Consider the following 190,089-nt stretch of genomic DNA (forward strand, 5'->3'; position numbering starts at 1 on the left):
TACGGGGGAGTCGCGCAGCTCGGCGACGATCGGGTCCTCGCGGGCGCCCGGCTCGGCCAGGATGCGAGCGGTCACGACGGCCAGCCGGGGATGCGCGTCCAGCGCGTCGGCCGCGCGCGCCAGCGAGCCGGGCTCCCACCAGGTGTCGTCGTCGGCGAAGGCCACGTACGGCGTGCGCAGCCTGGCCACGCCCACGTTGCGGCCCACGGCGCCCAGGTTCTCGGGCAGCGCCACCACCTCCGCCTCGGGGTGGGCCCGCGCCACGGCCTGCGCGGTGCCGTCGTCCGAGCCGTTGTCCACCAGCACCACGTGCGGCCGTTCCGGCAGCGCCAGCAGCCGACCGACCGAGGTGAGCGCCTCCTCGCGGCGGTTCCAGGTGATCACGACGGCGCCGACCCGCGGATCAGCCATCCGAGCGCTCCAGCGTGCGCCGCGCCCGCTCCACCGCGAGCGGCAGCTCCCGCCGCTCGGCCAGCGCCCGCGGCAGCCTCGGTACGGCGCCGCGCAGCCCCTTCCAGCCGGCCGGGCCGCCGCGCAGGGCGTCGAGCGAGCGCCGCGCCACCACCCGCCACGGGCGGCGCAGCACCGCGGTCAGCACGGCGTTGCGGGCGGCCAGCGCCTGCCTGCCGCGCGGGTCCCTGGCCGGCGACGGGTGGTGGTGGGCCACCACGCCGTCCACGTACGCCAGCCCCCAGCCCCGCGCCGCCAGGTCCACGGCCAGCCGCTCCTCCTCGCCGAAGAAGAAGATCACGTCGTCGAACCCTCCCGCCTCCAGGTACGCGTCCCTGCGCACCACCGCCCCGCACGCCAGGAACCCCAGCACGCTCGGCCCGGGCAGGTCCGCCTCCACGCCGAGCGGCGAGTCGCGCATCAGCCGCGACACCGGGTCCAGCCGCTCCTCGGGGCCGACCAGCACCCGCGCGCCCAGGACGGCCAGCCGCGGATGGGCGTCGAGCACGTCGGCCGCCCGCTCCAGCGCCCCTGGCTCCCACCAGGAGTCGTCGTCGGCGAAAGCCACGTAGGGCGTCTCGGCCAGTCGGACGCCGAGGTTGCGGGCGGGCGCCCCCAGGTTCGTGCCCGCCTCGACGAGCCGCACGTCGGGGAAGTGACGGCGCACGAACCCCGCGGTGCCGTCGGACGAGCCGTTGTCGACGAGGATCACGGGACGGGGGTGCAGGGGGAGCGTACGGGCCAGCGCCCGCAGCCGGTCCTGACTGGCCACTACCACGGTGACGCGCGGTTCGTTCACAGAGGCCCCATTACCGGCAGGAACGGCGTTAGTCCTTCCGCAGGCCGTTGACGTGTCGCTTGGAGTCGGTGTAGAAAGGCGGTAACAACGTTACCGACAAGAAACGGCGTTACCATGGTCACCGCGTACGAGCAGGCCCAGCGTGAAGGGCAGAGCGTCGTCAGGGCCGCCATCCTCGACGCGGCCACGCACCTGCTCGTCACCGAGGGGCCCGCCGCGCTGACGGTGCGGCGGATCTCCGGCGAGGTCGGCTGCTCCACCAAGGTGATCTACACCCTGTTCGGCGGGAAGGAGGGCCTCAGCGAGGCGCTCTGGCTGGAGGGGTTCGCGCGGTTCGAGCGGCGGCTGCTGGAGGTGGACGGCCAGGGCGGGCCGCTGCCGACCCTGCGCGCCGGCCTGGACGCCTACCGCGCGTACGCGCTGGACCAGCCCGACTACTACCGGGTCATGTTCGAGGGCGCCATGGCCGGCTTCAAGGCCGGGCCGGAGGCCAGGCAGGCCGCCAGGCGCACGTTCGACCTGCTGGTGCGGTGCGTGCGCGAGTGCCTGGAGAGCGGCGTGCTGCGCGGCGCGCCGGCGGAGGAGCTCGCCGACGTGCTCTGGATGGCCATGCACGGCGCCGTGAGCCTGGAGATCACCGGCTACTTCAAGGCCGAGGAGGCGGCGCGCCGCTACCGGCTGCTCTGCGATTCGGTCCTCGCCCCCTTCCTGGTCCACGACGAGAGGAACGCACCATGACCCCCGGCACCAGCACGCCCTACACCGGCGGCTTCACCCCCGTGACCGAGGAGATCACCGCCTTCGACCTGGAGGTCACCGGCCGCATCCCGGCCGAGCTCGACGGCCGCTACCTGCGCAACGGCCCCAATCCGCTCAGCCTCGACGACGCCGGCGCCGGCCACCTCTTCCTGGGCGCGGGCATGGTGCACGGCGTGCGGCTGCGCGATGGCCGCGCCGAGTGGTACCGCAACCGCTGGGTGCGCAACGCCGCCGTCTCCGAGCGGCTCGGCGAGCAGCCCAGGCCGGGGCCCGTCCACGAGGGCATGGACTTCGCGGCCAACACCCACGTCATCGGGCTGGCCGGGCGCACGTTCGCGACCGTCGAGGCGGGGGCGCTGCCGTACGAGCTGGGGTACGAGCTCGACACCATCGGCTCGTGCGACTTCGGCGGCGGGCTGCCCGGCGGGTACGCCGCCCACACCCACCTCGACCCGGCTACCGGCGAGCTGCACGCCATCGCGTACTTCTTCGGCTGGGACCACCACCAGCACATCGTGATCGACCCGGGCGGCAACGTGACCAAGGTCGCGCGGATCCCGGTGCCCGACGCCCCGATGGCGCACGACTTCGCGCTCACCGAGCGCTACGTCGTGATCTACGACCTGCCCGTCACGTTCAGCATGACCCACGCCGAGCAGGGGCACCGCCTGCCGTACGCGTGGAACGACGCCCACGCCGCCCGGATCGGGCTCGTGTCGCGCGAGAGCGGCGACGTGCGGTGGGTGGAGGTGGAGCCGTGCTGGGTGTTCCACACGCTCAACGCGTACGACGACGGCGACGAGGTGGTCGTGGACGTGGTCCGCTACCCCAAGCGGTTCGTGGACGCCCGGCTCGACCTGGGCGGGCTGCCCACGCTCGACCGGTGGACCATCAACCCGGCCACCGGCAAGGTCCGCCAGACGCGGCTGGACGACCGGGCGCAGGAGTTCCCGCGCATGGACGAGCGCCGCACCGGCCGGCCGTACCGCTATGGCTACACCGCGGCCACCCGCGACGTGTACGAGGTGATCCACCCGAAGGACGCCGAGATGGAGGACCTGCCCGACGAGACGTTCGACAACACCCTGATCAAGCACGACCTGCTGCGCGGCACGCAGGAGTCGCGGCAGTTCGGGCGGGGCGCGTACGTGGGCGAGCCGGTGTTCGTCGGCTCGGGCGCGGCGGAGGACGACGGCTACGTGCTCTGCTACGTCAACAACGCCGCCCGGGGCGCGGCCGACCTGGTGATCCTGTCGGCGCAGGACTTCACCGGCGAGCCGGTCGCCACCGTGCACCTGCCCGCCAGGGTCCCGCTCGGCTTCCACGGCAGCTGGATCGCCGGCTGAACGGCGCAATGCGATCGGCGTTCACGGCAGCTGGATCGCCGGCTGAACGGCGCGACGCGATCGGCGGCCACGGAGGCCGGTCGCCGGCCGAACGGGACGCGGGTCGAGCCGGACACGGTACTCTCTCTTGGGTGATGCGGCGACGGGTTCGACGCGGCCGGCCCGCCGGTCAGCGGCTCCCGTGACCCGCGGCGCCGGGTTTCCTGGACATCGTGAAGAGGGAGAGGCCGTGACCGGTCTGGTCGTCGCCATGGACGGTCCTTCGGGGTCGGGTAAGTCGAGCGTGTCGCGCGGGGTGGCCCGGGCGCTGGGCCTGCGCTATCTCGACACCGGGGCGATGTACCGCGCGATGACCTGGTGGATGCTCCGGCAGGGCGTCGACCTCGCCGATCCCGCCGCCGTCGCGGCCCGCTGCGGCGAGCCGCGCATCGAGTCCGGCACCGACCCCGACGCGCCCACCATCCACGTCGACGGCGTCGACGTGGCGGGGCCGATCAGGGAGGCCGCGGTCACCGCCGCGGTCTCCGCCGTGGCCGCCGTGCCCGAGGTCCGCGTCCGGCTCGTCGCGCTCCAGCGGGAGATCGCCGGCACCGGCGACATCGTGCTCGAAGGCCGCGACATCGGCACGGTCGTCTGCCCCGACGCCACCGTCAAGGTCTACCTGACGGCCAGCGCGGAGGCCCGGGCCAGGCGGCGCAGCGCTGAGGTGGCCGGCTCCACCGTGGCGGCCCAGCAGGAGGCCATGGCCCGGCGCGACGCCCTCGACTCGACACGTAAGACGGACCCACTCTCGATGGCGGCTGGCGCCGTCGAGCTCGACACCACCGCGCTCTCTCTCGATGAGGTGATCGCGGAGGTGCTGAGGCTGGTCGCGGAGCGGAGGAGCTCGGAAGGAGAGAGCGAAGCCAACGAGCTCCGAAGCGGCCGCGACCATGTACGCGAGCGGACCTGACGACCGTCAGGTCCGGTACTCACAAAGGATGAAAATTCATGCCAACGGGGGATTGGGTCGAGGCCGACCTCGACGACCTTGAGATCAGCGAGCACGGCGAGACCACGCCGCTGCCGGTCGTCGCCATCGTGGGCCGGCCCAACGTCGGCAAGTCCACGCTGGTCAACCGCATCATCGGCCGCCGCGAGGCGGTCGTGGAGGACGTGCCGGGCGTGACCCGCGACCGGGTCACCTACGACGCCAACTGGCGCGGCCGCCGCTTCACCGTGGTCGACACCGGCGGCTGGGACCCAGAGGCGACGGGGATGAACCTGCGCATCGCCGAGCAGGCCCAGGTCGCCGTCGAGCTGGCCGACGTCATCGTGTTCGTCGTCGACGCCACCGTGGGCGCGACCGACGCCGACGAGATCGTGGGCTCGGTGCTGCGGCAGTCGGGCAAGCCGGTCATCCTGACCGCCAACAAGGTCGACAACCAGCAGCTGGAGCTGGAGGCCGCCGCGCTGTGGTCCCTCGGGCTCGGCGAGCCGTACCCCGTCTCCGCCCTGCACGGGCGCTCCAGCGGCGACCTGCTCGACGTCGTCCTCGACGCGCTGCCCGAGACGCCCGCCGTCACCTTCGGCGGCGAGCGCGGCCCGGCCCGCGTCGCGCTCCTCGGCAAGCCCAACGTCGGCAAGTCCTCCCTGCTCAACAAGCTGGCGGGGGAGGAGCGGGTGCTGGTCGACCCCATGGCCGGCACCACCCGCGACCCGGTGGACGAGCTGATCGAGCTGGGCGGGCGCACCTGGCGCTTCGTCGACACGGCCGGCATCCGGCGGCGCGACCGCGAGCTGCAGGGCGCCGACTACTACGCGGCCATGCGCACCCGCGCGGCGCTGGAGCGCACCGAGGTGGCGATCGTGCTGATCGACGCCAGCGAGCCGCTCACCGAGCAGGACCTGCGCATCATCGGCCTGGTCATCGAGTCGGGGCGGGCGATGGTGGTGGCGTTCAACAAGTGGGACCTGCTCGACGAGGACCGCCGCTACTACCTGGAGAAGGAGATCGACCGGCAGCTCGTCCGCACCCCGTGGGCGCTGCGGGTCAACATCTCGGCCAAGACCGGGCGGCACGTCGACCGGCTGGTGCCCGCGCTGGAGAAGGCCCTCGACTCGTGGTCCACCCGCGTCCCGACGGCGCGGCTCAACGCGTTCCTGACCGAGCTCGTGCACCAGACGCCGCCGCCGGTGCGGGGCGGCAAGCAGCCGAAGATCCTCTTCGCCACGCAGGCCTCCGTCGAGCCGCCGAAGTTCGTGCTGTTCACCTCCGGGTGGCTGGAGGACACCTACCGGCGTTTCATCGAGCGGCGGATCCGGGAGGAGTTCGGGTTCGCGGGGTCGCCGATCGAGGTCACGATGAAGATTCGGGAGAAGCGCGGCAAGAAGGAGAAATAACGCCTTTGCTCTTCGCGGCGGTGAGCTCGTAGGATCGTCGGCAACACGTTGACGGAGACGAGTAGCCGGCGTTTCCGCACGGGTCAGAGAGCCGCCGGTAGCTGCGAAGGCGGTCCCGAGCCCCGCCGGCGAAGACACTCCCGAGTGCGGGGAGGAAATGCCCCGCCGGTCTGACCCCCGTCATCGGGTCGTGGAGGCCGCCTCACCGCGAGGCGGCGAAAGTGCGGTGGCACCGGGAGCTCCCTTCTCCCCCGCACTCCCAAGGGGTCATGCAATTCCTCGTGAGGAGCTGTGATGATCTCTCGTGTCTTGACGGCGGAGCTCGCTGAGCACGCCGGGCAACGAGTGACGATCGCCGGCTGGGTCCATCGCCGCCGGCAGCTGAAATCCGTGTCCTTCCTCGTCGTCAGGGACCGCGCCGGTCTCGCCCAGGTGGTGGTCGTGGGCGAGCCACCCGGCCTTCCGCGTGAGGAGAGCGTCGTGCAGGTCACGGGCACCGTACGCACCGGCCCGCGCGCCCCCGGCGGCGTCGAGCTGGTGGAGCCGGAGATCGAGGTGCTGTCGGAACCGTCCGAGGCGCCGCCGTTCGACCTGTACCGGCCCGTCGTGGCCGCCGGGCTGCCGACGATCCTCGACCACGCGCCGGTCGCGCTGCGCCATCCGCTGCTCCGGGCGCCGCTGGAGATCTCGGCCGCGAGCGTGGCCGGGTTCAGGCAGGCGCTCGACGGGCTCGGGTTCACCGAGATCCACACCCCGAAGATCGTCGGCTCGGCCACCGAGTCGGGCGCGAACGTCTTCGGCATCGACTACTTCGGCCGGCCCGCCTACCTGGCGCAGTCGCCGCAGTTCTACAAGCAGGCCATGGTGGGCGTGTTCGAGCGGGTGTACGAGGTCGGGCCCGTCTTCCGGGCCGAGCCGCACGACACCGTACGTCACCTCGCCCAGTACACCAGCCTCGACGCCGAGCTGGGCTTCGTCCGCGACCACCGGGACGTCATGGTGGTGCTGCGGGAGGTGGTGGCGGGCATGCTGGAATCCGTACGGGGCCGCGCCGCCGCCGCCGTCGACCTGCTCGGGGCCGTCCTGCCCGAGGTGCCGTCGGAGATCCCGGCCATCCACTTCACCGAGGCGCAGAAGCTGACGGACTCGGAGGAGCCCGACCTGTCTCCCGCGCAGGAGCGGTGGCTGTGCGAGTGGGCGGTGCGGGAACACGGGTCGGAGTTCCTGTTCGTCACCGGCTACCCGATGGAGAAGCGGCCCTTCTACACCCATCCCGACCCGGCGCGGCCCGGCTACTCCAACGGCTTCGACCTGCTGTTCAGAGGGCTGGAGCTGGTGACCGGCGGGCAGCGGCTGCACCGGTACGACGACTACGTCGCCGCGCTCGACGGGGACGTGGCGCCGTACGAGGGGTACCTGCAGGCGTTCCGGTACGGGATGCCGCCGCACGGCGGGTTCGCGCTGGGGCTGGAACGGTGGACGGCGCGGCTGACGGGCGCGGCCAACATCCGCCAGATCACCGCCTTCCCCCGCGACCTCCACCGCCTGTCACCGTAGGCGGCTGACGGCGGCGGGCCACCCTCCGGGGTGAGCCCGCCGCCGCGGTCCGCGTGGCGACGCGCTGTCGGCACGCGGACCGCGGACAGTTGTCATTCATTTGATTGAATGAATGCTAGTCTTCCCCGTATGGCTTCGAGAAGATCGCCTGGCCCGGAAGAGCGTGGCCGCGCCGCGGAGCAGACGCGGGAGCGCATCCTCGCCGCCGCCGTGCGCGAGTTCGGCGCCAAGGGCTACGCGGGCGCGCGCACGGCGGGCATCGCCGCCCGGGCCGGCGTCAACCAGCAGCTGATCTCCTACTACTTCGGCGGCAAGCAGGGCCTGCTCGACGAGCTGCGCAGGCGCTGGCAGGAGAGCCAGGCCGGCAGGGTTCCGGAGGGTGCCTCCCTGGCCGAGTCCGTCGGCGCCCACCTCGACGCGACGCTCGACAACCCCGACTGGGCCCGGCTCGTGGTCTGGCAGGCGCTCGGCGACTGCCCGTTCGCCGACGCCGAGGACGGCAGGCGGCAGGCCGAGAGCCGGCGGGCCGAGCTGGCCGCCGCGGTGGACAACGCCCGGCGCCGCCAGGAGGACGGCGAGCTCAGGGCCGGGCTGGATCCCAGGTTCGCGCTGCTCGCCGCGTACGCGATCGTCTTCGCGCCCATCACGATGCCGCAGTTCGTCCGCGACATCCTCGACGGCGACCCGCTGTCGCCGGAGATCCGCGAGCTGTTGCGCACCCAGCTCGTCGCCCTGCTCACCGAGGACCAGGGAGGTCCCGCACGATGATCACGGTCGTTTTCGGCGCAAGGGGAAACGTGGGCCGCCACGTCGCCGCGGGTCTGCGCGCGGCAGGACGCCCGCTCCGCCTGACGAGCAGGACCCCCGGCGCGGCGGCCGCCATGCCCGGCCAGGCCGCCGGGCCTCTCGGCGGCCTCGCGGGCGAGAGCGTCGAGGTGGTGGCGGCCGACCTGGACCGGCCCGACACCCTGCCCGCCGCGCTGGAGGGCGCCACGAGCGCCTTCATCTACGCCAAGCCCGACGGGATCGACGGTTTCCTGAAGGCGGCCCGCGCGGCGGGGGTGCGGCACGTGGTCCTGCTGTCGTCCGCGGCGGTCGTCCTGCCCCGTTCCGGCGGCAACCCGATCGCCCGGCAGCACCGCGCCGTCGAGTCGGCCATCGAGGATTCCGGCCTGTCCTGGACGTTCATCCGGCCGGGGATGTTCGCCACCAACACCCTGTGGTGGTGGGGCGGGCCGATCAGGAAGGGCGAGGCCGTCCGGCTGCCGTACCCCGACGCGATGACCGCGCCCGTCAGCGAGCGCGACATGGCCGCCCTCGCGGTGACGGCGCTGACGGAGCCGGGGCACGGGCGGCAGGCGTACACCGTGTACGGGCCCCAGGTGCTCACGCTGCGGGAGCTGGTCGGGCACATCGGCGCGGCACTAGGCCGGGAGATCACCGTCGAGAAGGTGACGCCCGAGGAGGCGCGGGCCGATCTCGGCGAGGTCATGCCGCCCGCAGGGGTGGAGGTGATCATGCGTGCGTGGGCGGCGGGCGTCGAGACGGTCCCCGAGATCACCACCATCGTGCCGAAGCTCACCGGCCGGCCCGCGCAGACCTTCGCCGACTGGGCGCACGCCCACGCCGGCGACTTCCGCCCCTGACGCCCCCTACCGGCGGACGCCCGCCCCGGCGCGGGGCACCATCAGCGCCACCGCCGCGCCCACCAGGCAGATGAACGCCGTGACCAGGAACATCTCGGTGTACTCCGTGTGCAGCGCCGCCTGCACCTTCGCGGTGTACTCCGCCAGTTGCCGCTGGTACGTGACCGCGTCCACGCCGAACGGGAGCGGCGTGTCCAGATGGGCGGTCAGCGACTGGAACCGGTGGAAACCCCACGCCGACACGGCCGCGATGCCGATCAGCATGCCCATCATCCTGGCCACCACGACCGCCGCCGACGCCACGCCGTGCTGGGCGGCCGGGCTGACGCGCAGCACCGCCGAGGACACGGGGGCGATGACCAGGCCCAGTCCGAGCCCGGCCACCACCAGGTCGAGGTCCACGACCAGGCCCGCGCTCTCGAGGTCGAGCGGCCACCGGCTCATCAGCCAGTAGCCCGCCGCGCCCACCGCCATCCCCGCCACCGCCACGACGCGCTCGCCCAGCGCGCGGCCGATGACGCCGCCGAGCAGGGCGCCGGCGGTGAGCGCGGCCAGGAACCTGGCCAGCACAAGCGACGCTCCCAGCGCGTCCTCGCCGAGCAGCGTCTGGGCGGTGAGCTGGACGAACACCATGGTCACCAGCAGCGCGGCCCCGGCCAGGAAGCTGACGGCCAGGGTGGCGAGCAGGGGGCCCTTGCGGGCGGCGGACAGGTCGAGGAGGCGGACCGGCGAGCGGATCTCCCACCACACGAAGATCCCGCCCGCCACGAGCCCCGCCGCGATCAGCGCCAGGCCCCACGGGGGGAGCAGGGACTCGGCCGGGTCGGGGTTGTAGAGGCCCACGACCAGCAGGCCGAGCGCCAGGGCCAGCAGCGCCCCGCCGGTGACGTCCACCCGCCGCCCGGCCCCACCCCGGAAGCTCTCCTTACGGCCGCCCAGGTCCGCGACGACGGCTCCCGCCCCGCCCGTCTCCACCTCGGCCGTTTCCACGGCGCCCGTCTCAGCTGCGGCGGCGGTCGGCCGTGGTGCCGGCTCCGTGGTGCCGACCGCCTGGGGTGCCGCCTCCGTGCCGCCGGAGACCCTGGACGCCGCGTTCACCGTGCCGTGCGTACGTGTCGCCGCGTCCTGGCGGCGCTCGCCCGGCGTGCCGGAGGGGACCGTGAGGTGCACCGCGACCGCGGCCAGGGCGGCGAGCGGGACGTTGATCCAGAAGATGGCGTGCCAGCCCCCCAGCTCCACCCCCGCCACCACGGTCGCCGGGATCCCCGCCACCACCCCGCCGTACAGGGGCCCGAGCGCGCTGCCGAGCTCCTGCGCCGCCCCCACGGCCCCGAGCGCCACCGGCCGCTCGTGCTCGTCCCACAGGTCGCCGATGAGGGCCATCGTGATGGGCAGCAGCGCCCCGCCGGCCACACCCTGGACGGTGCGCCCGGCCACCACCATCACCTCGCCCGCGGACAGCGCCGTCAGCACCGACCCGAGCGCGAACGCGGCCAGGCAGGCGTGGATGAGCGGCCGCCGCCCGAAGCGGTCGGACAACTGGCCGAGCAGCGGCATCGCGGCCACGTACCCCAGCAGGAAGCCCGTGACGATCGGCGTGGCCCGCTCCAGGTGGTTCAGCGGGATGCCGACGTCCGCGGCCACGTCGACCAGGACCGTCACCACCACGTAGGCGTCGAGCGCGGCCAGCAGCACCACCGCGCCCCCGGCGCCGAGCACGACCCGGCGGGCGCGCCTCATCCGGCCGCGGGCGGCGTGATCGTGACCGGCGCGTCGTAGTCGCTGAACGACACCGTCACCGTGCCGTTCTGCAGCGGCAGGCTGACCTTGGTGAGCCGGCTGGTGGCCTTGTCGAGCCAGACCGTGCCGTTGACGCCCTGCTGGACGCCCGGGATGATCTGGCCGAGCACCTGCGCGGGGAACGTCGTGGCCACCCGGTAGGTGTCACCCTCCAGCGCCTCCACCTTGGGGTCGGTGACCGAGGTGAGCAGCTGCGCGATGCCCTTGGCGGGGTCGAGGATCACCGAGGGGTCGTAGAACTGCGCCAGCTGCTGCCGCGTCATCTTCTGGAAGCCGCCCGTCGGGCCCTTGAAGTGGACGGTGTCGCCGACCAGGGAGAAGCTGACCTCCTGCAGGGTGCCCAGGATGTCGATGGTGATCGTCCCGTCGGCGTCGCCGGCGGCGGTGAGGCGGCCGTCGGCCTTCCTCACCGGCACCTTCGGCTCGCCCTCCGTCGCGATCGAGAAGCCGGCCGACTTGACCGCCTTCATGGCCTCCGCGGCCTTCTTCATCAGGTCGGGACCGGCGGGCAGCTCGTCGCCGCCGCCCGACGAGCACGCCGACACCAGCGCGAGAACGACCACGACGAGGAGCTTTCTGAGCATGACCGGATCGTAGCGAGCGCCGGAAACCTCCGTGAGCCGTCGCGGATATCGGTTGGGTCGCGGATGCCGGGGCGGCGGGCCGCGGAGGGTCAGCGCAGCTTCTTCAGGTGCTCGACGATGGGCTCGTAGGCCGCCTCGAGCGCGTCGAGCTGGTCGTCGGTGAGCCGGTCGACGAAGTGCTCGCGCACGCTCGCCACGTGGTGCGGCGCCACCCGCTGGATCGTGTCCCAGCCGTCGTCGGTCAGCACCGCGAACGTGCCCCGCCGGTCGTCGCGGCACTCCTCCCTCGTCACCAGGCCCTTGGCCTCCATGCGGGAGATCTGGTGCGACAGGCGGCTGCGCGACTGGATGGTCGCGTCCGCGAGGTCGCTCATCCGCATGCGCCGGTCCTGGCTCTCCGACAGGTTGACCAGGATCTCGTAGTCGTTCAGCGAGAGCTGATGCTCCTGCAGCTCCCGGTCGAGCCGGTGCAGGAGCAGCTTGTGCAGCGCCAGATGCGTACGCCAGGCACGCTGTTCGGCGGGTGAAAGCCAGCGAGGCGCGCTCATGATCCCCAATCTAGCGCACGTAGAGTGAAGCGCCATGGAGCAGCAGGAGAGCCTGGGCACCGTCCTGGTCGCCGGCGCGGCCAACCTGACGATCGCGCTCGCCAAGCTCGTCGCCGGCCTCATCAGCGGCTCGGCGGCCATGCTGTCGGAGGCGGCCCACTCGACCGCCGACACCGTGACGGAGCTCCTCCTCCTGGTGTCGGTACGCCGGGGCAGCCGCCCCGCCGACCGGCGGCATCCGTTCGGGCACGGCAAGGCCGGGTTCGTCTGGGCGATGATGGCGGCCGTCGCGACGCTGGTGGGCGGCGCCGGGTTCTCGATCACGCACGGCGTGCACGAGATCAGCCACGGCGAGGAGCTGTCGAACCTCACCCCCTCCTACATCGTGCTGGCCGTCGCGTTCGCCATCGAGTCCGTCTCGCTCGCCAAGGCGCTCTCGCAGCTGCGCAGCCAGGCCGCGCGCTACCAGATCCATCCGGTACGCCTGGTGCGCACCACGTCCGACACCGCGCTGAAGGCCGTGGTGTTCGAGGACACGGCCGCCCTGGTGGGCCTGGTCGTCGCGGCCGCCGGGCTGCTCGGCTCGCAGCTGTCGGGCTCGGCGCTGTGGGACGGCGCGGCGTCGGTCGCGATCGGGCTGCTCCTGCTGGTGGTGGCGATCACCCTGATCCAGTCGAACCTGTCGCTGCTCATCGGCCAGGCGGCGCCCCAGCGGATCCAGACCGGCATCCGGGCCGTGCTGCTGGCCTCGCCCGAGGTGGAGGACGTGGTCGAGCTGCTGACCATGATGATCGGGCCCGGATCCGTCCTGGTGGCCGCGAAGATCGACTTCCGGGACGAGGCCAGCGCGGCGGGGCTGGAGATCGCCTGCGACGAGGTGGACCGGCGGCTGCGCGAGCGGTTTCCCGGGATCCGGCAGGTCTTCCTCGACCCGACCCCGACCCTGCGCCGCTGAGCCTCGGCGTCAGGGGATGGGCACCCTCCTGGCGGGGGCGTCGGTGACGACGGCCACCCTGATGTCGGGGCCGATGCTCCACTCCAGCAGGTGCCGGCCGGTCAGGTCGTCGCCGCCCGCGCTCAGCCGGTCGAGCGTCAGCTCGCCCCGCTTGATCAGCGCCTCCTTGCGCGTCCAGTGCCTGATCAGCTCGTCGTTGCCGGTGACCATCGCGCGCTCGCGCGGCGTGAGCACCCGGTCGGCGAGCCCCGGGTCCAGCGGCCCCGGCGGCACGTGCTCGGCGTCCACGCCGACCTTGCCCGGCCCGGCCGCCGCGCACACGTAGCCGCGCGTGTGGCTGAAGCTGACGCCGAGGTCGGGGGCCTCCTCGATGGACGGCCTGCCGTGCCCCGGGCCGTGCAGGTCGCAGTGCTGCCGCAGCGTCAGGGTGGAGGGGTCCGCGTCGAGCGCGGCGGCGGCGCACAGCCGTACGAGGAGATGGGCGGCCACGAAGCTGGCCCGGTCCGCCTCGAACCGGAACCGCCCGGCCCGCTCCACCTCAACCTCGGTGAGCCAGTCCTCGGGGGCGCGCACCTCGTCGGGGCGGCCGCCCATCGCTAAGGGTCCGATGGTCAGTCCTCAGGTCTTCTCGTCTCCGGAAGGGTGTCGTGATCCTTCGCGGCCGCGCAGGGCACGGCCGCGCGGGGCCATTCTCCATGCTTTCACGGCCCGCGGCGGCGCGTTGATCTTTCGCCGGCTCCGCCGAGGCCGCCCGCTTCTGCCGAACAGCTGGTGCGCCCCCCTTGACTCCGCGCCCGCCGGATTGTTTGCCTGGACCCAGGGTTGGAAGACTGAGGGCAGAGGTGGTGCAGATGCTCATCGGGACAATCCTTCGCGCCAAGGGCGGTGACGTGGCGACCGTGACGCCGGAAGCGACGGTGCACGAGTTGCTGGCCACGCTCGCGGAGCGCAACATCGGCGCCGTGGTGGTCTCCACCGACGGCGTCACCATCGAGGGCATCGTGTCCGAGCGCGATGTCGTGCGCCGGCTCCACGACCGCGGCTCCGCGATCCTCGAGGGTCCGGTGTCGGCGATCATGACCACCGAGGTGCACACGGTGGGGCCCGGCGACAACGTCGAGGCGCTGCGGGGCATCATGACCACGCAGCGGTTCCGGCACATGCCGGTCGTCGAGCAGGGCCGGCTCGTCGGCATCGTGAGCATCGGCGACGTGGTCAAGAGCGCGATCGAGGAGCTGGAGACGGAGAAGGCGTCGCTCGTCGACTACCTGCACCGTTGACAGGGATGGCACGCTTGGTCCGTGATGTACGGGCCGCCCCCTCCTGAATACCCGCGTGCGACGAGCAGTCCGCCGATCATCGTGCTCGTCGCAGGGCTCGCCGCCCTGCTGGGGTTCCTGCTGGGGGTGTTCGTCGGGTTCGGCGCGGCCACGCCGTCGGCCGAGGAGGAGCCCGCGCCCGAGGTCACGGTCACGGTCGAGGAGTCGCCGTCGGGGCAGCCCCAGGTCTCGGACCCGGCCCAGGAGGCTCCGCCCGGGAACGGGCAGCCCTCCGCCAGCCTGCCCGCCGACCAGCCGCCGGCGAGCCAGCCGGCGAACCAGCCCCCGGCCAGCCAGCCCGCCGGTCAGCCAGCCAGCCCGCCCGCCGGTCAGCCCACGACCGGCCAGACGCCGCCGGGCCAGAACCAGCCGGGGCAGGGGCAGCCCAGCTCCGGGACGGGCACCGACCCGGCGATCAACCCCGTCTCGCTCCGTACGATGATCGTCGGCAAGGACATCCAGCCCGGCACCTACCGCACCACCGGCCCGACCGCGGGGTTCACCATGTGCTACTGGGCCAGGCTGCGCAGCGCGACCGGCGACGTGATCGCGACCGGCATGCCGACGGGGGCCGCGAGCGTCACCATCCAGGCCACGGACAAGGCGTTCCTGACCGGCGGCTGCGCGGAGTGGACGAAAGCCTGACGCCCTCGCGCGTCTCCCGCCCCCAGAACCCCTGCTCCACGGGCGGCGAACGCTTTACCCTATGGCGAGCAGCGATGTTCGAGGAACAGGAAGCAGGATGACATGTCGGTACTGAAGAGCTTCGTGGAGAGCGTCCGCAGCGGGGCGATCGAGGTGATCGACCTGACCGCGCCTCTGTCGTCCGACACGCCGATCCTCCAGTTGCCCGAGCCGTTCGGCAACACGATCCCGTTCCGCCTGGAGGAGATCAGCCGCTACGACGACCGCGGCCCCGGCTGGTACTGGAACGACATCCACACGGGCGAGCACGCCGGCACGCACTTCGACGCGCCCGTCCACTGGATCACCGGCCGCGACGGCGAGGACGTCTCCCAGGTGCCCGCGCGCAGTCTCATCGCGCCCGCCGTCGTGCTCGACTTCTCCGCCGAGTCCGCCAAGGACCCCGACTTCCTGCTCCAGATCGACCACGTCAAGGAGTGGGAGCGTGCCAACGGGCCGCTGCCCGAGGGCGGCTGGCTGCTCTACCGCACCGGCTGGGACACCCGGGCCGGCGACCAGGCCGCCTTCCTGAACGCCGACGAGTCGGGCCCCCACACGCCCGGCGTCTCCGTGGAGTGCGCCGAGTGGCTCGCCTCCTCGACCTCCATCCTGGGGTTCGGCGTGGAGACCGTCGGCACCGACGCGGGCGCCGCGCACTCCTTCGACCCCGCCTTCCCGTGCCACTCCTACCTGCTGGGGGCGGGCAAGTACGGCCTGACCCAGCTGCGCAACCTCGACCGGCTCCCGGTGACCGGCGCCGTCGTGGTCGCGCCGCCGCTGCCCATCCTGGGCGGCTCCGGCAGCCCCGTACGCGTGCTCGCCCTGGTGGAGCGTTGATCGTCGCCGAGGCCGTGGGGCGGGCCCTGGCCGCCTGCGGCGTCGACGCCGTCTTCGGGGTGGTCGGCAGCGGCAACTTCCACGTCACCAACGCCCTCGTGGCCGCCGGCGTGCGCTTCGTCGCCGCCCGCCACGAGGGCGGGGCCGCCACGATGGCCGACGCGTACGCGCGGATGAGCGGGCGGGTGGGGGTCGTGTCCGTCCACCAGGGCCCCGGGCTGACGAACGCCCTGACCGGCCTCACGGAGGCGGCCAAGAGCCGCACGCCGCTCATCCTGCTGGCGGGGGAGGCCACGGAGGCGCGCTCCAACTTCCACATCGACCAGCCGACACTGGCCGCCGCGGTGGGCGCGGTGCCGCTCCGCGTCGCCACGCCGGAGGAGGCGGTGCCGCGGGCGGTGGAGGCGTACCGGACGGCGGTGGAGGAGCGGCGCGCGGTGCTGCTGAACCTGCCCCTCGACGTCCAGGCCGATTCCTGCCCCGGCCCCCTCCCGGAGCCGCCCGCCACCGCACCGGAGTCCGTGGCCGGGCGGCAGGCGGGAGGACCGGGCGCCGGCGGGGCTCTGTCGGACTACGAGGTGGGGGAGTTGGCGTGGTGGCTCGCCGAGGCCGATCGGCCGGTGTTCATCGCCGGGCGCGGGGCTCGGCACGCGCGCCGGGAACTGGAGGACCTGGCCGAGCGGGCGGGCGCCCTGCTCGCCACCTCCGCCGTCGCGAAGGGCCTTTTCCGGGGCAGCCCATGGGACCTCGACGTGAGCGGCGGCTTCGCGACCCCGCTGGCCGCCGAGCTCATCCGGGGCGCCGATCTCGTGGTCGCGTGGGGCTGTTCCCTGAACATGTGGACCACCCGCCACGTCACGCTGATCTCCCCGAAGGCGAGAGTGGTCAAGGTCGACCTGGACGCGACCGCCTTCACGGCGCACGCGCGCGCCGACCTGGGCGTGACGGGCGACGTGGCCGCCGTCGCCGAGTCGGTGGCCGGCCAGCTCACGCCGCGGCGCGGCTACCGGTCCGACGACATCGCGGCGCGCATCAGGGCCGAGGGGCGCTGGCGGGACGTGCCGTACGAGGACGAGAGCGGCGGCGGCCGGATCGACCCGAGGACGCTCACGATCGGCCTGGACGACCTGCTGCCGCGCGAGCGCGTCGTCGCCGTGGATTCCGGGAATTTCATGGGATATCCATCGATGTTCCTCGACGTACCGGATGAGGGCGGGTTCTGCTTCACGCAGGCGTTCCAGTCGGTCGGGCTGGGGCTCGCGACGGCGATCGGCGCGGCGGTGGCGCAGCCGGACCGGCTGCCGGTGGCCGCGCTCGGCGACGGCGGCGCGCTCATGGGCCTCGCCGAGCTGGAGACCGTCGTACGGCTCGGCCTGCCGATGGTGGTCGTGGTGTACGACGACGAGGCGTACGGCGCCGAAGTGCACCATTTCGGGCCGCACGGGCACCCGCTCGACACGGTCAGGTTCCCGCCCGCCGATCTCGCCGCCATCGCGCGCGGCCACGGCTTCGACGCCGTCACGGTGACCGAGCCGTCCCACCTGGCGGGCGTGGCCGGCTGGCTGGACGGGCCGCGCGACCGGCCGCTCATGGTGCACGCCAAGGTCACCGGGGAGCGCGGCTCCTGGTGGCTGGAGGAGGCGTTCAAGGGCCACTGACCCCGGGGGCGCGCGCGGCGTCAGAGCTTGCGGTACGCGCGCGCCTCCTCGGCCGCCTCCAGCACGTCGGCCAGCGCCGCGCCCGCGCCCGCCGCCACCGCCGCCGCGATGGCCCCCTCCACGAACGGCACGTCGGCCACCACCACCCGCCCGTCCTCCTCCAGCAGGCGGGCGGTCAGCACCGAGCTGCCCAGGTCGGGGATGAGCAGCACGCCGTCGCCCTGGTCGACGTCGCGCAGCGCCGCCTCGATGAGGTCCACGCTCGTGCCGAGACCGCCGTCATCCGTGCCGCCGGCCGCCGCCACCGGCGTCCCGGGACCGGCGATCCCGCGGGCCAGCGCCGCCGCCTCGGCCGCCAGCCCCGCGCTGTGCGCCACGAGCACGATCCCCACCATCACGCCACCACGGAGGCGAGGGCCGCCATGAACAGGGCGGCCGAGGCCGCGCCGGGGTCCTCGTGCCCGACGCTGCGCTCGCCCAGGTAGCTGGCCCGGCCCTTGCGGGCCTGCATCGGGATGGTGGCCTTGGCGCCCTCCTCGGCCGCCCTGGCCGCCTGCCGGAACGCCTCCCGCACCCCCACCCCGTCGCGTACGGCCAGCGCCAGCGCCCGCGAGGCCGGGGTCAGCGCGTCGACCATGGTCTTGTCGCCCGGCACGGCCTTGCCCAGCCGTTCGAGCGCCACCACGCCGTCCTCGAACGCCGCCGCGAACCCGGCCAGCGTCACCGGCGACTCCAGCGACTTGGCCATCTGCCGGAACACGGACCCGTACAGCGGCCCGGAAGCGCCCCCGACGCGGCGGATCAGCGTCGCGCCCGCCGTGGCCAGCACCTGGCCCGGCGTCTCGGGCGGTGACCCGTCCAGCGCCGCGCGGACCTCGGTGAGGCCGCGGTCGAGGTTGGTGCCGTGGTCGGCGTCGCCGATCGCGGCGTCCAGCCTGGTCAGGCGGTCGCGCTCGTCGTGCACCATCCTGGCCGCCGCCTCGAACCAGGCCACGAACACGTCGGCCTCCATCAGCGCCCCCAGCGCAGCCCCGGCGTCTCGACCGGAGCGTCCCACAGGCGGGTGAGCGTGTCGTCGAGCAGGCAGACGGACACGGAGAAGCCCTGCATGTCGAGGCTCGTCACGTAGTTGCCCACGAGCGAGCGCGCCACCCGGGCCCCCTTGCCCTTGACGAACGCCGCCACCTCGGCGAAGACGATGTACAGCTCCATGAGCGGGGTCGAGCCCATGCCGTTCACCATGACCAGCAGGTCGCCCCGGAGCGGCAGGTCGCCGTGGATCGCCTCCATGGCGGCCCCGGCCAGCTCGCGCGCCGACACCATCGGCCCCCTGGCCCGGCCCGGCTCGCCGTGGATGCCGATGCCCAGCTCCACGTCCGAGTCCGGCAGGTCGAACGTCGGCTTGCCCGCGTGCGGCGTCGTGCACGACGTCAGCGCGATGCCGAACGACCTGCTGCGCTCGTCCACCTCGCCCGCCACCAGCGCGACCTGGTCGAGCGGCGCGCCCGCCTCGGCCAGCGCGCCCGCCATCTTCTCCACGAACAGCGTCGCCCCGGTGCCGCGCCGCCCCGCCGTGTAGAGGGAGTCCTGGACGGCCACGTCGTCGTCGATCAGCACGCTCGCCACCCGGACGTCCTCGACGAGCTCGGCGGCCATCTCGAAGTTCAGCACGTCGCCGGTGTAGTTCTTGACGATGTGCAGGACACCCGCGCCGCCGTCGACCGCCCTGGTCGCGTCGATGATCTGGTCGGGGACGGGGGAGGTGAAGATCTCGCCGGGGCAGGCGGCGTCGAGCATGCCGTAGCCGACGAAACCGACGTGGAGCGGCTCGTGCCCCGAGCCGCCGCCCGACACGAGCCCGACCTTCCCGGCCCGCGGGCCCTCGGCCCGGTAGACCACGCGGTCGCGGACCAGCAGGGAGGGATGGGCCGCGGCCATGCCGTTCAGTGCGTCCTCAACGACGGAATCGGCCGTGTTGATGAGCTTCTTCATGGTGAGAAGATCTGCCCACTTTCACGAGCACGCAAGCGTCGGAGCGCCGCGCCCCGCCGGGGAACGCGGCTCCCTGCTACCGTGACACGTGCCCGAGTAGGCTACCTTCTGGTCATGGCTGAGATCGTGTACCCGCCGGTGATCGCCGCCGCGCGGACCCTGTTTCGCGTGCTCGACGTCCGCTTCCACATGGAGGGTACGCAGCACGTGCCGCGGACCGGGGGAGCGGTGCTGGTGAGCAACCACATCAGCTACCTCGACTTCATCTTCGCCGGGTTCGCCGCCCTGCCCTCCCACCGGCTGGTGCGGTTCATGGCCAAGCAGGACGTGTTCGACCACCGGATCTCCGGGCCGCTGATGCGCGGGATGCACCACATCCCGGTGGATCGCGGCGCGGGCGCCGGCTCCTACGCCACCGCGCTGCGGATGCTCAAGGCCGGAGAGGTGGTGGGAGTCTTCGCGGAGGCCACGATCAGCCGGTCCTTCACCGTCAAGGAGATCAAGAACGGCGCCATCCGCATGGCCCAGGCCACGAACACGCCGGTCATCCCGGTCGCGCTCTGGGGCAGCCAGCGCTTCTGGACCAAGGGGCGGCCGCGCAAGCTGACCCAGCGGCACATCCCGATGACCGTGCTGGTGGGGGAGCCGATGCACCCCAAGCGCGGCGAGAACGTCAACGACCATGCGGCCGACCTGCACACCCGGCTGTCGGCGCTGGTGGACCGGGCGCAGCGCACCTACCCCGAGGTGCCGCCGGGGGTGTGGTGGCAGCCCGCCCACCTGGGCGGCACCGCGCCGACCCCGGAGGAGGCGGCGAAGATGGACGCGGACGAGGCGGCGTCGCGGGCCGCGCGGGACGACTGACCTCGCGGACGAGGCGGCGTCGCGCGCTCGCGGAACGGCTGACCGCCCGTCGAAGGAACCTCACCGGCGCCGATCGCGGGAACGGGATCGGCGCCGGCGCGGCGGGGCTCCTCAACCGCGGGTGATCGGGGTCAGATGGCGGCCTGGTAGGCGCTGGCGCGCATGCCGGCCAGCAGCCCCGCCGTCTGCTCCGGCGTGTAGCGGCGCACCGGGTCGTGGTGGAGCAGCCCCTCGATCAGCGGCCGCATGAGCCCGGCCCGCCGGGGCGGCGGGTAGGGGCCGCTGCGGGCCATGCCGAGCACCGTGGCCGCGTCCTGCCCGGGGTAGGGCGGCTGGCCCTCGACGGCGCTGTAGAGGGTGGCGCCGAAGGACCACATGTCGGCCTCCTTGCTGGCCGGCCCGCCGTGCAGCCGCTCGGGCGCCATGAACGCGGGCGTGCCGCGCAGCCGCCGGGAGGTGGTCATGCGGATGTCGCCCTCGGCGGTCGCGATGCCGAAGTCGGTCAGCACCACCCGGTCACCGGTCAGCATGACGTTGGCGGGCTTGACGTCGCGGTGCAGCACCCCGGCCTGGTGGGCGGTGCGCAGCGCGGCGAGCAGGTGCTGGCCGATGGCGGCCACCGACTGCGCGGGCAGCGTGCCCACCTGGGAGAGCAACTGGTGCAACGACAACCCGTCGAGGTATTCCATCACGATCCAGAGCTTGCCGCCCTCTTCGATCAGGTCGTGCACCGTGACGATGTTGGGATGCGTGAGTCCCGCGGCCATCCTGGCCTCACGCAGCACCCGGCGGCGCACCATCTCGACCTCTCCGGCCAAGGTCAGCTCCTTGAGCGCCACCGTACGGTGGAGGAGCTGATCGAACGCACGCCAGACGACGCCCATACCCCCACGACCGGCCTCCTCGTTCAGGAGGTACCGTCCGCCGATCTCCCGCATACCATCCCCTCATGCTCGGGGATAATCATGTCACTTCGGCACAGGCCATAGGGTGCCTAACGTGATCTGGATATGTCGGAAAGTGTGGGTTCGCTGGTCAGGGGCCTAGAAATTCGGCCAGAACCGGCGCGCCACACGTGCCCGACGCCCACCAAACATACCCCTGAGGCGCCCACGAGGACGGCGCCAAGCCCGGCGAACTCGGCCATGACGCCTCCCAGAGCCGCTCCGAGCGGCATCCCGGCCATGCCGACGAGGCGGTATGCCGAATTGACCCGGCCCAGCAACTCGGCGGGGATCAGCCGCTGCCGGGTCGAGATCACCAGGACGTTGGCCGCCGCGCCGGTGACGCCCCACAGGACGGCGGTCGGGTAGAGCGCCCAGGGGGTCGGCGCGATCACCGGCACCAGGTGCAGCAGGCTGCTGACCAGCCACGCGCCCACCAGCGTGCGGAACTCCCCGAAGAGCGCGGAGGCCCGCCCGGACACGAGGGAGCCGAGCACCGCCCCGGCGGCGAAGGTGGTCATCATCAGGCCGTACGCGCGCGGCTCCAGCCCCATCCGCGACCCGTCGCCCACCACCCAGAGCACGAAGACCGCCCAGTAGGCGGCCATGGCGAGGTTGAGCGTCCCCGCCGCGACGGCCAGGCTGCGCAGCATCCGGTGCGACCACAGGTAGCGCAGCGCCTCGCCGATGTCCCGCCGTACCGGCCGCCTCCCCTCCGTGCCGGGCGCCAGCCGGTATGTGCCGCGCATGCCCAGCAACAGCAGGCCGGCGGCCCCGTACAGGAGGGCGGGGCCGCCGAAGACGACGGCGGGGAGCGCGGCGACGAGCAGGCCCGCCACCGGGGCGCCGACGAAGTCGTTGCCGATCATCTGGGCGGTGGAGACGCGGCCGTTGGCCCTGGTCAGGTCGCTCTCGGGGACGGTCATGGGCAGGACGGACTGCGCCGACAGGTCGGCGAAGACCTCGGACACGCCGGCGATGAGCAGCGCCGCCAGCAGCAGCCAGAGATCCAGCAGGCCGAGCAGCGCCAGCACACCCGCGACGGCGAGGACCGCGGCGCGGGCGACGTTGGCCACGACCATGACGCGGCGGCGGTCGGCCCGGTCGGCGACCGCGCCCGCGTACAGCGCGAACAGCAGCCACGGCGCCGTCGCGGCGGCTCCCACCAGCGACACCAGGGTGGGGGAGCGGGTCATCGAGACGGCGAGGAGCGGCGCGCCGACCTTGAGCACGCCGTCGGCCAGGTTGGACAGCGCGGTGGAGGACCAAAGGTAACCGAACGAACGCCCCACGGCGGCCCTCCGATAGTGTGTAAGGGAAAGTGTGCATAGATTCCTTTGCAAAGATAGGCTTGCACAGTATGGGGAGCAAGAGCTTTTCCGCCCGGACTCTCGACGCGAACGCGCTGAAGTCCTTCGCCCACCCGCTGCGGCTGCGGATGTACGAGCTGCTGGACGAGCACGGGCCGTCCACCGCCACCAGGCTCGCCGCGCTGCTCGGGCAGAACACCGGCGCGACCAGCTACCACCTCAGGGAGCTGGCCAGGCACGGCCTGATCGAGGTGGCGCAGGGGATGGGGCGCGGCAAGGAGAAATACTGGCGCGTCACGCCGGGCGGCTACTCGTACGGCGACGCGGCCGCCGATCCGGAGACGGCGAGCGCGCTGGAGTTCCTGCTCGACGACCTGGTGCGCCAGCGCGGGGCGGAGCTGGCCCGGTGGCGGGAGGAGGAGCCGGGGGCGCCCGAGGAGTGGGTGCGCGTCAGCGGATACGGGCGGCGCTCGCTGCGGCTCACCCCGGAGGAGACGGGCGCGCTGCGGGACGAGGTGTTCGAGGTGCTGCAGAGATACCGGTCGCTGTCGGAGGGCAGGGAGCCGGGCCCGGCCGGCCCCCGCGATCCGTCGATCGGGCACGTGGTCGTGCACTTCGACGTGCTCCCGCTGGGCGCCGGCCGGGACGCCTCGGACGCCTCGGACGCCCCGGACGAGCCGGCGTCCTAGGAGAGCCCTAGGGGAGCCTCAGGAGAGCCGGACGGGCAGGGAGGCCAGACGCCAGGACATCGGCATGTACTGCCGCTCCGGCTCCCCCGCCAGGGCGAGGTCGGGGAAGCGGCTGAACAGCGCGTTGAACGCGATCTCCGCCTCGTTGCGGGCGAGCGCGGCGCCCAGGCAGTAGTGCAGCCCGTGGCCGAAGCCGACGTGCATCTCGCGCCGGGAGTCCTGCTCGCGGGTCAGGTCGAGCCGTTCGGGGTCGCCGAAGCGGCGCGGGTCGAGGTTGGCGCTGACCAGGATCGCGATGACCCCCTCGCCCTTCTTGATCGTCTGCCCGTCGATCTCGACGTCCTCGGCCGCGTACCGCGTCCTGGTGCCGTGCACCGGCCCGCACCAGCGCATCAGCTCGTGCACGGCGCGCGGCCACAGCCCCGGGTCCTTCTTCACCAGGTCGAGCTGGTCGGGGTGGGTCAGCAGGGCCAGGGTGCCGTTGCCGATGAGGTGCGCGGTCGTCTCGTGCCCGGCCAGGACCAGGGTGATGAGCATGGTGATCAGCTCGATGTCGCTCAGCCGGTCGCCGTCCTCGTCGTGGGTGCGGATCAGCGCCGACAGCAGGTCGCCGCCCGGCTCCGCGCGCCGCCGTTCGATGAGGTCGCGGCTCAGCTCGACCATCCGCCGCAGCGGCTCGTTGACCCCGCCGGGCACGAGCGTCATCATGGCCCGCCCCTGGTCGCGCCAGGCCGGGCGGTCCTCCTCCGGCACGCCGACCAGCTCGCAGATGACCGTGATCGGCAGCGGGTAGGCGAAGTTCTCGATCAGGTCCGTCTCGCGGTCCAGCCGGTCGAGCAGCGACCCGGTGATCTCGGCCATGCGGGGGCGCAGGTCCATCACGCGGCGGGCGGTGAACTCGCGGGAGACCAGCCGGCGCAGCCTGATGTGGTCGGGCCCGTCCACGTCGAGGATGCTGTCGATGATGTACGTCGCCAGCTCCTTGTCGATGCCCCTGGCGGCGATGAGCTGCTCGCGGATGTTGTCCACCCGCATCCCCGGCACGCTCGCCGGGTTGTTGACGAAGCGGGTGTCGCCGAGCACCGTCTTCACGTCCTCGTAGCGGGTGACCAGCCACATCTGCTTGACCTCTCCGGGGAAGGAGGCCCTGACCATCGGCCCCTCCTCCCGGACGCGGGCGAAGCCGCCGAAAGGGTCCCGCATGAGTTCGGGATCTGTCAGGTTGACGGCGTTCACGGTTCCTCCACTCAGGTGAGGTTCAGGTGAGTTTCCGCCGGTCGATCTCCTCGACCAGCAGGTCGCGCATGGTCCGGTAGAGCTCGGCCACCTGGGGCGCGGCGGCGCTCACGCGCCCGGCCGCTCCGGGGGCCTCGAAGGAGGATCTGATGACGTGCACGAGCGCCTCGGCCCTGGCCTCGAGCGGCACGTCGGTGTCCGCCCCGTACGCGTCGACGCTCACGAATCCGGTGAGGATCGAGGCGAACGCGTACAGGCACGCCCCGGGCTCCAGGTCGTCGCGGACGACGCCGTGCTCGCGCATGATGGCGAAGTAGTCGGCCATGAGCCGCCAGCGCGCCTTGACGAGCGAGCCGAGCTGGTCGGCGCCGCTGCGGACCAGCGTGCCGAGGGTCTCCGGATCGCCCGTCATGATCACGTGGATGATCGGGTCCTCGTGCACCCACAGGTACACCAGCCGGGACAGCTCGCTCGGGAGCGCGTGGGACGGGTCGGCCTCGAACGCGGCCAGGAACCGCTCGGTGATGCGTGCCTGCGCCCGCATCAGCACGGTGAGGAACAGCACTTCCTTGGTGTTGAAGTGCAGGTAGACCGTGCCCTTGCCGATGCCGGCCCGGCGCGCGACGTCCTCGATCGTCACCCGGCGGTAGCCCCACGACACCAGCAGCTCCCCGGCGGCGTCGAGGATCCAGTCGGCCCGCTCGTCGCTCATGCGCATCTCCTCCATGACCCGTTGACCGGAATCTCCAATCGAGTCATGCAGTCAACGGTACGCCTCCCGGATGCCCGCCGCCAGCCCGCCCGGAACCAAAAGGCGAGACGCCGTGCGTCGCGTCGGCCGTCCGGACACGTTCCCCAGAAATCCGGCCACGGGCACCGCCGCGTATTGGCCGCCGCGACGGCCGGTCGCTACGTTCGCCGCGAAGGCGACGGAGGTCGCGACGAGAAGGAGAGAGCGATGACCCACCGCATGGGCAAGGTGATCTGCGACATCACGATCTCGGCCGACGGGTACTCGGCCGGGCTCGACCAGACCGAGGAACGCCCGTTCGGCGACGACGGCGGCGACGGCTCGGGCGACAGGCTGCACGCCTGGATGTTCGACACTCCCGAGGAGAACCGCGCCGAGGTCGACCAGTTCTCCGCCGCCAGGGCATTCATCATGGGGCGGAACATGTTCGGCCCGGTGCGCGGCGAATGGGATCGGCGCTGGAACGGCTGGTGGGGCGATGACCCGCCGTTCCACGCCCCGGTCTTCGTCCTCACCCACTACGCGCGCGATCCGCAGCCGATGGACGGCGGCACCACGTACCACTTCGTCACCGACGGGATCGAGCCGGCACTGGCGCAGGCACGCGCCGCGGCGGGCGACGGCGATGTCGTGATCGCCGGTGGCGCGACCACCATCAACCAGTACCTCGCCGCCGGCCTGATCGACGAGATGCGGCTGCACCTCGTGCCGCTCACGCTCGGCGCCGGCACGCGGCTGTTCGAGGGCGTCCCGCCGTTGAAGCTCGAGCAGGTGAAGTCGCGAGCCGCGACCTCGGTCACGCACGTGACCTACCGCGTGCTGTCCTGAGCCGGGGGGCGGTGTTCAAGCCCGGTGAACAGCCGGGTCTGAGCGGGGCGGAGATCAGGACTTCTTGCGATGGTCGTCGGCTTCGGCCTGTCCAGGTGATCGCAAGCACGCCGAACGCACAGCAAAAAGGCCTGTTGGCCAGGGTTTCCCCGGCCGACAGGCCTTGCTGCACCGTCGGGACGACAGGATTTGAACCTGCGACCCCTTGACCCCCAGTCAAGTGCGCTACCAAGCTGCGCTACGTCCCGGTCGTGTCGGCCGCTCCCTGCGGAGCGGGACGACATAACCTTAGCGCACATCGGGGGTACACGCGTACACGGAGAGCTGGAGCGGAGGTGCCCGGGTGGGGCGCAAGCCGACCATCGATCGGCGGGAGCTGGCGAGGCTGGTCGCCGACGGCCTGAGCGTGCAGGAGCTGGCCGCGCATTTCGGGGTCAGCGAGTCCGGGGTGATGCAGGCCAAGCGGGCCGCCGGGCTGGCGAAGCCGATGCTGGACCACAGCGGGGCCGTACCGTGGAAGCTGGCTCGCGTGCACGCCCAGTCCGGGCCCGCCACCAATCTGCGCAACCTGTCGGCGGCCGCCCAGGGGAAGCCGCCGGCGGCCGAGCGGCTGAACACGGCGCTGCGGTGGGCGCAGCGGCTCGTCGACGAGGGCCTCGACGTGCGCTACGACGCGGCTGAAGGGTTCAGTGAGGTCCCCGCTCCACCAGGCGGCTCACATGTCGCAGCCGTGCTGGCCGCGGCCAGGAAGGGGATGGAGGCCCGCTGAGGGGGCGAGTTTCAACCCGCCTGTTCGAGGGCAGTCGCTGGTCTCAACACAGAGACCGGAGGCGAACATCATGACCACCTTCATCTGGGTGGCCGTCGTCGTGGTCGCGGTGGTGGCGCTCGCCGCAGTGGGTTATCTCGTGCTGCAGCAGCAGCGTCGCGGTCATCTCCGCGAACGTTTCGGCCCCGAGTACGAGCGCGCGGTAGCGGAACACGACAACCGCCGCGACGCCGAGCAGGAACTGCTCGACCGGGAGCGGCGGCATTCCGAGCTTGACATCCACCCCCTGACGGACGAGTCCCGCGACACGTACGCGAACCGGTGGACCGAGGTGCAGGAGCGCTTCGTGGACGCGCCCGGGTTCGCGGTGACCGAGGCCGATCAGCTGGTCACGGCCGTGATGGCGGAACGCGGCTACCCCACGGAGGACTTCGGCGAGCGGCTGTCCACCCTGTCGGTGGGGCACGCGGCCACCCTCGACCACTACAGGACGGCTCACGAGATCAGCGGGCGGGCGGCCAGGAAGGAAGCCTCGACGGAGGACCTGCGGCAGGCCATGGTGCACTACCGCGCGCTGTTCGAGGAACTGCTGCACGAGACCTCGCGAGGACGGTGAGGACGACATGACCACCCCCACTCCCGGCGGCGACGACGAACGCGCGCGCCCGGGACACCCCGATGACGACTACGACAGCCGAGATGACCACACCTCTTTCCGCTCCACCCCCGACACCCCCGCTGCTCCGGACGACCGGCTGGTGGCGGGCGGCCCTCGCCCCGAGGAGGAGGACGACGGGTACGCGACCGGTCCCGATCCCGCGGCACACCATGGCGACGTGGCCGACCCTGATCCCGCGCTGAGGCCGGGCGACCTGGCCGACCCCGATCCCTCGGCACGTCCTGGCGACGTGTCAGATCCCGGCGACACGCTGCGGCCGGGCGACGTGACGGACCCCGAGGCGCGGTCCGGCGGCGTGGCCGTCCCGGACGATGACGGCGGCACGCCGTACCGTGAGCCCTACGCCACGGCACCCGACGAGGTGCCGGCGCACGCCGCCCCCGGCGACGTCACCCTGTTCGACCAGGACCCCGAGCAGGTGCAGGCCCGCTGGCGCGAGCTGCAGACGTCGTTCGTCGACGACCCGGGCGAGGCGGTGCAGCGCGCCGACGGCCTGGTCGGCGAGGTCGTGGAGTCCCTCACCAGCAGCCTCACCAGCCGTACGGACGCGCTGCGCGACCGCTGGAAGGGCGCCGAGTCCTCCGACACCGAGCAGCTGCGCCTGGCGCTGCGCGACTACCGGACCGTCCTGGAGAGCCTGCTGGCCCTTTCCAGCCACCAGGGCGGAGACCACGGCCTGCGGAGCCAGGCGAGTCTTCAGAGCCAGGGAAAGAGGTGACCTGACATGCTCGCAGTGGTCGCAGCGATCATCTTCGGGCTGGGCTTCCTGCTCGACCTGGTCGGCGCGAGGATCCCCGGCGGGATCTCCGGCATGACGTTCGTGCTGCTGGGGCTGACCCTGCTGGCCCTGCACCAGGCAGGCGTCGGCACGGCGAGTATCCGTACGGGATACGGCAACTGGCGCGGACGAGCCCGCCGATAGGCCCACACGTACCCACGAAGGGAGACCGCCCCAAAGGCGGTCTCCCGAATGATGTGTCAATCCTTGCCGGGGAAGCGCATGACGACGGTGCTGCCGGCGTCCCCCGCGTCGAGGGTCAGCTCGGACGACAGCAGGCGGGCCACCCACAGCCCCATCCCGCCCACGGCCCCGGGCATCGGCCCCGGCTTCCACACGCCGTCGTCGTGCACCTCCACGACCAGGTCGCCGTTGACCAGCCACGTGCGCAGGACGGCCTGGTCGGCCCCGTGGGTGACGGCGTTGGTCGCCACCTCGTTGACCGCGATGACGAAGTCGCCGATGGTCTCCTCGGGCATGCCGGCGTGACGGGCCTCGCCCTCGGCGAACTGCCGGACCCGCGGCAGGTCCGGCAGCCGGAAGCGGAGCCGTTTCACGGGCACGCCGGGCGGCGGGCTCGTGTAGCCCGACTGAGGCTCCGCGTCCTCGTTCACCCGGCGACCTTCTTCTCAGCCGATCAGCCGACCAGCTCGGAGCGCAGCTGGTCGAGCACCTTGCGAAGGATGCGCGAGACGTGCATCTGCGAGATGCCGAACTCGGCCGCGATCTCGGCCTGCGTCATGTTGCCGAAGAAGCGCAGCAGCAGGATGTGTTTCTCGCGGGACGGCAGCGCGTCGATGAGCGGCTTGACCGCCTCCCTGTCGACCATGGTGCTCAGCGTGTCGTCGTCCTCGGGGATCACGTCGCCGAGCGAGGCGGCGTCGTCGTCGGTGCCGAGCGGCGCGTCGAGCGAGAGCGTGCTGTACGCCGCGGAGGCGTCGAGCGTGAGCAGGACGTCCTCCTCGGTGATGTTCATCTTGGCGGCCAGCTCGGCCACGGTCGGCGACCTGCCGAGGTCCTGGCTGAGGTCGGCCACCAGCCGGTTGAGCTCGGAGCGGCGCTCCTGGTAGAGGCGCGGCACCCGGATGGCCCACGTGCGGTCCCTGAAGTGCCGCTTGACCTCGCCGGTCATCGTCACGACCGCGTAGCCCCTGAAGGCGTGACCGAGAGTGGCGTCGAAGCCGTTGACGGCTTTCATCAGGCCGACGTACGCGGCCTGGAGGAGGTCCTCCAGAGGTTCGCCGCGGTAGCGGTAGCGCCGGGCGATCTCCATGGCGAGGGGCCTGTGCATCTCGACGATGCGCTCACGCAGCCGCTCCCGCTGAGTGTCGGGGGTGCCCTCCCTGGCCATCTCGGCCAGGAGTTCTTCCGCTGTCATCTCCTCGAGGACGTATTCCTGCACAGCCATCGCTGCTCCTCATATGGGTCGCAGGCGGCCTCCCCCCAGCAGGAAAAGCCCAGGCAGAGGCACGCCTCGCTCAACTCTCGAGACGAAAGCCCGCTGCTGGACTCCGCAACAAGTGTCCCCCGTATCTGTGGAAGTATTCCTCCCTTGTGCGGTGACAGTAGGGTTGCTCCGTGACAATGCCCGAGAACGGCGAGGGGTCCGTGGCGGCCCTGAGCCTGACGTCGTCGACGGTGGACGAGATCACCGTGATCCGGGTCGACGGCGTGCTCGACGCCACGACCCGCGAGCAGTTCGCCGATTACCTGTCCATGGCCGGCGCCGACCTGATCCTCGACCTGGCCGGGGTGACGTTCATGGACTCGCGGGCGCTGGGCCTCATCGTCCACCACTGGCAGACCAGCCTGTCCTCGGGCTCCAGGTTCGCGCTCATCGGGGTCGAATACTCCAAGTCCAAGGTGATGTGGATCACCGGGCTGGCGCAGCGGCTGCCGCTGTACGACACGCTCGACGACGCATTGGCCGCCATCGGCTGACCGGTGCCGGCACCAGGGGATCAGCGTTTCGACTTGCGCTGGTGCTCGTCGACCAGCAGCCTGGCCAGGTCGGCCACCTTGACCTGGTGGTGCTGGGAGATCCTGCGCAGCTCCTCGAAGGCGGCCTCGGCGGTGCACCCGCTCGTCTGCATGATGATGCCCTTGGCCTGGTCGATCAGGGACCGCCCGGCGAGGGCCTCCTGGAGTTGGGCGGCGTCGGTGCGCACCTCGTCGAACTCCCACATGTTGGCCATCGCCACCCCGACCTGCTCGGTCAGCATGTCGGCGAGCGAGTGGGCGCCCTGCGGGGAGAACGCGCCCGGGCGTACCGAGTACAGCCCGATCAGCAGCAGGGCGGGCGCCACGTCGACGGGGACGACGAGCACGGAGCGCACGCCCCAGCGGGTGGCCAGCGCGTCGTAGCGGGGCCAGCGGGTCTCGGTCAGCACGTCGCTCACGGCGGCGCGCCCGCCGCTCTGGCGGGCCTCGATGGAGGGTCCCTCGCCGATCTCGCGCTCGCCTTCGACGAGCGTGATGAGCTCGCTGTGCGAGCCGGACACGAGTACGCGGTGGTCGCGCCAGTGCTCGGCGGAGGCTCCTGAGCAGCCCGGGACGCCGGCGGCCAGCGCCGTGGTGAGCCCGCGCAGCACGCTCTCCGTCGAGGTGTCCTCGCCCAGCCGGCCGAGCGTGGCGAGGTCTCGGGCGAGACCGGGGGTGATCATCGCAGTCGATTCCATAGCAACAAGGCCCTACCCGATATGGCTAGTGATATCCCCTGTGTCGTAGCGTCAGAGGGTGACCATGCCGGACCTCGAACACGCGCTGGACGCGTTGGCCGGGCGCGTGTCGTCCCTGCGTGAGGCGAGGACGGCGTATCCCGCCGACCTCGCGCCCACGCTCGACGCCGCGCTCGCCGAGCTCGACACGGCGGCCGAACTGCTGGCCGAGGCCCGTGAGGCGCTGCAGAAGGCGCCCAAGCGCGCGGGCGGCAAGAAGGACGGCGCGCAGCGGGAGCTGAAGCTGCTGCGCCAGGTCTTCCGGGCCTTTCCCGTCCCGGTCATCGTGCTCGACAGCGGCGGCGTGGTCAGGCGGATCAACCCCGAGACCTCCCGGATGCTGGGCAGCCCTGACGGCTACCTGGTGGGCCGCTCGTTCCCGCTGCTGGTGGACGTGTCGCGGCGGGCGGCGTTCAGGTCGCACCTGACGGCGGTGCTGCAGACCGGGCAGCCGGCGGCGTTCGAGACGCGGCTGGCGCACCAGGGGCGCACGCACGTCGTCCAGGTGGCGCTGACCCGGCTGACCATGCCGGGAGAGCCGCAGCAGATGGTGGCGGCGGTGGCGCTGCCCATCGAGGTGCAGCTGCCGGAGCCGGGCGCGCGGCGGCCCGAGCAGACGGACGGCGCGCTGCTGATGGCGGCGGCCAAGCGGCAGGACCTGCTGGTCAAGATGGCCGGCCTGCTGCTGGACGAGGAGTCGCTGCGCCGGCCGGTGGCGCTGCCGAGGGCGACGCGGCTGCTGGCGGCCGAGTGGGCGGACTGGGTGATCGCGGACATGGTCCGCGACGGGCTGCCGCACCGCTCCGCCGTGGTGGCGCCGAAGAACCAGCCGCTGGGCGGGCTCGTCCGCCAGGTGGAGTCCGCCGACCCGGCGGGCGCCCAGGTCGTGGCCCAGGTGCTGGAGCGCGGGTCGGGCGTGGTGCAGGAGATGGTGGACGACGAGACGCTGCTCGGGTTCTGCGCCGAGGGGCCGCTGCTGACCACGATGGGCGCGGGCTCGATGCTGTGCGTGCCGATCGGCGCCGCTGACGGCGTGCTGACGCTGGTGCGCACGCACGACCGGCGGCCGTTCTCGCTTTCCGACCTGGCGGTCATGCAGGAGGTGGGGCTGCAGCTGGGCCTGGCCGTACGCGCCCAGAGCAGCTTCCAGAGCCGTTCGCGGGCCGCGGACGCGCTCGCGGCGAGCGTGGCGCCGGTCAGCCTGCCCGACGTGCCCGGCTACGAGGCGGCGGCCGTCTACCACCCGGGCTCGTCGGTGGGCGCCGAGTTCTACGACGTCTTCCCGAGGTCGGGGGGATGGGCGTTCGCGCTGGGCGGCGCCGCGGGCAAGGGCGACGAGGCGGCCTCGGTCAGCGCGATGGTACGCGGCGGCCTGCGGGTGCTCAGCGTCTGGGAGTCCGACCCCGACCTGGTGATGCGCAAGGTCAACGAGGCCCTGGTGGCGCAGGGCACGGGCATGTTCGTGATGGCGGTGACGGGTTTCGTCAAGGGCCGCGAGGTCAGGCTGTCGTCGGCCGGGCACCATCCCGCCGCGCTGCTGCAGGCCGACGGCACCGTGCGCTTCGCGGCGGGCGGCGGCGTGCCGCTCGGCATCGCCCCCGAGGCGGAGACCGGGGTCGAGCGGCTGACGGTCGCCGTGGGGGAGACGCTGGTGCTCTACTCGGAGGGCCTGATCTCCTCCAGGAACGAGCGCGGCGAGCCGTACGGCGAGGAGCGGCTGGCCGACGTGCTCGGCCGGTGCGCGGGCCAGTCGCCGTCCACCGTGGTCAAGACGGTGGAGGCGGACCGCAGCACCTTCTCGGGCGGCCGGGTGTGGGACGAGATCGTGATCCTCGCTGTCCGAGGTGTCTGATCTGTGGGGGTTTGCGATCGGCTCAAACCTGGGTATGGTCGAAGGCGTAGAACGACGTGCCTAAGACGCAGGCACACCTTTGAGGCTTTCCACGCTGAGGTGTGCCATGAATATCGCGATCGTCACCGCCGCCACGGGTAGCCGGCGGCACCACATCCTTTCCGTCGCTCGCGAGCTCGGCCGCGGGCACCACGTCACCATCTACTCCCGCCGTGACAACGCCGACGGCAAGCCCAAGACGCGGGTGGCCCCGGGTGTCACGCTGGAGCAGATCGACGTGGGGCCGGCGCTGGAGCTGGCGGACGACGACGTCGCGCCGTTCCTGAACGACGTCGGCGAGCACCTGACGAAGCGGTGGAACCAGGACCGGCCCGACGTGATCCACGCGCACTCGTGGACGGGCGGGCTGGCGGCCGTGGCCGCGGCCAAGGACCTCGGGGTGCCCGTCACGCAGACGTTCCACACCGTGGACGCCGTGCACAAGGAGCTGGAGCTGGCACTGGGCCGCCGGGCCGACGCGGTCATCGCCGGCTCGGGCGACGAGGAGTCGGCGCTGATCAGGCTCGGCGTCCCGCGCGGCAACATCGCCGTGGTCCCGTACGGTGTCGACACCGAGCGCTTCCAGCGCCGCGGCGCGGTGGCCACGCGCGGCACCCGCAAGCGCCTGCTGCACGTCGGGCCGCTGACGCCCGAGCGCGGCGCCCACACCATCGTCCGCGCGCTGCCGGGGCTCGGCGACGTCGAGCTGGTCATCGCGGGCGGCCCCGAGCCGGACGACCTCGATGACGACAGGGACGCCCGCAGGCTGCGCGCCCTGGCCGAGCAGCTCGGCGTCGAGGACCGGGTGACGCTCCTCGGCCAGGTCAAGCGGGCCGCCGTGCCGAAGCTCATGCGCAGCGCGGACGCCGTCGTGTCGGTGCCGCGCGAGGCCGTGACGGGGATCGTCGCGCTGGAGGCCATGGCCTGCGGCGTGCCGGTGATCGCCTCCGCGGTCGGCGCGCACCTGGACTCCGTCATCGACGGCGTCACCGGGCTGCTCGTGCCGCCTGACCGGCCGGCGCGCACCGCGCGGCTGGCCCGGGAACTGCTGTGGGACCCGACCCTGCGCACCGCCCTGGGCTATGCCGGGGCCGACCGGGCGCGCTCGCGCTACTCGTGGGAGCGGGTGGGGCAGGAGCTCGTACGGGTCTACGAGGCGGCCTGCGCCTGACCTTCCGCCCGGCGGGCCGCCGCCGCGCTCCATGCGGATTTCCGGAACGGACGTTACCGGAGTGACATCTTTGGTTCGATGGAGCGCATGGTGACACGCAGTCCGATCCTGGCGGCGGTGACGCTCCTCGGCGTCGTCGCGCTTCCGCAGACCGCACAGGCCGAGACGGCGGGCTGGGGCGACCCGGTCCTCGTGGAGAACTTCAACGGCTCGTCCGTCAACACCAAGAAATGGATGATCTACCACTCGCCCCGCGCCGACCGTAACCCGCGCACCGGGAGGGCCACGACCGTCGGGAAGGGAATGCTGCGCCTCAAGGGCGGCATGTACGGCGGCAAGGACCTCTCGGGAGGGGTCGCCACGAAGCTCGCCCAGCGCTACGGCCGGTGGGAGGTCAGGTTCAAGGCCGAGGCCGGCGCCGGGTACACGCCCGTGGCGCTGCTGTGGCCGACGGCGCAGGGCGAGGGAGGCGACTACGCCGAGGTCGACTTCGCCGAGATCGTGGACCCGAAGCGGCAGGGCGGCGGGATCTTCGTGCACGGCGGCCACGGCCGGGCGCAGCGGCAGCTGCGGGCCGACTTCACCACATGGCACACGGTGGCGGTGGACTGGCTGCCGGGCCGGATGACGTTCTGGCTCGACGGCAGGAAGCTGTGGGACTACCGCGGCGCGTACGTGCCCGAGGGCCGCGAGATGGGCCTCGCGCTGCAGAACGACGTGGTGTGCGAGCCCCGCTGCCGCGACTCGGGCACGCCCGCCACCGTGTCGATGTACGTCGACTGGGTCAAGATCTACAAGGCTCCGAGGCTTTGACGCGCGAGCCTAGAGCAGCCGGGCGGCCTTGAGCCCCAGGTGCACGGCCAGGCGGTCGTCGCCGTCCGACAGGTCCTTGTGCGTGAGGCGCTCGGCCTTGCCCAGCCGGTAGTAGAGCGTCTGGCGGTGGATGCCGAGCTCGGCCGCGGCCTTCTGGGCGTGGCCGCCGTGGTCGAGGTAGACCTCCACCGTCTCGGCCAGCTCGGCGTCCAGCGACGCGGTCTCGCCGGCCAGCTCGCGCAGGTCCGGCCCGGCGAGGCGGGCCAGCAGGCGGTAGGCGCCCAGGTCCTTCCAGCGGGCGACGGGGGCGTGCCGGGGGAAGTGCTCGGCGACGCGCAGCGCCTGGCGGGCCTCGCGCCAGCTCAGCCAGGCGTCGGCCGGGTCGGTCCTGGGGGCGCCGATGCCGGCGGCGGTGCCGTACGCGCTCTGGAGGGTCTGGGCCACCTCGCCGGCGAGGTGGGCGGGGGCGAGCACCGCGACGGGCGAGCCGGTGCGGGCCAGCACCCCGCGCGGGAGCGTCCAGAGCGCGGCCACGCGCTCGGCGGACTCGCGGACGGCCACGGCCGTGACCGGGCCGGTCGTGACGAGGCCGGGCACCTCGATGGACGCGCCCGCCCGCTCGGCCGGGTCGGAGGAGAACAGCGCGAGCAGCCCCCGACCGAGGTCCTGCCTGCTCCTGGCCTCCTGGGCGAGCTCGGCGGCGGCCCTGGCCACCAGTGGCGCCACCGAGTCGAGCGCGGCCGGGTCGTGGGTGAGCGCGCCGGAGTCGAGCAGCCACAAATAGCCGTAGGTGACGTCGCCGTGGCGCAGCGGCCAGCACACCCTGGCCAGCACGCCGAGCTCGGCGTCGGCGGGGATGCGGACGGGCCCGGCGGCCCTGGCGATGCCGTAGCGCTCGAAGTAGTCGCGCACCTCGCCGGTGGCGCGCCGGCGCAGGATGGACTCCTGGCGGACCGTGTCGATGTCGCCGTGCTGCGCGCCGTAGGCCAGCAGCCGGAACGAGCGGTCCTCCAGCGTCGCGGACGCCCCGAGCCGGGCGGCGATCTCGTCGACGATCTCTTGCAGGTCGGCCGTGTTGTGCATTTGTACGACAGCCTGCCACATCAGGCGTTACGCACGTCGATGGCCCCCGCTGAGCTGGGTTTTTAGACTCGAAGCATGTTGGGTCACCTGCTCCTCGCCGCCTCGCGGAGCGGCGTCGTACGCCGTACCGTGTCGGGCTTCCCGCTCACCAGGAAGGTGGTCGAGCGGTTCGTCGCCGGAGAGGGTGTCCAGGAGGCGCGGGTCGCCGTCGAGCGGCTGCGCGACGCGAACCTGGCCGTCACCGTCGACCACCTCGGCGAGGAGACGCGCGACGCGCGGGCCGCCGAGAACACCACGGACGCCTACCTCACGCTGCTGGAGGCCGTCAGGCCGCTGGAGCTGGGCGCCCGGGGCGAGGTGTCGGTGAAGCTGTCGGCCATCGGGCAGCGGCTCGACGACGCGATGGCGCTGGAGCACGCCCGCGAGATCTGCGCCGCCGCCGCGGCCGCCGGCTCGACCGTCACGCTCGACATGGAGGACCACACCACGGTCGACTCCACGCTGACGATCCTGCGCAAGCTGCGCGAGGACTACCCGGCGACGGGCGTGGCGATCCAGGCGTACCTGTTCCGCAGCGAGCAGGACTGCCGCGACCTGGCCGTGGAGGGCTCGCGGGTGCGGCTGGTCAAGGGCGCCTACCGGGAGCCGGCCTCCGTCGCGCACCAGGGCAGGAGCGCCGTGGACAAGGCGTACGTGCGATGCCTGCGGATCCTCATGGCGGGGAAGGGATACCCCATGGTGGCGACGCACGACGATCGCATGATCGCGATCACGGAGCTGCTCGCCGACCGGTTCGGGCGGACGATCGGCGACCACGAGTTCCAGATGCTCTACGGAATCCGGACCGACCGGCAGGAGGCCCTGGCGGGAGCCGGCCACACGGTCCGTGTCTACGTCCCCTACGGCGACGACTGGTACGGCTACTTCATGCGCCGCCTGGCCGAGCGCCCCGCCAACGTCGCCTTCTTCCTTCGTGCCCTTGGGGGTAAGTAATGGATGCCATCAGCAACGTCCCCGTGCCCGCCAACGAGCGCGTCCTCGGCTACGCGCCGGGCAGCGCCGAGCGGTCGGCGCTGGAGGACCGCATCAAGGAGCTGGCCGGGTCGTCGCTCGACCTGACCATGACCATCGGCGGAGAGCGGCGCCTCGGCGCGGGCGCCGCCATCGACGTGGTGCAACCGCACAACCACGCCTCCGTCCTGGGCCGTACCAACGACGCTACGGCCCAGGACGTGCAGGACGCCGTCGACGCGGCGCTGGCGGCTGCGCCCGCGTGGCGGGCGCTGCCGTTCGACGAGCGGGCGGCGATCTTCCTGAGGGCGGCGGAGCTGCTGTCCGGCCCGTGGCGGGCGACGCTGAACGCGGCGACCGTGCTCGGCCAGTCGAAGTCGGCGCAGCAGGCGGAGATCGACTCCGCCTGCGAGCTGATCGACTTCCTGCGCTTCAACGTGTCGTACGCGCGGCAGCTCTACGCCGAGCAGCCGCTGTCCTCGCCCGGCGTGTGGAACAGGATGGAGTACCGGCCGCTCGAAGGGTTCGTGCTGGCGATCACGCCGTTCAACTTCACCGCCATCGCAGGAAATTTGCCGACTTCTGCCGCTTTGATGGGGAATGTCGTTGTCTGGAAGCCGTCGCCCACCCAGCAGTTCGCCGCGCACTTCACGATGCGGCTGCTGGAGGAGGCCGGGCTGCCGCCCGGCGTGATCAACATGGTCACCGGCAACGGGCAGGCCGTCTCCGAGGTGGCGCTCGCCCACCCCGAACTGGCCGGGATCCACTTCACCGGCTCGACGGCGACGTTCCAGCACCTGTGGCGCACCGTCGGCCAGAACATCGCCGGCTACCGCGGCTACCCGCGTATCGTCGGCGAGACCGGCGGCAAGGACTTCGTGCTGGCCCACCCGTCCGCCGACCCGGGCGTGCTGTCCACGGCGCTGATCAGGGGCGCGTTCGAGTACCAGGGGCAGAAGTGCTCGGCGGCCTCGCGGGCGTACGTGCCGCGTTCGCTGTGGAGCCGCATGCGCGACGACTTCGTCTCGCTGGCCGAGTCGCTGACCGTGGGCGACGTGGCGGGTGACCTGTCGACGTTCATGGGCGGGGTCATCGACGCGCGGGCCTTCGCCAAGCACAAGGAGGCCATCGACCGGGCGCGGGCGGCCGCGAACATCGACGTGCTCACCGGCTCGTACGACGACAGCGTCGGCTACTTCGTCAAGCCGACCGTCCTGGAGTGCGCCGACCCGGCCGACGAGATCTTCGTCAAGGAGTACTTCGGGCCGATCCTCGGCGTGCACGTCTACGACGACGGCGACTTCGACGCGGTGCTCGACCAGATGAAGGACATCGCCCCGTACGCGCTGACCGGGTCGGTCGTCGCCCAGGACCGCTACGCCATCGCGGCGGCCTCCGAGCGGCTGCGCTTCTCGGCGGGCAACTTCTACGTCAACGACAAGCCGACGGGCGCGGTCGTGGGCCAGCAGCCGTTCGGCGGGGCGCGCGCCTCGGGCACCAACGACAAGGCCGGTTCGATCTTCAACCTGATCCGCTGGGTGAATGCCCGCACGATCAAGGAGACGTTCGTCCCGCCCACCGACCACCGTTACCCGCACATGGGCTGATTTATACGGTTTATCCCGTAATATCGTCCATTTCGCGCGCCATGAGCCCCCGGTCCTGCCCCGGGGGCTCATGGCGTCATGTCCCGCCCGTCGTGGTGTGCCGTCGTGGTGTGCCGTCTTCGTGCCGTTGACGCCGTGACCGCCCGCCCCCAGCATGGAGGGATGCAGGTGGCGATCCCGCTTTACCCCCGTTTCACCGCGCTCGACGCGGTCGGGCCGTACACGGTGCTGGCGTTCGCGCCCGGCTGGACGGTCACGTTCGTCGCGGAGCAGGCCGGCCCGGTCACCGACGACAGGGGCTCGCTGAATCTGGCCGCCACGGCCTCGTACGCCGAGCTGGACCGCCCCGACGTCATCGTGGTGCCTGGCGGCACCGGGACGCTCGACGTCATGGGCGACGAGGCGCTGGTGGGCTGGATCCGGCAGGCCCACGAGCACACCCGGTGGACCACCTCGGTCTGCACGGGCTCGCTCCTGCTGGGCGCGGCGGGGCTCCTGGACGGGCTGACGGCGACCACCCACTGGGCCCTGCTCGACCTGCTGCGGCAGGTCGGCGCCGAGCCGGTGAGCGAGCGCGTGGTGACCCAGGGCAAGATCGTGACCGCGGCCGGGGTGTCGGCGGGGATCGACATGGCGCTGTCGCTGCTGGCGCAGGCCGCCGACGTGGAGACGGCGCAGGCCGTGCAGCTGGCCATCGAGTACGACCCGCACCCGCCGTTCCAGGCCGGCACCCCCAGGACGGCGCCGGAGGGGACGCCCGAGCGCGCCCTCAAGCTCATCACCTGACCTGTTCCGGCCGGCGAGCATCACGGCTGGTGCAGCCGCCGGGCGAGATGCCGTTGCAGTTCGATGTGCCTGAACTCCCGCGACGCGAGCGAGAAGAGGACCGGCACGGGTCCTTAGAGCGCCTGTCCTCGATCAGGCGCGGGATCTCGGCCAGGTGGTCGCCGGTCCAGGAAAGGCGGGGCGCTGCCGCAGGGAGACCCGGACGTTGATCGCGGGCCGGGGGCCGGATCGGCGTGGATCTTCGGGCTTTTCCCGCCCCACTGCGGCCGTCCGCTTGGAATGCTAGGACCGTGAGCCGGCGTACGAAAACCTGGTGGTTCTCGGCGGGTGTCGCGATCGGGACGGTCCTGGTCGTCGCCGCCGCCCTGCGGCTGTGGACGCGCTATCCCGGTGACGTCGACCCGGTCAGCGCCGGATTCGCGCTCATCGGCACCGCCATCACCGCCGTCTCGTGGTGGCAGGCGCGGCGGCTGGCCGACACCGACGTGCAGGCGGCGGCGGCGCGGCTGGCCCAGCGGGTGCCGGCGGAGGAGAAGGCGCAGCGGGCGCAACTGGTGGGTGGCAAGGGCAGGGACGCCGTCATCGACGTGGACTTCGCCTTCCACCCCACCGACGGCCCCGTCTCCGCTCCGCCGCGCGGCAGCCTGGAACGGGTGGCCGCCTACTTCCGCGACCTCCCGGCGCCGCGACGGCTGGTGATCGCCGGCGCGGCGGGTTCGGGCAAGACCGTCCTCGCGATCGAGCTGATCCTGGAACTCCTCGCCGGCAGGCGGCCCGGCGAACCCATCCCCGTACGGATCTCCGCGACGAGCCTGGATCCCGACGTGCCGGTGAAGGACATGCTCGCCCGGCACCTCGCGGCGACGTACGACCTGAAGCCGGTGGTCGCGCGCACGCTCGTGGAGGCGGAGCAGATCCTGCCCGTCATCGACGGGCTGGACGAGATGGACGAGACCGACGAGCCGGGCTACGGGTCGCGGGCCGCCCGGGCGCTGCGCGCGCTGGAGGACTACGAGCACGGGCTCGAACGCTGCAGCCTGGTGGTGACCTGCCGGGCCGACCAGTACGACGCCCTGGTCGCCGACCAGGCCGCTCCCCGCCGCGTCGTCCGCGTCGACGTGAACCGGGTGACCGGCGACAAGGCATGGCGGTTCGTCCAGGCCGTCACCGACCAGCGCGACCCCGAACGCTGGCAGCCGGTCCTCGACGCGCTGACCCGCGACGGTCACGTCCTGGCCGGAGCGCTGGACACGCCGTGGCGGCTGACCCTGGCGGTCAGCGTCTACGAGCAGCGCGACCCGGTCACCGGGCGCTACGTGCGCTCGCCCCGCGCCCTCACGGAGTTCGCCGACGAACTGTCCATACGCGAGCACCTCCTCGGCCTGTTCATCCCCGCCCGCCTGGCCGCTGCGGACCCGGCGGGCAAGGGGCCGGGCGCCGGGCGGGCCCACGCCTGGCTGTCCGTCCTGGCCGGCCACCTGCGCGCGAACGCGTCCCGGCCGCCGTTCCACGGACGCGTGCTGTCCAGCACCGATCTCGTCCTGCACCGGTTGTGGCCGCTGGCCGGGGACCGCCCGCGGGCCATCGGCGCGCTGGTGGCCCTGATCACGTGCCTTCCCGGGGTCGCCGTCGTCGCCGCAGCCCTGGCCCTGGTGCTCGCGCAGACCGAGATCGTGGACGGCCGGATATCGGGACGGACGGTCTCGGCGTTCATGCTGATCTGGCTGCCCGGCCTGGTGGCTCTGGGCCTGGTGTGGGAGCCGGTCAGAGCCTGGCGGGAGGTGTGGTCCGCGGCGGACGACGTGGGCGCCCGCCGCCTCCACGGCGGACGTGACCGCAGGAAGGCCGTCGTGGACGGCGTGTTCGCGGCCGTGGGCGGCTTCCTCGCGGGACTGGCGCCCATCATGGCGTTCGACATCGACCTCCCGCTGTGGCTGCCGCTCGGTTTCGCCGTCCTGTTCGGCATCGGCATGGCGATCCCGGAGCCGAGGGACGGCTTCCGCGGCGGCGCCGACCCGGGGGCGATCATCCGGAACGAGGCCGTACGGACCGTGGTGGCCGCGCTCACCTTCGGCCCGGGGTTCGGATTCATCCTGGGGCTCGGGTTCGGAGAGCTGCTGGACGGGCTCCCGTCCGTGACCGCGGTGGCCGCGGGCGCGGTGTTCGCCATGTCCCTCGTGACGTCCTGGTCACTGCTGCTGTCACGCCGCTACCTGGGCCTCCTCCTGTCCGTGCGCGGGCGGCTGCCGTGGCGCCTCGGGCGCTTCCTGCGTCGGTGCTACGACGCGGGGCTGCTGCGGACGTCCGGCATCGCCTACCAGTTCCGCCACCGCGAGCTGCAGGACTACCTGGCCGCGCACCCCGTACCGCCGCCTCCAGGGCCGGAACCGCACGGCGGCGGCTCCTCGGACAGCGGAGAGGAGGCCGGAACGCGGCTGCCGGGGTGACGGTGCGGGGCGAGCCGGGGATCGAGCGGAGAAAAGGTGGCTAGAACAGGGTCATCGGGGTGATCGGCTCGGGCTCAGGAAGAGGGGCCAGAGCCGGCAGGCGGGCGCGTACGGCGTCGTGGAAGGCGCGGGCGAGCCCTGGGGCATCGGCGTTGTCGGGCGTGTGCAGGAAGAACGTGGGGGAGCGCCCTTCGCGCAGCCAGTCCGTGACCGTGTCGACCCACGGCCGCCAGCCCTCGACCGTGGCGGCCTCCGCGTCGCGGCCCAGGTAGCGGACGATCGGATGCGCCGTCAGCGCCCGCGTGCGGCGCGGCACGCGGGGCTTCTTGGCCCAGGCGTCCCGCTCGGCGTCGCTGGTCGGACGCTCGCGGAAGAACGCCGTGGTGTCGAACGGCACCCACTCGGCGTCCACGGCCGCCAGGACGCGCTCCAGGAGCCGTTCGGAGCGCTCCTCCTCGAAGAACGCGCGGTGCCGCACCTCCACCGCGAACCGGTACGAACGAGGCAGGCGGCGCAGGAAGGCCGCCAGGACGCCGAGGTCGCCGGGCCCGAACGAGCCGGGCAGCTGCACCCACAGGGCATGGCACCGGGGCCCCAGCGGCTCGATCGCGTCCAGGAACGAGCGGAGGTCCTCCTCGGTCCCGGTGAGGCGCCGCTCGTGGGTGACGGCCTTGGGCAGCTTGACGACGAAGCGGAAGCCGGGCGCGGTCTGGCGGGCCCAGGACTCCACCGTGCTCCGCGTCGGGGTCGCGTAGAAGGTCGTGTTGCCCTCCACCGCGTCGCACAAGGTGGCGTACGAGCGCAGGCGCTCGCCCGGAGGGAGCTGCTCCGGCACGAAGCGCCCCGGCCAGCGCGCGTGGGTCCACATCGCGCATCCCACATGAAGCCGCATGGACTCGACGGTATCGGACCCCGGTTGAGACGCTGTCACGGTCGTCTGATCACCGCAGGGAAGGGCACTTCATGGCTCGCGTCATGCTCGTCACCGTCCTGGTTCTGGTGGGGTTGGCCTCGCCCGCGTCCGCCGCGCAGGAGTTCCGCGTCTTACAGCTGAACCTGTGCCACAGCGGCGTGAACACCTCCTGCTACAACGGCGCCGCCACCCTCCAGGAGGCCGACTCCGTCATCACCGCCGAGCAGCCCCATGTCCTCTCGCTCAACGAGATCTGCGCGAACGACCTGTCCCGGCTGGCCCCCGCCATGGGCAACGGGTTCAGCACGTTCGCCCCGGCCCGCCGTCCGGACGGCGGGCCCGTACGGTGCACCAACGGTGACGAGTACGGCAACGGCCTGATCTTCCGCTCCCCGGCCACCGGAACCGTCTTCACCGGCCAGTACGCCACCCAGGACGGCGGCAACGAGAGGCGCGTCTACGTGTGCGCCGAGTTCGCCGACCTGGTCGCCTGCTCCACCCACCTGTCGACCACCGGCGACGTCGCCATGTCCCAGTGCAAGGAGGCCATCGCCCTGCTGCGCGGCCGCGCCGTCGCCGGCAGGCCGACCGTCCTGGCGGGCGACTTCAACCTCAAGTACGCCCCGTGGTTCGGGCCCGACGTCCAGGACTGCAACTCCTCGCCGTTCTACCGCAAGGGCGACGGCAGCGTGCAGCACGTCTTCGCGGCCAATCTGCAGTACGCGCGGACCGAGGTCACTCGCATGACCACCACCGACCACCCGGCGCTGCAGGTCGTGTACTCCCGTCCCTGAGCCCCCGGGTCTCACAGGTTGTCATACGAGTCGCGGCTTCGTATGATGACTGACGACCGATCCAGCCCTCCGACATCCTGGGACCGCCATGGCCGCCGACCGCATCCGCCACGTCACGCTCTCCTCCGTCACGCTGCCGCTCGACGTCCCCGTCAGCGACGCGAAGGTCCTCACCGGGCGGCAGAAGCCGATGACCGAGGTCGTTTTCCTGTTCGCCGAGATCGCGACGGAGGACGGCCATCAGGGCACCGGCTTCAGCTACTCCAAGCGGGCCGGCGGTCCCGCGCAGTACGCCCACGCCAAGGAGGTCGCGGACAACCTGATCGGGCAGGATCCGTCCGACATCGGCAGGTTGTATGACGTGTTGCTGTGGGCGGGGGCCTCGGTGGGGCGTTCCGGGGTGGCGACGCAGGCGCTGGCGGCGGTGGACGTCGCGCTGTGGGATCTGAAGGCCAAGCGGGCCGGGTTGCCGCTGGCGAAGCTGCTGGGGGCCTACCGCGATTCGGTGCGGACGTACAACACCTCGGGCGGCTTCCTGCACGCGCCGATCGAGGAGGTGAAGGCGCGGGCGAGCCGGTCGTTGGAGGAGGGGATCGGTGGGATCAAGATCAAGGTGGGGCAGCCTGATACGCGGGAGGATCTGCGGCGGCTGGCCGCGGTGCGCGAGCATCTGGGGGATGGCGTTCCGTTGATGGTGGACGCCAACCAGCAGTGGGATCGGGTGACGGCGTTGCGGTTCGGGCGGGCGGTGGAGGATCTGGGGCTGGTGTGGATCGAGGAGCCGCTGGACGCCTACGACGCCGAGGGTCACGCGCAGCTGGCGGCCGCGCTCGACACCCCCATCGCCACCGGCGAGATGCTCTCCAGCGTCGCCGAGCACGTCCGCCTCATCGAGGCGCGCGCGGCCGACATCATCCAGCCGGACGCCCCGCGCGTCGGCGGCATCACGCCGTTCCTGCGCCTGGCCACCCTCGCCGACCACGCGGGGCTGCAGCTGGCGCCCCACTTCGCCATGGAGATCCACCTCCACCTGGCCGCCGCCTACCCGCGCGAGCCCTGGGTGGAGCACTTCGAATGGCTCAACCCCCTGTTCAACGAGCGGCTCGAGACCCGCGACGGCCGCATGATCGTCCCCGACCGGCCGGGGCTCGGCTTCACGCTCAGCGAGCAGTGCCGCAAGTGGACCGCCGACAGCGTCGAGTTCGGGAAGGCCTGAGCCCATGGAAGACCGCCTCGTGCTCGGGAGGGCCTGAGCCATGGGTGATCGCATCGAGTCCGTACGGTTCGGCCACTACGCCGTGCCGCTGGCGCAGGCGGTGAGCGACGCCAAGGTGGCCACCGGGCGCCAGCGGCCGCTGTCCCAGATCGACGTGCTGACCTGCGAGATCACGACCCGCGACGGCCTGGCAGGGCTGGGCTTCTCCTACACGACCCGCGCGGGCTGCCGCGCCCAGTTCGCCCACGCCAAGGAGGTCGCCGGCAACCTGCTCGGCCAGGATCCGTCCGACATCGGCAGGTTGTACGACGTGCTGCTGTGGGCGGGGGCCTCGGTGGGGCGTTCGGGGGTGGCGACGCAGGCGCTGGCGGCGGTGGACGTCGCGCTGTGGGACATGAAGGCCAAGCGGGCCGGGTTGCCGCTGGCGAAGCTGCTGGGGGCCTACCGCGACTCGGTGCGGACGTACAACACCTCGGGTGGCTATCTCCAGGCCCCGATCGAGGAGGTGAAGGCGCGGGCGACGCGGTCGTTGGAGGAGGGGATCGGTGGGATCAAGATCAAGGTGGGGCAGCCTGATACGCGGGAGGATCTGCGGCGGCTGGCCGCGGTGCGCGAGCAGCTGGGGGACGATGTCCCGTTGATGGTGGACGCCAACCAGCAGTGGGATCGGGTGACGGCGTTGCGGTTCGGGCGGGCGGTGGAGGATCTGGGGCTGGTGTGGATCGAGGAGCCGCTGGACGCCTACGACGCCGAGGGCCACGCGCAGTTGGCGGCCGCGCTCGACACCCCCATCGCCACCGGCGAGATGCTCGCCGGCGTTCCCGAGCTGGTGCGGCTCATCGACCTGCGCGCCGTCGACTACCTCCAGCCCGACGTGCCGCGCGTGGGCGGCATCACGCCCTACCTCAAGGTGGTGGCGCTGGCCGATCACGCGCACCTGCAGGTCGCGCCGCACTTCGTCATGGAGATCCACGTCCACCTGGCCGCCGCCTACCCGCGCGAGTCCTGGGTGGAGCACATCGAATGGCTCTCGCCGCTGTTCGAGGAGCGCCTGGAGATCGAGGGCGGGCGCATGCGCGTGCCCGACCGCCCGGGGCTCGGGCTCAGCCTGGCCGCACGCGCCGCGGCCTGGCGGCTCGACACGGCCGAATACCGCGCCCCCGCCGCGCGCGGGTCGAGTTCGGCGCCGTCGCCGGGTAGGTTGTGACCCGTGCCACCGGAGCGAAGGCTCGATCGTGACAGCGGGCGGGGGCTAGCGCACGAGCTCGTCGAACGGCTCAAGGCGCGCATCCTCGCCGGGGAGATCGAGCCGGGCCAGAAGCTGCCGACCGAGTCCTCGCTGGTCGAGGAGTTCGGCGTGAGCCGCACGGTGGTCCGCGAGGCCGTCTCGCGGCTCCAGGCGGCCGGGCTCGTGGAGACCTTCCAGGGGCGCGGCTCGTTCGTGCTGGCCCTGCCCGCCTCCACGGCCTTCTCCGTGGAGGCTTCGCAGATCCGCACGCACCGCGACGTCCTCGACATGATCGACTTCCGGATCGGGGTGGAGTCGGAGTCGGCGGGGCTGGCCGCCGAGCGCCGCACCGACCTGCAGCTCAAGGCCATCGAACGCGCCCTGGTCGACCTCGGGCGCTCGGCCGAGCAGCCGAGCAGCGCCGTCGAGGCCGACTTCCAGTTCCACCTGAAGGTCGCCCTCGCCTCGGGCAACCACTTCTACTCCGACCTGCTGGCGTCCTTCGGGCCGATGGTGATCATGCTGCCGCGGACCCGGCTGGAGCACGCGTACACGGTGTCGGACGCCACCCACCTCACCCGGGTGACGCTGGAGCACGAGAACATCTACCGGGCCATCGCCGACCACGACGCGGCGGCGGCCCGTGCGGCGATGCGGCTGCACCTGTCCAACTCCCGCGCCCGCCTCCAGGCCCCGTGACGCGCAGCCGCGTCCGGCTCCCGCGCCTCCTTCCAGGCTCCGTGACGGCGTCTGCCCCCGCGGCGTGCCAGCTGTGACGCCCGCCTCCAGGCTCCGTGACGGCTTCTGCCACTGCGGCGTGCCCAGCTGTCACGCCCGCCTCCGGGCCCCGGGACCGCGCTTGTCACCGCGGCGGCGCGCAGTTTCCGCGCCCCCGTCTCCTCCATGACGACCCGTGCCACCGGGTGGTGCTCAGCTCCCGCCTCGCATTCAGCCCCCGTGGCGATAGCGACCCCTTTCGGGCCGCCTGCCGTCACCGTGGCCTTCGCCGGGCGGCGGCCGAGGCCGTGACGGGACGCCGGCCGCGCGTCCGATCGCGGCTGCGTCCGCCCGCGTCCGAGCCCGCCCGCGCCTGACCGCGACCGCGTCCGAGCCCGCCCGCGCCTGACCGCGACCGCGTCAGAGCGCGACCGTGCCTGACCGCGTCCGAGGGCGAGCAGGCAGGCCGCCGGCGCGGGGCCGCGCCCTGCTTCCAGCACCTCGGGCGGGCCGGTGGGGGTGCCGGGGGCGGTGACAGGTGGCGTGGGGCGGGTTACCAGCGGGCCGTGTTCGGGGTGAAGCCGGGCACGACCGTGCGCATGTACGCCGTGTCCTCCCGCCCCCGCTGCCCGCACCGCACGTACTGCTCGTGCAGCCCCGCCAGCGCGTCCTCGTCCAGCTCCACCCCGAGACCGGGGCCGGTGGGCACGGCCACGCTCCCGTCCCGGAACTCCAGCGCGCCCGCCCTGACGACGTCCTCGGTCTTCCACGGGTAGTGCGTGTCGCAGGCGTAGGTCAGGTTCGGGGTGGCGGCGGCCAGGTGGGTCATGGCGGCGAGGCTCACGCCGAGGTGGGAGTTGGAGTGCATCGACAATCCCATGCCGAACGTCTCGCAGATGCCGCCCAGCAGCGCCGAGCGCCGCAGCCCGCCCCACAGGTGGTGGTCGGACAGGACGACCTGCACGGCGTCCACGGCGACGGCGGGTTTGAGGTGCTCGAACGCGATGACGCACATGTTCGTGGCGAGCGGCAGGTCGGTGTGCCGGGCGACGGCGGCCATGCCGTCGATGCCGGGCGTCGGGTCCTCCAGGTACTCGAGGACGGGGGCCAGCCGGTGCGCCACCTGGATGGAGGTCTCCACGGTCCAGGCGCCGTTGGGGTCGATGCGCAGCGCGTGGCCGGGGAAGGCGGCGGCCAGCGCCTCGACGGTCTCGATCTCGTGGCGGGGCTCGAAGACGCCGCCCTTGAGCTTGATGGCGGTGAAGCCGTAGTCGTCGACCATCCGCCGGGCCTGGGCCACCATCTGCTCGGGCGTGACGCCCTCGCCCCAGGAGTCCTCGTCCTGCCCGGGATGGCCGGCCCACTTGTAGAACAGGTACGCCGAGTACGGCACCCGCTCGCGTACGGCGCCGCCGAGCAGGTCGCTCACCGGGCGGCCGAGCGCCTTCCCCTGCAGGTCGAGCAGCGCCACCTCGAAGGGCGCGGCCACGGTGTCGACGGCGCTGGAGACCTCCAGCATGCCGCCGAAGCTGGCGCCCGCCCCGCCGGTGGAGGAGCCGAGCGTCTCCACGACGACGCGCCGCAGCCCGTGGGCGTCGAACACGTCCAGGCCGGGCAGCGCGGCGGCCACGGCGTCGAGGCGGCCGAGGTGGGCCTGGTCGGCGTACGTCTCGCCCAGGCCGACCAGCCCCGCGTCGGTGCGCACCTGGATGATGGCGCGCAGCACGTACGGCTGGTGCACGCCGACGACGTTGAGCAGGGGCGGGTCGCGGAAGGCGACCGGGGTGACGGTGACCCGGCTGATCCGCCCGCCGGAGCGCGCTCCCGCGGCGTCGCCCTCGCGACGCGATCCCACGGCGCCGCCTTGGCGGCGCGGCGTGCTCACCGGTCCGCCTTGACGGTGAGGACCGGGACGCTGGCCTCCATGAGGATGCGCTGCGCCTCGCTGCCGAGGATGAACTTGCCCACCAGCGACCGGTGCCGCAGCCCGATGACGATGAGCGTGCCGCCCGTCTCCTCGACGAGGCTCTCGAACGTCTCGGCCAGGTCGTCGTCGTGCAGCGGCTGGCGTACCTCGGCGTCCACGCCGGCGGCGCGCGCCCGGGCGAGCAGCGCCGCGGAGGCGTCGTCGTCGATCTTGTGCTCGTCGACGGGCGCGCCCCGGCGGGGCGAGTTCACGATGACCACCCGTTCGGAGCGCAGCGCGCCCTCGCGCAGGCCCGCCTCGACCGCGGCGTCCCCCTCCGGCGTGGGCAGGTAACCGACCAGGATCGTCATGGCGTCTTCTCCTCAACTGGAGGCTCAACGGGAGGATCGGCTGGAGGACCGGCCGGGACGGGGGCGGGCTTGCGGCGCACGGCCTTGCTAATCAGCGGCCAGAGCGCGACGACCAGCACCAGGGCGAGCACGGTGCCCGAGATCGGGCGGGTGAAGAAGCCGGTCGGGTCGCCGCCGAAGATGAGCAGCGACTGCCGGGAGGAGTTCTCGATCATCGGGCCGAGCACGAAGGCCAGCACCAGCGGACCCGGCTCGAAGCCGAGCTTCTTCATCAGGTAGCCCAGCAGGCCGAAGCCGATGACGAGGAAGATGTCGTAGACCTGGTTGCGCACGGTGTACGCGCCGAGCAGGGTGATGAGCACCGTGATCGGGGCGAGGATCGCGGGCCGCACGCGCAGGATCTTCACGAAGACGCCGACCATCGGGATGCTCATGATGAGCAGCAGGATGTTGCCGATGTACATCGAGTTGATGACGCCCCAGAAGACGTCGGGGTGCTCGGTGACGAGCTGCGGGCCCGGCTGGATGCCCTGGATGAGCAGCGCGCCGAAGATCAGGGCCATCGTCGCGTTCGCCGGGATGCCGAGGGTCAGCAGCGGGATGAACGACGACGTGGCGGCGGCGTTGTTGGCGGTCTCGGGGGCGGCCACGCCCTCGACGGCGCCCTTGCCGAAGCGCTCGGGCTGCTTGGCGCGCCGCTTCTCGAACGCGTACGCGGCCAGCGAGGACAGCGTCGCGCCGCCGCCGGGCAGCACGCCCAGGAGGAAGCCGATGAGCGAGCCGCGCCCGATCGCGCCCTTGGCCTGGCCGAGGTCCTTGCGCGACGGCCACACGTTGCCGACCTTGGCCGGCGCGTGCACCTGGTTGTGCCGTTCCTCCAGGTTGTAGAGGATCTCGCTGAGGCCGAACAGGCCCATGGCGATCGGGATGAAGTCGATGCCCTCGGCGAGGTTCAGGCTGCCGAAGGTGAAGCGCTCGGCGCCGGTGAAGGTGTCGCGGCCGACGGTGGCGATGAGCAGGCCGACGGCGGCCGCGATGATGGCCTTGAGCTTGTTGCCGTTGCCGATCGAGGAGATCAGCAGCACGCCCAGCACGCCGAGGGCCGCGTATTCGGGCGGCCCGAAGTCGAGCGCGAAGCCGGCCACGATGGGGGCGAGGAGCGTCAGGCCGAGGATCGAGACGGTGCCGCCGATGAAGGAGCCGATGGCGGCGATGCCGAGCGCGGTGCCCGCCTTGCCCTTTCTGGCCAGGGCGAAGCCGTCGAAGACGGTCACCACGGAGGACGCCTCGCCGGGCAGGCGGAGCAGGACCGAGGTGATGGTGCCGCCGTACTGGGCGCCGTAGAAGATGCCCGCCAGCATGATGATCGCCGAGACGGGGCCGATGCCGTACGTGATCGGCAGCAGGATGGCGATCGTCGCGCCGGGGCCGAGGCCGGGCAGCACACCGATGAGCATGCCGACGATCACGCCGATGAGGCAGTAGATCAGGTTGGACGGCTCCAGCACGATGCCGAAGCCGTCGAGGATGGGGGAGATGTCCATGTGGGGTTTCTCAGATGAGGCGCGGGAGCGGGACCTGGAGCAGCAGGACGAAGAGCAGGTAGAACGCGGCCACCGTCACGATGCTGATCACGATGGACGATCGCCATGACTCCTTGCCCAGCCAGCGCAGCCAGACGCACACCAGCAGCAGCGAGGGGATCTCGAAGCCGATGAGCGGCAGCAGCGCGGCGAGCAGGATGAGCGTCACCAGGCCGGCCGCGGTGAGCAGGGTGGCCTTCGAGAACCGCTCGGCGTCCTGGAGCCCCCGGCCGGTGACGACCAGCGTCAGCGACAGCACGGCGATGACGATGCTGATCGCGAACGGCCACAGGCCGGGGCCCGGGTGGGTGAGCTCGCCGAGCCCGAGCCCGAAGGACCCGATCGCCCCGGCCACGCCCACGGCCAGCGCCACCAGCGCGGCCACGACCTGCGGCACGGGGCCGGCGTGGGGCGGCCGGGTCTCCTCGGCGACCTCTTCTTCGAGAGGGTCAGTGATGGGCATGCGCGCTCCTTGGGGGCCGGCTAGCCGGCCAGGCTGATGCCGAACTCGTCGAGCTGCTTCTTGTACTTGGCGGTGTCCTGCTGCAGGGCGGTGAGCACCTCCTGCGGGGAGACCTCCATCGGGGTGAGCGAGTTCTGCTCGTTGAACTTCTTGTACTCGTCCGTGGCGAACGTCTTCTTGGCGGCGTCCAGCAGCCGGGCCTTGACGTCCTCGGGGGTGCCCTTGGGCGCGGTCAGGAAGCGGTACTGCGTCACCAGGACGTCGAAGCCCTGCTCCTTGGCCGTCTTGACGTCGGGCAGGTAGTCGATGCGCTTGTCGGAGAAGACCGCGAGCGGGACGAGCTTGCCCGCCTTGATGTTCTCGATGGCCTCGCCGATCTGCATGGTGGAGACGTCGACCTGGTTGCCGAGCAGGGCGGTCAGGGCGGGGGCGCCGCCGTCGAAGGGCACGGCCGTCGCGTCGATGCCCGCCGACTTGAAGGTCAGCGCGGAGGCGAGCTGGGCGCCGGTGCCGACGCCGGTCGTGCCGTAGCGGATGGTCTTGCCGGACTTCTTCATGTCGCCGATGGACGTGAAGCCGGACTGGGAGTTGGTCGCCATGACGTAGTCGTCGCGGGAGATGCCGGTGATGACGTCGAACGAATCGATCTTGGTGGCCTCTTCGGGCGACACCGTGAGCGGCGTGATGGTGAACAGGGAGGCGTTCTGCACGGCGATCTTGTAGCCGTCGGCCTTGGCGCTCTGGAGCTCCTTGGCGTTGAGCGCGCCGTTGGCGCCCGGCTTGTTGAGCACCGGCGTGGAGACGCCGAGCTCCTTGCTCATGCCCTGGGCCAGCGCCCGGGTGATGAGGTCGGTGGAGCCGCCCGCGGACGCGCCGACGCTGAACTCGATGTTGCCGGTCGGATACTTTCCTTCGCCGCCGCCGGAGGACGTCGTCTTCACCCCGCCGCACGCGGTCAGCGCCAGTGCTGCTGCGGCGCCGACGACTCCCATGAGAACGCGGCGGGGGGTCGTCCGGGATGTCGGCATGGACTTTCTCCTTCGTGCGGGGTGGTGCCGGGAGCGGTCTATGGAGGGTACGGGGTGTTTTCCGCTCTTGTAGTCTCCGGAGACTATGGACCTGCCTCGATGCCTGTCCAGGCTCAATTCGGTATCAGGTGATACTCTTCGGGCATCATGCTAACACTCGATCAGATCAGGGCTTTTGTGGCAGTAGCCGAGGAACTGCACTTCGGCCGGGCCGCTGATCGACTGCGCATGACGCAGCCGCCGCTGAGCCGCCACATCCAGAAACTGGAACGGGCGGTCGGCGTGACGCTGCTGGAGCGTGACAACCGCCGCGTCGTGCTCACCGACGCCGGGCGGGCCTTCCTGGAGGACGCGCGGCGCATGCTCTCGCTCGTCGACACCGCCGGCGACCGGGCCCGCCGCATCGCCAAGGGCGCCGCGGGCACCGTACGGCTCGGCTTCACCGCCGTCTCGGCCATCAGCATGCTGGGCGCGCTGCTGCGCCGACTCTCCGAGCAACTGCCGGAGATCGACGTCATCCTGCACGAACGGGTGACCGCCGGGCAGGTCGACGGCATCCTGCGCGGCGAGCTCGACATGGGCCTGGCCCGGCCGCCCTTCGACATCGCCACGCTCGACTCCCGGGTGGTCTTCCGCGAGCCGCTGTGCGCCGTGGTCCCCATCGGCCACCCGCTGGCCGGGCTCGGCCGCCCCCTGGCCCCCGACGACTTCGACGGCCTGCCGGTCATCAGCTACAACCCCGTGCAGTCGCGCTACTTCCACGAGCTGACCGTGCGCTTCCTCACCAACGCCCACCCCAGGATCGAGCAGCAGGTGCACCAGATCCTCACCGCCGCGCTGCTCGTCGCGGCCGGCCGGGGCGTGGCGCTCGCGCCCGCCAGCGCCCGCTCGCTCGGCATCGAGGGCGTCGCCTTCTGCGATCTCGTACGGGGCGGCGGCGACCCCCTCGACCACGCCGACGGCGTCTCGGGCAAGCCGGTCGAGCTGCACGTCATCTGGAACCACGACTCCACCAACCCCGCCATGTGGCGCGTGCTGGAGCTGTTGCCCGCGCCCGGGGCGTGACGATGCCCTGGAGGTATCGCCGGATACAGAATCGCACTTGGACAGGAATCCACCCTTCTCCTTAGCCTGGCCGCGTCAGTCTTTTACCGGCGGTGCGGGGGGATCCCACGGCCGGCTGTAAATCAGAGGACGTTCATGCCGAATTACTCGCCGCAGGAGCTGGCCACCCAGCTCAGGAGTGGCCTGCTGTCGTTCCCCGTCACTCACTTCACCGAGGACCTGCAGTTCGACGAGGCCGGCTACCGTGGCCACCTGTCCTGGCTGAGCACCTTCCCGGTGGCCGGGCTGTTCGCCGCGGGAGGCACCGGCGAGGGATTCTCGCTGACCGCCGCCGAGATCGACCGGGTGGTCCGCGCGGCCGTCGACGAGGTGCGCGGCAGGCTCCCGGTCGTGGCCCCGGCCACGGGCGGCACCGCGAACGCCGTCGAGCAGGCCAGGGCCGCCGAGGCCGCCGGGGCCGACGGGGTGCTGCTCATGCCGCCGTACCTCACGGAGGCCGGGCAGGACGGGCTGGTCGAGCACGTCTCCGCGGTGTGCCGGGCCACCGGCCTCGGCGTCGTCGTCTACAGCCGGGCCAACGCCGTCCTGAAGGACCGCTCGGTCGAGATCCTCGCCGACCGCAACCCGAACCTCGTCGGTTTCAAGGACGGCGTCGGCGACATCGAGAACCTCACCCGCATCTACGCCTCCGTCGGCGACCGCCTGGCCTACATCGGCGGCCTGCCCACGGCCGAGACGTTCGCGCTGCCGCTGCTGCAGCTCGGCATGAGCACGTACTCCTCGGCGATCTTCAACTTCGTGCCGCAGTTCGCGCTCGACTTCTACGCCGACGTACGCGCCCAGAACCGCGACGCGGTCTACCGCCGGATCAAGGAGTTCGTGCTGCCCTACCTCGACATCCGCGACCGCCAGAAGGGGTACGCGGTCTCGATCATCAAGGCGGGACTGGCCGCCGTCGGCCGCCCGGCGGGGCCCGTGCGCCCGCCGCTGCAGAACCTCACCGAAGGCGAGTCCGCCGAACTGGCCGCCCTCATCAACAAGGTCAGCTAGGGTCCCATGTCTCCCACCATCCAGCGCGTCGAGGTCGTCCCGGTGGCCGGGTACGACAGCATGCTGCTCAACCTCAGCGGCGCCCACGGGCCGTTCTTCACCCGCAACGTCGTCATCACCACCGACTCCGACGGGCGCACCGGCCTCGGCGAGGTGCCCGGCGGCGAGGCGATCCGGCGGACCGTCGAGGAGGCGGCGGGGCTGCTGGCCGGGCAGCCCGTGGCCCGCTACCGCAGCCTGCTGCGCGAGGTCTCGGCACGCTTCGCCGACCGGGACGCAGGCGGGCGTGGCGCCCAGACCTTCGACCTGCGCACCACCGTCCACGCCGTCACCGGCATCGAGTCCACCCTGCTCGACCTGCACGGCCAGTACCTCGGGCTGCCCGTCGCCGACCTGCTCGGCGAGGGGCGGCAGCGCGACCGGGTCCCGATGCTGGGCTACCTGTTCTACGTCGGCGACCCGGGGCGGACCGACCTGCCCTACCGCGTCGACGACGCCGGCGAGGACCGCTGGTCGCGGCTGCGGCGCCAGGAGGCGCTCACGCCCGACGCGGTGGTCGCGCTGGCCGAGGCGGCCCAGGAGCGCTACGGCTTCAGCGACTTCAAGCTCAAGGGCGGGGTGCTGGCCGGCGAGGAGGAGGTCGAGGCGGTCACGGCGCTGGCCCGCCGCTTCCCCGACGCCCGCATCACGCTCGACCCCAACGGCGGCTGGCCGCTCGCCGACGCGATCCGGCTGTGCCGGGGGCTGGGCGGCGTGCTCGCCTACGCCGAGGACCCGTGCGGCGCCGAGGGGCGCTTCTCCAGCCGCGAGACGATGGCCGAGTTCCGGCGCGCCACCGGGCTGCCCACCGCGACCAACATGATCGCCACGGACTGGCGGGAGATGGCCCACGCCGTGCGCGCGGGCGCGGTGGACATCCCGCTGGCCGACCCGCACTTCTGGACCATGGCGGGGTCGGTGCGCGTCGCCCAGCTCTGCCACGACTTCGGGCTGACCTGGGGATCGCACTCCAACAACCACTTCGACATCTCGCTGGCCATGTTCACCCACGTCGGGGCCGCCGCCCCCGGCGAGATCACGGCGCTGGACACCCACTGGATCTGGCAGGACGGCCAGGCGCTCACGACCCGGCCGTTCGCCATCACGGACGGCGCGATCGACGTGCCGACCGGCCCGGGGCTCGGGGTCGAGCTCGACCGCGCCGCCCTGGCCGAGGCGCACGAGCTCTACCTGCGCCACGGCCTGGGCGCCCGCGACGACGCCGTGGCCATGCAGTACCTGGTGAAGGGCTGGACGTTCGACCCGAAGCGGCCCTGCCTGGTCCGCTGACCCCGGCGACGGCGGCACCGGCGGCCCCGCCCGGTCCGCCGGCCGCCGAAGGCGGCACCGGCCCGGCGGCCACTTCGCCTAGTCTGGGGCACATGGGCATGGTCGGGACGGTCGGGCTGGTGCTGCATCCCCAGCGCGACTCCAAGAAGGCGATCGACACCATTCTGCGCTGGGCGGCCGAGAAGGGCGTCACCGTCCTCGGGCTGCCCGAGGAGGTGGGCCGCATCGACTGCACGGCGGTGCCCGTCGACGCCGCCGCCCTCGTCGAGCGGGCCGACCTGCTGGTCGGGCTCGGCGGCGACGGCACGATGCTGCGCACCATGCGGCTGCTGGCCGGGCGCCCCACGCCGATCCTGGGGGTCAACCTCGGCAAGCTCGGCTTCCTCGCCGAGATCGACGTGGACGACCTGGCCGGCACGCTGTCGGCCATCGACGAGCACCGCTACACCGTCGAGTCGCGCATGGCGATCCGGAGCCGGATCAACGGCATGGACGTGACCGCGTTCAACGACATCGCGCTCGTCAGGATCCCCGGCGACGGGCTGGCGGCGCTCTCCGTCACCCCGGCCGGCAGCGACTTCGTGCGCTTCGCCGCCGACGCGGTGATCGTGGCCACGTCCACCGGCTCCACCGCCTACAGCTTCTCCGCCGGCGGCCCCATCGTCTCGCCCCGGGTGGAGGCGGTGCTGGTGGTGCCCGCCGCCGCGCACTCGTCGTTCAACCGGGCGCTGGTGCTGCCCGCGGACGAGGACGTGACGCTGGAGGTGCTGCCCACCAGCGGGCGGCTGGCCGTGGAGGTCGACGGGGCCGTGGTGGCGCACCTGTGCCCCGGCGACACCGTCACGGTGGCGGCCTGGCCGGGCGCGGCCAAGGTGGTCCGGGTCGGCACCACGTTCTACGAGCGCGCGCGGCGCAAGCTGCGGGTCGACGGCAGCCTCGAAGCCTACTGACCGCCCGGGGCGGCCCGTCAGGCCCGGGCGCGTCAGGCCCGGGCGCGGCGCCGGTGCCGGGCCGGGCGCGCGGCGGCGGCCGGCGCGAACACGTCCCGCGGCTCGGGCGGCTCGGGTGGCTCCTCCGGGTGGTGGCGGGAGGCCGTCAGGGCCGCCAGCGCCGTGGTGATCGGCACGGCGGCGATGAGCCCCAGCGTGCCGGCGATGCTGCGGACGATCTCCTGGGCGATGACCGGCGTCGTCAGCACCTCGCCCAGCGGCTGGTTCCCGATGCTGAACAGCAGCAGCAGCGGCAGCGACGCCCCGGCGTACGCCAGGATGATCGTGTTGATCACCGAGGCGATGTGCGCCCGGCCGATGCGCCCGGCCGCGCGGTAGAGGCGGGCGAAGCCGTACGACGGGTTGGCGTGGGCCAGCTCGGCCACCGTCACCGCCTGCGTGACCGTGACGTCGTCGAGCACCCCCAGCGCGCCGATGATGATGCTCGCCAGCAGCAGCCCCTGGGTGTCGATCTGCAGGCTCATGCCGAGGGTCAGGGCGCTGTCGTCGGTGATGCCGTTGAGCCGGGCCAGGCCCAGCGCCGCGTACGACAGCACGCCCGTGAGCGTCAGGCTGGCCACCGTGCCCAGCACGGCCATGGACGTGGACAGCGAGAAGCCGTGCGTGAGGTAGAGCACGGCCAGCATGATCGCCGCCGCGCCCACGATGGCGACCAGCAGCGGCGGCTCGCCCTCCAGGATGCCGGGGATGACGAACGTCAGCAGCAGCACGAACGTGACCGCCAGCCCCACCAGCGCGGTCACCCCGCGCCAGCGGCCGAAGGCGATGACCGCCAGCGCGAACGCCGCCCCGAACAGCCACAGCGGCGCCGTCCGGTCGTGGTCGGAGATCTGGTGCTCGCCCTCCGCGTCGCGCAGCAGGATCACGTCGTCGCCCGCCGCGAAGTGCTGGGCGCCCGGGCCGCTGGGCAGCCGGAGCGTCACGGTCCGGCCGTCCTCCAGCCGGACGGCGGCGTTGCCGCAGGTGGCGGGGTCGGGCCGCGGCGCGCCCTCCAAAGTTTCGGGGCAGCGCTTGAGTGCGATGCCGGTGATCGTCCCGGTGACCCGCCGCACGCCGGACTCCTCGGTGGCGGTGCCGGTCACGCCGTCCGGCCAGAGCCACAGCAGGGCCGCCAGCGTGATGACCGCCAATGGCACGAGCACGGCCAGGCCGGCCACCACCGTCCGCCGCGAGCTGGGGGGATGCGCGTGATCGGCGCCCATCGAAGTCAACGTCCTCCTCGGGGCACGACAGTACTGCACCCCGGCCGCGTGGGTAGACGTAACGCCATGGCGTGGCTGGTGGGCACCTCCGGATGGCAGTACGCGCACTGGCGCGGAGTGCTCTACCCGCAGGGCGTGCCGCAGCGGCTCTGGCTGGAGCGGTACGCCGAGGAGTTCCCGACCGTCGAGAGCAACAACGCCTTCTACCGGCTGCCCACCCCCGAGGTGTTCGCCGCCTGGCGCGACCGCACGCCGCCCGGGTTCGTCATGGCGGTCAAGGCCAGCAGGTTCCTCACCCACATCAAGCGGCTGGCCGACCCCGAGGAGCCGGTGGAGCGCCTGATGAGCCGCGCCGCCGAGCTGAAGGACAAGCTCGGCCCCGTCCTGCTGCAGCTCCCGCCCACGCTGCGGGCCGACCCCGGACGGCTCGACCGCTGCCTGGGCTGCTTCCCCGCGGGGGTGCGGGTGGCCGTGGAGCCCCGCCACGAGTCCTGGTGGACGGACGAGGTGCGCGCGGTCCTCCAGGCGCGCGGGGCCGCGCTGTGCTGGGCCGACCGGCTGGGCAGGCCGCAGAGCCCGCTCTGGCGCACCGCCGGCTGGGGCTACGTGCGCCTGCACGAGGGCCCGGCGGGCTGGGCGTACGGCGCGACCGCGCTGCGGACGTGGGCGCGGCGCCTGCACGAGGCCGCCTGGCAGGACGTGTACGTCTATTTCAACAACGATCCGGAGGGGGCGGCGGTGCGGAACGCGAGAACATTTGCCACACTCGCCTAGTGCACACGCGGCTGTACCGGAACGGCGCTCTCGAGAAGGAAGGCTTCCCGATCGAGGAGGTCTCCGAGTACGTGCGCGACCCCGGCAGCACGGTCTGGTTCGACCTGTGCTCCCCGTCCCCCGAGGACCTGCGGCTGATCGGCGACGAGCTCGGCCTGCACGAGCTGGCCGTCGAGGACGTCCTCACCGACCACCAGCGGCCGAAGGTGGACGTCTACGACAACCACCTGTTCATCACGGTGTACGGCGTTCACGTGGAGGAGGGCCGGCTCGCCCCCGTCGAGGTGAACGTCTTCGTCACCGCCAACGCCCTGGTCACCGTGCGGGAGAACGCGCACTTCGACATCGACGCGGTGGTCAGGCGCTGGGACTCCGCCTCCCGGCTGGCCGGGCACGGCGTGTCCTTCCTGCTGCACGGCCTGCTCGACTACGTGGTGGACGGCCAGTTCGACCTGGTGCAGGACCTCGACGGGCAGGCCGAGGCGCTGGAGGAGACGCTGTTCGAGGAGGACGGCGTGCGGGACGCCAGGGAGCTGCAGCGCAGGGCGTACGTGCTGCGCAAGAACACCACCCGGCTCCGCAAGATCGCGATGCCGATGCGCGAGGTGCTCGGCACCCTGCTCCGCCGGGAGCAGGGCCTGATCGCCGAGCCCGCCATGCTGCCCTACTACGAGGACGTGCGCGACCACGTGCTGCGGGTGGCCGAATGGGTCGAGTCGATCCGCGACATGCTCGCCAACGTCCGCGAGACCCGCCTGGCCGAGCAGGGCTTCCGGCTCAACGAGATCATGAAGCGGGTCACGAGCTGGGCCGCGATCATCGCCGTGCCGACCGCGATCACCGGCGCCTACGGCCAGAACGTGCCCTACCCCGGAGAGGGCCAGGCGTGGGGCTTCTGGATGTCGACGGTGCTGGTGGCGTTCGCGTCCGTGGGACTGTACGCGATCTTCAAGAGGAAGGACTGGCTGTGAAAGGGCGGCCGGCAGGGCTCGCCCGGCACGGCCGGCCCCGACCGCACCGCGACCCGCACCCGCGCGGCCCCGGCCGCCGGATAGAGCGGCAGGCAGCGGCCGCCCGAGGCGAGCGTCCTGCGGCCGATCGAGGTGGTGAGCAGGGGCAGCTCGTCGTACGTGGCGGGCGCGGCCAGGCGCAGCACCCACAGGCCGTCAGGGGTCCTGCCACGGGTCCCGTCGAGCGCGTAGTAGTCCAGCACGCTGTCGTTGGTGGACACCACCGCCCGCATGGTGAACCGGCGCCCCTCCACGGTGAAGAGCTCCGCGGAGGGCGCCCGGTAGATCGAGTGCACGTACAGGAGGGAGAAGGCGCCGGAGACGACGGGCAGGCCGTTCACGGTGAGGCGCGCGGCGTCGCCGCCGGAGCAGAGCGCCGCCACCGCCGCGAGCGCCACGAGCAGCCGCGTCAGCCCTTCTCCTTGTAGTAGCGGGCCGCGCCCGGGTGCAGCTGGACCGGCGCGACCTGCTGGCCGAGCGTGGGGTCGAGCTTCTTCGCCTCCGGGTGCACGGCCGTCAGCTCGGCCTTCTTCTCGAACAGGGTCTTGGTGATGTCGTGGGCCAGCTGCTCGTCCATCGAGTCGGGTACCAGCAGCAGGTTGGGGATGGCGACGGTCTTGATGGTCCCGGACAGCTTGTAGACCGACAGGTCCACGTCGAGCGAGACGTACTGCTGGCCGTAGGTGGACTGCATCGTCGGCAGCACGTCGGTGGTGTCGAGGATCTTGATGTCCGGCTTGCTGGTGGCCAGGTCGGTGATGCCCGCCGTGGGCAGGCCGCCGACCCAGAAGAACGCGTCGATCGTGCCGTCCTTGGCGGCCTGCACCGCCTCGTTGATCGACAGCTGCTGCTTGGAGATGTCGCTGTCGGGGTCGATCCCGGCCGACTCCAGGATGCGCCTGGCCACGACCTGCGTGCCGGAGTTGGCCGGGCCGAGGGAGACGCTCTTGCCCTTCAGGTCGGCCACCTTGTCCGCGTCCACGCCGGACGCGACCACGAGGTGCGCGTAGTTGTCGTAGATGCGGGCGATGGCCTTGATGGGCTGCTTCGTGGTGAAGGTGTCCTTGCCGTTGACCGCGTCGGCCGCGGTGTCGGCCTGCGCGAAGCCGATGTCGGCCTTGCCGGAGACCAGCAGCTTGATGTTCTCGACGGAGGCCGACGTGACCGACGCGGTGGCCTGGGTGTTGGCGATGTTGGACGACAGCTGCTTGGCCAGGCCGCCGCCGTACACGTAGTAGACGCCCGTCGTGCCGCCGGTGGCGATCGACAGCCGGTGGCCGGAGCCGCCCGCCCCGGCGCCGCCGCAGCCGGACACGGTCAGGACGAGGGCGGCGACAATGGCGAAGATCCGCTTCACGCTGGGTCCCTTCTCCTTCTTCTGACGAGGTGCGCGGCCGCGGCCACGGCCAGCACGGCCAGGCCTGCCACGATGGGGACGGGCTCGAGGAAGAGCAGCAGCACCGCGGCCACCGCCGCCAGCACCCGCTCGGGCCACCCGGCCAGGCCGCCGGTCGCCCCAGTAGTGGACACGGCCAGCGCCGCCACGGCGACGGCCGAGACGGCGGCCATCAGCAGCACGGTGCCGATCGGCCCCTGGCCGAGCAGCGCCTGCCCGTTCGGCGTCAGCACGAAGGCGAACGGCACCAGGAAGGCCGGCAGCGTGTAACGCCAGGTCAGCATCATCGTCTTGTACGTGTTGCCGCCGGTGATCGCGGCCGCCGCCACCGCGGACAGCGCCGTGGGCGGGCTCACCTCCGACAGCACCGCGTAGTAGAAGACGAACATGTACGCCTCGGGCCTCGTGACGCCGAGCGCGAACAGCGCCGGCCCGATGATCACGGCGGCGATGATGAAGCTCGCGGTCACCGGCACGGCCAGGCCCAGCAGCATGACCGCCACCGCGGACAGCACGGTCGTCAGGATCAGGTTGCCGGAGGCGAGCTCCACGATGATGTCGGCCAGGTTCAGCCCGAGGCCGGTCTGCGTGATGACGCCGACGATGATGCCCGCCGCCGCGCACACCGCGGTGACCGGCAGCACCTCGAGGGTGCCCTTGGCCAGCGCCTGCCCGACCCGCCGCGGCCCCATCCGGTGCTCCGGGTCCAGGAACGACAGCGCGAACGCGACGACGGTGGCGATGACCACGGCCTGGAACGCCGACCTCTCCAGCGCCATCAGCACGATGATGAGGATCAGCGAGCTGAAGTGGTAGCCGAAGCGCAGCAGCAGCCGCCCCGCGCTGGGCGCGTCCACGGGCACGGCGTGCGTGCTGAAGCGGCGCGAGTCGATCTCGATGGCCAGGAAGATGCCCAGGTAGTACAGGATCGTGGGGATCGTCGCGTAGAGGAGCACCTCCAGGTAGCTGACCTGGAGGTACTCGGCGATGATGAACGCCGCCGCGCCCAGGGTGGGCGGCGACAGGATGGCGCCGATGCCGCCGGCCGCGAGGATCCCGGCGGCCGGCTCCTTCGGATAGCCGGCGCGGCGCAGCACCGGCCAGGCGACGCTGCCCAGGCTGACCGTGGTGGCCACGCCCGAGCCCGACACGGTGCCGAGCAGGAACCCGGCCATGGTGACGGTACGCCCGGGGGCGGCGCGGGACCTGCGGAAGGCGGCGAAGCTCAGGTCGATGAAGAACCGGCTGGCGCCGGAGAAGTCCAGCACCGCGCCGTAGATCGTGAAGAGGATGATGTAGCTGGCGGCCACCTGCATGGGCACGCCGAAGAAGCCCTCGGTGCCGGTGTAGAGCTGGGAGACGATCTGCCCGAGGTCGAAGCCCCGGTGACCGATCGTCCAGTTGATCGGCAGATAGCCGCCGTAATAGGCATAAAGCAGGAAAAGCGCGCAGATGATGGACAGGGTCCAGCCGACGGTGCGCCGTACCGCCTCCAGGAGCAGCACCGTCAGCACCAGGCCCGCCGCGATGTCGAGGCCCGTGAGGGCCGCGCCGGAGCCGCGCAGGCGGAACGCCTGGAAGTCGAGCAGCGGATAGACGAGCACCGCGAGCGACGCGGCGGCCAGCAGCCAGTCGGCCACCGTCGGCCACTCCGAGCGCGGCGCCCCCTCCGGCCGCGCCGCCGCCCCCTCCGCGGCCGACGCGGATCTCTCCGGTTCCGCCGCGGGTTCCTGTGGCCGGGCCGGCGACCGCGACAGGCCCGAGCGGTAGCACAGGAACACGAGCGGCAGCGCCACCGCCAGGAACGTCATCCGGTGCTGGAGCGCCTCGACCGGCCAGAACACCACCACCAGCGAGTACGCCGACAGCAGCCCGCCCACGATCCACACGCCGAGCCGCAGGCCGCCGCCGAGCTGCCGGGCCGGGCGCTCCTGCTCGTGGGCGGAGACAAGGTCGGCCTCACGGTCGCTCAGCTCGGTCAAGACGTTCCTCCCCGACACGGCGTTGCAGCGGACTTTACGATCCGTTGACACGCTGAGGGAAGCCTCCGTTACCCTTTCGAGTTCCTAGATCTCGAACGACGGCCGCGAATCCTCCATCAGCCGTTCCACGGGCACGTCGCCCGCCTGGCTGCCGTCGCGCCGCCGCACGGAGGCGCCGCCGCCCGCGGCCTCGCGCGGCCCCACGACGAGCTGGTACGGCACCAGCCGGTGCGCCCTGATCCTGGCCCCCAGGCTGCCCCGGTCGGCGGGCGCCAGCTCGGCCCGCAGCCCGGCGGCCACGCAGCGCCGCAGCAGCGCCTCGGCGGCGGGCCGCTCGGTGTCCGACAGCGGCAGCACCACCGCCTGCACGGGCGCCAGCCAGGCGGGGAACGCGCCGCCGTGGACCTCGATGAGGTGCGCGACCAGGCGCTCGATGCCGCCGATGACGCTGCGGTGCACCATCACGGGGCGCTCGCCCCCGGTATAACGCAGGTCGAAGCGCTCCGGCTGGAAGTAGTCCACCTGGACGGTCGACAGGGTGGCCTCGCGGCCCGCCGGGTCGGCGATCTGGATGTCGATCTTGGGTCCGTAGAAGGCGCCCTCGCCGCGCTCCTCGTCGAACGCGCGCCCGCGCTCCTTGAGCACCTCGCGCAGGATCTCCTCCGAGCGCGCCCACATGCCCGGATCGTCCACGAACTTGTCACCCTCGCCGCGCAGCGACAGCCGGTAGCGCGCGGCCCTGATGCCGAGCTGCGCGTGCGCGGCCTCGATCAGGTCGAGCGCGGCCGACACCTCGGCGGCGGCCTGATCGGGCGCGCAGAAGACGTGGCCGTCGTTGAGCTGGATGGCGCGCACCCTGGTCAGCCCGCCGAGCACGCCGGACAGCTCCGAGCGGTACATGCCGCCCAGCTCCGCCAGCCGCAGCGGCAGGTCGCGGCGGCTGCGCTGGCGCGAGCGGTAGATGAGCGCGTGGTGCGGGCACAGGCTGGGCCGCAGCACGAACTCCTCCCCGCCCACCCGCATGGGCGGGAACATGTCCTCCGCGTAGTGCGCCCAGTGGCCCGATCTCTCGTACAGCTCGCGCTTGCCGAGCACGGGGGAGTTGACGTGCTGGTAGCCGTTGCGGCGCTCCAGCTCGTACACGTAGTCCTCGACGGCCTTGCGCACGGCCGCCCCGGCGGGCAGCCAGCAGGGCAGCCCTGAGCCGATCAGCGGGTCGGTGTCGAAGATGCCCAGCTCGCGGCCGAGCCTGCGGTGGTCGTTCATGATCGTCCTTTGCGTGGAAAGGGCGAACGACCAGGCTCCCGGGCGTCCGCCCGGGATGCATGGAGTCAGCGCGCCGGGACGGTGTCCGGCGTCGTCGTGACGAAAGCGCGCTGCATGGTGCCACCGTAGCATGCGGGATCATCCGGGAGCCGATGAAAAAAAGTTTCAAGAGAGCCGCAAGAAGTGGCAAATGATATAAAGGCTCGGTGGCCGAGATCACCCTGGAGGTCTGCCAGCTGCGGGCGTTCGCCGAGGTCGGCTACCAGGTCGCGGGCGGTGGCGGCGCGCACGCCGCGATGGCCGCGCTGCGCCGGGTGGTCCCGGTCGACGCCTACGAGTTCGTCGCCTTCGACCCCGCAACCGGGCGCCACCACAGCGTCGTGTCCGACGGGCACCCGCGCATCGACCGCGACGCGGCCGACGAGTACACCGGGCTCGACGCCTACCGCACGGCCATGACGACCCGCGCCCCCGTGGGCATGCCCGCGCCCGGCACCGAGCGCTACTTCCGGCGCCACCTCGCCCCCTACGGGTGGCGGGCCGGGCTGACGGCGCCGCTGTTCCTGAGCGAGGGCCGCTACACGGGGCTGCTGCACCTGGCCACCAGGGACGCCTTCCCGCGGATCGCCGGCGCGCTCGTCGCGGCGGTGAGCCCGATGCTCGCGCACGTCACCGACCTCGCCCGATGCGTGATCGACCCGGTGGGCCTGCCGCCGGACTTCCGGGCGATCGCCTTCGACCGCGTGGGCACCCGGCGCCAGGTGCCCGGCCACGACACCTCCGCCGTGCTGCTCGACGACCCGGCGATGGCCGCGTTCGCGCGGGCGTTCATCGACTCGCGGGAGCTGAGCCGCCACGGGCTCTGGCTCGGCCACGACGGGCGCTGGCACGAGCTGCGCCTGGTCAGGGCCGGCGTCGGGTTCCAGGGGGCGCTCCAGGGCGCCGTCGTGGCCGAGCGGCCCTGCGCCCTGCCGTACGACCTGACCGTGCGCGAGGTCGACGTGCTCACCCGCGTGGCGGCCGGCGACTCCAACCCGCAGATCGCCGCCGCGCTCGTGCTCAGCGTGCGCACGGTGACGACCCACCTGGAGCACATCTTCGCCAAGCTCGGCTGCGACAGCCGTACCCGCCTGACCACCAAGGCCCTCGCCGAGGGCCTGTGCCGGCTCGACGTCTAGCCGGCGCCCGCTAGACGGCGACGCCCGCCGGGACGCCCGCCGGGACGCGCGCCTGCCGCAGCTCGAACCAGACCGTCGTCGTGCCGTCCTCGCGGGTGAAGCCCCAGCGGTGGCTGAGCGCCTCGATCAGCGGCAGGCCGCGCCCGCTGGTGGACTGCGTGCTCGTACGGCACACGCACGGCGGCCCGTCCGACCCGGAGTCCGACACGAGCACCCGCACCGCCGTCTCCGAACTGGACACCGTCACCGTGAACATGCCCCCCGAACCCGACCGGGTGTGCAGGACCGCGTTCGTGGCCAGCTCGCTGGTCAGCAGCGCCACGTCGTCGTAGAGCGGGTGGTCACGGCCGAGCGCCGCCGTCACCAGCCCCCTGGCCCTCGACACCTGCGACGGGACGCCCGGCAACCGGACGGCCAGGTCGCGCGAGCCCCCCGAATCGGCGCGATGAAAGTCCGGCGGTGTCATGGCGACCTCCCCCAAATCGGCCCCAAAAGCGACGACGATAGGAGACGCGCCAGGGGAGCGCCGGAGATTACCGCGAAAAGGTAGGAAAGCTCTTGCCGGAGGTCGCCTGCGCGAGCGCCGGGGCCGACCGAGTACGCTGCGATCGACGAGTCGTCTAGGCGTGGGGGAGAGCGTGGGAGGTCGCGTGAACAGCCTGGAGGCCGTCTGGGTGCAACCGTACGACCGGCCGGGCGCGGCGGTCGTCACCGGGGTCTTCGACATCCTGCACGTCGGCCACGTCCGCTACCTCCGGGCGGTCGCCGAGCGCGGGCTGCCGCTGGTCGTCGGCGTCGAGGACGACCCCCGGGTCCGCGCCTGGAAGGGGCCGAGCCGGCCGCTCAACCCGGCGGGGGAGCGGGCCGAGGTGCTGGCGGCGCTGCGCTTCGTGACCGGCGTGTTCATCGTCAAGGGGCCGCCCGAGGCGCACGGGCCGGACGACTACATCGACCTGCTGGCCCCCATGCGGCCGAGGGCGCTCGCGCACACGGCGGGCGACCCGCACGCGGGCGCCCGCGCCGCCGCGGCCGCGATCCTGGGGGCCGAATGCTGGGAGATGGCCTCCATCCCGGGGCGCTCGACGACGCGGATCGTGAACGCGGCGAGCAAGGGCTGACTCCCCCCGCGGCGCGCACGGAAGGTGGCGCGTGGGCGGGGTCATGATCGCGTAATCTGTCGTGACATGACGGCCGACCTCGTGGCGAAACGGGTGACGAACCTGCTGGCACCGCAGGTGCTGGTGATCGTGATGCCGCCCGTCGTGGGCCTGCTCGCCCAGGGGTGGGGCGGGGCGGTGTGGGGGCTGGTGGCCTCGGCGTTCTGCGGCGGCGTGCCGGCGGCGGTGATCGCGCTGGGCGTGCGCTCGGGCCGCCTCGACTCGCACCACATCGTCGACCGCGCCCGCCGTACGGGGCCGCTGCTCGCCGCCGTGGCCGCCGTGCTCGCGGCGCTGGCGCTGCTGGTCGCGATAGGCGCGCCGACGCTGCTCGTCGCCACCGTGACCGCGATGCTGATCGCGCTGGCCGTGACCGTCCCGGTCACGCTGCGCTGGAAGATCTCCTTCCACGCCGCCGTCAGCGCGGGCACGGTGGTGGTGCTCGCCCACGTGCTGCCCGTCTGGCCGACCGCTGTCGCGGGGGCCGCCGTGGTGGCGCTGGTGTGCTGGGCCCGGGTACGCCTCACGCACCACACCTGGCCCCAGGTGGTCGTGGGGGCGGCGGTCGGCACCCTGACGACCTGGGGCACGCTGGCCGCCTTCGGCGTGAGCTGACCGTCGGCCTCCCGGACCGCCAGGCCTCGCACCGGCAGACCTCATACCGGCACGACCCGCACTCACACGCCCGCACTCACACGCCCCGCACGAACATGCCAGCACCCGCGGTTTCAGACGGGCGGCCTCGAACGGTGGGCGCGGAACGGAGGGTTCCGGATGGGTGGCCGTCGGACGGCCTGGACAGGGTTGGCCGAGCCGGCGGGTCCTGGACAATGCGCCACGGACAGTGGGTCCTGGATGACAGGCGAGGTCCGAGGAGGTGGGCGATGCCGGGCCGGGTGCTGAGAGGGCGGGCCCCGCGAGCCGGAATAGGGGCACGAGCCGTGGGGTTGGCGCGGGTATGGATGTGACGAATCGCGGCCGGGTCCGCGTGGAGCCCACGGCCAAACGTGTGAGGGCCTTTCTCGGCGGCCGGGCGGTGGCCGACACCACCTCGGCCCTCCTGGTGTGGGAGGTCCCGTACTATCCCACGTACTACTTCCCGCTGGCCGACGTGGAGGAAGCGGCGCTGAAGGCCACCGGCGCGACCAGGCACTCCCCGAGCAGGGGCGACGGGCTGGTCCACACCGTCACCTCCGGCACGGCGGAGGCGGCCGACGCCGCGCTGGTCTACCGGGACTCGCCGCTGGAGGCCGTCAACGGCCACGTGCGGTTCGAGTGGGACGCCATGGACGCCTGGTTCGAGGAGGACGAGGAGGTCTTCTTCCACCCGCGCGACCCGTACACCAGGGTCGACATCCTGGCGAGCACGCGGCACGTGCGGGTCGAGGTGGACGGCGTCACCGTGGCCGACTCCCGGAGCCCGCACATCCTCTTCGAGACGGGCCTGCCGGCCCGCTTCTACCTGCCGAAGACGGACGTGCGGCTCGACCTGCTGGAGCCCACCGACACCGTCACCCACTGCCCGTACAAGGGCTCCGCCGAGTACTGGACGGTCAACGGCCGGAAGGACCTGGCCTGGTCGTACCGCACGCCGCTGCCGGAGAGCATCAAGATCGCCGGGCTGGTCGCGTTCTACAACGAGAAGCTCGACATCTACGTCGACGGCGAGCCCCTGGAACGGCCCAAGACCAAGTTCTCCTGAGCGGGGTTCTCAGGCGGAGGGCGTCCAGCGGGGGTCGCGGCCGAGGTAGCGCAGCAGGGCGGCCACCTCGTCGTCGGACCGCGGCTCCAGCGCGGCCGCGTAGGCGCCCCAGGCGCGCAGCGGCTCGACGATCTCCCTGGCCACCTTCAGCAGCGGCCGGGCCAGCTCGGGCGTGAGCGGCGACGCCTGGCCCGTGGCGACCGCGATGTCCCAGGCGTGCACGGCGGCGTCGAGCGCGCACGCCGCCGAGCCGGACCACGGCGACATCTTGTGCGGCGGCACCGGCGTCGGCACCTCGGCGGCCTCCCGGTCGACGCCTGCCCACGCCGTGGCCGAGCGCTTGATCGCGTCCTCGGCGAACGCCGCCGGGTCGGTCACCGGCTCCCCGGACGGCTCGAAGGGGTTGAAGGACGGCCCCGGCTCGCCGGTGAGGGCGGCGGCGAAGCCGATCTGGTCGCCGGCCGCGTGCTGGAGCACCTGCGTGACGTCCCAGGCCGAGCAGGGAGTGGGCAGCTTCCAGGCATCGGCGGGAACGCCGCCGACGACCCGGCGCAGCGCCTCGTGCGCGGCGTCCAGCACGTCCCAGCCACTGGTGGTCATGTCGCTCATCGGTGAGCCCCTTTCGTGATGACACGAGTATAGCAGAACGGAATGATTCGTTCCACTCAGCTGCTATCCGCCCCCCGGGACGCCGCCAATCCGTGGATCACCAGGTCAAGGGCGTACTCGAAGTCCGCCTCCGGGTCCACGCCCCGCTGGGTGCTCCGCATCAACCGGCTGAAGTGCGGCAGCCGTACCGGATCCATCTCGCGCACGTACGCGCTGACACCCTGCTCGCCCGCGTGCGCGCCCCCCTCGCCGGTGAACCCGCCCGTGGACAGCAGCAGCGACCCGAAGACCACGCTGTTGACCGCGCCCAGCGCCCGCCACGCGGCCACCTCCGAGAAGCCCGCCTGGAACAGCGCCCCCACCAGCGCGTCCAGCGGCTGCAGCGCCCGCACGGTGGTCGGGTTGGACAGGTCGGTGACCAGCGCCAGCGGCACCACGGGATGGCGGGCGAACGCGCGGTACATCCTGCGCGCCACATCCCGCACCTGCTCGTGCCACGGCTGCTCCGGATCGGGCCGCTCGACCTCGCCGAACACCCGCTCGGCGATGCCGTCGAGCAGGTCGGCCTTGTTCGAGACGTGGTTGTAGAGGGACATCGCCTCGACTCCGAGCGCCTTGGCCAGCCGCCGCATGGTCAGGCCGTCCAGGCCCTCCCTGTCGGCCAGTTCCAGCGCCGCGTCCAGCACTCTCTCCCTGTTGAGCGGCTCCCGCCGTGCCATCCGTGCTCCTTTCTCGGCTTGACGAAGCTTACGGTGTACGTGCTTTACTTACGGCGTACGCTTACGTTGTAAGTAAGGAGACAGGGGATGACCGATGTGATCATCGTCGGCGGCGGGCCGGTGGGGCTGCTGCTGGCGTGCGAGCTCAAGCTGGGCGGCGCCGACCCGCTGGTCCTGGAGGCGGCCACGGGCGAGGAGCGCCGCACGCGCAGCCTCGGCATGCGCTCGCTCAACGCCCGCACCGTGCAGTCGCTGGCACTGCGCGGCCTGGTCGAGCCGGTGGCCGCGGCGCAGTGGGCGACGCTCGACGAGTTCGCCGCCCACCGGGAGCCCGCGGACGCGGACCTGGTGGCCATGCTCGTGGAGCTGCTCCAGAAGGGCCAGATGAAGGGGCACTTCAGCGGGCTGCCGCTGCTCGACGAGAGCGGGCGGGCCGAATATCTCATGCTCAAGCAGGACCGGCTGGAGGCCGTCCTGGCCGAGCGGGCGGCCGGGATGGGCGTGCGCATCCGGCAGGGCTGCGCGGTGGTGGACGTCACGCAGGACGAGACCGGCGCCGCCGCCACGCTCGCCGACGGGCGGGTGGAGCGGGCCGCGTACCTCGTCGGCTGTGACGGCGGGCGCAGCGTCGTGCGCAAGCGGTCGGGCTTCGCGTTCGAGGGGACGCCGCCGACGATGACGGGACGGACAGCCGTGGCCGAGCCGGACGATCCCGGCGCCGTGCCGTCGGCGCTGCGGGGGCCCGGCGGGCTGGTCAACCGGTCGCTGGTGCCGGGGGAGATCGCCACCATCGAGTTCGACGCCGGGCCGGACGTCCGGGACGTGCCGATGACGGCCGGGGAGCTGGAGGCCAGCCTGCGGCGCGTGACCGGCCGGGACGTGGTGGTCAAGCGGCTGGAGACCGGCATCCGCTACAGCGACAACACGCGGCACGCGGACACCTACCGCAGGGGCCGGGTGCTGCTGGCGGGCGACGCGGCGCACGTGCACTCGCCGATCGGCGGGCAGGGGCTCAACCTGGGGCTGCAGGACGCGGTCAACCTGGGGTGGAAGCTGGCCCTCGTGGCCCGGGGGCTCGCGCCCGCCGGCCTCCTGGACACCTACACCGCCGAGCGCCATCCGGTGGCCGCGCGGGTGCTGCGCAACACCCGCGCCCAGGTGGCGCTGATGCGTCCGGGGTCTCAGGTGGAGGCGTTGCGAGAGGTCCTGGCGGAGGTGCTGCGGCTGCCGGACGCCGACAGGCACTTCTCGGCGATGGTGGAGGGCACGGACGTGGACCACGCGCCCGGCACGCCCGGAGGCGTCGGCCGCTTCGTCCCGCGCCTGGAGGCGACGCCGGCGGACCCGTCCGGCGGGCCGACGCCGGCGGACCCGTCCCGCGAGCAGACCCGGTCGGACGCGTCCGACGAGCAGACCCGGTCGGACCCGCTCGACGGGCCCGAGCGCGCGCGTCCGGTCGCCGAGCTGCTGCGCGACGGGCGCGGTCTCGTGATCGACCTCTCGGGAGCGGACGGCCTTCACGCCGCCCTGGCGGGCCACCGCGACCGGGTGCGCGCCGCGCACGCCGCCGTGCCGGGCGACGGCGAGCGGGTGCCGGCCGCGGGAGGGCCGGAGCTGCTGCTGGTCCGGCCCGACGGCTACGTCGCCTGGGCGGGCGCGCGCGCCGGGCTGGGCGACGCGCTCACCGCGTGGTTCGGCCCGGCCCGGTGACGTGTCAGGCGAGCAGGCGGGTCAGGACGCGGGTGCCGAACTCCAGGCCCTCCACCGGCACCCGCTCGTCCTTGCCGTGGAACATCCCGAAGTAGTCGAGGTCCGGCCGGAGCATGAGGGGCGCGAAGCCGTACCCCGTGATGCCGATCCTGGCGAAGGACTTGGCGTCCGTGCCGCCGGCCATCACGTACGGCACCGGCCGCGCGAGCGGGTCCTCGGCCACCAGCGCGCCCGCCAGCGTGTCGAAGAACTCCGACGGGTACGGCGCGGCCGGCGCGTCCTCCAGGTTGACGAACTCCCGGGTGATCTTCGGCCCGAGCAGCGCGTCGATCGTCTCCAGGAACTCCTCCTGCAGGCCCGGCAGGTAGCGCCCGTCCACGTGCGCCTCGGCGGTCGAGGGCACCACGTTCACCTTGTAGCCGGCGTCCAGCATCGTCGGGTTCGCCGAGTTGCGGATCTGGCTCTTGAACAGCCCGCCCAGCGGGCCGAGCCGGGCCGCCTCCTCGTCCAGGCGGTCGAGGTCGACCGGCTGGCCGGTGATCTCCGACAGGCTCCGGAGGAGCGCCGCGACCGACGGCGTCAGGCGTACCGGCCACTGGTGGGAGGCCACCCGTGAGAGAGCGTGCGCCAGCGTGGCGACCGGGTTGTCCACCGGGGGACGCGAGCCGTGGCCCGCCACGCCGTGCGCGGTGAGCCGCATCCACGCGGTTCCGCGCTCGCCCACCGCGATGGGGTAGACGCGGTGCTCGCCGGAGGCCACGCTGAAGCCGCCCGACTCGCTGATCGCCTCCGTGACGCCGTCGAACAGCTCCCGGTGCTCGGTGACCGCGTGGCGGGAGCCGAAGTCGCCCGTCGCCTCCTCGTCGGCCAGGAACGCCAGCACCAGGTCGCGTTTCGGGCGCACGCCCTCGGCGGCCAGGGCGAGCACGGTCGCGAGCGTCATCGCGCACGAGCCCTTCATGTCGACCGCGCCCCGCCCGTACACGCAGCCGTCCACGACCTCTCCCGAGAACGGGTGCATCCGCCACTCGGCCGGGTCGGCGGGCACCACGTCCAGGTGGCCGTGCACCAGCAGCGCGTCGGGCGAGTCGCCGTCGATCCTGGCCACCACGGTGGTCCGCCTCGGCGCCGACTCGAACACGTGCGTCTCGATGCCCGCGTCCGACAGCAGCGTGGCCACGTACTCGGCGGCCGGGCGCTCCCCCGAACCGGGATTGGTGGTGTCGAACCTGATCAGATCCGAGCAGATCTCGGCAACGCTCTTCATGCTCTCCCCTTAAGTGTCAGAGGCGGTACCTCGGGCGTCTCCATGTCGAAGATCAGCCCGTAGAAGGCCAGCTCGGCCTCCAGCGCCGCGACGATGGTCTCCTCCCTGCGCCAGCCGTGCTGCTCGCCGGGGAAGGTGAGCAGGGCCCACTCCTTGCCGTGTTCGTCCAGCGCGGCGGTGAACCGCTCGGCCTGGCTCACGTCCACGATCGCGTCCTCCAGGCCGTGCATCATGAGGCACGGGCCGGAGGCGCGGTAGGCGTTCAGCAGCGGCGAGCGCTCGGTGTAGCGCTCGCGCGTCTCCGGCAGCGGGCCGATGAGGCCGTCCAGGTAGCGGGACTCGAAGTCGTGCGTCTCGGCCGCCCAGCTCTCCGGGTCGGTGATCGCGTAGTGCGCCACCCCGCCCGCGAACACGTCGCTGTGCACCAGCGCCGCCACCGTGGTCCAGCCGCCCGCGCTGCCGCCCCGGATGGCGATCCGCGCCGCGTCGGCCCGGCCCAGCTCGACCAGGCCGCGGGCCACCCTGGCGCAGTCCTGCACGTCCACCACGCCCCACTGGTGGCGCAGCCGCTCGCGGTAGGCCCGGCCGTAGCCCGTGGACCCGCCGTAGTTGACCACGGCCACGCCGATGCCCCGGCTGGTGAAGTAGGCGATCTCCAGGTCCAGCACGACCGGGTGGTTACCGGTCGGTCCGCCGTGCACGAAGATCACGTACGGTGCCGGCCCCTGCGCGCCGGACGGCGGGTAGAGGTGCGCGTGCACGCCCTCGATCGTCATGGCCTCGGGGGTGGGGAGCAGGTCGCGGCCGGGCAGCGGTTTGCGGGCCGACACGATCTCGCGGCCGCCGCCGCCCTCCAGGCCGACGAGGCTGACCTCCAGCGGCGTGTACGGGGTGGCCCCCACGCCCGCCACCTTGCCGCCCGCCACCGACACGGTCGACGACCAGTAGGTGGCGTCGCCGCCGATCTCCCTGAGGTCGCCGGTCTCCGGGTCCAGCACGCCGAGGCGGCGGCGGTCGGGGCTGCCGTACACGACGGCCAGCTCGCCCGTCTCCGCGACGGCCAGGTACGCCATGCCGGGCTTCCACGCGGCCGAGCCGAACTCCTGCTCCATCGGGGTGAGGTTGCGGGCGGGCGCGCCGTCCAGGTGCACCACGTGAACGTTCCACCAGCCGGTGGGGTCGGTCACCGCGTACAGGCTCCCGGCGTCGCGCCACTCGGCCTGCGCGACCGACTCCTCGGGGCCGCCGGCGACCACGCGGTGCGCGCCCGCGGTGCCGTCGCCGTTCAGCGGGGCCACGCACAGCTCGGTGCCGTCCCACGGCATGTTCGGGTGGTCCCAGCCGATCCAGGCGACATGACGGCCATCAGGGGATATACGGGGGTTCATCAGGAAATGCTGGGCTTGGACGATCGCGGTGACCGGGCCGCCGCCGCCCAGGGGCACCGCCACCAGGTCCCGCACGTCGTCGCTCTCGCGCACCGCCCACACCTCGTCGCGGCCCGGCGGGAGGTAGAGGTCGGCGTAGCGGGACGGCCCCTCGGGCGTGATCGGCACGGGGCCCTCGGCGCCCGGGTCGAGGCGGTAGAGGCGCTGGTCCGCCCAGTTGGTGAAGACCAGGCCGCCGCCCGGCAGCGGGCGCCAGGAGCGGCCGCCGTACTCGATCACCCGGTTGCGCGCGTTCCAGCCCGGCGGCAACGCGTCCGTACGCGAGCCGTCCGGGAGGCGGCGCACCACGCAGCGCCGCCCGCCCTCGTGCGGGCGCGGCTCGTCCCACCAGACCTCCACCCCGGAGGGCGTGGCCACGGCCTCCACCCACTGCGGGCCGCCATCGGTACGCGCCACATCGATCGGTCGAATGCTCATCAATCTCACCAATTGCCGTTGGTACAAGGAGGAAGGGGATGCTCGGGCGGATGGAGGATGTACGCGATGCCCCCGCTGCCCGAGCTCCGCAACCACACGTTCTCGAACGCTGCCCGCGGATAGACCCTCCGAACCGAGGCGTCGCCTGGCGCGGCCGGATCGTTCACCACGATGTCGCCCTCGGCCGTGAATCCGACGACGACCAGGATGTGGCCGCTGGTGGAGTAGCAGGAGCCGGGCAGCTCGTGCGCCTTGAACGACTGCGAGGTGATCACCGGGATCCCGGCGCGGACGAACGCCTCCAGCTCCACCGCCGACCGCAGCCGCGTCACGAACCCGGCCAGGCCGTAGCGCCCCGCGTACGCCACGTTGAACGGCCAGTTGCCGGTGCCCTGGTAGCTCTCGTCGTAGGTGCCCATGGCCGCGTGGTCCACCATCGGCGCCGGGTCGCCGTCACCCACCCAGGCCAGCTCGGCGGGGGAGGGGCCGCGGCCCCAGTAGCCGAGCACCATGGCCACCGACGCCGGGCTGCACCAGTTCGAGCCGCCGCCGTCCCACCGGGGGTGGTGCCCGGCGTGCGCGTGCTGGGAGTGCCGGGGCACGGCCAGCTCCACCGCCCCCGCCGGGCCGAAGGGGCTCGGCACGACGGGCCGCCGCGGCAGCGCCGAGGCCAGCACGCCCAGCCCGGTGACGCGGGCGCCCGTGCCGTGGCAGGAGACCCGCACCTGGTACGACACCACCGGCCGCCGCGCCACGAACGTGTCCACTGCCACGTCCCCGTCCTCGTCGCCCTGGCCGGGCACCGAGGTGCGCGGCTCGCCGTGCGAGGACCAGCGGCCCATGACGTACCACTTGGTGAGCCCGCCCCGCTCGGTGCGTGCCCGCAGCGCCACCTCGATCCAGGAGCCCTGCGGGGTGAGCGCGGTCCACGACGGCACGAGCTGCGTGGCGGGGAACCCGATCCGGCGCTCGTCGCCCGTCCACGTGGCGCGGCCCGCGGGCACGGCGAAACGGGAGAAGGCGACGCGGGCCAGATCGACGGTGAGCACCAGCCACATTGTGGTTTCGCACTCCGTGTCGCACATCGGATGGTTTACGTACCAGCCGATGCCCGACGGGGCTGATTACAGGTAGAGGCCCGTGGACTCGTCGCCCGGGTGGGCGGTGATCTCGCGGCCCGCGCGCAGGGCGTACAGCTGCGCCAGCGTCGCCCCCGACGGGCCGACCCCCTTCTCCGTGCCCAGCCAGGTGACCGCCTCGTCCTTGGACAGCGGCCCGACCTCCAGCTGCGCCAGGCACCGCCCGGGGCGGACGACGGCCGGGTGCAGCCGGGCGAGGTCCTCGTTGGTGGTGATCGCCACCAGCACGTCGCGGCCCTGCCCGAGCAGGCCGTCGGTCAGGTTGAGCAGCCGCGACAGGCCCTGGCCCGCCTGGGCCTTGGCGCCCGAGCTGATCAGCTCGTCGCAGTCCTCCAGGACGAGCAGCCGCCAGCGCTGCGCGTCCTCGTCGGAGTCGTAGCCGACGGCCACCTCCATCAGGTAGCCGGGCTCGTTGAACAGGCGCTCTGGGTCGAGCACGCAGTCGACCTGGCACCAGTCGTGCCACTGCTTGGCGAGCGTGCGCAGCAGCGTGGTCTTGCCCGTGCCGGGCTCGCCGTGCAGGAGGATGAGACGGCCGTTCACGTCGTCAGGGGTGATCGACATGAGCCGGTCGAGGGAGGGGCGGACCTTCGCGGAGTAGTTGGCGCTGATCTCGGCCCACGGCTGCGCCGTGATCGGCTTCTCCGAACGCGTGCCGCCGTGCATGCCGCGCCACCAGAAGCCCATCTCGACGTGGTCGACCTCCGGCATGGCCTCTTCGGCGCCCTCGATGCTCTCGGCGAGCACGCTCTTGGCCAGCTCCTCGTTGACCGCCGTCACGCTGACCGTGGCCGTGCGGTTGCGGTGGCGGATGACGCGCAGCGTCCAGCCGTCGCCGCAGATGAGCCGCGACTCGGAGCCGTCCTCGACCCGGGCCGTGCGCAGCACCCGGCCGCCCTCCGGGCTGAGCGGCGCGTCGGGGCGCACCCGCTCCAGGTTGGCCAGGCGCGACCACGGCTGCGCGCCCGTCGCGAACGGCGACAGCGCCAGGGCGTCGATGACGTCGATCGCGGAGTCGGCGTCGTCGATCCAGATGTTCATGGGGAGCTCAGAGGACTCCGGGCTGGGGAACGGCACCTCCCTTATCACGGACATAACGCTAATGATCTGACGTCCAGCCGTCACATGTCGAAGGGTTTTGCCGAATTGGGTCGGCGAATTCGGCCTAGGAACCGCTCCTGCGCAGCGTGCCGGTCTGGGTGACGATGTCGAACCCGGGCGTGTCGCGCCAGGTGTAGGTGAGGGTGTCGCCCTTCTTGGCGAGCCAGATGGTGCCGGCGATGCAGCCGCCGTCGTTCGCTCCCAGCGAGAACGTCAGCTGCGCCTCCTCGACCTTGGTGAGCTTGATCGTCCCGCGGCAGGTCGACGGCGGGTTCTTCTCGGCCCACGCGGCGGTGGAGGAGCCGGCCTTGAGCACGACGGTGTTGTCGGCGCCGTCGGAGTCCATGGGGTTCGTGCTGTCGGTGTGGCCCGTCCACGTCCCGGCGAAGGCGGCGGGGATCTCGAGGTCCTCGCCTTGGCCGGGGTCGGACGGGCCGGGGGTGCCGGTCGGCTCCGGGGACTCGGCGGACGGCGGCGGTGACTCCGCCTCCGACGGAGGTGACTGCGCTTCCGACGGTGACGCGGCGGCCGACGGTGACGTGGCGGCCGAGGGGGAGGCGGGCGGGCCCGCCGACGTCGTGCGGTCGCCCACCACCGTGCCGGGATCGGAGGCGCCGTTGAGGTAGAGGGCCGTGGCGACGGCCGCCGCCAGGACCACCACCCCGGCCACGCCGCCGACGAGCAGCCCCCGCGACCGGGCCCGCCGCGTGCCCCGGGTGTCGCGCGCCGGGTAAGGCGGCCCCGTGTCCAGCCCCTCGCCCGACGGCGGACCGTGGCGAGGCGGCGGCAGCGGGATCCCCGGACCTCGCCGGCCCTGCGGGGGGCTCTCGTACGGGCCTCCGGGAGGCGGCACCTGGGGGCCGACCAGGGACATCATCAGCTGCCGCGCCGAGGGCCGCCCGGCGGGATCCTTGGCCAGGCACGACGCGATCAGCCCGCGCAGGCGCGGCGGCAACGGCGACAGGTCCGGCTCCGCGTGCAGCACCCGGTGCAGCACGGCGGGCACGGTGTCGGCCCCGAACGGGCTCGTGCCCGTCGCCGCGAAGATCATCGACGAGGCCCAGGCGAACACGTCGGACGCGGGCGACGCCGGAGACCCGCCGATCTGCTCGGGCGCCAGGTAGGCGGGCGTGCCGATCAGGCCGGACGACAGCGTGGCCGCCCCCTCCGCCCGCGCGATGCCGAAGTCGACCACCCGGGGGCCGTCCGGCCCCAGCAGCACGTTGGCCGGCTTGAAGTCGCGGTGCACCACCCCGGCCGCGTGGATGGCGGCCAGCGCGGTGGCCGTGCCGACCGCGAGGCGCTCCAGGTCGCCGCCGTGCAGCGGGCCGCGCTCGCGCACCCGGTCGGCCAGCGAGGGGCCGTCCACGTATTCGCTCACCACGTACGGCCGCGGCCCCTGGGTCGAGACGTCGAGCACCCGCGCCGTGCAGAAGGAGGCGATGCTCTCCAGCGCCTGCAGCTCGCGCGCCAGCCTGGCCCGCGTCTCCTTGTCGCCCGCGCTGAGCAGCTTGACCGCGACCTGCTCCCCGGCCGGGGACCGGGCGAGGTAGACCACGCCCTGGCCGCCCTCGCCGAGCCGGCCGGACAGGGAGTACCCGCCCAGAGACGCCGGATCGTCTGGTTCCAGGGGGGTCGCCATGACCGATACGTTACCGGCCGCCATGCGCGCGCGATGATCCACCGGTACCTTGGTGGGCTGGGTTAAATCACTCCTTATGCGGAGGTAACGGGGAAGTGTCGAAGGTTACGTTCCGTGAGCGGACGCGTTACTGGTTCGACAACACCATGTCCAAGGGCACCGCCTCGCTGATCGGCTGGCTCGCCCTGGTGTCACTGGCGCTGATCGTCGTCGTGACCGCGCTCACGGTCTGGCTCGCGCCGGACGAGCCCGAGGGTGTGACGGGGCCTGGCCACGTGCTCTGGATCGCGCTCATGCACGCGCTGTCCCCGGGCAAGATCTCCAGCGACGATGGCTCGACCGCGTACATGACGCTGATGTTCGCCGGCTCGCTCGGCGGGCTGTTCGTCGTCAGCATGCTGGTCGGCCTGCTGTCGAACGGGCTCAAGCAGAAGGTCGACCGGCTGCGCCGGGGGCGCTCGCGGATCGTCGAGTCGGGCCACACGGTCGTGCTGGGCTGGTCGGACCAGGTGTTCACCATCGTGGGGGAGCTGGTCAAGGCGCACGCCAGCCAGAAGAGCTCAGCCATCGCCATCCTCGCGGAACGTGACAAGCTCGAGATGGAGGAGGAGATCCGCGAGGCCGTCGGCGACCTCGGCAGGACCCGCGTGGTCTGCCGCACGGGGCGGCCCACCGAGCCGCGCGACCTCGCGCTGATGAACCTGGCCGCCGCCCGCTCCGTCGTCGTGCTCTCCCCCGAGCGGGAGGACCCCGACGCGCACGTCATCAAGATCCTGCTCGCGCTCGCCAAGCGCGAGGGCGTGCACCCGCCGGTGGTCGCCGCACTGGCCTCCAGCCGCAACCTCGCCGCCGCCCGCCTGGCCGGCGGCCCCGACGTGCACCTCGTCGACTCCGACGACACCGCGTCCAGGCTCATCGTGCAGTCCTCGCGCCAGTCAGGCATGTCCGTCGTCTGCATGGACCTGCTCAACTTCGACGGCGGCGAGATCTACCTGCGCACCCCCAAGAAGCTCGTCGGCGTCACGTACGGCGAGGCGCTGCACGCCTACCAGACCGCCACCGTCATCGGCCTGCGCCGCCCGACGGGCGTCGTGCTCAACCCGGCCGCGGACACCGTCGTCAACGCCGACGACCAGGTCATCGTCATCGCGCACGACGACTCCCACGTCCGCCTGGCCGCCGGCAAGCCGCACCTGGACGAGTCCGCCATCGTCGAGACGGACAGTCCGCCCACCGAGCCCGAGCGCACGCTCCTGCTCAACTGGAACGGCCGCGCCGAGCACATCGTCCGCTACCTCGACGGCTACGTCGCCCCCGGCTCCGTCATGGAGATCGCCGCCGACCACCCCAAGGCCGGCACCGGCCTGGCCGGCCTGCGCAACCTCACCGTCAACGTCAAGGACTGCGACACCACCGACAGGTACGCCCTGGAGTCGCTCGGCGTCGGCCTCTTCCAGCACGTCATCGTGCTGTCCGACGACCGCTTCGACATCCACCACTCCGACACGCGCACGCTCATGACGCTGCTCCAGCTGCGCGACATGCAGAGCACGCTCGGCGAGCACTACTCGATCGTCAGCGAGATGCACGACGAGAACAACCGCGCCCTGGCCGAGGTCACCGAGGCCGACGACATCGTGATCAGCGACACCGTCATCGGCCTGCTCCTCGCCCAGCTCGCCGAGAACCAGCACCTCGCGGACGTGTTCGGCTACCTGTTCGACTCGCACGGCTCGGAGATCTACCCCCGGCCCGCCGCCTCGTACGTCAAGACCGGTACGGAGGTGACCTTCTCCACGGTCGTGGAGGCCGCCAGGCGCAGGGGAGAGACCGCCATCGGCTACCGCAGCGCCCGGGCGCGCAACGTGCCCCCGCACTACGGCATCGTGCTGAACCCCGGCAAGTCCGAGCCCATCGTGCTGGACGACAGGGACTCGGTCATCGTCCTGGCCGAGCGCTGAGCCGTAGGGTTCCCCCTGTGAGGACCATCGACTGGGTGGACGGCGCCGTCGAGCTCGTCGACCAGACGCTGCTGCCCGACGAGTGCGTGATGCTGCGCGTCCACACCGTGGACGACCTGGTGGACGCCATCGGGCGGCTGGCCGTGCGCGGCGCGCCCGCGCTCGGCGTGGCGGGGGCGCTCGGCGTCGTCCTGGCCGACGGCGACCCCGCGCAGATCGCCAGGCTGCGCGCCGCCAGGCCGACCGCCGTCAACCTCGCGTGGGGCGTCGACCAGGCCGTCGCCCACCTGCACGAAGGCCGCGAGTCGGTGCTCGCCGCCGCGCTGCGGGTGCGCGACGACGACATCGCCGCGTGCCTGGCCATGGGCGAGCGCGGAGCCGACCTGCTCGAAGGCGATCGGCTGCGGATCATGACGGTGTGCAACACCGGTGGCCTGGCCGCCGTCGAGCGCGGCACCGCGCTCGGCGTCGTCCAGACCCTCCACGAGCGCGGGCGGCTGTCTGAGGTGCTCGCGCTGGAGACCCGCCCGCTGCTGCAGGGCGCCAGGCTCACCACCTGGGAGCTGGCCAGGATGGGCGCGCCGCACCGGCTCGTCGCCGACTCGGCGGGGCCGTACCTGCTGGCCAGGGGCGAGGTGGACGCGGTGCTCGTCGGCGCCGACCGCATCGCCGCCAACGGCGACACCGCCAACAAGATCGGCTCGTACGCGCTGGCGCTCGGCGCCGAGCGCGCCGGGGTGCCGTTCGTGGTGGTCGCGCCCGAGTCCACGATCGACAAGAACACCCCCACCGGCGAGCACATCGAGATCGAGGACAGGGGAGCGGACGAGGTCGTGACCATCAGAGGTGTACGCGTGGCGCCCGAGGGCACCCGTGCCCTGAACCCGGCCTTCGACGTGACGCCGCACGATCTCATCACCGCGATCGTGACGGACAAGCGGGTGATCCGGCCCTAGCCAAATCCACGGTCTTCCGGACCCGTCCGCGTCCCAAGCGTTACGCTCGGTGGTCTCGACAGCGACCCCCGGAGCTCACCGTGGCCATCGACCTGGTCTTAAGAAAAGACTGGAACGCCCGCGCGCCGCGTGGCGACTACACAGCGCTCGAATCGACGAAGGGTGTGAAGGTCCACTACACCGGCGGCAGGGTCGATCCCGGCATCGTCTCCGACCACGCGCGGTGCGCGGCGATGGTGCGCTCCATCCAGGCGTACCACATGGACGGAAACGGCTGGATCGACATCGGCTACTGCGTCGACGAGGAAACCGAGATTCTCACCCGGCAAGGATGGAAGTCCTACGGAGAGCTGCGGGTCGGTGACCTCGCGCTCACGCTCAACCACGGCACAGGGATGTCCGAGTGGCAGCCCGTGCTCGAAGTGTGCGTCTTCCCTGCGAAAGAGCGGGAGATGATCCGGATGGAGGGCGTCTGCCACTCCTCCTTGACCACTCCCCATCACCGCTGGCCGGTGGAGCGTTACCGTCGGCGTACCGGAACCGAACGGCAGAAGGGGCCGGATGGGAAGTGGCTGCCGACGGGAAGGACGAAAAGGACGGTCACCACTCATGAGCGCCTGTGGGCGACCACTGAGACGCTCGGCTACTGGGACCGCATTCCGATCGCGGCTCCCTGCGCTGATCTGCCCACCGAGCTGAAGTGGTCGGACGCGTTCGTGGAACTGCTCGCGTGGTTCTGGACCGAAGGACACATCAAGCACACCCGGCAGGGAGCGCAGAGCGGCGTCGCGATCTACCAGTCGCTGCGCAACCAACCGCACATCATGCGCATCCGTGCCGCGCTGCACGGGGTCTTCGGGCCGCCCGTCGATCGTTTCCCCCGCCAGGGGCGGTCCACGGACGGCATTCCTCGATGGCGGGAAGCGATCAACGATGATCTCGTCGAGTTCCATCTCTCGGCCGACGCGGGCAGGCAACTGATCGAGGTGGCACCCGGCAGGGTGCCGGGGTTCGAGTTCCTCCTGTCGCTGTCGCAGGCCCAGCTCGCCCTGTTCCTCGAAACGTCCCTGGCTGCGGACAACGCCGGGCGCGACAAGCTCGCGCAGAAGGCCCGGGCGGGCGCGGAGGCGTTCATGTTCGCCGTGCTGCTCTCAGGAGCGGGAGCATCACTTCGCCGTGTGCCGCCGAGGGGCAACCTCAAGACGGACATGTGGCAGGTGACGGTCCGTCGACAGCGATACCTCACGCCTCGATCCGCCGCCCGGCGTGGAAACGCGAACTTCAAGATCCAGAAAGAGATGTACCACGGCCAGATCTGGTGTCCTCGAACCGAGAACCAGAGCTGGCTGGCTCGAAGGAAGGGCACCGTCTACTTCACCGGCAACACCATGATCGCGTGCCCGCACGGGAAGGTGTTCGAGGGGCGGGGGCTGCACCACCTGCCCGCCGCGAACGGCCCCGGGCTCAACACCGGCCACTACGCCGTGCTCGGCCTGGTGGGCAACGCCGGGCTCGTCGAGCCGCCCGACGGCGTCCTGCACGCGATCCTCGACGCCGTGCAGTACGCGCGCGACCAGGGCGACGCCGGCAAGGAGATCAAGGGGCACCGCGACGGCTACGCGACCGACTGCCCCGGCGACCCCCTCTACGCCTGGGTCAGGCGGGGCGCGCCACGCCCGGGCGCGGCGCCGCCCACCCGGCCCGACCCGCCGGCCGCGCCGCCGTTCCCCGGACGGCTGCTCACGTACCCGCCGGTGACGCGCGGCGACGACGTGCGCACGTGGCAGGCGCAGATGAGAAGGCGGGGCTGGTCCCTGGACGTCGACGGCGCGTACGGGCCCGGCTCGCGCGAGGTGTGCCGCCGGTTCCAGCGGCAGCAGGGCGTCACGGACGACGGCGTGGTGGGGCCTGTCACGTGGCGGCTGGCATGGGAGGCCCCTGTCTCCTGAGGTAAGGGGTGGCCCCGGGGTTACCGGGATCTTGGCGCGCCGCCTAATATCCGACCATGGAACTGGCTTCGGGTTTCGTGTCCGTGTCCCGAGACGGCTGGCGGGAGCTGGCGGTCGAGGTGCTGCGCCGATCGGGCGTCGAGACGGCCTCGCCCGAGGAGGCGCTGTCCTCCGTCACCTATGACGGAGTGACGGTCGCGCCGCTCTACGACCTCGACGACCTGCCGGGCGATCCCGGGCTGCCCGGCGAGCCGCCGTTCGTGCGCGGAGCCGCCGGCGTGACCGGGTGGGACGTGCGGCAGCGGCACGCGGTGGCCGACCCCGAGGCGGTGCTGGCCGACCTGGAGAACGGCGTCACGTCGCTCTGGCTCGTCGTGGGCGACGGCGCGATCCCCGCGCCGGCGCTGGGCGCGGTGCTCCGCGACGTCTACCTCGACCTGGCGCCGGTCGTGCTGGAGGCGGGGGAGCAGGCACGCGAGGCCGCCGAGGTGCTGTTCGGGCGGGGCGACGCGGTGCGGGGCAACCTGGGAGCCTCCTGCGCCGGGGGCGCGGGGCTCGACCTGGCGCTGCGCTGCGCCGCCGGCTTCCCCGGGCTCAGGGCCATCACCGTGGACGCGACGCCGTACCACGACGCGGGCGGCAGCGACGCCGAGGAGCTGGGCTGCTCGATCGCCCAGGGCGTCGCCGAGCTGCGGGCGCTCACGGACGGCGGGCTCACTATTGAGCAAGCGCTTGGGCAGATCGAGTTCCGGTACGCCGCCACCGCCGACCAGTTCGCCACCGTCGCCAAGCTGCGCGCGGCCCGCCGGCTGTGGGCCCGGGTCGCCGAGGTCTGCGGCGCCCCCCGGCACGGCGGCCAGCGCCAGCACGCCGTCACCAGCTCCGCCATGATGACCGCCCGCGACCCCTGGGTGAACCTGCTCCGCACCACCGTCGCCTGCTTCGCCGCCGGGGTGGGCGGCGCCGACGCGGTCACGGTGCAGCCCTTCGACGCCGCCCTCGGGCTGCCCGACGCCTTCTCCCGCCGCATCGCCCGCAACACGCAGTCCCTGCTGCTGGAGGAGTCGGGAGTGGGGCGCGTCGTCGACCCCGCCGGCGGCTCCTGGTACGTCGAGCGCCGCACAGCCGACCTGGCCGAGGTCGCCTGGGGGTGGTTCCAGGAGATCGAGGCGGCGGGCGGGATCGCGCGGGCCGGGGAGCTGATCGCCGAGCGCGTCGCCGCCACCCGCGCCCGCCGCGCCGCCGACCTCGCCCACCGGCGCCTTCCCATCACAGGGGTGAGCGAGTTCCCGGACCTCCACGAGAAACCGGTCCGCCCCCCTTCGCCCACGACCGTCCCCGGCCTCGCCTCCAACGGCCCCCACGTGACGCCACCGCCCACCGCCGCGCCTTCGCCCGCCGCTGGTGCCGCGTTGCGTCAGGCGCCGCCCGCTGCCGGCCGGTCGCCCGCCGAGACGCCGCCAGGTGCCGAGCCCGTGCCGGGGGAGGCGTCCGTGGGCGGTGCGTCCGGCAGGGGGGAGAGCCCCGAGCCGGAGGGCCGGACCGGGGGCGGGTTGCCACGGGTCCGGTACGCCGAGGCGTTCGAGGCGCTGCGGGACGCCGCCGACGAGCAGATCGAGCGGCCCAAGGTGTTCCTCGCCACCATCGGCCCCGTGGCCGCCCACACCGCGCGAGCCGCGTTCGCCGCCAACCTCTTCCGCGCCGGCGGCCTCGACACCGAGACGGCGGGCCCCGGGACGGACCCGGAGCAGATCGCCACCGCGTACGCCGTGAGCGGCACCCCCGTCGTGTGCCTGTGCTCGACCGACAAGCTGTACGCCCAGCACGCCGCGGCCGTGGCCGCCGCGCTGCGCAGGGCGGGCGCGAGGAAAGTGTGGCTGGCGGGGAAGGGACACTACGAAGGCGTGGACGGAAACCTCTACGCGGGCTGCGACGCGCTGGCCGTGCTCCGCGAGACCTTCGACCACCTGGAGGTGACGCGATGATCCCCGACTTCTCGGGCATCCCGCTCAACGCCCTGCCCAAGGACGCGCCCGAGGAGCCCGAGCCGGCAGCCGAGGTGTGGGAGACGCCGGAAGGCATCGAGGTCAAGCCGCTCTACACCGCGCGCGACCTCGAAGGGCTCGACTTCCTGCGCACCTACCCCGGCGCGGCCCCGTACCTGCGTGGCCCGTACCCCACCATGTACGTCAACCAGCCCTGGACCATCCGCCAGTACGCGGGCTTCTCCACGGCCGAAGACTCCAACGCCTTCTACCGCCGCAACCTGGCCGCCGGGCAGAAGGGCCTGTCGGTGGCCTTCGACCTGGCCACGCACCGGGGCTACGACTCCGACCACCCCCGGGTCGCCGGTGACGTGGGCATGGCCGGGGTGGCGATCGACTCGATCTACGACATGCGGCAGTTGTTCGACGGCATCCCGCTCGACCGGATGTCGGTGTCCATGACCATGAACGGCGCCGTGCTGCCCGTGCTCGCGCTGTACATCGTGGCGGCGGAGGAGCAGGGCGTCGCGCCGGAGCAGCTCGCCGGGACCATCCAGAACGACATCCTCAAAGAGTTCATGGTCCGCAACACCTACATTTATCCCCCAGCGCCGTCGATGCGGATTATTTCGGATATCTTCGCGTACACCAGTGAGAAGATGCCGAAATTCAACTCCATCAGCATTTCTGGCTACCACATCCAGGAGGCCGGCGCGACGTGCGACCTGGAGCTGGCCTACACGCTGGCCGACGGCGTCGAATACCTGCGGGCCGGGGTGGCCGCCGGGATGGACATCGACCGGTTCGCGCCCCGGCTGTCGTTCTTCTGGTGCATCGGCATGAACTTCTTCATGGAGGTCGCCAAGCTCCGCGCCGCCCGGCTGCTCTGGGCCAACCTGGTTTCCGGATTTAACGCGAAAAATCCGAAATCTCTGAGCCTCCGTACCCACTCCCAGACCTCCGGCTGGTCCCTGACCGCGCAAGACGTGTTCAACAACGTCGCCCGCACCTGCGTCGAGGCCATGGCCGCCACCCAGGGCCACACCCAGTCCCTGCACACCAACGCCCTCGACGAGGCCCTCGCCCTGCCCACCGACTTCTCCGCCCGCATCGCCCGCAACACCCAGCTCCTCCTCCAGCAGGAGTCGGGCACGACCAGGGTGATCGACCCCTGGGGCGGCTCCTACTACGTCGAGCGCCTCACCCACGACCTGGCCGAGCGCGCCTGGGCCCACATCCAGGAGGTCGAGGCCGCCGGCGGCATGGCCAGGGCCATCGAGGCGGGCCTGCCCAAGCTGCGCATCGAGGAGGCGGCCGCCCGCACCCAGGCCCGCATCGACTCCGGGCGGCAGCCGGTCATCGGCGTCAACAAGTACCGCGCCGACAGCGACCAGGACGTCGAGGTGCTCAAGGTCGACAACACCGCCGTACGCGCCCGGCAACTCGACAAGCTGGCCCGCCTCAAGGCCGAGCGCGACCCCGGCGCGGTGCGGCGCGCGCTCGACGCGCTCACCAAGGCCGCCGGCCACCCGGCACCCGGCCTGGAGCACAACCTGCTCAAGCTGGCCGTGGACGCCGCCCGCGCCAAGGCCACGGTGGGCGAGATCTCCGACGCCCTGGAGCAGGTGTTCGGCAGGCACGCCGAGCAGGTCCGTACCATCTCTGGGGTGTACCGCGACGAGTCAGGCCCCTCCGGCGCCATCGAGCGCGTCCGCCTCGCCTGCGCCGACTTCGAGAAGGCCGAAGGCCGCCGCCCGCGCATCCTGGTCGCCAAGATGGGGCAGGACGGCCACGACCGCGGCCAGAAGGTGATCGCCACCGCCTTCGCCGACCTGGGCTTCGACGTGGACGTCGGTCCGCTGTTCCAGACGCCGGAGGAGGTCGCCAGGCAGGCGGTCGAGGCCGACGTGCACATCGTGGGCGTGTCCTCGCTGGCCGCCGGGCACCTCACGCTCGTGCCCGCGCTGCGCCGGGCGCTGGCCGACCTCGACGCCGGCGACATCATGATCGTGGTCGGCGGCGTCATCCCGCCCGGCGACCACGACGAGCTGCGGGCCGCGGGCGCCGCCGCGATCTTCCCGCCGGGCACGGTGATCGCCGACGCCGCCCTCGACCTGCTGGAGCAGCTGCGGCGCCGTCAGTAGGTGCCGTTCTCGCACATCGTGACGGAGATCGTGCGCTGGGCGGCGATCGGCGACGTGATCCGGAACGTGACGCGGTGTACGCCCCCGGTGCTCCGCAGGTTGCGCGGAGCGGCGAGGTAGCGCTGGCCGTTCTGCGGGACTTCCGACGACGCGCGGCCCACGACCACGCGGTCGATGTACCAGGCGTACCTGAACGTGAGAGGACGGCCGGTGCGCTGCACCAGCGCCTCCAGCGTCACCTCGCCGCCCGACCAGCAGTCGCCGTTCCTCGTGCCGCCCGCGCGGACGTAGACCAGTTGCAGCCGGCCGTCCACGGCGGGCTTCGTGGAGGCGCCGCCGGTCGGGACGGAGCTCGGCGTGCCGTCGGTCTGCGAGCTGGGCCCGGGGGTACGCGTCCGCCTCGGCCGGTGCGTGGGCGTGGCGGGCGCCGAGGTCGTGGGCGCGCTGGTCACGACGGCGACGTTCGTGGCCTTCGGGGTGGGGGTCGTGGGGGTGAGCCACATGATGGCGCCGGCCAGCACCAGCACGGAGACGCCGGACACGCCCGCGATGACCACGGTCTTCATCCGCCGCCCAGACCGGCGCGGCGGCGCGGGAGCCGTGGCCGGAGCCCCGTCCTGGGGCGGGGCATCGCCCGGTACGAGGATGTCGACCAGCGCCGAGTGCTGCGCCATGGCCGGTCCCGGGGCCGCCGGCTCGCCCTGCGCGGGCTCGGCCGCCGCCGCGCGCTCGGGAGATTCCGAGAGCCCGAACTCCGCCGGGACGGGGGCCGCGACCGGCGCGCCCAGCGGGAACGCCGCCGAGCCCAGGCCCTGCTGCGGGCCGCCCTCCTCCCCGAACCGCCCGCCTGGCTCCTGCCCGAACCGCCCACCGGGCTCCTGGCCGAACCGCTCGCCGGGTTGGTGCCCGTAGTGCCCGGCCGGCTCCTGCCCGAACCGCCCGCCGGGCTCCTGGCCGAAGTTCCCTCCCGGCTCCTGGCCGTGGTGCCGGGACGGCTCCTGAGCGGGGGGTTCGGGGTCGTGATGCGCGGCGGAGTCCTGGCCGTAGCGCGCCTGGGACTCCTGGCCGTGGTACGCCGGAGGCTCGTGGCCGTGGTGTGCGGCAGGGTCCTGGACGTGGCTCGGGATCGGCTCCCGGCCGTAGGGCTGGGGCGAATCCTGCTCGTGGTGGACGGCGGCCGGGTCGGGCCGACCCTGGCTCTGGTGCGGGCCGCGGCGCCGCGGCAGAGGCGGCGGCTGCTCGGGGCTCGCGGCCTGGGCGCGCACCCGCCGCGGCGGCGTGTCCTGGTCGAGGCCCGGGTCGAGCGTCTGCTGCCAGGCCGTCGGCGGCTGGTCGACGGTCTGCTGCTGGGCCGGCGGCTGATCGACGGTCGGATACGCCCCCTGAGCCTGATCCATGCCCGGGTAACCCTCATGAGCCCGGTCCGCGCCCGGATAGGGTTCCTGGCCCTGGCCCGAACCCAGGTAAGCCCCGTGACCCTGGTCCGTGCCCGGATGGGCCCCCTGGGCCTGGTCCATGGTCTGGTAGGCGCCCTGGGCCTGGTCCGTGGTCCGGTAGGCGCCCGAGGGACGGGCGCCGGACGGGTGCGCGCTCTGACCGTGGTCGGCCCCCATGTGGGGGGAGCCGGTCTGGGGAGGGGCCGCCTGCCGGCGCGACGGCGCGGTGAGCCGCAGCAGCACGTCGCGCATCGCCGGACGGTCCTGAGGCTCCTTGGACAGGCAGCCCAGCATGATCTCGCGGACCAGACCGCGCAGCTCGCCCAGCTGGGGCTCGTCGTTCAGCACCCGGTTGATCACCGCGGGCAGGGAGTCGTCGCCGAACGGCGGGACGCCGGTGGCCGCGAAGACCATCACCGACGCCCACGCGAACACGTCGGCCGGCGGCCCCACCGGCCTCCCGGCCAGCTGCTCGGGCGCCATGTACGCGGGCGTGCCGACGAAGGCGCCGCTCGCCTGGACGCCGATGCCGAGCGCGGCGGCGAGGCCGAAGTCCACGACCTGCGGCCCGTCCGGCCCGAGCAGCACGTTCGACGGCTTGAAGTCCCCGTGGACGACGCCGGCCTGGTGGATGGCGTCCAGCGCGGTCGCGGTGGAGACGGCGAGCCGCTGCAGGTCCGCCCCGCCCTGCCGGCCGGCCTGCTGGAGCGAGGGCCCGTCCACGTACTCCGACACGATGTACGGCCTGCCGCCCGTCGAGGCGTCGAGCACCTGCGCGAGGCAGAACGGCTGGACCTTGCGCGCGGCGGCGATGTCCCTGGCGAGGCGGTCGTCCCCGGCGAGCCCTTCGCGCAGCGCCTTGACGGCGACGGGGGTGCCGTTGCGGGCCTGGCCGAGATAGACGACACCGTGGCCGCCCGCGCCGAGCCGACCGACCAGCCGGTAGGGTCCCACCGTTGCCGGGTCGCCCTCGCGCAGGGGTTCGACGTTGGGCATGAGGGGAGTGACTCCTGTGACGGCTGAGATGAGAACTCCAGCACCCTACTGGCAAATGTCAAACCTTGTCAGAGCTTAAGCTGATCAACTGGGAAGAAAGGGGGTGAGTCGGGTGCATTCGCTGGAGGACTACGCCCGAGGCGTACGGGCCGGCTCCCGCACGTGGATCGCCCGCGCGATCACGCTGGTCGAGTCCACGAGACCCGATCACAACGCGCTGGCGCAGCGGCTGCTCGTCGACCTCACCCCGCTGTCCGGCCACGCGTGCAGGGTCGGCGTCTCGGGCGTGCCCGGTGTGGGGAAGTCCACGTTCATCGACACGCTCGGGACGATGCTCACCGGGCGCGGCCACCGCGTCGCCGTGCTCGCCGTGGACCCCTCGTCCACCAGGACGGGCGGCAGCATCCTCGGCGACAAGACCCGCATGGCGCGCCTGTCGGCCGATCCCGCCGCGTTCATCCGCCCCTCGCCCACCTCCGGCACGCTCGGCGGCGTCGCCAAGGCCACCAGGGAGGCCATGGTCGTGGTGGAGGCGGCCGGCTTCGACGTCGTCCTGGTCGAGACCGTGGGCGTGGGCCAGTCGGAGACCGCGGTGGCCGACATGGTGGACACCTTCCTGCTGCTCACGCTGGCCCGCACCGGCGACCAGCTCCAGGGCATCAAGAAGGGCGTGCTGGAGCTGGCCGACGTGATCGCGGTCAACAAGGCCGACGGCGAGCACGAGCTGCCCGCCAGGAAGGCCGCGCGGGAACTGGCGGGCGCGCTGCGCATGCTGCGTTCCGACACGACTCCGCCGCCGGTGCTCACGTGCAGCGGGCTCACGGGCGACGGGCTGGAGAAGCTCTGGCGGCACGTGCTGGCCCACCAGGAGTCCCTCGACCTGGCCGCCAAGCGCCGCCGCCAGCAGGTGGGCTGGACGTGGACGCTGGTCCGCGACCGGCTGCTGGCCGAGCTGCGCAACGACCCCGAGGTGGCGGCGATCACCGGGGAGGTGGAGCGCGAGGTGCTGGCGGGCGAGCTGACACCGGCGCTGGCGGCGGACCGGCTCCTGTCCGCCTTCAAACGCCCCTGACGCCCCTGCATTCAGGGGTCGTCGCGACACGGTGATCAATTCCCGGCGTCGAGAAGCACAGCGGGACCCTCGGTAGGGCTGCCCTGGCTGAGCGTCTTTCGCCCATTGGCGTAGGCGCCCCCATCCTGGGGCTGGATGCCGTGCTCGAACGTGTGACCAGCCCGAGCGAGCGCGTCTGTCCAGGGCATGGCTATTCGTACGGTTGAGGAGCGCGGGTGGACGGTGAGTTCGCCCCTTCGTCGATCATGGTTGTGAGCTGGGCACGCAGCGCCGGCCACATGTCGCCGAGGATCGTGGGCGCGTTGGCGAGCGCATCCAGCCGATCAGGCCATGTGCGTCCGGGCATGGCCTCGTCCAGAGCCTGCGCCGCCCAGAACCGGCGCGAAACAGGGTGGTCCTCCGCGAGAACCGCTCCTTGCCGGTCACGCCGATCTTCCATGAGCCGGACCAGGAGCGGCGTCAGGCCGGCGCCTGCTCGCCTTGGTTCACCGCCGCCGGTCACGAGGCGGTCGAGTGCCTCCTGGACCATGGGTTCGCCCGCGAGGCCGGTTGCCGCGACGTAGGCGTGGACGACGCGATGGATCACCGCGGTCCGGACGGGCTCGGGTGCCAGGCGCAGCCGAACGTCCAGATCGGGATCGACGGTGCCCAGCACGCTCGGAGCGCGCGGGTCATCCGGGATGGTCTCCTCCAGCAGCAGTCGCGGCGCGCTCGCGTCAGGCAGATCGAGCCTTACTCCGGTGACGGCTTCGACGACGGCCATCGCGGCCGCCTGCCATTGACCAGGTTCGGCCGCCGCCTCCAGGACCGCGAGCTCCGCGTCGAGTACGTGCGGAGTCTTACCCCGTCGCTCACCGGGAAGCTTCGGGTCCAACGCGGTGACGATCGTGCCGTAAGCGGCGTACGTCAGCCGGGCCGTCCAGTTGATGTTCCAGAAAAGGCTCATCACGCGGGCGCCGTCACTCAGCCGCCGCAGCACCTCCGGACGGCTGCCTTGGTAGCCGTTGTCCTCATAGAGGATGAACGACGCGTCGTCGTGGCTGATGTAGAAGGCCCCTTCGTAGTCGGCTTCGTCCACATCGTCGTCGGGCTCCGGCTCCAGGTCCTCAGCCCGTCCACCGAGTCGCTCGGCGATGGCCTCGACGGTCAAGGGGGAGGCGATCGGTTGCACGACGGTCCAACAGGTGGCCTGCGTGAGATAGGGGTTGCGGTGCAGGAAATCGGCATACCGGCGCTGCATCTCGTCAATCACTGGGGCAGTATGCCGACCCTCACCGACAATCGGGCGGACAGCATCAAGGTGCTGCCGATGTGCGGGACGGGGCATGGCCGAGCGGCACCCCGCGAGAGCGGTACACGCTGGCGAAACATCACGATCAGCGTCCTCCGCCCCTGAGGCGTCCGGATCTCGCGGGCCTCGAGCTCCATCGCACTCCCCAAGCGGGGGTGTCGCGACGATCCCCAGAACGGAAGGTGCTCTCCCAAGGCGGCAAGCGGACTGCCCGCTGGTCTATCCCAAATAGTGGGATTGCTCCTAGAGTCGGGCTCAAAACCGTCCAGGAGGCCACGCATGTCGAGCATTCCCTCCCTGCTGCGCGACCGGATCGCCGCGACCCCCGACGCTGAGGCGTACAGAGCCCCTTCGGACGACGGCTGGACCTCGCTCACCTGGCGGGAGGTGGGCGAGCGGGTGCGCGGGCTGGCGCTGGGGCTGGCCGCGCTGGGCGCCGGGCCGGACACGCGCGTGTCGATCCTCTGCTCCACCCGGCTCGAATGGATCCTGGCCGACCTGGCGGTCCTGGCCACGGGTGCGGCCACCACCACGATCTACCCCTCCAACACGGCGGTCGAGGCGGCGTACGTCATCACGGACTCCGGCAGCGCCATCGTCATCGCCGAGGACGACGACCAGGTCGCCAAGCTGAGGTCCGTCCAGAAGGAGCTGCCGGGCGTGACCCGCGTGGTGGTGGTCGACGGCACGCCGAGCGACGACGGCTGGGTGGTCAGGCTCGACTCCCTCGCCGGCGACGGGCACGGCGACGGTGACTACGACGGCATGGTGGACGCCATCGCCCGCGACGACCTGGCCACGCTCATCTACACCTCCGGCACCACCGGCCGCCCCAAGGGTGTGGAGCTGACCCACGGCAACTGGCTGCACGCCGCCGCCGGCGTCCGCGAGCTGGGCCTCCTCTCCGAGGCCGACCTGCACTTCCTCTGGCTCCCGCTGTCGCACTCGTTCGGCAAGCTGCTGGAGGTGATCATGATCGACATCGGCGTGCCGACCGCCGTGGACGGCCGCCTGGACAAGATCGCCGAGAACCTCGGCGTGCTGCGGCCCACGTTCATGGCCGCCGCGCCGCGCATCTTCGAGAAGATCCACAACACGGTCGTGGCCACCGTACGGGGCGACGGCGGCCTCAAGCTGCGCATCTTCACCTGGGCCCGGCAGACCGGCATCAGGGTCAGCCGCGCCCGCCAGCGCGAGGCGTCCGTCCCGCTCACCACGAGGATCGAGTACGCCCTGGCCGACCGGCTGGTCTTCGCCAAGCTGCGCGACCGGTTCGGCGGCCGGATCCGCTTCTTCATCTCCGGCGCGGCCCCGCTGGCCACGGACATCGCCGAGTTCTTCGACGCGGCGGGCCTGACGATCCTCGAAGGGTACGGCCTGACCGAGTCGTCGGCGGGCAGCTTCTTCAACCGGCCGGACTCGGTGAAGTTCGGCACGGTCGGGCCGCCGCTGCCGGGCACCGAGGTGCGCATCGCCGACGACGGGGAGATCCTCATCGGCGGCGGCGGGATCATGCGCGGCTACCACGGGCTGCCCGAGGACACGGCCGCCGCGCTGGAGGACGGCTGGCTGCGTACGGGGGACATCGGCGAGCTCGACGACGCGGGACGGCTGCGCATCACCGACAGGAAGAAGGAACTGATCAAGACCTCGGGCGGCAAGTACGTCGCGCCGACGTACCTGGAGGGCCGGATCAAGGCGGCCTGCCCGTACGTGTCGCACGTGTTCGTCCACGGCGACCGCCGCAACTACGTCACGGCGCTCGTCACGCTGGACATGGAGGTGGCAGGGCCGTGGGCGCGGGCCGAGTCGCTGCCGGACGACCCCGAGAAGCTGCGCGAGCACCCGCGCATGATCGAGGAGGTCCAGCGGGCCGTCGACCGGGTCAACGCGGACCAGGCGAGCTACGCCACGGTCAAGAAGTTCGCGATCCTGGCCGCGGACTTCACGGTGGAGACGGGCGAGCTGACGCCCAGCCTCAAGATGAAGCGCAAGCAGGTCGAGGAGCGCCACGCCGCGACCCTCGACGCCCTCTACACGGGGTAGCTCCCGCTCGCGAGGTGGCTCGCCGGCGCGATCGCGTACGCGTGCGCGTCGGCCGGGCCACCCCGCTTCCCGCCCTGCTCAGAGGACCCGCTTGGCCCCCGGCAGCGACCGCACCGCGTACGCCAGCGCCCAGCAGAGCGGCAGCACCACGACCAGCATGACCGCGAACTTGACGATCGCGATCGCGTCGAGCCAGCGCAGCCCGTAGCCGGCGGCGACCAGCACGAGAGGGTGGATGATGTAGACGGTGAACGCGTGGTCCGACAGGAACCGGCCGCCCGGCCCCTGCCCGGCGAACCGCTCCCTGAAGAGCACCGACAGCCCGATGACCATGCCGACCGCGAAGCACGACTCCCAGGCGGCCATCAGCGCCGACGACGGCATCCCGCCGGTCAGCAGCGCGGCCGGCAGCAGCACGGCGCTCGACACGCCCGCGGCCACGAGCCCCAGCCGCCCGGCCCGCGCCGGCAGCGCCTCGAACCAGCCGCGACGGAAGGTCACGCACCCGACGGCGAACATGGCGGCGTACTGCGGCAGGAAGGTGGGCGTCGGCAGCCCGAGCACCGGCACGTAGGTGCCCGTCGGCACCGGGATCCGCCACAGGATCGTGACCACCGTCAGGCCCACGACGAACAGCGCGACCGAGCGGAACCGGAGCGGCGCGGGTCGCGGGTCGAGCGGCGCCCGGCGGGCCCGCCACAACGCGTACGCCAGGGCGAAGACGATCAGCACCTCGGCGAACCACATGGGCCCCGGGTCCCACGAGGCCAGGTAGTACGTCCAGTACGGGACGCCGTCGAGCTGCGCGTACCCCCCGAAGTTCACCAGCGGCCGGAGCAGGATCAGGAAGGCGAGCAGGGGGATGCCCAGCCGCACCAGGCGGTCCCGCACGAAGGCGCGGCCGCCCTTGCGGTCATGGGAGCCGGGGGTGAAGAAGCCGGAGATGAGGAAGAAGAAGCCCATGAAGAACGCCTGGTTGAACGTCACCAGGACGTCGAGCAGGTGGCCCGAGGGGTCCTTGGCGGGCTCGGCGTAGTACCACAGGGGGATGTTGCCGTACGTGATCGCCACGTGGTGGACGACGACCAGCACGGTGAGCACGGTCCGGAGGTTGTCGATCGAGTGAAGCCTGGTTCTCGGCTCGGTCTTCACGTGCTGCATGCCCTTTCGAAGAGGTCGGCCAGCTCGCGTGCGTGTGCCTCGAGGTCGTGCTCGGGATAGGCGGCCCAGTAGCCGAACATGCTGTCCATCGCGGCGGACAGCGTGACGGCCATGACGCGGAGGTCGAAGTCCCTGAACCGGCCGGTGCGCTGCCCGAGGCGGAAGACGCTCTCCAGCGCCTGGTAGATCTCCTCACTGGTCTGCACGCCGTAGCGGGGTTTGCCTTCGGCGGTGCGCAGGTTGTTGAAGATCTCCCCGAGCGCCATGATCTGCGCCCGGTGCCTGCGCATGTGCGCGGCGTTGGCGATGACGTACGTCCTCAGCAGCTCACCGGCGTCTTGCAGGCCCTCCATCTCGGCGAGGACGTGATCGGCGGCCTCCGTGTAGACGCGGGTGACCACCTCCTCCATCAGCTCCTCCTTGCCGGCGAAGTGGTAGGAGATGACGCCCTTGCTGATGCCGGCGTGCTTGGCGATGCGCGCCAGGGACGCCTGGGCGAACCCGACCTCCGCGATCACGGCCACGGCTGACGCGACGATCTGGGCGCGCCTGGCCTCCTCGATGAACGACCGCGGTTTCCGGCCGCCCGGCTCAATTTCTGACCGCATGGCCAAAATCTAGCACAGTCGGCCAACGTGGCGGCGCTCCGGTCAGGCGCCTTGCCAGTCGATCGGCGGGTCGCATAGTCTTGCGGGCGTCTTATCGCCGAGCCCTGGGGGCAGTTGACGTGAGGATCTGAGGTCGCGGGCACCGCGCCGATCAGCCCTGTCGTGGGCCGGGCGCGCACACCTGGACCTCTGGCGACCTCCTCGCCCACTTTCCTCGTGCTGCGCGTTTGTGCGGTCGTTTCCCGCCAAGTCACAGAATTTCGATCCTTGTGACGGGAGCCGCCTTATGCCTTTTTCCATCGTCGTCGATCACGTGTCCTTCGGCTGGCCGGACGGTGCCGGCGTGCTCGACGGTCTCGACGCCGCCTTCCCCGCCGGACGTACCGGGCTCATCGGGGTGAACGGCTCGGGCAAATCAACACTGTTGAGAATCATCGCGGGGGAGCTGCCCGCCCGGTCCGGATCCGTGTCCGTGTCGGGTGAGGTGGGATACCTGCCGCAGAACGTTCCGCTGGGCGCGAGCCGTACCGTGTCGGACCTGCTGGAGATCAGCGCGACGCGGGCGGCGCTGCACGCCATCGAGAGCGGCGACGTCGCCGAGGAGCACTTCGCCGCGGTCGGCGACGACTGGGACGTCGAGGAGCGCGCCGCCGCCGAGCTCGACCGGCTCGGCCTGGGCCACATCGGGCTGGACCGCACGGTCGGCACGCTGTCCGGCGGCGAGACCATCATGGTCGCGCTCGCCGCCCAGCTGCTGAGACGGCCGGACGTGCTGCTGCTCGACGAGCCCACCAACAACCTCGACCTGGACGCCCGGGAGCGCCTCTACGGCGCCGTCGCCGCCTGGTCGGGGGTGCTGGTGGTGGTCAGCCACGACCGCGCGCTGCTGGAGCAGATGGATCAGATCGCCGAGCTGCGCGACGGCGTCGTCCGCATGTACGGGGGCAACCTGAGCGCCTACGAGGAGCAGGTCGCCACCGAGCAGGAGGCCGCCCTGCGGTCGGTGCGCGTCGCGCAGGGCGAGGTGCGCCGCCAGCAGCGGGAGCTCATCGAGGCCAGAACCCGGATCGACCGGGCGGCGCGCAACGGCCGGAAGGCGTTCGAGAACAACAAGGTGCCCAAGATCGTGGCGAACGGGCTCAAGCGGAAGGCCCAGGTGAGCGCCGGCAAGCAGCGCAACCTGGCCATCGAGAAGCTGGAGGAGGCGCGGGAGCGGCTCACGGAGGCGGCGCAGGGGGTGCGCGAGGACGCGGAGATCCGCATCCAGCTGCCGGGCACGGAAGTGCCGGCCGGCCGCACGGTCCTCACCCTCCCACTCCCACCGCCCCAGGCTGCCCGCCCGCCCCTCGACGACGTCCCGACGGAACGGCAGGGCGCCACGGAACCGGGCACCTCCAAGGAGCCGGGCGGCGCCTCGGAAACGGCGGTCTCCACGGAGCCGGCCGTCCTCACGGACCAGGGCGTTTCCACGGAGCGGGGCGCCCTTACGGACCGGGACGTCTCGACGGGCCGGGGCATCTCCCCGGGCCGGGACGCCGCCTGGGAGCCGCACGGTGTCTCGGAGCCGGACGGTCTCTCGGGGGCGGCTGATGCCGGAAAGGTCAGTGGCGCGCGGAAGGTCGATGGCGCGCCGGAGGCCGCCCACCAGGAAGCCGATGGCACGCCGGAGGGTGATGGCAGGACGGAAACGGGTGGCAGGACCGAAGCCGAGGGCAGGACGGAAACCGATGGCCGGAGGGAGCGCGATGGCGCGACGGAAGGCGATGGTGCTCGGAGGATCCTGCTCGAGACGCTGGTGGTGCGCGGTCCCGAGCGGATCGCGCTGCTCGGCCCGAACGGCTCGGGCAAGACCACGCTGCTCAGGCGGATCGTCGAGCACGGCGCCCACGTCCCCGTCCGCTACCTGCCGCAGCGCCTCGACCTCCTGGACGACGCGCTGAGCGTGGTGGACAACGTCCGGGCGGTCGCCCCGGACGCCTCCGTCAACGAGGTCAGGGCGCGCCTGGCGCGCTTCCTGTTCAGGGGCGAGCGCGCCGGCCAGGCCGCGGGCACGCTGTCGGGAGGCGAGCGGTTCCGCGCGACCCTGGCCGCGCTCCTGTCGGCCGACCCGCCGCCCCAGCTGCTCCTGCTGGACGAGCCGACGAACAACCTCGACATGGCCAGCGTCCGCCAGCTGTCCCAGGCGCTCAACGCGTACCGGGGTGCGCTCATCGTGGCCAGCCACGACGTGCCGTTCCTGGAGACGATCGGGATCACCCGCTGGCTGCGGCAGGACAGGGAGGCCGGGCTGGCGGAATCGTGATTGACGGTTGGGGATCAACCGGACGATAGTGTGTCAGGTGGCTGGACCCCGGTTGATTCCCTGCGTTCTCGCCCTGGCAACTCTCACGCTCGGCGCGTGCTCGTCGTCCTTACCGTCGCCGACCGGAGGCGAGTCGAGGGTCAGTGGCGTCGCCGGTGGCGACGGGGAAGGCGCCCCGGCCAACGGCGGCGGCACCCGTACGAGCACCCCGAGTCCGACCGCGCTCACCGCCGAGGCGTACAAGAGCGAGCTCGAGAGCAGGCACAAGTCGATGGCCCGCGCGATCGACGCGGTGGCGGGCGCGCGCGGCGTCAAGTCGCTGGACAGCAAGGTGACCGACGCCGAGGAGGAGCTGAGCGGCGCCGCCGAGGCGCTGGCGGCGCTCGCCCCGCCCGACGCCGTCCGGGCCCAGCACGACGCGTACGTGGCCAGCCTGCGCGACTTCGCGACCGAGCTGGGCTCGACGGCGGGCAAGGTGGGCGCCAGGGACCTGTGCACGTCGTCGGCCGTGCTGGCCGACCTCGACGACAAGCTGGCGGCGCTGGACAAGGCGGGAGAGGCGCTGCAGAGCGCCGGCGACTACCCGGCCGACATCGTGGACGTGAAGGCGGGCAAGAAGCGGAGCCGGCGGCTGGGCAACGGCTCGTTCGTGCGCCGCAGCGCGCTCAACGGCCGCAGCTCGCTGCAGATCGACAACGGCGGCTCGCGCGACGCCGTGGTGACCCTCATCAAGGGCCGCAGCAAGGCGTTCAGCGTGTACGTGCGCAAGAACGGGAAGTTCAAGGTCAAGGGCGTGCCCGACGGCACGTACAAGATCTATTTCACGCACGGCGTGGACTGGGACGGCAAGAGCAAGGCGTTCACGCGCGAGTGCAGCTTCGAGAAGTTCCAGAAGTCGGTGAAGTTCAAGACGACGTACACCGCCACGCAGATCCTCTGGCACGACTGGCGGATCACGCTGCACACGATCGCGGGCGGCAACGCCCGCACCTCGGCCGTGGACCCGGACGACTTCCCCAGCTGAACCGGGCCGGGCGGGGCCGCGCACCCCCACCCGGTGCGCGGCCCCGCCCGTGACCGGCCCGCCGGATCAGGTCGAGAACAGCATGCCCACCCAGCTGCGCTGCCGGTGGTGGTGGCCGCCGTAGTGGCCGCCGTGCGGGGCGCCCCAGGCCGGACCGGGGGCGGGGGGCGGGGGAGCCGCGTGGTACTGCGACTCCATGCGGGTCAGCGTCTCCAGCTCGCCGTAGTCGAGGAAGATCCCACGGCAGTTGTCGCACTGCTCGATGTGGACGCCGTTGCGCTCATAGGTCCGCATGTTCCCGCGGCACTTGGGACACTGCATCTAGGTCGCTCTCCTTGGCTTCGTGGTCTCGCTCTGAAACCTACCGCGCGCAACCCCGTCACGCTCGGACGATTCTGTTGCACGATTCGACCAACGAATGTTCGACCTCGTCCAGTTCCCGGCTCTCCCGCTCGGCGTTGACCACGGCCACGGCGGCGAGCTGTGCGGTCAGCGCCCGGGCCGGCACGTCGAGCCGCCGCCACGGGTCCTCGCCGGAGCCGAGCGCCGGCCCTCCCGAGGCGAGGTAGGCCCCCAGGAAGCGCTCCCAGACGGCCGGGTCGAGCAGCCCCGCCGCGTACCAGGCGGCCGGCCTGGCCAGGTCCCACGCCGGGTCGCCGACGCCGAGGTCGTCGACGTCGATGAGCAGCCAGCGGTCGCGGTGGACGAGCTGGCCCAGGTGCCAGTCGCCGTGCGTGAGCAGCGCGGGCAGCGGCTCGGTCTCCGGCAGTTCCTTGAAGGCCCGGCGGATGAGCTGCTCGACGGGGCCGTCGCCGCTCATCCGGTCCAGCGCCCTGGCCGCCCGCGCGGGGCCCCCGGCGGCGGGCAGCTCCGGCAGCAGCGTGAGAGGCACGGCGTGCAGCCGGGCCAGCAGCCTGGCGCCCTCCTCCCAGGGAGCGGCGCCGGGGTCGTCCTGAGCGACGGGCCGGCCCGCGGGCCAGACCGTCACCGCGCGGCCCGCGACCGCCAGCACCTCCGGCTCCAGCGGCGCCAGCATCACCCCGCTCACCGCGGCCGACGCGACGGCCCGCAGCCGCAGCCGCAGCGACTCCACGTCGTCGCGCAGCGAGTGGGCCTTGACCACGACCTCGCCCCTGCGTAACACCACGACATCGGTGCGCGTCGGGTGCGACACGGGCTCGCCCGCGCCGCCGTACGCCGCCGCGACACCCGCCAGCTCCGCCTCCAGACCCACGTCGTACAGACTAGGACGATATGAGAGTCGGTTTCGCAGTGCCCCAGTCAGGTCCGTGGTCGACCCCCGAGAACATGCGCCGTGTCGCCACCCGGGCGGAGCGGCTCGGCTACCACGAGCTGTGGACGTTCCAGCGCGTGCTCTACCCCGTGGGGCACCCCATGGGGCCGACGTACCGCAGCGTGCACGACCCGCTCATCACGCTCGCCCACCTGTCGGGCGTGACGGAGCGGATCCGGCTGGGCGTGGCCGTGATCAACGCGTACGTGCAGCCCGTGGTGCTGGCCAAGCAGCTGGCCACGCTGCAGACCGTCTCCGGCGGCCGGCTGACGGCGGGCATCGGGCTGGGCTGGGTGCCGGAGGAGTTCGCGGCCACGGGCGTCGGCATGGAGCGGCGCGGGCGCCGAGGCGAGGAGTTCGTCGAGGTACTGCGCGAGGCGTGGCGCGACGACGTGGTGGAGCACGACGGCGAGTTCTACCGCGTGCCGCCCTCCCACCTCGACCCCAAGCCGGTGCCCGGGCCGCCGCCGATCCTGCTCGGCGGCACCGCCGAGGTCGCGCTGCGCCGCGCCGCGCGGCTGGCCGACGGCTGGGTGAGCTCCAGCAGGGAGGACCTGTCCGCGATCGCCGGGCGGGTGGAGCTGATCAAGGCGGCGCTGGCGGAGTCGGGCCGGGACGCGGCCGGGTTCCGCTTCGTGTGCCGCGGCGTCACGCAGGTCAGGGCGGCCGACGGCGAGCGGCCGCTGACGGGCACGTACGACAAGATCCGGCGCGACGTGGACGACCTGGCCGCCGCCGGCGTGACGGACGTCTTCCACGACCTCAACTTCGACCGCGAGTTCGTCGCGCTCGACGCCCGGGAGGCGATGCGCCGGGCTGAGGAGGCACTGGAGGCCCTGGCGCCCTAGGCGCCGCCGTACGGGACCGTGATGATCTCCAGGTTGTGGCCGTTGGGGTCGGACCAGTAGAGGCCGCGGCCGCCGTCGTGGGTGTTGATCCGCCCCGGTTCGTGGTGGTGCGGATCGGCCCAGTACGTCAGGCCGCGGCTCTTGATCCGGTCCCGGATCTGGTCGAACTCCTCGTCGCTCACGAGGAACGCGTAGTGCTGCGGCGTCACCGCCTCGCCCGCCTGGACGACGTCGAGCGAGACGCCGTTGCCGAGCGTGACGACGCGGAACGGGCCGAAGACCGTTGCCGTCTCCAGGCCCAGCACGCCGGTGAGGAACGCGGCGGTCTCCTCCCTGTCCCTCGCCTGCACGATGGTGTGGTTCAGCTGGACGGACATATCTCCAGACTAGGTCAGGGACGGAGACCGATCGACGGGGACCGGTCCCGGCGAAGTGGTGCTATCCCTTGGCGGCAGAGGCCGCCGGTTCAGCTGTCAGGCCGGGCCCCGGCGTGTGATAGTGATCCAGCGAATCCGGCAGGCGAGGACTTGGTGGAGGGTGCGGTGCCCGACGACGTGCGCAGTCGGCTGTGGACCGGCGAGATCAGCGCCGCGAGCTATGCCGAGGCCGGCGAGAAGTACCAGGCGGCCATCTTGGAGCAGTACCGGATCTACGTCGAGATGGCCGACCGGGTCAGCGCGCGTCGAGCCACGGCCAACACCTTTTTTCTCACGTTGAACACCTCGGTGTTCACGATCTTCGGCGTGTTCTGGTCGGCCGAACCGCAGCTCGCGTCGTGGTTACTGGTTTTTCCGCTCCTGGCGCTGGTCGGCGAGTGTGCGGCCTGGTTCTACCTGGTGCGGTCGTACCGGCAGCTCAACAGGGCGAAGTATGAAGTGATCGGTGTGCTGGAGGAACGCCTGCCGGCGTCGCCGTACTGGCGGGCGGAGTGGACGGCGCTCGGCGAAGGCCGCGACAGGTCGACGTACTGGCCGTTGACGCATCTCGAGCAGTGGGTTCCGGTGCTTTTCGCCGCCATCTACGTCGCGGGATTTCTGGCCGCCGTCGCGGGGTGAACGCGTCGGGCCGGCGCGCGAACGCAGGCTGATGTCACAGATCCGCTCCAGGGGAATGGCCAATGATGGGCGTCATCTGGTTCGTCTTGATCGGTGTAGGCGCGACCGCATGGAATATCGTCGGGCTGGAGCTCATCGCCGAGGGCGTCTTCAGGGCCCTGGCCGGTGGCCGGATGCGGCGTGGCGGGCCGGGCCCGTCGTTCATGAGCCCTCCCGTGACGGAGAGGGAGCGCATCGAGGTCGGCGATGCCGGCATCGTGTCCGGATGCCTCAAGGCACTGGTGGGGACGGCCATGCTCGGACTCACGACGGTGCTGGCCTTCCAGGATTGGCGGCTGTGGGGCGAGACGTTCTCCCTCGTCGGAGAATCGTCCAGTCCCTATCTCGACATCCTGGGTCTGTTCTTCACCAGCACGACGGCCGGCGCGACATACATGGTGATCATTCTTGAACGAGACCGGCATCTCCCTCGGAAGGAACTGCGTCGAAGCAGGACCCGAGCGGCTGCTCCCCGTCCTCCCGTCGCCCCGTCCCGGAAGGTGGGATCGCTTCTCGTCGCCGTCGGTACGCTCCTGTGCGCGATCTGTGTCGTGCCGTGCCTGTACGTGACGGTCGAGGTCTTCTTCTTCACTCCGCCGCCGTACATCGAGATCGTCCCGCTGGTCGTCGGGCTGTCCGGCCCTGTCTATGTGGCCGGTCTCAACCTGATAAGAAGGGGCCGGCGGCACTTCGTGCGGATACTTTCCGATCTCCGGGACATGGAGAATGATTCGTTCATTCTCTATCTGCGCTGGTTCGAGGAGGACTCCTTCCTTGATCGCGCGTATCCGCGAATGGGTTCGCCGCTGCTGCTCCATTTCGCGATATCCGGCGCGAGCGAGGAGGAGCGGCTGGCCGAGGTGCTGAAGCCGTACGGGAGACTCGTCGCCGCCGGCGATCCGACCGAGGATCTGCCCCGGGTCGGCGCCGACCGCTTCTATCTGCCGTTCGAGGGGTGGCAGGGCTCGGTGCGGGAGCTCATCTCGAAGGCAAAGCTGGTGGTGCTCTCCCTAGGGATGGGCGAGGGCACGTTGTGGGAGCTGGTCGAGGCCATGTCCGTGCTGCCGCCGGAGCGTCTGATCCTGCTGGTGCCCATGAACGAGGAGGAGTACGAGGCCTTCCGTCGCGAGGCGCACAAGAGGCTGCGGGATCGAGCATCGAAGGTGCGCGCAACGGGTGGGTCATGGACTCCGCCGGTGCTCCCGGAATATCGGGGGGATCCGCGCATGCGCCACAGTGACCTGGCAGACGTTTATCGTGACGTCCTCAAGAGGACGGCGAGCGACAGCCTGGCCGGAACCGTCGTCGACGGATGGCGATCAGGATTGAAGTTCGCTCTCAACGCCGAAGCCAGGTCGGTTTTCAGGGCCGCCATCCACTACCCCCACGCCACCGGAAAGTCGGACTGGGGCGAACCCGTGTTCTCCCGGCTCGGCGCCGAGGTCCCCGGTTGGGCGCCCGCCTTTCTGCGGGACCCGCGCCATGTGGCGTTGAAGCGTAGCCTCACCCCCGCGCTCGACCACGCGTTTCCCAGCGCCGCACGGGGGAGGCCCGGGAAGGGCCGCGACGGAAGATCCGAGCCGCCGGATCCTCCAGCGGCCCGATGGGTTTTTCTCCTGGCCTTTCCGCTTTCCCTCGTGGTCTTCGCCATCTGGGGCCCGGCATGGGCGGCCGCGATGACGGTCGTGGCCGCGATCCTGTATCTCTGGCTCACGCGCAAGAAGCCCGACGGCCATGAGCCGCCTGGCGACAGTGAGGCGGAGGGGGGCTGAGTCCCCTCGGCCGTGCGCGCGGTCCGGAGATCCGGTCAGGCGTGTCAGCGCCGCGCGACGGCCGTCCCGTCAAGAGGCGAGGTCACGCAGCCGCAGCGCCTCCGCGGCCACCGCGTGCCGCAGCTCGCGGATGCCGTCGCGTCCCCGTACGGGATGGACGGCGTTCGTCAGCAGCACCACGGTCAGCCGGCGCGCGGGGTCGACCACCAGCGACGTGCCGGTGAAGCCGGAGTGGCCGAACGCGCCGTCCAGCGGCCCCACGATCGCCGGGTCGCCGATGCGCACGCCGAGCCCGTGACGGAAGGGCGCGCCCTCGGCGCCCTGGTCGCGCCGCAACTCGGCCACGGTCTCCGGGCGCAGCACGGGCCCGCCGCCGAGCCGCAGCGCCTCGCCGAAGGCCAGCAGGTCCGCCGCCGTGGCGAACACCCCGGCGTGGCCCGCCACCCCGCCGAGCGCGTACGCCGTCTCGTCGTGCACCTCGCCGCGCACGCAGCCGGGCCCCGGGCGCTCCGGCTTCCACTCGGTGGCGGCGATCCGCGCCAGCGCCCGCGGCCGGTAGCCGGTGTCGGCCAGGCCGAGCGCCGCGGTGACCCGCGCGCGGACCAGCGCGTCCAGCGGCTCGCCCCCGGCCAGCTCCGCGATCCGGCCCGCCATGACCAGGCCGACGTCGCTGTAGAGGTACGGGCCGCCGACCGGGTGGGCGACCGGCGTGCGCACCATCGCCTCCATGCGCTCGGAGGCGTCCGCGCCGGGCAGTTCCCGGTCGATGCGGCGGGTCGGGGGCAGGCCCGCCGTGTGGGTGAGCAGGCGGCGCGGCGTGATCCTGGCGTCGCCGCCCGGCAGCCACGAGGTCACCGGCTCGTCCAGGCCGATCCGGCCCTCCTCGGCCAGCGAGAGCAGCACCGCGGTGGTGAAGAGCTTGCTGATCGAGGCCAGGTCGAAGATCGAGCCGGGTCGTACGGGCGGGCGCTCATCCGCCGGCTTCCCCTCGGCGTCGGCGTAGCGCACGAGCTCGCCGGTCGCGGCCTCCGCCGCCACGCGGCCGTCCACGGCGATCAGCGCGACGGCGGCCGAGCACACGCGCGGCACCCCGTCCTCCAGGATCGCCCCGAGCCGGTCACCCATCCCCGTCCCTCTCATCCCGCCGTCTCCGATCTCATCCCGGCCCCTCCACACACCGGGGGCCGTTCGCATCCCTGCCGCGGCGCCCGTCTCGCGAAGGGCCTGCTCCTGACGCGCCCCCTCCAGAGGCGCCCGCTCCTGACCCGCCCGCTCGTGTCCAGGCGGCCCCTCATACGACGTCGCCGAGTCCGTCGCCCCGCCCGTGGCGCGACGGCGGCCCCTGAGCGGGAGGGCGTCTCCGCGCGGGGATGCGTCCCTGTGTGGGGGATACGTCCCAAACGCGGGATGCGTCCCCTGCGGTGGGGCGTGCCTGTGCGGAGGCAGGTCCCCGTGCGCCGGCGTGCGGGCGCGCGTCGTGGGCCGGAGCGGCGTCGTGCGGGGCGGCCGTGGCAACGGCGGCCCCACGAGGCCCGCCGGGCGGCGTCAGCCGCTCAGCGCGTCGCTCAGCCGCTCTCCGTGCGACTCCAGCAGCGCGCGTGCCCCCGCCGCGTCCAGGCCGTGCTGGAGCATCAGCACGGCGATCTTCGCCTGCCCGCCGGCCGCGTCCAGCGCCGCCTCGGCCGCCGCGTGGTCGGCGCCGGTGATGTCGCTCACCATGCGCACCGCCCGCCCGGCCAGCTTGCTGTTCATCGCCGACATCTCGATCATCTTGTTGCCGTACGTCCGGCCGAGCCGCACCATCGAGATCGTGGAGATCATGTTCAGCACCAGCTTCTGGGCCGTGCCCGCCTTGAGCCTGGTCGAGCCGGTCACCACCTCGGGACCCACGACCACCTCGATCGCGTGCTCGGCGGCGGCCGACAGCGGCGCGTCGTCGTTGCACGACAGGCCCACGGTGAGCGCCCCCCGTGAAGCCGCCTCGGCAAGCGCACCGAGGACGAAAGGGGCCCGCCCGCTGGCGGACACGCCGACCACGGAGTCGAGCGGCCCCACCTCCAGGTCCTTCAACGCGGCGGCGCCCGCCTCGGCGTCGTCCTCGGCCCCCTCGACGGACCGGGTGAGCGCCTCGGGACCGCCCGCGATGATGCCCTGCACCAGCGACGGGTCGGTGCCGAAGGTGGGCGGGCACTCGCTGGCGTCGAGCACGGCGAGCCGTCCCGACGTGCCGGCGCCGACGTACAGCAGCCGGCCGCCCTCGGCCATCCTGGCGGAGATCGCGTCGATGGCCGCCGAGATCGCCGGGATGACCACCGCAACGGCGGCGGGCACGGCGGCGTCGGCCTGGTTCATGAGCCGGGCGATCTGCTCGGTCGGCAGCCGGTCGATCTGGCTGTAGCGGGGATCGCTCTGCTCGGTGGACAGCTCGGGTAGCGGATCAATCATGACGCTAATTTCCACCCTCTCCTTCACACTTGTAAATATCTTTCAGACAATGGGTTGCATGCACACCGTACGAACCGGAGCCGAACGGCTGGCGGCGGACCCCGCTCTTGCGGGCGGCAGCCGCCTCGGCCTGATCACCAACCCCACCGGGGTCCTGCCCGACCTCACCCCCACCCCGGACGCCCTGCTGGCCTCCGGGCTGAACCTGACGGCGCTGTTCGGCCCCGAGCACGGCATGCGCGGCACCGCGCAGGCGGCGGGCAGCGAGGGCGACACCGTGGACGAGAAGACCGGGCTGCCGGTGTTCGACACGCACAAGCTCGAAGGCGAGGCGCTGGACCGCGTGGTCGCCGCGTCCGGCGTGGACACGCTGGTCTTCGACATCGCCGACGTGGGCGCCCGGTTCTACACCTACGTCTGGACGATGTACGACCTGCTGGGCTCGGCCGCCCGGCTCGGGCTGCGGTTCGTGGTGCTGGACCGCCCGAACCCGCTCGGCGGGACCGTCGAGGAGGGCCCGCGGCTCGACCCGGCGTTCGCCAGCTTCGTGGGCCGCTTCCCGCTCCCGCTCCGGCACGGCAGGACCGCGGGGGAGCTGGCCGCGCTGTTCGGGTTCGACGTGGACCTGCGGGTGGTCGAGATGGAGGGCTGGCGGCGCGAGATGTCGTTCGCCGAGACCGGGCTGCCCTGGGTGATGCCGTCGGTCAACATGCCGACCCCGGACACCGCCCTGGTCTACCCCGGCACCGGGCTGTTCGAGGGCACCAACTTCTCCGAGGGGCGCGGCACCACCAGGCCGTTCGAGCTGATCGGCGCCCCGTACGCCGACGCCCGCCTCGCCCCCGCGCTGGCCGGCCTCGACCTGCCGGGGGTGCGGTTCAGGGAGACGTGGTTCACGCCCACCTTCCACAAGCACGCCGGCGTCCCCGTGCGGGGCGTGCAGCTCCACGTGCACGACCGCGCGGCGTTCCGGCCCGTCCTGACGGGCCTGTCCATGCTGCACGTGGCCCGCACCCTCTACCCGGACGACCTGCGCTGGTGGGGCCCCGACCTGTTCATGGACCACCTGTGGGGCTCCGACGCGCTCACCCGGGCGCTGGAGGCGGGGGAGGACCCTCGTGACCTCTGCCCGCCGCCGGGCAGGCCGGAAGGGGGACTGCTCTACGGCGGTCCCGCCTAGCGGCGCCCCCCGGACGGCGCCCGCGCCCGTGGCGGCCACGCCAGGTGGCACGCCGCGGGCGGCGCCCGCGCCTCTTCGTGACATCACGCCAGATCGCGCCGGTAGAGCCAGAAGACGCGTTCCGCTCGCGCGCCGACGGCGTGCGAGTAGAACCGCAACGGCCCCACCCACCCGATCTGGGCGCTGGCCTGCCCGGCGGCCCGCTGGTCGGCCAGGCACCTGCGCAGCAGCACCCGTCCCACGCCGAGACCGCGCGCGTCCGGCGAGGTCCCCATCGGGCCGAACCAGCCGGGGCGGGCGCCCCAGGCGGCGAAGCCCAGGACCTTCCCGTCGCGCTCGGCGTAGTGCAGCCCGGAGGCGTGCGTGGCCTCCCAGGCCCAGCGATCGTTCCAGTGCTCCTCGATGAACGCGGCCACCCGGCCGCGGTCGCCGTCGGCCTCGAAGACCCGTACGCCGGAGTCCTCCAGGCGCCGCACGTCGTCCTCGACGGACAGGTCCGCGCCGAGGTCGGCCGTCATGTTCCAGGCGACGTGGAAGCGCTCGTAGCCGAGGCTCTCGGCCAGGCACGCGGCGGCGGTGTAGCCCACGTCGATGCCGGGCCAGGCGTAGCACGGCGGGTTGCCGGCGAAGTGCGACTGCCGGGCGCCCTGACCCCGCAGCCACTCCTCGGCGGCCAGCACCAGCGCCCGCCCGCGCCCCTGCCCCTGCGCGGAGGGGTGCACGGCCAGCAGGTCGATGTACCCGTTGACGGGGTGGCTCTCGGACAGGGAGGCCATCACCACGCCGCCGTCGGTGGCCAGCGCCGTCCAGCGGCGCCCGGCGGGCGGCCGCGACAGCGACGTGACCAGCGCGGCGGCCTCGGCGTCCCGGGTGAGCGCGGCGGCGGCGACCTCGGCCGCCTCGGCGAGCGCGGTGGCCGACGTGGCGGCCCGCACGACGTGGGACATCAGACCTCGCTCATCGGGCGGGCGATCACGCTGCGGCGCTCGGGGTAGAAGCACGCGTGCTCCTGGGGAATCCCCTCGCCGAGCCGCAGCAGCGGTCGCTCGGTGGTGCACCGCTCGCCCCGGAACGGGCAGCGGCGGGCGAACAGGCAGCCCTCGTCGGACTGGCTCTCGTTCAGCGACTCCAACGGCGTCACGGGCTGCTCGCCCGGCTGCTCCAGACCGTGCAGCACGGGGATCGCCGACAGCAGCGACTGCGTGTACGGGTGCACGGGGTCGGCGATGACCGTGTCGACCGCGCCGCGCTCGACGACCTGGCCGCGGTAGATGACGTACAGCTCGCCGTCGTCGCCGATGTAGCGGGCGGTGGCGACGTCGTGGGTGATGAACAGCACGCTCACGCCGAGCCGCTCGCGCAGGTCCTTCAGCAGCGCCAGGATGCCCAGCCGCAGCGACACGTCGATCATCGAGACGGCCTCGTCCGCGACGAGCATCTCCGGGTCGACGGTCAGCGCGCGGGCGATGACCACCCGCTGGCGCATGCCGCCGGACAGCTGGTGCGGGTAGCGCGCCAGCACCGTGCCGGGGTCGAGGCCGACCAGCGACAGCACCTCGGCCGCCCGCTCGTCGATCCACGACCGCGACCGCCCGGTCTGCCGGGCGCGCAGGCTCAGCGGGGCGTACAGCGTCTGGTGGATGGTCCTGGTCGGGTTCAGGGCCGAGTACGGGTCCTGGTGGATCATCTGGATCTTGCGGAAGTGCGGCTGGCGCTGCTTGGGCTTGAGCGCCGACATGGACTGGCCGTCGATGAGGATCTCGCCCTCGTCGTACGACTCCAGCCCCGCGATGATCCGGCCCAGCGTGGTCTTGCCGCACCCGGACTCGCCGATGAACGAGGCCGCGCCGCCCTTCGGGATCGTGAAGTCGACCCCGCGCAGCGCGCGCACCTCGCGGGCGCCCAGCACCTTGCCGCGCTGCTTGAACGTCTTGACGACGCCGGTCCCGGTGATCATGCGTGCTCCTTCACGTCCACGGTCACGTCCACGGCCCCCTCGACGGCGTGGCAGGCCACGATCCTGGGGCCGTCGGCGACCGCCCGCGGGTCGACGGTGTCGCACACGTCCATGCGCAGCGCGCAGCGCTCGCGGAACACGCAGCCCTCCTTCGGCACGGTCGCCAGCGTCGGCGGCCGGCCGGGCAGCGCCCGCGCCTCGTCGATGTCGCCGACCAGCCGGGGGATGGCCCGGATGAGGCCCTTGGTGTAGGGGTGGCGGGGCGCGCCCAGCACCTCGCGGGTGGGGCCCTGCTCGACGAGCCGCCCGCCGTACATGACGGCCAGCCGGTCGGCCACCTCGGCCACGACGCCGATGTCGTGCGTGATGACGAGGGTCGTCAGGCCGCGCTCGTCGTGCACCTCGCGGATGATCTTCAGGATGTTGGCCTGCGTGATCATGTCAAGCGCGGTCGTCGGCTCGTCCAGCACCACCAGGTGGGCGTTGAGCACCAGCGCCAGCATGATGCCGACCCGCTGGCGCATGCCGCCGGACAGCTCGTGCTGGTGCGAATCGAGCACCCTGGCCCCGTCGAGCCCCATCCGGCCGAGCAGCTCCTTGGCCTCGCGCACCAGGCCGCGCAGGTCGTCCACGCCGTGCGAGCGGCCGAGGTCGAGCAGCTGCTTGCCGACCGTCTTGAGCGGGTTGAGGGAGTTCTGGGCGGCCTGGAAGACGTACCCGATGTGCTTGCCCCTGGCCTTGCGCAGCTGCTCGCCGCGCAGGCCGACCACGTCGCCGAGCCCGTCGATCTCGACGCTGCCCGCCGCGATCCTGCCCGGCGGCTGGACGGCGTTGAGCAGCGACAGGGCCAGCGTGGACTTGCCGGACCCGGACTCGCCGACGATGCCGGTGATCGAGCCGGGACGCAGGTCCAGGCTGATCTCCCTGACGGCGGGCAGCTCGCCCGCCGGTGTCTTGTAGACGACCGTGAGGCCGTCGATGCGCACTCCCGGCGCTTGCTGAGTCATGTGCCTACTCCTCACGCAGCCGGGGGTTGAAGATCTCGTCCATGGCGTCCACCACGAGCACGATGGCCAGCGTCAGCAACAGGATCGCCAGCAGCGGCCCGATGAGGAAGCCCAGCGCGCTCGGCACCGTGAGCGCCCCCGAACGGAACACGGCGGTGTTGAGCATCTGGCCCCAGTTGTTCGACTCGTACGGCAGCACGCCGAGGAAGAACAGGCCGACCTGCGAGTAGACGCCGCCGGTGACCGCGATGAGCATGTTCATCGCGATGTACGGCGCCATGCTCGGCAGCAGTTCCTTGCCCACGATGTGCGTGGTGGACAGGCCGAGGCCCCGCGCCGCCTCGATGAAGCCCCGCTCGCGCAGCGACAGCGTCTGCGAGCGCACCGCACGCGCGACGCCGCCCCAGCCGAGCAGCCCCAGCACCAGGCCCATCTGGACGGCGCTGCTGAACTTCCACACGGTGGACAGGACCAGCAGCAGCGGCAGGCCGGGGATGGTCAGCTTCATGTCGGTGAACCGCATGAGGACGTTGTCCCAGCGGCCCCGCTTGAAGCCCGAGAACAGCCCGATGCCGGTGCCCAGGACCACCGTGATGACGGCGGTGACGAGGGCGGCCAGCAGCACGTACTGCGACCCGGTGACGACCAGGGCGATCACGTCCCTGCCCTGGTCGTCGGTGCCGAGCCAGTGCTCCCAGCTCGGCGGCCTGGTGATCGCGTTGGGATCGCGGTCCAGCTGCTCGGGATAGAACATCGGCCCGAACAGGCCCATGAACACGAACCCGAGCATGAGCACGGCGCCCACCATGCGGCTGGGCTTGCGCTTCATGACCCGCCACACGCCCGACCAGAAGTTGCGGCGCATGGTGGCGGTGGTCGACGAGGTCTCCAGGATCGCGGTCATGCCGACACCTCCTCCCCGCTGCGGACCCGCGGGTCGATCACGGAGTAGAACAGGTCGGCGAGGATGTTCGCCACGATGATGGACGCCGTGATGATCAGGAACGCCCCGCCCATCAGCGCGTAGTCACGCATGGTGATGCTGTCGAGGAGCAGCAGGCCGAGCCCCGGGTAGTTGAAGATGCGCTCGATGAACACCGCGCCGCCGAGCAGCAGGCCGAGCGAGAGCGCGAGGATGGTGAACAGCGGCAGGATCGCGTTGCGGGCGATGTACCTGAAGACGATCGAGCGCTTCATCCCGCGCAGCTCCGCCGCGAGGATGAAGTCGTCGCCGAGCACGGTCACCACGCTCGACTTCATCGCCAGGATCCACCCGCCGTAGGCGGCCAGCGCGTACGTCAGCACCGGCAGCACCGCGTGCTCGGCCAGCGAGCCGAGGTAGCCGGCGTTGAAACCGGGCTCGAACAGGATGTCCACGGGTCCGTCGGCCGGCAGGATCGGGATCAGCGTGGCGAAGACCGCGCTGAGCAGCAGGCCCAGCACGTACTGCGGCACGCCGTGCAGCAGCGACCCCGAGATGGCGAGGACGTCGCCGAGCTTGCCCGAGCGCTTGATGGCCGCGTACACGCCCATGATGATGCCGATCAGGAAGCTCAGCAGCGTCCCGGCCAGCACCGGTAGAACGGTCCACTTGGCCGCCTCGCCCAGGACCTGGGTGACCGGCGCTCCCGCGTGGGTGACCGACTGCCCGAGGTCGAAGCGGACGAGGCCCGACATGTAGTCGGTGTACTGCTGCCACAGCGTGCCCTGGGGCTGGAAGCCGTACAGCACGCGCGTGGCCTGCTCGGCCGAGCGCGGGTCCATGCCCTGCTGGATCAGCTTCTGCACGTTCGCGGCGACCGGGTCGCCCGGGATGCTCCTGACGATGAAGAAGCTGATCGTGGCGACGACGAGGATCATGACGATCCCGCGGACCAGATGGCCCGCGAGTCGTCGAGCGATGACTACCATAGGCTCTTTCTCTACTGCTTGGCCTTGATGAGGCCCAGCTGGATCCAGACCCCGGCGGGCAGGCGCAGCAGGTCGCTGTCCTGCTCGGGCCAGCCGGTGAACCGGCTGGTGTTGGTGAACTGGGTGTTCACGTAGTCCCAGAGCTGGATGACCGGCAGGTTCTGGTTGGCGGCCTTGGCCAGCTCCAGCATGATGGGCTTGGCCTCCTCGGGGGTGGCCGCGTTCAGCTTGGCGGTCAGCTCACCCGGGTTGATCTTGCCGGCGCCCTCGACGTCGACCTCCTCGGCGCCGCCCATCCAGTTGCCGCCCTTGCCGGGCGCACTGTGCGCGACCTTGCCGGCCACGTTGGTCCAGCCGTTGGAGGCGCCGTAGAGGCGCTGGAAGATGTCGTACGGCGCAGGGCCGAGCGCGATCAGCCAGAAGCCGACGTCGTACTTGCCGGCGGCGATCTCCTCGAGGTAGATCGGGTAGTCGGCCACGGTGATGACCTCGGCGTCCACGCCGTTCTCGATGAGCTGGCTCTTGATGTTCTCCTGCGCGGAGATCCAGTCCGAGAAGCCGGACGGCACGTGCATGCTGACCTTCCACGGCGAGCCGTCGGCCAGCGTCCACTTGCCGTTCTTCTTCTGCAGGCCGGCCTCCTTGAACTCGGCCTCGGCCTTGGCCACGTCGTGCTTGTACGGCTCCAGGGTCGACACCTCGGACCCGAGCCACTCCTGCGCGGGCTTCTGGTGGATGCCGGAGGTCGTCACGGCCGCGGTGCCGCCCTCGGGGGAGGCCACCTTGGTCACCTGCTCGCGGTCGATCAGGTAGGCCAGGCCGCGCCGCACGTGCACGTTGTCGTACGGCTTCTTCGACTGGTTGAACGCCAGGCCGACGGCCACGGGCGAGAAGCCCTTGATGATGTTGGAGCCGGGGGCGTTCTTGATCCGGTTCATCACGTCGGTCGGGGCGGCGGTGAAGCCGGCGTGGTCGAGCTTGCCGGCGGTCAGGTAGTTCCAGATCTGCTCGTTGCCGCTGTAGTTGAGGAACTTGACCTGGGCCGGCGCGACGTTCGAGGCGTTGTAGAAGTTCTTGTTCTTGACCAGCAGCGCCTCGCCGGGGTTGACCCGCTCCAGCGTGTAGGGGCCGGCCGAGACGTCCTTCGGCGGGGCGAAGGCGAGGACCTTCTGGCCGATGGCGAGGATGTCCTCGCGCGCCTTGTCGGCGTCGGCGCCGGTGCCCCGGGAGGCCTCCAGCTTGTCCCAGAAGTCGGCGGGCAGCAGGCTGCCCCAGACGTGCGCGGGGACGACCCAGCTGTCCATGATGCCCCGGGCGAACTTGGAACTCGGGTTGCCCATGTCCTGGGTGACCTTGACGGTCTTGGGGTCGACGACCTCGACCTCGGAGGCCACGCCCGCGGCGCCCGGCGTGGTCGCGAACGCGGTGCTGCCGGTGGTGGCGGCCAGGCCCAGCGAGAGCTTGACGTCGTCGGCCGTCACCGGCTTGCCGTCGGACCACTTGCCGTTCGGCTGCAGGTGGATGGTGATCGACGAGTTGTCAGGGGCGATGTCCCAACTGGCCGCGATGCCGGGGTAGAACTGGTTCGGGTCGGTCAGGTGGTTCTTGACCCAGCCGAGCTTCATGGCGTTGTAGCCCTGGAAGGAGTTGCCCTTCGGGGCCCACGGGTTGGCGGGACCGCTCGCGTCGATGCCGGGCCGGTTCACGTCGATCGTGGTGAAGAGCCCGCCGCCACCGCCCGAGCCACTCGAATTGTTGGTGGAACCACCGCTGCACGCCGCTGTCGCGGTGGCAAGACCCAGCAACGCCACTACCGCTGCCAGTCGTTTCATTTGCCGCTCCGGGGAGATGTCGGGGACCTGTCGAAGATCTGTGTAGGGATTTGACCGGACACTACGATCGCGCCCGATCCGCGTCAATAATCTCCAGAGGTTGTGAGGCTAATGTAACTTTCCTTCATCAGTGTGCGGAGTGGAGCTAAGCGCCGTCAAGTTTTCGGTCAGTTCATTACCAAGACGGCAGCCCCGCTGACCTGGTCGTTCGCCAGATCGGTGAGCGCGCGGGCGGCCTCGTCGAAGGGATGGAGGACCGTCGTCACGCGGGGCGGATGCGCCAGCGCCAGCTCCAGATAGGCCCGCCCGTCGGCCCTGGTGTTGGCCGTCACGCTGCGGAGCGTGCGCTCCTGGAAGAGATGCCGGTCGTAGTTGAGAACGGGCACGTCCGTCAGATGAATGCCCGCGACCGCCAAGGTACCTCCTCGGTCGAGCGCCTCCAAAGCGGGCGGCACCAGCGTCCCCACCGGCGCGAACAGGATCGCCGCGTCCAGCGGCTCCGGAGGCCGGTCGCCCGCCGAGGCGGCGCCCAGCTCCAAGGCCAGCGCCCGCGAGGCGGCCGACCGGGTCACCGCGTGCACCACGGCCCCCTGGGCGATCGCGGCCTGCGCGGTCAGGTGCGCCGAGGCACCGAACCCGTAGATGCCCAGCCGGCCGCCCGGCGGCAGGTCGCAGCGCAGCAGCGCCCGGTAGCCGATGATCCCCGCGCACAGCAGCGGCGCCAGCCGCTCGGCGGGCACGCCGTCCGGCAGGGGATAGACGTAGTCGCGCGGCGCGACCACGTACTCGGCGAACCCGCCGTCGGCGTCCCAGCCCGTGTAAGTCGAGGAAGGGCAGAGGTTCTCCGTCCCCCGCACGCAGTAGCGGCACGTGCCGCAGGTGGAGCGCAGCCAGGCCACGCCCACCCGCTCCCCGGTGCCCTCCACCCGGCCCACCACCTGGTGGCCGGGCGTGGTCCGCGGCCGGCGCGGCGGCAGATCGCCCTCCGCCAGGTGCAGGTCCGTACGGCACACGCCGCACGCCTCGACCCGTACCAGCACCTCGCCGGGCCCCGGCACGGGCACGTCCCGCTCCACCAGCTCCAGCGGCCCCGACGCCATCGGCCCCGGCTCGGCCACGACCCACGCCCGCATGGTCACGACAGCCGGGCGAGCGCGAGCGAGGCGTAGAGCGCGGCGCCGTCGGGCAGCACCGAGTCGTCGAAGGCCGCCTCGGGGGAGTGGTTGTAGGGGGCGGTGGCCGGGTCCCGGTCCGGCGGGCAGGCGCCCAGGAACACGAACGCGCCCGGCACCTCCTCCAGCACGTACGAGAAGTCCTCCGAGCCCATGATCGGCTGCGGCGAGACGAAGTAGCGTCCAGGCCCGAACAGCTCATCGGCCGTCCTGCCCACGAAGTCGGCCTCGCTGTCGTTGTTGACCGTCACCGGGTAGCCCATCCCGAACGACGCGTCGGCCTCCAGCCCGTGGGCCGCCGCGATGCCCTGGACGACCTCCACCAGCCTGCGCTTGACCTTCACCCGGTTGTCCTTGCTGAAGGTGCGCACCGTGGCCTCGAACCGGGCCTCGTCGGGGATCACGTTGTCGGCCGTCCCGCCGTGGAAGCTGCCCACCGTCACCACCACGGGGTCGAACGCGTTGAAGCCCCTGGTCACCATCGTCTGCAACGCCGTCACCATCTCGCAGGCGGCCGCGATCGGGTCCAGCGACAGGTGCGGGGTGGAGCCGTGCCCGCCGCGCCCCTTCACCGTCACGAGGAACGTGTCCGCCGCCGCCATGATCGGCCCCGGCCGGGACATGAACATCCCCGGCGGCAGGATCGACGACACGACGTGCATCCCGTACGCCGCCACGGGCCGCTCGCCCGCCGCGTCCAGCACGCCCTCGCCGATCATGTGCTTGGCGCCCTCGTATCCCTCCTCGCCGGGCTGGAACATGAAGATCACGTCACCCGCCAGCTCCTCGCGCCGCGCGCTCAGCAGCCGCGCCGCCCCCGCCAGCATCGTGGTGTGCAGGTCGTGGCCGCAGGCGTGCATCCGGTCCGGCACCTGCGAGACGTACGGCAGGTCGTTCTTCTCGGCGACCGGCAGCGCGTCCATGTCGCCGCGCAGCAGCACGGCGGGGCCGGGCCTGCCGCCCCTGAGCACGGCGGTGACGGAGCTGAGCGAGGTGCCCGTCTTCACCTCCAGGGGCAGGCCCTCCAGCGCCGCGAGGACCTTCTCCTGCGTGCGCGGGAGGTGCAGGCCGAGCTCCGGAGTGGTGTGCAGAGAGTGCCTGAGCCGGACGAGCTCGTCCCGCATGTCAAGGGCTTCATCGGTGAACGACATGGAGAACATTGTTCATGTATCGGGCGGGAAGTCGACAAGGCGCGCTCGCTACGATGTGCGAGTGACTGAGCGTAGGCGGATCGACTCCTGGTTGTCCGACATGGACGGCGTTCTCGTGCACGAGGGACGTCCGGTCCCAGGTGCGGACGAATTCATCAAGCGGCTGAGCGAGTCCGGCAAGAAGTTCCGGGTGCTGACCAACAACTCCATCTACACCCCGCGCGACCTGTCGGTCCGCCTCGCCGGCGCCGGCCTCGACGTGCCCTCCGGGTCCATCTGGACCTCCGCGCAGGCCACCGCCCAGTTCCTCGACGACCAGCGCTCGGGCGGCTCGGCGTACGTGATCGGCGAGGCCGGCCTGACCACGGCGCTGCACGAGGTCGGCTACGTGCTCACCGACCTCGACCCCGACTACGTCGTGCTCGGCGAGACCCGCACCTACAGCTTCACCCAGATCACCCGCGCCATCCGCCTCATCGAGTCCGGCGCCCGCTTCATCGCCACCAACCCCGACCCGATCGGCCCCTCCACCGAGGGCTCGCTGCCGGCCTGCGGCGCCGTGGCCGCCCTCATCACCAAGGCCACCGGCGTCGCCCCCTACTTCGTCGGCAAGCCCAACCCCCGCATGATGCGCAGCGCGCTCAACGAGATCGAGGGCCACAGCGAGACGACCGCCATGATCGGCGACCGCATGGACACCGACATCGTCTCCGGCATGGAGGCGGGCCTGTTCACGATCCTCGTCCTGACCGGCGTCACCCAGCGCCACGAGATCGACCGCTTCCCCTACCGCCCCTCCCTGGTGGTCGACTCGGTGGCCGACCTGGTCGACCTCATCTGAACCTGACCGGTTCTGACAGGTACGCGTGGCAGGCTGGCCGCCATGACCCGCGTTTACCTGGAGATCGGCCCGAAGAAGGCCTTCGCCTGCTCGCTCGACTGGCCCGGCTGGTGCCGCGTCGCCAAGGGCGAGGAGGCCGCCCTCGACCTGCTCATGGACTACGCGCCCCGCTACCGGGTCGTCGCGGACCGGGCCGGCCTCGCCTTCCAACCGGCCGAGCCGGTGGTGGTGGCGCGGGTGCCCGGCAGTGACATGACGGACTTCGGGGCGCCGTACGCCGTTCCCGACCTGGACCAGGAGCCCGTGGAGGCGGCCGAGGCGGCCCGCGGGGTGGCGCTGCTGCGGGCGGCGTGGGAGCTGTTCGACGAGACCGTCGCCGCCTCGCCCGAGGCCCTGCGCAAGGGGCCGCGGGGCGGGGGCCGCGACCTGTCGCGGATCGTCGACCACGTGGAGGGGGCCGAGCGGGCCTACGCCAGGAAGGTGGACGTGCGCCACAGGCCGTACAAGGCGGAGGGGGACCGGGACAGGATGCGGGCGGAGCTGGCCGCCGTGCTGTCGCGCCCGTGGGAGCCGCCGCAGACCACGGGCTGGCCGCCCCGCTACGCGCTGCGCCGCGCCGTCTGGCACGTCATCGACCATCTTTGGGAGATCGAGGACCGCCGCTAGGCGCAACCCGGCCATGGCAAAGAATCGCGGGCGATTTCGTCGATCGATGGCCAAGGGCGGTCACCGACTGCGACCATGTGGTGACTGATCACCCAGCAGAGGCTTCCAGCAGAGGCCCCCCAGCAGAGGCCCCCCAGCAGAGGCACCCCAGCAAAGGCAAAGGTAAGAGACGTGGACGTACAAGCGGAGATTCTCGACTTGAAGCTCCGTGTCGACGGCCTGGAGATGAGCGGGCGGCCCGACGGCCCCGCGTCCGCGGCCGGCGGAGAGCACCACCTGCTCCACGAGATCAACGACAGGACCAAGCGCCTGGCGGCCGAGCTCGCCGTCCTGAAGGCGGAGCTGGCGGCGGCGCGCATCGAGACGAACGAGCAGTTCGGGGCCGTCGACGTGGAGATCGCGGCCATCCGGCGGGAGGTGCACGCCCGCCTCGCGGCCGAGGACGCCGTGCCCACGCAGGTCGCCGACGAGTTCGCGACCGTCCGGTCGGACATCGCCCAGGAGTTCACGTCCGTCCAGTCGGAGCTGCGCGACCTGAGCATCAAGATCGACCGCCTGCTGAAGCAGGACTACCTGTGACTCTCACAGCGACAGGGCCGGCTCCATCACCTCGGAGGGGCAGAGCTGGGCGATCACCGCGCGCACCTGGGAGCGCAGCGCGGGGTCGGTGAGGTGGCCGTCGTCGTCGAAGTGCGGGCAGGCCGGGGAGATCACCAGCTCGGCCCCCATCACCACGGCGCCCGCCGCCTGGAGGTGCTTGTAGAGCTCCGCCTGCGCCCACATCGCGCCGCACGCGCGGGCGCTCGCGCTCATCACCGCCACGTGCTTGCCCGCCAGGCCGTCCATCGCCGACATCCAGTCCAGCGCGTACGTCAGCTCGTCCGGCAGCAGGCTGTGCTCGGGAGCGGTCAGGAGCACCGCGTCGGACGCCGCCGTCAGCGCGACCAGCTCGCGCGCGCGGGCGGGCACGGGGCCGCGCGTGTACGGCGGGATCTCGCCGAGGCCGCGCCAGACCGTGAAACCGACGCCATCGGGCAGCTCGCCGCCCGCCGCTCCCAGCAGCCTGTTGATGAACGAACCCGCGTGCAGACCGGCGGCGATCCCGATGATTTTCACCCTCTGCTCCCAAGAGGTTCCGGATAGTACCGGGAACCTGCCCGATGCCTCGGATGTCCAAGACCATCTGCTGGTCAAGAGTGCCCGCCGCGGGGAACGGGGTCTCGGAGCGCTATGCGCCCGCGCTCCTGACGCCGCCGCCCCCGCCGCCACCGCTGCCGTCGTCGTCGGAGGAGCGGGGGCGGCGGAAGATCGCGGCCAGCACGCGCAGCACCAGGATCGCGGAGACGACCAGCAGGTTGTAGCCGATGAGCTGGAACAGCGAGGTGGCCGGCAGCACCTGCGGGCCGCCGTCCGCGCCGAGCAGCACGACCGCCATCACTCCGGCCGTGGCGCCCAGCACGGTCAGCAGCACCTGGTGGAGCAGGCCCGTCAGGAAGCGGCGGTCGCGCTCGTCGGCCAGCAGCCGGACGTTCATGGTGAACCGGCCGTGCTCGGCGGCGCTCGCGATGCGCTCGACGCGGCGCGGCAGGCGGCGCAGCATCGGCAGCAGCGCGGCCAGTTCCTGCGTGACGGTCTCCTTGACCGACTCGGGGGAGATCCGCTCGGCGAGGTGGCGGCCCGCGAACGCGCGCGCCTCGCCGATCAGGTCGAACCCGGGCGAGAGGCGTACGAGCGTGCCCTCCAGCGTGGCCAGCGCGCGGAAGACGGCGGCGACCTCGGGCGGGATCGACAGCCCGTACGCCGAGACGATCTTGAACAGGTCGGTGAACATCCGCGCGCTGTCCATGCCGGACGCCAGGTGCCTGGCCATGAACTGGCCGAGCGCCCGCTCCAGCGCCGCCTCGTCGATGTCCTCCGGCCTGGGCACCACCTCCAGCAGCGCGTCGGTGACGCCGAGCGGGTCCTGCCGGTTCATGGCGAGCAGGAAGCGTTGCAGCGCCGTGCGCACCGAGCCGTCGAGCCGGCCGACCGAGCCGAAGTCGAGCAGCCCCAGCGTGCCGTCGTCGAGCAGCATGAGGTTGCCCGGGTGCGGGTCGGCGTGGAAGACGCCCTCCACGAGGATCTGCCGGAGCAGGCAGTCGAGCAGGTCGCGGGCCAGCCGCGGCCCCTGCTCGGGGCTCGCCGTGGTGACGGGGCGGCCGTTCAGCCGCCGCATGACGAGGACCCGTTCGGTGCACATGGCGCCGATCGGGGCGGGGTAGGTGACGCCGCCGCCCTCCGAGGCCGTCACGGCCGCCATGTTGGCCGCCTCCACGCGGAAGTCGAGCTCCTCGCGGATGGCGGTCGCGAAGCCCTCGGCCAGATCGCGCAGGCCGAGGGAGCGGCCCCAGCGCGTCCGCGACTCCAGCGTGGCCGCCAGCCGCCTGACGATGTCGAGGTCCTTGGCGACGGCCGAGCGGATCCCCGGCCGCCGCACCTTGACGACGACGCTCTCGCCGCTGTGCAGCCGGGCGGCGTGGACCTGGCCGATCGAGGCGGCGGCCAGCGGCGTCCTGCAGAACTCGGCGAACACCTCGTCCACCGGGCCGCCCAGCTCGGCCGCGAGCACCGGCTCGATCCGCTCCCACGGCGCCGGGGCGACCTGGTCCTGCAGCCGCCCCAGCTCCTCGACGAACTCGGCGGGCAGCAGGTCACGCCGGGTGGACAGGACCTGGCCGAGCTTGACGAACGTGACCCCGCCGTCGTCCAGCGCCTCCCGCAGCGACCTGGCCAGCCGCACCTTGCCGGTGCGGTCCTCCAGGCGCTCGCCCCGGCCGCGCAGGTACGGGCCGAGGCCGTGCCTGATCGCGATCCTGGTGATCTGCGAGTAGCGCCGGGACCGCGAGACGCGGCCGCGTACGGACCTGACCAGCTCCAGCGGCCCCGGCACCGAACCGGGCGGGACCAGCGCCTCGGCCAGCACGAGGATCACCATGGGGATGAGCACCACGCACATGACGAGGAGCAGCAGCAGCCCGAGGGCCGCCGCGGGGGGCGGCTGCTCCACGTCCACGGGGCCGAGCGCGCCCATGATCGGCTCCAGCAGCGGCCGCGCCAGCCCGTACGCCACCAGCGCGGCCAGGAACGTGCGCAGCCTGCCGAACCGGACGTTCAGCAGGCGCTGCGCCGCCGTGGCCAGCAGCATGATGGTCACGAGCGTGAAGGCGCCGAGCACGAGCTGGGTGGGGAGATCCATGGGGCAGGATCCTCCCACGCCACGCCGCCCCAGTCATCGGGCAGGTCATCGGGCAGGTCAGCGGGCCGGCGAGGAGGGGTCAGCGGGCGGCGCGGGCGCGGCGCTCCTCGCGGCGCTCGACGAACCGGGCGGCCGTCCGCTCGGTCTTGTCCAGGAACGCGGCCAGCTCCTCGCGGGCCCTCTCGCCGTCGGCGTCCAGGCCGGTCTTGTCGAACACCGACCACTGGCGCAGCACCGGCATCAGCACGTCGTCGAGGTGGAGCCGCAGGTCGTAGATGCCCTCGTTGGCGATGATCATGGCCTTGCGGGCGAAGCCGTCGATGCCCGTGCCCGGCATCTGGAAGGTGGTGACGACGTCCGTCACCGAGCGCATGGTCTGGTTGGGGTCCAGCTCGAAGGCCGCCTTGAGCAGGTTGCGGTAGAAGAGCATGTGCAGGTTCTCGTCGGCGGCGATCCTGGCCAGCAGCCGCTCGCAGCCCTCGTCGCCGGAGGCCTTGCCGGTGTTGCGGTGCGCGATGCGGGTGGCCAGCTCCTGGAAGGAGACGTACGCGAGCTGCTGGAGCATGGTGCCGTACTCGGAGGTGAAGCCGCTCTCCATGTGGTGCTGGCGGGCGCGCTCGAGCGCCACGGGGTCGACGGCGCGGGTGACGGTGAGGTAGTCGCGGATGGCGGTGCCGTGGCGGTCCTCCTCGGCCGTCCACCGGTGCACCCAGGTGCCCCAGGCGCCGTCGCGGCCGAAGGTGCTGGCGATCTCGTGGTGGTAGCTGGGGAGGTTGTCCTCGGTGAGGAGGTTGACGATCAGCGACACCCGGGCCGCCTCGGGGATCTTCGAGTCGCCTTCCTGCCACGCCTCGCCCCCGTAGATGCCGTCGAAGTCGCGGCCCTCGCTCCACGGGATGTACTCGTGCGGGAACCACTCCTTGGCCATCTTGTGATGGCGCTCGAGCTCCACGGCCACGACGGGCTCCAGCTCGTGCAGCAGCTCCGTCTGAGTCATCGCCATAAAAGATCTTCTCCTTCAGGTTACGGTACCGTAGGTTAGGCTACCCGAAGGACATACCGGTCAAATAGGGTGGCCGTATGCGACCCAGTGTCCGCGGTGTCCTGCTCGACCATGACGAGCGGCTGGTGCTCTTCCGGCGTACGGTGCCGGGGCGCGACATCTACTGGTCCGTTCCCGGCGGGCATGTCGAGCCCGGCGACGACACGCTGGAGCACACCCTGCACCGGGAACTGCTCGAGGAGCTCGGCGCGACGGTGTCGTCGGTGACGCCCCTCACCACGGTGTCCTACCCGTGGAAAGGCGCGGTCAAGACGCAGCACGTTTACGGCTGCCGCCTGGTGTCCATGGATCCGGGGCTGCGGCACGGGCCGGAGTTCGAGGACCCGTCGCGGGGGATCTACGAGGTGGAGCGGCTGCGGCTGCAGCGGTCGGAGATCACCTCACGCCACGTCGTCCCCGAGGCGGTGGCCGACTACCTGTCGACCGCCATCGCCGACCTCCCCCGGCTCATCGCCCAGCGCTCCCGCTAGGGCTCGCGGCGCAGGCGCTTGAGGTCGGAGCGCTGCTTCTTCGCGGCGATGCGGCGCTCCACGGAGCCCCGGCTCGGCTTGGTCGGGCGGCGGCGCTTGGGCGGCGGCGCGATGGCCTCGCGCAGGCGCTGCGCCAGCCGGTGCGCCGCGGCCTGCCTGTTGCGCAGCTGGGAGCGGTATTCGGAGGCGGCGACCGTGATCGTGCCGGTGCCCAGCCGCTCCAGCGCCCTGGCCTTCAGCGCGGGCGGCAGCGCCGTGGTGGCCGCCACGTCGAAGACCAGCTCCACGCGGCTGTCGGTCGTGTTGACGCCCTGGCCGCCGGGGCCCGACGAGCGTGAGAAGCGCCACACCAGCTCGGCGTCGGGGATGACGACCGAGTCGTTGACGACCAGCGGGCCGGACATGCGCGGGCTCCTCACTCCTGCTCTGAACGGATGTCACCGTATCCGAGCGATCCATGCCACCCGCAAGGGCATTTTCCACTCACCGCCGATGGCGGACCGCAAGGGACGTGTGCCACCATGCGCCTGAAGATCACGGGTGGGGAGGCGCTGTGGCCACGATCGTCGGCGTGCACGGGATCGGCAAGTACAACTACTACCTCGACGCCGGGCGGTCCGCGCCCGGGGCGGCCGAGGCCATGCGCCTCAAGTGGGACCGCTACCTGCACGCGGCGCTCGGCGGCGACGCGCGGGCATACTTCAGCGAGATCGCCTACTACTCCCACCACCTGCACGACACGGCGCACGGCGGGAAGCACGGCGGGGAGCACGGCGACCAGCCCCCGAGGTCGCTCGCGGCCATGGAGAGCCCCGCCCAGCAGGTGCTCGCCGGCTGGGCGAGGAACCTGGGCGTGGGGGAGCACGTCACGGGGGCGCTCAAGTCGTTCACCGGCTGGCTGCTCGACCGGCTGGACGGCAGGTCGGCGGCGTTCGCCAAGCTGTTCGCGCCGGAGGTGGCGGCGTACCTCACCGACGAGGCCAGGCGCGAGCAGTGCCGCCACGCCGTCGCCGACGTGATCAGGAAGAACCGCCCCAAGGTCGTCATCGCCCACTCCCTCGGCAGCGTCGTCACGTACGAGACGCTCTGGGCCAACCCCGACCTGCGGATCGAGCTCCTCGTCACCCTCGGCAGCCCGCTCGGCATGCGCAACGTCGTCTTCGAGCGCCTCCTGCCCGCGCCCATCAACGGCCGCGGCGAGCGCCCCAAGGGCGTCGGGCGCTGGGTGAACATCGCCGACAAGGACGACATCGCCGCCATCCCGCCCAACCTGGCCGTCAGCTTCACCGGCATCGACGCCGAGGAGCTCGTCAACCTCGACTGGATCGACTTCCACACCGCGGAGAAGTATCTCGGCTGCCCGGCGCTGGACCCGTATCTGCGACCATTCCTGGCATGACGTGGATTGTTTTCGACTACGGCGGTGTCCTGTCCCTGCCCCAGCCCGAGTCCGACGCCGAGGCCATGGCCGCGGCGGTGGGCGCGGATCCCGGCGACTTCAAGCGGAACTACTGGGAGCACCGGCTCGAGTTCGACCGGGCGAGCCTGAGCCCGCCCGCCTACTGGTCGGCGGTGCTGGGCCGGCCCGTCTCCCACTCCGAGGTCGCCCGCCTGGTCGCCATGGACGTCGCGAGCTGGGCCTACCCGAACGCGGGCACGGTCGCCCTGCTGGAGGAGCTGATCGAGGCCGGGCGCGACGTGGCGCTGCTGTCGAACGCGCCGGTCTGCGTCGGCGACGGCCTGGACGAGCTGCCCTGGATCGCGGCGATCGGCCACCGCTTCTACAGCGGCAGGATGGGCCTGGTCAAACCCGATCGGGAGATCTACGACGAGCTCGTCCGCGCGCTGGGCGCCGACCCGTCCGAGATCCTCTTCATCGACGACCGCGCGGACAACATCGAGGGCGCCGAGCGGGCGGGCCTGAGGGGTCTGCGCTTCACGGACGCCGCCGCCCTCCGCTCCGGGCTGACCGCGGAACTCAGCGCCCGCTGAGACCGCTCGGCATGAGGACCGACGCTGTTCATCCCTGCTTGACCCGGCTGTCACGGCCGGGTCAGCGCGGGCGGACATACCTGAGGCCGTGGACCGCAGAGCCTTCCTGACAGCGGCGACAGCCGGAATCCTCCTCCCTCGGCCGGCCGTCCCGGCGGCGGCCAGAACCCTCAGATCCGACCCGTTCACCCTGGGCGTGGCCTCCGGCGACCCCTCGACCGGCGGCTTCGTCCTGTGGACCCGGCTGGCCGTCGACCCGCTGGGCGGCGACGGCCGCGGCGGCATGCCCGCCCGCGACGTCGACGTGGACTGGCAGGTCTCCTCCGACGAGCGCTTCGCCGCGATCGTCCGCTCCGGTACGGCCACCGCCAGGGCGCGCGACGCCCACAGCGTGCACGTCGAGCTGGACGGGCTGGAGCCGGGGCGCGACTACTTCTACCGGTTCAGGAGTGAGGGGCGCCTCTCACCCGCCGGCCGTACCAGGACGACGCCCGCCGGGGAGACGCCGCTCAGGTTCGCGGTCGCGGCGTGCGCGCACTACGAGCACGGCTACTACACGGCCTACCGCCGCCTGGCCGAGCAGGAGCCCGACCTGGTGGTCTTCCTCGGGGACTACATGTACGAGTACGGCCCCAGCGGCTACACCGCGCTGGCCGGTCGCGTACGCACCCACACGCCGGGCAAGTGCCGGACGCTCGCCGACTATCGGATGCGGCACGCCCAGTACAAGAGCGACCCCGACCTGCAGGCCGCGCACCGGGTGGCGCCGTGGCTGGCGGCGTTCGACGACCACGAGGTGGAGAACAACTGGGCCGGCTCCGCCTCCAGCACGGGCGCGCCCGGCTTCGCGCGGCGCAGGGCGCAGGCGTTCAGGGCGTACTACGAGAACATGCCGCTGCGCCGCGGCAGCCTTCAGGGCGCGGCGCTGCGGGTGAACCGGCGCGTCTCCTGGGGCACGCTGGCCCGCTTCCACCTGCTGGACACCCGGCAGTTCCGCGACGACCAGGCGTGCCTGGACGGGGTACGGGCCGGCTGCGACGACCGGCTGGCGTCCGACCGCACCCTGCTCGGGGCCGGCCAGTGGCGCTGGCTGGAGCGCGGGCTGCGCGGCTCGCCCACCCGCTGGAACCTGCTCGGGCAGCAGATCATGGTGGCGCAGCGCGACTACAAGGTCGGGCCGGGGCGGGAGGTGAACCTGGACTCCTGGGACGGGTACGCGGCCGAGCGGACGCGGCTGCTCGGGGCGCTGGCGGGCACGTCCAACCCGGTGGTGCTGACGGGGGACGCCCACATGCACCACCTGGCCGAGCTCAAGGCCGACTTCGACGACCCGGACGCGCCGGTGGTGGCCAGGGAGCTGGTGGCCTCGTCGATCGCCAGCGACGGGGACGGTTACCGGGACAGGACGTGGATCGCGGAGGCCCTCCAGGAGAATCCGCATATTTCCTATATCGACCAGCGGCGGGGCTACCTGATGGCCCGCCTGACCCGCGACGAGCTCTCCGTCGACTTCCGGACACTGGACTACATCTCACGGCGCGGCGCCGCCGCCCGGACCTCCCACCGCCTCTCCCTCCCCGCCACCTCGGACCCGGCCGCCCGAACGTCCACCGCGGCCCCACCAGCCTGAACGCCCGCCGCCGCGCCACCGGCAGCCCGCACGCCTGCCGCCGGCCGGGAAGGCGCGGGCCGGTGGCTGAAGGTTTGCTGGGAGCACGCTGAGGATTCGCTCAACCATCTCTCCCACGCATTCGCCCGGGGCGGGTGGGGCCCGGGAGGGCCGCACCCGCCCCGGGCCCCCGCGGCCCGGAGGGAGAGGAATGACCGGGCCGGTCCTGGTGCGATGGTCAGGCGCCGGGCCAGCCGGCCTCGGGGAACTCCCCGGACGTGCCGCCCGACATGACCACCTCCTCGCTCTCGTCCAGCCCCGAGGTGACCTGTACGTACTGGTCGCCGCGCACGCCCGTGCGCACCACCTTCGAGGAGTCGCGGCCACCGGAGCGCACGGTGACCACCTGTGTGCCGTCCGACCTGCTGCGAACCGCGGCGGCCGGTACGTAGATCGCGTCCCTGGCCGCCTCCGTGGCGATCGTCACCGAGGCGGTCTGCCCGAGCATGAGCCCGGCGGGCGGCTCGTCGAACGCGAGCGTGACCGAGTAGCGGACCAGCTGGCCGTCCACCGTCGCGGTCGGCGCGATGGCCGTCACCGTCCCCTGGTAGCGCTCCCCGCTCCGCGTGGCCAGGGTGACCTGGGCCTTCTGACCGAGCTTGAGCCGGTTCACGTCGGACTCGGTGACCATGGCCTGCACCTGCAGCTCGTTCAGGTTGCCGAGGCTGATGAACGTGCCGGTGCCTGCCGTGTCGCCGCCCGCGCCCGCCACCGACAGGACCGTGCCCGCCGCCGGGGCCACGATCCGGGTGGCCCGTACGTCGTCGGCCGCCTGTTCCAGTGCCGCCTGGGCGCGGTCCACGTTGGCGGTGGCCTGGTCCTCGCTCATCCCGCCCTGGCCGCCCGTGCCTCCGCCCCGGCCGCAGGAGTTCTGGGTGGACGGGCGGGCGGCACCGGTGGATCCGCCGTTCGGCCGGGCCGAGGGCCTGGCGCCGCCCGTGGGCTTGCCGCCCGCCGACGGTCTCGCGCTGCCGGAGCCCGTGGGCGTGGGGGAGCCGGTTCGGGACGGCGTGCCGCCGGTCGCGGTCGGGCGGCCACCGGGCTGTCCGGCCGCACCGCCGCCCGGATCCCCGCCACCAGGGCCGCCTCCCGTGGGACCGGTGCTGGGGCCGATGGTGGGGCCGCCGGTGGGGTTGTTCGTGGGGCCGCCCGTGGGGGTGCCGGTGGGGCCGCCGGTGGGAGGTGTGGTGGGCGTGGCGGTGACGGTCGTGGTGACGGTGGCCGTCACGGTGGCCGTGACTGTGGCCGTCACGGTCACCGTGGGCTGCGGCTCGGCCCCCGGATCGGTGGGGCCGGTGGTCGGCGTGGGCGTGTGCATGGGATGCGGGGTCGCCGGGCGCCGGGTGGGGTGCTGGGCGGGGCGCCGCGTGCCGTCCGGGCGCGCGTCCGGGGACGCGGGCGCCACCGGCCCGAGCACGCCACCCGCCGCACTGCCGTTGCCGCCGGGGGCGCAGGTCGTGGGCGTGGTGGACGTCGCGGAGGAGGCGTCCTCCAGGGCTTCCTCGGCGGCGGCCAGGTCGGCCTCGGCCGCCGTGTACGCCTCCCGAGCCGCCCGCCCGTCGATCCTGGCCAGCACCTGGCCCTTCTTCACCTTGGTCCCGACCTTGACGTACACCTTGGTCAGCGTCCCCGACGAGCCGAACGCCAGGTCACGGCGCGAGCCGTCCACGGTGTTGCCCGCCGCGCTCACCGTCGCCGTCACCTGGCCGCGCTGTGCGGCGGCGAGCCGTACCTGGACGGTGGGCGGGGTGTCGTCGCGCACCGCCAGCACCAGGCCGGTCCCGGCCACGAGCACGGCGAGGGCGAGCCCGCCCAGCGCGAAAGTCGGTCTCATGGCGGCCCATCATGGCGGAGCAGGTTCGCGGGAGGCTGCGAGGAGGCTGAGAGTTCGCTGACAGCCGGGGGAGCGCCGCCGGTTGTCAGCGAACGTTCAGGTGGCTCGCGGCTGCGCCGCAGCATTGTGTGCAAGGGTCACCGCCTGTGAAGGTGTCGACAAGGCGCAGAGCGCTGATGACCAACGGAGCGCTCGCGGTGCTCCTGCTGGGCGGTGCCGTGCTCGCCTATTCGCAGCTCGGCGCGGACGAGGCGGCGGGCGAGACGGCCGTCAGGACCGTGACCGCGGCCCGCGGCTCCGTGACCGCCTCGGTGTCCGCGTCCGGCGCGGTGACGAGCTCCAGGTCCAGAGCGCTCTCGTTCGGTACGACGGGCACGGTGAAGAAGATCTACGTCAAGCCGGGCGACAAGGTGAGCAAGGGCGACATCCTGGCCGAGCTCGATGACGACGCCGCGCAGGAGAGCCTGTCGGCGGCCAGGGCCACGTACGACAGCGCCCTGGACGACGGGACCTCGACGGCCCAGCTGTACGCCGCCTACATCAAGGCCCGCAACGCCTACCGTGAGGCCCAGCGCACGGTCGCGGGCACGGTGCTGAAGGCGCCGTTCAAGGGCACGATCACGGCGGTCAACGGCTCGGTCGGCGGCGGCAGCTCCGGCTCGGGCTCGGGGTCCGGGTCGTCCTCGGGTTCCGGCCAGGGCGCGGGCGGTACGGGTTCGGGCGGCGCGCAGGGCTCCGGCGGGTTCATCGAGATGGCCGACACCGGCAGGCTGCAGCTCGTCGGCACGTTCACCGAGTCGGACGTCGGCAAGCTCAAGCAGGGTCAGGAGGCCGCCGTCACGTTCGACGCCCTGCCGGGGGTGACCGCGACGGGCAAGGTCACCCAGATCGAGCCGGTCGCCTCCACCAGCAACAACGTCGTGCAGTACCCGGTCACGGTCACCTTCACGAAGGTCCCCGGCGAGGTGCGGCTGGGCCAGACGGCCACGGTCGAGGTCGTGGTCGGCCGGGCCGACGACGTCGTCACCGTCCCCTCCACCGCGATCTCCACCAGCGGCGGCCAGACGACCGTCACGGTGCTGCGGAACGGCAGGCAGGCCAGGACCCCGGTCGAGGTCGGCGTGCGCGGCACGACGCTGACCGAGATCACGTCGGGCGTGTCCGAGGGCGACCAGATCGTGCCCCCGGCGACCACGACCGGCAGCACGGGCGGCAACCTGCGCCTCGGCGGCGGGGGCGGCTTCCCCGGCGGCGGGTCCGGCCGGGTGCCGGGTGGCGGGCGATGAGCGCCCCGCCCGTCCTGCGGGTGCGGGGCCTGGTCAAGGAGTACGGCGAGGGCGATGCCCGGGTGCGCGCCCTGCGCGGCGTCGACCTGGACATCGAGCGCGGTGACTACGTGGCCATCATGGGCGCGTCCGGCTCCGGCAAGTCCACGCTCATGAACATCCTCGGCTGCCTCGACGTGCCGAGCTCCGGCACGTACGAGATCGACGGCTCGGACGTGGGCCGGCTGGACGAGCGCAGGCTGGCGATCCTGCGCAACCGCCGGGTCGGGTTCGTCTTCCAGTCGTTCAACCTGATCCCGCGCATGAGCGCGCTGGCCAACGTCGAGCTGCCGCTCGTGTACGGCGGGATCGGCCAGGCCGAGCGGCGCGCGAGGGCGCTGGCGGCGCTGGAGCAGGTCGGGCTGACCGACCGGGTGCACCACGAGCCGAACCAGCTCTCCGGCGGGCAGCAGCAGCGCGTGGCCGTGGCCAGGGCGCTGGTCACCGCGCCCGCGCTGCTGCTGGCCGACGAGCCGACCGGCAACCTCGACACCGCCTCCACGGAGGACGTCCTGGAGATCCTGGACCGGCTCAGTGTGTCCGGCCGCACGATCGTGCTCATCACGCACGAGAACGACGTGGCGGCGCGCGCCAAGCGGGTGATCAGGCTGGTGGACGGCGCGGTCGTGGAGGACCGCCGCCAGGCGCCGGTGGACGGCCCGCCACCCCGGCTGTCCGGCCACGACCGGGCGGACCAGGACCGGGCGGACCAGGACCGGGCGGACCAGGACCGGGCGGACCAGGACCGGGCGGACCAGGGCCCGGCAGGACAGGAGCCGGCGGAACCGGGTCCGGCGAACCGGGACTCGGCGGAGGACGGGGCGGCGGCCCGATGAACCAGTTCGAGATCCTCCGCTTCGCGCTGCGCGGCCTGCTGGCCAACAAGATGCGCAGCTCGCTGACCACGCTCGGCATCCTCATCGGGGTGGCCGCCGTGATCATGCTGGTCGCCGTCGGTGAGGGCTCCTCGCAGAGCATCCAGAAGAACATCCAGCGCCTCGGCGCCAACACCCTGACGATCTCCCCGCAGTTCTCGGGCGGCGGGGGCGGCGGCCTGCGGGGCGGGGGCCGCGGCGGCAACACCGGCCCGCGCACGCAGGCCAGGCAGCTCAGCCTGGCCGACGCCAAGGCGCTGACCGACAGGACGCTCGCGCCGTCGGTCAGGAGCGTCTCGCCCGTCGTGACCGCCTCCTCCCCGGCCACCACGTACGGGGCCGCCAGCCACACGATCTCCCAGTTCGTCGGCACCTACCCCAGCTACTTCGAGGCCGTGAACAAGCCCGTCGCCGAGGGCACGTACTTCTTCAACGACGACGTGCTGGCCGCCAGGAAGGTCGTGGTGCTCGGCCGGACCGTCGTGGAGGAGCTGTTCGGCTCCGTCGACCCGATCGGCAAGCAGGTCAGCGTGTCGGGCGTGCCGTTCACGGTCGTCGGCGTGCTCAAGGAGGCCGGGTCCAGCGGCATGCAGGACGCCGACGACGTGGCCATCGCGCCGCTGCCCGCCGTACAGCAGAGCCTGAGCGGGTTCGGCTCGCTCAACTCGATCGTCGTGCAGGCGACCGGGGCGGAGGCCACGACGGCGGCCCAGTCGGAGGTGACGGCTATCCTCAACCAACGACACGGCATCACGAACGACAACCCCGACTACCGCATACTCAACCAGGCCACCCTGCAGGAGACCGTCAGCCAGGCGACCGGCACCTTCACCGTGCTGCTGGGCGCCGTGGCCGCGATCTCGCTGCTGGTGGGCGGCATCGGCATCACCAACATCATGCTGGTGACCGTCACGGAGCGCACCCGCGAGATCGGCATCCGCAAGGCGATCGGCGCGCCCAGGAGCGCGATCCTGGGCCAGTTCCTGCTGGAGGCCACGTTGCTGAGCCTGGTCGGGGGGCTGTCCGGGGTGCTGGTGGCGTTCATCGGGACCAGGTTCACCGTCGCCGGCATCGAACCGGTCCTGGTGCCGTCGTCGGTGGCGCTGGCGCTGGGCGTGTCGGTGGGCATCGGCCTGTTCTTCGGCAGTTATCCCGCCAACAGGGCGGCCAAGCTGAGGCCCATCCAGGCCTTGCGCCACGAGTAAGGAGATTGCCATGGCCCAGCTCGACTCCTCCCCGTACCCCGACGACCTCCGGGAGGAGCTCGCCGTGCAGCCCGTCAAGGGGCCGTCGAAGCTCACGCTGGCGCTGGCCGCCGGCGTCGTCCTGGTGGCGGGCGTCCTCATCGGCATCCAGGCGCGGAGCTGGTTCGGCTCGCCGGCCACGCCGTCCGCCGCCGGGGGCCGGCAGCAGGGACCCGCGGGCGGGTACGGGCAGCAGCGCGCCGCCTCAGGCCAGCCACCCGGGTCCGGCAACGGCACCGGCCAGCGGATGGGCGGCCAGCGGATGGGCGGCGGCACCGTGGGCACCGTCGAGAAGGTGGAGGGCGGCAAGGTCTACGTCAAGACCATGGACGGCTCCACCGTCACGGTCACCACCGACGACCGGACCACCGTCCAGATCTCCACGACCGGCAAGGTGTCCGACCTCAAGAGCGGCAGCACGGTCGTGGTGCGCGGGCAGCGGGACGGCGAAGGCTCGGTGACGGCCACCTCGATCACCGAGGGGGCCCAGGGAGTGCGGGGAGGCGGCCCGCGATGAACGAGCCCGAGGCCAGGCTGCTGGTGGTCGACGACGAGCCCAACATCAGGGAGCTGTTCTCGGCGAGCCTGCGCATGGCCGGGTTCGAGGTGCTGACGGCGGCCGACGGCATGGAGGCGCTGCGGGTGGCCGAGGAGAGCTCGCCGGACCTGGTGATGCTCGACGTCATGCTGCCCGACCTGGACGGCCTGGCGGTCGCGGGCAGGCTGCGGTCCCGCGGCCGCCGGGTCCCGGTGCTGTTCGTGACCGCCAAGGACACGCCGGAGGACCGGATCGCCGGGCTGGGGCTGGGCGAGGACTACGTGACCAAGCCGTTCAGCCTGGAGGAGGTGATCGCCCGGATCCGGGCGGTGCTGCGCAGGACCCGGCGCGGCGCGCCGCCGCCCAACCGGCTGCGGGTGGCCGACCTGGAACTGGACGAGGAGAGCCACGAGGTGTGGCGCGACGGCGTCCCTGTGAGGCTGTCGCCGACGGAGTTCAGGCTGCTGCGCTACTTCATGCTCAACGTGGGCCGGGTGCTGTCGAAGACACAGATCCTCGACAACGTGTGGAACGGCGACTGGCGCACCGACGTCGGCCTGGTCGAGTCGTACGTCTCCTACCTGCGGCGGAAGGTGGACACGGGGGAGCACAAGTACCTGCACACGCTGCGCGGCGTCGGCTACATCCTGCGCCCGCCCCGTATATGAGCGCGCGTATGAGCCCCGGCGGGACGGGCCGGGCCGCGCGGCTGCGCAAGTACGTGGCCAGGACCCCGCTGTGGCTGCGCCTGGTCTCGGCCACGCTGCTGCTGGTCACCCTCGCCATCACCATCACCGGCCTGTTCGCGGTGCGGCTGCTGCGCGGCTACCTCGTCGAGCGCGTGGACCAGCAGCTGGTCGCGGCCGGCCGCCCGGCCCGCGAGCCACCCCCGCCCATCGAGCAGCCCCGCCCGGGCACGCGCCCGCAGCGCTTCTTCGGCCTGTTCTACGCGGTGATCCTCGACTCCTCCGGCATGCCGGTCAGGACGATCAGCGAGTCGACGGAGGACCACATGCCGGCGCTGCCCCGGCTCGACCAGGCCACGGTCGCCGGTCTGCGCGGCCGGCCGTTCACCGTCGAGTCGCGCGCCGCCGGGGGGCCGAGCTGGCGGGTCGTGGCGGTGCCGGGCCGCGGCGGCGACAGCCGGGTGATCGCCGTCAACCTGGGCGACGTGGACGCCACGGTCTCCCAGCTCGTGCTCATCGTGGGGGTCGGCGGCGGAGGGACGCTCGTGGTGCTCGGCTTCGCCTGCTACTGGCTGGTCCGCCGCAGCCTGCGCCCGCTCCGCGAGATCTCGCGTACGGCCAAGGACATCGCGGGCGGCGACCTGTCACGGCGCGTGCCGCTCTGGGCGGGCACCACCGAGGTGGGCAAGCTCGGCCGCTCGCTCAACACGATGCTCGCGCGGATCGAGTCGGCGGTGCGCGAGCGCGAGGAGGCGGCCGAGTCGGCCCGCCGGTCCGCCACGGCGGCCAGGCGCTCGGAGGAGGTGATGCGCCGGTTCATGGCCGACGCCTCGCACGAGCTGCGCACGCCGCTGACCTCGATCAGGGGGTTCGCGGAGCTGTACCGGCTGGGGGAGGAGAAGGACCTGGCCGAGGCCGTGCGGCTGCTGAGCCGCATCGAGGGGCAGGCGGCGCGCATGGGGCTGCTCGTGGAGGACATGCTGCTGCTGGCCCGGCTCGACCAGCGGCGGGAGCTGGCCAGGCGGCCCGTCGACCTGCTCAGCCTCGCCGCCACCGCCGTGATCGACGCCCAGACGCTGGCGCCGGACCGCGGGATCGAGCTGGTGCGGCTGTTCGGGGACGAGGGCGACGTGATCGTGACCGGCGACGAGCCGCGGCTCGGCCAGGTGCTCAACAACCTCGTCACGAACGCCCTCACCCACACGCCGCCCGGCACGCCCTTCCAGGTGCGGGTCGGCGTGGACGGCGACCGGGCCGTGGTGGAGGTGGCCGACGAGGGGCCCGGCTTCCCTCCGGACGTGGCCGAGCGGGTGTTCGAGCGGTTCTACCGGGCGGACCCGGCCAGGAGCGCGGGCGGGTCGGGGCTCGGGCTCTCGATCGCGGCCACGCTGGTGGAGGCGCACGGCGGCATCGTGACGGCGGAGGGCTCGCCGGGCAAGGGAGCGCTGTTCCGGGTGATCCTCCCGGCCGCCCCGGCCCGGCCGCCGGACCGTCGTGACCGCCCCGGCCCGGCCGCCGGACCGTCGTGACCGCCCCTGATTGGCCGCCGGACCGTCGTGACCGCCCTTGAGTGATCGCCGGATCCTCGGCACCGCCCGCCCTCAGCCGAGGGCGTAGCCGTAGAGGCCGGCGCCCTGGCCGAGCCGGCGCATCTCGCCCAGCCTGAGCCCTCGCCTGCGGGAGCCGGGCGCGTACATCACGAGCCCCTGGTCGGGCGCCGCCACCACCAGCCCGTACAGGGTCTCCCGCCTGCCCAGCGGCCGGTGCCGCCCGCTCACGGTCACGGGCAGCGCGGCCAGGGCCGCGCCGAAGTCGCGGCCCTGCCCCTTGACCAGGAGGTTCCCCGCGCGGGTCAGCCCGCCGGACGCCCGCCCGGCCAGCACCTGGACCGCCTTCTCGCCGGGCACGCCGATCGCCAGGTCGTCATGGCCGTCCCCGTTGAGGTCGCCGGCCGCCAGCGACACCCCGAACCGGTCGTAGTAGCGGGGCACGCCCTTCAGCGTGTTCTGCGACCACGCCTCGCTCCCGTGGGTCGTCAGCCCGCCGCGTGAGCCGTACAGCACGTCGACGGTGCCGTCGCCGTAGTCCATGGCCCGCTGGTTCGCGCTCAGCCCCTCGCCCGGCACCCCGATCGCCAGGTCCGCGCGCCCGTCCCCGTCGAAGTCGCCGGTGGCGAGCGCGGCACCGAACGCGTCCCACTTCTCGGAGGCGCCTTTGACACCGGTGCTGCTCTGGGTGAGCAGCCGCGCCCGCCTCCCCCGTACGTCGATCACGGTGACCGACCCCTGGCCGTCGAAGCGGACGCTGTCGGCGGGTGCGCCGACCGCCAGGTCGTCGTCGCCGTCCCCGTCGAAGTCCCCGGTCGCCAGCACGGCGCCCCACTGGTCGGTCACGTGCGCCGTCTGCCGCACCCACGGCGTCTTCTGCGTCATCCGGTACGGCTCGCGGCCCTTCATCCAGTAGACGGTGACCGCCCCGCCCGACCGGTGGCTCGGCGAGCCCACGACCAGCTCGTCGCGGCCGTCGCCGTCGAGGTCCCCGGCGGCCAGCGACGCCCCGAACCGGTCGCTGGACGGCCTGGCCGGTGCCAGTTCCTCGCCCGCGGCCAGTCCGTCGGGGGACCCGTGGAAGATCTGGACGACCCCGTTGCCGTCCGCGCCGGGCACCCGCTCGCCCGCGAACTCCTCCGACACCCCCACGGCCAGGTCGGAGCACCCGTCGCCGTCGAAGTCCCCCACGGCCAGCGCCGACCCGAACGAGTCGCCCGGCTCCGCCCCCTCCTGGGTGAGCTTCGCCTTCTCCCCGGACCCGTACATCACCGTCACCGAACCCGCCCTCGCGTTGTCGTAGGGGGCGGCCACGGCGAGGTCGGGCCGCCCGTCGCCGTCGAAGTCGAGCGGGTGCCCGCCGCACGACCGGGCCGCGACGGGAGCCGTACCGGAAATGAGGGGAAGAACCAGACAGGCGGCGAGCAGCAGCTTCATACCGAAAGTCATGTCCGTCCAGGTCGAACCATGCCTGAACGGCGCGAGAACGGCCTCGGAGGGCCGGATGCACATCGCCTGGCGATCCACGGCGCCGCGGGAACGTGCCAGGATAGGCGCGTGGACATCGATCTCGCCGACCTGGATTTCTGGCGCAAGCCGCCCAAGGAACGCAACGAGGCGTTCGCCCGGCTCAGGCAGCTGGAGCACCCGGTGTTCTTCCCGGAGAAGAAGGTGCCGCTGCTGCGCTCGGGCAAGGGCTTCTACGCCCTCGTGCGCCACGCGGACGTGGTCGAGGCCAGCCGCAACGCCAAGGTGTTCTCCAGCGAGCCCGCCGTCACCAACCCGGAGCCGCCCGGCTGGGTGAAGCAGGTGTTCGGGGAGTCGATGGTCAACATGGACGACCCGCGCCACGCCCGCCTGCGCCGGATCGTCACCCGCTCGTTCAGCCCGAAGATGCTGGCCGGTCTGCAGAGCGACATCGAGGCCGCCTGCGCCCGCATCGTCGACGACGTCGTCAAGGACGGCCCGCGCGACTTCGTGACCCAGGTGGCCGCCCGGCTGCCCATCCACGTCATCTGCGACATGCTCGACATCCCGCAGGAGCTCCGGGCCAAGGTGCACCAGCACGTCGACATCTCGACCGCCTACACCGGCGTGCGGCCCAGCCTGGCCCGCAGCGTCCAGATGGCCGGCCAGAACATGCTGGCCCTGCTCGCCCTGCAGCGCATGGTCATCAAGCTCGGCCACGAGCGCGTCGCCGACCCCAAGGGCGACCTGGTGTCCCTGCTGGTCAACGCCAACCCCGACGGCGAGAAGCTGACCGACAAGGAGCTCGGCTCGTTCTTCGCGCTGCTGCTGGTCGCGGGCAACGAGACGGCCCGCAACACGATGGCCCACGGCATCAAACTGCTCACCGACAACCCGGCGCAGCGTGAGCTGCTGACCGGCGACTTCGACACGCGCATCAACGGCGCGATCGAGGAGATGGTGCGCTACGTCTCGCCGATCATGCAGTTCAGGCGCACCGTCACCGAGGACTACTCCCTGCGCGGGCTGGAGCTGAAGAAGGGTGACAAGGTCGTGCTCTTCTACGGCTCGGCCAACCGCGACGAGTCGGTCTTCCCCGACGCCGACACCTTCGACATCACCCGCGACACCAAGCCCCACGTCGGCTTCGGCGGCCCGGGCCCGCACTTCTGCCTCGGCGCCAACCTGGCCAGGCAGGAGATGCGCACGATGTTCCGCGAGCTGCTGACGCGGCTGCCGGGCATCCGGTCGGTCGGCGAGCCGGAGCTGCTGCTGTCGAACTTCGACAACAGCGTCCGCAGCCAGCCCTTCACCTTCTGACGCGGCACGTCAGGGGTTCGGGCAGGGTCAGTCGGCGGCCAGGACGTTCGACCTGATGGTGAGAACCGTGATCAGCGCCGACACCACCATCATCGCCGCGCTGATCAGCATCGCCGCCCGGAACCCGGCGTCGAACACCGGCGGGTCCTGGAAGGCGTCCCCCACCAGCCCCACCAGGGGCGGCACCGCGGCGACCGCCAGCAGGCTGCCGGTGCGGGCCACGGCGTTGTTGATGCCGCTGGCCGTGCCGGCGTACCTCTCGTCGGCCGTGGCCAGCACGGTCGCGGTGAGGGGCGCGACCGCCGCCGACAGGCCCAGGCCGAAGACCGTCACCGCGGGGAGCACCTGGAACGGGTAGGAGGCGCCGGGGCCGATCGTGCTCATCGCGAGGAACCCGCAGCCCGCGACCAGGATGCCGCCGGTCATCGGCCAGCGGGGACCGTAGCGTTTGGCCATCTCGCCGGCCCTGGCCGACAGCAGCAGCATGAGGATCGTCGTCGGCAGCATCGCCAGCCCCGCCGCGATCGGGCCGAAGCCGGAGACCACCTGGAGCTGGACCACGAGCAGGAAGAACACCACGCCCATGGCGGCGTACATGATCAGTGTCACCACGTTCACGGCCGTGAACACGCCTACGCGGAAGAGCCCCACCGGCACCAGCGCGTCCGGCGACCGGCGGACCTCGGTCACCACGAACGCCGCCCCCAGCAGCAGGCCCACGACGAGCGGCACCGGCGCGCCCCCCTGGGTCAGCCCGTACGTGATCCCGGCCAGCGCCAGCGCCGCCAGCACCGACCCGAGCACGTCGAACCGCCCGGCCGCCGCCTCGTCCCTGCTCTCGGGCACGTGCCGGACCGCGACGAGCACGACGAGCAGCGCGAACGGCACGTTGATCAGGAAGGCCCAGCGCCACCCGGCCGACTGCACCATCCACCCGCCCAGCAGCGGCCCGATCGCGCTGGCCACCCCGCCGAGCCCCGACCACACGCCGACCGCGCGCGGCCGGTCGTGGCGCACGAACGACGCCTGGATGATCGCCAGGGAGCCCGGCGTGAGCAGCGCCCCGCCGATGCCCTGCAGCGCCCGCGCGCCCACCAGGAACTCGATGCCCGGCGACAGGCCGCACAGCGCGGAGGCGATGGCGAACCACACGGTGCCGATGACGAAGAGGCGGCGCCGCCCGTAGCGGTCGCCCAGCGACCCGCCCAGCAGGATCAGGCCCGCCAGGGTGAGCGTGTAGGCGTTGACCGTCCACTGCAGGCCGTCCACGCCCGCGTGCAGCTCCCTGCCGAGGAAGGGCAGGGCGACGTTGACGACGGTGCTGTCGAGCAGCGCCATCCCGGAGCCGAGCACGGTGGCGGCCAGGATCCAGCGGCCGCGGGCCGAGTCGAGCTGGACGTAACCGTTGGAAGGTACGCTCACGAGCGGCTTTCGCCGCCCAGGGCCCGCAGCACGAACTCCGACACCAGCTCGGCGGCCCGCTCCACCGTCACGTCGCCGCTGATCAGCGGCACCCGCTCGGCGCCGACCACGGCCAGCACCATGCGGGCGGTGGCCTGCACGTCGAGCACCCGGAAGTCGCCCGACGCGACGCCGCTCTCGAGGATCTCCACCAGGACGCGCTGCATGGGCGCGACGTGCTCGGCCAGCTGCTGGTAGGCGTCAGGGCCGAGCGCGGCGCCGAGGTCGGCGGCCCCGGGGTGGGGATGGGCGAGCAGGCCGGTCAGCTGCAGCCGCACGAACGCGCGCAGCCGGTCGGCCGGCGAGGCGCCCTCGGGCAGCTCCCGCTCGTAGCTGTCGATGAAGTAGTGGGTCACCCGCTCGGTGAAGGCCAGCAGCAGGGACGCCTTGTCGGGGAAGTAGTTGTAGAGGACGGTCCTGGTGATGCCCGCCTCGCCGGCCACGTCCGTCATCGAGATGGCGTCGATGCCCTGCACCCTCGACAGGCGCGAGACGGCCTGGAGGATGCGGTCGCGCGTCTGCGCTCGATGCTCGCCAATGGTGGCGGCGGAGATCCGGGGCATACGCTCATCGTAAGGCGTTTCGGGCGGCTCGCCCGCGTTCGGGGGTCAGGCGGCGGCTCTGACGGTGTGGAGCAGCTCGGCCAGCACTTCGGTGTTGAGCTGGTACGCCAGCTTGACCTCGCGCACGATCCGCCGCCGCTCCCGCTCGTCCAGCTCCAGCTCGTCCAGCCGCGAGCGGTACTCCTCCTTGAACCGGGGCAGGCTGCCCAGCTCATCGAAGATGTAGAAGTCGACGCCCCCGCCCTTGGCGTAGCCGTAGATCTTCTGCAGCTCCATCCGGATGAACTGCCCGCCCGACAGGTCGCCCAGGTAGCGCGTGTAGTGGTGGGCGATGTAGCCGCCCGGCCAGTCGGCCACCTGCTGGATGCGCGCCACCAGCGTGCGGGTGGCCTTGGACGGCGCGATCCTGCCCCGCCAGCCGGGGCCGTAGACGGTCGCGAGGTCCCGCTCCAGCGCCCGCTCCCGGTACAGCTCGGGGAAGACGAAGCGGCCGGCCACCGGATGCCCGGCCAGCTCGCGCGAGACCCCGTCGAGGGCGACGTACGCGAAGTAGTGCTGGGCCACCATCTCGCCATAGCCGTGCTCGCTCAACCGGCCGGCCATGAGCTCCGCGAGATAGCTCTCGGACTCGGCGGCCTCGTGGTCGGCCCAGGTGGCGTTCCTCAGGGTTTCGGAGAACGGCGTGGTCACGGCCTACCTCAGCTCGTGCGGATATTTCATGACGAAGTGTCACAAACATCGGCGTACGGCGTCAAGCTGATGACGACACCATGTCATCAAAACCTGCCTTCCCTCACTCGTACCCGGAAAACCCCAGGTCACCATAGGCAGGTCACCGTGAGCAGGTCACCGCGTGGCGTAGTGGCAGGCGGCGAAGTGCTCCCCGACCGCCTCCAGCGCGGGCTCCACCTCGCCGCACCGGTCGGTGGCCTTCCAGCAGCGGGTGTGGAAGCGGCAGCCCGGCGGCGGCGCGACCGGGCTCGGCGGGTCGCCGGCCAGCATGATGCGCGAGCGGCCGCGCAGCCCCGGCTTGGGCACGGGCGCCGCCGACAGCAGCGCCATCGTGTACGGATGCGCGGGCGCCCCGTACACCTCGGCCGCCGGACCCAGCTCCGCCAGCCGCCCGAGGTACATCACGCCCACGCGGTGCGAGACGTGCCGGACCACGGCCAGGTCGTGGGCGATGAACACCAGCGCCACCCCGAGCTCGCGCTGCAGCTCGGCGAAGAGGTTGACCACCTGAGCCTGCACCGACATGTCCAGCGCGGACACCGGCTCGTCGCAGACGATCACGTCCGGTTCGGTGGCCAGGGCGCGGGCGATGCCGATGCGCTGGCGCTGCCCGCCGGAGAACTCGTACGGGAAGCGGCCCATCCGGTCGGGGGACAGGCCCACCAGGGTCAGCAGCTCCCCGACCCGCTCGCGCATGGCGCGGGCGTTCGGCGAGAGCCGGTGCACCCGCAGCGGCTCGGCCACGATGTCGTGCACGGTCATCCGGGGGTTGAGCGACGTGAGCGGGTCCTGGAAGACCATCTGGACGCGGCGGCGGATGTCGCGCGGCACGCCGCCCCGGGTGAAGAACGGCCGGCCCCGGAAGGTGACCTCGCCCTGGTCGGGGCGCTCCAGGCCGACGAGCATCCTGGCCAGCGTGGACTTACCGCAGCCGGACTCGCCAACGATGCCCAGGGTCTCCCCGGCGCGCAGTTCCAGGTCGACGCCCGCGACCGCGCGGACGGCGCCGCCCCGGGAGAGCATCCCGCCGCGGTAGGTCTTGTGCAGCCCCGACGCGCGCAGGACCGGGTCAGGCGAGGGCGCCATCGAGCATCTCCTCCGAGTGGTGGCAGGCGGCGTACCGGCCGGAGCCGATCTCCAGGAGCGCGGGACGCGTGGTCGTGCAGAGCTCGCTCGCCCGCTCGCAGCGCGGCGCGAACGAGCAGCCGGGCGGCACGGACGCGGGGTTCGGCGGCGCGCCGGGGATGGCGCGCAGCGACGAGGCGGGGCTGTCCAGGTCGGGGATGGCCGCGAGCAGCGCCTCCGTGTACGGGTGGCCGGGCCGCTCGTACAGCTCCGCGACCTCCCCGCTCTCCACGATCCGCCCCGCGTACATGACCGCCACCCGGTCGCTGACCTCGGCCGCCACCCCCAGGTCGTGGGTGATCAGCAGCACGGCCGTGCCCAGCTCGCGCCGCAGCCGGTCGATGAGCTCCAGGATCTGCGCCTGCACGGTCACGTCGAGCGCGGTCGTCGGCTCGTCGGCGATGATCAGGTCGGGTTCGAGCGCCACCGCCATGGCGACCAGGATGCGCTGGCGCATCCCGCCGGAGAACTGGTGCGGGTAGTCGTCGATGCGCTTGTCCGCCGCCGGGATGCCGACCAGCGAGAGCATCTCGATCGAGCGCGCCCTGGCCTCCTTGCGCGACAGGCCGCGGTGCACCCGGTACAGCTCCCCGATCTGGTGCCCGATGCTGAGCACCGGGTTGAGGGCCGACAGGGCGTCCTGGAAGACCAGGGTCATCTCGCTGCCGCGCAGCGCCCGGCGCTCCTCCTCCGACATGGCGAGCAGGTCGCGGCCGCCGAGCCTGGCCGTGGCGCAGCGCACGTCGGCGTTCGGCTGGTCGAGCAGGCCCATGACGGCCTTGGCGGTGACGGACTTGCCCGAGCCTGACTCGCCGAGCAGCGCGAGCGTCTGGCCGCGCTCGATGGTCAGGTCCACCCCGCGTACCGCCGGAATCTCCCGCCCGTGCGCGGTGAACGTGACGCGCAGGTCCCGGATCTCCAGGACCGGTGGCTCACTCACCAGCGCCTCCTCCCTGACTGTGCCGAAAGTTCCCGTGACTGACGTTAACTGTGCCGGAAAGCAACTCAGATATTGCCTCTTATGCCCGATTCTGGCAAGCTTCACCGGCAAAGAGACGAGAGGGGACACACACGTGCTGGAAGCTGCGAAGAGCTACAAGGGGTACCGTTCGTACGAGTACCTGGAGGCCGGCGTCGATTACCGGCAGTTCGAGCTGGCGCCCGAGCTCGGCAGGGTTCCGGCGTACCAGGGGCCCGAGCTCACCGGCGAGCAGGCGGCGCGCGTACGCCGGCTGCTCACCGACAGCCTGGTCGTCTCGCTGCACGACCACCCGTCGATCTTCCCCGACGACATCAGCCAGACCGTCGACTACAACCGCACCGCCCGCCACCACACCGGGTACGAGGGCCTGGCCCGCTCCGGCATGACCGTCGTCTTCGACAACCTCATGGACGGCACCTGCTGCGTCACCAGCCAGGCCGGATGGAAGTGGAGCGACGTGGTCGCCGACATCGGCATGCGCCTGTCGGACATCGCGCACCAGGACTTCCTCATCAAGGTCGAGCGCCTGGCCGACGTGCGCGAGGCGCACGCCAGCGGCCGCATGGGGCTGGTGCTCGCCCTGGAGGCGGCCACCATGATCGAGAACGAGGTCGACAGGATCGACATGCTGTACGGCTTCGGCGTGCGGCAGATGGGCATCGCCTACAGCGAGGCCAACACCCTGGGCAGCGGCCTGAAGGAGCGCGGCGACGGCGGCCTGACGCTGTTCGGCGAGAAGGCCGTGCGCCGCATGAACAAGCTGGGCATCGCCATCGACGTCTCCCACTCCGGCGACCAGACCTCGCTCGACACGATCCGCCACTCGGACAAGCCGATCCTCATCACCCACGCCGGCGCCAGGTCCGTCTGGCCCACGAACCGCATGAAGCCGGACTCGGTCATCAAGGCCGCGGCCGAGCGCGGCGGCGTGATCGGCCTGGAGGCGGCCCCGCACACGACGCTCTCGCCCGACCACCCGCGCCACAGCCTGGAGTCGGTGATGGACCACTTCACGTACTGTGTGGACCTGGTCGGCATCGACCACGTGGCCTTCGGGCCCGACACGCTCTTCGGCGACCACGTGGGGCTGCACGACACGTTCGCCGAGCACCTGTCCATCAAGGAGGCGCACGCGGGCCTGACCTACGAGAAGGTCCCGTACGTGGACGGCCTGGAGAACCCCGCCGAGTGCTTCTGGAACATCATCGCCTGGCTGGTCACGCACGGCTACTCCGACGACGAGATCACCAAGGTCGTCGGCGGGAACGTCATGCGCGTCCTGGAGGAGGTCTGGATCTGATGAGACGCGCCCTCGCACTGCTCGCCCTCGCCGCGCTGACGGCCTGCGCCCCCAGCGTGCCCGGCACGTCCACGGGCGGCTCCTCGCAGCCGGCCGCGAGCACCGACCGGCTGACCATCGGCACCACCGCCGACGTGGTCAACTACAACCCGCTGGTCGGCAACAGCCGCACCGACTCGTGGGTCACCAGCCTCATGTACCCCCACCTGACCCAGATGGACGAGACGGGCAAGCGCATCCCGTACCTCGCGACCGAGTGGTCGTACGCCGAGGACGGAAAGTCGGCCACGGTCAAGCTGCGCGACGACATGACCTGGTCCGACGGCAAGCCGGTGACGGCCGACGACGTCGTCTTCTCGGTGACCGCGGTGCAGAAGGAGAAGTTCGGCGTGGTGGCCGGGCTCATCACCGCGCTGGACAAGGCCGAGGCGGTCTCGCCGACCGAGGTGAAGTTCGCGCTGTCCCGCCCGGACGGGACGTTCCTCGACAACGTCGGCTTCTGGCTGCCGATCGTGCCGAAGCACGTGTTCGAGAAGGCGCCCAGCGTGCAGAAGTTCGCCAACGACTCCGACTGGGTGAGCGCCGGGCCGTTCAAGCTGACCAAGGTCGAGCGCGGCCAGCGCTACATCATGGAGCGCGTCGACGACTTCGGCCCGGGCAAGCCGGCCGTCAAGGAGGTCGTCTTCCGCGTCTTCCCCGACGTGAACACCGAGGTCCTCGCGCTGCGCAACGGCGAGATCGACATGATCGGCAACGTGCTGCCGCCCGCCACCGCGAGCGAGCTGAAGAACGACCCGAAGATCAAGCTGCAGCAGGTGCCGTCGCTCGGCTGGGCGCACCTGCAGTACAACACCAAGCACAAGCCGCTGGACGACGTGCGCGTGCGCCAGGCCCTGGCCCACGCCGTGGACTACGAGGCCATCAGGAACATCGCGCTCAAGGGCTTCGCCAAGTCCTCCAACTCCAGCGTCCTCACCCCGTCGCAGCCCGACTACGTGGACCCGTCGTCGAAGGAGTACACCTTCGACCCCGAGCTGTCCAAGCAGCTCCTGGCCCAGGCAGGAGTCTCCGGCCTGAGCCTGAACATGATCTACGACCAGGCCGACCCGAACATCGCCCGCTGGGCCCCCATGGTCCGCGACGCGGCGAAGAAGGCCGGGATCACGATCAAGCTGCAGGGGCTGGAGCGCAACACGTACCTGGACAAGACCCAGAAACGGGACTTCGACATCTACGCCGGCTCGTGGGCCGTCATGGACAACCCGCCCGCCAACCTCGGGCTGGCGTTCAAGACCGGCGGGTTCATCAACTACGCCCAGGTCAGTGACCCCAAGCTGGACAAGCTGATCGACCAGGCGCAGCGGGCGCTCAGCCCCGCCGAGGCCAAGGCGCCGATCCAGGAGGCCGCCAGGATCATCCACGACCAGGTCTACGACAACGTCCTGTACGTGGAGACGTTCAACATCGCGCACTCCGCCACGTGGACCGGGTTCAAGCCGATGCCGAGCGAGCTGCTGTCCATCCTGAACCCGCTGTCCCTGGCCGCGGCCAAGCCGGCGGGCTGATCGCCATGCGGTTCATCGGCCTCCGGCTGGCCCGCGGCCTGCTCACCCTGTGGTTCGCGGTCACGGTGACGTTCTTCCTGGTCCGCCTGCTGCCGGGCGACCCGGTGCTGGCCGTGGCCGATCCGAACATGACCGAGGAACTGCGCCAGAAGCTGCTGGCCGACTTCGGCCTGGACCGGCCGCTCGGCGTGCAATACCTCGACTACCTCGGGCAGCTCCTGCACGGCAACCTCGGCATGTCCTTCAGGCAGTCCGTCCCCGTGACGACCGTGCTGATGGAGCGGCTGCCGTGGACGCTGATCCTGACGATCTCGGCCATGGTGGTGACGATCGTGCTGGGCATCCCGCTCGGCGTGCTCGCCGCCACCAGGGCCAAGGGCTGGGTCGACCGGGTGATCCAGCTCACCGGCGTCACGGCCCAGTCCCTGTTCGTGCCGAGCGTGGGCGTCTTCCTCATGTACCTCCTGGGCGTCTGGCTCGGCTGGTTCCCCATCGGCGGCGCGGTGGACCTGGACGCCACCGGCTTCGGCGCCACCCTCAGCATGCTGCACCACCTGGTGCTGCCCTGCCTGTCGCTGGTGCTCATCCAGCTCGGCGGCTACGTGCTGACGATGCGGACCACGCTCATCGACGCCCTCGGCGAGGACTACGTCTCCCTCGCCAAGGCCAAGGGCGTGCGCCCCGGCACGGTCGTGTGGAAGCACGCCCTGCGCAACGCGCTGCTGCCGACCACCACGATCGCCGGGCTGCAGCTCGGCACCCTGGTCGGCGGCGCCGTGCTGACCGAGACGATCTACGCCTACCCGGGCATCGGCCGGGCCATCTACGAGGCGGTCGGCCAGCTCGACTTCCCGGTCCTGCAGGGCGCGTTCGTGCTGCTGGCCGCCGCCGTCGTGGTGGCCAACCTGATCACCGACGTGGCGTACGGAATCCTCGACCCCCGGGTGCGCACATGACCGTGGCCGACCTCACCCCGAGACAGCGGACCTGGTCCGCCTTCCGCCGCAACCCGCTCGGCATGGTCAGCGGCGCCGTGCTGCTCCTGCTGGCGCTGGTCGCCGTCTGCGCCCCGCTGATCGCGCCCTTCCCCGAGGGGTACGGCGCCGACACCCTGCAGCCGCCCTCCGGCGCGCACTGGTTCGGCACCGACGACATCGGGCAGGACGTGTTCGCCCAGGTCGTCTGGGGCACCAGGGTCAGCATGGCGGTCGGCGTCAGCGCGTCCGTGCTGGCCATCGTGATCGGGCTGCTCATCGGCGTCAGCGCCGCCTACTTCCGCCGCCTCGACACGCCGCTCGGCGTCCTGGTGGACCTGTCGCTGTCGCTGCCCGTGCTGCCGCTGATGATCCTGGTGGCGGCGCTGGCCGGGCCCAGCGTGCGCACGCTGGCCGTCGTGATCGCGCTGTTCAGCTGGCCCGAGGTGGCCCGCGTGGTGCGCTCGCAGGCGCTGGCGATCGTGCCCATGCCGTTCGTGTCGGCGGCCAAGGTCGTCGGCGGCTCGTCGCTGTGGATCGTGCGCAAGCACCTGCTGCCCGGCGTCGTCCCCGTCGTCGGCGTGTCCGTCGTGCTGACCACCTCCCGCGCCGTGCTGGCCGAGGCCGGGCTGTCCTTCCTGGGCCTGGGCGACCCCAACAGCTGGTCGTGGGGGACGATCCTGCACAAGGCGCAGCAGTCGGGCTCGCTCGCCTCCTCCTGGTGGACCACCCTCTTCCCGTCCGTGGCCATTCTGCTGCTGGTCCTGTCCACGACCCTGCTCTCGGTGGCCTACAACGACGCCCGCAATCACAGGAGCGACACATGACCTTCTCCCAGCGGCTCCCCGACGCCTTCTACACCGGCGCGCTCGACCGGGTGCGCGCGGAGATGGCCGCCGAGGGCCTGGCCGCGCTGCTGCTCGACGACCCGCTCGACGTCGCCTACCTCACCGGCTTCCACCACTTCCCGAACGAGCGCCCGGTCGCCTGCTGGCTGCCGATCGACGGCTCTCCGGTGCTGCTCGTGCCCGACCTGGAACGCGAGTACGCCGGGGACCAGCGGGCCCGCGCCGAGATCCTCGCCTACCCCGAGTTCCCCGGCGTCAGGTCGCCGTTCGCGGTGCTCGCCGGGCACGTGCGCACCCCCGAGACCGCCGCGTACGCGCCCTCCACCGGCGTCGGCCGCGCCCGCGCGCTCGCCGAGGCGTTCCCCGCCACCCGCTGGACCTGCTCGGACGCCGTCGGCCGGGTACGGCTGCGCAAGCAGCCCGAGGAGATCGCGCTGCACGAGGAGGCCGCCCGCATCGCCGACGCCATGATCGAGGCCGGCGTCGAGCTGGTCAGGGCGGCGCTCGAAGCCGGCGGTGAGCTGCCCGCCGAGACCGAGCTGGCCGCCCACGTCATCTCCCACGGCTCCCGCCTCATGTACGCCAAGCACGAGGACGTCGTCGTGGTGCCCATGCTGACCGGCGGCCTCGTCTACGGCGGCCCCAACTCCGCCCAGCCGCACCGGCTGCCCGGCGGCGACCGGCTGCGCAGGGGCGAGACGTTCATGCTCTCGCTCGGCTGCGCGGTCGGCGGCAGGTTCGTCGAGAGCGAGCGCACGTTCGTCATCGGCGAGCCCACCGCGCGGCAGGCCCGCCTGTACGAGGCGGTCCGCGAGGCGCAGGAGACCGGCACCGCCGCGCTGGTCGCGGGCGTCACCTGCGAGGAGGCCAACCGCCGCTGCCTGGCCGTCATCGAGGAGGCCGGCCTCGGCGAGCACATCCGCCACCGCCAGGGCCACGGCATCGGGCTCGGCTTCCACGAGCCGCCCTGGCTGTCGGACGGCGACGCCACCGAGCTGGCCCCCGGCATGATCCTCTCCAGCGAGCCCGGCGTCTACGTGCCGGGCCACGCCGGCTACCGCATCTCCGACACGGTGCTGGTCACCGAGTCGGGGCCGCGCCGGCTCACGGCCTACCCGCGTGAGCTGACCGACGTCATCATCTAGAAGGGACACCAGTGTTCGTCGACATCAACGGCACCCGGCTCAACGTCGAGATCCTCGGCGACGGCGAGGAGACCGTCATCGCCCACCACGGCGCGCCGGGGCTCGGCTCGCTCGCCGAGCCCAAGGCCAGCTTCGGGCGGCTCGCGGACACGTACCGGGTGGTCGTCTTCGACGCCAGGGGATCCGGCGCCAGCGGCCTGACCGGCCCGTTCACCCACGAGCAGTGGGTCGCCGACGTCGAGGCCCTGCGCGCCTGGCTCGGCGCCGAGCGCGTCGTGATCGCGGGCGGCTCGTACGGCGGCTTCATCGCCATGGAGTACGCCGCCCGCCACCCCTCCCGCGTCAGCGCGGTCGTGCTGCGCGACACCTCGGCCGACAACGCCAACCAGGAGCTGGCCGTACGCAACGCCGCCGCCTCCTCCCGGGTGCGCGTCGACCCCGCCAAGCTGGACCGCATCATGTCGGGCACCGTGCGCGACGACGCCGACCTGCGCGACTGCTGGCGGGAGATCCTGCCGCTCTACGACCACGACTACGACCCGGCCAAGGTCGAGCAGCGGGTGGCCGCCACGCCGTACCACTACGAGACGCACAACTACGCGTTCGCCGTCAACCAGCCGAACTACGACATCAAGCACCTCCTGCCGTCGATCACCGCCCCGACGCTCGTGACCGTCGGGCGTCACGATTGGATCACGCCGGTGTCGTGCAGCGAGACCATCGCCGGTCTCGTACCGGGCGCCGAGCTGCGGGTTTTCGAGAAGTCGGGGCACTCGCCGCAGGTGGAGGAGGCCGAGGCGTGGGAGTCGGCCGTCCGCGACTTCCTCGGCACGGCGCTGCGCGGGGTGCGGGATCGACACTGACGCGCGATGATGCCCCCGATGGATGATCTCGACGACCTGGACCGCCGGATCCTCGCCGCGCTCCACGCCAACGGCCGGGCCAGCTGGACCGACATCGCGCAACTGCTCGGCATCTCCACCACCACGGTGGCGCGGCGGGCCCAGCACCTGTTCGCTGCGGGGCTCGCCCGGGTCGCGGTGCTGCCGCACCTGGAGCACGACGGGCCCGTGCACGTGTTCGCCGTGCGGCTGACCTGCGCGCCGGGCAGCCAGCTCAGGGTCGCCGGGCTGCTCGCCCGCAACCCCGACATCCGGTACGTCGGCATCATCACCGGTGGCTACGACATCGTGTTCGAACTGGTCGCGCCCAAGCACCGCGACCTGTACGCGATGCTGGTCGAGTTCACGCACGCCATCCCCGGCGCCCAGCAGAGCAACGCCGACCTGGTGCTGCACACGTACAAGGTCAGCTACGACTGGAGCGCGCCGCTGCTGGGGGAGGGCGCGCCGGCGTTCGCGCTGCGCCGGCCCGTCCACACCTGCGAGCGGGCGCACCTCGACGACGTCGACCGCGAGGTGCTCGCCGCCATGCGGGAGGACGGGCGCGCCAGCTTCCAGTCGGTCGGCCGCCGCCTCGGCATCAGCGAGAGCACGGCCAGGCGGCGGCTGGAGGCCATGCTGGAGCGCGGATGCGCGACGGTGGCCACCTTCATCCCGGCCGCCGCGCTCGGCTACGAGGCCGAGATCATGTTCTGGCTGTCGGTGGAGCCGAGCACGCAGGACAGCGTGGCCGAGCGCCTGTCGAAGGAGCGGGGCGTGCGGATGATCGCCTCGGTGCTGGGGCAGGCGTCGCTGTGGTGCGAGGTGATCATGCCGACGACCGCCGACATCCACCACTTCACCTCGCGCACGCTGGCGTCCGTGCCGGGCGTGCAGTCGTGGACGGCGGGGGTGCAGCTGCTGACGGTCAAGCGCGGCTTCCTCATGGTGCCGTGGGCGGAGTCCCGCATCGCCGCCGCCCTGGCCACCTGACCGCCCGCATCGCTGGGGTCACTCCGCCGGGATGACGGAGCCCTCGTACTTCTCCTTGATGAAGTCCTTGACCTTCTGGTCCTGCAGGAGCTTGCCGAGTGTGACGATGTTGGCGTCCTTCTCGTGGCCGGCCTTTACGACGAGGCCGTTGACGTACGGGTTGCCCTCCGTCTTCTCCAGCACCAGCGCCTGCGAAGCCGGCTTGAGCCCGGCCTCGATGGCGTAGTTGCCGTTGATCACGGCGGCGTCCACGTCTTCGAGCGAGCGCGGGAGCTGGGCCGCCTCCAGCGGCTTGAACTGCAGATTCCTGGGATTGCCCGTCACGTCGCGCTCGGTGGCGGTGGTGCCGGCGCCGTCCTTGAGGGTGATCACGCCGTTGTCGGCGAGCAGCTTGAGCGCGCGGCCCAGGTTGGTGGCGTCGTTGGGGAGGGCCACGGTGGCGCCGTCGGCCAGCGCCGACACCGAGCCGATCTTCTTGGAGTACAGGCCGAGCGGCTCCAGGTGGACGGGGGTGACGAAGCTCAGCTCGGTGCCCTTGGAGGCGTTGAAGTCGTCGAGGTACGGCTTGTGCTGGAAGAAGTTGGCGCTCAGCTGCCCCTCGTCGAGCTGCACGTTCGGCTGAACGTAGTCGGTGAACTCCACGATCTCCAGCTTCAGCCCGGCGGCCGGGGCCAGGTTCCGCTTGACGAAGTCGAGGATCTCCGCGTGCGGCACCGGGCTCGCGCCCACCTTCAGCACCGTGTCGGCCGACTCGGCCGTACTGGTCGCGGACTGCGACGTCCCGCATGCGGTGAGCGACAGGGCCAATGCAACGACGCCCGCTATAGCACGAAATTTCATGATTTTTCCTTTATTTGTGGGAGAGGCGCCGGGCGACCCGGTCGCCGAAACTCTGCAGAACTTGCACGATCACGAGGAGCAGGACGACGGTCACGATCATCAGCAGCGTCTCGAACCGCTGGTAGCCGTACCGGACGGCCAGGTCGCCCAGCCCGCCGCCGCCGAGCGTGCCGGCCATCGCGGAGTAGCCGACGAGCGCGACGACGGTCACGGTCAGGCCCGCGACCAGCCCGGGCAGCGCCTCGGGCAGCAAGACCTTGACCACGATGGCGGTCCGGCTCGCGCCCATGGCCTGGGCCGCCTGCACCACGTCGGCGCCGACCTCCCGCAGAGCCGTCTCGACGAGCCGGGCGAAGAACGGCACGGCGCCGACGGTGAGCGGCACGACGAACGCGGCCGTCCCGATGGTCGTGCCGACGACGAGCCTGGTGAAGGGGATGATCGCGATCATCAGCACGATGAACGGCAGCGACCGGCCGACGTTGACCACGAACCCGAGCGCCGACTTCAGCGCCGGGAGCGGCCGCAGCCCGCCCCGGTCGAACACGACCAGTGCCACGCCGAGCGGCAGCCCGAGCAGCGCGGTCAGCAAGGTCGACCAGCCGACCATCACGGCGGTCTCCACGGTGGCCGGCCACAGCAGCGGCAGGATGTCGTCCCAGGTCATGACCCCTCCACCTCCACGAGCAGGCCCGCGCCCCTGAGGTGGTCCAGCGCGGCGGCGGTGTCGTCCCCCTCGAGCGCGACGCGCAGGCGGCCCACGGAGCCGCCGGCGAGGTCCTCGATGGAGCCGCCCAGGATGCTCAGGTCCACGTCGAACTTCCTGACCACCTCCGACACCACCGGCTGCCGCGGGTCGCCGGTGAACGTCAGCGTCACCGAGCCGGGCGGGGCCGGCGCGGGCAGCGGGAAGATCTCCCTGGTCAGGCGGGAGCCCGGTGTCCTGATGAGGCCGGTGATGGAGCCGGACTCCTCGATGCGCCCGCCCGCCATGATGGCGACCGAGTCGCAGACGCTCTTGACGACGTTCATCTCGTGGGTGATGAGCAGGATCGTCAGGCCCAGCTCGGCGTTGAGCCGCTTGAGCAGCGCGAGGATCGACTGGGTGGTGGCCGGGTCGAGCGCGGAGGTGGCCTCGTCCGACAGCAGCACGGAGGGGTTGCCGGCCAGCGCCCTGGCGATGCCGACCCGCTGCTTCTGGCCGCCCGACAGCTGGTTCGGCCGGTCCTTGCCGCGCCCCTGGAGACCCACCAGGTCGAGCAGTTCGGCGACGCGGCGCTCGCGCTCGCGCCTGGGCACGCCCATGACCTCCAGCGGGAACGCCACGTTGCCCGCGACCGTGCGCGAGCTCAGCAGCGCGAAGTGCTGGTGGATCATGCCGATGCGCTGCCTGGCGCGGTTCAGCTCGGCGCTGCGCAGCGCGGTCAGGTCCTGGCCCGCCACGGTGACGGTGCCCGCGGTGGGGCGTTCGAGCAGGTTGACGCAGCGCAGCAGCGTGCTCTTGCCGGCGCCGCTCCGGCCGAGCACGCCGAAGATCTCACCCTCGCGTACGTGCAGGTCGACGCCGTCGAGGGCGACGGTGTCCCCGTACTGTTTGCGCAGGCCTGACGCCTGGATCACGGAACATCCCCATGGCTGAGCGCGGCCCGGTGGCGGGCCGCGGAAACGTACAACACCGGAAGAGCGGGTACGGCGTCAGCCGGTGCCGGGGTGGAAAGGCAGGTGGCTCAGCCTGCGCAGGACGAAACCGGGTGCGATCATGAGGGTGGCCTCGGGGGAAGAGAACGGGTCGGGCGTGGCGGCTCAGCGGCTCGGCATTCGGCCCTGACAACACATGACGTTCTCTTTCACGCCTGTCCTAACATGCCCGCCGCTTCGCACCATTCCCGGCACGTCGTGTGAGCCGCCTCACTTCTCCTCGACGATCTCCCAGGCGTGCGGCGGGACCTCGCGCAGGCCGGGGAAGCGGTGCGGCCGGTCGCCGAGGTTCAGCAACGTGACGACCTCCTCGCCGGCCGGCCCGGAACCGGGGGCGGGGCGGCTGCGGAGCGCGACGGCCGTGTTGGTGAGGTGCTCGGCCGTGGTCCTGGCCCGGTGCAGCCACGGGTGGCGCCTGCGGAGGCCGATGAGCCGCCGGTGCAGCAGGTACGTCTCCGCCCCGGACGCCGCCAGGCCGCCGGGCTCCGCCGGGAACGCCGGCCTGATCGCGTCGTCGCCGCCCGCCCGCTCCTCCTTGAGCCCCTGGAACGCCCGCTCGTCGCCGTAGTAGACGCTGGGCAGTCCCGCGACGGTGAACAGCACGGCCAGCGCGTGACCCAGATGGCGTGGGTCGTCGAGCCGGGTGGCGAGCCTGGTGACGTCGTGGTTGCCGACGAAGGTGAGCGGCACGAAGGTGTCGAGCAGCCGGTCGTGGCGGTCGAGGGCCCAGGCGAGCTCGAAGAGGTTGCGGTCGTTCAGCGAGCTCCAGATGGCCTTCCACAGCTCGTACTGGGTGACCGAGTCGAGCCCCGACTCCGTGACGTAGGCGGCGTAGTCGCCGTGGATCATCTCGCCGCCGAACCACGCCTCCGGATGCCGGGCGCGTACCCCGGGGAGGACCTCCCTCCAGAACCGGGCCGGCACGGCGTAGGCCGCGTCGAGCCGCCACCCAGAGGCGCCGCGGGCGAGCCAGTGGTCGAGCACGCCCGCCACGTGCGCCCGCACGGCCGGCTCGGCGTGGTCGAGCGCGACGAGCCCGTGGTGGCCCTCGAAGACCTCGTAGCCGCCGGGACCGCGCCTGAACCAGCGCTCGCCGGCCTGGAAGGAGCGGCCCACGTGGTTGAAGACGCCGTCGAGGACGACCCGCAGGCCGCGGTCGCCCGCCCTGGCGACGAGGGAGTCGAAGTCGCGGTCGTCACCGAGGCGGGGGTCGATCCTGAAGTGGTCGACGGTGTCGTAGCCGTGGGACTCGGAGGCGAAGATCGGGCCGAGCTGGAGGCCGGTGCAGCCCAGCTCGGCGGCGTAGTCGAGCCACGACTCCAGGTGCCGCAGCCGGTGGGTGACGGGCGCGCCCGCCGCGGTGGCGGGCGCCCCGGTGAACCCGAGCGGGTAGACGTGCCACCAGATCGCGTGCTCAGCCCAGGACGGCACGGAGACCTCCTTCCCGGCGTGCCGCCCAGGGGAGGTATCCGAGCCCCAGGGCGAGCACGCAGCCGATGACCGTGTCCGCGAGCCGATACCCGACCGTGGCGGGTGCCACACGCCCGCCGCCCTCCATGAGCAGGAGGACGAGCGGCATCATGACGGTCGCGTACAGCGTGTAGTGGTGGTCCTTGAAGACCGGCCTGAGCGCGGCCAGCAGGGCGACGAGCAGCACGAGGCACGAGGTCAGGCGGATGGGGTGCTCCCATCCGCGCGTGCTTCGCAGCGTCCCCCGCCAGCGCCGCAGCGACGCGCGCACCGCAGGGGCGGGCCCGGGCTCGTGGGCACCACCCCGTGGACGTCCGGCGTGGACGCAGAGGGCGGTGACCAGCAGGCCCCAGAGCGCCCCCGCGGCGAATAGCCCGGCGGCGGCGTCCGGCTCGACGGCGTGCGCCATCCCGGTGGTGATGACCATGAAGACGATGAAGCGGGTGCCGTGCTCGGCCATCGGTCGGCTGATCCCGCCCACCACCGCGAGCAGGCCCGCGACCAGAACGACGGTCACCGCGGTGATCCAGCCCCGCCCCGCGACGGCGACCCCGGCGAGCCCCGCCACGGCCGTGCCCGCCACCACGGCCCCCGCCTCGACCGGCCGTTTCCAGCCGCCGCGCTCCAGGGAGACGCCGCTCGTGGCGAGGGCTCCGACGGCGGCCGCGGCGCGATGACCGCGGGAGAGCTCGCCACCGCCGAGCACCTCCAGCCCCAGTCCGTCACCCGCGCGCTCGCCTCGCTGGAGGAGCAGGGCCTGATCCGCCGCTCGCGCGACGAGGACGACCGCCGCAGGCACTTGATCGTCCTCACCGACAGCGGCGCCGCGACGCTCACCCGGCGGGCCGGCACCACGGACCGGTGGCTGGCCGAGGCGCTGGCCCGCGAGCTCACCCCCGCCGAGTGCCGCGTCCTCGCCGTGGCGGCCGACCTGCTCGAACAGCTCCAGACCTAGCGGTACGGGTCGCGCAGGGGCGTGACCCGCCCCGCGAAGTCGGCCTTGATCCGCTCCATGCGCGGCCCCGGGGCGTAGAAGCGCCCCTTGGTCTCGCCGTACGGCCGCAGCCAGCCCTTGGCGGCGAGCTCGCGCAGGTCACGGGCGGCCTGCCCCTGGCTGAGGCCCTCGTCGCCCTGGTAGCGGCTCCTGCGCAGCCGCCGGTTCACGAACACCTCGTAGAGCGCGGAGACGGTGCGGCTGTTGAGGCCGTCGGCGTCGACCTGTTCCTCCAGGAGCATCCAGATCTCGCCGGCTTCGGCCAGCCGCCGGCGGACCCGCTGGGCCTGCATGTGATGCGCCCTCAAGCAGAACCGCACCCAGCTGAGCGTCTCACCGTGCGGCCGCCACGAGCCCTGCTGGACCTCGCGAAGCGCGCGGTAGTAGTCGATCGTGTTCTCGCCGAGGCCGAGCCATTCCTCGATGGAGCAGAACTCGGGCGTGAGAATCTGGTCCCTGCCGAGGACCAGCGTCTGCAAGGCTCGCGACATCCTGCCGTTTCCATCACGCCATGGATGGATCGCGACAAGGTTGAAATGGGCCATGGCGCCGCGCACGTAGCTCGGCGCATCGAGGTCCCCGCCGTTGAGCCATTCGGCGAGCCGGTCCATCAGGCCGGGCACCTGGTCGGCATCCGGGCCCTCATAGACGACCTCTCCTGTCGCCGAGTTGCGCACATAGATGCCGCCCGGGCGTGTCACGCCGGGGGTTTTGTCGCGGTGATGGCCGATCATCATGAAGTTGAGCGCGTTGAGCAGCCCGACGTCATAGCGGAACGCCGCCGCTCGCGACAGCAGCTGGATGTAGGTCAGCGCCTGCTGGTACCCCGCGATCTCCTGGGCCACCGGCGCCGACGTCTCCAGGGGCTCCTCGCCCTCCATGATCGACTCGATGTCCTCGACGCTGGCCCGGTAGCCCTCGATCGAGTTGGAGCCCTGGATCGCCCGCGCCTGCAGCTGCCTGCGCAGCTGCCCGTCCCACCGGTGCGTCTCGGCGAGCCGGTATTTCAGGTCGCGCCGCATCTGCTCGATCTCCTCGAGGACGGCCTTGTCGGCGGGCTCCAGCGCCGGCGTCTCGTACAGCATGCCCTCATGACAGCATGGGCGAATCATCCAGTCAAACGACTGAATGATTCGCCCATTTATGTCCTGGGTCAGGCGGCGACCGTGGTGGTGGCCACCGCCGCCGGGGTCAGCGCGATGTCCAGGACCTCGCGCACGTCGCTGACCGGGTGGATGGTCAGCTCCTTCCTGACCTCCTCGGGCACGTCGTCCAGGTCCGGCTCGTTGCGGGCCGGGACGAGGACGGTGGTGATGCCCGCGCGGTGCGCCGCCAGCAGCTTCTGCTTGACGCCGCCGATCGGCAGGACCCGCCCGGTCAGCGAGATCTCGCCGGTCATGGCCACGTCGCTGCGCACCTGGCGGCCGGACAGCAGGGACGCCAGCGCGGTCGTCAGCGTCACGCCCGCCGACGGGCCGTCCTTGGGCACGGCGCCCGCCGGGAAGTGCACGTGCACCGAGCGGTCCTTCAGCGCGGTGACCGGCAGCTCCAGCTCCGCTCCGTGCGAGCGCAGGTAGGACAGCGCGATCCTGGCCGACTCCTTCATCACGTCACCCAGCTGGCCGGTCAGCGTGAGGCCCGTCTCGCCGGTCTCGGGGTCGGCGAGGGACGCCTCGACGTACAGGACGTCGCCGCCGGCGCCGGTGACGGCCAGGCCCGTGGCCACGCCCGGCACCGAGGTGCGCTGGGCGGTCTCCGGCAGGGACGACTCCGGCACGAACCTCGGCCGGCCCAGGTAGCCCACGAGGTCGTCCTCGCCGACGGTGACCGGCAGCTCGTCCTTGGCCGCCACCTTCCGCAGGACGCGGGCGACGGCGCGCTCCAGCGACCGGACGCCGGCCTCGCGGGTGTACTCGGCGGCCAGCCTGCGCAGCGCCGCGTCCTCGACCGTGACCTCCTCCGCGGTCAGGCCGGCCAGCTCCCGCTGCCTGGGCAGCAGGTGGTCGCGGGCGATCGCGACCTTCTCGTCCTCGGTGTAGCCGTCGAGGGTGACGACCTCCATCCGGTCGAGCAGCGGCCCGGGGATGGCCTCCAGGACGTTGGCCGTCGCGAGGAACAGCACGTCGGACAGGTCCAGTTCGACCTCGAGGTAGTGGTCGCGGAACGTGTGGTTCTGGGCCGGGTCGAGCACCTCCAGCAGGGCGGCCGTCGGGTCGCCGCGGTAGTCGGCGCCGACCTTGTCGACCTCGTCGAGCAGGACGACCGGGTTCATCGAGCCGGCCTCGCGGATCGCGCGCACGATGCGGCCGGGCAGCGCGCCGACGTAGGTGCGACGGTGGCCGCGGATCTCGGCCTCGTCGCGCACGCCGCCGAGCGCGACGCGGACGAACTTGCGGCCCATCGCCCGGGCCACGGACTCGCCGAGCGACGTCTTGCCGACCCCGGGAGGGCCGGCCAGGGCCAGCACGGCGCCGCTGCGGCGCCCTCCCACGACGCCGAGGCCCTTGTCCTGGCGGCGCTTGCGCACAGCCAGGTGCTCGATGATGCGGTCCTTCACGTCGGACAGGCCCGTGTGGTCGGCGTCCAGCACGCCACGCGCGCCGGTGATGTCGTAGTTGTCCTCGGTACGGACGTTCCAGGGGATGTCGAGCACCGTGTCCAGCCAGGTGCGGATCCAGCCGGTCTCGGGCGACTGGTCGGAGGTCCGCTCCAGCTTGTCGACCTCCTTGAGCGCGGCCTCGCGCACCTTCTCCGGCAGGTCGGCGGCCTCGACGCGGGAGCGGTAGTCCTCCTCCTCGGTCTCGGTGTCGCCGTTGAGCTCCTTGAGCTCCTTGCGTACGGCGGCGAGCTGCTGGCGCAGCAGGAACTCGCGCTGCTGCTTCTCCATGCCCTCCTGGACGTCCTTGCGGATCGTCTCGGCGACGTCGAGCTCGGCGAGGTGCTCGCGGGACCACTCGACCAGCTTGGCCAGCCGGTCGGCGGGGTCGGCGGCCTCCAGCAGCTCGACCTTCTGCGCCGTGGTCAGCCAGGGGGTGTAGCCGGAGCTGTCGGCCAGCACCGAGGGGTCGTCGATCTGGTTGACCTGGTCGACCACCTGCCAGGCGCCGCGCTTCTGCAGGATCGTGGTGGCCAGCGTCTTGTACTCCCTGGCCAGCTCCTGGGCGCGCTCGCCGGCGGGGACGGTGTCGATCGTGTCGGCCTCGACCCACAGCGCGGCGCCAGGCCCGGTCGTGCCGGTGCCCACGCGGACGCGGCCGACGCCGCGCACCACGGCGGCGGGCTCGCCGCCGGGCAGCCTCCCGACCTGCTCGACCACGGCCCGCACGCCGACCGCGCCGTAGCGGCCGTCGATCCGGGGAACGAGCAGGACCTGCGGCTTGTTGCCACCGGATGCACGGGCCGCGTCGATGGCAGCCCGCACCTCGGAGTCGGACAGGTCCAGCGGAACGACCATGCCCGGGAGGACGACCTCGTCGTCCAGCGGCAGGACCGGGAGGATCAGACTCTCACTCATGCGAACTCCAAAGGGTTGAGTTATACCGACTCAATTCATTGGAGCCCGTCGTTGTTCCCTCTCTTGCCGATGTTCGCTCACGGCGATCGTAATTGTGTAAGCGGCGGGTCCTGGCCCGGGTGGGAAGGGGTGCTGGCGCGGGGCCGTACGACCGAATAAGGTTCGGTCATGTATCCGGGAGCCATCGCAGCAGTCACCCCAGACAAGCCCGCTGTGATCATGGCGGGCTCCGGACGGATCATCACCTACCGCGAGCTGGACGAGGAGTCGAACCGGCTGGCCCACCTGTTCCGCGCGGCCGGCCTGCGCCCGGGCGACCACATCGCCTTCATGCTCCCCAACCACCCGCTCTTCCTGACCGTCGCCTGGGCCGCGCACCGCTCGGGCCTGTACTACACGCCCATCAGCTCCCGGCTCCAGAGCGAGGAGCTGGCCTACATCGTGAACAACTGCGGCGCCCGGGCGTTCATCACCAGCGCCGGCCTCGCCGGCGTGGCGGGCTCGATCACCGCGGCCACGCCCGGCGTCGAGGTGCGGCTCATGCTCGACGGCGTGGCCGAGGGCTTCGAGCCGTACGAGGAGGCGGTCGCCCGGCAGCCGGCCACCCCGATCGGCGACGAGTGCGCGGGCGTCGACATGCTCTACTCCTCCGGCACCACGGGGCGGCCGAAGGGTGTGAAGATCCCCTCCGCGCACGGGCCGCTCACCGAGCCGGGCATGCTGTTCAGGCTCGTCCAGGGCCTGTTCGCCCCGTCGGCCGACAGCGTCTACCTCTCGCCCGCGCCGCTCTACCACGCCGCGCCGCTGCGCTACAGCCTGACGTTCCAGCAGCTCGGAGCCACGGTGGTGGTGATGGAGCGCTTCGACGCCGAGCGCTTCCTCGCGCTGGTGGAGCGGTACGGGGTGACGCACTCGCAGCTCGTGCCGACGATGTTCATCAAGATGATCAAACTTCCGGAAGAAGTCCGGAAAAAGTATGACCTGTCCTCGCTGCAGTGCGCGATTCACGCCGCCGCGCCCTGCCCCGTGCCGGTCAAGGAGCAGATGATCGACTGGTGGGGCCCGATCATCCACGAGTACTACGCGGGCACCGAGGGCAACGGCTTCCTCTACGTCAACTCCGAGGACTGGCTGCGCCACAAGGGCACGGTCGGCCGCTCGCTGCTCGGCGTCGTGCACGTCTGCGACGAGGAGGGCGACGACGTGCCGCCCGGCGAGCACGGCACGGTCTACTTCGAGAGCGGCGCCACGTTCGAGTATCACGGCGACCCGGACAAGACCCGCTCCGCGCACGACCCGAAGGGACGGGGCTGGACCACGCTCGGCGACATCGGCCGCCTGGACGACGACGGCTTCCTCTACCTCACCGACCGCCGCTCGTACATGATCATCTCGGGTGGCGTGAACATCTACCCGCAGGAGGCCGAGAACGTGCTGTCGGTGCACCCGAAGGTGGCCGACGTGGCGGTGTTCGGGGTGCCGGACGAGGAGATGGGGGAGCAGGTCAAGGCCGTGGTGGAGCCGGTCTCGCCGGCCGAGGCCGGGCCGGAGCTGGAGGCTGAGCTCATCGCGTACTGCCGCGAACGCCTGGCGCACTACAAGTGCCCGAAGTCGGTCGACTTCCGCGAGGAGTTGCCGCGCCATCCGACAGGCAAGCTTTACAAGCGGCTGCTCCGCGATGAGTACTGGCCGGTTCGCCGGTAAATTTCCGGCGATTTTCTTCGTGCCGGTGTCCAGTCCTTGACCTGGATCGATAAAGCCGCTCTCAACCGTCTCAGACGGCTCCCATGACCGGCTTAACCAGCTCTTACGCGCGTGTTGGCACCCTTGAGTCATCGGGACTTGAGGGAGATGACAGATGAACGCGAACGAGCCTCACGAGCAGGGCACCGGCGGGTGGAGCCAGTTCGGCAGCACCCCGCCGGCCGCCGGGGGCTTCCCCCGCACGGACACGCAGATCCTGGGACAGCCGCTTCCCCCGCCCTCGCCCCCGAAGAAGCCCGGCGTCGTGTCGGTGCGCAAGGCCGTCGCCGGCCTGGCCCTGGCCGCGACGGCCGTCGCCGGCGGCGTGGTGGGCGGCTTCGTCGCCAACACGTTCCAGCCCGAGCCGCTGGCCAGCAGCGCCACGCCGAGCCCCGTCTTCAAGTCGGCCTCCAACCAGCTCACCATCGCCGAGGTCGCCGACAAGGTGCAGCCCAGTGTCGTGATGATCCAGGGGCAGACCGGCGAGGGCTCCGGCGTCGTGCTCTCCGAGGACGGGCTCATCCTCACCAACAACCACGTGGTCGAGGGCGCGAGCGAGGGCGGCGGCCAGATGACCGTCAAGTTCAACGACGGCAAGACCGCCAGGGCCGCCGTCGTCGGCACCGACCCCGCCACCGACCTCGCCGTCATCAGGGCGGAAGGCATGTCGGGGCTGACCAAGGCCACGCTCGGCGACAGCGACATCGTCCGGGTGGGCGACCCGGTGCTGGCCATCGGCAGTCCGCTCGGCCTGGACGGATCCGTCACCGCGGGTATCGTCAGCGCGCTCGACCGCACCCTGAGCGTCGGCGGCGAGCAGCGCCAGCAGATCCCGCCGGGCTGGGGCCAGGACCCGGGCCAGGGCGGCGCGGTCACCACCATCGCCGGCGCGATCCAGACCGACGCCTCCATCAACCCCGGCAACTCCGGCGGCGCGCTGGTGAACGCGGCGGGCGAGCTGATCGGCATCAACACCGCCATCGCCTCCGACGCGGCGGGCGGCGGCGTCGGCTTCGCCATCCCGGTCAACACCGCCAAGCAGGTCGCCGAGCAGCTCATCAGCAGCGGCAAGGTCAGCCACGCGTTCCTCGGCGTGAGCGTCACCGACGCGACCGGCGACGTGCCGGGCGCCCTCATCAGGCAGGTCACCGACGGAAGCCCGGCGGCCGAGGCCGGCCTGCAGCAGGGCGACCTGATCACCAAGATCGGTAACAAGGCGGTTGACGGGGGAGATACTGTAGTTGGGCAGGTCAGAGGTTTCAAACCGGGCCAACAGGTCAAGATCACATACATGAGGAACGGTTCGACCCATGAGGTCACCGTGACCCTGCAAGAGAAGAAATAACAGGACCCCCTCTTGGACGGGTGTGCCGTTGAGATCGCTGCGGACTCGGCGGCACACCCCCCCTCTTTTCCGGAGGCTCAGGAGAAGCGCCGGCCCTCGTCGCGCCGGTAGGCCCAGCCGGCCGCCACTGCCAGCACCACGGTCCACACGGCCAGCATGACGAGGGCGACCGCGTCCGGGGTGCTGCCCGCCGTCGCCGCCCACAGCAGCTCGGCCGCCCCCCTCGCGGGCGTGAACGGCGAGATCGTGTCGACGAAGCCGGGCAGTACGGCCGGCGGCAGCAGCAGCCCGCCCACGATCGCCAGCGGGAAGAACAGGAGCTGCGAGACCGCGATCGCGGCCTTCGAGCTCAGCAGGAAGCCGATGAGCAGGCCCATCAGCATGAACGGGATCCCGCTCGCCACCAGCACGGCCAGCCCGAGCAGCAGCCGTACCGGCGTGATCGTGGCCTCGGTGAGGAGCACCGCCTCCAGCAGCACCGGGATCACCGACAGCAGCATCACGGCGACCGTGGACAGGATGCGCCCGACGAAGCGGGGGAAGGGGCCCGCGGGGAGCGTGCGCAGGTAGGGGTTCCAGGGCTGCTCGCGGTCCTGCGCCACATTGATGGCCAGCCCGGTCAGCGCGCCGGACATCGCGCCGAAGAACATCATCGACGCCGTCGCCATGGTGGCGGCCTGCGGATCGCCTCCCGCGAACGGCACCACGAACGCCAGCATCGCGATGGCGGGGAACAGCGCGCTGGCCAGAATGCCGATCGGCACCCGGATGGACTCGATCACGAAATATCGGGTGTGTGCGAGGACCAGGCTAGGCATGCGCGGACTCCTTCGAGGTGATGGTGAGGAAGGCCTCCTCCAGGGTGGACGGCCTGATCTCGAGCCCGGAGAACGGCGCGCCGCTCCGCACCAGCTCGACGACCAGCCGGTCGGGATCGGTGGTCAGCAGGTGCACGCGCCCGTCCTCGCGTTCCGAGCCGATCACGCCGGGCAGGTCGGGCAGATCCGCGGCGGACAGGGAGACGCGCCGCACCCCCACGATGTCGCGTACGGCCCGCACGGTGTCGTCGGCCAGCACCCGGCCGCGGCCCACCACCACGACCCGCTCGGCGAGGGCCTCGATCTCCTCGAGGTAGTGGCTGGTGAGCAGCACGGTGCCGCCGTCCTCGTGGAAGGCCCGGACGCCGTCCCACAGCGCGCGCCTGGCTTCGACGTCGAGGCCGGTCGTGGGCTCGTCGAGGAAGACCAGCTTCGGCTCGCCCGCGAACGCGAGCGCCACGGCCAGCCGCCGCTTCTGCCCGCCGGACAGGCCGCCGATCTGCCGCTTGATCAGGTCGCTGAGGCCGAACCGCGCCAGCAGCTCCCCCTTCTCCACCTTTTTCGGGAAATGCGCTGAGATGAAGTCGACGATCTCGCCGACCCTTAACGACTCCGGCAGGCCCGTCTCCTGCGGGGTCACGCCTATGCCGCGCCTGGTGACCGGGTCGCCCGGGGAGCCGCCGAGCAGCTCGACCGTGCCGGAGGTCGGGCGGCGCAGCCCGACGAACAGGTTGATCAGGGTGGACTTGCCCGCGCCGTTCGGGCCGAGCAGCCCGACCAGCTCTCCCGCCCGGATGTCGAGCGAGACGCGGTCGAGCGCCAGCACGTCGCCGTAGCGGCGCGTGGCCTCGATCGTCCTGGCGAGGACGGTCATGATGTTCCTCCAGCGTTGTCGAGCAAGGCGCGAATGGCCTTGGTGTAGTCCTCGAAGGCCGCTCGCCCCCGCTTCGTGAGCGCCACGTACGTGACCGGTGTGCGGCCCTTGTGCGTCTTGGTGATCCGGACGTATCCGGCGTCCTCCAGCTTGGTCAGGTGCACCGAGAGGTTGCCCGCGGTCATGTCGAGCAGGTCCTTCAGCGTCGGGAAGGCCATCTCGTTCCCGTCGCCCAGCACGTTGAGGGCGGCCACCACCCGCAGCCTGGCCTGCGCGTGGATCACCGGGTCCAGCTCCGGCAGCGCCTTGTCGGCGGTCACCTCCGTCGCCTCAGCCACAGGCCGATCGCGATGAAGCCGCCGCCCAGCAGCACGGCCGTCAGGAGCAGGAACCAGCCCACGCCCATCAGCACGCCCACGGCGTCGACGGCCGCGACCCAGGCGCCGATGAAGAACATCTCCCAGTTGAGCCAGATCGCGCCCCCGGCCATGTACATGACCGCCACGACCATGAGCGTCCCGCCGCCCCACAGCAGCGCGGCCTCGCCAGGCGGGAGGATCATGCTCAGCCGCACGCCGATGATGATCATGAGCAGCATCCCGGCGAGCCACCCGTACCCATACATCGTGCCCCTGGCCGACTGGTGGCCCCGGACCCCGCCGCTCATCCGCGCGATCTCGAACGCCGACACCGCTCCCGCGACGATCTGCGCGCCCATCAGCACGCCCAGCGCCTGGCTCAGGGAGATCGGCGCGTACGGGTGGCCGTCGAGGCCGTAGTGCAGGAAGAGCGCGGTGTAGCCGAGCAGCCAGGCGACGCCCCACGGGGCGTAGAGCAGGAGGGGGTCGCCGCGCAGCCACCGCACGGTGGCGACGCGCTGCTCCTGGATGACCCGCAGTATCTCCTCGGGGCTCGGCGCGTCTTCTTCGTCGCTCGTCATCGCAAACCCCTCCTTGGCTCAAACTGGTTTGTACTTTAAACCAGATTACCGCGCCAACTCAAGCCCTCACCTCCGCCAGGGGCCTCAGCGCCTGGTCAGAACCTCGGACTCCCACAGATCGCGGTAGTAGCCGGGCACGGCGACGAGCTCGTCATGCCGCCCCCTCTGGACGACGCGGCCCTCTTCGAGCACGACCACCTCGTCCACGCCCTCCAGCCCCTTGAGCCGGTGCGTGACGAGGAGCGTGGTGCGGTCCCTGGTGACGTCCAGCAGGTCCGCCATCAGCCGGTCGGCCGTCTCCTCGTCGAGCGCCTCGGCCGGCTCGTCCAGCAGCAGCACGGGCGGGTCGTACAGCAGCGCCCTGGCCAGCGCCAGCCGCTGCAGCTGGCCGCCGGACACGGTCCTGCCGTCCTCGCCCAGCTCCGTGTCCCAGCCGGTCCGCTCCACCCAGCCGTCGAGCCTGGCCTCCCGCACGGCCCGCTCGATCGCCTCGTCTCCCGCCTCGGGACCGGCCAGGCGCAGGTTGTCGCGGAGGGTGGCGCGGAAGATGTACGGGTCCTGGGTGAGGCCGGTCATGAGCGTACGCACGTCGTCGCCGGCCAGGTCGCGGAGGTCGGTGCCGTTGACGCGGATGTGCCCGGACTCGGGCTCGACCAGGCGCATGAGCGCGGCCAGCAACGTGCTCTTGCCCGCGCCGCTGGGGCCGATGATCGCTACCCGCTTGCCGGGGGTGAGCGTCAGCGACACCCCGTCCAACGCGGGCCGCGCCGGGACACCGCCCCTCGTCTGATCCGCCGCACCTGAACGCTCCACGGCCCGCCCTGCCGTCGCGTGGGCCGTCGTGGTGGGGGGCGCGGTGCCGTCACCGGCGGCGTCGTGGCGTGCCGGGCGATCGCCGTTGAGGACGCGGCCGTCGCCGTTGAGGGCGGAGCCGTGACCACCCGCGTGCAGGGTGTCGGAACCGGCGGCCGGCCGGGCACCGGACCGTGCGACAGCCGGACTCCGGACCTCATCGCCGCTGTCGTGCACGGTGTCCGAGAGTGCGACCTCACGACCGCTGGGGTGGCGGACCACCAGGTCGGCGATCTCGACGGTGAGCGGGGACCCGGGCAGGGGCGCGGGCGTGGCGGGCTCCGCGACGGCGGGGGCGGCGGAGCGGACGTCGCGCAGGCGTCGCAGCGCCGCCATGATCCCCGCCAGGCGCTCGCCCGCCGCCGCCAGCGGCAGCACCGGCTCGAACGACACCAGGGCGGTCAGCGCGAGCACGGCCGTGGCGACCGAGCCGGCGCCCGCCCCCTGGGCGAGCAGGACGACGGCCGCCACCGTCAGCCCCTGGATCAGGGTGCCGCCGGCGAGGGCGGCGGCGTGGACACGGGCCTGGCGGCGTTCGAGCGCGGCCAGGGACTCATCGGCCGCCAGCGCCTTGGCCAGCGCCTCCTCGTCGGCGCCGTAAGCGGCCAGGTCGGCGGAGCCGTGCACCAGGTCCGCCACCCGGCCCGCCAGCGCCGCCCTGGCCGGGGCGATCCTGGCCGACCATCGGCGGGCGGCGGCGGCCGTACCGGCGGGCAGGACCACCCCGGCCAGCACCAGCCCGGCCACCAGCACCAGCGCCGTCACCGGCAGGACGGCCAGCCCGATGACCACGGCCGCCAGCCCCGCGGTCGCGGCCGCCGCGGCGGGGAGCAGGCAGCGGACGAGCAGGTCCTGCACGGCCTCGGTGTCGTCGACCATGCGGCTGAGCAGGTCGGCGCCTCCGTGGCGGGGCTGCTGGGGCGGGATGAGCGCGTGGTAGAGGCGTTCCCGGGTGCTCGCCTGGGCGCGGAGCGCGACGTCATGCCCGGTCAGCCGCTCGGCGTAGCGGAAGACGCCCTTGCTGGTGGCGAACGCCCTGGTCGCCACGATCGCCACGCTCAGGGCGGCGAGGGGCGGCTGCTGGGCGGCCCTGGTGATCAGCCACGCGGCGGCGGCGATGAGCCCGAGCCCGGCCAGGTCGGCCGCGGCCCCGGCCAGCACCGCCCACACCAGCCGCGTTCCCATACGCCGGTTCACCGCCCGCTCCTTTCGCCCGATCGCGCCCTTGCGGCGTCCCCCTCTGACGCGAGGTCGCCGTCCGGGCGCTCGCTCCTGGGGTTCACCGCCGCGCCCGCCGCAGAACCCGGTGCCGTGCCCTCCGTCGAGCCCGGCCTCGCGTCCGCTCCGGCACCCGCTGTCGTGCTCGGGAGCGCGTCCGCTGCGGCATCTGCTGTCGTGCTCGGCCGCGCACCCGCCGCGCCGCCCGAGCCCGCCGCGCTCGCTGAGCCGATTGAGTGCCCCGAGCCCTCCGAGCCGGCCGAATCTCCGGAGCCCGAGCCTGTCGGACCCGCTGGGCCGGTTGCGGTGGTGGGGGAGTTGTCGTCTCCGGCCGCGCCAGAGGCCCTGTCCCGACGGACGGTGTCGGACACCACGCGGCCCTCGTGGACGCGGATGACCCGGTCCGCCAGGTCGATCATGGCGGGCCGGTGGGCGACGATGACGGCCGTGCGGTCCTGTGCGAGCCCGGCGGTGGCCGCCACCACGGCTGCCTCGCTCCGCCCGTCCAGCCGCGCCGTCGGCTCGTCCAGCAGCAGCACCGACGCCCCGGGCCGGCAGAAGGCCCGGGCGAGCGCGATCCGCTGCCGCTGGCCCGCCGACAGGTTGGTGCCGCGCTCCCCGAGCACGGTGTCGAAGCCCTGGGGCAGCCCGTCCACGAAGTCGGCGTGCGCGGCGGCGGCCGCCCGGCGGACCTCGTCCAGGGTGGCCGAGGGAGACCCGAGCCGGATGTTGCCGGCCACCGACGTGGCGAACAGGTGCGGCCGCTGCGCCACGAACGCCAGCCGCGCCCGCCACCCCTCCAGGTCCAGCTCGCGCAGGTCCGTCCCGTCGACGAGGACCCGTCCCTCCGACGGCTCGACGAAGCCGAGGATGAGGTGGAGTAGCGTGCTCTTGCCGCCGCCGCTCTCGCCGACGAGCGCCACGCGCTCGCGCGGCCCGATGGTGAGGGAGACGTTCTCCAGCGCGGCGCCGTCCCGGCCGGGGTAGCGGACGGTGACGTTCTCCAGGCGGATCTCCGGCGCCCCGGCGGGCGGCACGGCGGGGGCGGGCCGCCGTACCGGCTCGGACTCGGACCCGTCCAGTACGGCGAAGGCCGCGTCGGCGGCGGCCACCCCCTCCATGGAGGCGTGGAAGCGCGTCCCCATCGCCCGCAGCGGCAGGTACGCCTCGGGCGCCAGCAGCAGCACCAGCAGCGCCGTCGTCAGGTCCAGCGACCCGCCGAGCAGGCGCAGCCCGATGGGCACCGCCACCAGCGCCAGCGACAGCGACGCGCACAGCTCCAGCACCAGCGACGACAGGAACGCCACCCGCAGGGTCCGCATCGTGGCGCTGCGGTGCGCGTCCGCGATCTGCTCGATGACGCCCGCCTGGTAGCGGGCCCGGCCGAAGGCGCGCAGGGTGGGCAGGCCGCGTACGACGTCCAGGAAGTGGCCGCCGAGCCGCGACAGGGCGCGGAACTGGCGCTCGGTGACGGCCTTGGTGGTCATGCCCACCAGGGCGCCGAAGACGGGGATCAGCGGCAGCGTGATCAGCACGATCACGGCGCTGCCCAGGTCGGCGGCGAAGAGCCGGACCAGCACCGCGAGCGGCACCACCCCGGCCACCGCGATCGACGGCAGGTAGCCCGTCAGGTAGGCGTCGAGCCCGTCCAGGCCGCGCCCGGTCAGCGTGACGAGCTCGCCGGAGCGGTGGGCGGTGAGCCGCCCCGGCCCGAGGTCACGCAGGCGGCCGAGCAGCCGGTGGCGCAGCGCCGACTTGACGCCGGTCGCGGTGCGCCCGGCGAAGACGCCCTGGGTCCAGGCGAGCAGCGCCCGCACGCCTACCACCGCCGCCAGCGCGCCGAGCGCGGCGGCGGTGAACCTGCCGGACAGCACCCCGGCCAGAAGTTCGGCCTGCACCAGCACGAGCAGCCCCGCCAGCACCGCCGCGACCATCGTCACGGCCAGATGGCGGCGAACCGACCGCTCGGCCCGCATGAGCCGCAGGAGATCCTTGTGCACGAGCCCTCAGAAGAACGACGGGAGCCGGAAGGCGTCCTTCCCTGGGCGGAAAGTGCGCCATACCCATATTTGCGCGCCGAGCATGATGGGCGCGCACGGCAGCGCCATGACACTGAGCACATTCAACGTAGCCGGAGGAGCGCTGTGCTCCAGCAGGTACGGCATCGCCCCCACCAGCACCCCCAGCGCCGGGAGCGCCGCCACCAGCGCCGACACCGCCAGGGCCGCCACCGACCTGGACGCCCCGAAGGTCCCCGGAGCCCGCCATGCCAGGAACGTCCACCCGTGGAAGGCGAACACCATGGTCACGACCGCCCCCAGCAACATCCCCAGCGGGTGCACGGCCGGCGACTCGAAGCCGGTGGCCGCCGCGTAGATCGCCATGCCCCACCCGAACGACAGCCCCAGCGAGCCGAACGCGATCATCGCGTCCCAGAACCCCCGCCACCTGGCGCCGTCCAGCCGCCGCCGGAACCACAACCCGGCGTCGCGCAGGACCCAGCACAGCAGCATGGCCACCACCAGCGGATACAGCGTGAACAGGACCTCGCCCTCCAGCAGCGGGTAGACCCCGAACAGCGTGCCGGCGACCGCCACCAGCCACACCTCGTTGGCCAGCACGTACGGGGCGATCGCGGCCACCATGCGGTCGCGGCCCTCGCGCGTCCTGCCCAGCACCGGCAGCAGCAGCCCCACTCCCAGATCGAACCCCTCAAGGGCGAAATATCCGGCCAGCAGGATCGCGAAGAGGACGAACCAGATCAGCTCCATGTCAGCACTCCTCAGTAGCTCAGCGCGGGGGACCGCGGCTCATCGGCGGGGACGGCGGCGCCCAGGGCCACGTCGCGCGGCCCGCGCCGGATGATCTTGGCGATGAGCACGTAGTCGACCACCGCCAGCAGCCCCAGCACGCCGGCGAACCCGACGAGCGAGCCCGTGATCATGCCAGAGGTCAGCCCGGGGGACATGGCGTCGGCCACGGTGAGCTTCTCCCAGATCATCCACGGCTGCCGCCCCACCTCGCGCGCCAGCCAGCCCATGATCGCCAGCACGAACGGCAGTGGCGTCATCATGATGAGCAGGGGATGCGTCCACCGCAGCCGCGGCAGCACCGCGATCATCGGCAGCATCACCAACAGCACGACCAGAGCGAGCAGCTGCCCTATCTCGATCATGAGCCCCAGCGGCAGCGCCGCGCCCACGTTGCCGTCGAACTTGCCCTCCTGGACCCCGCCGAACTGCGCGTACCCGAACCCCATGGTGAGGACGATCCCGACGGCCGCCGCGACCACCCCGGTCCGCAGGGACCGGGTGAAGAACTCGACGTGCTCGGTACGGCGGCGCAGCTGGTACGCGCTCGCGCCCACCAGCACCATGGCCCCCGTGAACAGGCCCGCCCCGATGACGTGGGGGAAGGAGAAGATCAGCGCCTTGTTGCCGAGCAGGGCGCCGAAGTCGACCAGGTCGAGCCGGCCGCCGCGCTCGACGGTGCCGACCGGGTTCTGCAGGAACGAGTTGGCGAGCATGATGTAAAAGGCGCTCGCGTACGCCGTCAGCGTCACGAGCCAGATGCACGCCAGGTGCAGCCACCGGGGCAGCCGCCCCCACCCGAAGATCCACAGTCCGAGGAACGTGGACTCCAGGAAGAACGCCACCAGCGTCTCCATGGCCAGCGGCGCGCCGAACACGTCGCCCGCGTAATCGGACAGGCCGCTCCACGACAGCCCGAACTGGAACTCCATCACCAGCCCGGTCACGATGCCCAGCGCGTAGTTGACGACGTAGACCTGCCCCCAGAAGCGGGTCATCGCCTCGTGCACCGGCTTGCGCGAGAGCGCCCAGCGCGTGTTCATGATCGCCACGAGCGGCGCCAGGCCCAGCGTGAGCACGACGAACAGGAAGTGCAGGCTGCCCGTCACGGCGAACTGCGTACGCGCCAGTTCGAGTACATCCATCACGTCTCCGATGGGTCGTTATGCCTACCTACATATAGACAGCCTACATGTAGACTGGCTACATGCGTACCTGCCGCCGTACTTCACGAAGGCCCCGGACCGGGGCCGCATCCGCCGCGACGCGGGATCTAGGATCGGGGTCATGAATCCGGACGCGCTGCGCGGGCACATGGACGCGCTCCTGCTCTCCGTGCTGGAACGGGAGCCGCTGCACGGCTACGCCATCATCGAGGCGCTGCTGGAACGCAGCGGAGGCGCGCTCAACGTCCCCACCGGCACCGTCTATCCGGCGCTGCGCAGGCTGGAGCGCATCGGCTACCTGTCGAGCGAGTGGGCGACGGTGGGCGGGCGCAAGCGGCGCACCTACCGGCTGACCGACTCGGGCAGGAAGCAGCTCGAAGGGGAGCGCTCGGCGTGGCAGGAGTTCACGAGCGTGATCGGCAGCGTGCTGCGCGCGGAGGCCGCCCAGATCCCGAGGTAGGTTCCCAGCTGGGGCCCGAGGTGGGCCCCGAGGTGGGCCCTGTGCTGGGCCGTGAGGTCAGGGCCGCGGGCGGGTGACGCGCAGGCAGCGCGTGGCGCCGTAGATCTGCAGCCCCCAGAAGGCCGAGGTCACCACGTTCGCGAGTACGGCGGGCAGGACGGTCAGCGTGTTGGCGCCCGGCGAGCCGAAGGAGAGCAGCGCGCTCAGCACCCCGCAGACCGGCAGCATGATCCACACGGTCACGCCCAGCGACCTGGTGACCAGCCGGGGCCTGCGGATCCACCGGGCCCCCCGGCTCAGGGCGAACAGCGCGAGCCCGCCGTACAGGCCGACGCAGAGCTGGAACACGTCCAGCAGCCGCGAGACGGGCCGGTACCAGACGGGCATGTGCTCCCAGGCGTAGCCGGTGGCCGGATAGAGGCGCCAGAGCACCGACCACATCAGTGCCGTCATCGGCACGCTGATGAGCAGCAGGAACCCCAGCCGCCGCCCCGCCACGGCGGTCAGCTCGGCCTGGTAGCCGGGGGCGATCTCGGCGACCTGCCCGAACTCCGCCACCGCGACCCGCTCGGCCTCCGCCCGGTCCAGCCCGTCGGCCTCCAGCGCGTCGGCGGTGTCGGTCAGGCTGTCGCGCGCCTCGACGACCAGGTCCTGCTTGGGCCCGTGGGGGCCCGCCAGGGCACGGTCGAGCTCCGCCACATAGTCGTCGATACGCATGGCGACAAGTCTACGGAGCGCGTTCTCGGGGTCCCATCAGGGAATTCCCCGATATTTTCTGGGGGTGGGGTTGATGCGTAGGAAAAAACCTACGTATAGTGGCCGACATGCCGATTTCCCAGATCCTCACCGTCACCGTGCCTGTCGCCGACCAGGAGCGGGCGCTCGCCTTCTACACCGGCGTGCTCGACTTCGAGGTGCGCACCGACAACCCCTTCCCCATGGGCCGCTGGCTCACCGTCGCCCCCAAGGGCGCCGAGACCACGCTGCTGCTGGCCTCCTGGTTCCCCGACATGGCGCCGATCGGCGGCCTGGTGGTGGCCGCGCCCGACCTCGACGCCCTGGCCGCGCGGCTGCGCGAGCACGAATGCGCCTTCGAGGGGCCGAGCGAGGAGGCGTGGGGGCGGCAGGTGCTCTTCTACGACCCGTTCGGGAACGGTTTCGTGGTCAGCCAGGCATGACGGCCGACCACGTCTTCGCCGCGCTGGCCAGCCCGGCCCGGCGGGAGCTGCTGCGCCTGCTGCTCGACGAGGGCGCGCAGCCCGCCGGCCGGCTGGCCGAGCGGTTCGACATGAGCAGGCCCAGCGTGTCGGAGCACCTCAAGGTGCTCAGGGACGCGGGGCTGGTGGCCGAGTCGCGCAAGGGGCGCGAGCGGCACTACCGGCTGGAGGCGGCGCCTCTCATGGAGCTGCGCGACTGGCTCACACCGTACGAGCGGTTCTGGCGCGAGCGGCTCACCGCCCTCACGACCCTGCTCGACGAGCTTCCCGACGAGATGGAGGACGGGGACCATGCCCCACGACACGACGGCCGATGACCTGCGCGCGATCAGGATCGACCAGTTCATCGCGCACCCGCCGGCGAAGGTCTGGCGCGCGCTCACCGATCCCGAGCTGGTGGCCCGCTGGCTCATGCCCAACGACTTCGAACCCGAGGTGGGGCACCGGTTCACGTTCACCACGACGCCCAGGCCGAACGCCGGCTTCGACGGCACCGTCCACTGCGAGGTGCTGCAGCTGGAGCCGGAGAAGCTGCTCAGGATCAGCTGGCGGGGCGGCGAGCACGCCGACTGGACGGTCACCTGGCGCCTCGAACCCGAGGGCAGGGGCACCAGGTTGTTCCTCGATCACGAGGGCTTCGACCCCGACGACGAGGTGCAGCAGTTCTCCCGCCGGATCATGGGCGGCGGGTGGCGCTCGCACCACTTCGCCCGCATCGCCGCCGTCGTGGCCGACCTCCCCTGAACCCGCCACCGCCGTCCGGCGCCGCCAGGCCGGGGCCGGAACCAGCCCGCCCACCGCCGTCCTGCCCGTCCACCGCCGTCCTGCCCGTCCACCGCCGTCCTGCCCGTCCAGCGCCGCCAGGCCGGGGCGGGGACCGGCCCGCCCACCGCCGTCCTGCCCGTCCACCGCCGTCCTGCCCGTCCAGCGCCGCCAGGCCGGGGCGGGGACCGGCCCGCCCACCGCCGTCCGCCCGCCGCCCTCCGCTGAGCGCCGCGCTCAGCGCCGTCCGCTCAGCGCGGTTCTCGCGTGCGCGTCTTGCCCTTCCTCACCAGCCGTCGTCCAGGATCCAGCGCTGGACGTGCACGCCGCGAGGGAGGTTGAGGGGCGCCGCATGGAATCTCCAAGTGACCGGGAGAATCGCGCCGGCGCCGGCCGGCCGGGCCGGCGGTGCGCGGCTCGGGTCGGCTGGTCGGGCTACCCGTGGGCGGCGGGGATGGAGCGGCCGGGCTGGCGGTCGGCGTGCGAGGTCGACGTCCATAACACGGCGGCCGCCATCACCGCCACCAGCAGCGCGAACCAGCCGACCGCCCGCCCCAGGCGCAGGCCGTACCCGCACAGGAGCCACGAGACCGACAGCCACCAGCGGTGGCCGGCCTGGCGGCGCATCTCCATGGCCGCGAACGCGAAGTCGGTCGAGGTGGCGCGGTCGCTGGGCTGCAGCCCGGCGTAGAGGTCGGCCAGCCCGTCGGGCGTGGCGCCGGGCTCGTCCGGCGCCGCCCAGCCGCGCAGGGTGTGCTCGTCGGCGAGCGCGCGGCGCCGCGAGAACCAGCGCACCATCGGCCAGCGCAGGCTGACCCGGACGCCGCGCGGCGTCAGCGCGAACGTGCAGTCCTTGACCCGCACCCCCGAGGGCTGGGCCAGGCCGGCGAAGCGGCACAGCGACAGGTCCAGCCCGGACAGCGCCAGGCTGCCCGCCTCCACCCGCCGCAGCGAGGTCAGCATGGACCGGCCCTTGCCGGTGACGGTGGCGGGGCCGCGCAGCACGGCGCCCTCCAGGTCGGCCTGCGAGTCGGTGAGCCGCAGCGTCGTCGCGCCCGCCACCTCGACGCCGCGCAGGTCGACGCCGCAGCGCGACACCGCCACGTCCAGCAGCCCGTCGGCGCGGGCCCGGGCCGCCGAGAGCCGGCCGGTGGCCGAGAGGTAGGCGTCGGAGGCGAAGTGCGCGCCGTCGAAGCCGGCGTGGCCGCTGACCTTGCGGAACGACAGGGTACGGCCGAAGCGCGCCCCCCTGAAGGCGGCCCCGTCGCCCAGCCTGGCCCCGTCGAAGGTGGCGTACCCGTCGAACCTGGCCTGCTCGCACGACAGCCGGTGACCGAAGTCGGCCTGGCTGAACAGCGCGTCGCGGGACATCACGGCCCGGTCGAGCGAGACGTGCCCGCGCACGGTGACGCCGTGGAAGGACAGCTCGCGGGTGAACCTGGCGCCGGCCAGCGACACGTTGCCCTCGAACCGCGCGCCGAAGAACGAGGCCAGCCGCTCGAACCTGGCTCCGTCGAGCGAGACGTCGCCGGTGAACGTCACGCCCGAGAGCCGCACGTCGCCGGTGAAGCGGACCCGGTCGAGCCGGGCCCGGCCCGGCCTGCCGCCGGTGGCCTCCAGGACCCTGGACAGCAGTTCGCCGCCGATCGTCGTGCCGCGCAGGTCGAGCAGGCGGCCGGCGGACATCCCGGCCAGGACCTCGGCGAGCCGGTCGGGCGCGAGGTGGGCGAGGCAGAAGCCGGTCGGCCGGCTCGCGATTCCGGTGCAGGCAGCAGAATACGCGCAGGTGACCCAGTCCATGGACTGGTCATACCCGCCGTCGCCGTCGTCAAGGATCGATGTTTTTATGTTGTATCCACATTCATGCGCAAATATGCGTACAAAATTCTGCTCGCTGCGCCGGCGGTCGCGCGCCCGGATCGCCCGCCCCGCCCGGCGCGCGGTCCCGCCCGGAGCATGGAATGCTGGTGCTGGGTACGTGGTTGACAACCGTTGACGAAGCTGGCCGGCGGGCGCGCCTCCAGCGCCGACACACTCCGACGAGGAACGAGGAGCCACTTGTGGCGACCATCGAAGTAACCGAGAAGAACTTCAACGACATCGCCGACAAGGGGATCGTGCTGCTCGACTTCTGGGCGGAGTGGTGCCCGCCGTGCAAGAAGTTCGGCCCGATCTTCGAGCAGGCGTCCGACAAGCACGACGACGTCACCTTCGGCAAGATCGATACCGACGCCGAGCAGGGCCTCGCCCAGGGCTTCGACATCACCTCGATCCCCACGCTCATGGCCATCCGCGACGGCATCGTGGTCTTCGCCCAGGCCGGCGCCATCCCGGCGCCCGCCCTGGAAGACCTGATCCGCCAGGTGCGGGCGCTCGACATGGACGCCATCCGGGCCGAGCTGGCCGAGGAGATGAAGCAGCAGCAGGGCTAGCGGCCCCGACGTCACGGCCCGGGGGGCGGCGCCGCATCGCCGGCGGGCGCGGCGGCGGCGCAGGGATCGGGCGCCGGCTCCCGCAAGGCATAACGGACGCCGTCGTCGACGTCCAGCTTGTCCCCGTCGTTGAAGAGCGAGGTGTACGCCTCGTCGCCGAGGGCGTCCCGCACGCGTCTCTCGTAGGGCGCGCGCAGGCGCTGGAAGTACAGGGACTCGCCGAGCGAGCTCCCGACCTTGCGCCAGATCGCGTGCGCGGCGCCGAAGAGCCGGGCGGCGCGCTCCGTCTCGCCGGTGAGCGCCGCGGCCCAGGCCAGTACTTCGACGCAGAAGGCCTCGCCGGCCAGATCCTCTGTCCGGGTCTGGGGCCGCAGCGACTCACGGATGCGGGCGACGCCGCGCTCGGCGTCCCCCCGCTGGATCAGCCCGAGACCCACCACCCACTGGGCCCAGGACGTCGATGTCTCCGCCCCGCGGGACCGGCAGATGTCCAGATATTCCTGCGCGTAGTCCGCTGCCCGCGGGTCGTCGGCGGCCGCCGCGGCCATCGACAGGTGGCGCAGGGTGATGCCCAGGGAGAGCGGGTCGCCCAGCCGGCGCTGCTCGGTGAGCGCCTGCTGGAGCAGCCGCAGGGCCTCGGGCAGGTCGCCCGCGTACATCCAGGCCGCCCCGGCGCACATGTCCGCCCACGCGCGGGCCCGTGGGTCATCCAGCCGGTCGCCGAGGGCGCGGCTTTCCCGCGTCGCCTCCAGGGCGGCGTCGATGTCCCCGAGCAGGACCAGCAGGTACGCGCGGGCGTTGAAGGCCGCGGCGCGGGTGTGCGTGGCCTCGGGGTTGAGTTCCAGCGCCCGCCGCAGCCAGCGGCTGCCCTCGCGCAGCGCACCGGTGAGAATCCAGACGTTACGCAGGGCGGTCGACGCTTCCAGCGCGCCCCGCTCCAGGCCGGGGGTGCTGAGGCTGTGCTCCAGAGCGGTGCGGATGTTCGGCTGCTCCCGCCGGAGCCGGATCAGCCAGTCGATCTGGTGCGGGCCGAACAGCTCCGACGAGGCGCGCAGGATCAGGCGCCGGTAGTAGTCGCAGTGCCGTGCGCGCATCTGTGCCAGCTCTCCCGAGGAGGCCAGCCGCTCCTCGCCGAACTCCCGGATGGTCTCCAGCAGGCGGTAGCGCGGCTGGGCGCCGTCCTCCTGGCGGAAGATGACGGACTTGTCGACCAGGTCGGCCACCAGCGCGTACATGGATTCCGGCGGTAGGGCGCCGTCGGTGCACACGTCCTCGACGGCCTCCAGATCGCATCCGCCGGCGAAGACCGACATCCTGGCCCAGAGGGTCTTCTCGGCGGCGGAGCACATCTCGTAGCTCCACTCGACCGCCGCGCGCAGCGTCTGATGCCGGGGCAGCACCGCCCGCCGTCCCTTGGCCAGCAGGTCGAAGCGGTGATCGAGCCGAGCGCGTACCCCCTCCATGGACAGGGCCCGGACCTGGACCGCGGCGAGCTCCATGGCCAGCGGGATGCCGTCCAGCCGCCGGCAGACCCCGGCCACGGCGTCGCTGTTGGCCGCCGTGAGCGTGAAGTCGGGGCAGACGGCGGCCACCCGGTCGACGAACAGCTGCACGGCCTCGGAGGCCAGCGCGGCGGGCAGGGACACCGGCGCCGGCGGGACCTCCAGCGGTGGCACGGGCAGGATCGACTCGCCCTCGATGCCCAGCGGCTGGCGGCTGGTCGCCAGGATCCGCAGGTCGGGCGCGCCGGCCAGGAGGGTGGCGGCCAGGTTCGCGCACGCGTCGATCAGGTGCTCGCAGTTGTCCAGGACGATCAGCAGGTGCTTGTCGGCCAGGTAGTCGCTCAGGTGCGCCAGCGGCGAGGAGGTGGTCTGCCCGCCCAGCCCCAGCGTGGCCGCGACCGTGGCCGCGACCAGGTCCTCGTCCTGCAGCGGGGCGAGATCGACCAGCCATGCGCCGTGGCGGAACCCCGGCGCCGTCTCGGCGGCCAGGCGCAGGGCCAGACGGGTCTTGCCGACCCCGCCGACCCCGGTCAGGGTCACCAGCCGGGCACGGCTCAGCAGGGTCCTGCCCATGGTGATCTCGTGTCCGCGGCCGACGAAGCTGGTCACCTCCGCCGGAAGCCGCTGAAGGCCGGTCGTGCCCGTCCCCGGGGGCGAGGCCGGGCCGTTCAGCGCCGGGCTCTGCTCCAGGATCGCCTGATGCAGAGCCACCAGCTCGGGGCCGGGGTCCAGACCCAGCTCCTCGGCCAGCCGTTCGCGCAGCTCGCCATAGCTGGCCAGGGCCTCGTTCTGCTGCCCCGCGCGATACAGGGCGCGCATCTGGATGGCCCGCAACCGCTCCCGCAGCGGATGGTGCGCCACCAGATCGCCCAGCTCGCCCACCAGCAGGGCGTGCTCGCCGAGCTCCAGCCGTGCCTCCGCGTGCATCTCCACGGTCGTCAGCCGTTGTTCCTCCAGTCGCGCGGCGGCCGAGCGGACGAAGTCGTCACCGGCGAAATCGGCGAACGCCGGACCCCGCCACAGGGCCAGCGCCTCGGCCAGCAGACCCGCCCTGACCTGAGGATCGGCACTCTCCAGCGCCCGGGAGGTCAGGATCGCGAACCGCCCCGCGTCCACGGCCTCGGCCTCGGCGCTCAGCAGGTATCCCGGCGGGCGCGAGGACACCAGCTCCCCGCCACCGGGCTCGGCCGCCTCCAGGGCATGCCGCAGCCGGGACACCTTCAGCTGCAGCGCGCTCATGGGGTTGGCCGGCAGATCGTCTCCCCACACGTCGTCGATCAACCGGTCCGCCGACACCGGGCGTCCCTGATGCACCAGCAGGTCGGCCAGCACGGCGCGCACCTTGGTCTCCGGGACCGCCACCGGCTCTCCCCCGGCCGTCCACACCTGCACCGGGCCAAGCACCCCAAAGCGCATAATCCCAGCTTATCCCCCTAATGCGGGGGAGATCGCGGCAGCGGAACTCGCCGCACCCGGACCCGCGGGGGCGGGTGTCAGGCTTTCGCCCGCACTCGTACGCCGGCCTGGACGAGCCGTGCTCAGGGCTTGCGGGCGACCCCGACGTATCCGAACGTGATCCCGTTGCCCGGCGCGTCCGGGTCGTCGGGGCGCCAGCCGTTCGGGTACGTCAGCCCCGGCTCCTCCAGCTCGTAGCCGTCGAAGAAGCGCAGGATCTCCTCGCGGGTGCGCAGGTTGAGCGCGGCCGTCGCCTTGCGGTAGACCTCCACGGCCTGCGGCGTGGTGTCGGGCGTGGGATCGATGGCGTGGCTGACCACCAGCCGGCTGCCGGGCGCGCTGGCCGCGCGCACCTTCGCCGCCAGGTCGTACGCGATCTCGTCCGGGACGAAGTGCAGGATCGCCAGCATCAGGAACGCCACCGGCCGGTCGAAGTCCACCAGCCCGCCCAGCTTGTCGATCAGGGCGTCCGTCTCGCGCACGTCGGCCTGCAGGAAGTCCACGCCGTCGGTCCTGGCCAGCAGGGCGCGGCCGTGCACGCACACCACCGGGTCGTTGTCGACGTAGACGACCCGGGCCTCCGGGGCGATCTCGTGCGTGTTCCCCTGGGTCGGCAGGCCCGCGCCGAGGTCCACGATCTGGCGCACGCCCGAGTCCACCACGTGCCGCGCGGCGCGGCGCAGGAAGGCCCGGTTCGCGCGGGCGCCCTCCTTGGTGTGGGGGAACGTCCGCAGGATCTGCTCGGCGGCTGCCCGGTCGGCCGCGAAGTTGTCCTTGCCGTCGAGGTAGTAGTCGTACATACGCGCGACGTTGGGGACGTTGGGGTCCACCCCCTCGGGGGCACTGTCCACGGTCATCTCCCGAAATTTCGCCCTATTTCGGGAGATCATATCCGTGGAACCTCAGTTTTCCCGGGAATTCCGTTCTTCTCCTCGGCGCGATGAGACGCACATCACTCACATGTGACGCGGCACTCACACGCGACGCGGCGCGCCCTCCCGGGACGGGACGGACGCGCCGGCAACCGGCCGGAGCCGGGTCACGATCAGCCGCGGTAGAGCTCCGCGACGCGGAAGGCCAGGTCGAGCGACTGGCCGCGGTTGAGCCGCGGGTCGCAGGCGGTCTCGTAGCGGGTGGCGAGGTCGTCCTCCGCGATCTCGTGGCCGCCGCCCACGCACTCCGTCACATCGTCGCCGGTGAACTCGATGTGGATGCCGCCCGGATGCGTGCCCAGCGAGCGGTGCACCTCGAAGAAGCCCGCCACCTCGTCGAGCACGTCGTCGAGCCGGCGCGTCTTGTGGCCGCTGGGCGCCTCGAACGTGTTGCCGTGCATCGGGTCGCAGATCCACGCCACCCGCGCCCCCGTGGCCGTGACCTCCTTGACCAGGGCCGGCAGGTGCTCGCGGATCTTGGAGGCGCCCATGCGGGTGATGAACGTGAGCCGCCCCGCCTCGTTGCCCGGGTTGAGCCGCTCCACCAGCGACACCGCCTCGCCGGGCGTCGTGGTGGGCCCGAGCTTCACGCCGATGGGGTTGCGGATCTTGGAGAAGAAGTCGACGTGCGCCCCGTCGAGCTGGCGGGTGCGCTCGCCGATCCAGACCATGTGCGCTGACACGTCGTACGGCAGCCCCGTACGCGAGTCGATCCGGGTGAGCGCCCGGTCGTAGTCGAGGATGAGCGCCTCGTGCGAGGAGTAGAACTCCACCGTGTGGAACTCCTCGGGGTCGGCCCCGCAGGCCCGCATGAACGCGAGAGCCTGGTCGATCTCCCTGGCCAGCTGCTCGTAGCGGCGCCCGGCGGGCGACTCGGCCACGAAGTCCTGGTTCCAGGCGTGCACCTGGCGCAGGTCGGCGTAGCCGCCCTTGGTGAAGGCGCGCGCGAGGTTGAGGGTCACGGCCGAGGAGTGGTACGCCTTGAGCAGCCGCCACGGATCGGGCCTGCGCGCCTCGGCGGTGAAGTCGAACCCGTTGACCATGTCGCCCCGGTAGGCCGGCAGCTCGATCCCGTCGCGGGTCTCGGTGGCCTTGGAGCGCGGCTTGGCGAACTGGCCGGCCACCCGGCCGATCTTCACGACCGGCACCTTGCCGGCGTAGGTCAGCACGATCGCCATCTGCAGCAGCGTCTTGAGCTTGTTGCGCACGTTGTCGGCGGTCGCGCCGGAGAAGGTCTCCGCGCAGTCGCCGCCCTGCAGGACGAAGGCCTCGCCACGGGCGACGGCGGCCAGCTGCTCCTTGAGCTGGTCGCACTCTCCGGCGAACACCAGCGGAGGCAGGCCGCCGAGCTCGGCGACGACCTTGTCGAGCTCGCCGCGGTCGGGCCAGTCTGGCTGCTGCGCCGCGGGGAGGGCTCGCCAGGAATCGAGATCCACGAGATTGCTGCTCACGAGATACGAGGGTAATCCACTGGCTCCACCCTGCCGACCGCCTTGTCCACGTTTTGGCCATCCTCCCGGGCGTGTGCGCCGGGTCGTCCGCCCGCGCACCGGATCAGCCCTCCGGCACTGTCACGTGCTCGGGCCGGACCCCGAACCCGATGAAGCGCCGCACGACCCGGTTGACCAGGGGGATCGTCGTGAGGTCGCGCCGCAGCCGCGAGGGGTCGATGCGGCGCCGCAGCGCCTTCTCGATCACCAGCTTCTGGACCACCCGCTGGGCCGCCTGCGTGACCCGCGTGGGCCACATCCGGCGCCGCTGCAGCAGGTGCAGGGTCGACTCCGGGATCGGCGCGCCGGACCTGAGCGAGCCCGCCAGCAGGTTGGCGGCGGCGACCGCGTCCTGCACGGCCAGGTTGATCCCCACGCCGAACACCGGCGACATGGCGTGCGCGGCGTCCCCGATGCACAGGAACCCGGGCCGGTGCCAGCGGTGCAGCCGGTTGACGGCCACCGTGAGCACGCTGACGTCGTCGTAGCCTCCTATCTGGCCGATCCGGTCGGCCAGCCAGGGCAGGAGCGACGTGACCGGCTCGCGGAGGGCGTCGATGCCCGCGCGGACGAGCTCGTCGAACCCGCCCTTGGGGATGATGTACGCCAGCTGCCAGTAGCTCTGCCGGTTGATCGCGACCAGCATGTTGCCGGTGGAGATGCGCAGGAACGTGTCGTCGCGGTCGGACGGCTGCCGGGGCAGCCGGAACCACACGACGTCCATCGGCGCGCCGAGCTCCTTCGGCACGAGCCCAGCCCGCTCGCGCAGCGTCGAGTGCCGCCCGTCGGCGGCGACCGTCAGATCCGCCCTGATCTCGTGCTCGCCCGACTCGTCGCGGTAGCGCAGCCCGCGCACGGTCCCGCCGTCGCGGATCAGGTCGTACGCCTCGGCGTTCATGAGCAGCCGGAAGCCCTGGTATTTCGCGGCGGCCGAGGTGACGAGCTTCAGGAAATCCCATTGCGGGACGAACGCAATGTAGTCGTATTTTCCGGGCATGCCGCGCAGGCTCGCCAGCCTGATGTCGCCGACGTCGGTGGCCAGGCTGACCCCGTACGTCTTCCTGTGCGGGATCCTCAGGAACTCCTCGGCCAGCCCGAGCTCGTCGAGCACCTGCAACGTGGAGGGGTGGATCGTGTCGCCGCGGAAGTCACGCAGGAAGTCGCCGTGCTTCTCCAGCAGCGTCACCTCGACGCCCGCCCTGGCCAGCAGCAGCGCGAGCATCGCGCCCGCCGGGCCGCCGCCCGCGATCACACAGTTCATAATTCATCACCCGGTGAGATTGTCTCACGTCACGGGAAAAGAGCAACCCCTCACGGCCATCCGACATGCCCGAGCGGCCGAAGTACATGCGTGAGCCGCCTCTCACAAGGGAGTGGACGATGACCGACGACCTCCACGCCCTCGCCGCAGCCTACGCCGTGCACGCGCTGCCGTACGCCGAGGGGGCGCTGTTCGAGCGGCACCTGGTGGCGTGCCGGGCGTGCGGGGGAGAGGTGCGGCGGCTGCGGGAGACGGCGGCCAGGCTGGCGGCGGCGGTGGCCGAGCCGCCGCCCGCCGCCCTCCGGGAGCGCCTGCTCGCCGCGGCGCACGACTCTCGCCACCCCGCAGCCCCGCCCACGCCGCCACCCGCCCCGGCGCCCGGTCCCGCCGCTCCCCGGCCCGTGGAGGCGCCCGCCAGGCGGCCGGACAGCGCGCCGGGGCGGGTCATCGGGCTGCGGCGGGGGCGGGCGAAGGTGACGGCGGCCCTGGCGGCGGCGGCCACCGCGGCCGCCGTGGCGTTCGGCGCGCTCGCCCTCGACGCCCGCCGCGACCTGAACGACATGACCGACCTGACCGCGCGCCAGGCGGAGGTGATCGCCGTGCTGGCCGCCCCCGACGCCCGGACGGTACGCCGGCCCGCCACCTCGGGCGGCACCGGCACGGTCGTGATCTCCCGCTCCAGGGACCGCATGGTGTTCACCGCGTCCGGGCTGCCCGCGCTGCCCGCGGCCAAGGCGTACGAGCTGTGGATCACGGGCCCCGGCGGCCCGCGCCCGGCCGGCCTGCTGGAGCCCGCCGGCAGCGGCCTGACGACGCCGCTGCTGCTCACGCCGGAGCGGGGGGACGAGCGCGTGGCCCTGACCGTGGAGCCCGCGGCCGGGTCGGACCGGCCCACCACCTCGCCCATCCTCCAGGCCGAGCTGCCAGAGGCCTGAACCCCGGCTACCCGGCCGCGCCCGGCGCCAGGCGGTCCAGCACGGTGGTCAGCGAGCCGTACGCGCCGTCGCGGAGCCGGGCGTACTCCTCCTCCGGGTACTGCCGGGGGCCGTTCTCCACCAGCAGGATCAGGTAGAGGTAGACGCGGTAGAGGTCGAGCCGGGTGTGCGCCGCCGGGGTGAGCTCCAGCGGCGTCACCTCGCGGTAGCCCACCAGCAGCGGGTCGTCCTCCGCCAGCTCCCGGAAGGCCGTCGGCGTGACGAACTCGGCGAGCGGGTCGCCCCAGAACGCCCGCTCGTGGTCGATGATGGCCTGGATCCGCGGCGGTCCGGTGAGGTCGAGGAAGACGTTGCCCTGCCACACGTCGAAGTGCACCAGCCGCGGCGTCGTCACCTCGTCCAGCACATCCGAGACCGACTGCACCACGGCCATGATCTCCCCGGCCGGGCGCGGCAGCGGCGTCGGCCAGCGCTCGGTGTCGCCGAGCAGCGCCCCCACCATCGCCAGGAACGCCTCCCGCCAGGTGGCGCCCACGATCCCGGCGTGCGGGTAGCCGAACACCTCGCCGGTCACCGCGTGGAACCTGGCCAGGTGGCCGCCCAGCTCTCTGCGCAGCGCGTCCTCGCCCTCGGGCTTGACGGCGTTCCACGAGACCCCGTCGAGCGCGCCGAGCAGCAGATAGTCGCCGCCCAGCACCGGGTCGTCGAACCCGGCGCGCAGCAGCGTCGCCACCGGCACGCCGGCCCGCATCGCCAGCTCGTACGCCGCCGCCTCCATGCGCAGCAGGTTGCGCTCGTAGCTGAGCTGCTCGAGGTCGGGCGGCGGCGACAGCTTGAGCACCACCCCCCGACCGTCGTCCAGCTCCAGCCGCCAGACGGCGTTGGCGTAGCCGTCGGTCAGCTCGGTCGCGGCGACGACCCCGGCGCCCAGCGCGCGCCGGGTCAGGGCGTCGAGGTCGGCGTCGGATAACCGGCGCTTCGTTCTACTGTCCACTGGTCCTACTGTTCAGGGGGCCTGTTGTTCATGGAGCCTCTCATGCGGACTCCCGGCGTACGAGGTGGGTGTCGAGAATCACCACGGGCTGGCGCAGCTCCTCGCCGTTGATGCGGGCCACCAGCAGCCGGGCCATCTGCCGGCCCATCTGCTCGGTCGGCTGGTGCACCGTGGTCAGCGGCGGATCGGCGTGCAGAGCGGCCTTGGAGTCGTCGAACCCGATCACCGCGACGTCGCCGGGGATCGCCCGGCCCGCGGTCTTGAGCACGCGCATCGCGCCCAGGGCCATCGGGTCGGACGCGGCGAAGACCGCGTCGAGGTCGGGATGGGCCTCCAGCAGCTCGGTCATCGCAGCCGCGCCGCTCTCCTCCGAGAAGTCACCGTACGCCACCAGCTCCGGCAGACCGGTGGTCAGCAGCGCGTCGCGGTAGCCGGCCAGACGGTCGACGCCCACGCCCATGTCCTGGTGACCGGCGATGGTCGCGACGCGGGTGCGGCCGAGGCCCAGCAGGTGCTTGACCGCCTGCCGGGCCCCTGCCCTGTTGTCCATGTCGACGTAGCTGTGCGGATCGAGGCCGACGGGCCGGCCGCCGAGCACGGTCGGCACGCCCATCTCCTCCAGCCGCTCCGGCAGGGGGTCGGCACCGTGCAACGACAGGAGCAGCACGCCGTCGACGTGCTGCCCCGTCAGGTAGTGCTCCAGCCGGTCGTACTCCTCGGTGGTGCGGGCCATCGCCAGGATGAGCTGCAGGCCCGTCTCGGACAGCGCCGAGCCGATGCCGCGGATGGTGCCGGCGAAGAACGGGTCGTCGAAGACCCGCAGCTGCGACTCGGACACCACCAGCGCCACCGTGTCGGTGCGGCGCGTCACCAGGGCGCGCGCCGCGCGGTTGGGCACGTAGCCCAGCTCGCGGATGGCCAGCTCCACGGCCTCGCGGGCCTTGGCACTGACGTTCGGCGAGCCGTTGATGACTCTCGACACCGTGCCCCGGCCCACCCCGGCCCGAGCCGCGACTGCCTCAAGAGTCGGTCGGTTCATGTCGCCTATTCTGCCGGATGATCTCCGAGTACCAGATCGCGCTGTCCTTCAACAGCCGTTCCTGGGTCTCGAAGTCCACGCGTACCAGGCCGAACCGCTTTCCGTAACCCCAGGCCCACTCGAAGTTGTCCATGAGTGACCAGGCGAAATAGCCCTCCAGGGGCACGCCGGCGTCGATGGCCTGCTTGCAGGCGCCGAGGTGCGCCTCCACGTACGCCTGCCGCTTCCGGTCGTGCACCCGGCCGTCGGCGAGCACGTCGTCGAAGGCGGCGCCGTTCTCGGAGACCACCATGGGGATCGGCGGGTAGTCCCGCGCCACCCTCGTCAGGACCTCCACCAGGCCGCTCTCGTCGATCTCCCAGCCCATCGCGGTGACCGGGCGGCCGGCGTTGACGAACGACACGTGCTCGCTGCCGACCCACGGCGAGGCCGTGTCCGTCGGAGCCGCGGCCGCCGACGCCCTGCCGCCTGGTGCTCCCGAGACCGTGAAGCGGCTGTAGTAGTTGACGAGCAGCACGTCGATGGGGGCGGCGATGGTCTTCATGTCGCCCGGCTCGATGAAGTCGATGTCGAAGGGCATGTCGGCCAGCACGTCCTCCGGGTAGCGCCCGGTGAGCAGCGCGTCCAGGAAGAACCGGTTCTGCAGGCCGTCGATGCGCCGCGCCGCCTCCTGGTCCTCGGCGCTGCCGGTGGCGGGGGTGACCGCGTACAGGTTCACGCAGCCGCCGACCCGCCGGGCGTTCATCGCCTGCACCGACAGCCCGTGCGCCAGGTTGAGATGGTGCGCGCCCCTGATCGCGTTCTGCGGCTCACGCCTGCCCGGGGCGTGCTCCCCGGAGGCGTAGCCGAGGAACGCGGCGCACCACGGCTCGTTGACCGTGCTGAACGTGTGCACGTGGTCCTTCAGCGCCTCGTGCACGGCGGCGGCGTAGTCCGCGAACCGGTAGGCCGTGTCGCGGTTGGGCCAGCCGCCCCTGTCCTCCAGTTCCTGGGGCAGGTCCCAGTGGTAGAGGGTCAGCCAGGGATCGATGCGATGCTCGCGCAGCTCGTCCACCAGCCGCTTGTAGAAGTCCAGCCCCTTGTGGTTGATCTTCCCGGAGCCGGTCGGCTGGATGCGAGGCCAGGAGACCGAGAAGCGGTAGGCCGACAGGCCCAGCTCCGCCATGATCTCGACGTCCTGACGGTAGCGGTGGTAGTGGTCGATGGCCACGTCCGCGTTGTGCCCGTTGAGAATCCGCCCCGGCGTCCTGGTGAACGTGTCCCAGATGGACACGCCGCGCCCGTCTTCGGCCACGGCCCCTTCCACCTGGTACGCCGAGGTCGCCGCGCCCCACGCGAAGCCCGCAGGGAAGCGCAGCCCGGAACGCGTCTGTTCCTCTTGTGTCGTCACGCCTTGACAGCACCTTCCATGAGGCCGCCGACGATCTGCCGGCCGAATGCGATGAATACCGCGATGAGCGGGATGATGGACAGCGCCGTGCCCGCGAAGATCAACGTGTAGTTCGTGGAGAACCTGGCGTTGAGCGAGGTGATCGCGATCTGCACGGTCGGGTTGTCCGGGGTCAGCACGATCAGCGGCCACATGAAGTCGTTCCACATGAGCATGAACGTGTTGATGCCGAGCACGGCCATGCCGGGCCGCACGGCGGGCAGTACGACGTTCCACCAGATCCGCAGCGTGGCGGCGCCGTCCACCCGGGCCGCCTCGACCAGCTCCATCGGCACGGCCTGGCGCGTGTACTGCGTCATCAGGAACACGCCGAACCCGTTGAGCAGGTACGGCAGGATGACCGCCTTCAGCGTGCCGGTCCACTCCAGGCTCACCATGAGCCGGTAGAGCGGCACCACGCCCATCTGCTGCAGCGGCACCGCCATGGTCAGCAGCACCAGCACCAGCAGCAGGTTCCTGCCCTTGAAGGACAAGTTGGCGAACGCGAAGCCGGCCAGCGTCGAGATGATCACCACGGAGACGGTGACGACGCTCGACACGATGAACGAGTTCGTCAGGCCCAGCAGGAACTTGGCGTCCTCGTTGTTGAGCACCTCGACGATGTTGTCGCCCAGGTTCCCGCCCGGCAGGAACGGCGGCGGCACCGCGATCGCGTCGGCGTTCGTACGGGAGGCGATGACCAGCATCCAGTACAGCGGGAACGCCGACAGCACGACCGCCACGCCCAGCATCACCCTGGTGAAGAGCGTGGGGGAGAAGTTGTTCATTTCCTGCCCCCGATTCTCTGCACCACGAGGAAGTTGATCGCCGCTCCGATGAGGATGAGGAGGAACAGCAGCCAGGCGGCCGCCGCGGCGTAGCCGTAGTCGAACTCGCGGAAACCCTGCTTGACGATGAACATCGCCACCGTCTGGAACTGCCCCTGTGAACCGCCGTCGACGTTGCCGCCGTAGAACGTGGTCGGCTCCGAGAACAGCGTCAGGCCGCCGATCGTGGAGTTGAGCACCACGAAGATCATGGTCGGGCGCAGCATCGGCAGCGTGATCTGCCAGAACTGCCTGCGCCGGGACGCGCCGTCGATCGCGGCTGCCTCGTACAGATCGCGCGGGATCGTCTGCATGCCGGCCAGGAAGATGATCGCGTTGTAGCCGGTCCAGCGCCAGTCGACCATGGTGGCGATGGCGATCCAGGCGGGGATCCGCTCGGCCCGCCAGTTCGTCTTGTCCACGCCGAACCAGCTGAGGACCCAGTTGACCAGGCCCCAGTCACGTGCGTACAGCTGCGTGAACACGACCGCGACCGCGACCACCGAGGTGACCAGCGGCAGCAGCACGCTCATGCGGATCGGCAGGCGCAGCCTGAAGCGCTTGTTCAGCGCGTTGGCCAGCAGCAGCGCGAGCAGCATCTGCGGGACGGTGGCGATGAGGAACATGGCGACCGTGTTGACCACGGCGTTCCAGAAGTCCTCGTCGCCCAGCAGCGCGGTGTAGTTGTCCAGCCCGGCCCATTCGACGGTCCCGGCCAGGTCGTAATCGTAGAGCGAGTAGTAAAGCGTGAACACCAACGGGAACAACCCGAAGGCGGCGAAAAGCAAGAAATATGGGGACACCAGAGCGTACGGCATCGCCTTGACGTCCAGTCGGGAACGCCAGCGGCGGCCGGGCGGGCGGGCGCGGCGATGGTTGTTCCGCGCCGCCCGCGGAAGGGTGTCGAGGCTCATAGCGGACCTTTCGGCAGCTTGTGACGGCAACACGCCCGGCCCGCCGTGGGCGGGCCGGGCGGGAGGGACTAACCCGCGGCCTTCACCGCGTCGTCGACCAGCTGCTGCCAGGCCTTGTCGTACGGGACCGAGCCGTCGTCCATGCCCTGGATGACCGACTCGATGGCGTTCTTGACCTGGGCGTGCTTCACGCCGAGGAAGACCGGCTGCAGGCTCGACGCGGACTTGGCGAAGATCTCACCGATGGGGGCGTCGTTGAAGTACTCGTTCTTCGCCCCCTGCACCGCCGGGTCCTGCTGGGCCTGCGTGTTGCTGGGCATGTTGCCGAAGTCGCTGAAGATGCTCGCCTCGGTCTGCGCGTTCGTCAGGTAGTCGGCGACCATCGCCGCCTCCTTCGGGTGCTTCGACTGCTTGGGCACGGCCAGCCAGGAGCCGCCCCAGTTGCCGCCGCCGCCCGGCACGGCCGCCACGTCCCACTTGCCCTTGCCGGTGTCGCCGGCGTTGCCGCTGACCGCGCCGAGCATCCACGACGGGCAGCCGAGTGTGGCGAACGCGCCCTTCTGGGTGCCCGCCGCCCACTCCTCGGTGAAGTTGCGCAGCTTGGCGGTCAGGCCCTGCTGGCTGATCTTCGTCGCGAAGTCGAAGGCCGTCTTCACCGCCGGGTTCTTGTCGACGATGAGGTTGTTGTCCTTGTCGAAGTACGTCACGTTGCCGTTCTTGGCCGCCTCCTGGTAGAGGACGACCTGGTAGAGCGTGTTCGTGCCGTCGGTGAACTTGGTGTCCTTGACCTTCGACTGGAACGTCTTGCCGACGTTCATGAACTCGTCCCACGTGGGCCAGAGGGCGCTGACCTTCTCGCGGTCGGACGGCAGCCCGGCCTTCTTGAACAGGTCCGCGCGGTAGCAGATGCTCATGCCGCCGATGTCGGTGCCCAGGCCGAACAGCTTGCCGTCGGCCGTGACGCCGTTCTCCCACTTCCACGCGGGGTAGTCCGCCTTGCGGCCGTCCAGGCCGAACTCCTTGAGGTCGGCCCACCACTCGGGGTGCGCCTTGGCCAGGCCCATGCCGCCCTCGTCGATGCCGACCACGTCGCCGGCGCCGTTCCCGGCCTGCAGCCACTGGATCATCTGCGGCCAGTACTGCTGCTCGAACTGGTCGGTGAGGTGCTCCTCCTTGATCTGGATGTCCTTGTGCTCGGCGTTCCACTTCGTGATGGCGTTCTTGTAGCCGAAGTTGGTGCCGCCGCCGAACGTCTGCACACGGATGGTGACCGGCTCTGCCGCCGCCGAGGAGGCGGGAGCGCTGCTGGACTCCGTACCGCTGCCGCCAGAACCGCAGGACGCGACGGTCAGCGCCGCCGCGGCCAGAGCCGAGGCCGCGGCAAGACCGCCGCGACGCTTGCTGATCATCATGGTGGACCCCTTCTCGGGTGAATGTTGGGGGAGTGCACCGCGGCACGCGCTCCGCCGCGGTGGGAGTCTTTGGGAGCGCTCCCACAAAGGGTGCACTTAGGCGGTCTGCGCGTCAATCCACCGAAACGCAACCGTTACCAATGGTGCGGTTTAGCCCCTCGAAACCGGATTTATGGCGTTATAGTGGACAAAGAGCGTCTTGGGAGCGCTCCCACCACAAGAGGCATCTTTTGTGTCGCATCAAGGGCATGTCACCCGCACCGACCCCGCTGTCTCCCGGTCAAACCCACGGGTCGGGGGGCTCGGGCCGAACCACACGACCCTCCGAACGGAACGCTTCGCGCGACGCTCGCTCCAGGCGGCGCCTCCCAAGGGGGGAGCCCCCTTTCTGCCCATGCCGCCTCCGCCCGCGGATCACCCACCCGTGGCCCGGTTACCGGCTCGGCCCGCCGGAGCCCGTCCGAGCGGTCCTCGCCGCGCGGGCACAACTGATCGCGGGTCCACCGCATTACACGTCGCCATCATCGCCCCTAGCATGGCCGGCATGGTGATCGCGGCGACGTGGTGAGCCAGGGCTCAGGTGAACAGATCGTCGAGGGTGTGGGCGGTGGCCGCGCGGGTGAGCCAGGTTTCGAGTTGGGCGAGGTCGGTGCAGGAGGTGATCCGGACGCGGGCATCCTCTGGCACGTGGAAGCCGCGGGCGGTCAGCACGAGCAGGATCGACTTGGC

At 72.0% G+C, this 190,089-nt stretch carries 175 protein-coding genes, 1 tRNA gene and 1 pseudogene (1 of these 177 running past the window's edge); 85 read left to right on the top strand and 92 right to left on the bottom strand.

Annotated elements, in window-relative coordinates:
* Both FH608_RS36585 and FH608_RS36590 read right to left on the bottom strand, forming a co-directional pair.
* A protein-coding gene (locus tag FH608_RS36585) for a glycosyltransferase family 2 protein (protein WP_139634966.1) crosses the window boundary here: on the bottom strand, positions 1-411 show its 5' portion. 486 nt of this gene lie to the left of the window's left edge; the window shows 411 of its 897 coding nt (coding positions 1-411); its start codon is at positions 409-411; its stop codon lies beyond the left edge, outside the window.
* Entirely contained in the window at positions 404-1,249 is an 846-nt protein-coding gene (locus FH608_RS36590; RefSeq protein ID WP_193318829.1) for a glycosyltransferase family 2 protein, read from the bottom strand. Before FH608_RS36590 ends, FH608_RS36585 begins: the two co-directional genes overlap by 8 nt.
* Positions 1,250-1,363: 114 nt before the next feature.
* On the opposite strand from FH608_RS36590, the gene FH608_RS36595 reads away from it, so the two are divergent.
* The 7 genes from FH608_RS36595 to FH608_RS36625 all read left to right on the top strand — a co-directional run bounded on the left by FH608_RS36595 (position 1,364) and on the right by FH608_RS36625 (position 8,939).
* On the top strand, positions 1,364-1,987 hold the full coding sequence (locus tag FH608_RS36595; protein WP_139634967.1) for a TetR/AcrR family transcriptional regulator: 624 nt from the start codon (positions 1,364-1,366) through the stop codon (positions 1,985-1,987).
* Entirely contained in the window at positions 1,984-3,354 is a 1,371-nt protein-coding gene (locus FH608_RS36600; RefSeq protein WP_139634968.1) for a carotenoid oxygenase family protein, read from the top strand. Before FH608_RS36595 ends, FH608_RS36600 begins: the two co-directional genes overlap by 4 nt.
* Before the next feature lie 229 nt (positions 3,355-3,583).
* On the top strand, positions 3,584-4,306 hold the full coding sequence (gene cmk / locus FH608_RS36605; protein WP_226900224.1) for a (d)CMP kinase: 723 nt from the start codon (positions 3,584-3,586) through the stop codon (positions 4,304-4,306).
* 38 nt (positions 4,307-4,344) lie between these two features.
* Entirely contained in the window at positions 4,345-5,736 is a 1,392-nt protein-coding gene (gene der / locus FH608_RS36610; RefSeq protein WP_139634969.1) for a ribosome biogenesis GTPase Der, read from the top strand.
* Between the two features lie 294 nt (positions 5,737-6,030).
* Positions 6,031-7,293, top strand: coding sequence for an aspartate--tRNA(Asn) ligase (gene aspS, locus FH608_RS36615; protein ID WP_139634970.1), 1,263 nt, complete (start codon positions 6,031-6,033; stop codon positions 7,291-7,293).
* Positions 7,294-7,422: 129 nt separating this feature from the next.
* A complete protein-coding gene (locus FH608_RS36620) occupies positions 7,423-8,061 on the top strand; it encodes a TetR/AcrR family transcriptional regulator (protein WP_226900225.1) in 639 nt (212 codons plus the stop codon).
* The gene (locus tag FH608_RS36625; protein ID WP_139634972.1) at positions 8,058-8,939 is read left to right on the top strand and encodes an NAD(P)H-binding protein; all 882 of its coding nucleotides are present in this window, start codon (positions 8,058-8,060) and stop codon (positions 8,937-8,939) included. Before FH608_RS36620 ends, FH608_RS36625 begins: the two co-directional genes overlap by 4 nt.
* Before the next feature lie 6 nt (positions 8,940-8,945).
* Here the strand turns inward: FH608_RS36625 and FH608_RS36630 are convergent, their stop codons facing one another.
* From FH608_RS36630 to FH608_RS36640, 3 genes are all read right to left on the bottom strand, one after another.
* Positions 8,946-10,679 carry an MFS transporter gene (locus FH608_RS36630; protein WP_226900226.1) on the bottom strand — a complete coding sequence of 578 codons (1,734 nt, stop codon included), beginning with the start codon at positions 10,677-10,679 and terminating at the stop codon, positions 8,946-8,948.
* Positions 10,676-11,323, bottom strand: a complete 648-nt coding sequence (locus FH608_RS36635; protein ID WP_139634973.1) for an LppX_LprAFG lipoprotein — start codon at positions 11,321-11,323, stop codon at positions 10,676-10,678. Before FH608_RS36635 ends, FH608_RS36630 begins: the two co-directional genes overlap by 4 nt.
* An 89-nt stretch (positions 11,324-11,412) precedes the next feature.
* Positions 11,413-11,871: a MarR family winged helix-turn-helix transcriptional regulator gene (locus FH608_RS36640; RefSeq protein ID WP_139634974.1), complete on the bottom strand. Its 459-nt coding sequence runs from the start codon at positions 11,869-11,871 to the stop codon at positions 11,413-11,415.
* Positions 11,872-11,905: 34 nt separating this feature from the next.
* Here FH608_RS36640 and FH608_RS36645 point away from each other — a divergent pair, with 34 nt between their 5' ends.
* On the top strand, positions 11,906-12,826 hold the full coding sequence (locus FH608_RS36645) for a cation diffusion facilitator family transporter (protein ID WP_139634975.1): 921 nt from the start codon (positions 11,906-11,908) through the stop codon (positions 12,824-12,826).
* Between the two features lie 9 nt (positions 12,827-12,835).
* Here the strand turns inward: FH608_RS36645 and FH608_RS36650 are convergent, their stop codons facing one another.
* Complete coding sequence (locus FH608_RS36650) at positions 12,836-13,420, bottom strand: 4'-phosphopantetheinyl transferase family protein (protein ID WP_139634976.1); 585 nt, start codon at positions 13,418-13,420, stop codon at positions 12,836-12,838.
* A gap of 257 nt (positions 13,421-13,677) precedes the next feature.
* On the opposite strand from FH608_RS36650, the gene FH608_RS36655 reads away from it, so the two are divergent.
* The 4 genes from FH608_RS36655 (at position 13,678) to FH608_RS36670 (ending at position 17,324) form a co-directional block, all read left to right on the top strand.
* Positions 13,678-14,106: a CBS domain-containing protein gene (locus FH608_RS36655; RefSeq protein ID WP_139634977.1), complete on the top strand. Its 429-nt coding sequence runs from the start codon at positions 13,678-13,680 to the stop codon at positions 14,104-14,106.
* A gap of 81 nt (positions 14,107-14,187) precedes the next feature.
* The gene (locus tag FH608_RS36660; protein ID WP_139634978.1) at positions 14,188-14,790 is read left to right on the top strand and encodes a hypothetical protein; all 603 of its coding nucleotides are present in this window, start codon (positions 14,188-14,190) and stop codon (positions 14,788-14,790) included.
* 102 nt (positions 14,791-14,892) lie between these two features.
* Positions 14,893-15,666 carry a cyclase family protein gene (locus tag FH608_RS36665; protein ID WP_139634979.1) on the top strand — a complete coding sequence of 258 codons (774 nt, stop codon included), beginning with the start codon at positions 14,893-14,895 and terminating at the stop codon, positions 15,664-15,666.
* A complete protein-coding gene (locus FH608_RS36670; RefSeq protein ID WP_139634980.1) occupies positions 15,663-17,324 on the top strand; it encodes a thiamine pyrophosphate-binding protein in 1,662 nt (553 codons plus the stop codon). Before FH608_RS36665 ends, FH608_RS36670 begins: the two co-directional genes overlap by 4 nt.
* A 20-nt stretch (positions 17,325-17,344) precedes the next feature.
* Here the strand turns inward: FH608_RS36670 and FH608_RS36675 are convergent, their stop codons facing one another.
* Genes FH608_RS36675 through dhaK form a run of 3 tightly spaced genes read right to left on the bottom strand, consistent with a single transcriptional unit; the run spans position 17,345 to position 19,316 of the window.
* Positions 17,345-17,719: a PTS-dependent dihydroxyacetone kinase phosphotransferase subunit DhaM gene (locus FH608_RS36675; protein ID WP_139634981.1), complete on the bottom strand. Its 375-nt coding sequence runs from the start codon at positions 17,717-17,719 to the stop codon at positions 17,345-17,347.
* Positions 17,719-18,336, bottom strand: a complete 618-nt coding sequence (dhaL, locus tag FH608_RS36680; protein WP_139634982.1) for a dihydroxyacetone kinase subunit DhaL — start codon at positions 18,334-18,336, stop codon at positions 17,719-17,721. Before dhaL ends, FH608_RS36675 begins: the two co-directional genes overlap by 1 nt.
* A complete protein-coding gene (gene dhaK / locus FH608_RS36685) occupies positions 18,336-19,316 on the bottom strand; it encodes a dihydroxyacetone kinase subunit DhaK (RefSeq protein ID WP_139634983.1) in 981 nt (326 codons plus the stop codon). Before dhaK ends, dhaL begins: the two co-directional genes overlap by 1 nt.
* 114 nt (positions 19,317-19,430) lie before the next feature.
* Here dhaK and FH608_RS36690 point away from each other — a divergent pair, with 114 nt between their 5' ends.
* Positions 19,431-20,180, top strand: a complete 750-nt coding sequence (locus tag FH608_RS36690; RefSeq protein WP_139634984.1) for a lysophospholipid acyltransferase family protein — start codon at positions 19,431-19,433, stop codon at positions 20,178-20,180.
* 131 nt (positions 20,181-20,311) lie between these two features.
* On the opposite strand, the gene FH608_RS36695 is transcribed toward FH608_RS36690, so the two are convergent.
* Both FH608_RS36695 and FH608_RS36700 read right to left on the bottom strand, forming a co-directional pair.
* Positions 20,312-21,118, bottom strand: coding sequence for a serine/threonine-protein kinase (locus FH608_RS36695; protein ID WP_139634985.1), 807 nt, complete (start codon positions 21,116-21,118; stop codon positions 20,312-20,314).
* Positions 21,119-21,174: 56 nt separating this feature from the next.
* Entirely contained in the window at positions 21,175-22,416 is a 1,242-nt protein-coding gene (locus tag FH608_RS36700) for an MFS transporter (RefSeq protein WP_139634986.1), read from the bottom strand.
* A gap of 68 nt (positions 22,417-22,484) precedes the next feature.
* Between FH608_RS36700 and FH608_RS36705 the strand changes: the two genes are divergently transcribed.
* Positions 22,485-23,123, top strand: a complete 639-nt coding sequence (locus tag FH608_RS36705) for an ArsR/SmtB family transcription factor (RefSeq protein ID WP_139634987.1) — start codon at positions 22,485-22,487, stop codon at positions 23,121-23,123.
* Between the two features lie 18 nt (positions 23,124-23,141).
* On the opposite strand, the gene FH608_RS36710 is transcribed toward FH608_RS36705, so the two are convergent.
* Both FH608_RS36710 and FH608_RS36715 read right to left on the bottom strand, forming a co-directional pair.
* The gene (locus FH608_RS36710; protein ID WP_226900227.1) at positions 23,142-24,359 is read right to left on the bottom strand and encodes a cytochrome P450 family protein; all 1,218 of its coding nucleotides are present in this window, start codon (positions 24,357-24,359) and stop codon (positions 23,142-23,144) included.
* A 22-nt stretch (positions 24,360-24,381) separates the two neighbouring features.
* Positions 24,382-25,071 (bottom strand): TetR/AcrR family transcriptional regulator, encoded by a 690-nt coding sequence (locus FH608_RS36715; RefSeq protein ID WP_193318830.1) that lies wholly within the window; start codon positions 25,069-25,071, stop codon positions 24,382-24,384.
* Positions 25,072-25,317: 246 nt separating this feature from the next.
* Between FH608_RS36715 and FH608_RS36720 the strand changes: the two genes are divergently transcribed.
* On the top strand, positions 25,318-25,938 hold the full coding sequence (locus tag FH608_RS36720; protein ID WP_139634989.1) for a dihydrofolate reductase family protein: 621 nt from the start codon (positions 25,318-25,320) through the stop codon (positions 25,936-25,938).
* A 174-nt stretch (positions 25,939-26,112) separates the two neighbouring features.
* Here FH608_RS36720 and FH608_RS36725 read toward each other — a convergent pair.
* Positions 26,113-26,186, bottom strand: a tRNA-Pro gene (locus FH608_RS36725).
* A 95-nt stretch (positions 26,187-26,281) separates the two neighbouring features.
* Here FH608_RS36725 and FH608_RS36730 point away from each other — a divergent pair.
* The 4 genes from FH608_RS36730 to FH608_RS36745 all read left to right on the top strand — a co-directional run bounded on the left by FH608_RS36730 (position 26,282) and on the right by FH608_RS36745 (position 28,308).
* Positions 26,282-26,707 (top strand): helix-turn-helix domain-containing protein, encoded by a 426-nt coding sequence (locus tag FH608_RS36730; RefSeq protein WP_139634990.1) that lies wholly within the window; start codon positions 26,282-26,284, stop codon positions 26,705-26,707.
* 70 nt (positions 26,708-26,777) lie between these two features.
* Entirely contained in the window at positions 26,778-27,323 is a 546-nt protein-coding gene (locus tag FH608_RS36735) for a hypothetical protein (RefSeq protein ID WP_139634991.1), read from the top strand.
* Positions 27,324-27,330: 7 nt separating this feature from the next.
* Positions 27,331-28,104, top strand: a complete 774-nt coding sequence (locus tag FH608_RS36740; protein WP_139634992.1) for a hypothetical protein — start codon at positions 27,331-27,333, stop codon at positions 28,102-28,104.
* A gap of 6 nt (positions 28,105-28,110) precedes the next feature.
* On the top strand, positions 28,111-28,308 hold the full coding sequence (locus tag FH608_RS36745) for a hypothetical protein (protein ID WP_139634993.1): 198 nt from the start codon (positions 28,111-28,113) through the stop codon (positions 28,306-28,308).
* A gap of 56 nt (positions 28,309-28,364) precedes the next feature.
* Here the strand turns inward: FH608_RS36745 and FH608_RS36750 are convergent, their stop codons facing one another.
* Both FH608_RS36750 and FH608_RS36755 read right to left on the bottom strand, forming a co-directional pair.
* Positions 28,365-28,778: an ATP-binding protein gene (locus FH608_RS36750; protein ID WP_139634994.1), complete on the bottom strand. Its 414-nt coding sequence runs from the start codon at positions 28,776-28,778 to the stop codon at positions 28,365-28,367.
* Between the two features lie 23 nt (positions 28,779-28,801).
* Entirely contained in the window at positions 28,802-29,572 is a 771-nt protein-coding gene (locus FH608_RS36755) for a SigB/SigF/SigG family RNA polymerase sigma factor (protein WP_139634995.1), read from the bottom strand.
* 176 nt (positions 29,573-29,748) lie between these two features.
* Between FH608_RS36755 and FH608_RS36760 the strand changes: the two genes are divergently transcribed.
* Positions 29,749-30,105: an STAS domain-containing protein gene (locus FH608_RS36760; RefSeq protein ID WP_139635135.1), complete on the top strand. Its 357-nt coding sequence runs from the start codon at positions 29,749-29,751 to the stop codon at positions 30,103-30,105.
* 20 nt (positions 30,106-30,125) lie between these two features.
* On the opposite strand, the gene FH608_RS36765 is transcribed toward FH608_RS36760, so the two are convergent.
* Complete coding sequence (locus FH608_RS36765) at positions 30,126-30,827, bottom strand: ANTAR domain-containing response regulator (RefSeq protein ID WP_226900228.1); 702 nt, start codon at positions 30,825-30,827, stop codon at positions 30,126-30,128.
* A 79-nt stretch (positions 30,828-30,906) separates the two neighbouring features.
* Between FH608_RS36765 and FH608_RS36770 the strand changes: the two genes are divergently transcribed.
* The 3 genes from FH608_RS36770 to FH608_RS36780 all read left to right on the top strand — a co-directional run bounded on the left by FH608_RS36770 (position 30,907) and on the right by FH608_RS36780 (position 34,756).
* Positions 30,907-32,733, top strand: a complete 1,827-nt coding sequence (locus tag FH608_RS36770; protein WP_139635136.1) for a SpoIIE family protein phosphatase — start codon at positions 30,907-30,909, stop codon at positions 32,731-32,733.
* Between the two features lie 106 nt (positions 32,734-32,839).
* The gene (locus FH608_RS36775; RefSeq protein ID WP_139634997.1) at positions 32,840-33,943 is read left to right on the top strand and encodes a glycosyltransferase; all 1,104 of its coding nucleotides are present in this window, start codon (positions 32,840-32,842) and stop codon (positions 33,941-33,943) included.
* 87 nt (positions 33,944-34,030) lie between these two features.
* On the top strand, positions 34,031-34,756 hold the full coding sequence (locus FH608_RS36780) for a glycoside hydrolase family 16 protein (RefSeq protein WP_193318831.1): 726 nt from the start codon (positions 34,031-34,033) through the stop codon (positions 34,754-34,756).
* A gap of 9 nt (positions 34,757-34,765) precedes the next feature.
* Here FH608_RS36780 and FH608_RS36785 read toward each other — a convergent pair whose 3' ends face one another.
* Positions 34,766-35,839, bottom strand: coding sequence for a PucR family transcriptional regulator (locus tag FH608_RS36785; RefSeq protein WP_139634999.1), 1,074 nt, complete (start codon positions 35,837-35,839; stop codon positions 34,766-34,768).
* Positions 35,840-35,914: 75 nt separating this feature from the next.
* On the opposite strand from FH608_RS36785, the gene FH608_RS36790 reads away from it, so the two are divergent.
* The 4 genes from FH608_RS36790 (at position 35,915) to FH608_RS36805 (ending at position 41,690) form a co-directional block, all read left to right on the top strand.
* Positions 35,915-36,832 carry a proline dehydrogenase family protein gene (locus FH608_RS36790; RefSeq protein WP_139635000.1) on the top strand — a complete coding sequence of 306 codons (918 nt, stop codon included), beginning with the start codon at positions 35,915-35,917 and terminating at the stop codon, positions 36,830-36,832.
* Positions 36,832-38,457: an L-glutamate gamma-semialdehyde dehydrogenase gene (pruA, locus tag FH608_RS36795; RefSeq protein ID WP_139635001.1), complete on the top strand. Its 1,626-nt coding sequence runs from the start codon at positions 36,832-36,834 to the stop codon at positions 38,455-38,457. The genes FH608_RS36790 and pruA overlap by 1 nt, the downstream gene beginning before the upstream one ends.
* Before the next feature lie 162 nt (positions 38,458-38,619).
* The gene (locus FH608_RS36800; protein WP_139635002.1) at positions 38,620-39,243 is read left to right on the top strand and encodes a DJ-1/PfpI family protein; all 624 of its coding nucleotides are present in this window, start codon (positions 38,620-38,622) and stop codon (positions 39,241-39,243) included.
* A 290-nt stretch (positions 39,244-39,533) separates the two neighbouring features.
* Complete coding sequence (locus FH608_RS36805) at positions 39,534-41,690, top strand: NACHT domain-containing protein (protein WP_139635003.1); 2,157 nt, start codon at positions 39,534-39,536, stop codon at positions 41,688-41,690.
* A 40-nt stretch (positions 41,691-41,730) separates the two neighbouring features.
* Here FH608_RS36805 and FH608_RS36810 read toward each other — a convergent pair whose 3' ends face one another.
* The gene (locus tag FH608_RS36810) at positions 41,731-42,582 is read right to left on the bottom strand and encodes a DUF72 domain-containing protein (RefSeq protein ID WP_139635004.1); all 852 of its coding nucleotides are present in this window, start codon (positions 42,580-42,582) and stop codon (positions 41,731-41,733) included.
* A 71-nt stretch (positions 42,583-42,653) separates the two neighbouring features.
* Here FH608_RS36810 and FH608_RS36815 point away from each other — a divergent pair, with 71 nt between their 5' ends.
* The 4 genes from FH608_RS36815 to FH608_RS36830 all read left to right on the top strand — a co-directional run bounded on the left by FH608_RS36815 (position 42,654) and on the right by FH608_RS36830 (position 46,540).
* The gene (locus tag FH608_RS36815; protein WP_139635005.1) at positions 42,654-43,397 is read left to right on the top strand and encodes an endonuclease/exonuclease/phosphatase family protein; all 744 of its coding nucleotides are present in this window, start codon (positions 42,654-42,656) and stop codon (positions 43,395-43,397) included.
* 88 nt (positions 43,398-43,485) lie between these two features.
* A complete protein-coding gene (locus FH608_RS36820; protein ID WP_139635006.1) occupies positions 43,486-44,613 on the top strand; it encodes an L-talarate/galactarate dehydratase in 1,128 nt (375 codons plus the stop codon).
* Between the two features lie 40 nt (positions 44,614-44,653).
* Positions 44,654-45,820: an L-talarate/galactarate dehydratase gene (locus FH608_RS36825; protein ID WP_139635007.1), complete on the top strand. Its 1,167-nt coding sequence runs from the start codon at positions 44,654-44,656 to the stop codon at positions 45,818-45,820.
* Between the two features lie 3 nt (positions 45,821-45,823).
* A complete protein-coding gene (locus tag FH608_RS36830; RefSeq protein ID WP_139635008.1) occupies positions 45,824-46,540 on the top strand; it encodes a FadR/GntR family transcriptional regulator in 717 nt (238 codons plus the stop codon).
* A 571-nt stretch (positions 46,541-47,111) separates the two neighbouring features.
* On the opposite strand, the gene FH608_RS36835 is transcribed toward FH608_RS36830, so the two are convergent.
* Genes FH608_RS36835 through FH608_RS36855 form a run of 5 tightly spaced genes read right to left on the bottom strand, consistent with a single transcriptional unit; the run spans position 47,112 to position 51,909 of the window.
* Positions 47,112-48,413: a glucarate dehydratase family protein gene (locus FH608_RS36835; protein WP_139635009.1), complete on the bottom strand. Its 1,302-nt coding sequence runs from the start codon at positions 48,411-48,413 to the stop codon at positions 47,112-47,114.
* Between the two features lie 26 nt (positions 48,414-48,439).
* Positions 48,440-48,835, bottom strand: coding sequence for a universal stress protein (locus tag FH608_RS36840; protein WP_139635010.1), 396 nt, complete (start codon positions 48,833-48,835; stop codon positions 48,440-48,442).
* Positions 48,832-50,379, bottom strand: coding sequence for a tripartite tricarboxylate transporter permease (locus tag FH608_RS36845; RefSeq protein WP_139635011.1), 1,548 nt, complete (start codon positions 50,377-50,379; stop codon positions 48,832-48,834). The genes FH608_RS36840 and FH608_RS36845 overlap by 4 nt, the downstream gene beginning before the upstream one ends.
* Positions 50,380-50,389: 10 nt before the next feature.
* On the bottom strand, positions 50,390-50,881 hold the full coding sequence (locus FH608_RS36850) for a tripartite tricarboxylate transporter TctB family protein (protein ID WP_139635012.1): 492 nt from the start codon (positions 50,879-50,881) through the stop codon (positions 50,390-50,392).
* 20 nt (positions 50,882-50,901) lie between these two features.
* A complete protein-coding gene (locus FH608_RS36855; protein WP_139635013.1) occupies positions 50,902-51,909 on the bottom strand; it encodes a tripartite tricarboxylate transporter substrate binding protein in 1,008 nt (335 codons plus the stop codon).
* A gap of 147 nt (positions 51,910-52,056) precedes the next feature.
* On the opposite strand from FH608_RS36855, the gene FH608_RS36860 reads away from it, so the two are divergent.
* From FH608_RS36860 to FH608_RS36875, 4 genes are all read left to right on the top strand, one after another.
* Complete coding sequence (locus FH608_RS36860) at positions 52,057-52,974, top strand: LysR family transcriptional regulator (RefSeq protein WP_139635014.1); 918 nt, start codon at positions 52,057-52,059, stop codon at positions 52,972-52,974.
* A gap of 135 nt (positions 52,975-53,109) precedes the next feature.
* Positions 53,110-54,024 carry a 5-dehydro-4-deoxyglucarate dehydratase gene (kdgD, locus tag FH608_RS36865; protein WP_139635015.1) on the top strand — a complete coding sequence of 305 codons (915 nt, stop codon included), beginning with the start codon at positions 53,110-53,112 and terminating at the stop codon, positions 54,022-54,024.
* A gap of 6 nt (positions 54,025-54,030) precedes the next feature.
* Positions 54,031-55,353 carry an enolase C-terminal domain-like protein gene (locus tag FH608_RS36870; RefSeq protein ID WP_139635016.1) on the top strand — a complete coding sequence of 441 codons (1,323 nt, stop codon included), beginning with the start codon at positions 54,031-54,033 and terminating at the stop codon, positions 55,351-55,353.
* A 92-nt stretch (positions 55,354-55,445) separates the two neighbouring features.
* Positions 55,446-56,303: an NAD(+)/NADH kinase gene (locus tag FH608_RS36875; RefSeq protein ID WP_139635017.1), complete on the top strand. Its 858-nt coding sequence runs from the start codon at positions 55,446-55,448 to the stop codon at positions 56,301-56,303.
* A 32-nt stretch (positions 56,304-56,335) separates the two neighbouring features.
* Here FH608_RS36875 and FH608_RS36880 read toward each other — a convergent pair whose 3' ends face one another.
* Positions 56,336-57,565, bottom strand: coding sequence for a YibE/F family protein (locus FH608_RS36880; protein WP_139635018.1), 1,230 nt, complete (start codon positions 57,563-57,565; stop codon positions 56,336-56,338).
* A 48-nt stretch (positions 57,566-57,613) separates the two neighbouring features.
* On the opposite strand from FH608_RS36880, the gene FH608_RS36885 reads away from it, so the two are divergent.
* Together FH608_RS36885 and FH608_RS36890 are read left to right on the top strand one after the other, a co-directional pair.
* Positions 57,614-58,339 carry a DUF72 domain-containing protein gene (locus FH608_RS36885; RefSeq protein ID WP_226900229.1) on the top strand — a complete coding sequence of 242 codons (726 nt, stop codon included), beginning with the start codon at positions 57,614-57,616 and terminating at the stop codon, positions 58,337-58,339.
* On the top strand, positions 58,339-59,310 hold the full coding sequence (locus tag FH608_RS36890) for a magnesium transporter CorA family protein (protein WP_226900230.1): 972 nt from the start codon (positions 58,339-58,341) through the stop codon (positions 59,308-59,310). The genes FH608_RS36885 and FH608_RS36890 overlap by 1 nt, the downstream gene beginning before the upstream one ends.
* Here FH608_RS36890 and FH608_RS36895 read toward each other — a convergent pair.
* The 4 genes from FH608_RS36895 to thrS all read right to left on the bottom strand — a co-directional run bounded on the left by FH608_RS36895 (position 59,205) and on the right by thrS (position 64,050).
* Complete coding sequence (locus FH608_RS36895) at positions 59,205-59,747, bottom strand: DUF1850 domain-containing protein (protein ID WP_139635019.1); 543 nt, start codon at positions 59,745-59,747, stop codon at positions 59,205-59,207. The two genes, FH608_RS36890 and FH608_RS36895, sit on opposite strands and share 106 nt — an antisense overlap.
* Before the next feature lie 11 nt (positions 59,748-59,758).
* Positions 59,759-60,706, bottom strand: a complete 948-nt coding sequence (locus FH608_RS36900; protein ID WP_139635020.1) for a TAXI family TRAP transporter solute-binding subunit — start codon at positions 60,704-60,706, stop codon at positions 59,759-59,761.
* Positions 60,703-62,727: a TRAP transporter permease gene (locus tag FH608_RS36905; RefSeq protein WP_226900231.1), complete on the bottom strand. Its 2,025-nt coding sequence runs from the start codon at positions 62,725-62,727 to the stop codon at positions 60,703-60,705. Before FH608_RS36905 ends, FH608_RS36900 begins: the two co-directional genes overlap by 4 nt.
* A gap of 84 nt (positions 62,728-62,811) precedes the next feature.
* A complete protein-coding gene (gene thrS / locus FH608_RS36910; RefSeq protein WP_394367725.1) occupies positions 62,812-64,050 on the bottom strand; it encodes a threonine--tRNA ligase in 1,239 nt (412 codons plus the stop codon).
* 149 nt (positions 64,051-64,199) lie between these two features.
* Between thrS and FH608_RS36915 the strand changes: the two genes are divergently transcribed.
* Positions 64,200-65,171: a helix-turn-helix transcriptional regulator gene (locus FH608_RS36915; RefSeq protein ID WP_139635022.1), complete on the top strand. Its 972-nt coding sequence runs from the start codon at positions 64,200-64,202 to the stop codon at positions 65,169-65,171.
* A 10-nt stretch (positions 65,172-65,181) separates the two neighbouring features.
* Here FH608_RS36915 and FH608_RS36920 read toward each other — a convergent pair whose 3' ends face one another.
* Positions 65,182-65,637: an ATP-binding protein gene (locus FH608_RS36920; RefSeq protein WP_139635023.1), complete on the bottom strand. Its 456-nt coding sequence runs from the start codon at positions 65,635-65,637 to the stop codon at positions 65,182-65,184.
* Between the two features lie 184 nt (positions 65,638-65,821).
* On the opposite strand from FH608_RS36920, the gene FH608_RS36925 reads away from it, so the two are divergent.
* The 3 genes from FH608_RS36925 to FH608_RS36935 all read left to right on the top strand — a co-directional run bounded on the left by FH608_RS36925 (position 65,822) and on the right by FH608_RS36935 (position 68,030).
* The gene (locus FH608_RS36925) at positions 65,822-66,289 is read left to right on the top strand and encodes an adenylyltransferase/cytidyltransferase family protein (protein ID WP_139635024.1); all 468 of its coding nucleotides are present in this window, start codon (positions 65,822-65,824) and stop codon (positions 66,287-66,289) included.
* A gap of 66 nt (positions 66,290-66,355) precedes the next feature.
* On the top strand, positions 66,356-66,943 hold the full coding sequence (locus FH608_RS36930) for a hypothetical protein (protein WP_139635025.1): 588 nt from the start codon (positions 66,356-66,358) through the stop codon (positions 66,941-66,943).
* Between the two features lie 394 nt (positions 66,944-67,337).
* Positions 67,338-68,030 (top strand): DUF427 domain-containing protein, encoded by a 693-nt coding sequence (locus FH608_RS36935; protein ID WP_226900232.1) that lies wholly within the window; start codon positions 67,338-67,340, stop codon positions 68,028-68,030.
* A 9-nt stretch (positions 68,031-68,039) separates the two neighbouring features.
* Here FH608_RS36935 and FH608_RS36940 read toward each other — a convergent pair whose 3' ends face one another.
* Entirely contained in the window at positions 68,040-68,639 is a 600-nt protein-coding gene (locus FH608_RS36940; RefSeq protein WP_139635027.1) for a TIGR03086 family metal-binding protein, read from the bottom strand.
* Positions 68,640-68,695: 56 nt separating this feature from the next.
* Entirely contained in the window at positions 68,696-69,358 is a 663-nt protein-coding gene (locus FH608_RS36945) for a TetR/AcrR family transcriptional regulator C-terminal domain-containing protein (protein ID WP_139635028.1), read from the bottom strand.
* Between the two features lie 87 nt (positions 69,359-69,445).
* On the opposite strand from FH608_RS36945, the gene FH608_RS36950 reads away from it, so the two are divergent.
* Positions 69,446-71,068, top strand: a complete 1,623-nt coding sequence (locus tag FH608_RS36950; RefSeq protein WP_193318832.1) for an FAD-dependent monooxygenase — start codon at positions 69,446-69,448, stop codon at positions 71,066-71,068.
* A 4-nt stretch (positions 71,069-71,072) separates the two neighbouring features.
* Here the strand turns inward: FH608_RS36950 and FH608_RS36955 are convergent, their stop codons facing one another.
* From FH608_RS36955 to FH608_RS36975, 5 genes are all read right to left on the bottom strand, one after another.
* Complete coding sequence (locus FH608_RS36955) at positions 71,073-72,335, bottom strand: M20/M25/M40 family metallo-hydrolase (protein WP_139635029.1); 1,263 nt, start codon at positions 72,333-72,335, stop codon at positions 71,073-71,075.
* Complete coding sequence (locus FH608_RS36960; protein WP_193318833.1) at positions 72,332-74,200, bottom strand: dipeptidyl-peptidase 5; 1,869 nt, start codon at positions 74,198-74,200, stop codon at positions 72,332-72,334. Before FH608_RS36960 ends, FH608_RS36955 begins: the two co-directional genes overlap by 4 nt.
* Before the next feature lie 5 nt (positions 74,201-74,205).
* Positions 74,206-75,258 carry a C39 family peptidase gene (locus FH608_RS36965; protein ID WP_139635030.1) on the bottom strand — a complete coding sequence of 351 codons (1,053 nt, stop codon included), beginning with the start codon at positions 75,256-75,258 and terminating at the stop codon, positions 74,206-74,208.
* 66 nt (positions 75,259-75,324) lie between these two features.
* Complete coding sequence (locus FH608_RS36970; protein WP_193318834.1) at positions 75,325-76,434, bottom strand: DUF5925 domain-containing protein; 1,110 nt, start codon at positions 76,432-76,434, stop codon at positions 75,325-75,327.
* Between the two features lie 70 nt (positions 76,435-76,504).
* Positions 76,505-78,082, bottom strand: a complete 1,578-nt coding sequence (locus tag FH608_RS36975; protein ID WP_193318835.1) for a serine/threonine-protein kinase — start codon at positions 78,080-78,082, stop codon at positions 76,505-76,507.
* A gap of 95 nt (positions 78,083-78,177) precedes the next feature.
* Here FH608_RS36975 and FH608_RS36980 point away from each other — a divergent pair, with 95 nt between their 5' ends.
* The 5 genes from FH608_RS36980 (at position 78,178) to scpA (ending at position 87,077) form a co-directional block, all read left to right on the top strand.
* Positions 78,178-80,043, top strand: a complete 1,866-nt coding sequence (locus tag FH608_RS36980; RefSeq protein WP_139635032.1) for a CASTOR/POLLUX-related putative ion channel — start codon at positions 78,178-78,180, stop codon at positions 80,041-80,043.
* Between the two features lie 17 nt (positions 80,044-80,060).
* The gene (gene mtnA / locus FH608_RS36985) at positions 80,061-80,999 is read left to right on the top strand and encodes an S-methyl-5-thioribose-1-phosphate isomerase (RefSeq protein WP_139635033.1); all 939 of its coding nucleotides are present in this window, start codon (positions 80,061-80,063) and stop codon (positions 80,997-80,999) included.
* A gap of 80 nt (positions 81,000-81,079) precedes the next feature.
* Positions 81,080-82,948 carry a peptidoglycan-binding protein gene (locus tag FH608_RS53200; RefSeq protein WP_226900233.1) on the top strand — a complete coding sequence of 623 codons (1,869 nt, stop codon included), beginning with the start codon at positions 81,080-81,082 and terminating at the stop codon, positions 82,946-82,948.
* 56 nt (positions 82,949-83,004) lie between these two features.
* On the top strand, positions 83,005-84,933 hold the full coding sequence (locus tag FH608_RS37000; protein ID WP_139635034.1) for a methylmalonyl-CoA mutase subunit beta: 1,929 nt from the start codon (positions 83,005-83,007) through the stop codon (positions 84,931-84,933).
* The gene (gene scpA, locus FH608_RS37005; protein WP_139635035.1) at positions 84,930-87,077 is read left to right on the top strand and encodes a methylmalonyl-CoA mutase; all 2,148 of its coding nucleotides are present in this window, start codon (positions 84,930-84,932) and stop codon (positions 87,075-87,077) included. Before FH608_RS37000 ends, scpA begins: the two co-directional genes overlap by 4 nt.
* Here the strand turns inward: scpA and FH608_RS53965 are convergent.
* Complete coding sequence (locus tag FH608_RS53965) at positions 87,071-89,509, bottom strand: protein kinase domain-containing protein (protein WP_139635036.1); 2,439 nt, start codon at positions 89,507-89,509, stop codon at positions 87,071-87,073. The genes scpA and FH608_RS53965 overlap by 7 nt on opposite strands.
* 103 nt (positions 89,510-89,612) lie before the next feature.
* Between FH608_RS53965 and meaB the strand changes: the two genes are divergently transcribed.
* Positions 89,613-90,581: a methylmalonyl Co-A mutase-associated GTPase MeaB gene (gene meaB, locus FH608_RS37015; RefSeq protein WP_139635037.1), complete on the top strand. Its 969-nt coding sequence runs from the start codon at positions 89,613-89,615 to the stop codon at positions 90,579-90,581.
* 190 nt (positions 90,582-90,771) lie between these two features.
* Here the strand turns inward: meaB and FH608_RS37020 are convergent, their stop codons facing one another.
* On the bottom strand, positions 90,772-91,833 hold the full coding sequence (locus FH608_RS37020) for a DUF6461 domain-containing protein (protein ID WP_139635038.1): 1,062 nt from the start codon (positions 91,831-91,833) through the stop codon (positions 90,772-90,774).
* Positions 91,834-92,151: 318 nt separating this feature from the next.
* On the opposite strand from FH608_RS37020, the gene FH608_RS37025 reads away from it, so the two are divergent.
* Positions 92,152-93,918 carry an AMP-dependent synthetase/ligase gene (locus FH608_RS37025; protein ID WP_139635039.1) on the top strand — a complete coding sequence of 589 codons (1,767 nt, stop codon included), beginning with the start codon at positions 92,152-92,154 and terminating at the stop codon, positions 93,916-93,918.
* A 78-nt stretch (positions 93,919-93,996) separates the two neighbouring features.
* Here the strand turns inward: FH608_RS37025 and FH608_RS37030 are convergent, their stop codons facing one another.
* Both FH608_RS37030 and FH608_RS37035 read right to left on the bottom strand, forming a co-directional pair.
* On the bottom strand, positions 93,997-95,079 hold the full coding sequence (locus FH608_RS37030) for an acyltransferase family protein (protein WP_139635040.1): 1,083 nt from the start codon (positions 95,077-95,079) through the stop codon (positions 93,997-93,999).
* Positions 95,067-95,687, bottom strand: a complete 621-nt coding sequence (locus FH608_RS37035; RefSeq protein ID WP_139635041.1) for a TetR/AcrR family transcriptional regulator — start codon at positions 95,685-95,687, stop codon at positions 95,067-95,069. Before FH608_RS37035 ends, FH608_RS37030 begins: the two co-directional genes overlap by 13 nt.
* Before the next feature lie 286 nt (positions 95,688-95,973).
* Here FH608_RS37035 and FH608_RS53210 point away from each other — a divergent pair, with 286 nt between their 5' ends.
* Positions 95,974-97,989: an ATP-binding cassette domain-containing protein gene (locus FH608_RS53210; RefSeq protein WP_226900234.1), complete on the top strand. Its 2,016-nt coding sequence runs from the start codon at positions 95,974-95,976 to the stop codon at positions 97,987-97,989.
* Positions 97,990-98,026: 37 nt separating this feature from the next.
* Positions 98,027-99,013, top strand: coding sequence for a hypothetical protein (locus FH608_RS37050; protein ID WP_139635042.1), 987 nt, complete (start codon positions 98,027-98,029; stop codon positions 99,011-99,013).
* 66 nt (positions 99,014-99,079) lie between these two features.
* Here the strand turns inward: FH608_RS37050 and FH608_RS37055 are convergent, their stop codons facing one another.
* Together FH608_RS37055 and FH608_RS37060 are read right to left on the bottom strand one after the other, a co-directional pair.
* Entirely contained in the window at positions 99,080-99,334 is a 255-nt protein-coding gene (locus FH608_RS37055; RefSeq protein ID WP_139635043.1) for a TFIIB-type zinc ribbon-containing protein, read from the bottom strand.
* 58 nt (positions 99,335-99,392) lie between these two features.
* The gene (locus FH608_RS37060; protein ID WP_139635044.1) at positions 99,393-100,247 is read right to left on the bottom strand and encodes a phosphotransferase; all 855 of its coding nucleotides are present in this window, start codon (positions 100,245-100,247) and stop codon (positions 99,393-99,395) included.
* Between the two features lie 20 nt (positions 100,248-100,267).
* Here FH608_RS37060 and FH608_RS37065 point away from each other — a divergent pair, with 20 nt between their 5' ends.
* Positions 100,268-101,155, top strand: a complete 888-nt coding sequence (locus FH608_RS37065; protein WP_139635045.1) for a TIGR03619 family F420-dependent LLM class oxidoreductase — start codon at positions 100,268-100,270, stop codon at positions 101,153-101,155.
* Here the strand turns inward: FH608_RS37065 and FH608_RS37070 are convergent.
* Positions 101,152-101,532 carry a VOC family protein gene (locus FH608_RS37070; RefSeq protein ID WP_139635046.1) on the bottom strand — a complete coding sequence of 127 codons (381 nt, stop codon included), beginning with the start codon at positions 101,530-101,532 and terminating at the stop codon, positions 101,152-101,154. The two genes, FH608_RS37065 and FH608_RS37070, sit on opposite strands and share 4 nt — an antisense overlap.
* A gap of 165 nt (positions 101,533-101,697) precedes the next feature.
* On the opposite strand from FH608_RS37070, the gene FH608_RS37075 reads away from it, so the two are divergent.
* On the top strand, positions 101,698-102,210 hold the full coding sequence (locus FH608_RS37075) for a RipA family octameric membrane protein (protein WP_226900236.1): 513 nt from the start codon (positions 101,698-101,700) through the stop codon (positions 102,208-102,210).
* A 62-nt stretch (positions 102,211-102,272) separates the two neighbouring features.
* Complete coding sequence (locus FH608_RS37080; protein ID WP_139635047.1) at positions 102,273-104,021, top strand: hypothetical protein; 1,749 nt, start codon at positions 102,273-102,275, stop codon at positions 104,019-104,021.
* A gap of 69 nt (positions 104,022-104,090) precedes the next feature.
* Here the strand turns inward: FH608_RS37080 and FH608_RS37085 are convergent, their stop codons facing one another.
* Complete coding sequence (locus tag FH608_RS37085; protein WP_139635048.1) at positions 104,091-105,146, bottom strand: serine hydrolase domain-containing protein; 1,056 nt, start codon at positions 105,144-105,146, stop codon at positions 104,091-104,093.
* Positions 105,147-105,566: 420 nt separating this feature from the next.
* Positions 105,567-106,466 (bottom strand): N-acetylmuramic acid 6-phosphate etherase, encoded by a 900-nt coding sequence (murQ, locus tag FH608_RS37090; RefSeq protein WP_139635049.1) that lies wholly within the window; start codon positions 106,464-106,466, stop codon positions 105,567-105,569.
* A gap of 58 nt (positions 106,467-106,524) precedes the next feature.
* On the opposite strand from murQ, the gene FH608_RS37095 reads away from it, so the two are divergent.
* Positions 106,525-107,646: an exo-beta-N-acetylmuramidase NamZ family protein gene (locus FH608_RS37095; RefSeq protein WP_139635050.1), complete on the top strand. Its 1,122-nt coding sequence runs from the start codon at positions 106,525-106,527 to the stop codon at positions 107,644-107,646.
* Positions 107,647-107,729: 83 nt separating this feature from the next.
* On the opposite strand, the gene FH608_RS37100 is transcribed toward FH608_RS37095, so the two are convergent.
* From FH608_RS37100 to FH608_RS37135, 8 genes are all read right to left on the bottom strand, one after another.
* Positions 107,730-108,593: a GNAT family N-acetyltransferase gene (locus FH608_RS37100; protein WP_139635051.1), complete on the bottom strand. Its 864-nt coding sequence runs from the start codon at positions 108,591-108,593 to the stop codon at positions 107,730-107,732.
* Complete coding sequence (locus tag FH608_RS37105) at positions 108,593-109,603, bottom strand: ABC transporter ATP-binding protein (protein ID WP_139635052.1); 1,011 nt, start codon at positions 109,601-109,603, stop codon at positions 108,593-108,595. The genes FH608_RS37100 and FH608_RS37105 overlap by 1 nt, the downstream gene beginning before the upstream one ends.
* A complete protein-coding gene (locus FH608_RS37110) occupies positions 109,600-110,610 on the bottom strand; it encodes an ABC transporter ATP-binding protein (RefSeq protein ID WP_193318836.1) in 1,011 nt (336 codons plus the stop codon). The genes FH608_RS37105 and FH608_RS37110 overlap by 4 nt, the downstream gene beginning before the upstream one ends.
* 4 nt (positions 110,611-110,614) lie before the next feature.
* Positions 110,615-111,514 (bottom strand): ABC transporter permease, encoded by a 900-nt coding sequence (locus FH608_RS37115; RefSeq protein WP_139635053.1) that lies wholly within the window; start codon positions 111,512-111,514, stop codon positions 110,615-110,617.
* A complete protein-coding gene (locus FH608_RS37120) occupies positions 111,511-112,521 on the bottom strand; it encodes an ABC transporter permease (RefSeq protein ID WP_139635054.1) in 1,011 nt (336 codons plus the stop codon). The genes FH608_RS37115 and FH608_RS37120 overlap by 4 nt, the downstream gene beginning before the upstream one ends.
* Before the next feature lie 11 nt (positions 112,522-112,532).
* Positions 112,533-114,353 (bottom strand): ABC transporter substrate-binding protein, encoded by a 1,821-nt coding sequence (locus FH608_RS37125; RefSeq protein WP_139635055.1) that lies wholly within the window; start codon positions 114,351-114,353, stop codon positions 112,533-112,535.
* Positions 114,354-114,520: 167 nt separating this feature from the next.
* Complete coding sequence (locus tag FH608_RS37130; protein WP_139635056.1) at positions 114,521-115,486, bottom strand: zinc-dependent alcohol dehydrogenase family protein; 966 nt, start codon at positions 115,484-115,486, stop codon at positions 114,521-114,523.
* Positions 115,487-115,488: 2 nt separating this feature from the next.
* The gene (locus FH608_RS37135; RefSeq protein WP_139635057.1) at positions 115,489-116,676 is read right to left on the bottom strand and encodes a M20 metallopeptidase family protein; all 1,188 of its coding nucleotides are present in this window, start codon (positions 116,674-116,676) and stop codon (positions 115,489-115,491) included.
* Between the two features lie 100 nt (positions 116,677-116,776).
* On the opposite strand from FH608_RS37135, the gene FH608_RS37140 reads away from it, so the two are divergent.
* From FH608_RS37140 to FH608_RS37150, 3 genes are all read left to right on the top strand, one after another.
* Positions 116,777-117,517 (top strand): HAD-IIA family hydrolase, encoded by a 741-nt coding sequence (locus FH608_RS37140; protein WP_226900240.1) that lies wholly within the window; start codon positions 116,777-116,779, stop codon positions 117,515-117,517.
* Between the two features lie 42 nt (positions 117,518-117,559).
* The gene (locus FH608_RS37145) at positions 117,560-118,183 is read left to right on the top strand and encodes a hypothetical protein (protein ID WP_226900237.1); all 624 of its coding nucleotides are present in this window, start codon (positions 117,560-117,562) and stop codon (positions 118,181-118,183) included.
* 171 nt (positions 118,184-118,354) lie between these two features.
* Positions 118,355-118,762, top strand: coding sequence for a HalX domain-containing protein (locus tag FH608_RS37150; RefSeq protein WP_139635060.1), 408 nt, complete (start codon positions 118,355-118,357; stop codon positions 118,760-118,762).
* Between the two features lie 3 nt (positions 118,763-118,765).
* Here FH608_RS37150 and FH608_RS37155 read toward each other — a convergent pair whose 3' ends face one another.
* The 3 genes from FH608_RS37155 to FH608_RS37165 form a co-directional block, all read right to left on the bottom strand.
* Entirely contained in the window at positions 118,766-119,299 is a 534-nt protein-coding gene (locus tag FH608_RS37155) for an NADPH-dependent FMN reductase (protein ID WP_193318837.1), read from the bottom strand.
* A 112-nt stretch (positions 119,300-119,411) separates the two neighbouring features.
* Positions 119,412-121,418 carry an ABC1 kinase family protein gene (locus FH608_RS37160; protein ID WP_139635062.1) on the bottom strand — a complete coding sequence of 669 codons (2,007 nt, stop codon included), beginning with the start codon at positions 121,416-121,418 and terminating at the stop codon, positions 119,412-119,414.
* Between the two features lie 79 nt (positions 121,419-121,497).
* On the bottom strand, positions 121,498-122,421 hold the full coding sequence (locus FH608_RS37165) for an acyl-ACP desaturase (protein WP_139635063.1): 924 nt from the start codon (positions 122,419-122,421) through the stop codon (positions 121,498-121,500).
* Between the two features lie 77 nt (positions 122,422-122,498).
* Between FH608_RS37165 and FH608_RS37170 the strand changes: the two genes are divergently transcribed.
* Positions 122,499-122,951, top strand: coding sequence for an NUDIX domain-containing protein (locus tag FH608_RS37170; protein ID WP_139635064.1), 453 nt, complete (start codon positions 122,499-122,501; stop codon positions 122,949-122,951).
* Here FH608_RS37170 and arfB read toward each other — a convergent pair.
* Positions 122,948-123,355 carry an alternative ribosome rescue aminoacyl-tRNA hydrolase ArfB gene (gene arfB, locus FH608_RS37175; RefSeq protein ID WP_139635065.1) on the bottom strand — a complete coding sequence of 136 codons (408 nt, stop codon included), beginning with the start codon at positions 123,353-123,355 and terminating at the stop codon, positions 122,948-122,950. The two genes, FH608_RS37170 and arfB, sit on opposite strands and share 4 nt — an antisense overlap.
* A gap of 149 nt (positions 123,356-123,504) precedes the next feature.
* On the opposite strand from arfB, the gene FH608_RS37180 reads away from it, so the two are divergent.
* The 3 genes from FH608_RS37180 to FH608_RS37190 all read left to right on the top strand — a co-directional run bounded on the left by FH608_RS37180 (position 123,505) and on the right by FH608_RS37190 (position 126,573).
* Complete coding sequence (locus FH608_RS37180; RefSeq protein WP_139635066.1) at positions 123,505-124,350, top strand: hypothetical protein; 846 nt, start codon at positions 123,505-123,507, stop codon at positions 124,348-124,350.
* Positions 124,347-124,943, top strand: a complete 597-nt coding sequence (locus tag FH608_RS37185; protein WP_139635067.1) for an HAD family hydrolase — start codon at positions 124,347-124,349, stop codon at positions 124,941-124,943. The genes FH608_RS37180 and FH608_RS37185 overlap by 4 nt, the downstream gene beginning before the upstream one ends.
* An 88-nt stretch (positions 124,944-125,031) precedes the next feature.
* Complete coding sequence (locus FH608_RS37190) at positions 125,032-126,573, top strand: alkaline phosphatase D family protein (protein WP_139635068.1); 1,542 nt, start codon at positions 125,032-125,034, stop codon at positions 126,571-126,573.
* Positions 126,574-126,790: 217 nt separating this feature from the next.
* Here FH608_RS37190 and FH608_RS37195 read toward each other — a convergent pair whose 3' ends face one another.
* On the bottom strand, positions 126,791-128,446 hold the full coding sequence (locus FH608_RS37195) for an efflux RND transporter periplasmic adaptor subunit (protein ID WP_139635069.1): 1,656 nt from the start codon (positions 128,444-128,446) through the stop codon (positions 126,791-126,793).
* A gap of 176 nt (positions 128,447-128,622) precedes the next feature.
* Here FH608_RS37195 and FH608_RS37200 point away from each other — a divergent pair, with 176 nt between their 5' ends.
* The 6 genes and pseudogenes from FH608_RS37200 (at position 128,623) to FH608_RS37225 (ending at position 134,643) form a co-directional block, all read left to right on the top strand.
* Positions 128,623-129,732: an efflux RND transporter periplasmic adaptor subunit gene (locus tag FH608_RS37200; protein ID WP_139635070.1), complete on the top strand. Its 1,110-nt coding sequence runs from the start codon at positions 128,623-128,625 to the stop codon at positions 129,730-129,732.
* Positions 129,729-130,442, top strand: a pseudogene (locus FH608_RS37205) (ABC transporter ATP-binding protein); the annotation flags it as partial. The gene FH608_RS37200 and the pseudogene FH608_RS37205, both read left to right, overlap by 4 nt.
* A gap of 161 nt (positions 130,443-130,603) precedes the next feature.
* On the top strand, positions 130,604-131,851 hold the full coding sequence (locus FH608_RS37210) for an ABC transporter permease (protein ID WP_139635072.1): 1,248 nt from the start codon (positions 130,604-130,606) through the stop codon (positions 131,849-131,851).
* Positions 131,852-131,861: 10 nt separating this feature from the next.
* The gene (locus FH608_RS37215) at positions 131,862-132,407 is read left to right on the top strand and encodes a hypothetical protein (RefSeq protein WP_139635073.1); all 546 of its coding nucleotides are present in this window, start codon (positions 131,862-131,864) and stop codon (positions 132,405-132,407) included.
* Entirely contained in the window at positions 132,404-133,096 is a 693-nt protein-coding gene (locus FH608_RS37220; protein ID WP_139635074.1) for a response regulator transcription factor, read from the top strand. Before FH608_RS37215 ends, FH608_RS37220 begins: the two co-directional genes overlap by 4 nt.
* Before the next feature lie 8 nt (positions 133,097-133,104).
* Positions 133,105-134,643: a sensor histidine kinase gene (locus tag FH608_RS37225; protein ID WP_139635075.1), complete on the top strand. Its 1,539-nt coding sequence runs from the start codon at positions 133,105-133,107 to the stop codon at positions 134,641-134,643.
* A gap of 72 nt (positions 134,644-134,715) precedes the next feature.
* Here FH608_RS37225 and FH608_RS37230 read toward each other — a convergent pair whose 3' ends face one another.
* A complete protein-coding gene (locus FH608_RS37230) occupies positions 134,716-136,098 on the bottom strand; it encodes an FG-GAP and VCBS repeat-containing protein (protein WP_139635076.1) in 1,383 nt (460 codons plus the stop codon).
* Between the two features lie 120 nt (positions 136,099-136,218).
* On the opposite strand from FH608_RS37230, the gene FH608_RS37235 reads away from it, so the two are divergent.
* Complete coding sequence (locus FH608_RS37235; protein WP_139635077.1) at positions 136,219-137,448, top strand: cytochrome P450; 1,230 nt, start codon at positions 136,219-136,221, stop codon at positions 137,446-137,448.
* Between the two features lie 27 nt (positions 137,449-137,475).
* On the opposite strand, the gene FH608_RS37240 is transcribed toward FH608_RS37235, so the two are convergent.
* The 5 genes from FH608_RS37240 to FH608_RS37260 form a co-directional block, all read right to left on the bottom strand.
* On the bottom strand, positions 137,476-138,870 hold the full coding sequence (locus tag FH608_RS37240) for an MFS transporter (RefSeq protein ID WP_139635078.1): 1,395 nt from the start codon (positions 138,868-138,870) through the stop codon (positions 137,476-137,478).
* A complete protein-coding gene (locus FH608_RS37245) occupies positions 138,867-139,472 on the bottom strand; it encodes a TetR/AcrR family transcriptional regulator (RefSeq protein WP_139635079.1) in 606 nt (201 codons plus the stop codon). Before FH608_RS37245 ends, FH608_RS37240 begins: the two co-directional genes overlap by 4 nt.
* Positions 139,473-139,517: 45 nt before the next feature.
* The gene (locus FH608_RS37250; protein WP_139635080.1) at positions 139,518-140,162 is read right to left on the bottom strand and encodes a biliverdin-producing heme oxygenase; all 645 of its coding nucleotides are present in this window, start codon (positions 140,160-140,162) and stop codon (positions 139,518-139,520) included.
* A gap of 156 nt (positions 140,163-140,318) precedes the next feature.
* Complete coding sequence (locus tag FH608_RS37255; RefSeq protein WP_139635081.1) at positions 140,319-141,290, bottom strand: ABC transporter ATP-binding protein; 972 nt, start codon at positions 141,288-141,290, stop codon at positions 140,319-140,321.
* Entirely contained in the window at positions 141,274-142,269 is a 996-nt protein-coding gene (locus FH608_RS37260) for an ABC transporter ATP-binding protein (protein WP_226900238.1), read from the bottom strand. Before FH608_RS37260 ends, FH608_RS37255 begins: the two co-directional genes overlap by 17 nt.
* 133 nt (positions 142,270-142,402) lie before the next feature.
* On the opposite strand from FH608_RS37260, the gene FH608_RS37265 reads away from it, so the two are divergent.
* From FH608_RS37265 to FH608_RS37295, 7 genes are read left to right on the top strand one after another with little or no spacing between them, the layout of a single operon-like run.
* Positions 142,403-143,611 (top strand): dipeptidase, encoded by a 1,209-nt coding sequence (locus FH608_RS37265; RefSeq protein WP_139635082.1) that lies wholly within the window; start codon positions 142,403-142,405, stop codon positions 143,609-143,611.
* A complete protein-coding gene (locus FH608_RS37270; RefSeq protein WP_139635083.1) occupies positions 143,611-145,176 on the top strand; it encodes an ABC transporter substrate-binding protein in 1,566 nt (521 codons plus the stop codon). The genes FH608_RS37265 and FH608_RS37270 overlap by 1 nt, the downstream gene beginning before the upstream one ends.
* A gap of 5 nt (positions 145,177-145,181) precedes the next feature.
* Positions 145,182-146,132: an ABC transporter permease gene (locus FH608_RS37275; protein WP_193318839.1), complete on the top strand. Its 951-nt coding sequence runs from the start codon at positions 145,182-145,184 to the stop codon at positions 146,130-146,132.
* Positions 146,129-146,977, top strand: coding sequence for an ABC transporter permease (locus FH608_RS37280; protein ID WP_139635084.1), 849 nt, complete (start codon positions 146,129-146,131; stop codon positions 146,975-146,977). The genes FH608_RS37275 and FH608_RS37280 overlap by 4 nt, the downstream gene beginning before the upstream one ends.
* The gene (locus FH608_RS37285) at positions 146,974-148,143 is read left to right on the top strand and encodes a M24 family metallopeptidase (RefSeq protein ID WP_139635085.1); all 1,170 of its coding nucleotides are present in this window, start codon (positions 146,974-146,976) and stop codon (positions 148,141-148,143) included. The genes FH608_RS37280 and FH608_RS37285 overlap by 4 nt, the downstream gene beginning before the upstream one ends.
* A gap of 11 nt (positions 148,144-148,154) precedes the next feature.
* Entirely contained in the window at positions 148,155-149,006 is an 852-nt protein-coding gene (locus FH608_RS37290) for an alpha/beta fold hydrolase (protein WP_139635086.1), read from the top strand.
* An 18-nt stretch (positions 149,007-149,024) separates the two neighbouring features.
* Positions 149,025-150,017, top strand: coding sequence for an Lrp/AsnC family transcriptional regulator (locus tag FH608_RS37295; RefSeq protein WP_193318840.1), 993 nt, complete (start codon positions 149,025-149,027; stop codon positions 150,015-150,017).
* A gap of 18 nt (positions 150,018-150,035) precedes the next feature.
* Here the strand turns inward: FH608_RS37295 and FH608_RS37300 are convergent, their stop codons facing one another.
* The 5 genes from FH608_RS37300 to FH608_RS37320 all read right to left on the bottom strand — a co-directional run bounded on the left by FH608_RS37300 (position 150,036) and on the right by FH608_RS37320 (position 154,731).
* On the bottom strand, positions 150,036-150,857 hold the full coding sequence (locus tag FH608_RS37300) for a MetQ/NlpA family ABC transporter substrate-binding protein (RefSeq protein ID WP_139635088.1): 822 nt from the start codon (positions 150,855-150,857) through the stop codon (positions 150,036-150,038).
* Positions 150,858-150,867: 10 nt separating this feature from the next.
* On the bottom strand, positions 150,868-151,524 hold the full coding sequence (locus FH608_RS37305) for a methionine ABC transporter permease (protein WP_139635089.1): 657 nt from the start codon (positions 151,522-151,524) through the stop codon (positions 150,868-150,870).
* Entirely contained in the window at positions 151,521-152,477 is a 957-nt protein-coding gene (locus FH608_RS37310; protein ID WP_139635090.1) for a methionine ABC transporter ATP-binding protein, read from the bottom strand. Before FH608_RS37310 ends, FH608_RS37305 begins: the two co-directional genes overlap by 4 nt.
* Before the next feature lie 288 nt (positions 152,478-152,765).
* Positions 152,766-153,986, bottom strand: a complete 1,221-nt coding sequence (locus FH608_RS37315; RefSeq protein ID WP_139635091.1) for an alpha-amylase family protein — start codon at positions 153,984-153,986, stop codon at positions 152,766-152,768.
* Entirely contained in the window at positions 153,970-154,731 is a 762-nt protein-coding gene (locus FH608_RS37320) for an FUSC family protein (protein ID WP_139635092.1), read from the bottom strand. Before FH608_RS37320 ends, FH608_RS37315 begins: the two co-directional genes overlap by 17 nt.
* On the opposite strand from FH608_RS37320, the gene FH608_RS37325 reads away from it, so the two are divergent.
* Positions 154,699-154,980 carry a MarR family transcriptional regulator gene (locus FH608_RS37325; RefSeq protein ID WP_139635093.1) on the top strand — a complete coding sequence of 94 codons (282 nt, stop codon included), beginning with the start codon at positions 154,699-154,701 and terminating at the stop codon, positions 154,978-154,980. The two genes, FH608_RS37320 and FH608_RS37325, sit on opposite strands and share 33 nt — an antisense overlap.
* Here FH608_RS37325 and FH608_RS37330 read toward each other — a convergent pair.
* Together FH608_RS37330 and lon are read right to left on the bottom strand one after the other, a co-directional pair.
* Positions 154,977-156,104 carry a Fic family protein gene (locus tag FH608_RS37330; RefSeq protein ID WP_139635094.1) on the bottom strand — a complete coding sequence of 376 codons (1,128 nt, stop codon included), beginning with the start codon at positions 156,102-156,104 and terminating at the stop codon, positions 154,977-154,979. The two genes, FH608_RS37325 and FH608_RS37330, sit on opposite strands and share 4 nt — an antisense overlap.
* 68 nt (positions 156,105-156,172) lie before the next feature.
* Positions 156,173-158,533 (bottom strand): endopeptidase La, encoded by a 2,361-nt coding sequence (gene lon, locus FH608_RS37335; protein ID WP_139635095.1) that lies wholly within the window; start codon positions 158,531-158,533, stop codon positions 156,173-156,175.
* A gap of 168 nt (positions 158,534-158,701) precedes the next feature.
* On the opposite strand from lon, the gene FH608_RS37340 reads away from it, so the two are divergent.
* Positions 158,702-160,237 carry an AMP-binding protein gene (locus FH608_RS37340; protein ID WP_139635096.1) on the top strand — a complete coding sequence of 512 codons (1,536 nt, stop codon included), beginning with the start codon at positions 158,702-158,704 and terminating at the stop codon, positions 160,235-160,237.
* 154 nt (positions 160,238-160,391) lie between these two features.
* Entirely contained in the window at positions 160,392-161,621 is a 1,230-nt protein-coding gene (locus tag FH608_RS37345) for a S1C family serine protease (protein ID WP_139635097.1), read from the top strand.
* Positions 161,622-161,698: 77 nt separating this feature from the next.
* On the opposite strand, the gene FH608_RS37350 is transcribed toward FH608_RS37345, so the two are convergent.
* The 8 genes from FH608_RS37350 to FH608_RS37385 all read right to left on the bottom strand — a co-directional run bounded on the left by FH608_RS37350 (position 161,699) and on the right by FH608_RS37385 (position 170,278).
* Positions 161,699-162,439: an ABC transporter permease gene (locus FH608_RS37350; protein ID WP_139635098.1), complete on the bottom strand. Its 741-nt coding sequence runs from the start codon at positions 162,437-162,439 to the stop codon at positions 161,699-161,701.
* Entirely contained in the window at positions 162,432-163,313 is an 882-nt protein-coding gene (locus FH608_RS37355) for an ABC transporter ATP-binding protein (RefSeq protein WP_139635099.1), read from the bottom strand. Before FH608_RS37355 ends, FH608_RS37350 begins: the two co-directional genes overlap by 8 nt.
* On the bottom strand, positions 163,310-163,651 hold the full coding sequence (locus tag FH608_RS37360) for a transcriptional regulator (protein ID WP_139635100.1): 342 nt from the start codon (positions 163,649-163,651) through the stop codon (positions 163,310-163,312). The genes FH608_RS37355 and FH608_RS37360 overlap by 4 nt, the downstream gene beginning before the upstream one ends.
* Positions 163,630-164,253, bottom strand: coding sequence for a hypothetical protein (locus tag FH608_RS37365; RefSeq protein ID WP_139635101.1), 624 nt, complete (start codon positions 164,251-164,253; stop codon positions 163,630-163,632). Before FH608_RS37365 ends, FH608_RS37360 begins: the two co-directional genes overlap by 22 nt.
* An 84-nt stretch (positions 164,254-164,337) precedes the next feature.
* Positions 164,338-166,302: an amino acid ABC transporter ATP-binding/permease protein gene (locus FH608_RS37370; RefSeq protein ID WP_226900239.1), complete on the bottom strand. Its 1,965-nt coding sequence runs from the start codon at positions 166,300-166,302 to the stop codon at positions 164,338-164,340.
* A complete protein-coding gene (cydD, locus tag FH608_RS37375; RefSeq protein WP_317135602.1) occupies positions 166,299-168,323 on the bottom strand; it encodes a thiol reductant ABC exporter subunit CydD in 2,025 nt (674 codons plus the stop codon). Before cydD ends, FH608_RS37370 begins: the two co-directional genes overlap by 4 nt.
* 6 nt (positions 168,324-168,329) lie before the next feature.
* Positions 168,330-169,094 carry a cytochrome d ubiquinol oxidase subunit II gene (locus FH608_RS37380; RefSeq protein WP_139635102.1) on the bottom strand — a complete coding sequence of 255 codons (765 nt, stop codon included), beginning with the start codon at positions 169,092-169,094 and terminating at the stop codon, positions 168,330-168,332.
* Between the two features lie 11 nt (positions 169,095-169,105).
* Positions 169,106-170,278 (bottom strand): cytochrome ubiquinol oxidase subunit I, encoded by a 1,173-nt coding sequence (locus FH608_RS37385; RefSeq protein ID WP_139635103.1) that lies wholly within the window; start codon positions 170,276-170,278, stop codon positions 169,106-169,108.
* Positions 170,279-170,420: 142 nt separating this feature from the next.
* On the opposite strand from FH608_RS37385, the gene FH608_RS37390 reads away from it, so the two are divergent.
* Positions 170,421-170,759, top strand: a complete 339-nt coding sequence (locus FH608_RS37390) for a helix-turn-helix transcriptional regulator (RefSeq protein ID WP_139635104.1) — start codon at positions 170,421-170,423, stop codon at positions 170,757-170,759.
* A gap of 57 nt (positions 170,760-170,816) precedes the next feature.
* Here the strand turns inward: FH608_RS37390 and FH608_RS37395 are convergent, their stop codons facing one another.
* Positions 170,817-171,476, bottom strand: coding sequence for a permease prefix domain 1-containing protein (locus FH608_RS37395; protein WP_139635105.1), 660 nt, complete (start codon positions 171,474-171,476; stop codon positions 170,817-170,819).
* Positions 171,477-171,583: 107 nt separating this feature from the next.
* Between FH608_RS37395 and FH608_RS37400 the strand changes: the two genes are divergently transcribed.
* From FH608_RS37400 to FH608_RS37410, 3 genes are read left to right on the top strand one after another with little or no spacing between them, the layout of a single operon-like run.
* Positions 171,584-171,937, top strand: coding sequence for a VOC family protein (locus FH608_RS37400; RefSeq protein WP_139635106.1), 354 nt, complete (start codon positions 171,584-171,586; stop codon positions 171,935-171,937).
* On the top strand, positions 171,934-172,293 hold the full coding sequence (locus FH608_RS37405; RefSeq protein WP_139635107.1) for an ArsR/SmtB family transcription factor: 360 nt from the start codon (positions 171,934-171,936) through the stop codon (positions 172,291-172,293). Before FH608_RS37400 ends, FH608_RS37405 begins: the two co-directional genes overlap by 4 nt.
* Complete coding sequence (locus FH608_RS37410; protein WP_139635108.1) at positions 172,268-172,720, top strand: SRPBCC family protein; 453 nt, start codon at positions 172,268-172,270, stop codon at positions 172,718-172,720. The genes FH608_RS37405 and FH608_RS37410 overlap by 26 nt, the downstream gene beginning before the upstream one ends.
* A gap of 453 nt (positions 172,721-173,173) precedes the next feature.
* Here the strand turns inward: FH608_RS37410 and FH608_RS37415 are convergent, their stop codons facing one another.
* Positions 173,174-174,538, bottom strand: a complete 1,365-nt coding sequence (locus tag FH608_RS37415) for a pentapeptide repeat-containing protein (RefSeq protein ID WP_139635109.1) — start codon at positions 174,536-174,538, stop codon at positions 173,174-173,176.
* 260 nt (positions 174,539-174,798) lie between these two features.
* On the opposite strand from FH608_RS37415, the gene trxA reads away from it, so the two are divergent.
* Positions 174,799-175,170 (top strand): thioredoxin, encoded by a 372-nt coding sequence (gene trxA / locus FH608_RS37420; RefSeq protein ID WP_139635110.1) that lies wholly within the window; start codon positions 174,799-174,801, stop codon positions 175,168-175,170.
* 11 nt (positions 175,171-175,181) lie between these two features.
* Here the strand turns inward: trxA and FH608_RS37425 are convergent, their stop codons facing one another.
* The 4 genes from FH608_RS37425 to FH608_RS37440 all read right to left on the bottom strand — a co-directional run bounded on the left by FH608_RS37425 (position 175,182) and on the right by FH608_RS37440 (position 181,810).
* On the bottom strand, positions 175,182-178,088 hold the full coding sequence (locus tag FH608_RS37425) for a BTAD domain-containing putative transcriptional regulator (RefSeq protein WP_139635111.1): 2,907 nt from the start codon (positions 178,086-178,088) through the stop codon (positions 175,182-175,184).
* Positions 178,089-178,210: 122 nt separating this feature from the next.
* The gene (locus FH608_RS37430; RefSeq protein WP_139635112.1) at positions 178,211-178,984 is read right to left on the bottom strand and encodes an SAM-dependent methyltransferase; all 774 of its coding nucleotides are present in this window, start codon (positions 178,982-178,984) and stop codon (positions 178,211-178,213) included.
* 188 nt (positions 178,985-179,172) lie between these two features.
* Entirely contained in the window at positions 179,173-180,510 is a 1,338-nt protein-coding gene (locus tag FH608_RS37435) for a class II 3-deoxy-7-phosphoheptulonate synthase (protein WP_139635113.1), read from the bottom strand.
* Between the two features lie 103 nt (positions 180,511-180,613).
* On the bottom strand, positions 180,614-181,810 hold the full coding sequence (locus FH608_RS37440) for an FAD-dependent oxidoreductase (RefSeq protein ID WP_139635114.1): 1,197 nt from the start codon (positions 181,808-181,810) through the stop codon (positions 180,614-180,616).
* A 119-nt stretch (positions 181,811-181,929) separates the two neighbouring features.
* Here FH608_RS37440 and FH608_RS37445 point away from each other — a divergent pair, with 119 nt between their 5' ends.
* A complete protein-coding gene (locus FH608_RS37445; protein WP_139635115.1) occupies positions 181,930-182,745 on the top strand; it encodes an anti-sigma factor in 816 nt (271 codons plus the stop codon).
* Positions 182,746-182,752: 7 nt separating this feature from the next.
* Here the strand turns inward: FH608_RS37445 and FH608_RS37450 are convergent, their stop codons facing one another.
* The 6 genes from FH608_RS37450 to FH608_RS37475 form a co-directional block, all read right to left on the bottom strand.
* Positions 182,753-183,739: a phosphotransferase family protein gene (locus tag FH608_RS37450; protein ID WP_139635116.1), complete on the bottom strand. Its 987-nt coding sequence runs from the start codon at positions 183,737-183,739 to the stop codon at positions 182,753-182,755.
* Positions 183,740-183,779: 40 nt separating this feature from the next.
* Complete coding sequence (locus tag FH608_RS37455; RefSeq protein WP_139635117.1) at positions 183,780-184,778, bottom strand: LacI family DNA-binding transcriptional regulator; 999 nt, start codon at positions 184,776-184,778, stop codon at positions 183,780-183,782.
* Complete coding sequence (locus tag FH608_RS37460; RefSeq protein WP_139635118.1) at positions 184,759-186,168, bottom strand: GH1 family beta-glucosidase; 1,410 nt, start codon at positions 186,166-186,168, stop codon at positions 184,759-184,761. Before FH608_RS37460 ends, FH608_RS37455 begins: the two co-directional genes overlap by 20 nt.
* A complete protein-coding gene (locus FH608_RS37465; RefSeq protein ID WP_139635119.1) occupies positions 186,165-186,995 on the bottom strand; it encodes a carbohydrate ABC transporter permease in 831 nt (276 codons plus the stop codon). The genes FH608_RS37460 and FH608_RS37465 overlap by 4 nt, the downstream gene beginning before the upstream one ends.
* Positions 186,992-187,948, bottom strand: coding sequence for a carbohydrate ABC transporter permease (locus FH608_RS37470; protein ID WP_139635120.1), 957 nt, complete (start codon positions 187,946-187,948; stop codon positions 186,992-186,994). Before FH608_RS37470 ends, FH608_RS37465 begins: the two co-directional genes overlap by 4 nt.
* A gap of 68 nt (positions 187,949-188,016) precedes the next feature.
* Complete coding sequence (locus FH608_RS37475; RefSeq protein ID WP_139635121.1) at positions 188,017-189,360, bottom strand: ABC transporter substrate-binding protein; 1,344 nt, start codon at positions 189,358-189,360, stop codon at positions 188,017-188,019.
* Positions 189,361-190,089 lie beyond the last annotated feature (729 nt).

Source organism: Nonomuraea phyllanthi (genome assembly GCF_006334985.2).
GTDB lineage: Bacteria > Actinomycetota > Actinomycetes > Streptosporangiales > Streptosporangiaceae > Nonomuraea > Nonomuraea phyllanthi.

Excerpts from the sequence above, each read along its gene's own strand:
- FH608_RS36595 (WP_139634967.1), top strand. The coding sequence starts at position 1,364 with ATGGTCACCGCGTACGAGCAGGCCCAGCGTGAAGGGCAGAGCGTCGTC.
- FH608_RS36600 (WP_139634968.1), top strand. The coding sequence starts at position 1,984 with ATGACCCCCGGCACCAGCACGCCCTACACCGGCGGCTTCACCCCCGTG.
- der (WP_139634969.1), top strand. The coding sequence starts at position 4,345 with ATGCCAACGGGGGATTGGGTCGAGGCCGACCTCGACGACCTTGAGATC.
- aspS (WP_139634970.1), top strand. The coding sequence starts at position 6,031 with ATGATCTCTCGTGTCTTGACGGCGGAGCTCGCTGAGCACGCCGGGCAA.
- FH608_RS36620 (WP_226900225.1), top strand. The coding sequence starts at position 7,423 with ATGGCTTCGAGAAGATCGCCTGGCCCGGAAGAGCGTGGCCGCGCCGCG.
- FH608_RS36625 (WP_139634972.1), top strand. The coding sequence starts at position 8,058 with ATGATCACGGTCGTTTTCGGCGCAAGGGGAAACGTGGGCCGCCACGTC.
- FH608_RS36630 (WP_226900226.1), bottom strand. The coding sequence starts at position 10,679 with ATGAGGCGCGCCCGCCGGGTCGTGCTCGGCGCCGGGGGCGCGGTGGTG.
- FH608_RS36635 (WP_139634973.1), bottom strand. The coding sequence starts at position 11,323 with ATGCTCAGAAAGCTCCTCGTCGTGGTCGTTCTCGCGCTGGTGTCGGCG.
- FH608_RS36640 (WP_139634974.1), bottom strand. The coding sequence starts at position 11,871 with ATGAGCGCGCCTCGCTGGCTTTCACCCGCCGAACAGCGTGCCTGGCGT.
- FH608_RS36645 (WP_139634975.1), top strand. The coding sequence starts at position 11,906 with ATGGAGCAGCAGGAGAGCCTGGGCACCGTCCTGGTCGCCGGCGCGGCC.
- FH608_RS36650 (WP_139634976.1), bottom strand. The coding sequence starts at position 13,420 with ATGGGCGGCCGCCCCGACGAGGTGCGCGCCCCCGAGGACTGGCTCACC.
- FH608_RS36655 (WP_139634977.1), top strand. The coding sequence starts at position 13,678 with ATGCTCATCGGGACAATCCTTCGCGCCAAGGGCGGTGACGTGGCGACC.
- FH608_RS36665 (WP_139634979.1), top strand. The coding sequence starts at position 14,893 with ATGTCGGTACTGAAGAGCTTCGTGGAGAGCGTCCGCAGCGGGGCGATC.
- FH608_RS36675 (WP_139634981.1), bottom strand. The coding sequence starts at position 17,719 with ATGGTGGGGATCGTGCTCGTGGCGCACAGCGCGGGGCTGGCGGCCGAG.
- dhaL (WP_139634982.1), bottom strand. The coding sequence starts at position 18,336 with ATGGAGGCCGACGTGTTCGTGGCCTGGTTCGAGGCGGCGGCCAGGATG.
- dhaK (WP_139634983.1), bottom strand. The coding sequence starts at position 19,316 with ATGAAGAAGCTCATCAACACGGCCGATTCCGTCGTTGAGGACGCACTG.
- FH608_RS36690 (WP_139634984.1), top strand. The coding sequence starts at position 19,431 with ATGGCTGAGATCGTGTACCCGCCGGTGATCGCCGCCGCGCGGACCCTG.
- FH608_RS36695 (WP_139634985.1), bottom strand. The coding sequence starts at position 21,118 with ATGCGGGAGATCGGCGGACGGTACCTCCTGAACGAGGAGGCCGGTCGT.
- FH608_RS36705 (WP_139634987.1), top strand. The coding sequence starts at position 22,485 with ATGGGGAGCAAGAGCTTTTCCGCCCGGACTCTCGACGCGAACGCGCTG.
- FH608_RS36715 (WP_193318830.1), bottom strand. The coding sequence starts at position 25,071 with ATGAGCGACGAGCGGGCCGACTGGATCCTCGACGCCGCCGGGGAGCTG.
- FH608_RS36720 (WP_139634989.1), top strand. The coding sequence starts at position 25,318 with ATGACCCACCGCATGGGCAAGGTGATCTGCGACATCACGATCTCGGCC.
- FH608_RS36735 (WP_139634991.1), top strand. The coding sequence starts at position 26,778 with ATGACCACCTTCATCTGGGTGGCCGTCGTCGTGGTCGCGGTGGTGGCG.
- FH608_RS36740 (WP_139634992.1), top strand. The coding sequence starts at position 27,331 with ATGACCACCCCCACTCCCGGCGGCGACGACGAACGCGCGCGCCCGGGA.
- FH608_RS36745 (WP_139634993.1), top strand. The coding sequence starts at position 28,111 with ATGCTCGCAGTGGTCGCAGCGATCATCTTCGGGCTGGGCTTCCTGCTC.
- FH608_RS36755 (WP_139634995.1), bottom strand. The coding sequence starts at position 29,572 with ATGGCTGTGCAGGAATACGTCCTCGAGGAGATGACAGCGGAAGAACTC.
- FH608_RS36760 (WP_139635135.1), top strand. The coding sequence starts at position 29,749 with ATGCCCGAGAACGGCGAGGGGTCCGTGGCGGCCCTGAGCCTGACGTCG.
- FH608_RS36765 (WP_226900228.1), bottom strand. The coding sequence starts at position 30,827 with ATGATCACCCCCGGTCTCGCCCGAGACCTCGCCACGCTCGGCCGGCTG.
- FH608_RS36770 (WP_139635136.1), top strand. The coding sequence starts at position 30,907 with ATGCCGGACCTCGAACACGCGCTGGACGCGTTGGCCGGGCGCGTGTCG.
- FH608_RS36775 (WP_139634997.1), top strand. The coding sequence starts at position 32,840 with ATGAATATCGCGATCGTCACCGCCGCCACGGGTAGCCGGCGGCACCAC.
- FH608_RS36780 (WP_193318831.1), top strand. The coding sequence starts at position 34,031 with ATGGTGACACGCAGTCCGATCCTGGCGGCGGTGACGCTCCTCGGCGTC.
- FH608_RS36785 (WP_139634999.1), bottom strand. The coding sequence starts at position 35,839 with ATGCACAACACGGCCGACCTGCAAGAGATCGTCGACGAGATCGCCGCC.
- FH608_RS36790 (WP_139635000.1), top strand. The coding sequence starts at position 35,915 with ATGTTGGGTCACCTGCTCCTCGCCGCCTCGCGGAGCGGCGTCGTACGC.
- pruA (WP_139635001.1), top strand. The coding sequence starts at position 36,832 with ATGGATGCCATCAGCAACGTCCCCGTGCCCGCCAACGAGCGCGTCCTC.
- FH608_RS36800 (WP_139635002.1), top strand. The coding sequence starts at position 38,620 with ATGCAGGTGGCGATCCCGCTTTACCCCCGTTTCACCGCGCTCGACGCG.
- FH608_RS36810 (WP_139635004.1), bottom strand. The coding sequence starts at position 42,582 with ATGCGGCTTCATGTGGGATGCGCGATGTGGACCCACGCGCGCTGGCCG.
- FH608_RS36815 (WP_139635005.1), top strand. The coding sequence starts at position 42,654 with ATGGCTCGCGTCATGCTCGTCACCGTCCTGGTTCTGGTGGGGTTGGCC.
- FH608_RS36820 (WP_139635006.1), top strand. The coding sequence starts at position 43,486 with ATGGCCGCCGACCGCATCCGCCACGTCACGCTCTCCTCCGTCACGCTG.
- FH608_RS36825 (WP_139635007.1), top strand. The coding sequence starts at position 44,654 with ATGGGTGATCGCATCGAGTCCGTACGGTTCGGCCACTACGCCGTGCCG.
- FH608_RS36840 (WP_139635010.1), bottom strand. The coding sequence starts at position 48,835 with ATGACGATCCTGGTCGGTTACCTGCCCACGCCGGAGGGGGACGCCGCG.
- FH608_RS36845 (WP_139635011.1), bottom strand. The coding sequence starts at position 50,379 with ATGGACATCTCCCCCATCCTCGACGGCTTCGGCATCGTGCTGGAGCCG.
- FH608_RS36850 (WP_139635012.1), bottom strand. The coding sequence starts at position 50,881 with ATGCCCATCACTGACCCTCTCGAAGAAGAGGTCGCCGAGGAGACCCGG.
- FH608_RS36855 (WP_139635013.1), bottom strand. The coding sequence starts at position 51,909 with ATGCCGACATCCCGGACGACCCCCCGCCGCGTTCTCATGGGAGTCGTC.
- FH608_RS36860 (WP_139635014.1), top strand. The coding sequence starts at position 52,057 with ATGCTAACACTCGATCAGATCAGGGCTTTTGTGGCAGTAGCCGAGGAA.
- kdgD (WP_139635015.1), top strand. The coding sequence starts at position 53,110 with ATGCCGAATTACTCGCCGCAGGAGCTGGCCACCCAGCTCAGGAGTGGC.
- FH608_RS36870 (WP_139635016.1), top strand. The coding sequence starts at position 54,031 with ATGTCTCCCACCATCCAGCGCGTCGAGGTCGTCCCGGTGGCCGGGTAC.
- FH608_RS36875 (WP_139635017.1), top strand. The coding sequence starts at position 55,446 with ATGGGCATGGTCGGGACGGTCGGGCTGGTGCTGCATCCCCAGCGCGAC.
- FH608_RS36880 (WP_139635018.1), bottom strand. The coding sequence starts at position 57,565 with ATGGGCGCCGATCACGCGCATCCCCCCAGCTCGCGGCGGACGGTGGTG.
- FH608_RS36920 (WP_139635023.1), bottom strand. The coding sequence starts at position 65,637 with ATGACACCGCCGGACTTTCATCGCGCCGATTCGGGGGGCTCGCGCGAC.
- FH608_RS36930 (WP_139635025.1), top strand. The coding sequence starts at position 66,356 with ATGACGGCCGACCTCGTGGCGAAACGGGTGACGAACCTGCTGGCACCG.
- FH608_RS36940 (WP_139635027.1), bottom strand. The coding sequence starts at position 68,639 with ATGAGCGACATGACCACCAGTGGCTGGGACGTGCTGGACGCCGCGCAC.
- FH608_RS36945 (WP_139635028.1), bottom strand. The coding sequence starts at position 69,358 with ATGGCACGGCGGGAGCCGCTCAACAGGGAGAGAGTGCTGGACGCGGCG.
- FH608_RS36950 (WP_193318832.1), top strand. The coding sequence starts at position 69,446 with ATGACCGATGTGATCATCGTCGGCGGCGGGCCGGTGGGGCTGCTGCTG.
- FH608_RS36955 (WP_139635029.1), bottom strand. The coding sequence starts at position 72,335 with ATGAAGAGCGTTGCCGAGATCTGCTCGGATCTGATCAGGTTCGACACC.
- FH608_RS36960 (WP_193318833.1), bottom strand. The coding sequence starts at position 74,200 with ATGAGCATTCGACCGATCGATGTGGCGCGTACCGATGGCGGCCCGCAG.
- FH608_RS36965 (WP_139635030.1), bottom strand. The coding sequence starts at position 75,258 with ATGTGGCTGGTGCTCACCGTCGATCTGGCCCGCGTCGCCTTCTCCCGT.
- FH608_RS36970 (WP_193318834.1), bottom strand. The coding sequence starts at position 76,434 with ATGTCCGTGATAAGGGAGGTGCCGTTCCCCAGCCCGGAGTCCTCTGAG.
- FH608_RS36975 (WP_193318835.1), bottom strand. The coding sequence starts at position 78,082 with ATGGCGACCCCCCTGGAACCAGACGATCCGGCGTCTCTGGGCGGGTAC.
- FH608_RS37000 (WP_139635034.1), top strand. The coding sequence starts at position 83,005 with ATGGAACTGGCTTCGGGTTTCGTGTCCGTGTCCCGAGACGGCTGGCGG.
- scpA (WP_139635035.1), top strand. The coding sequence starts at position 84,930 with ATGATCCCCGACTTCTCGGGCATCCCGCTCAACGCCCTGCCCAAGGAC.
- FH608_RS53965 (WP_139635036.1), bottom strand. The coding sequence starts at position 89,509 with ATGCCCAACGTCGAACCCCTGCGCGAGGGCGACCCGGCAACGGTGGGA.
- FH608_RS37025 (WP_139635039.1), top strand. The coding sequence starts at position 92,152 with ATGTCGAGCATTCCCTCCCTGCTGCGCGACCGGATCGCCGCGACCCCC.
- FH608_RS37030 (WP_139635040.1), bottom strand. The coding sequence starts at position 95,079 with ATGCAGCACGTGAAGACCGAGCCGAGAACCAGGCTTCACTCGATCGAC.
- FH608_RS37035 (WP_139635041.1), bottom strand. The coding sequence starts at position 95,687 with ATGCGGTCAGAAATTGAGCCGGGCGGCCGGAAACCGCGGTCGTTCATC.
- FH608_RS53210 (WP_226900234.1), top strand. The coding sequence starts at position 95,974 with ATGCCTTTTTCCATCGTCGTCGATCACGTGTCCTTCGGCTGGCCGGAC.
- FH608_RS37055 (WP_139635043.1), bottom strand. The coding sequence starts at position 99,334 with ATGCAGTGTCCCAAGTGCCGCGGGAACATGCGGACCTATGAGCGCAAC.
- FH608_RS37065 (WP_139635045.1), top strand. The coding sequence starts at position 100,268 with ATGAGAGTCGGTTTCGCAGTGCCCCAGTCAGGTCCGTGGTCGACCCCC.
- FH608_RS37070 (WP_139635046.1), bottom strand. The coding sequence starts at position 101,532 with ATGTCCGTCCAGCTGAACCACACCATCGTGCAGGCGAGGGACAGGGAG.
- FH608_RS37080 (WP_139635047.1), top strand. The coding sequence starts at position 102,273 with ATGATGGGCGTCATCTGGTTCGTCTTGATCGGTGTAGGCGCGACCGCA.
- FH608_RS37085 (WP_139635048.1), bottom strand. The coding sequence starts at position 105,146 with ATGGGTGACCGGCTCGGGGCGATCCTGGAGGACGGGGTGCCGCGCGTG.
- murQ (WP_139635049.1), bottom strand. The coding sequence starts at position 106,466 with ATGATTGATCCGCTACCCGAGCTGTCCACCGAGCAGAGCGATCCCCGC.
- FH608_RS37095 (WP_139635050.1), top strand. The coding sequence starts at position 106,525 with ATGCACACCGTACGAACCGGAGCCGAACGGCTGGCGGCGGACCCCGCT.
- FH608_RS37100 (WP_139635051.1), bottom strand. The coding sequence starts at position 108,593 with ATGTCCCACGTCGTGCGGGCCGCCACGTCGGCCACCGCGCTCGCCGAG.
- FH608_RS37105 (WP_139635052.1), bottom strand. The coding sequence starts at position 109,603 with ATGATCACCGGGACCGGCGTCGTCAAGACGTTCAAGCAGCGCGGCAAG.
- FH608_RS37110 (WP_193318836.1), bottom strand. The coding sequence starts at position 110,610 with ATGACTCAGCAAGCGCCGGGAGTGCGCATCGACGGCCTCACGGTCGTC.
- FH608_RS37115 (WP_139635053.1), bottom strand. The coding sequence starts at position 111,514 with ATGACCGCGATCCTGGAGACCTCGTCGACCACCGCCACCATGCGCCGC.
- FH608_RS37120 (WP_139635054.1), bottom strand. The coding sequence starts at position 112,521 with ATGGTAGTCATCGCTCGACGACTCGCGGGCCATCTGGTCCGCGGGATC.
- FH608_RS37125 (WP_139635055.1), bottom strand. The coding sequence starts at position 114,353 with ATGAAACGACTGGCAGCGGTAGTGGCGTTGCTGGGTCTTGCCACCGCG.
- FH608_RS37130 (WP_139635056.1), bottom strand. The coding sequence starts at position 115,486 with ATGCGGGCGTGGGTCGTGGCCGAGCCGGGGCCGATGGCGTCGGGGCCG.
- FH608_RS37135 (WP_139635057.1), bottom strand. The coding sequence starts at position 116,676 with ATGTCGTTCACCGATGAAGCCCTTGACATGCGGGACGAGCTCGTCCGG.
- FH608_RS37140 (WP_226900240.1), top strand. The coding sequence starts at position 116,777 with ATGGACGGCGTTCTCGTGCACGAGGGACGTCCGGTCCCAGGTGCGGAC.
- FH608_RS37145 (WP_226900237.1), top strand. The coding sequence starts at position 117,560 with ATGACCCGCGTTTACCTGGAGATCGGCCCGAAGAAGGCCTTCGCCTGC.
- FH608_RS37160 (WP_139635062.1), bottom strand. The coding sequence starts at position 121,418 with ATGGATCTCCCCACCCAGCTCGTGCTCGGCGCCTTCACGCTCGTGACC.
- FH608_RS37165 (WP_139635063.1), bottom strand. The coding sequence starts at position 122,421 with ATGGCGATGACTCAGACGGAGCTGCTGCACGAGCTGGAGCCCGTCGTG.
- FH608_RS37170 (WP_139635064.1), top strand. The coding sequence starts at position 122,499 with ATGCGACCCAGTGTCCGCGGTGTCCTGCTCGACCATGACGAGCGGCTG.
- arfB (WP_139635065.1), bottom strand. The coding sequence starts at position 123,355 with ATGTCCGGCCCGCTGGTCGTCAACGACTCGGTCGTCATCCCCGACGCC.
- FH608_RS37185 (WP_139635067.1), top strand. The coding sequence starts at position 124,347 with ATGACGTGGATTGTTTTCGACTACGGCGGTGTCCTGTCCCTGCCCCAG.
- FH608_RS37195 (WP_139635069.1), bottom strand. The coding sequence starts at position 128,446 with ATGAGACCGACTTTCGCGCTGGGCGGGCTCGCCCTCGCCGTGCTCGTG.
- FH608_RS37200 (WP_139635070.1), top strand. The coding sequence starts at position 128,623 with ATGACCAACGGAGCGCTCGCGGTGCTCCTGCTGGGCGGTGCCGTGCTC.
- FH608_RS37210 (WP_139635072.1), top strand. The coding sequence starts at position 130,604 with ATGAACCAGTTCGAGATCCTCCGCTTCGCGCTGCGCGGCCTGCTGGCC.
- FH608_RS37215 (WP_139635073.1), top strand. The coding sequence starts at position 131,862 with ATGGCCCAGCTCGACTCCTCCCCGTACCCCGACGACCTCCGGGAGGAG.
- FH608_RS37220 (WP_139635074.1), top strand. The coding sequence starts at position 132,404 with ATGAACGAGCCCGAGGCCAGGCTGCTGGTGGTCGACGACGAGCCCAAC.
- FH608_RS37225 (WP_139635075.1), top strand. The coding sequence starts at position 133,105 with ATGAGCCCCGGCGGGACGGGCCGGGCCGCGCGGCTGCGCAAGTACGTG.
- FH608_RS37230 (WP_139635076.1), bottom strand. The coding sequence starts at position 136,098 with ATGAAGCTGCTGCTCGCCGCCTGTCTGGTTCTTCCCCTCATTTCCGGT.
- FH608_RS37245 (WP_139635079.1), bottom strand. The coding sequence starts at position 139,472 with ATGCCCCGGATCTCCGCCGCCACCATTGGCGAGCATCGAGCGCAGACG.
- FH608_RS37255 (WP_139635081.1), bottom strand. The coding sequence starts at position 141,290 with ATGGCGCCCTCGCCTGACCCGGTCCTGCGCGCGTCGGGGCTGCACAAG.
- FH608_RS37270 (WP_139635083.1), top strand. The coding sequence starts at position 143,611 with ATGAGACGCGCCCTCGCACTGCTCGCCCTCGCCGCGCTGACGGCCTGC.
- FH608_RS37275 (WP_193318839.1), top strand. The coding sequence starts at position 145,182 with ATGCGGTTCATCGGCCTCCGGCTGGCCCGCGGCCTGCTCACCCTGTGG.
- FH608_RS37280 (WP_139635084.1), top strand. The coding sequence starts at position 146,129 with ATGACCGTGGCCGACCTCACCCCGAGACAGCGGACCTGGTCCGCCTTC.
- FH608_RS37285 (WP_139635085.1), top strand. The coding sequence starts at position 146,974 with ATGACCTTCTCCCAGCGGCTCCCCGACGCCTTCTACACCGGCGCGCTC.
- FH608_RS37295 (WP_193318840.1), top strand. The coding sequence starts at position 149,025 with ATGGATGATCTCGACGACCTGGACCGCCGGATCCTCGCCGCGCTCCAC.
- FH608_RS37300 (WP_139635088.1), bottom strand. The coding sequence starts at position 150,857 with ATGAAATTTCGTGCTATAGCGGGCGTCGTTGCATTGGCCCTGTCGCTC.
- FH608_RS37305 (WP_139635089.1), bottom strand. The coding sequence starts at position 151,524 with ATGACCTGGGACGACATCCTGCCGCTGCTGTGGCCGGCCACCGTGGAG.
- FH608_RS37325 (WP_139635093.1), top strand. The coding sequence starts at position 154,699 with ATGACCGCGGGAGAGCTCGCCACCGCCGAGCACCTCCAGCCCCAGTCC.
- FH608_RS37330 (WP_139635094.1), bottom strand. The coding sequence starts at position 156,104 with ATGCTGTACGAGACGCCGGCGCTGGAGCCCGCCGACAAGGCCGTCCTC.
- lon (WP_139635095.1), bottom strand. The coding sequence starts at position 158,533 with ATGAGTGAGAGTCTGATCCTCCCGGTCCTGCCGCTGGACGACGAGGTC.
- FH608_RS37340 (WP_139635096.1), top strand. The coding sequence starts at position 158,702 with ATGTATCCGGGAGCCATCGCAGCAGTCACCCCAGACAAGCCCGCTGTG.
- FH608_RS37345 (WP_139635097.1), top strand. The coding sequence starts at position 160,392 with ATGAACGCGAACGAGCCTCACGAGCAGGGCACCGGCGGGTGGAGCCAG.
- FH608_RS37350 (WP_139635098.1), bottom strand. The coding sequence starts at position 162,439 with ATGCCTAGCCTGGTCCTCGCACACACCCGATATTTCGTGATCGAGTCC.
- FH608_RS37355 (WP_139635099.1), bottom strand. The coding sequence starts at position 163,313 with ATGACCGTCCTCGCCAGGACGATCGAGGCCACGCGCCGCTACGGCGAC.
- FH608_RS37365 (WP_139635101.1), bottom strand. The coding sequence starts at position 164,253 with ATGACGAGCGACGAAGAAGACGCGCCGAGCCCCGAGGAGATACTGCGG.
- FH608_RS37380 (WP_139635102.1), bottom strand. The coding sequence starts at position 169,094 with ATGGAGCTGATCTGGTTCGTCCTCTTCGCGATCCTGCTGGCCGGATAT.
- FH608_RS37385 (WP_139635103.1), bottom strand. The coding sequence starts at position 170,278 with ATGGATGTACTCGAACTGGCGCGTACGCAGTTCGCCGTGACGGGCAGC.
- FH608_RS37390 (WP_139635104.1), top strand. The coding sequence starts at position 170,421 with ATGAATCCGGACGCGCTGCGCGGGCACATGGACGCGCTCCTGCTCTCC.
- FH608_RS37395 (WP_139635105.1), bottom strand. The coding sequence starts at position 171,476 with ATGCGTATCGACGACTATGTGGCGGAGCTCGACCGTGCCCTGGCGGGC.
- FH608_RS37400 (WP_139635106.1), top strand. The coding sequence starts at position 171,584 with ATGCCGATTTCCCAGATCCTCACCGTCACCGTGCCTGTCGCCGACCAG.
- FH608_RS37405 (WP_139635107.1), top strand. The coding sequence starts at position 171,934 with ATGACGGCCGACCACGTCTTCGCCGCGCTGGCCAGCCCGGCCCGGCGG.
- FH608_RS37410 (WP_139635108.1), top strand. The coding sequence starts at position 172,268 with ATGCCCCACGACACGACGGCCGATGACCTGCGCGCGATCAGGATCGAC.
- FH608_RS37415 (WP_139635109.1), bottom strand. The coding sequence starts at position 174,538 with ATGGACTGGGTCACCTGCGCGTATTCTGCTGCCTGCACCGGAATCGCG.
- FH608_RS37425 (WP_139635111.1), bottom strand. The coding sequence starts at position 178,088 with ATGCGCTTTGGGGTGCTTGGCCCGGTGCAGGTGTGGACGGCCGGGGGA.
- FH608_RS37430 (WP_139635112.1), bottom strand. The coding sequence starts at position 178,984 with ATGACCGTGGACAGTGCCCCCGAGGGGGTGGACCCCAACGTCCCCAAC.
- FH608_RS37440 (WP_139635114.1), bottom strand. The coding sequence starts at position 181,810 with ATGAACTGTGTGATCGCGGGCGGCGGCCCGGCGGGCGCGATGCTCGCG.
- FH608_RS37445 (WP_139635115.1), top strand. The coding sequence starts at position 181,930 with ATGACCGACGACCTCCACGCCCTCGCCGCAGCCTACGCCGTGCACGCG.
- FH608_RS37455 (WP_139635117.1), bottom strand. The coding sequence starts at position 184,778 with ATGAACCGACCGACTCTTGAGGCAGTCGCGGCTCGGGCCGGGGTGGGC.
- FH608_RS37465 (WP_139635119.1), bottom strand. The coding sequence starts at position 186,995 with ATGAACAACTTCTCCCCCACGCTCTTCACCAGGGTGATGCTGGGCGTG.
- FH608_RS37470 (WP_139635120.1), bottom strand. The coding sequence starts at position 187,948 with ATGAGCCTCGACACCCTTCCGCGGGCGGCGCGGAACAACCATCGCCGC.
- FH608_RS37475 (WP_139635121.1), bottom strand. The coding sequence starts at position 189,360 with ATGATGATCAGCAAGCGTCGCGGCGGTCTTGCCGCGGCCTCGGCTCTG.